The sequence below is a fragment of the Streptomyces sp. NPDC005775 genome (genome assembly GCF_042871565.1).
Taxonomy (GTDB): Bacteria; Actinomycetota; Actinomycetes; order Streptomycetales; family Streptomycetaceae; genus Streptomyces.
The window spans coordinates 678,081-849,890 of the sequence record NZ_JBIAIU010000001.1 but is presented as its reverse complement, the minus strand read 5'-3'; the positions used below and the strand labels follow the sequence as shown (position 1 = coordinate 849,890).

The 171,810-nt window shown below is 70.4% G+C and carries 146 protein-coding genes, 3 pseudogenes and 1 riboswitch (1 of these 150 cut by a window edge); of the genes and pseudogenes, 78 read left to right on the top strand and 71 right to left on the bottom strand.

Features of this window, described 5'->3' with window-relative positions; translation table 11 throughout:
- The 5 genes and pseudogenes from ACFYPA_RS03755 to ACFYPA_RS03735 form a co-directional block, all read right to left on the bottom strand.
- The coding region (locus tag ACFYPA_RS03755) for a DUF6507 family protein (RefSeq protein WP_359082271.1) at positions 1-242 on the bottom strand (242 nt) is incomplete at its 3' end.
- A 517-nt stretch (positions 243-759) separates the two neighbouring features.
- Positions 760-1,290 (bottom strand): annotated as a pseudogene (locus ACFYPA_RS03750) (3'-5' exonuclease); the annotation flags it as partial.
- A gap of 336 nt (positions 1,291-1,626) precedes the next feature.
- The gene (locus ACFYPA_RS03745; RefSeq protein ID WP_389129265.1) at positions 1,627-2,022 is read right to left on the bottom strand and encodes a hypothetical protein; all 396 of its coding nucleotides are present in this window, start codon (positions 2,020-2,022) and stop codon (positions 1,627-1,629) included.
- Positions 2,023-2,134: 112 nt separating this feature from the next.
- Positions 2,135-2,596: a hypothetical protein gene (locus tag ACFYPA_RS03740; protein ID WP_389129263.1), complete on the bottom strand. Its 462-nt coding sequence runs from the start codon at positions 2,594-2,596 to the stop codon at positions 2,135-2,137.
- 437 nt (positions 2,597-3,033) lie between these two features.
- Complete coding sequence (locus tag ACFYPA_RS03735) at positions 3,034-3,165, bottom strand: hypothetical protein (RefSeq protein WP_359352117.1); 132 nt, start codon at positions 3,163-3,165, stop codon at positions 3,034-3,036.
- A 278-nt stretch (positions 3,166-3,443) separates the two neighbouring features.
- Here ACFYPA_RS03735 and ACFYPA_RS03730 point away from each other — a divergent pair, with 278 nt between their 5' ends.
- A complete protein-coding gene (locus tag ACFYPA_RS03730) occupies positions 3,444-4,736 on the top strand; it encodes a YeeE/YedE family protein (RefSeq protein WP_389129260.1) in 1,293 nt (430 codons plus the stop codon).
- 55 nt (positions 4,737-4,791) lie between these two features.
- On the opposite strand, the pseudogene ACFYPA_RS03725 reads toward ACFYPA_RS03730, so the two are convergent.
- The 5 genes and pseudogenes from ACFYPA_RS03725 to ACFYPA_RS03705 form a co-directional block, all read right to left on the bottom strand.
- A pseudogene (locus tag ACFYPA_RS03725) lies at positions 4,792-4,947 on the bottom strand (bifunctional RNase H/acid phosphatase); the annotation flags it as partial.
- A 324-nt stretch (positions 4,948-5,271) separates the two neighbouring features.
- Entirely contained in the window at positions 5,272-5,916 is a 645-nt protein-coding gene (locus ACFYPA_RS03720; protein WP_389129257.1) for a class F sortase, read from the bottom strand.
- A gap of 90 nt (positions 5,917-6,006) precedes the next feature.
- Positions 6,007-6,438 carry a sortase-dependent protein gene (locus tag ACFYPA_RS03715; protein ID WP_359311303.1) on the bottom strand — a complete coding sequence of 144 codons (432 nt, stop codon included), beginning with the start codon at positions 6,436-6,438 and terminating at the stop codon, positions 6,007-6,009.
- Positions 6,439-6,563: 125 nt separating this feature from the next.
- Complete coding sequence (locus tag ACFYPA_RS03710) at positions 6,564-8,588, bottom strand: sensor histidine kinase (protein WP_389129254.1); 2,025 nt, start codon at positions 8,586-8,588, stop codon at positions 6,564-6,566.
- A gap of 40 nt (positions 8,589-8,628) precedes the next feature.
- Complete coding sequence (locus tag ACFYPA_RS03705; RefSeq protein WP_359082264.1) at positions 8,629-9,363, bottom strand: response regulator transcription factor; 735 nt, start codon at positions 9,361-9,363, stop codon at positions 8,629-8,631.
- A 137-nt stretch (positions 9,364-9,500) separates the two neighbouring features.
- On the opposite strand from ACFYPA_RS03705, the gene ACFYPA_RS03700 reads away from it, so the two are divergent.
- Complete coding sequence (locus ACFYPA_RS03700; protein ID WP_389129251.1) at positions 9,501-10,331, top strand: maleylpyruvate isomerase family mycothiol-dependent enzyme; 831 nt, start codon at positions 9,501-9,503, stop codon at positions 10,329-10,331.
- 17 nt (positions 10,332-10,348) lie between these two features.
- Here ACFYPA_RS03700 and ACFYPA_RS03695 read toward each other — a convergent pair whose 3' ends face one another.
- The gene (locus tag ACFYPA_RS03695) at positions 10,349-12,136 is read right to left on the bottom strand and encodes an AAA family ATPase (RefSeq protein WP_389129248.1); all 1,788 of its coding nucleotides are present in this window, start codon (positions 12,134-12,136) and stop codon (positions 10,349-10,351) included.
- Positions 12,137-12,376: 240 nt separating this feature from the next.
- Between ACFYPA_RS03695 and ACFYPA_RS03690 the strand changes: the two genes are divergently transcribed.
- Together ACFYPA_RS03690 and ACFYPA_RS03685 are read left to right on the top strand one after the other, a co-directional pair.
- Positions 12,377-12,883, top strand: a complete 507-nt coding sequence (locus ACFYPA_RS03690; protein ID WP_359311315.1) for a hypothetical protein — start codon at positions 12,377-12,379, stop codon at positions 12,881-12,883.
- A 9-nt stretch (positions 12,884-12,892) separates the two neighbouring features.
- Entirely contained in the window at positions 12,893-13,123 is a 231-nt protein-coding gene (locus ACFYPA_RS03685; RefSeq protein ID WP_389129245.1) for a hypothetical protein, read from the top strand.
- Between the two features lie 77 nt (positions 13,124-13,200).
- On the opposite strand, the gene ACFYPA_RS03680 is transcribed toward ACFYPA_RS03685, so the two are convergent.
- The 5 genes from ACFYPA_RS03680 to ACFYPA_RS03660 form a co-directional block, all read right to left on the bottom strand.
- A complete protein-coding gene (locus ACFYPA_RS03680) occupies positions 13,201-14,292 on the bottom strand; it encodes an ADP-ribosylglycohydrolase family protein (RefSeq protein WP_389129242.1) in 1,092 nt (363 codons plus the stop codon).
- A 143-nt stretch (positions 14,293-14,435) separates the two neighbouring features.
- A complete protein-coding gene (locus tag ACFYPA_RS03675) occupies positions 14,436-14,915 on the bottom strand; it encodes a hypothetical protein (RefSeq protein ID WP_389129239.1) in 480 nt (159 codons plus the stop codon).
- Between the two features lie 161 nt (positions 14,916-15,076).
- A complete protein-coding gene (locus ACFYPA_RS03670; RefSeq protein WP_389129237.1) occupies positions 15,077-17,218 on the bottom strand; it encodes a UvrD-helicase domain-containing protein in 2,142 nt (713 codons plus the stop codon).
- A gap of 107 nt (positions 17,219-17,325) precedes the next feature.
- Positions 17,326-19,494 (bottom strand): AIPR family protein, encoded by a 2,169-nt coding sequence (locus ACFYPA_RS03665; RefSeq protein WP_359311326.1) that lies wholly within the window; start codon positions 19,492-19,494, stop codon positions 17,326-17,328.
- Between the two features lie 103 nt (positions 19,495-19,597).
- Positions 19,598-21,193: a serine/threonine-protein kinase gene (locus ACFYPA_RS03660; protein ID WP_389129234.1), complete on the bottom strand. Its 1,596-nt coding sequence runs from the start codon at positions 21,191-21,193 to the stop codon at positions 19,598-19,600.
- 244 nt (positions 21,194-21,437) lie between these two features.
- On the opposite strand from ACFYPA_RS03660, the gene ACFYPA_RS03655 reads away from it, so the two are divergent.
- On the top strand, positions 21,438-22,754 hold the full coding sequence (locus ACFYPA_RS03655; RefSeq protein ID WP_389129231.1) for a hypothetical protein: 1,317 nt from the start codon (positions 21,438-21,440) through the stop codon (positions 22,752-22,754).
- A gap of 131 nt (positions 22,755-22,885) precedes the next feature.
- On the opposite strand, the gene ACFYPA_RS03650 is transcribed toward ACFYPA_RS03655, so the two are convergent.
- Complete coding sequence (locus ACFYPA_RS03650; RefSeq protein WP_389129229.1) at positions 22,886-23,443, bottom strand: ATP-binding protein; 558 nt, start codon at positions 23,441-23,443, stop codon at positions 22,886-22,888.
- A 118-nt stretch (positions 23,444-23,561) separates the two neighbouring features.
- Between ACFYPA_RS03650 and ACFYPA_RS03645 the strand changes: the two genes are divergently transcribed.
- Positions 23,562-24,428, top strand: coding sequence for a helix-turn-helix domain-containing protein (locus tag ACFYPA_RS03645; RefSeq protein ID WP_389129226.1), 867 nt, complete (start codon positions 23,562-23,564; stop codon positions 24,426-24,428).
- On the top strand, positions 24,425-24,628 hold the full coding sequence (locus tag ACFYPA_RS03640; RefSeq protein ID WP_389129224.1) for a DUF397 domain-containing protein: 204 nt from the start codon (positions 24,425-24,427) through the stop codon (positions 24,626-24,628). The genes ACFYPA_RS03645 and ACFYPA_RS03640 overlap by 4 nt, the downstream gene beginning before the upstream one ends.
- Positions 24,629-24,706: 78 nt before the next feature.
- On the opposite strand, the gene ACFYPA_RS03635 is transcribed toward ACFYPA_RS03640, so the two are convergent.
- From ACFYPA_RS03635 to ACFYPA_RS03620, 4 genes are all read right to left on the bottom strand, one after another.
- The gene (locus ACFYPA_RS03635) at positions 24,707-27,892 is read right to left on the bottom strand and encodes a type I restriction endonuclease subunit R (RefSeq protein ID WP_389129221.1); all 3,186 of its coding nucleotides are present in this window, start codon (positions 27,890-27,892) and stop codon (positions 24,707-24,709) included.
- Positions 27,889-29,190, bottom strand: a complete 1,302-nt coding sequence (locus ACFYPA_RS03630; protein WP_389129218.1) for a restriction endonuclease subunit S — start codon at positions 29,188-29,190, stop codon at positions 27,889-27,891. Before ACFYPA_RS03630 ends, ACFYPA_RS03635 begins: the two co-directional genes overlap by 4 nt.
- Positions 29,187-31,304, bottom strand: coding sequence for an N-6 DNA methylase (locus ACFYPA_RS03625; protein WP_389129215.1), 2,118 nt, complete (start codon positions 31,302-31,304; stop codon positions 29,187-29,189). The genes ACFYPA_RS03630 and ACFYPA_RS03625 overlap by 4 nt, the downstream gene beginning before the upstream one ends.
- Before the next feature lie 79 nt (positions 31,305-31,383).
- A complete protein-coding gene (locus tag ACFYPA_RS03620; protein WP_389129212.1) occupies positions 31,384-33,522 on the bottom strand; it encodes an N-6 DNA methylase in 2,139 nt (712 codons plus the stop codon).
- Positions 33,523-33,741: 219 nt separating this feature from the next.
- Here ACFYPA_RS03620 and ACFYPA_RS03615 point away from each other — a divergent pair, with 219 nt between their 5' ends.
- The 3 genes from ACFYPA_RS03615 to ACFYPA_RS03605 all read left to right on the top strand — a co-directional run bounded on the left by ACFYPA_RS03615 (position 33,742) and on the right by ACFYPA_RS03605 (position 36,024).
- Complete coding sequence (locus ACFYPA_RS03615) at positions 33,742-34,968, top strand: DNA sulfur modification protein DndB (protein WP_389129209.1); 1,227 nt, start codon at positions 33,742-33,744, stop codon at positions 34,966-34,968.
- Between the two features lie 85 nt (positions 34,969-35,053).
- A complete protein-coding gene (locus ACFYPA_RS03610; protein WP_389129206.1) occupies positions 35,054-35,620 on the top strand; it encodes a hypothetical protein in 567 nt (188 codons plus the stop codon).
- A 59-nt stretch (positions 35,621-35,679) separates the two neighbouring features.
- The gene (locus ACFYPA_RS03605) at positions 35,680-36,024 is read left to right on the top strand and encodes a hypothetical protein (RefSeq protein WP_359311354.1); all 345 of its coding nucleotides are present in this window, start codon (positions 35,680-35,682) and stop codon (positions 36,022-36,024) included.
- A gap of 115 nt (positions 36,025-36,139) precedes the next feature.
- Here the strand turns inward: ACFYPA_RS03605 and ACFYPA_RS03600 are convergent, their stop codons facing one another.
- Complete coding sequence (locus ACFYPA_RS03600) at positions 36,140-37,819, bottom strand: DUF262 domain-containing protein (RefSeq protein ID WP_389129203.1); 1,680 nt, start codon at positions 37,817-37,819, stop codon at positions 36,140-36,142.
- A 198-nt stretch (positions 37,820-38,017) separates the two neighbouring features.
- Between ACFYPA_RS03600 and ACFYPA_RS03595 the strand changes: the two genes are divergently transcribed.
- The 6 genes from ACFYPA_RS03595 to ACFYPA_RS03570 all read left to right on the top strand — a co-directional run bounded on the left by ACFYPA_RS03595 (position 38,018) and on the right by ACFYPA_RS03570 (position 45,890).
- Positions 38,018-38,833 (top strand): SAM-dependent methyltransferase, encoded by an 816-nt coding sequence (locus ACFYPA_RS03595; RefSeq protein WP_359352071.1) that lies wholly within the window; start codon positions 38,018-38,020, stop codon positions 38,831-38,833.
- A 195-nt stretch (positions 38,834-39,028) separates the two neighbouring features.
- The gene (locus ACFYPA_RS03590) at positions 39,029-41,095 is read left to right on the top strand and encodes a phosphocholine-specific phospholipase C (RefSeq protein ID WP_389129200.1); all 2,067 of its coding nucleotides are present in this window, start codon (positions 39,029-39,031) and stop codon (positions 41,093-41,095) included.
- 123 nt (positions 41,096-41,218) lie between these two features.
- Positions 41,219-41,328, top strand: a riboswitch (SAM riboswitch).
- Between the two features lie 47 nt (positions 41,329-41,375).
- The gene (locus tag ACFYPA_RS03585) at positions 41,376-41,801 is read left to right on the top strand and encodes a hypothetical protein (RefSeq protein WP_359352065.1); all 426 of its coding nucleotides are present in this window, start codon (positions 41,376-41,378) and stop codon (positions 41,799-41,801) included.
- 204 nt (positions 41,802-42,005) lie between these two features.
- Positions 42,006-43,301 (top strand): cytochrome P450, encoded by a 1,296-nt coding sequence (locus tag ACFYPA_RS03580; RefSeq protein WP_359352063.1) that lies wholly within the window; start codon positions 42,006-42,008, stop codon positions 43,299-43,301.
- Positions 43,298-44,554 carry a cytochrome P450 gene (locus tag ACFYPA_RS03575; RefSeq protein ID WP_389129195.1) on the top strand — a complete coding sequence of 419 codons (1,257 nt, stop codon included), beginning with the start codon at positions 43,298-43,300 and terminating at the stop codon, positions 44,552-44,554. Before ACFYPA_RS03580 ends, ACFYPA_RS03575 begins: the two co-directional genes overlap by 4 nt.
- 328 nt (positions 44,555-44,882) lie before the next feature.
- A complete protein-coding gene (locus ACFYPA_RS03570; protein WP_359082253.1) occupies positions 44,883-45,890 on the top strand; it encodes a LacI family DNA-binding transcriptional regulator in 1,008 nt (335 codons plus the stop codon).
- A gap of 64 nt (positions 45,891-45,954) precedes the next feature.
- On the opposite strand, the gene ACFYPA_RS03565 is transcribed toward ACFYPA_RS03570, so the two are convergent.
- The 7 genes from ACFYPA_RS03565 to ACFYPA_RS03535 all read right to left on the bottom strand — a co-directional run bounded on the left by ACFYPA_RS03565 (position 45,955) and on the right by ACFYPA_RS03535 (position 57,160).
- Positions 45,955-46,668, bottom strand: coding sequence for a hypothetical protein (locus ACFYPA_RS03565; RefSeq protein WP_359082252.1), 714 nt, complete (start codon positions 46,666-46,668; stop codon positions 45,955-45,957).
- 41 nt (positions 46,669-46,709) lie between these two features.
- Positions 46,710-48,962: a glycoside hydrolase N-terminal domain-containing protein gene (locus tag ACFYPA_RS03560; protein WP_359311370.1), complete on the bottom strand. Its 2,253-nt coding sequence runs from the start codon at positions 48,960-48,962 to the stop codon at positions 46,710-46,712.
- The gene (locus ACFYPA_RS03555; protein ID WP_359311373.1) at positions 48,959-50,935 is read right to left on the bottom strand and encodes a beta-galactosidase; all 1,977 of its coding nucleotides are present in this window, start codon (positions 50,933-50,935) and stop codon (positions 48,959-48,961) included. Before ACFYPA_RS03555 ends, ACFYPA_RS03560 begins: the two co-directional genes overlap by 4 nt.
- A gap of 15 nt (positions 50,936-50,950) precedes the next feature.
- Positions 50,951-53,200, bottom strand: a complete 2,250-nt coding sequence (locus ACFYPA_RS03550) for a 1,4-beta-glucanase (RefSeq protein WP_359311376.1) — start codon at positions 53,198-53,200, stop codon at positions 50,951-50,953.
- Positions 53,201-53,278: 78 nt separating this feature from the next.
- Positions 53,279-54,250, bottom strand: coding sequence for a carbohydrate ABC transporter permease (locus ACFYPA_RS03545; RefSeq protein WP_359082248.1), 972 nt, complete (start codon positions 54,248-54,250; stop codon positions 53,279-53,281).
- The gene (locus tag ACFYPA_RS03540) at positions 54,247-55,386 is read right to left on the bottom strand and encodes an ABC transporter permease subunit (protein ID WP_359311378.1); all 1,140 of its coding nucleotides are present in this window, start codon (positions 55,384-55,386) and stop codon (positions 54,247-54,249) included. The genes ACFYPA_RS03545 and ACFYPA_RS03540 overlap by 4 nt, the downstream gene beginning before the upstream one ends.
- A gap of 100 nt (positions 55,387-55,486) precedes the next feature.
- Entirely contained in the window at positions 55,487-57,160 is a 1,674-nt protein-coding gene (locus ACFYPA_RS03535) for an extracellular solute-binding protein (RefSeq protein WP_359311380.1), read from the bottom strand.
- Between the two features lie 457 nt (positions 57,161-57,617).
- Between ACFYPA_RS03535 and ACFYPA_RS03530 the strand changes: the two genes are divergently transcribed.
- Together ACFYPA_RS03530 and yicI are read left to right on the top strand one after the other, a co-directional pair.
- Positions 57,618-60,491, top strand: coding sequence for a glycoside hydrolase family 3 C-terminal domain-containing protein (locus ACFYPA_RS03530; protein ID WP_359311382.1), 2,874 nt, complete (start codon positions 57,618-57,620; stop codon positions 60,489-60,491).
- Between the two features lie 58 nt (positions 60,492-60,549).
- Positions 60,550-62,829 carry an alpha-xylosidase gene (yicI, locus tag ACFYPA_RS03525; RefSeq protein ID WP_359311385.1) on the top strand — a complete coding sequence of 760 codons (2,280 nt, stop codon included), beginning with the start codon at positions 60,550-60,552 and terminating at the stop codon, positions 62,827-62,829.
- A gap of 69 nt (positions 62,830-62,898) precedes the next feature.
- Here yicI and ACFYPA_RS03520 read toward each other — a convergent pair whose 3' ends face one another.
- Together ACFYPA_RS03520 and ACFYPA_RS03515 are read right to left on the bottom strand one after the other, a co-directional pair.
- Positions 62,899-63,435, bottom strand: a complete 537-nt coding sequence (locus ACFYPA_RS03520) for a DUF4232 domain-containing protein (RefSeq protein ID WP_359311387.1) — start codon at positions 63,433-63,435, stop codon at positions 62,899-62,901.
- 161 nt (positions 63,436-63,596) lie between these two features.
- Positions 63,597-64,964, bottom strand: coding sequence for a cytochrome P450 (locus ACFYPA_RS03515; RefSeq protein ID WP_359311390.1), 1,368 nt, complete (start codon positions 64,962-64,964; stop codon positions 63,597-63,599).
- A gap of 207 nt (positions 64,965-65,171) precedes the next feature.
- Between ACFYPA_RS03515 and ACFYPA_RS03510 the strand changes: the two genes are divergently transcribed.
- Both ACFYPA_RS03510 and ACFYPA_RS03505 read left to right on the top strand, forming a co-directional pair.
- On the top strand, positions 65,172-65,741 hold the full coding sequence (locus tag ACFYPA_RS03510) for a WHG domain-containing protein (RefSeq protein ID WP_359082241.1): 570 nt from the start codon (positions 65,172-65,174) through the stop codon (positions 65,739-65,741).
- 82 nt (positions 65,742-65,823) lie between these two features.
- Entirely contained in the window at positions 65,824-66,984 is a 1,161-nt protein-coding gene (locus ACFYPA_RS03505; RefSeq protein ID WP_359311394.1) for a GDSL-type esterase/lipase family protein, read from the top strand.
- Positions 66,985-67,063: 79 nt separating this feature from the next.
- Here the strand turns inward: ACFYPA_RS03505 and ACFYPA_RS03500 are convergent, their stop codons facing one another.
- From ACFYPA_RS03500 to xylB, 3 genes are all read right to left on the bottom strand, one after another.
- Positions 67,064-67,888, bottom strand: a complete 825-nt coding sequence (locus ACFYPA_RS03500) for a hypothetical protein (protein WP_359311397.1) — start codon at positions 67,886-67,888, stop codon at positions 67,064-67,066.
- Complete coding sequence (locus tag ACFYPA_RS03495) at positions 67,888-69,162, bottom strand: VWA domain-containing protein (RefSeq protein ID WP_359082238.1); 1,275 nt, start codon at positions 69,160-69,162, stop codon at positions 67,888-67,890. The genes ACFYPA_RS03500 and ACFYPA_RS03495 overlap by 1 nt, the downstream gene beginning before the upstream one ends.
- Before the next feature lie 172 nt (positions 69,163-69,334).
- Positions 69,335-70,825, bottom strand: a complete 1,491-nt coding sequence (gene xylB / locus ACFYPA_RS03490; RefSeq protein WP_389129183.1) for a xylulokinase — start codon at positions 70,823-70,825, stop codon at positions 69,335-69,337.
- Positions 70,826-71,082: 257 nt separating this feature from the next.
- Between xylB and xylA the strand changes: the two genes are divergently transcribed.
- Positions 71,083-72,252, top strand: coding sequence for a xylose isomerase (gene xylA, locus ACFYPA_RS03485; protein ID WP_389129180.1), 1,170 nt, complete (start codon positions 71,083-71,085; stop codon positions 72,250-72,252).
- A gap of 67 nt (positions 72,253-72,319) precedes the next feature.
- Here the strand turns inward: xylA and ACFYPA_RS03480 are convergent, their stop codons facing one another.
- The 4 genes from ACFYPA_RS03480 to ACFYPA_RS03465 all read right to left on the bottom strand — a co-directional run bounded on the left by ACFYPA_RS03480 (position 72,320) and on the right by ACFYPA_RS03465 (position 75,456).
- Positions 72,320-73,564, bottom strand: coding sequence for an ROK family protein (locus ACFYPA_RS03480; RefSeq protein ID WP_359082235.1), 1,245 nt, complete (start codon positions 73,562-73,564; stop codon positions 72,320-72,322).
- A gap of 94 nt (positions 73,565-73,658) precedes the next feature.
- Positions 73,659-74,303: a DUF305 domain-containing protein gene (locus tag ACFYPA_RS03475; RefSeq protein ID WP_359311403.1), complete on the bottom strand. Its 645-nt coding sequence runs from the start codon at positions 74,301-74,303 to the stop codon at positions 73,659-73,661.
- Positions 74,300-74,950 (bottom strand): DUF3105 domain-containing protein, encoded by a 651-nt coding sequence (locus ACFYPA_RS03470; RefSeq protein WP_359082233.1) that lies wholly within the window; start codon positions 74,948-74,950, stop codon positions 74,300-74,302. The genes ACFYPA_RS03475 and ACFYPA_RS03470 overlap by 4 nt, the downstream gene beginning before the upstream one ends.
- Before the next feature lie 80 nt (positions 74,951-75,030).
- Entirely contained in the window at positions 75,031-75,456 is a 426-nt protein-coding gene (locus ACFYPA_RS03465; RefSeq protein ID WP_359311406.1) for a hypothetical protein, read from the bottom strand.
- A gap of 113 nt (positions 75,457-75,569) precedes the next feature.
- Between ACFYPA_RS03465 and ACFYPA_RS03460 the strand changes: the two genes are divergently transcribed.
- A complete protein-coding gene (locus tag ACFYPA_RS03460) occupies positions 75,570-76,460 on the top strand; it encodes a phospholipid scramblase-related protein (RefSeq protein WP_389129175.1) in 891 nt (296 codons plus the stop codon).
- Positions 76,461-76,586: 126 nt separating this feature from the next.
- Here ACFYPA_RS03460 and ACFYPA_RS03455 read toward each other — a convergent pair whose 3' ends face one another.
- On the bottom strand, positions 76,587-77,360 hold the full coding sequence (locus tag ACFYPA_RS03455) for a VOC family protein (protein WP_389129172.1): 774 nt from the start codon (positions 77,358-77,360) through the stop codon (positions 76,587-76,589).
- 137 nt (positions 77,361-77,497) lie between these two features.
- Between ACFYPA_RS03455 and ACFYPA_RS03450 the strand changes: the two genes are divergently transcribed.
- The 8 genes from ACFYPA_RS03450 (at position 77,498) to ACFYPA_RS03415 (ending at position 86,337) form a co-directional block, all read left to right on the top strand.
- Complete coding sequence (locus tag ACFYPA_RS03450; protein ID WP_389129169.1) at positions 77,498-79,189, top strand: FUSC family protein; 1,692 nt, start codon at positions 77,498-77,500, stop codon at positions 79,187-79,189.
- Complete coding sequence (locus ACFYPA_RS03445; protein WP_359082228.1) at positions 79,186-79,692, top strand: MarR family transcriptional regulator; 507 nt, start codon at positions 79,186-79,188, stop codon at positions 79,690-79,692. The genes ACFYPA_RS03450 and ACFYPA_RS03445 overlap by 4 nt, the downstream gene beginning before the upstream one ends.
- 593 nt (positions 79,693-80,285) lie before the next feature.
- Entirely contained in the window at positions 80,286-81,884 is a 1,599-nt protein-coding gene (locus ACFYPA_RS03440) for an ATP-binding protein (protein WP_359082227.1), read from the top strand.
- On the top strand, positions 81,881-82,288 hold the full coding sequence (locus ACFYPA_RS03435; RefSeq protein WP_024494673.1) for a roadblock/LC7 domain-containing protein: 408 nt from the start codon (positions 81,881-81,883) through the stop codon (positions 82,286-82,288). Before ACFYPA_RS03440 ends, ACFYPA_RS03435 begins: the two co-directional genes overlap by 4 nt.
- On the top strand, positions 82,285-82,656 hold the full coding sequence (locus tag ACFYPA_RS03430; protein WP_359082226.1) for a DUF742 domain-containing protein: 372 nt from the start codon (positions 82,285-82,287) through the stop codon (positions 82,654-82,656). Before ACFYPA_RS03435 ends, ACFYPA_RS03430 begins: the two co-directional genes overlap by 4 nt.
- Complete coding sequence (locus ACFYPA_RS03425; RefSeq protein WP_359082225.1) at positions 82,637-83,251, top strand: ATP/GTP-binding protein; 615 nt, start codon at positions 82,637-82,639, stop codon at positions 83,249-83,251. Before ACFYPA_RS03430 ends, ACFYPA_RS03425 begins: the two co-directional genes overlap by 20 nt.
- A 79-nt stretch (positions 83,252-83,330) precedes the next feature.
- Positions 83,331-84,908 (top strand): cytochrome P450, encoded by a 1,578-nt coding sequence (locus ACFYPA_RS03420; protein WP_389129164.1) that lies wholly within the window; start codon positions 83,331-83,333, stop codon positions 84,906-84,908.
- 88 nt (positions 84,909-84,996) lie between these two features.
- On the top strand, positions 84,997-86,337 hold the full coding sequence (locus tag ACFYPA_RS03415) for a 6-phospho-beta-glucosidase (protein WP_389129161.1): 1,341 nt from the start codon (positions 84,997-84,999) through the stop codon (positions 86,335-86,337).
- A gap of 45 nt (positions 86,338-86,382) precedes the next feature.
- Here ACFYPA_RS03415 and ACFYPA_RS03410 read toward each other — a convergent pair whose 3' ends face one another.
- Positions 86,383-86,991 (bottom strand): TetR family transcriptional regulator, encoded by a 609-nt coding sequence (locus tag ACFYPA_RS03410; protein ID WP_389129158.1) that lies wholly within the window; start codon positions 86,989-86,991, stop codon positions 86,383-86,385.
- A 93-nt stretch (positions 86,992-87,084) separates the two neighbouring features.
- Here ACFYPA_RS03410 and ACFYPA_RS03405 point away from each other — a divergent pair, with 93 nt between their 5' ends.
- A complete protein-coding gene (locus ACFYPA_RS03405; protein ID WP_389129155.1) occupies positions 87,085-88,125 on the top strand; it encodes an NAD(P)-dependent alcohol dehydrogenase in 1,041 nt (346 codons plus the stop codon).
- Between the two features lie 44 nt (positions 88,126-88,169).
- Here the strand turns inward: ACFYPA_RS03405 and ACFYPA_RS03400 are convergent, their stop codons facing one another.
- Complete coding sequence (locus ACFYPA_RS03400; protein WP_359311421.1) at positions 88,170-88,616, bottom strand: hypothetical protein; 447 nt, start codon at positions 88,614-88,616, stop codon at positions 88,170-88,172.
- On the bottom strand, positions 88,610-89,068 hold the full coding sequence (locus ACFYPA_RS03395; RefSeq protein ID WP_389129153.1) for an ATP-binding protein: 459 nt from the start codon (positions 89,066-89,068) through the stop codon (positions 88,610-88,612). The genes ACFYPA_RS03400 and ACFYPA_RS03395 overlap by 7 nt, the downstream gene beginning before the upstream one ends.
- A 205-nt stretch (positions 89,069-89,273) precedes the next feature.
- On the opposite strand from ACFYPA_RS03395, the gene ACFYPA_RS03390 reads away from it, so the two are divergent.
- The 4 genes from ACFYPA_RS03390 to ACFYPA_RS03375 all read left to right on the top strand — a co-directional run bounded on the left by ACFYPA_RS03390 (position 89,274) and on the right by ACFYPA_RS03375 (position 91,766).
- A complete protein-coding gene (locus ACFYPA_RS03390; RefSeq protein ID WP_359082218.1) occupies positions 89,274-90,134 on the top strand; it encodes a helix-turn-helix transcriptional regulator in 861 nt (286 codons plus the stop codon).
- Positions 90,134-90,370, top strand: coding sequence for a DUF397 domain-containing protein (locus ACFYPA_RS03385; protein ID WP_359082217.1), 237 nt, complete (start codon positions 90,134-90,136; stop codon positions 90,368-90,370). The genes ACFYPA_RS03390 and ACFYPA_RS03385 overlap by 1 nt, the downstream gene beginning before the upstream one ends.
- An 88-nt stretch (positions 90,371-90,458) precedes the next feature.
- Positions 90,459-91,265, top strand: coding sequence for an SAM-dependent methyltransferase (locus ACFYPA_RS03380; protein ID WP_359082216.1), 807 nt, complete (start codon positions 90,459-90,461; stop codon positions 91,263-91,265).
- 60 nt (positions 91,266-91,325) lie between these two features.
- Positions 91,326-91,766: a YchJ family metal-binding protein gene (locus ACFYPA_RS03375; protein WP_359082215.1), complete on the top strand. Its 441-nt coding sequence runs from the start codon at positions 91,326-91,328 to the stop codon at positions 91,764-91,766.
- A gap of 31 nt (positions 91,767-91,797) precedes the next feature.
- Here ACFYPA_RS03375 and ACFYPA_RS03370 read toward each other — a convergent pair whose 3' ends face one another.
- Positions 91,798-93,870, bottom strand: a complete 2,073-nt coding sequence (locus ACFYPA_RS03370) for an MDR family MFS transporter (protein ID WP_359082214.1) — start codon at positions 93,868-93,870, stop codon at positions 91,798-91,800.
- A gap of 55 nt (positions 93,871-93,925) precedes the next feature.
- Positions 93,926-94,753 carry a hypothetical protein gene (locus ACFYPA_RS03365; RefSeq protein ID WP_359082213.1) on the bottom strand — a complete coding sequence of 276 codons (828 nt, stop codon included), beginning with the start codon at positions 94,751-94,753 and terminating at the stop codon, positions 93,926-93,928.
- 78 nt (positions 94,754-94,831) lie between these two features.
- On the opposite strand from ACFYPA_RS03365, the gene ACFYPA_RS03360 reads away from it, so the two are divergent.
- The gene (locus ACFYPA_RS03360) at positions 94,832-96,088 is read left to right on the top strand and encodes a cytochrome P450 (RefSeq protein WP_359349749.1); all 1,257 of its coding nucleotides are present in this window, start codon (positions 94,832-94,834) and stop codon (positions 96,086-96,088) included.
- A 40-nt stretch (positions 96,089-96,128) separates the two neighbouring features.
- Here the strand turns inward: ACFYPA_RS03360 and ACFYPA_RS03355 are convergent, their stop codons facing one another.
- The 4 genes from ACFYPA_RS03355 to ACFYPA_RS03340 form a co-directional block, all read right to left on the bottom strand.
- Positions 96,129-97,343, bottom strand: coding sequence for an acyl-CoA dehydrogenase family protein (locus tag ACFYPA_RS03355; protein ID WP_359082211.1), 1,215 nt, complete (start codon positions 97,341-97,343; stop codon positions 96,129-96,131).
- A 5-nt stretch (positions 97,344-97,348) separates the two neighbouring features.
- On the bottom strand, positions 97,349-97,822 hold the full coding sequence (locus tag ACFYPA_RS03350) for an SCP2 sterol-binding domain-containing protein (RefSeq protein WP_359082210.1): 474 nt from the start codon (positions 97,820-97,822) through the stop codon (positions 97,349-97,351).
- 87 nt (positions 97,823-97,909) lie between these two features.
- Entirely contained in the window at positions 97,910-98,173 is a 264-nt protein-coding gene (locus ACFYPA_RS03345) for a hypothetical protein (RefSeq protein WP_389129145.1), read from the bottom strand.
- A 218-nt stretch (positions 98,174-98,391) separates the two neighbouring features.
- Entirely contained in the window at positions 98,392-99,606 is a 1,215-nt protein-coding gene (locus ACFYPA_RS03340; RefSeq protein WP_359082208.1) for a helix-turn-helix domain-containing protein, read from the bottom strand.
- Positions 99,607-100,563: 957 nt separating this feature from the next.
- Here ACFYPA_RS03340 and ACFYPA_RS03335 point away from each other — a divergent pair.
- The 17 genes from ACFYPA_RS03335 (at position 100,564) to ACFYPA_RS03255 (ending at position 117,842) form a co-directional block, all read left to right on the top strand.
- Positions 100,564-101,211, top strand: a complete 648-nt coding sequence (locus ACFYPA_RS03335; protein WP_359082207.1) for a hypothetical protein — start codon at positions 100,564-100,566, stop codon at positions 101,209-101,211.
- 225 nt (positions 101,212-101,436) lie between these two features.
- A complete protein-coding gene (locus ACFYPA_RS03330) occupies positions 101,437-102,822 on the top strand; it encodes a DUF6801 domain-containing protein (protein WP_389129141.1) in 1,386 nt (461 codons plus the stop codon).
- 52 nt (positions 102,823-102,874) lie between these two features.
- The gene (locus ACFYPA_RS03325; protein ID WP_359082205.1) at positions 102,875-103,834 is read left to right on the top strand and encodes a hypothetical protein; all 960 of its coding nucleotides are present in this window, start codon (positions 102,875-102,877) and stop codon (positions 103,832-103,834) included.
- A 671-nt stretch (positions 103,835-104,505) separates the two neighbouring features.
- The gene (locus ACFYPA_RS03320) at positions 104,506-105,501 is read left to right on the top strand and encodes an ATP-binding cassette domain-containing protein (protein WP_359082204.1); all 996 of its coding nucleotides are present in this window, start codon (positions 104,506-104,508) and stop codon (positions 105,499-105,501) included.
- Positions 105,498-106,346, top strand: coding sequence for an MlaE family ABC transporter permease (locus ACFYPA_RS03315; RefSeq protein WP_389129137.1), 849 nt, complete (start codon positions 105,498-105,500; stop codon positions 106,344-106,346). Before ACFYPA_RS03320 ends, ACFYPA_RS03315 begins: the two co-directional genes overlap by 4 nt.
- A 3-nt stretch (positions 106,347-106,349) precedes the next feature.
- Complete coding sequence (locus ACFYPA_RS03310; protein WP_359082202.1) at positions 106,350-107,153, top strand: ABC transporter permease; 804 nt, start codon at positions 106,350-106,352, stop codon at positions 107,151-107,153.
- On the top strand, positions 107,153-108,466 hold the full coding sequence (locus tag ACFYPA_RS03305) for an MCE family protein (protein ID WP_359311439.1): 1,314 nt from the start codon (positions 107,153-107,155) through the stop codon (positions 108,464-108,466). The genes ACFYPA_RS03310 and ACFYPA_RS03305 overlap by 1 nt, the downstream gene beginning before the upstream one ends.
- Positions 108,463-109,497 carry an MCE family protein gene (locus tag ACFYPA_RS03300; protein WP_389129133.1) on the top strand — a complete coding sequence of 345 codons (1,035 nt, stop codon included), beginning with the start codon at positions 108,463-108,465 and terminating at the stop codon, positions 109,495-109,497. Before ACFYPA_RS03305 ends, ACFYPA_RS03300 begins: the two co-directional genes overlap by 4 nt.
- Positions 109,494-110,513 carry an MCE family protein gene (locus tag ACFYPA_RS03295; RefSeq protein ID WP_389129130.1) on the top strand — a complete coding sequence of 340 codons (1,020 nt, stop codon included), beginning with the start codon at positions 109,494-109,496 and terminating at the stop codon, positions 110,511-110,513. The genes ACFYPA_RS03300 and ACFYPA_RS03295 overlap by 4 nt, the downstream gene beginning before the upstream one ends.
- A 1-nt stretch (position 110,514) precedes the next feature.
- Positions 110,515-111,630, top strand: coding sequence for an MCE family protein (locus ACFYPA_RS03290; protein WP_359082198.1), 1,116 nt, complete (start codon positions 110,515-110,517; stop codon positions 111,628-111,630).
- Positions 111,627-112,781: an MCE family protein gene (locus ACFYPA_RS03285; RefSeq protein WP_389129127.1), complete on the top strand. Its 1,155-nt coding sequence runs from the start codon at positions 111,627-111,629 to the stop codon at positions 112,779-112,781. The genes ACFYPA_RS03290 and ACFYPA_RS03285 overlap by 4 nt, the downstream gene beginning before the upstream one ends.
- Positions 112,781-114,043 carry an MCE family protein gene (locus tag ACFYPA_RS03280; protein ID WP_389129124.1) on the top strand — a complete coding sequence of 421 codons (1,263 nt, stop codon included), beginning with the start codon at positions 112,781-112,783 and terminating at the stop codon, positions 114,041-114,043. The genes ACFYPA_RS03285 and ACFYPA_RS03280 overlap by 1 nt, the downstream gene beginning before the upstream one ends.
- Positions 114,040-114,561 carry a hypothetical protein gene (locus ACFYPA_RS03275; protein ID WP_389129121.1) on the top strand — a complete coding sequence of 174 codons (522 nt, stop codon included), beginning with the start codon at positions 114,040-114,042 and terminating at the stop codon, positions 114,559-114,561. Before ACFYPA_RS03280 ends, ACFYPA_RS03275 begins: the two co-directional genes overlap by 4 nt.
- Positions 114,558-115,217, top strand: a complete 660-nt coding sequence (locus ACFYPA_RS03270; RefSeq protein ID WP_389129118.1) for a hypothetical protein — start codon at positions 114,558-114,560, stop codon at positions 115,215-115,217. The genes ACFYPA_RS03275 and ACFYPA_RS03270 overlap by 4 nt, the downstream gene beginning before the upstream one ends.
- 68 nt (positions 115,218-115,285) lie before the next feature.
- Positions 115,286-115,816 (top strand): nuclear transport factor 2 family protein, encoded by a 531-nt coding sequence (locus ACFYPA_RS03265; RefSeq protein ID WP_389129116.1) that lies wholly within the window; start codon positions 115,286-115,288, stop codon positions 115,814-115,816.
- 40 nt (positions 115,817-115,856) lie between these two features.
- The gene (locus tag ACFYPA_RS03260) at positions 115,857-116,561 is read left to right on the top strand and encodes a hypothetical protein (protein WP_359082193.1); all 705 of its coding nucleotides are present in this window, start codon (positions 115,857-115,859) and stop codon (positions 116,559-116,561) included.
- A gap of 21 nt (positions 116,562-116,582) precedes the next feature.
- Positions 116,583-117,842: a lytic murein transglycosylase gene (locus ACFYPA_RS03255; protein ID WP_389129113.1), complete on the top strand. Its 1,260-nt coding sequence runs from the start codon at positions 116,583-116,585 to the stop codon at positions 117,840-117,842.
- 19 nt (positions 117,843-117,861) lie between these two features.
- Here ACFYPA_RS03255 and ACFYPA_RS03250 read toward each other — a convergent pair whose 3' ends face one another.
- Positions 117,862-118,926, bottom strand: a complete 1,065-nt coding sequence (locus ACFYPA_RS03250; protein WP_389129109.1) for an ATP-dependent DNA ligase — start codon at positions 118,924-118,926, stop codon at positions 117,862-117,864.
- Between the two features lie 97 nt (positions 118,927-119,023).
- Between ACFYPA_RS03250 and ligD the strand changes: the two genes are divergently transcribed.
- Together ligD and ACFYPA_RS03240 are read left to right on the top strand one after the other, a co-directional pair.
- Positions 119,024-120,034 (top strand): non-homologous end-joining DNA ligase, encoded by a 1,011-nt coding sequence (ligD, locus tag ACFYPA_RS03245; protein ID WP_359082279.1) that lies wholly within the window; start codon positions 119,024-119,026, stop codon positions 120,032-120,034.
- On the top strand, positions 120,031-121,146 hold the full coding sequence (locus ACFYPA_RS03240) for an ABC transporter permease (RefSeq protein ID WP_389129106.1): 1,116 nt from the start codon (positions 120,031-120,033) through the stop codon (positions 121,144-121,146). Before ligD ends, ACFYPA_RS03240 begins: the two co-directional genes overlap by 4 nt.
- Before the next feature lie 15 nt (positions 121,147-121,161).
- On the opposite strand, the gene ACFYPA_RS03235 is transcribed toward ACFYPA_RS03240, so the two are convergent.
- Both ACFYPA_RS03235 and ACFYPA_RS03230 read right to left on the bottom strand, forming a co-directional pair.
- On the bottom strand, positions 121,162-123,399 hold the full coding sequence (locus tag ACFYPA_RS03235; protein WP_389129103.1) for an OmpL47-type beta-barrel domain-containing protein: 2,238 nt from the start codon (positions 123,397-123,399) through the stop codon (positions 121,162-121,164).
- Complete coding sequence (locus tag ACFYPA_RS03230; protein ID WP_359311466.1) at positions 123,396-125,888, bottom strand: ThuA domain-containing protein; 2,493 nt, start codon at positions 125,886-125,888, stop codon at positions 123,396-123,398. The genes ACFYPA_RS03235 and ACFYPA_RS03230 overlap by 4 nt, the downstream gene beginning before the upstream one ends.
- A 217-nt stretch (positions 125,889-126,105) precedes the next feature.
- Here ACFYPA_RS03230 and ACFYPA_RS03225 point away from each other — a divergent pair, with 217 nt between their 5' ends.
- Entirely contained in the window at positions 126,106-127,119 is a 1,014-nt protein-coding gene (locus ACFYPA_RS03225) for a multicopper oxidase domain-containing protein (protein WP_359082187.1), read from the top strand.
- Between the two features lie 59 nt (positions 127,120-127,178).
- On the opposite strand, the gene ACFYPA_RS03220 is transcribed toward ACFYPA_RS03225, so the two are convergent.
- Entirely contained in the window at positions 127,179-129,380 is a 2,202-nt protein-coding gene (locus tag ACFYPA_RS03220) for a DEAD/DEAH box helicase (protein WP_389129099.1), read from the bottom strand.
- 198 nt (positions 129,381-129,578) lie between these two features.
- On the opposite strand from ACFYPA_RS03220, the gene ACFYPA_RS03215 reads away from it, so the two are divergent.
- Both ACFYPA_RS03215 and ACFYPA_RS03210 read left to right on the top strand, forming a co-directional pair.
- A complete protein-coding gene (locus tag ACFYPA_RS03215) occupies positions 129,579-130,367 on the top strand; it encodes a VOC family protein (RefSeq protein ID WP_389129096.1) in 789 nt (262 codons plus the stop codon).
- Positions 130,368-130,450: 83 nt separating this feature from the next.
- The gene (locus ACFYPA_RS03210; RefSeq protein WP_359082184.1) at positions 130,451-130,705 is read left to right on the top strand and encodes a WhiB family transcriptional regulator; all 255 of its coding nucleotides are present in this window, start codon (positions 130,451-130,453) and stop codon (positions 130,703-130,705) included.
- Between the two features lie 43 nt (positions 130,706-130,748).
- On the opposite strand, the gene ACFYPA_RS03205 is transcribed toward ACFYPA_RS03210, so the two are convergent.
- The 4 genes from ACFYPA_RS03205 to ACFYPA_RS03190 all read right to left on the bottom strand — a co-directional run bounded on the left by ACFYPA_RS03205 (position 130,749) and on the right by ACFYPA_RS03190 (position 134,159).
- A complete protein-coding gene (locus tag ACFYPA_RS03205; RefSeq protein WP_359082278.1) occupies positions 130,749-131,657 on the bottom strand; it encodes a chitosanase in 909 nt (302 codons plus the stop codon).
- A gap of 186 nt (positions 131,658-131,843) precedes the next feature.
- The gene (locus tag ACFYPA_RS03200; RefSeq protein ID WP_359082183.1) at positions 131,844-132,818 is read right to left on the bottom strand and encodes an acyl-ACP desaturase; all 975 of its coding nucleotides are present in this window, start codon (positions 132,816-132,818) and stop codon (positions 131,844-131,846) included.
- A 286-nt stretch (positions 132,819-133,104) separates the two neighbouring features.
- The gene (locus ACFYPA_RS03195) at positions 133,105-133,296 is read right to left on the bottom strand and encodes a hypothetical protein (protein ID WP_359082182.1); all 192 of its coding nucleotides are present in this window, start codon (positions 133,294-133,296) and stop codon (positions 133,105-133,107) included.
- A gap of 11 nt (positions 133,297-133,307) precedes the next feature.
- Entirely contained in the window at positions 133,308-134,159 is an 852-nt protein-coding gene (locus tag ACFYPA_RS03190; RefSeq protein WP_359082181.1) for a helix-turn-helix transcriptional regulator, read from the bottom strand.
- Between the two features lie 184 nt (positions 134,160-134,343).
- Between ACFYPA_RS03190 and ACFYPA_RS03185 the strand changes: the two genes are divergently transcribed.
- Positions 134,344-134,805 carry an ATP-binding protein gene (locus tag ACFYPA_RS03185; protein WP_359082180.1) on the top strand — a complete coding sequence of 154 codons (462 nt, stop codon included), beginning with the start codon at positions 134,344-134,346 and terminating at the stop codon, positions 134,803-134,805.
- A 33-nt stretch (positions 134,806-134,838) separates the two neighbouring features.
- On the opposite strand, the gene ACFYPA_RS03180 is transcribed toward ACFYPA_RS03185, so the two are convergent.
- Together ACFYPA_RS03180 and ACFYPA_RS03175 are read right to left on the bottom strand one after the other, a co-directional pair.
- A complete protein-coding gene (locus ACFYPA_RS03180; protein ID WP_359311480.1) occupies positions 134,839-136,470 on the bottom strand; it encodes an ABC-F family ATP-binding cassette domain-containing protein in 1,632 nt (543 codons plus the stop codon).
- Positions 136,471-136,773: 303 nt separating this feature from the next.
- Complete coding sequence (locus tag ACFYPA_RS03175) at positions 136,774-137,190, bottom strand: SsgA family sporulation/cell division regulator (protein WP_389129091.1); 417 nt, start codon at positions 137,188-137,190, stop codon at positions 136,774-136,776.
- A gap of 184 nt (positions 137,191-137,374) precedes the next feature.
- Here ACFYPA_RS03175 and ACFYPA_RS03170 point away from each other — a divergent pair, with 184 nt between their 5' ends.
- Entirely contained in the window at positions 137,375-138,466 is a 1,092-nt protein-coding gene (locus tag ACFYPA_RS03170; RefSeq protein WP_389129089.1) for a WD40/YVTN/BNR-like repeat-containing protein, read from the top strand.
- 7 nt (positions 138,467-138,473) lie between these two features.
- Here ACFYPA_RS03170 and ACFYPA_RS03165 read toward each other — a convergent pair whose 3' ends face one another.
- On the bottom strand, positions 138,474-138,767 hold the full coding sequence (locus tag ACFYPA_RS03165; RefSeq protein ID WP_359082177.1) for a YciI family protein: 294 nt from the start codon (positions 138,765-138,767) through the stop codon (positions 138,474-138,476).
- Positions 138,768-138,811: 44 nt separating this feature from the next.
- Here ACFYPA_RS03165 and ACFYPA_RS03160 point away from each other — a divergent pair, with 44 nt between their 5' ends.
- Together ACFYPA_RS03160 and mmpA are read left to right on the top strand one after the other, a co-directional pair.
- Positions 138,812-139,489 carry an endonuclease V gene (locus tag ACFYPA_RS03160; protein WP_389129087.1) on the top strand — a complete coding sequence of 226 codons (678 nt, stop codon included), beginning with the start codon at positions 138,812-138,814 and terminating at the stop codon, positions 139,487-139,489.
- A gap of 80 nt (positions 139,490-139,569) precedes the next feature.
- Entirely contained in the window at positions 139,570-139,713 is a 144-nt protein-coding gene (gene mmpA, locus ACFYPA_RS03155) for a morphogenic membrane protein MmpA (RefSeq protein ID WP_359349791.1), read from the top strand.
- 23 nt (positions 139,714-139,736) lie between these two features.
- Here mmpA and ACFYPA_RS03150 read toward each other — a convergent pair whose 3' ends face one another.
- Positions 139,737-140,927 carry a saccharopine dehydrogenase family protein gene (locus ACFYPA_RS03150; RefSeq protein ID WP_389129085.1) on the bottom strand — a complete coding sequence of 397 codons (1,191 nt, stop codon included), beginning with the start codon at positions 140,925-140,927 and terminating at the stop codon, positions 139,737-139,739.
- A gap of 193 nt (positions 140,928-141,120) precedes the next feature.
- Here ACFYPA_RS03150 and ACFYPA_RS03145 point away from each other — a divergent pair, with 193 nt between their 5' ends.
- The 4 genes from ACFYPA_RS03145 to ACFYPA_RS03130 are packed head-to-tail and all read left to right on the top strand — an operon-like array spanning position 141,121 to position 146,879.
- The gene (locus ACFYPA_RS03145) at positions 141,121-142,272 is read left to right on the top strand and encodes a CaiB/BaiF CoA-transferase family protein (RefSeq protein WP_359082173.1); all 1,152 of its coding nucleotides are present in this window, start codon (positions 141,121-141,123) and stop codon (positions 142,270-142,272) included.
- Positions 142,272-143,414, top strand: coding sequence for an acyl-CoA dehydrogenase family protein (locus tag ACFYPA_RS03140; RefSeq protein WP_389129082.1), 1,143 nt, complete (start codon positions 142,272-142,274; stop codon positions 143,412-143,414). The genes ACFYPA_RS03145 and ACFYPA_RS03140 overlap by 1 nt, the downstream gene beginning before the upstream one ends.
- 48 nt (positions 143,415-143,462) lie before the next feature.
- On the top strand, positions 143,463-144,677 hold the full coding sequence (locus tag ACFYPA_RS03135; RefSeq protein ID WP_359082171.1) for an acetyl-CoA C-acetyltransferase: 1,215 nt from the start codon (positions 143,463-143,465) through the stop codon (positions 144,675-144,677).
- Between the two features lie 30 nt (positions 144,678-144,707).
- Positions 144,708-146,879, top strand: a complete 2,172-nt coding sequence (locus ACFYPA_RS03130) for a 3-hydroxyacyl-CoA dehydrogenase NAD-binding domain-containing protein (protein ID WP_389129080.1) — start codon at positions 144,708-144,710, stop codon at positions 146,877-146,879.
- A 70-nt stretch (positions 146,880-146,949) separates the two neighbouring features.
- Here ACFYPA_RS03130 and ACFYPA_RS03125 read toward each other — a convergent pair whose 3' ends face one another.
- On the bottom strand, positions 146,950-147,681 hold the full coding sequence (locus ACFYPA_RS03125; protein ID WP_359082169.1) for a MerR family transcriptional regulator: 732 nt from the start codon (positions 147,679-147,681) through the stop codon (positions 146,950-146,952).
- A gap of 127 nt (positions 147,682-147,808) precedes the next feature.
- Between ACFYPA_RS03125 and ACFYPA_RS03120 the strand changes: the two are divergent.
- Positions 147,809-147,937: pseudogene (locus ACFYPA_RS03120) on the top strand (Appr-1-p processing protein); the annotation flags it as partial.
- A 145-nt stretch (positions 147,938-148,082) separates the two neighbouring features.
- Positions 148,083-148,715: a TetR/AcrR family transcriptional regulator gene (locus ACFYPA_RS03115; protein WP_359082168.1), complete on the top strand. Its 633-nt coding sequence runs from the start codon at positions 148,083-148,085 to the stop codon at positions 148,713-148,715.
- Here ACFYPA_RS03115 and ACFYPA_RS03110 read toward each other — a convergent pair.
- Positions 148,633-149,607 carry an oxygenase MpaB family protein gene (locus ACFYPA_RS03110; protein ID WP_359082167.1) on the bottom strand — a complete coding sequence of 325 codons (975 nt, stop codon included), beginning with the start codon at positions 149,605-149,607 and terminating at the stop codon, positions 148,633-148,635. The two genes, ACFYPA_RS03115 and ACFYPA_RS03110, sit on opposite strands and share 83 nt — an antisense overlap.
- Positions 149,608-149,898: 291 nt before the next feature.
- Between ACFYPA_RS03110 and ACFYPA_RS03105 the strand changes: the two genes are divergently transcribed.
- Positions 149,899-150,777 (top strand): oxygenase MpaB family protein, encoded by an 879-nt coding sequence (locus ACFYPA_RS03105; protein WP_389129307.1) that lies wholly within the window; start codon positions 149,899-149,901, stop codon positions 150,775-150,777.
- 29 nt (positions 150,778-150,806) lie between these two features.
- On the opposite strand, the gene ACFYPA_RS03100 is transcribed toward ACFYPA_RS03105, so the two are convergent.
- Positions 150,807-151,850 carry a LacI family DNA-binding transcriptional regulator gene (locus tag ACFYPA_RS03100; protein WP_359311498.1) on the bottom strand — a complete coding sequence of 348 codons (1,044 nt, stop codon included), beginning with the start codon at positions 151,848-151,850 and terminating at the stop codon, positions 150,807-150,809.
- Positions 151,851-152,037: 187 nt separating this feature from the next.
- Here ACFYPA_RS03100 and ACFYPA_RS03095 point away from each other — a divergent pair, with 187 nt between their 5' ends.
- Positions 152,038-153,393: a M14 family metallocarboxypeptidase gene (locus ACFYPA_RS03095; protein ID WP_389129077.1), complete on the top strand. Its 1,356-nt coding sequence runs from the start codon at positions 152,038-152,040 to the stop codon at positions 153,391-153,393.
- 74 nt (positions 153,394-153,467) lie between these two features.
- Positions 153,468-155,213 carry a BCCT family transporter gene (locus ACFYPA_RS03090; RefSeq protein WP_359082163.1) on the top strand — a complete coding sequence of 582 codons (1,746 nt, stop codon included), beginning with the start codon at positions 153,468-153,470 and terminating at the stop codon, positions 155,211-155,213.
- A gap of 26 nt (positions 155,214-155,239) precedes the next feature.
- Here ACFYPA_RS03090 and ACFYPA_RS03085 read toward each other — a convergent pair whose 3' ends face one another.
- A complete protein-coding gene (locus tag ACFYPA_RS03085) occupies positions 155,240-156,202 on the bottom strand; it encodes an FAD-dependent oxidoreductase (RefSeq protein ID WP_389129074.1) in 963 nt (320 codons plus the stop codon).
- A gap of 168 nt (positions 156,203-156,370) precedes the next feature.
- Here ACFYPA_RS03085 and ACFYPA_RS03080 point away from each other — a divergent pair, with 168 nt between their 5' ends.
- Positions 156,371-158,008, top strand: coding sequence for an ABC-F family ATP-binding cassette domain-containing protein (locus ACFYPA_RS03080; protein WP_359082161.1), 1,638 nt, complete (start codon positions 156,371-156,373; stop codon positions 158,006-158,008).
- Between the two features lie 152 nt (positions 158,009-158,160).
- Here ACFYPA_RS03080 and ACFYPA_RS03075 read toward each other — a convergent pair whose 3' ends face one another.
- Positions 158,161-160,617, bottom strand: coding sequence for a Tex family protein (locus ACFYPA_RS03075; protein ID WP_359311507.1), 2,457 nt, complete (start codon positions 160,615-160,617; stop codon positions 158,161-158,163).
- A 155-nt stretch (positions 160,618-160,772) separates the two neighbouring features.
- A complete protein-coding gene (locus ACFYPA_RS03070; protein ID WP_359311509.1) occupies positions 160,773-161,630 on the bottom strand; it encodes a hypothetical protein in 858 nt (285 codons plus the stop codon).
- 135 nt (positions 161,631-161,765) lie between these two features.
- Between ACFYPA_RS03070 and ACFYPA_RS03065 the strand changes: the two genes are divergently transcribed.
- Together ACFYPA_RS03065 and ACFYPA_RS03060 are read left to right on the top strand one after the other, a co-directional pair.
- Positions 161,766-162,722, top strand: a complete 957-nt coding sequence (locus ACFYPA_RS03065; RefSeq protein ID WP_389129069.1) for a GlxA family transcriptional regulator — start codon at positions 161,766-161,768, stop codon at positions 162,720-162,722.
- Positions 162,723-162,755: 33 nt separating this feature from the next.
- Entirely contained in the window at positions 162,756-163,391 is a 636-nt protein-coding gene (locus ACFYPA_RS03060; RefSeq protein ID WP_359311514.1) for a DJ-1/PfpI family protein, read from the top strand.
- A gap of 7 nt (positions 163,392-163,398) precedes the next feature.
- Here ACFYPA_RS03060 and ACFYPA_RS03055 read toward each other — a convergent pair whose 3' ends face one another.
- Positions 163,399-164,157 carry an enoyl-CoA hydratase/isomerase family protein gene (locus tag ACFYPA_RS03055; protein WP_389129066.1) on the bottom strand — a complete coding sequence of 253 codons (759 nt, stop codon included), beginning with the start codon at positions 164,155-164,157 and terminating at the stop codon, positions 163,399-163,401.
- Positions 164,158-164,424: 267 nt separating this feature from the next.
- Between ACFYPA_RS03055 and ACFYPA_RS03050 the strand changes: the two genes are divergently transcribed.
- Positions 164,425-164,880 carry an ATP-binding protein gene (locus tag ACFYPA_RS03050; RefSeq protein ID WP_359082155.1) on the top strand — a complete coding sequence of 152 codons (456 nt, stop codon included), beginning with the start codon at positions 164,425-164,427 and terminating at the stop codon, positions 164,878-164,880.
- A 21-nt stretch (positions 164,881-164,901) separates the two neighbouring features.
- Here ACFYPA_RS03050 and idi read toward each other — a convergent pair whose 3' ends face one another.
- The 4 genes from idi to galE form a co-directional block, all read right to left on the bottom strand.
- Positions 164,902-165,495, bottom strand: a complete 594-nt coding sequence (idi, locus tag ACFYPA_RS03045; RefSeq protein ID WP_359311520.1) for an isopentenyl-diphosphate Delta-isomerase — start codon at positions 165,493-165,495, stop codon at positions 164,902-164,904.
- Between the two features lie 148 nt (positions 165,496-165,643).
- Positions 165,644-166,237 carry a GNAT family N-acetyltransferase gene (locus tag ACFYPA_RS03040; RefSeq protein ID WP_389129063.1) on the bottom strand — a complete coding sequence of 198 codons (594 nt, stop codon included), beginning with the start codon at positions 166,235-166,237 and terminating at the stop codon, positions 165,644-165,646.
- Between the two features lie 68 nt (positions 166,238-166,305).
- Entirely contained in the window at positions 166,306-167,247 is a 942-nt protein-coding gene (locus tag ACFYPA_RS03035; protein WP_389129060.1) for a cation diffusion facilitator family transporter, read from the bottom strand.
- A gap of 158 nt (positions 167,248-167,405) precedes the next feature.
- Entirely contained in the window at positions 167,406-168,395 is a 990-nt protein-coding gene (gene galE, locus ACFYPA_RS03030; RefSeq protein WP_359349818.1) for a UDP-glucose 4-epimerase GalE, read from the bottom strand.
- Positions 168,396-168,745: 350 nt separating this feature from the next.
- Here galE and ACFYPA_RS03025 point away from each other — a divergent pair, with 350 nt between their 5' ends.
- The 3 genes in view from ACFYPA_RS03025 to ACFYPA_RS03015 are tightly spaced (each overlapping or abutting the next) and all read left to right on the top strand, a layout consistent with a single transcriptional unit that may run on beyond the window.
- On the top strand, positions 168,746-170,521 hold the full coding sequence (locus ACFYPA_RS03025; RefSeq protein ID WP_389129305.1) for a DUF5941 domain-containing protein: 1,776 nt from the start codon (positions 168,746-168,748) through the stop codon (positions 170,519-170,521).
- Positions 170,518-171,255 carry a sugar phosphate nucleotidyltransferase gene (locus ACFYPA_RS03020; RefSeq protein WP_389129056.1) on the top strand — a complete coding sequence of 246 codons (738 nt, stop codon included), beginning with the start codon at positions 170,518-170,520 and terminating at the stop codon, positions 171,253-171,255. Before ACFYPA_RS03025 ends, ACFYPA_RS03020 begins: the two co-directional genes overlap by 4 nt.
- Positions 171,243-171,810 carry the 5' portion of an iron-containing alcohol dehydrogenase family protein gene (locus ACFYPA_RS03015; RefSeq protein ID WP_389129053.1) on the top strand. The gene runs 494 nt beyond the window's last position, so only the first 568 of its 1,062 coding nucleotides appear in the window; the start codon lies at positions 171,243-171,245; its stop codon lies off the right edge, out of view. Before ACFYPA_RS03020 ends, ACFYPA_RS03015 begins: the two co-directional genes overlap by 13 nt.

Here is a 171,810-nt window from a genome sequence, read left to right as displayed (position 1 = left end):
GTGCCCAACGCCGCCGCCACCGGCCCCAGCGTCGGATGCGACAACGGCTCCGCCCCCACCGCCACCGGCCCGGCCACCGGCAACTGCGCCGCCGTTCCCGGCACCGCCGTACCCGCATGCGTCGCCGCCTCCGACATCGCGGTGACCATCGCGTTCAACGCCGCCTCCAGGTCACCGGCATGCGTACCGACCACCTTCAACCGGCCCTGCACACCCTGTGGCTTGATGTCCCACGCCGTCACCGACGCCCCCCACCCACTCGAACGTCTGCACCCTTGATCGAATGCATGTCTATCAACTACTGCGTCGCTTCTGCAATCAGCAATCGGTCATATCGCCGTCGTTGCCCAGCCATGACATCGGGCGCGGTCATAGTGCTTCCTTGAGATGGCGCATCTGCCGTTCGAAGTCCAGCGGGCCGGACGGCCTGAGAGCCGGTCCGGCGGCGAGTGGTGCGGCGCAAGGGCCCGGTTTTCGGCGGAACGGGAGGGGCGCTTCCGGTAAGGGTGTGACGTGCGCCTTAGCCGGGTGGGGTACAGACCTCCACGGCACCGAGCATGAAGACCGGCGGAGTGTCGAAGCGGCGCCGGCGCCTCCATGCTGCGCCGGTCTTTGCGAAGTTGTACGAGTGTCGGCTGGAGGCGGCACTGGCGGCCAGCGCCTCCGCGTCGGCGGGCAGTGCGCTCCCGGGCGTTCCTTGATGCCGTCTCCGAGATGAGGCGGGGGGCTCGTGCCGAGGCCGGCCCTACGAGCTCCGCCTCACCCCGCCTCCACCAGGAACTCGCTCGGCGCACTGGACCACGACACGTGCAGCCCGTCGCGCGCCGGGTGCGGGCGACGAACAGCAGGCAGCGTTCCGCCATCAGGTCCGAGGCGTGCTGGACGCGGTCCACCTCCACCGATGTCACGGCCCGGGGATACGGCAGCGCGCCCTCGCTCACGCCGATGACCGCGACGCAGCGGAACTCCAGGCCCTTGAATGCGTGCATCGTGCCCACCTGCACGGCGTCCGGCGAGGAAGAGGCGTCGCCCCGCAGTCGTGCGGCGAGGATTCCCCGCCGCCCGCAGACGCTCCACGGCCTTGTCGCAGTTCTTGTTGAACCGGGCGGTCACACCGATCTCGCCCGGGGTGATCCCGCTGTCGATCCAGCCTCGGACGCGCGTGAGGACGGCATCGAGCTCCGCCTCCTCCAAGTCCGCCGCGCACACCTCCGGCCCGTTGCCGTGCAGGGCCGAGCGGTAGCCGAGCAGCGTCTCGTTGCGGGCGTCGTCCGCCAGTTGTCTTGCCGGTGCCGGGCCCCCGGTGACCTGGGCGGGTCCGGAGTACGAGGCGCGGTAGGCGACCTTGTGGTCATCCCGGAATGGGTCGAAGGCGCCGACGTTCGCCCCGCCGATGCCGCAGTGGGCTACACGCTCGCCTCGGCCTTCGGTACGCGCGGCCAGCCAGTGTGGAGGATGCTGGCCGATGTGGTTCAGCGAACTGCTCCCGTGACCGGGGGCAGGCAGGAACAGATTCGGCACGAATGGCAGTTGACTGGCGCCTGCGTCCCGACGGATGGTCAGGTCGCGTGGGTTCCGATACGGAACGGGCAGGGCTGCCCACGTGATCCCCCGGTAAACGCCGGCTTACCCTGATTCGCTCGACCGCGAACGATGCCCCGCACGTTCCAAGGCCTGGCGGGCGGCGAGGTAGCCCGCGATCTTGAACGCCCGCTCGTGAGAGCCGAACGGATCGGCGCGGGCGTGCCGCAGCACCACGCGAGTGGCGATCACGACTCCGTGCTCGGGCAAGCTCAGCTGCTCCTCGATCCCCAGAGCGGCAGCCTCGAAGAAGCGGGGCAAGGCCTCGGCGGGCTCGTAGTCCACCGTCAACTCCTGATCCACTTCGAAGGCGAAGCCCTCGCCTGCGGGCTCGAAGTCAACCTCGATCACCGCGAACTGCGGCGCGCAATTTCGCTTCTGGTGCACAATCCGCACGCCACGGATCGGATGCGACGGAAACCGGGGCGGCACAGACATCATGCCGGAACGCTACCCAGAGCGACGCGCGAGCGCCGCCACCGGGCGAAGTTCCGCCGGCGGCGGCGCGAGGGCGACGCTGCGCCTGGGGGCGTGGTGGGTCCATGGAAGGTGTCTACGCCGCTGCGCCTCCGAGGATCCTCGGCGAGTACCTCTCGTATGTGCGGTGCAGAACCATCCTCACAGGGCCCGAGACCAAAACTCCGCTGACCACGTCCTCCTGCTCGAGCCCCGTCTTGGCCACCTGTTTCTCGTACAGGGAGTCGGTCTCCTTCTTCGCCCGGTCGAGCCATGAGGACGCCTTGGCATGGTTGATTCCGGCGACGTCGAGACCTGTACAGGAAGCCAGGAACTCGAAATCGCCTGGTTCCTTCGTACCCACTCTGCACAGCAGGGCGGACATGTTTCTGTGATCGGCGTAGCCCGCCGACACGGTCATCCCGCCCTCGCCGCGCCCGTGCACGTACGTCGTCATTTTCCCGTTGGGCATCTCCTGCTCGACGGGCTTTTCGAGTCGGATATTCCAGTCCTTCGCCAGTCCGGTGAAGAAGTCGTTCCCGGTGTATCCCGTGGCCATCGTCCTGGCCGGGCCAAGCGTCGCCTGTCTTCGCTGGTCACCGCATGCTTCTGCAGAACGGAGGACCGCGGGCTCTGTGTTGCTGACGGCTCGGGACGAGGTGCCACTGTCCTCGGAGCCTGTGGCGATGCCACGCCGGGGTTGTCCTGGCTGCAGGAGGCGGTTCCCACCGCGCCGGCGACGAGAGCCATCAGTACGACGGGAACGCGGAGGGCGGCCCGTGTCCCGAGCCGCTGACCACCCGAACGCGCCCTCTGGATCCGGGGAATCACTGAGAGCCCACTCCTGCCGGGCACGTGAAGCCGTCCTGGACGACAACCGCCGGTACTCCGGACACGGCCATGATTCTCTGGCGCACTTCTCTCATGTGCGCATGCTCTCCGAGGGTGAAGTCTGCCGATGCGGAAGCGACTTGCTAATGAATCCAGCACCGGACGCTACACGGCCCACTCCACCCCGAGCTTCCGTAGTGTGTCGAGTTGTTCGGCGGAGAGCTTGTCCTGCCTGGACTTGGTGTTGCTGTGCCAGATGCCGATCTTGGTCTCGCATCCGTCGGGCAAGGTCTCCACCGCGCAGCTCCGGCCAACCACGTGCGTCTCACTGTGCGAGAAGAATGTCCGCATCTCAAGACGCCTTGGCGGTTGGACGCTTATATTCCGTATATTCGCACGCATGTCCTCTCCGGCCTCCCTGCTGTGCCTCGCGCTGTTCGCGAACTCGGCGTGGTCCGTCGACGACGGCCTCTGTCGCCGCTGAACCCGGCCTGCCGCGTCGTCCGTCACGCGCCTTCCGCCGCCCAGCGCCCCGCCTGTCGTCCTCTTTCGTGCAACCACTCCGGAGACCTTCCGTGACCACCGCGCCCCCCGCCGGGCCGGTCGCGCCCCCTCGCGCGCCCGCCGGCTTGTTCGTCCCTTCTCCCACCTCCTCCGTCCGGCCCGAAGCACCGCCGCTGCCACCTCTGCGGTGGATCCCGCTCTCGGTGTCCGCAGTGCTCGCCGTGGCACTGACGGTGTACGTCTGGTCCACGCACGGCGCCAAGCCCGGCGTCCTGCTGCTGCTCGGCCTCGGCCTGGGGATCGCCCTCTTCCACTCCCGCTTCGGCTTCACCTCCGCCTGGCGCCAGCTCGTGGCCGTCGGCAACGGCAGCGGACTACGCGCCCACGCCCTCCTGCTCGGCACCACCGCCACGCTGTTCGCCCTGATCATCGGCACCGGCACAGGGCTGTTCGGCACTCAGCCGAGCGCATCCGGCGGGTCCCTCGGCGTCGGCCTCGTCCTGGGGTCGGTGCTCTTCGCGATCGGCATGCAGCTCGGCGGAGCCTGCGCCTCGGGCACACTCTTCGCCGTGGGCTCGGGGCAGACCTCGGTGGTACTGACACTGGTCGGGTTCATCATCGGCGGCACACTCGCCGCCTGGCAGTACGACCTGTGGAATGACCTGCCGGCCTGGCAGCCCGTCGTGCTCTCCGACCACATCGGCTGGTTCGGCTCCTGGGCCGTGACCATCGCCGTGCTCCTGTTGGTGGTGTGGGTGTCACGCCGGATCCAGGCCCGCCGTAACCCGCCCCCGATCGGGCCCGTCCCCTCCGCTCGCGGCACGGCCGTACGCGCCCTGCGCGGCTCCTGGCCGACTGCGGTCGGCGCCCTGGCGCTCGCCGTGCTCGGCGCCGGAGTGCTGCTGGTCTCCGGGGGCGCCTGGGGCGTCACCAGCGCCTTCGCCCTGTGGGGCTCGAAGCTGGTCGGCGCTCTCGGCGGGCAGCCGGAGAACTGGACCTGGTGGCAGCAGCCCGGCAGCTCCGACATGCTCGCCGGCTCGGTCCTGGCCGACAAGAACAGCCTCACGGACATCGGCATCATGATCGGCGCGGCCGTGGCCGCCGCGCTCGGCGGCAGCTGGGTTCTGCACCGGAACATCCCCTGGCGCACCGCCGTGGCCGCGCTGCTCGGCGGCATCCTGATGGGCATCGGCTCGCGCTTGGCCGGCGGCTGCAACATCGGCGCCTATCTCTCGGGCATCGCCTCGGGCAGCCTCAGCGGCTGGCTGTGGGGCGCCTTCGCGCTGGCCGGTACGTGGGTCGGGCTGAAGGCCCGCCCACTCTTCCGTCTGGGCAACCCCAAACCGGGTGACGGCATCTGCTGACAGCCTTGCCCCCGTCGAGGGCGCGCGCCACACCGTGCGCCCTCGACACCCGGCCCGCGTTGCCGTCCGTGTAGTACGCCACCGTCGACGCCGACAGTTCCATGCAGAACAGGGAATCCGGCGGTGTGCCCAGGGCGAGTTGGACCAGCGTCTTGATCGGCGTCACATGCGTGACGAGCACCGTGCGGCCCGCGTACGTCCTGACGAGCCGTAGCGAGGCGACGAAGGGGTACTCGGGGTCCCGGGCATCGGGCGGAGCAGCAGAGGGCCGCCGTAGCGGCCCACGACGGGTCCCTCCGCCGTCGAGCGTCAGGGTCGCGCACGGGAGGACGGCTCCCGTCCACTGCTCCACGACGGCAGGCGGGACCTCCTGCCTCACCATCTCCGCACGGTACCGGCCCAGCTTGCCCAGCACCTCGGGCGTCATCTCGTCCAGTATCTCGGGCGTCATCCGGGAAGCGCAGCCGGGGCGGTGCGGTGCCCGCCGTGCGCACGGTGCGCGGACGCTCCGGTCGCCGCCGCGCACCGGCGCCCGCTACTTCCTCGTCGCGTACACGATGAGGTTGTCGACGGGGTGCCCCTGGGCGTCGAACGCGCCGTCGCACGTGACCAGCCGCAGGACCCGGTCCTTGGTGGGGCCGTAGACCCGGGCGGTCGGGAACGCGGTCTTGCTCGCGGTCTCGCGGCCGGTGACGGTGAAGTGGACCTCGGTGCCCTTGCCGTCCCGGACGGAGATGTCCGCACCCTCGGCGATCTTCTTCAGGTCGTGGAAGACGGCCCGGCCGAAACGGGTGTCGTTGTGGCCGATCAGGACCGCGGGCCCCGGCTCGCCGGGCACGGAGCCGCCGGTGTACCAGCCGACCGTCATTCCCTTTTCGGCGGGCGGGACTTCGACCGTGCCGTCGGTGTTCAGACCGAGGCGCATGATGTCGCTGTTCACGCCCAGGGAGGGGATGGAGACGTGGACCGGCGGCTGGGCGGCTGTCTTCGCCGGGGGAGTGTCCTTGGCTTCGGGACCGGGCGTGGCGATCGTGGTCGGCGCCTTCGCGGCGGCGGCGGTGGACTTCGACGGCGAGGCATCGGAGCAGCCCGTCAGCGCGGGGAGCGCGGCCAGCGCGAGGCAGGCGTACACCGGCAGTGCGGTGCGGATGCGCCAAAGGGACCGGGTCGTACGGGACATGGGAACGGACTCCAAGAAGGGTTCGGGTGACGGCAGTGGCGCCGCCCCGGTGAAGGACGGCGCCACTGCGTGCTGTTCGGCTACGGGTGGTCAGCCGTTGCGGCGGCCGGTGTGGCGGCGGCGCAGGACGATCGTTCCGGCGCCGGCGACCAGCAGGGCGGCCACGGCGGAACCCGTTACGGCGGCGGTGTTGTCGCCCGACGAACCGCCCGGCTCCTCACCTGCGGCGACACCGCCCCGGGGCGCGGCCGACGGGGCCTGCGACGGCACGGCCGACGGGGGTTCCGTCGGCTTCGGGCTGTCGCCCGCGGCCACGCCACCACGCGGCATCTCGGTCGGGACGGCGGAGGGCACCCGGCTGGGAACGGCGGTGGGCTCCTCACTCGGCGACGCGGGTGAGACCGACGGGGCGGCGGTGGGCGTCGGCGAGGAGTCGGCGAACGCCGCGGTGGCGGGTACGCAGACCGCGCCGAGCGCGACAGCGGTGAGGACGGCGGTACGCAGAGACGTACGCAGGGGCATGAACATGGCTCCGTTCCAGGTCGGCCTCGACGGCGCCGCGGTGCGGGGGCGCACCGCGGCGCGAGGCGTGCCGACAGGCTGGCGCGAAGATATGAAGAAGCTGTCAGGACGCTGTGGTCATCGCATCAGGGCTGTGCGGGACTGCCCGCGGGATCGATGGCTGCGCCGGCCACGGCTGCACCGTCGCCGTCGGCCGGCAGGCGCAGGGTGAACACCGAGCCCTCGCCGGACACGCTCACCGCCGTCGCCGACCCGCCGTGTGCCTCCGTGAGTTTGCGTACGATCGCCAGCCCGAGCCCGCTGCCCCCGGTGCGGCGGCTGCGGGACTTCTCGCCGCGCCAGAAGCGGTCGAAGACATGAGCGAGGTCCTGTGCCGGGATGCCGGTGCCCGTGTCCGTCACGTCCACCAGAACCGCGTCGCCCGACCCGGAGCCGTACGCGTGCAGGGTGACCTGCCCGCCGGCCGGGGTGTGGCGGACCGCGTTCGAGACCAGATTGCCGATGGCCTGGCGGAGCCGGACCGGATCGGCCGTCAGCCCCGGCACGGGTCGCTCCGTCGAGGACGCCCGCACCGCCAGGGTCACCCCGGCCGTCTCGGCGCGGGCCTGGTGCGCCCCGGCGACCTGGGCCAGCAACTCCTCGATCCGTACCGGTTCGGCATGCAGCCGCAGAGCGCCCGCGTCGGCCTGGGCCAGGTCCTGGAGGTCGTCGATGATGTGCTGCAACTGCACGGCCTCCTCGTGCAGGGACGCGATGAACGCCGGGTCCGGGTCGGCCACCCCGTCCTGCGCGGCCTCCAGCCAGCCGCGGATGTTGCTGAGGGGGGTGCGCAGCTCGTGGGCGACATCGCTGACCATGGCCTTGCGCTGCGCCTCCAGCCGGGCGCGGTGGGCGGACATGTCGTTGAACGTGGCGGCGAGCCGCCCGATCTCGTTGTCCGCGGTGACCAGCACCGGCACGGTGTCCTCCCCGTCACGCATCCGCTGGGCGGCACCCGTCAGGGCACGCAGCGGGCGGACGAGCCGGGCGCCGACGAGCACCGAAGCGCCGACGGCGAGGGCCAGGACGAGAGCCGCCGTGCCCGCGATCTTGGCCGTGTTCGCCGGGGAGAGGTCGAAACCGGGGACGGTGGTGCCACCGGTGTCGCTGATGAACAGCAGGGCGGGCGAGGCGACGTACGAGCTGAGCTGTTCACGGCGGGCCGTGCCCACGCAGGAGGCGATGGCCCGGTCGTCCTCGCCGGTGCCGACGGCCGGCGCGGGGCCGGCACTCGGCATGACGCTGGGCATCTCGGTCGGTGTGGCGCTCGGCGCGCTCTCCGGCGGGAAGGTGGGTGCGGTGCGGGGCGTCTCGCTCGGTGGCATGGTGGGGACCGCGGTGGGCACGGGTTCCGCGCTCTGCCCCCAGGACAGGTCGAGCTTCAGGTGTACGCCGCTGCGGTCCTGGCGCTTCAGGCAGGCGTCGGTCAGCTGGTTGAGCGCCTGAAGGGCTCGCTTCTCCGTGGCCGTCGGGGTGTCGAGGGCTTCGGTGGTGCAGCGGGTCCCCTGAAGCCGTTCGGGGTCGTTGCCCACCACCTGGATCACCGGGCGCCCGCTCTCGGTCCGGACCACGTCCGAGGCGATCCCGGCGTCGCTGAGGCAGGCCACGCCCCGGTCCGCGATCTGCCGCAACGCCGTACGTTCCGCGGTCGGCAGCCGGAACGGCCCGACCGCTCGCGGATCGACCCGGTCCGCCGGGGTGCCGGACGGACCCGCGTTCTCGGTGGCCAGCGCGGTGTCCACCGACAGGGGGTCGACGATCGCCGACGCCTGCGCGGGAAGCGTGGTGGCCTTCTCCGGAGCCGCCGAGTCGGCGAGCGGCGCGCGCTGCTCGGTGGTCAGCGCGATCCGGCGGCCGGACTGCTCGGCCAGATCGCGCACGGTCCTGTCGACACCGTCCCAGGTGGGATGAGCCGCCGCGTAGCCGAGCAGGCTGTGGTAGATCCGGGCGTCGGCGGTGAGGTTCTGCCCCTGCTCCCGCAGGATCGCACCGGACGTCGTCTGGACGGCGAGCCAGGCCGTGGCGGCGACGGAACACGCCGCCACCAGAGCCGATACGGCCAGCAGCCGGGCGAACAGGCTCTTGCGCAACGGCAGACGCGTCCGCGACACCCCGGACTCCGACGCCGCACCGCGCGTATCGCGCCCTCCGCTACGACGACGCACGGGCCGCAGCCTTCGCCGGGTCGGTCAGTTTGTAGCCGACACCGAAGACGGTGAGCAGCCGGGCGGGCCGGCGCGGTGCGGGCTCGATCTTCTTGCGCAGGTTCATGACGTGCACGTCGACCGTGCGGTTGCTGATGTAGCGGTCGAATCCGTGCAGTTCGGCGAGCAGTTGCTGCCGGGAGAAGACCCGGTCGGGCTCGGCCGCCAGCGCCGCGAGGATCCTGAACTCACCCGGGGTGCACTCCACCGCCTCGCCGTCGACCGACACCACGTGCCGGGTGGGGTCGACCACCAGCGTCCCGACCGTCAGGACGGCTTCGTCCACCGGACCGGCCTCGGCGGTGCCGGCGGAGCGCCGGTTGCGGCGCAGGAGCGTACGCACCCGGGCCATCAGCTCGCGCGGACTGTACGGCTTGGTCACGTAGTCGTCCGCACCGAGGTCGAGGCCGAGCAGCAGATCGTCCTCCGTGGTGCGGGCCGTCAGCATCAGCACCGGCAACTCCCGGGACTCGGCGCGCAGCACGCGTACCACGTCCAGCCCGTCGGCCCGGGGCATCATCACGTCGAGGACCAGCAGGTCCGGCTCCCCGTGCCGGACCGCGTCGAGAGCCGCGAGGCCGTCGCCGACGACGGTGACGGCGTGCCCCTCCCGTTCGAGGTAGCGGCGGAGGAGTTCCGCCTGTTTCTCGTCGTCCTCGGCGATGATCACGTTTGCGCACACGTGCTCGATCGTAGAGGGGTTCGAACGGAGAGCGTCGACCTCTTGCCGGGAGGGCGTCCGGAATGCTCTTGTGTACCCGCAGGTAACAGGAGCGGGCAGCAGACGCGCGGGCGGCGTCGCACGAGGACGGGGGCGCAGTGGAGTCAGCGGCAGGGCAGGAGGTGGGTGGCGCGCGTGGCGTGCTGCCCGAGGGGCTGGCCGAGGCGATACGTACGACGGCCGAGGAGATCGCGGAGCTGTTGCGCCACGCCCCCGACACCGGCGCCCCCGTACCGGGACTGACGTGGACGGTGGGGGAGGTGGCCGCGCACCTGGCACAGGCCAACGCACTGATGGCCGACGTGGCGGCCGGGCACCCGCACGCCTACGGCGACGGCACCCCGCAGGGCATCGCGGCAGCCAACGAGGAGGCACTCGCGGCCTTCGGCGAGCGCGCTGCGGAGCCACTGGCGGCGATGATCGTCGCGCAGGCGGCCGCCTGTCTGGACGCGATGACCGGTCACCCGGCCGACGAGACGCTGACGACACCGATGGGCCCGATGAACCGGGTGGTCCTCGGCTCGTACCTCCTGACGCACATGCTGGGCCACGGCTACGACCTGGCCCGCGCACTGAAGCGCCCGCACATGGTCGACCCCGCCCGGGTCCGTCTGACGCTCCCCTTCATGATCCAGGCCATGCCCCGGGTGACCGATGCCGCCGCCACGGCAGGGCTGAACGCCCGCTATGCGGTACGGCTGCGGGGCGGCGGCCGGTTCGGCGTGACATTCACCGGCGGTGTGGCCACGGTTTGCCATGGGCTGCCGGACCAGCCGGACTGCACGATCTCCATCGAGCCGGTCACGTTCCTGCTGATGGCGCTCGGCCGCTGCTCGCCCGTGGGCGCGATGGCCCGGGGACGGGTTTTCGCATGGGGCCGCAGGCCGTGGATGGGGCCCCGGTTCCCGGCGTACTTCAAGGCCCCCTGAACGGGAAGGGCCTTCGGCTACTCGCCGCTCCCGCTCCCGTGGGACTCCATGAGTTCCTGGTGCGCGGCGACCACGTCCTCGGCGAGTACGGTCACCATCTCCGCACGGGTCGGAGTGCTGTCGGCATGTGTGGCGTACAGCCGTAGATCCCGCTGCGCGGATGCCTTCTGGCAGAGCTCGCGCGCGAACCGGGCGTTGCCCACCGTGTCGGCCATGCCGCCGTCCACGATGGCGGCGCAGAGGGAATCGAGGGCCGCGAGCGCCCCGGCATCGGGTTCGTCGCCGTGAGCGGCCAGCACGGAGCGGGCGATGAGAACCAGTTCGTCCGCGGAGTACGACGGGAAGTCGACGCGTGTGTTGAAGCGCGAGACCAGACCGGGATTGGCCGACAGGAGATCGGTCATCTCGGCGCGGTAACCGGCGAGTACGACGACGAGCCGGTCCCGGTCGTCCTCGGCCCGCTTCAGGAGCACCTGCAGGGCTTCCTTCCCGAAGGCGTCTCCGCCGTTGTAACCGGTGTTGATCAGCGCGTACGCCTCGTCGATGAACAGCACCCCGTTCAGCGCCGAGTCGATGACCTCGCTCGTCTTGATGGCCGTGGACCCGAGGTGCTGCCCGACCAGGTTGACGCGCTGGGCCTCGATGACGTGCCCCGAACTCAACAGCCCGAGCCCGGCGAAGACCTTGCCGATGATGCGGGCGACGGTCGTCTTGCCCGTGCCCGGCGGCCCGGCGAAGACGAAGTGCCGGGGCTGGGCGCCACCGGGCAGCCCCTGCTCCTCACGCAGGGCGGCCATGCGCAACTGGGCCATGAGCGTGCGCACTTGTCGCTTCACCGGTTCGAGGCCGATCATCCCGTCGAGCGACTTCTGCGCCTCGGCGAGCAGCCGGGCCCGCGCGTCGGCGGACAGCCCGGCGGTGTCGGGCTCGGTGCCCTCGGCGCCGCTGGTGGACGGCTGAGGTCCGGCGGGGACCGGAACGGCCGGTGGCGCTTCCGGCTGTCGCGGCCTCGGCGGAACCAGGTCGGCGGCCCTGGGAGCCGGAGCCGCAGCGGGAGCCGGCCGGGCCCGTGCGCGAACATCGACGTCGAAGAGGCCCGGCGCGCACCGGAAGGTGTACTGATACCGCTTCAACGCCTCCTCCTGCCGCCCCAGTTCCTCCAGCGAGCGCCCCATGAAGTACTTGCACTCGGCGTCGAACCGGCTGCCCGTCTCCAGCTTCCGGGGCAACGGCGCCAGGACGCTCAGCGCCTCGTGGTAGACGCCCTGGGCGAAGAGAGCCGCACCGACGTACAACTGCGCCTCGTCGTACAGGAAAGCGTCACCGATTCCGGTCGCGAACCTCAGCACGAGGGCCCAGTCCTCCTTGACGAACGCATAGCGCGTACAGACGAACTTCGTCTCATCGCAGTCCAGTTGTGCGGTCGCAAGTCCGGCCCAGGCCTCCTCGACCCGCTTCTTGTCCAGCAGTGAGGACATGGCCGCCAGCCACAGGTCGCGCGCGTTCTCCAGACGGAAGGTGACGTAATGACCGATCTGGAACGTGGATCGCAGGGGCAACCCGAACTTCGTCCGCAGCGCACCGAAGGTCCCGGAACACCGGAGCATGGCATCCAGCGCCTCCTGCTGCCGGTTACCGGTCGCGTGCAGCCCCAGCCACGCGTCGGCGGCGAAAGGGTCGTGGGTCGTGGCGAGCGCGAACTGCGCGCCGGCACCCGCCGTGTCCCCACGCTGCATCAGCGCCATCGCCTGGCTCCACGCCTGTTCGGCCTTCCTCGCCGAACCACGGCTCGCGGCACCCTGCACGTGCACTCCCCTCGACGGGCGCGCAGCCCGCGCAGGCGGCCGACCGGGCCCACCCTGATGACCTGGAACGCTGGTCAGGATAACCAAACTTCACGTGGCACACGCCGACGCGCGTGCGGACGGGCGTCGGCCAGGACGTATACCCATGGGGGACCAGGGGTTGACGGTATCGAGACGGGCGGAGCAAGCTGTCGATAGTCGCTGGGCCAGGGGCCCGGACTATCAATCTAGGGGGCATGCATGATCCACATCACGCTCGGGGCGATGCGTTACGTCAACCCGAAGGAGGATCAGCTCGGCCGTGACCACGTCGGTTGGGACCCGAACATGGACGACGAGGCCATGTTCCGTGCCAACCGGGGGTGCTGGGTCCTCGGCGAACGGGCCGACCGGGAACAGTACGCGTTGCTGTCCTCGCAGGGTGTCGTACGTCAGGCGATCGAGATCGACAGCCTGGTCTCGGTGTCCGGCGGTCGCCGCGCGATTGAAGGCAAGTATCTGGAGGCCGGGCACCCGGTTCACGACGCGTACGTCGGCAAGCCTCAGCCGATCGAGCCGGTCCGCAATCCGGTGACGTACTTCGAGTCCCCTCATGCGGCACGGACATGTGGCTGCGGCTGCGGAGCGCCGGTCACCCTCGGCTGGTTCCTCACCGGGCACGACCAGAAGGCCCTGCATGACCGCGTCGCCAAGATCGGCACGGTCCACCAGTTCATTGAGTGGTTCGACCGCACCTACACCGAGTAGGTGCGGAGCGTGGTGTCCCGAATCATCCGCATCACTCCGCACGCGAACAACAAGGACATGTGCAGCGCGCACGGGGCCGCGGCGGGTTGCGCATCGCTCGTCGCGGACGTGGTCCTGAGCGACGCGGGCAGTGAGCACGTCGCATGGGCGGTCTGCGGCCGATGGGTCAAGGAGAACCCCGACGCGGTGGCCTGGCTCGAAGCACACCCGGAAGACGCGACGTTCTTGGCGGCCTCCTGAACCTCGTCTCCCCGAAAACCCGTTGCGGAACGCCGGCCGTTGGCAGGCTGCGCTCCCGCCCGGGCTTCGCGGGGCGGTCACCAGCCGGGATAGCGGCCCCACCAGTGGGGGTCCCACCCTTCGACGTACTCACTGCCGCTGGGTGAGTCCTGCACCTGGGTGACGAGGTCCCGAGCCAAGGTGTCGAGCACCCAGGCCAGTTCGTGGCGGCTCACCAGATCGACAGGCAGGGCCTCGACGCCGTGGGCGGCGCCGAGCAGGGCACCGGTGACGCACGCCACCGAAGGGCCGGCGGGGGAGAGGGAAGCGAAATGCAGCGCGGCCTCGACCTGGGTGCGGCCGGGTAGGGAGGCGGCCACGTACAGGCCGCCCAGCAGGGCTGAGACCGCGGTGAGATCTGGCGCGAGTGCTGCCAGGCGTGTCGCGTCCGCCGGATGGTCGGCCGCTGCCTGTAGGGCGGCGTCGAGGCGGCCCTGTTCAAGTCCGCCCGCAGCGCGTTCGTTCGTGCGGAGGTCCGCGAGACCCGTCCTCAGTGAATCCTCGATACGGCTCCCCTCCAAGCATTGGCGGAGGAGGACGACCGCGTGGGCCGTGGCGGACTGCGCTTCCACGCTTCCGTGGGTGAGCGCCGCCACCTCCGTGCTGACGATCGGGCCGGGGAAGCCGAGGGCCGTGAGCGCTGCCGTGGGAAGTGTCCGGCCGAGTGCGTGCCAACCGCTGCTCTCGGTAGCCGGTCTGTCGTACGTGCCCTGCTCGACTCGGGACAGGGCAGCCACGGTTGCGGGCGCCGATCCGCGGCGCTCTCCCAGGACCGGGACCTGGGCCAGCCAGCCGTCCGGCCAGGTCTGGCCGAAGCCACCCCAGCGGCCCTCCATCAGGTCGCGCTCGATGTCTTGCATGGCTGCCCACCGGCAGTACGCGTGCCACATCACCGACGGAGCGTGGCATATGCCCTTGTGGTTGCCACGTACCAGAGCGCGGATGGTGCCTTCGGTGGTGAAGCACGCCAGTTGGGTGCACACGCCGGCGCGCAGGGGGCCTTGGTCCGGCAGCTTCCCACGTGCCGTTCCGACGGTTTCGCCCAAGGCCATCCCGAGGAGCAAGCCGCGCAGCCGTGACCCGGTGCGTCCGGCGAGGAATCGCTTCCGGTGTTCGTCCGTGTCCGTCAAGGCCGTACTCCTTCGCTCGGGGCCTTCAACGTACGGGTGGTCGTCCGGAACACCGAGAGCCGGGTAGCTGTAGGAGGGGGCCTGGGGGCATAGAGGCAGTGGTCGAAGGGCCGGCGCCTCTTTGGCTGCACATGGTGTCTGTGTCAGGCGGCCATGGCCACGGAGACCTTGCTGAGCGAGGCCTCACGCGGCCCGCCCGCCTTGCGCTCCCCGAAGACGACCACCCGAAGCAGCGCGAACCGCCCGGCGCCGGCGATCGCCGACGCCGACAGGTAGACGCTCTGCTGAACCAGCGCCGAAGGCTCGGACCGGACCGCGTACAGGCAGAGCAGGGCTCCGGTCGTGAACGCATAGCTCACGGCGACGGTCAACCCTGACTGGAGGTGGACGCCCCACCCCCTGCGGTCGCTGCGGAACGAGACCCGGCTGTGCAGTTCGGTCGCGATCACGGTGGAGACGACGGTGACGACGGCGTTGGCGACGGCCAGCGGAATCCGGTCGTGGAGGAGGACCAGAACACCGCTGGAGGCCACCCCGACCCCGCCACCACAGATCACAAAGCGCACGAAGGCCGAGAGGGCCGGGTGAAGCGTGCGCGTCGGCTGGAGCGAAGGGGCGGTCACGAGGGGGCCTCCGGAGGCTGTGTGAAGCGGTGTGCTTATTCCACTCCAGAACCTACGGACCGGGCGTCCTCCGCACGACCTGGTTTCTCCCCTACTTTCCTGGGGGTGATCCCCCAGAGGGATGGGGGGGCTACTACCCTGAGGGAACGGCCGCCCGCCCCTCAGGACGCAGCCCCTGCCTCGACCAGGAACGGACTCGGACCCCCCGACCAGGACACGTACAGTCCGTCCCGGGCCCGGGTGCAGGCGACGAAGAGCAGGCAGCGCTCGGCCATGAGATCGGCCTCGTGCTGGAGCCGGTCCACATCGGCCGACGTGACGGCCCCGGGGTAGGGCAGGGCCCCGTCGTGCACGCCGATCACTGCCACGCAGCGGAACTCCAGCCCCTTGAAGGAGTGCATGGTTCCGATGCGTACGGTGCGCGCGTCCTCGGCAGCTCCGGACCGCAGTGGCGCTGCGGGGATGCCTGCGGCCGTCAGCCGTTCGATCGCCTTGGCGCAGTTCTTCTTGAAGCGTGCGCTGACGCCGATGTCGCCGGGGCTGACACCGGCCTCCGTCCAGGCACGGATCTGCGCGACGAGCGCGTCCAGTTCCGCGTCTGCCGAAGCGGCCCCGTGCACCACCGGACCGTTTCCGTGGAGTGCGGAGCGGTAGCCCAGCAGCGTCTCGTTGCGGTCGTCGTCCTCCAGCTGTGCGAAGGGCCGGCCGACGAGCAGTGCGGTGGACCAGCTCAGGATCTCGTGCGTACTGCGGTAGTTCTTCCGCATCTTCGTCGAGCGGCCCGTGACCTTGATGCCGAGCGCCTTCAGTGACACCTTCGAGTCGTAGATCCGCTGGTGGGGGTCGCCGGCGATGAACAGATCGTCGGGACGTGGCGGGGCGGCGGCGCGCAACAGCCGCCACTGTGCCGGGTGGAGGTCCTGGGCCTCGTCCACGACGATGTGCCGGTAGAGCGGTTGCCGCCCTTCGAGGAGGTCGGCGGCCTCCGCGCACGTCCCCAGGTAGGTGCGCAGGCCGTCGGCGGCAAGGCCGTCGGAGTACGCCTGGAACGTGCGCCACACGACGAGCCGCTGGGCGACGGGGAGCCGGCTGCCCCGCCCCGGCCGGTCGGCCGCTTCGTACTCCTCCAGGCTCCGCAGGTTCTGGGCCAGGACGACGTGCTTGTACTCCTGGGCGAGGAACTGTGCCGTGCCGGTGAAGCCGGTGGCTCGCGCGGCCTGTTCCCAGCGGGTCTGCTCCTCACCGGCCCGCAGCGGACGGCGGGACGTGGCGACGATCCGGCTGGCCAACGCGTCGACCGTCGTGATGTCCACCCGGTCGCGCAGGTCCACGTCGTCGACGAGGGCGTCGAGACCGCTGCGCAGGGCGTCGACGAGAGCGTTGGTGTACGTGGTGAGCAGGATGCGCTCGCCGTCGCGCAGGAACCCGAGGAGATGGCGAACGCGGTGCAGCGCGACGACGGTCTTGCCGGTGCCGGGGCCGCCGGTGACCTGGGCAGGGCCTGAGTAGCTGGCCCGGTAGGCGACCTTGTGCTGGGAGGGGTGCAGGAAGATCCGCCAGGCGGCGAACGGCTTGTCGAGGATGTCGCGGAGCTCGTCGGACGCGGTGATGAGGGCGATGCGGGTGCCGGTGCGGTGGATCGCGGTCGCGAAGTCGGCGGTGTCCACGGGCGCGGTGTCGGCGGGGGCGGCGGAGAGACCGACCGACACCACGTCCCGCCACACCTCCTCCACGGTGAAGCCAGCGGCGAGATACTCGAGAACCTCGCGCTGGTCCTGGGGAAAGTACGGCGCGAAGACCTCCAGCTGTTCGAGGCTGGTGAGGGCGCGGGCCTGACGCAGCGTCGTCCCGTCGATCCCGAGCGCGGTCAGGTCCCCGTCGGACACCTTCGCGAACAGCCGCTGGTCGGGAGCGGGCGCGATGCGCTCGTACGCGGGGGTGAGCTCGTCGAGCACCGCGATGTCGCGGATCTCGACGGCCCGGGTCACGGTGTTGATGCTGGCCTTCTGCTTGACGGCCCAGTCGATCGCCTTGTCGTGCGGCATCACGCGCAGCAGCACGAACGTGTCGCCGCTGTCGGGCGCGAGGACGACACCCCGCGTCCCCTGGTCGATCCGGATGGTCCGGATATGAGGATCACGGGCGCGCTTCAGACTCTCCAGCTTCAGCCCGGGGTCCTTGAACAGCTGGTCCAGGGTGAGGTGTTCGAACTTCTCCCACGCGCTGAACACACCCTCCTTCACGCTCCCCTGGAGCTTGCCGAGCTGAGCGCAGAAACCTACGTCGAACGCGAGGTGGGGCATGGTTCAGTTCTCCATACTCAAGTACGGGGCGCGGTAGCGGGTGGGGTCGCCTAGGCGGCCGCCATGGGGACGGCGCGCCGCGGCTCACCCAGGGACGTCCGTCAGACTCAGTCGACGGGCTCCGCACCTTCGTCCGGCTCGTCCAGTTCGTCGAGAATCCGCCAGGCCAGGTCGGCGAGCGTCTCCCCCGAAGCAGTCGACCACCGTGCTGTTCCTTGGTTGGCCACGGGCCGTTCCTCCCACTGCGCGAGCTTCCACATGAGGGACACCAGTCCGGAGGGTGAGTACGGTTTGCCGTCGGCGGCCCAGAGAATCGGTTTGGTGCGGTGCGGGCGCCACGTTGCTCGCGACCGCCTCTCGTCCTCAGCCAGCCAATTCCGCAGGGCGTCAGCTTCCAGCGGGTACCCGGTCGTGAGGGTGAGCGGGTCACCCTCGGAGAGCACAGCCTTGTCGATCAAGACGGAGACGGCGTTTGGGCGCCGACGCTTGCGCTGCGCCGGTGTCCGGCGGTACTTGTCCGGGGGTGCGGTGCCCTCCGCCGCCGTAGCGGCGCCGAGTACCTGATCCGCGATCTCGCGGCAGCGGCCGGCATCCGCGCACACGGCCCGGATCTGCGAGCGTTCGGTATAGAGCTCGTCGATCGTGGAGGCTACGGCGGGCAGTAGCTCACCCACCAGTTGCGGAGTCCGTGCAACTGCTTGAGCGGCCCACTCCAATTTCGGGTCAGGCTCGTCGATGGCCTCGGTGTCGAGCCGGCGGAAGACCAGGTGAGTGAGCAGATAGGCACCATGCTCGGTGAGGGCGACCCCTCGCCCCTCGTAACGAGGCCGTAGTTGATGAAGGTTGCGACGGACCTCCCTGAGGACCTGCACCGTGTTCCACAGAAGGTAGGCACTCGGCTGCGGGCGGAACAGGGTGTCGTAGATCCCCTGCGTTCCCCGCTCCCACAACACGTCCAGGGTTGATGCGATGCGAGCCGCGTACTGGCTGTCAGGATGCGCGCAGGCTAGTGCACACGCCCCTTCGACGACCGAGCATCCGGTGTCCGGATGCGGGTCTAGTTCGCTGCGTCGGACGCTGTATTCCAGCCCGAGTTCGGCTCGCATCTCGCCAAGGATGGCAGCCTGCACCGAGTCGAGAGCGATGAAATCACGTGCCTCCACACGATTCTGACGGTTATTTGCCAGAGTTGTTTGTCTGGCGAAGTCTGCGGCTTTGCCCGTCACGATGATCCGCACGCCGACCTGCGCCGAAGCGGCGGCATCATCTCCGGCGACCGCCTCGGCGACGGATCTGACGGTCTGAGCACCGTTGACAACACTGGCGTTGTGCAGCGTCAGACTGAGCGGTCGCGTGTGGGGCGTTCGCATGGACTGCTGCGTCTTCTCAACCGACTCGCACAACACGGTGACGCCATTGTTGAAGTACCAGAAGTGAGCCGGTTGCTCATTCAGGGTGTCGATCAGTTCATTGTTGATCGGAGTTCTGCCGAGCGGATTGCGGATGTTGAGGTTGAAGAGGTTGGATCCGTGATTTACCCACTGGGCTACCTGCTCAGCCTCGATGACACCTTGATACGACTCGTACGGAGCGCTGATCGCGAACCATGGGAACAGATCGGCTGTGAGCTCAACCGGCCGGGGAGCCAGGTCCTTGCGGACCGATGCCCACACTTCCGGGGCAAGGATGATGCGATGGTCCAGCACGTCCCCGTGGCGGTTGAACTCCTTCTCTCCATCGATCAAGGCATGACGGAACCCGTCACCCACGTCGTCTGCCCGCATGAGAACGACAACCTGAGTGACCGGGACAGGGCCTTTGGACATGACGGTCTTGGCGAGCTCCGCCAGCTGGCGGCCGCGCGGATTGAACGCGGCGAAGTCCTCGTCGTCGATGAGCCGCAGACCAGCCAGCAGCTCCATGACAGCTAGCCGCTCACCCTTTGCTGCGCCATTCTTGCTCCACTTGCCTTGGACCACATAGACGTGCGGATCTGGCCCGTCGACGACAGCGATGGCATCGATGCCCTTGTCGGCCTGGCCGTCAATGACCGTGCCGGCTGCTTCCCGCGGACTGAACCCTGTAACCATGCGCACGGCCTGCGCTGTCAGCGCGCGTGACAACAGGCGTGGCTCCCGCTCGTCCGGCCGCATCCCTTCCAGGTCACTGGCATCGAGCAGCCCCGGTTCCAAGTAGACGGTGCGCAGTGCCTGCTCCACCTGGCGGACCTGCAGGATGACGTCGCCGTTGCTCTTGTCGGCATTCCGATTGTTCATGCTCTGCCCCTCCCCTGGCCCGCCCCCTCACGCCTGGGCGCGCCGCACCGACTGACCAGCAAGATCGTTCCACACCCACCGGGACGTACTAGAGATTTTCCGACTACTCGGAATCGTCGAGGCCGAGGCCGAGGCCCAGCAATGCCATTGCCTCGCCGACCTCCTGGGTCATCTCGTCGGCGGGTCCGAAGACGAGACACAGGTCGTCGTGCAACGGCCGGAGTATCCGGCGGGCCTCGATCGCCTGTCCCTGGGCGAGCAGCAGCATGCCGATGTCGCGGCGCAGTTCGACGGCCTCCTCGCTGAGATCGCTGTCGACATTGCGTACGACGTCGAGGAGGCCACGCAGCGCGGCGAGCGCGTCGGTGACCTGGCCGAGTTCGGCACGGCAGCGTGCGGCCTGGGCGCGGCAGGCGCGGGCCCGCTCGCCGGTGGGGCCGTCGGTGCGCGCGTAGGCGTCCGCCAGCGCGTCGAACTCGGGCAGAGCGGCCCGGTAGTCCCCGCCGAGCAGCTGGATCGCGGCCCGTCCGGTCCGCAGCTCCAGGACCTTCCGGCTCTCCGAGCCGAGCGCGCGGGCGGCGGGTTCGATGATCTCCCCGAGCACCTCGGCGGCCTGGGCGAACCGCTGCTCTTCCAGAAGCGCGTCGGAGTGCGCGTACGCCTCCTCGATCTCGGCACGCAACTGCGCCGGTACGGGGACGGGCGCGGCGGGTACGGCAGCCGGATCGGCGGCCACGGGCACGGGGCGGCCCGCCCCCGCGCGGGCCCGGGGCGCGTACGGGTTGCGGAAGACCCCCGTCGGGTCCGGCGCCCCCGCCGGTCCGGCCTCGCCGGGTCCGGGCGTCCGGCCGGGCGGCGGCAGGAAGGGCCGCAACCGCTCGTACACGTCCTGCACATCGGCGGGCCGCGCCTCGGGCGCCTTGAGAAGCAGGTGCAGGACGAGATCCTCCAGCTCCTGCGGCACCTCGGGGCGCAGTACGCGCAGGGGAGTGGGGGCGGCGTTCACGTGCTGGTGCATCACCATGTACTCACTGTCCGCCGTGAACAGCAGCCGCCCGCTGAGCAGTTCGTGCAGTACGCAGCCGAGCGCGTACAGATCGGTCTGTGGTGTGGTCCGCCCGCCGCGCACCTGCTCGGGCGCCATGTACTGGTACGTGCCGATGGGCGTGCCGGTCGCGGTCAGCTTGGTGACATCGGTGCGCAGAATCGCCGCGATCCCGAAGTCGAGGACCTTCACCGTCCCGTCGCGGGCGACCAGGATGTTGCCGGGCTTGAGGTCGCGGTGGATGACCGGCACCTCGTGCGCGTACGAGAGCACGGTGGCGACCTGCGCCGCCACCGCCACCGCCCAGCTGACCGGAAGCAGCCGGTCCGGGGCGATGTACGCGGACAGCGACACCCCGTCCACCAGCTCCATGACCAGGAACAGCCGCTCGTAGGTGTCGTCGAGCACCGCGTCGTACACCTGCGGCACACCGGGGTGCTGGATGCGCGCGGTGATGCGGGCCTCGCGGCGGAAGCGCTTGGCGAACTCCTCCGCGAGCTGCTGCGAGCCGCCGACGGACTGCTGCCGGATCAGCTTCACGGCGACGGGCCGGTCGAGCACGGCGTCGTAGCCGCGCCACACGTCCCCCATCCCGCCGTTGTCGAGGGGCTCCAGGAGCTCGTACCGACCTGCGATCGGCTGCTGCTGCGGCACATTGCCCCCGTGTGTGCGTGTGCTGGCCGGTGCGCGCGGCTGGATGGACCGGCTTTCGGCAGGGTGAAGGGCAAGTGTCCCTGGTGAGGAGATCTTCAGTCCAGCGCCGGCGGTGCAGGAGTGTCCGGGACGCCTCTTTCCGGTCAGGTGGGTGGGAACGGTTCCCCGTGGTTGAATCCGCAAGGTTCATGCCGTTCTTGTCGGATGTCGGCCGTACGCTGTTGTCGGAAAATTGGGGGAGACGATGATTGACTACCGCAAGGCGAGCGTTCCGGTGTGGACGCTGGCGACCGGTGACGTACGGGTGCCCGAAGTGGTCGGGGACGAGCCGATGACGGCGGCGCGCCTGGCCGAACTGCGCAGCGCACTGGCCGGCCTGGCCGACGAGCCGATTGCCACACTTGAGGCGCATCCGCTTCCCGGCACGCTGGACCGCAGCAAGGGCATGTCGCTCGACGTCGTCAGTCCCCTGGCACAGCACCTGTCGCAGCTCATCACGCAGTCGGCGCGCGGCTCCTCCGCGGCGGCCAGGGCGACCGCTTCCGGTGAGTGCCTGTTCCGCATGGTGGTCCCGGCGAAGGTGGCTGCCCAGTACGGCCAGGGCGCCGTCCGTCCGATGATGGCCAAGGGGATCATCTGCGGCTTCCGCGGCCCCCTCGTGAACTCCACCACGGGCCGGATCGTCGCCGGCACGACGTTCGTTCCGGTCGGTACGGCAACAGCGGGCGCGGCCGGTGGGGCCGGTGCGGCGGCCGGTGTCGCGGTCGGCGGCAGCGTGGCGCTCACCGTGGCCGCGCCGCTCGTGCTCATGGCCGTGGCGGTGGGCGTGAGCGCGCATGTCGATCAGAAGCGCCAGCAGGCCATCGAGCACATCACGGAACTGCTGGAGCAACTGCACGAGCAGAAGCTCGACGACGAGCACAGCGAACTCGACGGCTGCCGCGACGCCATCGACAAGGCCACCGCCCTTCTGCTCGACCAGGGCAAGCTCGGCCTCTCGCTGGGGCTGGACTCGGCGGTGCACGCCATCAACACGGCACTGGGCGCCGCTGACCGCCGCCTCGCCCGGTGGCGGAGCGCCCTCGATAATCTGCCCGAGGGCAAGGCCGTGGACATCGGCACACTGACCAAGTCCTTCCCCGGCATCGACGAGGAAGGCGGCAGATTCCGCGCCCACCTCGAACTCGCCGCCCTGGCCATCGCGCTGAAGCGGCGCGTCGTCGTCCTCCAGGCCGTGGAGCACGCCCAGAGCGACCCTGACAACCTGTTCAAGAACTTCGCCGGCGCCCTCAAGAAGGACCAGCACCGCCTCGACGAACTGGAGTCGGGCATGACCGGTGTCCTGGAACGCCTTTCGACGCTGGAGCTGGGACGCCCGAGCGGTCTGCGGCCCGTCTTCACCAACGCTGAAGTCGATCGCCTGATGCGCGCGGCCAACCGGATCCGGAGGCTGGGTGACGGCGCCGCGGCCGACAGCCGTACGACGGATGTGGCCATTGAGATCGCCCGCGAGAAGGACGGCTCGGTGGTCGTGTTCCCCGCGCTGTCCGCGGCGGTGTAGGACAGCTCGCAGTACGCGGGTGGGTGCTGTCGGTGTGCCTGCAGCCGGATCATGTTGCCGTGATCCGGCTGCCCGTACAGTCGAGGTCACGGCCGCGCTCGTGGAAGCTTGCCGCACGGGCGACGACGGGGCTACACACCCTCGCCGACGCCCGGCAGGACTGATCCGGGGGCGAGCACCGCAGGGGGCAACGGGTGCGCGCTGTCGAGTCGGCGCGCCGGCCGCGTTCCCAGAACGGCCCAGACCGTCTTGCCGGGCCCGTCCGTGCACGGGTACCAGCCCCAGCGATCCGCCAGCGCGGCCACCAGGACGAGCCCGCGGCCGCCGTCGGCGTCTCCATCCAGGTCGTCCGCCGGTTCGGTGAGGACGGGGATGCGTTCGCCGCGGGTGTCGGTGACCTCGACGCGCAGAGCGGTGCCCTCGGCGGACACGCACAGCCGGAAATCGCGACCGGGGACGAGCCCGTGGCACACCGCGTTGGCGCTCAGCTCGGCCACGATGAGCGTCAGCGCGTCGTGCGTGTCGCTGCCGTACGGGATGCCCCACGCGTCGAACCGCTCACCGGCCAAGCGCCGGGCGAGGCGGGCGCCGCGGGGCGTGGAGCTGAAGCGCATCGAGAAGTGGTGCCACGGGAAGCGGCGTTGGGCGGTCGGAACTGGGCGTACAGGGAGTGAGGGATTGCTGGTCATGACTCCACGGTGGGCCTCAGTGGCGTAGCGTGACCAGGGGTGACGCGCCGTCGCGGACTGCTTGTACGCGGAGGCGGCATGCGTGTACGTACGTGGGTGCGTGGGACAGGCGGTGGCGATGACGGTGGTACGGGGCGACGCGGAGCCGGGCACGGGCGCGGAGACCGGGGAACGGCCGGAGGGCGAGCCCGGGTCCGGGGTGATGATGGCGTTCGGACGGCAGCTGAAGCTGTTACGGCTCCGAGCGGGCCTGGACCGGACCGAGTTCGGCAAGCTGGTGGGCTACGCGGTGCAGTCCATCGCGTCGTTCGAGCAGGGGCGGCGGATTCCGCAGCCGGCGTTCATCGACAAGGCGGACCCGGTGCTGGACGCCGGGGGCTTGTTGCTGGCGTTGAAGGACGAGCTTGCGCGGGCGCAGTACCCGCCGTTCTTCCGGGATATGGCGCGGTTGGAGGCGCGTGCGGCAGCCCTGAGCGTCTTCGCAGTGAGCGCCGTGCCGGGGTTGCTCCAGACTGAGGAGTACGCGCGAGCCGTCTTCCATATGCAACGTCCGTTGCTTCAGGACGACGTGATCGAGCAACGCCTGGAGGCACGACTGGTACGTCAGGACATCTTCGATCGCAGCCCGGCTCCATTGATGAGCTTCGTGGTGGAGGAAGCGGTGCTCCGCCGACCGATCGGAGGGCGAAAGGTCATGCGTGACACCTTGGAACAGATCTTGTTGACGGGGCACCTTCGAAGCGTGGAAGTCCAGGTCATGCCCATCGACCGCGATGATCACGCGGGCCTCGGAGGGCCGTTCACACTGCTTGACACAGACAAGGGGCATCGCATCGCGTACACCGAAGTACAGGACGACAGTCGGCTGTACACCGATGTTCGCAAGGTTCGCGAGCTTGAAGCGCGATATGGCATTCTCCGAGCACAAGCATTGACGCCGAGCGAGTCTTCGGCGCTGATTGTGCAATTGATGGGAGAAGCATGAGCGCACAGCACACCGTGCAGTCCGTGCCGGAGACTGCTTGGGTCAAGAGCAGCTACAGCAGTGGGGGCGGCGGTGAGTGCGTGGAGGTCGCTGCTGCCACCACCCGCGTGCACATCCGCGACTCGAAGCAGGCTGGCGGTCCCGTGCTGACCGTCGGGCCGGGCGCTTGGGCCGGATTCGTCGGGCTCGTCACGCGCTGAGCCACGCTCACGCAGGAGGGTCCCGCCGCAGTGCCGGAACGGCATCGCGGCGGGACCCTCCTACGCGTACAGGCGGGACTACTCGTCCACGTTCTCCTCGCGGCGGATCATCCGCCACGCCGCCCGGCGAGCACTGCGGTCCAGGCTGGACCGGAAGTCCTTGTCGGGGCCGAAGTACTGGCGCCCTATGCCGGCGGTCGTCTCGATGTGGTCGGCCATGTTGTCGGCGAAGGCGCGGTCGAAGACCTTGCCGAAGTTCGCCTCGTCGTTGACGACGGCCGCGGCCCGGACCTTCGGGTCCTCGGTCGTCTTCTTGAACGGCTTGCGGACGTCGTCCTCGGTGAACTCCGTGCCGAACTTGGCGTTGAACGCGTCGATCAGCTCAGACAGCAGCGACTTCTCCGCCTCCGCCGCACCGCCCGAGCCGTCGCCGAAGCCGGGGAGTTCGGCGGTTCCCTCGGGTGAGAGCGACACGTCGTGCTCGCCGGTCTTCTCCACGCGCAGGTGGCTGAGGTCGATCTCCCCTATGTCGACGCCACCGTCCGCACGGCGGGGGAGACGGTTGAGGAGGTAGCGGCCGTAGAGGTGTAGCCGCTCCAGTTCGGGGTCGCGGTAGGGGATGATCTGCGCGAGGAAGCCGTACTTCCGTACGTAGTCGTTGAGGTCCGCGCGGAAGTCCTCGGCCGTCTCGACATCGTCGTCCTCCTCGCTCTCCAGGAGGGGAGTGAAGCGGGCGACGGCGGGGGAGAGAAGCCGGTACAGCTCGGCGTGCAGCTTCTCCCACTTCGCCTGCGAGCCGGCCGCCTTCTCCTTCGCCGCGAAGTACGCGGCGGCGAACTCGTCCATCTCCGACTCGGAGATGATCGGGGCCGACATGACCCGGCTCTGTGCGGTGTAGAGCAGGTTCGGGTCGGAGGGGAGGGTGTTGGCCTCCTCGAAGTACGGACGGAACGCGTCTTGGATGTCCTGCGCGTCGTTCACGAAGTCCAGGACCGCAAGGTCCGCCTGCGTCTTGCGGTCGGCCGTGCGGTTGAGGCGGGAGAGCGTCTGGACGGCGGAGATGCCGGTCAGCGTCTTGTTGACGTACATGGTGGTGAGGAGCGGCTGGTCGAAGCCGGTCTGGTACTTCTCCGCGACGACCAGGATCTTGTATTCCTGCTGCCCCCGCCCGCCCGCGCTGACCGCCTTGTCGTCGGCCCGGGTGTACGCGAAAGCCTTCGGCAGTGCGCTCTCCGGGATGCCTCCGTTCTCCTTGGCCTCGGTCGTTTCGTCCGTGTCGTCACCGACCGTGAGCGAGCCGGAGAAGGCTACGAGCACGCCGAGGTCCGGGTACTTGGTGTCGTACTCCCGGTCCTTGATGTAGCTCTTGATCGCCCGCGCCATCTCCGCAGCGGACTGCCGGGAGGCCGTGACCACCATCGACTTGGCGCGCCCGCCGAGCCGGCCTCGGGAGTGCGTCAGGAAGTGCTCGACGATCACCTGGGCGTGCTGGGTGACGGTGCTCTCGTGGGTGAGCGCGTACCGGGCGAGCAAGGTGTTGGCCTTGGAGGGGTCCACCTCGCGCTCGTCCGGGTTCTCGTTCACCAGCTTCCAGTACGTGTTGTACGTGACGTAGTTCCGCAGCGGGTCGAGGATGAACCCTTCCTCGATGGCCTGACGCATGGAGTACGTGTGGAAGGGGCGGTAGGCCGCCTTACCGTCCACGGTGTCTTCCGTACCGAAGAGTTCGAGCGTCTTGGCCTTCGGGGTGGCGGTGAAGGCGAAGTAGGAGAGGTTCGCGGCCTGCGAGCGCTCCGCCGCCTTCTTCTTCAGCTTCTCGTCGAGCGTGACGGCCGTCGCGCCCTGGTCGTCCGAGTCGGAGTCCAGGCCGAGGTCGCGGAGAGCAGCCCGCACGGCGGTGGCGGCGTCGCCGGACTGGGAGGAGTGGGCCTCGTCCACGATGATCGCGAAGCTGGTACCGCTGATCTCGGTCGGATTGCGCTGGATGTAGTCCAGCAGCGCGGGGAACGAGTGCAGGGTGACGGTCACGATCTTGCCGGTGTCACGGGACAGCGCGCGGGCGAGCTGCTCGCTCTTCGAGCCGTGCTTCTCGTCGACCTTCACGACCAGGCCCTCGGTCTGCGAAAAGCTGCCGACCGTTTCACGGAGCTGGGCGTCGAGGTTGCGGCGGTCCGTGATGACGATGACCTTGTCGAACACGGGCGAGCCCGGCTTGATCCGGCTGGTTGCCAGGGCGTCGGGGTCGAGTGTGCGCGGGTCGGTGTCGGCGTGGAGGTCGCTCAGGCGGTGGGCGAGCCAGCCGATGGTGTTCGACTTGCCGGAACCGGCGGACGCCATCACGAGGTAGTTCTGGCCCACGCCGTGGATCGACGCGTGGGTGGTCAGCTTCTTGACGACGTCCCACTGGTGGAAGCGCGGGAAGATCGTCGACTTGGTGGTCCCGCCTCCGGGGGTTTTCGTCTTCTGCTGGTGCACGTAACGCTGAAGCAGGTCCAGCCAGTTGTCCCGCGCCCAGACCTGCTCCCACAGGTAGGACGTGGCGTAGGTGCCGTACGCGGTCGGGTCCGGGTTTCCGGCGCCACCGGGCAGGCCGGCGCCGTTGGATCCGGTGTTGAACGGGAGGAAGCGGGTGTTCTTGCCCCGGAGCTGGGTGGCGACGAAGACGAGATCCGGGTCCACGGCGAAGTTGGCGATGACGCGGCGGGTGAAGATCAGCTCGGTGGGGTCGCGGTCGGTGCGGTACTGCTCCTTGGCGTGCTCGACGCCTTGCCGGGTGAGCGGGTTCTTCAACTCGGCGGTGGCCACGGGGATGCCGTTCAGGAACAGGGTCAGGTCAAGCCGGTTGTTCCAGTCGGCCTGCTTGGTGGCGTAGGCGAGTTCGCGGACGACGGTGAGGCGGTTGGCGCGGTAGCCGTTGAGGACGGAGTCGTCAGCGACGAGATTCGGCTTGAAGTAGGCCACGCGGAGGCGGACGCCCCGGTCCTTGACGCCGTTGCGGAGGACCTTGAGGAGACCGTCCTCGCTGATGGCCTTGTCCAGGCGCTCGGCGAAGCCGCGCTGGGCGGCGTTGACGTCATTGCCGTAGACGGCGACGAGTTCGTCCCACTCGCGGATCTGGCTCTCGCCGATGAACGTGAACAGCTCGTTGGTGTCCAGGCCGAGGTCGGCCTGGTAGTCCTCGGGACGCGCTTCGCGCCAGCCGCGCTCGGACATGGACGCCACGATGGCGTCGCCGAAGGCGGACTCGCTGTGTATGGGGCTCACGATGCCGGGACTCCGTCCGTTACGTTGCGGCCGCTGGCGGTGGAGACGTCGAACTGGCCGGTTACGGCGGCGGTGATGAGGGCTTGGCGGCGTTCGGCGAGGAGAGAGCGCTCCTGGCTTAGCAACCGGCGAATGGTGGAGTCCCGCGCCTTTGCGCGATCAAGCCGCTCTACAATTCGACGTTGGGTATCGATGTGTGGGAAGGGGAAGCGTTGGGGCCTCAATTGTTCTCGCGTAAGATGGGTCATTGTGCTTGTGTTGCCCTGCACTTGGAACACTCTCATCTGCTCGGCCACGACGAGGCAGTAGTACAGCCAGCGTGGAAGCTCAGTTCCGCGCGAACGAATTCGATGTAGTGCTTTCTGGTAGTAGACTTCGTCAATCTCCCCGTTCCAGATGGCTGCTCGGCCGGGCCAACTCCCTCCCTCGTTTACAAGGAGGTCGCCCGCCTTCAGGAGATATCGAGATCGTTCCTCTTGCGGAAAATCCATTGTGGCCAGATCGCTGATGTCGACCCGGTCCCACTGAACGTTCGCTACTCGAAGATAGGGTCGCAGGCGGCTTCCCTGCGCTCGCTCCTGATTGAGCATCTTGCCCAACTCGACCTCGTAGTAGTGGGAGACGGCGCCGACTCTCCAGGGCGCTGGGACAGAACCGAGCCAACCCAAAGCGCTGTCTTTTCGCTCACCCTCGACGTCTGCTCCACGAACTGCGTCGTATACTCGACGGAACGCCGCTTCTTCATGAAGATCAATCTGCCGCGAGCGGAGTTGAAGGAGATGGTCGATGTGGGCGGTCTCGGCGTCCAGGAAGTCGGCGATGCGGCGCTGCTCATGCAGAGGCATCACGCGAACTGAGATATCGCCCAGATCCTCGGCGTTGATTCGCGGGGTTCGCACATTTCCCTGGTCGGATGATCCGATGCCACGCAGTCGCGCAGCCATCTCGCCCACGAACCAGGAGGAACGAAAAAGGTGATGGAGGTATCGGGCGTCAGCGGCTGGAGTGGGCCTAAGGACGAGGTAGTCCGGACTAACTAGTCCCTGTTCGGGGCTGATCCCGATGGCTCCTTGAAATGCTCGCATCCGGTTGAGGACGATATCGCCTGGTCGGCATACCTTGTAGTTGCTCAGGTCCTCGGCCCGGGGAAGGTCGTTCGTGATGGAGTCTCGCCGGATTACTCCGAGGTGGATCGATACAGACAGTAGGGGAAGCTTGCGCGATCCGGCTCGCTCGTCGATCACATGCAGAATTCGCTTAACGCGTTCCAATGGACCTGCCTCGATTTGCGCCGTCACTTGGTTACCTCACCCAGCAGCGCCTGAATCTCCGCCTCAAGCGCCTTCAGCTCCGCATCGATCTCCGCCAACGGCCGCGGCGGCTCGTACACGTAGAAGTGCCGCGTGAACGGGATCTCGTACCCCACCTTCGTCTTCGCGTGGTCGATCCACGCATCCGGCACATGCGGGTGCACCTCCCGCTGCAGGTACTCCCCCACGTCCTCGCTCAGCGGCACGTTCTCGTAGTCCCGCAGCTCCGCGTCCGGCTCCGAAGCACCGCCCTTGACGAGCTGAACCTCCCCCTCCGGATCCCGCACCCCCACCGCATCCCGAAACGCCTTGGCGAACGGCGCCCCCGTCGGCCCCGGCACGCCTGCCTCCGCCATCGCGCTCCGCACCGCCACCTGAGCCTCGGACTTGGTCGCCCACTCCGAGCCCAGCAGCGGCCTCAACGCATCCCCGAGGACCGACACCTCAGCATCGGCCAGCTTCTGAAACTGGGCCTCCTCATCCTCCGTGAGCTTCCGCCGGACCTTCGCCTTGGCAGCGAGCTCCGGCTCACGCGGCAGGAAGCGCTCCTCCGCCCACTTCTGCACCGGCTTTGACGCGAGCAGCGCGGCCAGGGTCTCCTCCGTCAGCTCGAACCGCAGCTTCAACGGGCGCTCCACCGTGATCCGCTGGTAGCCGAAAGCCGTGTTGTCGAAGACCTTCACCTTGGCGTGCAGAGGGTGCTCCGCGTCCGCCGCCGCTGCCACCGCTTCCCCATACAGGCGGGTGATGTCGCCGATGTGGTTCGGCTTGTTGCCCGTGCCGTCGCCCAGTTCCTTGCGCTTGTCGCCGAGCGACTTCCGCATCTTCACCCACTGGTCGCGAGCATCCAGCAACACGACCTTGCCCTTGTGCTGGGCATCCTTCCGGTTCGTCAGGATCCAGAAGTACGTGGAGATACCCGTGTTGTAGAAGAGCTGGTCCGGCAGCGCGACGATGGCCTCCAGCCAGTCGTTCTCCAGGATCCAGCGGCGGATCTCCGACTCGCCCGAGCCGGCCGCGCCCGTGAACAGGGGCGAACCATTGAAGACGATGGCGATGCGCGAGCCGCCCCCGCCGTTCACGTCCACCGGCTTCATCTTGGAGATCATGTGCTGGAGGAACAGCAGCGAGCCGTCGTTGATACGAGGCAGGCCGGCGCCGAAGCGGCCGGAGTCGCCGAGGTTCGCGTGCTCGTACTCGACCTCCTCCTTGACCTTCTTCCACTCCACGCCGAACGGCGGGTTGGCCAGCAGGTAGTCGAACTTCTCGCGCTTGTGGCCGTCGTCCGAGAAGGAGTTGCCGAACGCGATGTTCTCCGGGTCCTGGCCCTTGATCATCAGGTCGGACCGGCAGATCGCCCAGGACTCCGGGTTGAGTTCCTGGCCGCTCACCTCCACCGTGGCGTCCTTGTTGTACGCCTTGATGTGGTCCTCGGCCGCGCTGAGCATGCCGCCCGTGCCACAGGCCGGGTCCATGACCGTACGCACGACACCGGGCATGCTGAGCGCGTCGCCGTCCGGGGCGATGAGCAGGCTGACCATCAGCTTGATGACTTCGCGCGGGGTGAAGTGCTCACCCGCGGTCTCGTTGGACTGCTCGGAGAAGCGGCGGATCAACTCCTCGAAGATGTAGCCCATGTTGTGGTTGGACACGGCCTCGGGGCGCAGGTCCAGGTCCGTGAACTTGCCGATGACCTGATAGAGCAGGTTCGCGCTGTCCAGCTTGCGGATCTGCTGGGCGAACTCGTACTTCTCCAGCACCTCGCGGGCGTTCGGCGAGAAGGCGCCGATGTAGATCTGGAGGTTCGTCGCCGCGTTGTCCGGGTCACCGGCGATCGACTTCAGTGTCAGGCTGCTCGTGTTGTAGAACGAGTGGCCAGCGGCACGTGGCAGGAAGTAGTCCGGGTCGAGATCCTGCTCCTTGCACCGGACGACCGCTTCCGCGACCTTCTCGCGCGTCGGCTCCAGGACGCATTCCAGGCGGCGCAGCACGGTGAACGGCAGGATGACCTTGCCGTAGTCGGACTGCTTGTAATCGCCGCGCAGGAGGTCGGCGACGGACCAGGCGTGGTTCGCCAGTTCCGTGTGCTTACTGCTGTTCAACGCGTTCCCTTCGATGGACCCGGACCGGCCGGGACGGTTGCGCTTCAGTGTGGTGGATGTGTGAAGGCGGCGTGGCCGTTCAGGCCAACGGGCCCTCGGGCGGCGGGCGCAGTGCCCCCGCCGTCAGGCCGGTGAGCAGCGCGTGGGCCGTGGCCTCGGCGAGCTCGGCCGTCCGGCGGGCGGCGGTGCGGAGTTCGTGGGTGTGGCGGAACGCGGCCCCGTAGCGGCGTTGTTCCTCCAGCGGGAGCAGCGGTACCCGTAGTCGGCCCGGGGAGACGTGCAGGATGGTGCTGCCCGTGGAGGCCCCGGCGATGTTGGCCTCGGCCCCCAGGAACCCCGCGAGGAACCAGGGGTCGAGCCGGGCCGGGTCCGGGCGGAGCAGGTGGATGTGGTGACCGAGGAGGGCCTCGGCGTCCGCCTCGTCCGCGACGCGGGCCATGAAGCCGTTGCCGCCGGCTACGCCGCGTACCAGCACATCGCCTGCGGCGACCGTGTGCGCCGCATCGGTACGCAGGTCCTCCGGTGTGCCCGAGGGGCCGGTGCCGCTGCTGATGTCGGAGGCGGTGAGCACCGGGCGTTCCCCGCTGCCCCCGGCTCCGGTCTCACCGCGGGTGCCGGGGACCGCCGCCCGTAGCAAGGAGAGCGCGCCCCCTCGGGCGAGGTCGGAGACCGTCGCCGTGCGCCAGGCCCGCGAGGACTCGGCGACCGCCTCCCACGGGCCGACGCCCGCCGCGCTCTCCAACTGGGGGAGGGAGGCGACGAGCAGCGCTCGCTGTTCCTCCGCGCGCCCCGCTACCTCCGCCGGGTCGAGGTCGGCGGGGGCGGTGCGCACCTGCCGGGCAGGCGTGAGGTCGACCAGGTCGTCGACCAGGTCGATCGTCGGGACGGCGCGTGCCGTGCCAGGGGTGTCGGTGAAGGAGCCCGGGGCCTGCCTGTACGCGGACCAGTGGCGCAGGACCTCGGCCGACAGCGCGTCCCAGTCCACCCCGCCTCGACGGGTCCGGGGCCGGGAGCGCGTGTCCTGCGGCGACCCCGCAGCACCGTCGCGCTGGTCGCCGCTCACGTCCACGAACAGCACCGACGCACCGCCCGTGGCCCCCGGCTCCGGGCGCTGGAGCACCCACAGGTGCAGGCCGATGTGCAGCGGCGCCGAAGCGCCGACGGGCAGGCCGACAACGGCGCGCAGTGCTCCGCTGCGTACGAGCTCCGCACGGATGCGGCGGCCCGAGGCACGGGTGGACGTGGCCGGCGGGAGCAGCATCGCGGCATAGCCGCCGGGTTCCAGATGCGCGAGGGCGTGCTGCGTCCAGGCCAGCTCCGACTCGATCCGCGGCGGCACGCCGTAGGCCCACCGCTGGTCGTACGCGAGCTCCTCGTGGCCCCAGTCGCGGTCGCCGTACGGCGGGTTGCAGAGCACGCCGCCCACCCGCAGCTCCGGGAAGGCGTCGGCGCGCAGGGTGTCGCCCGCGCGGACGGTGACCTGTGCGTCGGGTGCCGCGAGCAGCAGGCGTACCGCGCTGCGCTGGGCCTGTACGGGCAGGGAGTCCTGGCCGTACAACTCCGTGGCGCCCCGGCGGGCCGCCGCCGCGAGCAGGCTGCCGCTGCCGCACGCCGGATCGAGCACGCGCGTCGTGCGATCCGGCAGCAGCCGGGCCATGAGGTCCGCGAGTTCGGTCGGCGTGCGGTACGTGCCGCTGGAGGCGGTGTCGTCGAGTTCGCGTTCGGCGAGGACATCGAGGGCGCTCTGCGCACCCTCGCCGCGGACGCACCTCGACAGGGCCCGGAGTGCGGCCACGTCGTCCGGCCCGAAAGCGGCGGCCTCGGCCTCCGGGACCGCTCCGGCGAGCTCCGCCGCGGCCTTGTCGGCCTGGGCGATGACCTCGGAGTCGGGCAGGCCGTCGAGTGCGGCGAGATCGTCCGCGCTTCGGCGCGACGCCGCCAGAACGAGAGGGAACAGGCGGGCTGCCACGCCGGCCCCGGATCCGTGGAGCCGCAGGACGGTGCGCAGCTCTTCCGAGGGCGTGGCGGCGGACGACTGGCCGCGCGCCTCCAGCCATCCCCGTACCGCTTCCAGGTCATAGAGCGGACTGCTATCGGTGCCGCCCGACGGGGCCGGGAAGTCGTCGTGCCGACGGCGCCAGTTGCTGACGGTGGCACGCGTGACACCGGCGATCCGGGAGATCTCGGCGGCGGTCACCTGAGCGGGTGGCTGGGGCATGGGGGTTCCTGGCCTCTCGGGAGTGAACAGTAAACAGACTACAGCGCTCGTCAAATCTTGAAAGGGGTTTGACAGTGCTTTCACTGCAGTGTTTATCTGATGGAGCTTCCGGTTGGCGGCGTGCTCCTCGCGGTGTGAACCGTCGACGTGCCTGCTGCCCCTGCCTGCGCCGCGGTGCCGCGCCACGCACCGCTCCTCTGATCCCGAGGGAGACACCCCATGCAGATCACCCTGCCGACCACGGTCGTCGAAGGAATCCAGCTCACCGTCATGCCGTTCCGGACCGACGCCGTGATCGGGACCATGTCCGTGGCGACGCTCGTCCAGCTCGTCCCCTCGCCCCGCCGCGAGGAGGACACGAAGACGCTCAAGGCCGCGTCCGGTGCCGTACGGCGCCACGCCGAACTGCGCTCCCTCGTGCAGCGCGCGCTGAAGTCCACGCAGAAGGGGAAGAACGTCGGCTCGTACGCCGAGTACATCGCCGACGGCGTGAAGGGCGAACTGGGCGCCGGCTGGTCCACACCGCCGATCACCTTCTGGCACGCCGGACCGCTCGCCGCCCTCAGCGACGAACTGCTGCCCGGAACGGGCCTGCGGACCCTGACCATCACGCCCGGCACCTGCGTCGTCGCCATCGACGGCGAGACGCAGACGACAGCGTGGCACGAGCTCTACGACGACCCCGGGCACTACGGGCTCACGTACGCCGAACTCGCCACCGTCCGCGTCCCCTTCGAGCTGTACGTGGATCTGTCGGTCGCCGACGCACGGCAGATCTTCTACGACCGCAACGTGCAGGGCGTCATCGTCGCCAAGAACCTGGCCATGTCCATGGACCAGCGGGACTTCGCGACCCGGCTCGCGCACCGCCTCGCCGAATCCGTCAAGGTCGAGGTCGACGACAAGGTCGTCCCGTTCACGAAGCTCGTCAACGCCAGCAAGCGGCAGGTCGGCAAGACGGACCCGGAGGTCATCACGCTCTCCGCGCTGCGCGCCCTCGTCATCACCGCGATCTACGGGCGCACGGGACTTTCACGCTCGGCGGAGACCGTCCACGAGGACGAGCTTCCCGCCGGGACGGATGCCGCGCAGGTCGAGGGGAGCGTCGTCCCGTCGCTGGCCCGGCTCATCTCCGACCACTTCCCGCACTTCGCCTCGCGCAGTGCCATCACCGCCCCGGCGGTGCTCGCGGGACTCGGCATCGCCGTGCACCACACCACCCCGTGGGCCGACCCGATGAACGCGCTCGGCGTCGAGGACCTGCACCGGCTCCTCGCCGACATCCGGTGGGACCGCGAGCCCCGCTACTGGCACGGCGTCGCCGCCAAGGCGACCGCCACGGGACGTCTCAACTTCGCCGGCGGCGTGAGGGACTCCGGCGGCCGCGTCGCCGACGCGATCCTCTACCCCGCGACGGAAACGGGACGCCGGATCCGCGGGGAGTGACAGCGGTCCGCTCACCCGGACCGGCACGGCCAACCGAACCCACTCAGCTCGTACACCACTCGACACCACTCACTTGGAGCACGCCATGAACTCTCCCCAGTACCAGGGCCCCGGACCGTACAACACCCCCCACTACACCGCTCCGGTCCCGCCCGTTCCGTCGCCGCGGAAGCCCTCGCGCGCCAAGGCGTGGATCACACACGGTGCCGTCGCTTTCGTCGCCCTGCTCATCGGCACGGGCATCGGCTCCAGCGGCGAGGCCGACGCCGACGGCAAGGCCGGCGCCTCCGCGAAGCCGGGGCCGACGGTGACCGCGACTGCCACCGCGACGGAGACGGCGAAGGCCGCTCCCGCCCCGACCGTGACCAAGACCGTGACGGCCAAGCCGAAGAACACGGAGAAGCCCGGCCCCCCGAGCACGTTCAGCGGGGACGGGGAGTACCTGGTCGGGGAGGACATCGCGGCGGGGACGTACAAGACCGCGGGTGGCGACGGCTCGTTCGGCTGCTACTGGGCCCGGCTGAAGGACGCCAGCGGTGAGTTCGACGCGATCATCGCCAACAACAACCTGGAGGGGCCGGGCCGGGTGACGCTCAACAAGGGGGAGTACTTCCAGACGAAGCGCTGCGCGGAGTGGAAGAAGGCCGGGTGACCCCGAGCGCCGGCCGTACGGCCAGGGGAACGATGACGAATACATCGGGGGGAATCCGCATGGACGCGGCTGAAGAGCCCGAACTGGCGGTGTATCACCGCCACCTGAAGGGCCTGCTCTCGTCCGGTGACAGGGAGACCTTCCGAGCCCTCATGGCTCAGGCCCGTCACCTCACGAACCGGTCGTACGAGACGAGCCTCTACGACCACCAGCAGACGTTCCGTCTGCTCTGGCACCACCTGGACCACGTGGGTCACCTGAGCCGCCTGAGTCAGGAGGCCCGGAGCCGCCTCGCTTCGGGGCGTGCGAGCGCCGAGGAGAGCGAAGAGCTGGAGCTCTTCCTCACCCTCTACCGCCGGATCACGGCACCCGAAGCGGACGAATCCAGGCGCGGCCACCTGTGACTGCCCGTCGCCGCGACTGGTCAGAGGCCCGTACGCCGAGCCGTGAGCGACGGGCCGTCCGAACGGCGACCGGCCTCCGATCAGGTCGGCGAATCGGAACTTCGTTCCTGGGGTTCTACAGCTGCCACTCCTCGGCCAGGAGGCCGATGAGATCCACCTGGCGCTTCTCCAGCTGCTCGGGCGTCCAGGTTTCCTGACCCAGTACCTGTGTGGTCAGGGGGAACGTGACGACGCCCCGCTTGAGGTACCGCTCCTTCTTGTCGGTGAAGTCGAGGTTCTGAACCTGGGAGTTCTTGGCACGGCTGAGCAGCACCAGGTTGGCCAGGCGGTGCGTCCACAGAGCGCGTTCGCTCGTGGTGAAGTCCGCACGCCATTGCGACTGCGGATCGGGATTCTGGGGGAGCACATGCTCGACCGTGATGCGCGGAGCGTCGTAGGTCGCCACGATGTCGTCCTCGGACACCAACTCGTCGAGCCGCAACAGGATGTATCGCCGCGTCCTCAACTCGTGGTAGACCTCGCCGTCGAGCCGGCGCAGTGTCTCGGCCCGCTCGGTCTCGGTCAGTTGGAAGGCCGGGGCTTCCAGGCTCCTGTCCGGGCTCAGCTCCTTCAGCTCGGTAAGCAACTCGGCGAAGCGGAAGACACGGGGAGTGGTGTAGACACGTCGGACGAACATGCTTGCCGCGAGTCGTTCCAGTGACCGGAGGAAGGAACCCAGCCACACCGGATCGTCTCCGTGGGACCTGAGCGCCCACAGCGCGGCCGGCCACCAGTCGTTGTTGTCCAGCAGCAGGAGTCTGCGGAACCACAGATTGACCTGATCCGACCCGTCTCCGGCCGCGTACGCCTTGTCACGGATCACCGCCGACGCCTCGGCATAGGGCACGAGTACCTGGTCCACGAACTCCTTGGCGCGACCGCCCTTGTAGTGGACGAGAACCTGGCTCTGGAACTCCTTGAGCAGTTCCTGTCGTGCCCGCTCGCCCGAGAAGATCATGCGGATGTGGGAGAAGAGGTCGGAGAAGTCCTCGCGGCCAAGGCTCTCCTCGGAATCTTCCCACCGCCTGGCGTACGTCTCCGAGACCTCCTCGTCGATCTCCCCGATGATCTGCGCCTTGAAGATGTCGGCAGGCGACAGATCGAGGCCCCGGGAGTTCATGACGCTGAAGATCCGGTGGGCGCTGTCCAGGTCAGGGGTGCTGACCGCGACCAGGAAGGTCTGGACCCCCATCAGCTTGCACAGGGAGAGTCGCTGCTCGTCGCTCCAGGAGGCCAAGGCCGTGTGCAGTGCCAGCGCGTTGGCCTGGACAGCCCTCTGCGCGTCCGTCCTGAGATTGTGCGGGTTCAGCACCAGGAGTGTGCTGATGGAACCGGCGGTCTGAATGTGCTGCTGGAAGAAGTCGGCGTCCCGGGGGCGCAGAGTGAGGCGGGGCTTGGCCTTCAGGCCCAGGACCGTGTTCCCGGGCTCGGAGATCATCGCCACCAGATTGGTCACCACGTCGGGCTGCTGCGCCAGATCGCGCAGCACGGCCAGCAGGATGGTCAACGTCGTCAGACGTTGCTGACCGTCGATGACGTCGGCCTCGGCGGATCCGCTGTCCTTGACGAGAACCAGAGAGCCGAGGAAGTAGGGCTCCCCGTCGCCCCGCAGGAGGGCTTCCTCCAGGTCGGCCAGGAGCTGCTGGGCCTGTTCGGGCTGCCATGCGTAAGGGCGCTGGTAGTCAGGGATCCGAAAGTCGTAGTCACTGCAGAAGACTTTGTGCAGCGGCACTTCGCGCGCTTCGAGTTGGGCCATGATCCGCATGATTCCCCACAGGACGCGAACTTCGCAGTGAAGCAGGGCAAGTCCCCCAACCCGGGTGAGTTGGTGCGGTGAGTGAGACGGCCGAAGACGTTCTGTCCGAGCCGCCGTGGGCTGATGCGCCGGGAGACCGGCACGGCATCCGGCTAGATTGAGAGCGTCCCTCAACATCGTTTGTGCCAGGAGGCTCTTGTGAGCGAGAACCAAGTGCCTGCCCCGGCTGGCATATCGGCGCGGATCGACACGAGGCGCCCCCACTCGGCCCGCTTCTGGAACTACTTCGTCGGGGGCAAGGACAACTACGAGGTCGACCGCGAGGTCGGCGATCAGATCAAGGCGTTCTTCCCCGGACTCGTCGATGTGGCAGTGGCGGGTCGGCAGTTCCTGCGCAGGTCGGTGAGTCATCTGGTCCGGGAACACGGCATCCGGCAGTTCCTCGACATCGGGACCGGCCTGCCCACCGCTGACAACACCCATCAGGTCGCGCAGGCGATCGCCCCCGACGCGCGCATCGTGTACGTCGACAACGACCCCCTGGTGCTCACTCACGCGCGGGCCCTGCTCACCAGCTCGCCGGAAGGCGCCACGGACTACATCGACGCCGACCTGTACGAGCCGGAAGCCATCCTGACCGGGGCGGCGAAGACCCTCGACTTCGAGCGGCCCGTCGCGCTCATGCTGCTCGGCATACTCGGCCACGCCGGCGACTTCGACCGCGCGCGTGACGTGGTGCACGCGATCATGGCCGGGCTTCCGTCGGGGAGCCTCCTCGTCGTGTACGACGGCACGCGGACCAGCGAGGGCATGATCGCAGCGGAGAAGGCGTACATCGAGAGTGGTGCCGTGCCGTACTACGTCCGTGAGCCCCAGCAGATCGAGACGCTCTTCGACGGGCTGCGCATGATCGAGCCCGGGTTCGTCCGGCTCAGCGCATGGCGTCCCGATGCCGACAGCGCGACGGTGGCAGCCGATGTGGATGCGTTCGGTGGTGTGGGGGTGAAGCCGTAAGGGTCGGCCGGGGCGGGTACCCGGACTATCCCGCGTACGCCGTCGCACGCGGGCAGTGCCGTGGTCTGTTCCGTCGCCGGCTGTTCGGCCGATCGCCACCGCGTGCACACCGCACGGGTCTTCCGCGGGCCCGTCGACTCTGGAACACTCCAGTCGCTTTCGCCCCCACATCCCCTCACCCCGCAGAGGCCCCCCATGGCAGAACTCAACCGTCGCCGCCTCCTGCAACTCGCCGGAGGCACGGCTGCCTACACCGCCTTGTCGAGCAGCATCGCCCGCGCCGCGTCCCTCCCCGCACGGGGGCGAACGGGCAGCCTGCGGGACGTCGAGCACATCGTCGTCCTGATGCAGGAGAACCGTTCCTTCGACCACTACTTCGGCACCATGAACGGCGTGCGCGGCTTCGGTGACCCGCGCCCCGTCACGCTGCCCAGTGGCAAGCCGGTCTGGCATCAGAAGGACTCCCTCGGCAAGGAGGTGCTGCCGTTCCGGCCGCCGGCCGACAAGCTCGGGATGCAGTTCCTCCAGGACCTCAACCACGACTGGGCCGGCGGACACCGGGCGTTCAACAAGGGTGCGTACGACCAGTGGGTTCCGGCCAAGACCGCGACGACGATGGCCCACCTCACCCGCGAGGACATTCCGTTCCACTACGCCCTCGCCGACGCGTTCACCGTCTGCGACGCGTACCACTGCTCGTTCATCGGGAACACCGACCCGAACCGCTACTACCTCTGGAGCGGGTACACGGGGAACGACGGTTCCGGTGGCGGCCCCGTCCTCGGCAACGACGAGGCGGGATACGGCTGGACCACCTACCCCGAGCGCCTGGAGCAGGCGGGGGTTTCCTGGAAGGTCTACCAGGACATCGGCGACGGGCTCGACGCCGCCGGGTCCTGGGGGTGGATCAGCGACGCCTACCGGGGTACGTACGGGGACAACTCGCTCCTCTACTTCGATAGTTACCGTAACGCCGTGCCCGGCGACCCGCTCCACGACAAGGCCCGCACCGGGACCGACATCAAGAACGGCGGAGGGCTCCTCGACGACCTGAAGGCCGATGTCCGGGCCGGGACGCTGCCGAAGGTCTCGTGGATCGTCTCCCCGGAGGCGTACAGCGAACACCCCAACTGGCCCGCCAACTACGGCGCCTGGTACATCTCGCAGGTCCTGGACGCGCTGACGGCCGATCCCGAGGTCTGGGGCCGGACCGCCCTCTTCATCACCTACGACGAGAACGACGGCTTCTTCGACCATGTCGTGCCGCCCTTCGTCCCGTCGGGGCCCGCGCAGGGGCTGTCCACCGTCGACACCTCCGCCGACTACTTCCCCGGCGACATCCGGTACACCGCCGGACCGTACGGGCTCGGCCAGCGCGTGCCCATGCTGGTCGTCTCACCGTGGAGCACCGGTGGGTTCGCGTGCTCCGAGGTCTTCGACCACACCTCCGTCATCCGCTTCATGGAACAGCGCTTCGGCGTGCACGAGCCCAACATCTCGCCCTGGCGGCGCGCCGTCTGCGGTGATCTCACCTCCGCCTTCGACTTCAGTCGTACGGACGCCTCGGACCTCTCGTTGCCGTCGACCGACGCCTACGAGCCTCCGGACCGCCTCCGGCACCCCGACTACGTCCCCGCACCGCCCGCCACCGGCAGCGTGCCCAAGCAGGAGAAGGGGGCACGGCCCACCCGGCCGCTGCGCTACGCACCCTTCGTCGACGGGGCCGCCGATACGGCCACCGGCACGTACCGCCTCACCCTCAGTGGCGGCGCCGCCGCAGGGGCGCAGTTCCTGGTGAGCTCCGCGAACCGCACGGACGGGCCCTGGACCTACACCACCGAGGCCGGCAAGTCCCTCGCGGACAGCTGGAACACCGCCTATTCCAAGGGAGTGACCGACCTCACCGTCCATGGTCCCAACGGCTTCCTGCGCACCTTCCGGGCCGGCGGCAAGGTGGCGGGGCCGGAGGTGACGGCGCGTCATGTCGCGGCGGGTGGTGGACTGGAGCTCACCTTCGTCAACGGTGGGTCCTCGACCGTGCGTCTGACCGTGCGCAGCGCGGCCGGGTACGGGGGAGGGGTGCGGGCCTTCGCGGTCAGCGCCGGCGCGACCGTGAAACACGTGCTCGACCTGCGGGGGAGCAAGAGCTGGTACGACGTCACCGTCGTCTCCGACGTGGACGCCACGTTCCTGCGGCGCTTCGCCGGACACGTCGAGACCGGCCGGGCCGGTTCGAGCGACCCGGGTCTCGTCACCGGCTGAGGGCCCCGGGTCAGGGGCCTCGTCCCGGCGGGCGGTCCGGGGCGGGTGGTGCCCGGGGCCGGGGCCGCGCACTCCTGACCACCCGTCGGTTCGTGCCGTTCGTGTGCGTTAGAGTCGTGTACGGGTCATGAGTTCCAGTGCGCAGCCCCGGCTTGCTGGACGGCACCCCGCTCCGCTGCGGGTGCTCCGGGTGACGACCTGCCCCGTGCGAAGGGCACGGGGAACAGCGGACCGCGGTGCAGGAGATCCGGGGTCCTCACCTCGGAAGGCGAACCTCACCATGCTGCGTCATCTCGCCCAGAACGACTCCGTGCGGAGTGACGGCTGCTCCCGCTATGCCGCGGGTCACCGCGTGCACTGGATCCACGCGAAGAAGTGCCGCCAGGAGCCGGGGCGGGCCGTCGAGATCCTGGTCACCTCGGGGGATGTCCGTGATGACGGGTGGGTCGAACTGCGGGCCGCCTTCGACCATGCCGACAACCTCCCCGCGGTGTGGACGCATGCCCCCGGCGCGCTGCGGGAGACCCTTGCGAGTCACCTCGGGCGGGTGTACTGGCTGGAGCGTTGGCATGCGCTGAAGCTGGTGCACGGCGGCGGAGTCAACGGCGGCGCTGCCGGGCTCGTCAACGTCGGGTTGGAGGCCGGGGAGCTGTGCGAGACCGCGGTTCGGGACGACCGTGCCGGGGGCCGTGGCTCCCTGGCGTAGCCCGTCCCGTCGCGTCCGCACCGTGAGCTCGTTCGGTACATCGCGATGCTCGGCAATTGTGCTGAGATGTCGTCCCGCTGTTCCGTTCAGGGTGTGGGATTGATCGTCGCTGACCGTTCCGACGGCACACAAACTCCTTATAGTGAACGTGCGTTGATCGCCTGATCTTGACGCGTGCAGCTGTCGCCACAGGAGTCAGGACCCATGACGCGCCCTTCTTCCGCAGAGCCCGCGCCACCCTCTCCCTCTCCGCCTCCCGGTTGCCCGGCGCACGCCGGTGCCGTGCCACTCGGCGGGCCCGGGTTCCAGACGGAACCGCAAGCCGTCTACCGCGCCATGCGGCGTGATCACGGGCCCGTCGTCCCCGTGGAGCTGCCGGGCGGCTTCCCCGCCTGGCTGGTCATCGGGTACCGGGAACTGCATCAAGTCACCAGCGACGCGGAGCTGTTCCCGCGCGATGTCGGGCTCTGGAACCAGTGGCCCCACATCCCCGACGACTGGCCCCTGCTGCCGATGGTGGGGCGGCCCCTGCCGTCCATCTACTTCAGCGCGGGGGAGGAGCACCGGCGGCACGCGCGCATGGTCGGGCCGGCCCTCGAAGGCACCGACCCCTTCGAAATCCGCAACCACTGCGAACAGTTGGCGGACGGGCTCATCGACGCCGTGTGCAGCCGCGGCACGGCCGATCTCGTCGCCGACTTCTGTGAGCCCCTGCCCGTCCTCGTCCTCGCCCGTCTGGTCGGGTTCCCCGACGACGAGGGTGCCGACATCGCCCAGGTGCTGAAGGACCTCGCGGACGGCGGCCCGGACGCGCAGACCGCCCATCAGCGGTTCGGCGAACACATGGGCCGGCTGGTGGCCGCGAAACGGGCCCTTCCGGGAGACGACGTGACCTCGCGCATGCTCGCTTTCCCCGAGGCGTTCACCGACGAGGAGTACATGCTCGACCTGATGGCCATCACGGCCGCCGGGCACCTCACCACCGCCGACTGGATCAGCAACTCCCTGCGGCTGATGCTCACCGAGGACGCGTTCGCCGAGTCCATGGCCCGGGGCCGGCGCAGCATCGGCGACGCCATGAACGAGGTGCTCTGGGAGGACACGCCCACCCAGATCCTCGCCGGACGCTGGGCCGTGCGGGACACCCAGCTCGGCGGGCAGCGGATCAGGGCCGGGGACATGCTGCTGCTCGGCCTCGGCGCCGCCAACACCGACCCGCTGATCCGGCAGACCATCTCCGGCAGCGGAGCATCCGGACAGGGCGGCAACGGCGCCCATCTCGCCTTCAGCCACGGTGAGTACCGGTGTCCGTTCCCCGCCCAGGAGATCGCCGAGATCATCGCTCGTACCGGCATAGAGGTCCTGCTCGACCGGTTGCCCGATCTCCAACTCGCCGTCCCCGTCGACGATCTCGTGCGGCGGCCCTCCGCGTTCCTGCGTGGCACCACCTCGCTCCCCGTTCGGTTCACCCCCGTTCGCACGACAGGAGACTTCTCGTGAACTGCCCCCACGCCGCCGCCCAGGCGGCAGCCCAGGACGGCGGGACCGTCGTCATCGACCCGATGGTCCAGGACCTGGACGGTGAGACGACGCGGCTGCGCGACGCCGGACCGCTGGCCCGGATCGAGCTGCTCGGTGTACCGGCCTGGGCCCTCACCCGGCACGCCGACGCCCGGCAACTGCTGCTGGACCCGCGGCTCGTGAAGGACCTCGATGCCTGGGGCCTGTGGCAGAGCGGCGAAGTGACGCACGCGTGGCCGCTCATCGGCATGATCGACGCCGGCCGGTCCATGTTCACCGTCGACGGCGACGAGCACCGGCGGCTGCGGACCAAGACCTCCCAGGCGCTCACGCCGCGCCGGCTGGAGGCGATACGCCCCGACATCGAGAAGTTCACCGGGGAGCTGCTGGACGCGCTCGCCGAGGGGGGCAGGGACGGGGCCGTCGTCGACCTCAAGTCCGTGTTCGCGCAGCCCCTGCCCATGCGCGTCGTCGGCATGCTGATGGGCGTCGACCCCGCCGAGAACGCCATGCTGACCCGCCAGTACAAGGCCTTCTTCTCGATGCTCACCCCGCAGGACGAGCGCCTGGCCCTCCTCGCCGACCTGGACGTCTTCTACGCCGGGCTCGTACGCGAGAAGACCGCGCAGCCGACCGATGATCTGACCTCCGCGCTCATCCTCGCCGACGAGGGCGGCGAGCCGCTGACCGAGGAGGAGGTGGTCGGCAACCTCAAGGCGATGGTCGCCGCCGGGCACGAGACCACGATCGGGCTCATTCTCAATGCCGTACGCGCCCTGCTGGCGCACCCCGACCAGTTGCGGATGGTCCTCGCCGGGGAGGTCTCCTGGGAGACCGTGATCGAGGAGACCCTGCGGTGGGACACCCCGACCACCCACCTCCTGATGCGGTTCGCGACCGAGGACATCCAGGTCGGTGACGGTGTCATCGCCAAGGGCGAGGGCGTGGTCATCTCCTACCGGGTGATCGGACGCGACCCCGAGCAGCACGGCCCCGACGCCGACGCGTTCGACATCACCCGCCCCACCCCCATCCGGCACATGACCTTCGGCCACGGCCCGCACATCTGCCCCGGAGCGGCGCTCTCCCGGGTCGAGGCGGGCATCGCCCTGCCGGCGCTCTTCGGGCGCTTCCCGGAACTGCGGCTCGCGGTGCCGGACGCGGACATCCGGAAGCTTCCCGTGATGACGCAGAACGACATGGAGGCCTTTCCGGTCCTGCTCGGGGCCTGAGGCCGCCTGCTCGATGCCTGCGACCGGGGGACGCACCTCCCTCCGGGTACGCCGGGGTCCTGAACGCGCGACTCCCGGTCCCGCTGATGTTCCGGACCGGGTGACGGGCCTATCGTGGCAGTAGCCGGAACGGCTGCCGCGACACACCGAGTCGAAGCGCTTCGATAGTGGTCTAGACACTCCGCGCGGGCAGGTCTAGGCTCGCAGCGTCCATGCATGTCACAGGCGGAGCGGCCAAGTCGAAGCGCTTCGCCACGTCCGACCGAGGCCGCCGTTTCCGGCTGGTCTCCGCGCCGGTGTCCGACGACGTCCCTTGATGGAGAGCTGAATGGTCACCCTTGCCGAGGTCGCGCAGCACGCCGGAGTCTCCGCGAGCACGGTGAGCTATGTCCTCAGCGGGAAGCGGTCCATCTCGGTGTCCACCAGGGAACGGGTGGAGCTGAGTATCCAGCAGCTCGGCTACCACCCCAACGCCGGGGCCCGGGCGCTCGCCAGCAGCCGGTCGAACATCATCGCGCTCATGGTGCCGCTGCGCACCGACATGTACGTCCCCATCATGATGGAGATCGCCATCGCGGTCGCCACCACGGCCCGCACCCACGGCTACGACGTCCTTCTCCTCACCGGGGAGGAGGGCCCGGCCGCCGTGCGGCGCATCGCCGGAAGCTCGCTCGCCGACGCGATGATCCTGATGGACGTCGAGCTCCACGACGAACGGCTGCCGCTGCTGCGTGACACCGGGCGGGCCGCCGTACTCATCGGGCTGCCGGCCGACACCGACGGGCTGACCTGCGTCGATCTCGACTTCGAGGCGACCGGGGCGCTCTGCGTGGAACACCTCGCCGGCCTCGGCCACCGCGAGGTCGCCGTGATCGGCGAGGCGGCCGCGGTGTACGAGCGGCACACCGGGTTCGCCGAGCGGACGGTCGACGGCATACGCGCCAAGGCGCGGGAGACCGGTGTACGTGTGCTGCACCGCCCCTGCGAGGGCGGATACCCGGCGATGGCGCAGACCCTGTCGAGGATCTTCGACGAGCGCCCCGGCACCACGGGGTTCATCGTGCAGAACGAGTCGGCGGTGGAGCCGCTGCTCAACCTCCTGCGGCAGCAGGGCCGGGCCGTGCCCGAGGACGTGTCCGTGGTCGCGATCTGCCCCGAGCAGGTGGCCACCCAGGCTTCGGTGCGGCTCACCTCGGTGGCCATCCCCGCGCAGGAGATGGGGCGTCGCTCGGTCGAGCAGGTCGTCGCCAAGCTCTCCGGTCGCGGCACGGACGAAGTCGAGCTGTTGGCACCCGAGTTGACGGTACGGGAAAGCACCGGGCCCGCCCCGAGGTAGTGCCCGGCCCCGATGCGCGCACGAGCCGGCCCCCGCGCGGGGGCCGGCTCCTTGTGCGTACGGATCAGCCGGCGGAGACGCCGAACCCGTTCGTCCGGAAGTCCAGGCCACCCGACGACGACGTGATCTCGTAGCCGAACTGGACGTCACCGATGGTCTCGTTGCCCCACCAGCCCTTGGTGTCCTTGATCCACTTCAGGATCGGCAGGATGTTCACCGTGCCCGAGGTGGAGTCCGAGGTGCGCAGGAACGAGAAGACCTGGTTGGCCCCGTTGTCCCCCTTGTAGACGGTCCAGGTGTGCCCGCCGAGCGTCACGTTGCCCTGCGCGGTGCCCAGCGGGCCCACGGCGCCGTTGTAGTTGACCCAGAGCATGACCTCGTAGTCGTAGTCGCTGTCCCAGATGTCGTACGAGGTGTTGTACGCACCCGACGACGGGACGGTGACGTTGTAGGTGCTGGTGAGCGACCGCAGTGAGCTGAGGGACTTGCCGACGACCTTCTTGGCGTTGGGGTACGACTTGATGCCGCCCGTGTTCGGGTGGTCGGCCCAAACGCCCCAGTTGGCGGAGGAGTTGGCCCAGATGGACTGCGCGCCTGCGCCGGAGCCCCAGATGTTGTTGTAGAGGGTGTAGCCGTCGGAGGTGGTGTAGTTGCCCCACTGGTCCGAGGAGGACCAGATCGCGGCCTGGGCAGGGGCGGCGGCGAAGCCGATGAGGGCTGCCACCGCCGTCGCCGGGGCCAGTACGAACCTGCTGAGGGTGCGGGTACGTCGTGCCATGGTTGTCCCTTCCATGGTGGGGGGATGGGGTGGGGGGAGAGCTACCGCGCCCCCAGTTCGAGGACGCGGTCCACGCCGGCCGTCAGCTCCAGTGGAGCCGGGGGTGATCCGGCGGAGGTATCGGTGAAGGTGTGCCGGTCGCCCGTGCGGAGGTCGATCCGGGCGTCACGGGTGGGATGGAGCACGGCGGTCGCGCTGCCGTCGGCGGACCAGCGCAGATCCAGCCCGGCGCCGAACCTGGTGCGCACACCGCGCAGTTCACCGGTCGGGCAGCCGGCCAGAGGTGCGGGCAGCAGGACCAGCCGGTGGGGTGTCGACTGGACGAGCGACTCGATGACCGCCGCGGGCAGCGCGTGGGCGGCGTCCGCGTTGTAGACGTTGCGGGACGGATAGTGCGCGCTCATCAGCGAGTCGTGGAAGAAGTCGCCTGCCAGCACCGCTTCCAGTGCCGCCGAGACACGCTCGCCGTCCCGCAGCCGCGCCGCGATCAGGGCATGGTGCAGATGCCCGTGCGCGGAGTCGTTCTCCGATCCGCGCAGCTCCAGGGCGCGGTGTGCGGCGGCGGCCGGCTCCGGGGTGTCGTACGGATTGATCGCGTCCAGCGGCCACACCGGATAGAGGTGGCTGAGGTGGCGGTGGTCGTACGTCTCCGCCAGGCCCGGCCACGCCCACTCGGCGAGTGCGCCGTCCTCGTTGACCCGGTAGGCCGGCAGCCGGTCCGCCAGCGCGCGTCGCCGGGCCGAGGACGCGGCGGCGGGGGAGCGATCGGCCGACGTGGTGAGTGCGTGGCGGGCCGCCGCGAGGTCCATCGTCGCGTTGACCGTTCCCCAGCTCGCGTTGGCCGGACGGTTCTCCGGAGAGTACGAGGGGACGACCGCCACCGTGCCGTCGGGCGCGGTACGGGTCAGGAAGTCCTCGTAGAACAGGGCCGCCTCGTGCAGCGCGCCGACGAGCCGGGGGTCCGTCGCCCCGCTCGTCTCGGCGTGCTCGATCAGCGGTTCCAGGAGCCAGTCCGCACCGGCCGTCCACAGGTGGAGCGGGTAGGCGCGCTGGTAGTGGCGGGTATGGCCGGACTCGCCGTCGGTGTGGGACGGGGCGACGATGCCGCGAGCCCCGAAGAGAGCCCTGGCGTTGTCCCGCCAGTCGGCCAACTGGCCGTACACCAGGCAGGCATGGGCCTCGGAGACCTCGGGCAGGGCGGCGGCCGCCGCCGAGGCGATCTGGAGGTTGAGGTTGGCATTGGTGGTGAACGCGCCGGACCAGGCGGTGTCCCAGTCGCCGGTCCACAGGCCGGTCAGCCGGGGCGGCAGGAGGCCGGAGGACGAATACAGGTGGTAGCGCCCCGCCGCGAACAGCCGCTCCAGCAGGGCGGGGCTGCCCGGTCTGCGTATCAACTCGCTGCCGGGTAGTCCCCGTTCGGCCAAATCGGCGTCCAGGGTCAGGGAGGCGCGCTGGAAGGCGGGGCGGTGCAGGGCGCGGTGCCGGGCGAGCAGCGTCGGGTAGTCGTCCTGCGGCAGGGCGGCGCACTCCGCCGCGAGGTCCAGGCTGCCCGCGTGGCGCCGCACCCGGGTGAGCAGCAGCAGGCTCCGGGCCCCCTCGACCCGGATGCCCTCGCCCGCGACGGACACCTTGCCGCCGTCCGCGCGGACCACGGTCACCCCGGTGTAGGCGAGTTCGCTGTCCGGGTAGCCCGCCCGCAGCGAGAGCCGGCCGCCGCCGGGGCCCAGCACGGTGCTGCGGCCGACGGCCAGGCGCGGCGGTGCGCCGGGCAGCGCGTGGTCCAGGGTCAGGTCCACCGCGAGGCCGGGGCCGGTGACGTACTGGACGATCACGTCGTCGGCGCGGGAGACGAAGACACGGCTGTGCCGGCCCTCGCACACGGCCGTGATCTCGCCCGTGGTGAAGTCGACCGTGCGACGGTAGCCCGGGGGCGGCTCCGTGACGTCGGGCGCGGCTGAGGCGTCGGGGACGGGCCGGAGCCTGGTCTGGAACGCCGGGTGGAACGGCTGCACCCACACCAGCGGCCGGCCCTCCCCGAACCGCTCGGCGGCCGTGGTGTCCCCGGCGAGCAGCGCGCTCTGCAGCCGGTCCAGCCGGTCGGCCAGCTCGGGCGGACGCAGGTGCTCGCTGCCGTTGGGCCGGACGAGGGTGTGGTGGTTGACGATGACCCGGTCGTCGGCCGGGTCCCCGTACACCATCGCCCCGTGCCGGCCGTTGCCGCCGAGGAAGGCGTCCTCCCAGCGGGCGGCGGGGCGCGGTTCCCACGTGCCGTCGATGTGGGTACGGGCGGTCATGGAGCGGCGCTCCGCAGCACGGCCACGCCGTGGCGCCCCAGCTCCACCCGGTCGACCGTCTTCTCGCCGGTCAGCAGGTCCTCGTAGGTGCCCGGCACGGCCACGGAGACGGTGTCCCGGCCGTGGTGGAGCAGGAAGAGCAGATCACCGCGGCGGACGGCCTCCACGCCGTCGGGCAGCCCGGCCAGGACCGGCGTCACACCGGCCTCCCGCACCACGTCACCGAGCAGCCCGCGCAGCGCCGCCGGGGTGGGCAGCGTCGACAGGTACCGGGCCCGGCCCCTGCGCAGCACCGCGGGCAGCCCGGCCAGCTCGCCGTCGCGGTACGCGGCCACCACTTCGGCGTCCTGTGCGGCCTCCAGCTCCTCCGACCAGAGGGTGCCGTCGAAGCCGTCGCACGCCACGGCCGTGCCCGCGTCCAGCGGCCACCACTCGTGGAGCGTGCGTATCCCGAACAGTTCGCGCAGCCGTGCGTCCATGCCGCCCGTCCTGACGCGGTCGTCCACGTCCGCGATGCCGCTGAAGAAGCCGCAGACCAGCGTCCCGCCGCCCTGCGCGTACGCCACCAGATTGTCGATCGAGGCATCGGTGAGCAGGTACAGATGGGGTACGGCGACGGCCTTGAACCGGCTCAGGTCGGCGTCCGGGCGGGCGAACTCGGTGGCGACGCCGTTCTCCCACAGCGCCCGGTGCCAGCGCTGGACGACCTCGGTGTAGTCCAGCAGCGAGGACGGCCTGCCCTCCTGCGCTCCGGCCCACCACGAGTCCCAGTCGTGCAGGATCGCCACGTCGGCCGGCACGTCACTGCCGCCGACGGCCGGTCCGAGCGCGGCGAGTTCGGCGCCCAGCCGCTTGATCTCCTGGAAGGTGCGCCCCTGTTCGCCGGCATGGGTGAGCATCCCGGAGTGGAACTTCTCCGAGCCCTGCCGCGACTGCCGCCACTGGAAGTAGCAGATGGCATCGGCGCCGCGCGCCACCGCCTGCAGTGACCAGAGCCGGTTCAGGCCCTCGGGCTTGGGGTGGTTGACGCCCCGCCAGTTCACCGGACCCGCCGCCTGCTCCATCAGCATCCACGGGCCGGCGGCCTGCGAACGCGTCATGTCGGCGAGCATCGCGTTGTACTGGCCGCCCTGCGGATCCCGGGGATCCGGGTAGATGTCCACGGAGACGATGTCCTCCTGCGCCGACCAGGCCCAGGCGTCCTGGCCGGACCACAGCGGCATGAAGTTCGTGGTCACCGGAATGCGCGGGGTGTGCCGGGCCACGATGTCGCGCTCGGCGACGTAGCACTCCATCAGCGCGTCGGAGGTGAACCGCTTGAAGTCCAGCACCTGTGCCGGGTTCTTCATGTACTGCGCCTTGCGCGGCGGCAGGATCTCCATCCAGGAGTCGTAGCGCTGGCTCCAGAAGGCCGTGCCCCACGCCTCGTTGAGCGCGTCGACGGTGACGTACCGGGCGCGCAGCCAGCGGCGGAAGTGCGCGGCCGTCTCGTCGCACCAGCAGTGGGTGCAGTACTCGTTGTTGATGTGCCACACGGTGAGCGCGGGATGGTCCGCGTACCGCGCCGCGAGGTCCTCCGTGAGGGCCGCGGCGTAGCGTCGGTAGACGGGGGAGCTGGCGCAGAACTGCTGGCGCGAGCCGTACCAGACGACCGAGCCGTCCTCCGTGCGCGGCAGGGTCTCCGGGTGCCGCGCCCCCATCCAGGGCGGCGGGGACGCGGTCGGGGTGGCGAGCACGACGCCGATGCCGTGGGCGTGCATCAGGTCCATCAGCCGGTCCAGCCAGCCGAACTCCCTTGCGCCTGGGCGTGGTTCGATCTTCGCCCAGGAGAAGACCCCGAGGGTGACGGAGTTGACCCCCGCCTCCTTCATCAGCCGGGCGTCGTCCTCCCACACCTCCTCGGGCCACTGCTCGGGGTTGTAGTCGCCTCCGAAGAGGATGCGGCCACGGGCTGCGTCGCGCAGGGACGGCATGGCGTCTCTCGTTTCTTACTTCGGTTCTGCGTACTGGATGCCGCGGCCGTTGGTGCCCAGGTGGACACGGCCGTGGACGCGGGGGTCGCCGGTGATCACTTCGCCGGTCCAGCCCCACTGGTGCGAGTCGTCGTTGATCCGGACCCAGGTGGCGCCCGCGTCGTCCGAGCGCAGCACCGCCACGCCGTCGTACGTCGCGGAGACCCTGCCCGTCTGGAAGACCGCCGGGTAGCCGGCGCCGGGGCGCCTGCGGCCCCTGACCGGCGCGGCCTTGCCGAACCCCAGGGCGTGCGAGGCCCGGCAGCCGGCCACCGGCGCGAACGTGAGCCCACCGTCCGTCGAGCGGAACAGCCCGTTGTCCTTCGCGGAGAGCCACAGGTCGCCGCTGCGGCCGGGTGCCGCCGCCACCTTGAACTGCACGTCGCCCGAAGGGAGTCCGGCCGCCCCGCGGGCGAACGTCGCGCCGCCGTCCAAGGAGTGGAAGACCGCTCCGGTGTCGGTGTCGTAGACGTAGAAGCGCCTGGGGTCGAGCGGATCGGCGACCGGGGAGCCGCCCTTGGGGAACGTGGCAACCTCGGTCCAGCTCGCACCGGCGTCGGTGGAGCGGTGCGCCGGGTACTTGGTGCCGTCCCAGTGGACGAACGACCAGAGCAGGACCGACCCGTCGGCGGAGACCGCGACCGGCCCGGGGGCGGAGGCGGCGATCTCCGGCTGGGCGGCGAACGGCTGCCAGGTCCGGCCGCCGTCGTCCGAGGACGCCCCGGCGGACGTCGAGCCCGACGGCCAGCCCGTGCGTACGACGTACGAGGGCTTGAGCGCGGCGAGTGCGAGGCCGGTGGCCGTGCCGAAGACCGGGTTCGACGCCATGCCGCGCGAAGGCGAGGCGGTCAGCGAGTCGTGGTACATGACCCCGATGTCGCCCAGGCCGCTGAGGAGCCGGGCACCCTTTCCGGGCGGGGCGATCAGGAAGCGTACCGACGTCTCCTCCAGGCCCCGGATCTCCGGGGCCCAGTGGACGAGGTCGCGGGTGCCGAAGATCGTCGCACCGGTCCCGTACACGATGTGACGCGAGTCGAACGGGTCGACGGCCACGGTCTGCATCCACCAGCCGAACTTGGCGGACTCCCCGCCCCAGCGCAGATAGGGGGTCTCCGTGACATCGAGGACGGCGGTGTCCTTCAGGGAAATCCAGCTGGCGCCCGCGTCCGTGGAGCGGAACACCGTGTCGATCTGCCCCCAGCGGTTGTTGGTGGTGACGACGAGCGTGCCGGCGCGGCGCGCGTCGACCGCGACACCGCCGTAGCCGAAACCGTCACCGGCCGCGGCGTCGGGCCGCACCGGGGTCACCTCGCTCCACGTGCCGGTCACCGTGTCGAGCCGGTGGACCGAGCCGTCGGACTGCCCGTTGGGCCCCGGGGCGTCCGCGTAGGTGACGTACAGCGCCCGGCCGCGGGCGTCGTACGCGGCCCGTACCGGCACCTTCGTCGCCGCGCTCCCGGACGGCTGCCCGGGCACGGCCTCCCAGCCGCCCGTAGCGTTCGTACGGTAGAGCGCGCTGCCGCCGTCGCCCCAGCCCGCGTACACCGTCCGGCCGGCGGCGGCGAGGAACATCACGCCCTGGCCGCTCGCCGACGCGGTCGCGGGGAAGTCGGCCGGAGCCCAGGTGACGCCCCGGTCGGTGGAGCGCAGCAGCCCGTCGTGCCGGGTGCCGAGCCACAGCGTGTCGCTGTCCCGGGGGTCCACGAGCAGCCGCTCGCCGGCGCCGCGCCCGTCCTCGTTGGCGCCCAGCCGCACCGTCAGGTCGGCCCGCTGCCAGGTCGCCCCACGGTCCTCGGAGCGGAGCACCGCGCCGGGGCTCGCCCAGGACTGCGCGTACGTGCCGCAGGCCAGGTAGAGACGGCCCGGGTGCGCCGGGTCGACGGCCAGGGCCTCGATGCCGAGCAGGTTCCAGTCGTCCCAGCCGAGGTGGTCGGTGAGCGGGGTCCAGCGGGCCTCGCGCCCGTCCCAGCGGTACGCGCCGCCGATGTCGGTGCGGGCGTAGGCCAGGCCCCTCACCGACGGGTGGAACAGCACCCCGGTGACGAATCCCGTCCCGCCGATCGCGGCGGTCCGCCAGCGGTGGGGTTCGCTCGCCCTGCCCCGGTGGTCCTTCGGGGCGGTGGCAGCGGCGGGGCCCGCGGCCGGCAGGGTGACGGCCGCGGCGACGACGGCCGCCGAGGCGAGCACCGTTCTGCGGCTGGGCGTGGGCTCGGACGAAGTGCGCATGGCGGATACCTTCCGGACAAGGACAAGAAGGACGAGGACAAGAAGGAGAGGGGGAGCGAACCTGGGGCGTACCGGGTGTCAGCCCTTCACGGCGCCGGTGAGCATGCCCTTCTGGAAGTGCTTCTGGACGAACGGCGACAGGATCGCGACGGGGATCAGCGCGAGGATCATGACCGCCATCTGCACGGCGAGGCTGTTGATCGCCCCGCTGCTCACCGCCGCGCCCATCGCCCCCGGGGGCACCTGGTGCTGGAGCACCAGCTGGCGAAGGATCATCTGCAGCGGGTACTTGTCGCTGTCCTGGATGTACAGCATCGCGTTGAACCACTGGCTCCAGTAGCCGACCGCGTAGAACAGCGAGATGACGGCGATCACGGCACGCGACAGCGGCATGATGATCTGGAGCAGGATGCGCCACTCGCCGGCACCGTCGATGCGGGCCGCGTCGATGAGTTCGGGCGCGGTGTCCATGAAGAAGCCGCGCAGCACCAGCACGTTGAAGACGCTGATCGCGCTGGGCAGGATCATGGACCAGTAGCTGTCGCTCAGACCGATGCCCGTGACCAGGAGGTAGGTGGGGATGAGCCCGGCGCCGAAGAACATCGTCGCCATCAGGGTCATCAGCAGCGGGCGGTGGGCGTAGGAGTCGCGCCGGCTCAGCCCGTACGCGCACAGGACCGAGACGACCATGCTGACCGCCGTGCCGACGACGGTGAGGCCGACGCTCACGGCGGCCGCCCGGGTCACGGCGCCGCCGCTGAGGAGTTCCTTGTACGCGACGAAGGTGATGCTCTTGGGCCAGACGACCAGGCCGCCCGCGTCGTTGATGGCCTCGGTGTCGGAGAGGCTGGTGACGAGCACGACCCAGATCGGGATGATCACGATCGCGCAGATCGCGACGAGGCCGAATCCCTTGAAGGCGAGGCCCGCCTTGGTCGGCTCCTCCTCCCACACGGGGCGGGGTTCCATCCGCAGGGCGCGCTGGAGCGGTGTCTCGGCGCGCGGCGCGGGCTGTGCCGGGTCCCTCTCGAGTTCCAGGAGAGTTGTCATTTCTTGGAGTACACCCCCTGCTCGCCCAGCATGTGGGCGACCTTGTTGGCACCCAGCACCATGGCGACGCTGAACAGCCCCTTGAAGATCCCGGCGGCGGCCGCGTAGCCGAAGTCGCCGGTTTTGATCCCTGTCCACCAGATGTAGGTGTCCAGGATTTCCGAGGCCCCCGCGCCCACCTGGTCGCGCTGGAGCAGGATCTGCTCGAAGTCGAGGTTGAGCGCGCTGCCCACCCGCAGGACGAGCAGGAGCGCGATGACGGGACGCAGCGCGGGAAGCGTGACGTGCCACATCCGGCGCCAGCGGCCCGCGCCGTCCACGGCCGCGGCCTCGTACAGATCGGTGTTGACGGCGGCGAGCGCGGCCAGGAAGACGATGACGCCCCAGCCGGCGTCCTTCCACACGGCCTGGGCGGAGACCAGGAACTTGAAGAAGCCCGGATTGGTCATCAGGTCGAAGCCTTCGTGCCCGTGTTCGCGCGCCCACTGGGCGACGAGTCCCGCACCGCCGAACATCTGCTGGAAGACGGTGACGACGAGCACCCAGGAGAAGAAGTGCGGCAGGTAGACGACTGCCTGGACCCAGGCCCGGACCCGCGCGCTCATGATCGTGTTGACCAGGAGCGCGATGGCGATCGGGATGGGGAAGAAGAGGACGAGCTGGGTGACGAAGATGACCAGGGTGTTGATGAGGACTTCCCAGAAGCGGTAGTCCTGGAAGATCCGGGTGAAGTTGTCGAAGCCGACGAAGGGGCTGCCGGTGATGCCCAGGTCGTACACGTCGTAGTCCTGGAAGGCCACGATGTTCCCGAGCAACGGGACGTAGTTGAAGAGCAGCAGCAGCCCGATGGCCGGGAGCGTCATCAGCACGAGGGTGCGGTCGCGCCGCAGCCGTTGGCGCCAGGTGATGCCGCCCGCCTGCGGCCCGGTCACCGAACGGCCCTTCCGCCCGTTCTTCGACGTTCCGCTCCCGGCCGGTCCGCTTCTCGCCGTACGGGACCGGCGCGTACCGATCGCGCGGGACCTGGCCGTCCGTGTGCCGCTTCCGTCCCTGTCCTCACCGTCACCGCCGGCGGGGGCGTCGGCCCCGTCGGAGGTGCGGTCCGGGTCGGTCGTGACCGTGGCCCGTGGCTTCACCCTGTGCTCCCCATGTCATGCTCTCCGCCCCGGCCGCCGGGCTTCGTGCGCCCGGCGGCCCTTGTGCTGTGGTGCGTACGGTTGGTGCGCGTCGTACGCGTCAGTTGCCGGAGCCGTTCTTGTCGAGGATGTCCTGGTACCAGGCGCGCAGCTTGTCGCCACCGCTCTTCTTCCAGGTGTTCACGGCTTCCTCGACGTCGCTGACCTTCTTGCGGCCGCGGCGGATGTCCTTCTGCAGGTCGTCGAAGGGCGTGTACAGGGAGGCGTACCGCTGCGGCTCGACGACCTGCATGCCGAAGAAGAGGGGCTTCTTGACGTACGGGGCCTGGCGGGCCATCCAGGCGGCGTAGTCCTTGGCCAGCTGCGGCTGGTCCGGGTACGCGATGGAGGTGGGCGGCGAGGCGAGGAACAGGAAGGTGGAGGGCTGCGCCTCCTCGACTCCCTGCGGAGTGTAGGTCGGGGCGCCGTCCTTGATCGTGTAGTGGGTGCCCTTCACGCCGTAGTTGGTGAGCATGAACTCCTCGGTGCCGAACGGCGCGGCCGCGTAGTCGGCGATCGCGAGGAACTCCTCGATCTGCGCCTTGGAGAGCTTCTTGCTGAGGAAGGTGAAGATGCCCGCCGGGTCGTCCTGCCACAGCACCGGCTTGCCGCCGTCGTGGTGGAAGAAGTCGAGCGCCTGCATGTCGAACCTCGGGTTGCCCGCCTGCTGTTCGGTGACCATGCCCTTCCAGCCGCCGGTGCCGTCGTTGTACATCACGACGTGCCCGCTGGTGAAGCGGATCTTGGCGTCCGCGTCCTTGCCGGCGTCGGCGTCCGGGTGGACGTAGCCGCCGTCGTGGAGCTTGCGTGCGAAGGCGAGTGCCTCGCGGTACGCCTTCGTCTCGATCTTGTGGACCAGCTTGCCGTTCTCCAGCTGCCAGTAGTGCGGAGCGTCGGGCACCAGGCCGTAGATCTTCTGGATGCAGGTCCAGAGGTCGTCGAAGGCCCACACCTTCTGCTTGGGAGCGGTGTGCTCCTTGCCGAAGGCCAGCAGGTCGTCCGCGGAGGCCGGCACGGCGCCGGAGCCGATGAGGTCCTTGCGGTAGAAGATCGCGTTGCCGATGATCGGCGTCGGCATGGGGAGGCCGCGCAGTTTGCCGCCGAAGACGGAGTACTGCCAGGCACCGGTCGGGATGTTCGCCAGGTTGGGGTACTTCTTGACGGCGTCGCCCGCCAGATGAGGAGTCAGGTCCGCGAACTTGGCGCTGATCGCGTTGCGGATCTGCCCCTGCATGTTCCAGCCGGGGATGGTCATGACGTCCGGGATGTCCGAGCCGGCGAGGACCGCGCCGATCTTGTCCTGGTAGGTGTTGCCGTCCTGCGGGTCGAAGTTGAGCGTGGCGCCGACCGCCTTGTTCACCGCCGTGTAGTACGGGTTGTTCTTCTTCGGGACGGTGCCCCACAGCGGTGTCATGACCCGGAACGACGAGCCCTTGCCCGGCACCGACTTGACGGAGACGACCAGCGGATCGGGCAGCTTGGTGAAGCCGGGGCTCGAACCGTTGACGCCCGGAACGTCGGGCTGGACCAGGTTCAGCGGGGCGTAGGACGGCACGACCTTCTGGAGCGCCTTGCCCGTGGTCGTCCCCTCCTTGCTCGCTGAACCTGAACCGGAGCCGCCGCACGCGGCGAGCAGCGGTACCCCGCCGGCCACGGCGACAGCGGCGACCGCGCCCGTGGCGAGGAAGCTTCTCCGGCTCGGAGCCGTGGAGGAGGGGGTGGAATTCGGCGTCATTGCGTCAACCCTTCGAGGCGCACCAGGACGACACGTGGCGGGCGACCGCCGTTCGGTTCCTGTGTCTGAGGTGGAGCGTTGCTGACTGAGCCGGCGTGACCGGCCGCAGGTGAAGCGGTTCAACAGGGAAGCGGCAGATGCTGTCGCGGTCCCGGGAGGATCACGGGCGCCGGGCGCCCCATCGAAGCTCTGTCGAAGCGCTTCGATGTTGCAGCGAGGTTAAGTGAAGGGCCCCGACCGCACAAGAGTCCGTTTCCAGATTCCTCCGACCTGTTTCCGAACCGTTTCCTGGCGCATTGCGGGGTTGTCGCGTACGCAGGTCGGCGACGAGCCCTTGACATGCGCGGGGTTGGCCACGGAGCATCGAAGCGCTTCGAAAGATCTTCCGAGGCTCCTCCGTTGCCCGTACGAGCCGCAGGAGCCGGAACACCTCCCACCTCTCCAAGGGGACCCGCACGTGACGGAACAACCGCAGCCCTTCCGCGATCCGCAGCTGCCCTTCGCCAAGCGCGTCGACGATCTGCTCCAGCGGCTCACCCTCGACGAGCGCATCGCGATGCTGCACCAGTTCGCACCGGCGGTCGACCGGCTCGGACTCGGCGCCTTCCGCACCGGTCAGGAGGCTCTGCACGGGGTCGCCTGGATGGGGCCGGCGACGGTGTTCCCGCAGGCCGTGGGGCTCGGTGCCACCTGGAACGCCGAACTGGTGCGCCGGGTCGGCGAGGCCGTCGGCAACGAGGTCCGCGCCAAGCGCGCCCAGGACGACCGCGTCGGCCTCAACGTCTGGGCCCCGACCGTGAATCTGCTGCGCAACCCGCTGTGGGGGCGGGGTGAGGAGGGGTACTCCGAGGACGCCGGACTGACCTCCGCCATCGCGGTCGCGTACACCCGGGGGCTGCGCGGCGACCACCCGCTCTACTGGCGGACCGCCCCCGTCCTCAAGCACTGGCTCGCGCACAACAACGAGACCGACCGTGACACCTCCTCGTCCTCGGTCCGCCCGAGGGTCCTGCACGAGTACGACCTCAGGGCCTTCCGTGACGCCGTGCGGGCGGGCGCCGTGGCCGGTGTGATGCCGGCGTACAACCTGGTCAACGGGCGGCCCAACCACGTCTCGCCGCACCTGTCGCAGCAGCTGCGCGCCTGGACCGACCGGTCGCTGGTGGTCTGCTCCGACGCCGGGGCGCCGTCCAACCTCGTCGACTCCGAGCACTACTTCGACACCCACGAGGAGGCGACGGCCGCCTCCCTGCGTGCCGGTGTCGACAGCTTCACCGACCACGGCCAGGACTCCGCCCTCATGACCGGCCGCATCCGCGGCGCCCTTGAGCAGGGCCTCCTCGACGAGCACGACATCGACACCGCTGTCCGGCGCCTGCTCGAACTGCGTTTCTCGCTCGGCGAGTTCGACCCCGAGCTCGACCCGTACGCGAACACCGCCGACTTCGACACGGAGGGCCACCGGGCGCTCGCCCTGGAGGCCGCCGAACAGGCAGTGGTGCTGCTCAAGAACGACGGGCTGCTGCCGCTGGACCCCGCCGCCGGGAAGACCGTCGCCGTCGTCGGACTCCTCGCGGACGCCTGCAAGCTCGACTGGTACAGCGGCACCCTCATGCACCGCTCCACCCCGCTCGACGGGCTCAGGGAGCGCTTCGGCGCGGAGCACGTCGTGCATGCCGAGGGCGTCGACCTGGTCCGGCTGAAGTGCGCGGAGGGCTGGCTGCGGATTCCCGCGGCGGACGTCAACCAGGAGCCCGCGCGCGGCGCAGAGGGCGCTCTCGACCCGGCGCTGCTGGCCGGCCGCACCGACCTTCCGCCGCTGACCTGCGGCGACACCCCGTCCGAGCTGGCGCTCATCGACTGGGGCAACGGCGTGATCACCCTGCGGGAACCGGCGGGCCGCTATCTGTCCGTCGCCGATGACGGCTTCGTACGCGCCTCCGCGGACGAGCCGGGCGGCTGGATCGTCCAGGAGACGTTCCGGTGGGAAGCGGTGGAGGGTCATGCCGGCGGTCACCGCCTTCTGCACGTGGGAACGGGTAGGTATGTCTCTGTTGCCGCCGACGGCGTAAAGGTTGCCGCCCCCGCGGAGGGAATCTCCGACGCCGCGGAAGCCGCCGGAACGGTCTTCGAGATGGAGGTGACCGAGCGCGGTGAGGACGCGGTCGCCCGCGTGGCGGCCGACGCCGACGTCGTCATCGTGGTGGCCGGAAACGACGCACACATCAACGGCCGTGAGACCGAGGACCGCACCACCCTCGACCTCCCCGCCCAGCAGGAACGCCTGTGGCGCGCCGCCCACGCCGCCAACCCGCGCACCGTCCTCGCGGTCACCTCCGCCTACCCGTACGCCCTGACCGACGCGGCGGCCACGCTCCCCGCACTGCTGTGGACCGCGCACGGCGGACAGGCCGCCGGCACCGCCCTCGCCCGCGTCCTCGCCGGCGACGTCTCCCCGGCCGGCCGGCTGCCGCAGACCTGGTACACCTCCGACGCGGAGCTGCCCGGGCTGCTGGACTACGACATCATCGGCTCCCGTCAGACCTACCTCTACTACGAGGGCGCTCCGCTCTACCCGTTCGGCCACGGCCTCTCGTACGGCGAGTTCACCTACAGCGCCCTGAACGCCGCGCGCGACGGCGACCTGCTGCGGGTGTCGCTGACCGTCACCAACACCGGGGCCGTCGCCGCGGACGAGGTCGCCCAGCTGTACGTGCGCGCGGTGGCCCCGTCCGTCGTCCGGCCGCTGCGTCAGCTGGCCGGACACCGCAGGCTGCACCTGGCGCCCGGCTCCGCCGAGCGCCTCGACTTCCTCGTCCCCGTCACCGAACTCGGTCACTGGGACGTGGCGCACGGCCGCTGGACCGTCGACCCGGGCACGTACGAGATCCAGGCGGGTGCCTCCAGTACGGACATCCGGCTCATCGCCGTCGTCGAGATCGACGGCGACCCCGCGGGCCCGCGACCGGTCATGACGCGCGGTCTGGAGGCGGCCGACTACGACGAGCAGCTGGGCACCGAGATCGTCGACCGGACGAAGGCGGACGGCGACGCGGTCGCGGCCGTCACCGGCAGCAACGAACTCCTCTACCGTCGCTGCGACTTCGCCGCCGGAGTGCGGGCCGCCGAAGTGCTGGCCGCGGGGGAGGGGGCCGTGCTGATCACCGTCGGCGGCAGCACGGTCACCGTGCCGGTCGCCGCCACCGACGGACCGTACGACTACCGCACCGTGCGGGCCGGGCTGAACGCCTCCGGCACCGGGGACCTGCGCATCACCCTGCGCGGCACGGTTCGCCTGGCCCGGATCGCCTTCACCGGGGACGACGCGTGAGCCGCGCCGCCCGCACCCCGGTCCCCGTCCCTCCAGTTGCCCCCGGCAAGGAGTCCGCATGAAGTTCACCGACGGCTTCTGGCTCATGCGTGAGGGCGTACGCGCCTCCTACGCGACCGAGATCCGCGACCTGCACGTCGGCGAAGGGCAGTTCACCGCCCACGCGTCGGTCAAGCACGTCACCGCCCGCGGTGACACCCTCAACTCCCCGCTCATCACGGTCGAATGCTTCTCCCCGGCCGAGGGGATCATCGGCGTGCGCACCACCCACCACGCCGGAAAGGTGAACCACGGGCCCGACTTCGCCTTCCCCGGCCTCGACCCGGCAGCCGCCGGGGCCCGCACGCGGCAGGACGGAGCGGTCACCGAACTCACCAGCGGGCCGCTGACCCTGCGCATGGACGGGGACGGGCCGTGGGGCCTGACCTTCCTCGACGCCGACGGCCGGCGCCTCACCGGAGCCGACACCAAGGGCACCGCCTTCGCCACCACCCCCGACGGTGCCCACCACATGATCGCCCAACTCGCCCTGGACGTCGGCGAGAACGTCTACGGGCTCGGGGAGCGCTTCACCCCGTACGTCAAGAACGGCCAGACCGTCGACATCTGGCAGGCGGACGGCGGCACCAGCAGCGAACTGGCCTACAAGAACATCCCGTTCTACCTCTCCTCGCGCGGCTACGGCGTCTTTGTCAACCACCCCGGCAAGGTCTCCTTCGAGGTCGGCTCGGAGTCCGTCGGCCAGGTGCAGTTCAGTGTCGAGGACCAGACGCTGGAGTACTACATCGTCGCCGGACCGACACCCAAGGAGGTCCTGGCCCGCTACACCGCGCTCACCGGCCGCCCCGCGCTGCCGCCGGCCTGGTCCTTCGGCCTGTGGCTCACCACGTCCTTCTGCACCTCGTACGACGAGGAGACCGTCACCTCGTTCGTCGACGGCATGGCCGAACGCGACATCCCGCTCTCCGTCTTCCACTTCGACTGCTTCTGGATGCGCGAGTACCAGTGGTCGGACTTCCTCTGGGACCCGGACGTCTTCCCCGACCCGGAGGGGATGCTGGCCCGGCTCAAGGAACGCGGGCTGCGGATCAGCATGTGGATCAACCCCTACATCGCCCAGAAATCCGCCCTGTTCGCGGAGGGCGCCGAACTCGGCTACCTGGTGCGCAGGGCCAACGGCGACATCTGGCAGTGGGACCTGTGGCAGCCCGGCATGGCTCTGGTCGACTTCACCAACCCCGCCGCGCGCGAGTGGTACAACAGCAAGCTCCGCGTCCTGCTCGACCAGGGGGTCGACTGCTTCAAGACGGACTTCGGCGAGCGCATCCCCACCGACGTCGTCTGGCACGACGGCTCCGACCCGGAGCGCATGCACAACTACTACGCCCAGATCTACAACCGCACGGTCTTCGAACTCCTGGAGAAGGAGCGCGGTGCGGGCGAGGCCGTCCTCTTCGCCCGCTCCGCCACCGCCGGCGGCCAGCAGTTCCCCGTCCACTGGGGCGGCGACTGCTTCGCCTCGTTCACCGCGATGGCCGAGTCGCTGCGCGGCGGCCTCTCGCTCTCGCTGTCGGGCTTCGGTTTCTGGAGCCATGACATCGGCGGTTTCGAGGGCACGCCCGACCCGGCCGTCTTCAAGCGCTGGCTCGCCTTCGGTCTGATGTCCTCGCACAGCCGGCTGCACGGCAACGTGTCCTACCGGGTGCCGTGGGCCTTCGGGGAGGAGGCGGTGGACGTCGCCCGGAAGTTCACCCTGCTCAAGCACCGGCTGATGCCGTACCTGTACGGGGCGGCCGTCACCGCCCACCGCACGGGCGTCCCGATGATGCGGCCCATGCTGCTCGAGTTCCCCGGCGACCCGACGACCCGGATGCTGGACCGTCAGTACATGCTCGGGCCGGATCTGCTGGTCGCGCCCGTCTTCACGGAGGACGGGCAGGTCGAGTACTACGTCCCCGAGGGCACCTGGACCGTCCTGCTGACCGGTGAGACGGTCACCGGACCGGTCTGGCGCCACGAGACCCACGGCTTCGACAGCCTGCCGATCCTGGTGCGCCCCGGCGCGGTACTCCCGTGGGGCGCGGACGACCAGCGCCCCGACGGCGACTGGCTGGACGGGCTCACGCTGCGGATTTTCGGCGGGGCGTCGACGGATGTCGCCGGCTACGGCACGACCGTCACGGTGCCGGACCTGGCGGGCGGGAGCGCCGCGTCGTTCCTGGTGGTCCGGGACGGGGAGGCCCTGACCGTCACCTCCGAGGGCACGGACCGCTCGTACCGGGTGGTCGCGGAGACGACGGGGGTCACGGCGGAGGGAACGGGCACGGTGACGCTGTAGGACGTCTGCGGGGCGCGGGGGCGCAGCCGGCCCTGACGGCTGTGGCCCCGCGCCCCCGCCCGCGTACGGTCAGCGCGTCGCCGCGGCCAGGGCCCGGTCCGCCGCGCCTCGCGAGGTGTGCCACAGGGTCGTCACCGGCTCCCACACCCGGATGCCGCGGTCCATGCCCACCGTGGCCGCACCGAACGTGACGCCGTAGTGCGCGGGGTCCGCCGCCACGGAGAGACTGCGGACCACATGTCCCTGGCGGGTACCGCGCTCCGCCGTGCGCACGGCCGCGTAGCCGCGCTCGCCCGGCGAGAGCACGTACGCACCGCTCGCCGCGGGCGGGACGGGCTGGGCCGAGCCGTCGAGGCCCCGGAACGTGATCGTCGGGATGCGGTCCACGACACAGGCGCGGCCGCCCCGGTTGGTGACGGCGATCCGGGCCACGTTGTGCTGCCCGCCGGGGGAGGCGGAGATCCTGAGGGCTTTCTGCTGGCAGTGGGCCGGGCGGCCCGACGCCCCGTGGGCGGCAGCGCCGGTGGTGGCCGACGCGGCGGTGGCCGTCAGAGCGAGGGTGGCCGCGGCGGTGAGCACGGCCGTGAGAGTGGAGCTCGGACGCATGACGTTTCTCCCCATGGATCGACAGCCTGCGGGTGAGGCCCAGGGGCCCCGGCGGCCGGTACGGCCGACACGCACATTCTGAACGTTATGCCTGGTTCATGGCGATAGATCGGACATATCGGTTCAGCATCTGTCGCCCGGACGCGCCCCGGTATCCGCCGCTACCGCGCCCGGACCGTGGCCATCACCTCGCGATCGGGCTGCAGCGTCAGTGTCGGCACGGGGCGCACCGTCCCCGGATCGACGTCCAGCTCGAACCGCCGTGCCAGCACCGCCAGGATCAGCACCGCCTCGACCATCGCGAACCGTGTGCCCAGGCAGACCCGGGGCCCGCCGCCGAACGGGAACCAGGCGTACTCCGCGATCTCGTCGCCGCTCTCCGCGTCCCACCGCTCCGGGCGGAACTCCTCCGGCTGGGGGAACCACCGCTCGTCCCGCTGTGTGGCCCACTGGCTGCTCCACACCCTGGTGCCCTCCGGAATCGGCAGGCCGCCGATCCGGGCGCCCTCCTTCGCGACGCCGGTGACCAGCCAGATCGTCGGGTACAGCCGCAGCGTCTCCTTGATCACCGCTTGGGCGTACGGGAGCTGCGCGTAGTCGTCGAACCCCGGCTCGCGGTCACCGAGCACCCGGTCCAGCTCCTCGGCCAGCGCGGCCCGCGCCCCGGGGTTGCGGGACAGGAGGTACCAGGTCCACACCAGCGTCGAGCTCGTCGTCTCGTGGCCGCCGATGTACAGCGTGACCGTCTCGTCGCGGATCTCCCGGTCATCGAGCTTCGCGCCCGTCTCGTCGACGGCGGTGAGCAGCCGACTGAGCAGATCGGGGCGTTCGTCCCCGCCGTCACGGTGCCGGGCGACGACCCGGCCCACCTCCGCGTCGATGACCGCGGCCGCCTTCTTGATCCTGGCCCGGCCCGGGGTGGGCACCCAGTCCGGCAGCAGTGCGCCGATGCCCGCGAACTCCTTGCCGATCTCCGCCTGTGCCACGTCCATGGCCCGGCCCATCGCCTCGGCGTCGGCGGGGGTGTCGACGCCGAAGATCGTACGGACGGCGATCCGCTGCGTCAGGGCCGCCATCTCCCGCTTGACGTCGATGCGTTGGCCGCCCGACCAGGTGTCGGCGAGCTCCACCGTGCTGCCCGCCATGGTCGCCGCGTACGACCTGACCTGCTTCGGCCGTACGGACGGCTGCACGAGCGACCGCTTGCGCCGCCACTCGGTGCCGCGCGCCACCACGACGCCGTTGCCCATCACCGTACGGAAGGCGATGCCGAGCGCGGGCTGGTCGAAGGTGCGTTCCGTCTCGGTGAGGAGTTCGCCGATGCACTTCGGATCGGCCACGAACACGCAGGAGTGGGGGCCGAAGCGCCACTGCACCAGGTCCCCGTGGGCGCGCAGCCGCTCGAAGAACGCCAGGGGGTTCTTCGCGAACTGCGGCATGTTCCCGAGGAAGGGGAGCCCTTTCGGGCCCGGGACGATCCTGTGGCCGCGCGGCCCGGCGTCGACGGTCGGGCCGGTCTCCGTGGACATGAGTCTCCGCTCTGAGGGTCCGGCCGGGCGGCGGTCGCACGCCACCGGCCTTGTGGAGTACGTGAGTTGTCGAGAGTAGCCGGGACATGTCACAGGGAGTGCGGGGCAGTCCGACGTTGTTGATCAGCCATACCTATAGGCAATATGCATTTGCCTAAAGCATGTAGGTAAACGCATGATGGCTATAGCCGAAGTGAGGAGCAGCGCATGGTGCGCGCGGGACTGACCCCGGAACGTCTGACCCGGGCGGGCGCGGAGCTGGCCGACGAAGTCGGCTTCGACCGGGTGACCGTGTCGGCGCTGGCCCGGCGGTTCGACGTGAAGGTCGCCAGCCTGTACTCGCACCTGAAGAACTCCCACGACCTCCGGACCAGGATCGCGCTGCTGGCCCTGGAGGAGCTCGCCGACCGCGGCGCGGCAGCGCTCGCGGGCAGGGCCGGCAAGGATGCCCTGGGCGCCTTCGCCGACGTGTACCGCGACTACGCCCGCGAGCATCCCGGCCGGTACGCGGCGGCCCAGTACAGGCTCGACCCGGAGGCTGCCGCAGCCAGTGCCGGTGGCCGTCACGCACGGATGACCCGGGCGATCCTGCGCGGCTACGACCTGACCGAACCGGACCAGACGCATGCCGTCCGGCTGCTGGGCAGCGTCTTCCACGGCTACGTCAGCCTGGAGGCGCAGGGCGGGTTCAGCCACAGCGCCCCCGACTCGCAGGAGTCCTGGGTACGCATCGTGGACGCCCTCGACGCCCTGCTGCGCAACTGGCCCGCGTCCTGACCGCGATCCCTGCGGGCCTGCGGCCACCGCCGGCGCGCTGATACCCCACCCCTCACACGTTCCGAGCAACAGGCGGAGAGACATGCAGACCACCCCCATCACCGCCGCACTCCTGCGCGGTGCGCTCGATCTGGAACGCACCGAACGCGGACTGCGCCCGCATCGACTGCCCGCATGGGCCCGCGCCCAGTGCGCCGACAGCCAGTTGGCCATGGCGGAGGCCCAGCCCTCCGGTGTGCGGCTGGTGTTCCGTACCCGCGCCACCACCATCGAGCTGGACGCGCTGCGCACCAAGACGGCCTATGTGGGCGCGCCGCCCCGGCCGGACGGCGTGTACGACCTGCGTGTCGACGGCCGCTTCGCCGGTCGGGCGGACGCCACCGGCGGAAACGTTCTCGAGGTGGACATGACGACCGGTTCGGCGGAGACCCGGCCGGGCCCGGTCGGCACCGTCCGGTTCGCCGAACTGCCCGAGGGCGCCAAGGACATCGAGATCTGGCTGCCGTACAACGAGACCACCGAGCTCGTCGTCCTGCGTACCGACGCACCCGTCGAACCGGTACGGGACAGCGGCCGCAAGGTGTGGCTGCACCACGGCAGTTCGATCAGCCACGGCTCCGACGCCGCGAGCCCCACGTCCACCTGGCCCGCACACGCCGCCTCGCTCGGCGGGGTGGAACTCATCAACCTGGGCCTGGGGGGCAGCGCCCTGCTCGACCCGTTCACGGCCCGCGCGATGCGTGACACCCCCGCGGACCTGATCAGCGTCAAGATCGGCATCAACATCGTCAACGCCGACCTGATGCGAGTGCGCGCCTTCGCCCCGGCGGTGCACGGCTTCCTCGACACCATCCGCGAGGGACACCCCACCACGCCGCTCCTGGTCGTCTCGCCCCTCCTGTGCCCCATCCACGAGGACACGCCCGGCCCGAGCGCCCCCGACTTCAGCAACCTCGACGAGGGCAGGCTCCAGTTCGTGGCGATGGGCGACCCCGCCGAACGTGCCGCCGGAAAGCTGACGCTCAACGTCATCCGGGACGAACTGGACCGTCTGGTGAAGCAGCGCTCGGCCGACGACCCGCATCTGTACTACCTGGACGGCCGCAGCCTGTACGGCGAGAAGGACTCCGCCGAACTCCCGCTGCCGGACCAGCTCCACCCGGACGCCGCCACCCACCTGCGGATCGGTGAGCGCTTCGCCGGGCGGGTGTGGGGCGCGGGGGGAGCGTTCGCCGCGGCGTAGCGGCACGGAACTCGCTGCCACGTCGACCGCGCGTCGTCGGGCGGGCCGGGCGACCGGCCCGCCCGACGACGGCCCGTCGTCAGACGCCCGGCGGGACGCGCGACGGGCGGCCGTTGCCGCGCGTCAGCGAGTAGCCGAAGACGGCCGCGAACGCGGCGAGCACCCCGCCGCCGACCGTCCACAGCCAGCGGTCGGTCCACCAGCCGGAGGACCAGCCGTCCTCCGGCTCACCGGCGAGGGCGACCGGGGCGGGCGACGTTCCGTCGGCGGCCTGCTCGACCGAGGAAGCCCCGGGGACCAGCGGCTCGGAGAGGCTGCCGTCGACGTCCGCGGCACCGCCCTTGTCGGCCGCCGTGACCTCGACCTCGGTCTGCACGGGCAGTCCGAGGTCGGCGGAGGGCAGGTCCACGACCGTGAGGCGGACGTAGTAACTGCCGGGCAGCGGGTCGTTGGCCCACGGTTCGGACCAGGCCCTCACCGTACGCAGCACACAGGTGAGTTCGACCGTGGCGGCATCGGCCGCTGCCTTGCCGGTCTGCTTCCCGTACATGCAGGCCTGGCGGCGGCGCAGCCCGTCGTACACATCGACCTGCCAGGTCGAGGCGCCGTGCCGGGTGGCGGTCTCGGGAAGGGTCACCTTCGCGTGGACCGTGGCGCGCTGTCCGGCATCGGCCGGGAACACCCAGTACAGGTAGTCGCCGGTGGAGGCGCCCGCGGTGGCGGTCTGGTCCTGCTCGATCGCCGTGGCGGTCCGGAAGGCGGTGCCCGCCTCCGTGGGGGCCGAGCCGTCACCGGACTCGCTCGGGCTCGGCGACGGGCCGTCCGCGACGGCGGCACCCGCCCCGGTCAGGACGGCGAGGCCGGTCAGCAGCGCACTCGCGAGCACGCGTCTCGTACGGAACATCAGTTGGTCCTCCAGACGGCGAAGCGCCAGCGCGAGATCCAGCCGGTCAGCAGACCCGCGATCAGTCCGGTCAGGACGAGCACGCCCAGCAGCCACCAGCCGCGGCCGAGCCCGAACGCCGCCGGGTCGGCAGCCGCGTCGGGGGCGTCCACCACGTCGATGGTCAGCTCGACGGGCATGCCGGGGGCGGTCTTCACCGAGGCGGGTGCGGAGAAGGAGTTGGAGACCTGGAGGCAGACGGTCTCGGCGGCAGGCTTGGTGTCGCCGTCGTCGTCCGCGTCGGGCCTCGGGTAGCGCAGGCCGGACGAGATCGCGTCGGTGCGTCCGGTGCCGGACTCCGCGCCCCTGACGATCTCCCGGCCGTGCACGGTCACCGCCCGCAGCAGCATGCCGTAGTCGTTGTTGACGGCGCGGTCGGCGAACACGCTCACCGAGGCGCGCAGTTCCTGGCCGGGCAGCACGTCGACCCGGTACCAGCGGTGCTCGGCGAACTTCTCCCGGTCGGTGTAGAGGCCCGGCTTGAGCTGCGGGGCGTCGGTGCAGCTGTCGGCGCCCTTCGTGGCGACCGGGGTGACGACGGGTTCGGCCGCCCGGTCCACCAACTGCTTCACACGACCGGAGAGTTGTTCGGTGTGCTGGATGGCGGTGTACGTGCCGCCGGTGGCCTCCGCGATGCAGGTGAGCTGCTGGCGGATCTTCGCGTTCGGCACCAGGCCGAGCGTGTCGATGACCAGATGGATGCCGCGTGCCGCGATGTCACGGGCGACCTCGCACGGGTCGAGCGGTCCGCAGGTGTCCTCGCCGTCGCTGATCAGCACGATCCGGCGGGTGGAGTCGCCGCCCTCCAGATCGTCGGCGGCGCCCAGCAGGGCCGGGCCGATCGGGGTCCAGCCGGTGGGTGCCAGCGTGGCGACCGCGGTCTTGGCCTCGGTGCGGTCCAGCGGGCCGACCGGGTAGAGCTGCTTGGTGTCCTTGCAGCCCACCTTCCGGTCGTCGCCCGGGTAGTCGGCACCGAGGGTGCGGATACCGAGCTGCACCTGCTCGGGCACCGAGTCCAGGACCTCGTTGAACGCCTGCTTCGCCGCGGTCATCCGGGACTGGCCGTCGATGTCGCGGGTCCGCATGGAGCCACTGACGTCGAGCACCAGCTCGACCTTGGGGGAGGCTTGGGTGGGGGTTTCATCGGCCGAGGCGGGCAGCGCCGAGCCGAGCCCGGCGGTCAGGGTGGCGAGCAGGATGCCCACCCCGACCGTCAGCCTTCTTCTTATGATCATCGCCGGATAGTAGTGAACATCAGTTCGCTATCCAAAACGGCCGATGCCCGTCGCACGCGCTTGTGTGCAGCGTGCGACGGGACATGACTGCGGGTCAGGTCGAGTGCTCGGGTGCGGCGGTCGGGTTGAGCGGCCCGGGTGGGTGGTGGGGCTGAGTGGTCAGGTCGAGCGGTCAGCTCGACCGGTCGGCTCCCAGCAGGGGGCCGGCCGCCCGTTCGAGTACCGACCCGACCCGCTCCCAGGTCGTCACATCCCTTTCGACCGCCTCCAGGTGCACCTCTTCACCGGTGTCCCAGCCGACGGCGATCGCGACGGGATCGCCACCCGTGGACGCCGCGGCGGCGAGCGCGGCCGCGCCCAGGGCGACCAGTTCCCCGCTGGAGGGCACGGTCACCGGCCGCCCGGACAGACGGCGCACGGTCTCCACCCACACGCGCCCCTGGGCGCCGCCGCCGATCAGCCGGAGCGGCCGGGCCGCCACCTCGGGGTCGTCCGGGTCGAGCCCGCACGCCCGGAGCAGCTCGTCGAGCGCGCGCAGCACGGTGACGACCGCGCCCTCGTAGGCGGCGCCCAGGAGTTGCTGCGGGGTGGTGTCGTGGCGCAGACCGGTGAGGAGGCCGGAGGCGTCCGGCAGGTCGGGGGTGCGTTCGCCGTCCAGGTACGGGAGGAGTACGGCTTCGCCGCCCGGCGCCGCGTCGTTGCGGTCCAGGCCCAGCAGGCCGGCCACCTTGTCCACGGCGAGCGTGCAGTTGAGGGTGCAGGCCAGTGGCAGGTACGTGCCGTCGGCCGCGGCGAATCCCGCGAGCGCCGGGGAGGCCGGCCGGGCCCGGGAGGCGGTGAAGACCGTGCCCGAGGTGCCCAGGCTGAGGACCGGGTGGTCGAGGAGACCCGCGCCGCCGAGCCCGAGGCCGACGGCGGCGCTCATGTTGTCACCGGTGCCCGCGGCGACGGCGATTCCGGCGGGCAGGCCGAGGGCCTCGGCGGCCTCGGCCGTCAGCGCACCTGCGCGCGCCGCGCCGCTGGACGCCACCTCCGGCAGCAGTGCCGGGTCGATGGCGAGGAGCGCGAGCAGCTCCGGGTCGTAGGAACCGGTCGCGGTGGAGTACCAGCAGGTGCCGGACGCATCCCCCGGGTCGGTGACGGCGCGGCCGGAGAGGCGCTCGGTCAGGAAGTCGTGCGGGAGCCGGATCGCGGCGGTCGCGGCGGCGGTCTCCGGTTCGTTCTCCCGCAGCCACTGCCACTTCGACGCGGTCATCGAGGCCACCGGCACCGATCCGGTGCGTGCGGTCCAGGCGTCGGGCCCGCCCAGAGCCGCGGTGAGCGCGGCGGCCTGCGGGGCGGACCGGGTGTCGTTCCAGAGCAGCGCGGGGCGCAGCGGGCGGCCCGCGCCGTCGAGGACGACCAGCCCGTGCTGCTGCCCGGCGACGGCGATCCCGGTGATGTCGGCGGCGGTGACGCCGGACTCCTTCAGCCCGGCGGCGACCGCGTCGCGCAGCGCCTGCCACCACACCTCGGGGTCCGTCTCGCGGGCCCCGCCCTCGCCGGTCACGACATGCGGGGCGCGGCCGACCGCGAGCAGCCGTCCCGTGGCGGTGTCGACGAACGCGGCCTTGGTGGACTGGGTGGAACTGTCCACACCGATGACGACCTCATGCGGCGGCATGGCTGACCTCAATCTCTGGCTCAGGGGGCTCCCGGCTGTGGACCCTCGCACTGCGGGCTCTCACCGCGCCGGGATTTGATCGTACGATGAACAAATTACGCGATGGAACCCGTCGGGAACAGGGGCCACTCCGGATTTCCCGGGACGGGGGGTTACGTCGAGGGGGTGGGCCGTGCATGATTAGTCATGTCAGTGAACAAAATGAGGTTCGGCCGCCCGACCGGCTGCGGACCCACGGCACCGAAGGCGGCAGGACCATGACGGAACGCTTCACGCCCACCCCGCAGGACAGGTTCACGTTCGGCCTGTGGACCGTGGGCTGGCAGGGCCGCGACCCGTTCGGGGACGCGACCCGGGAGGCCATCGACCCGGTCGACTCCGTCCAGCGGCTCGCGGAGCTCGGCGCGTACGGTGTGACCTTCCACGACGACGACCTGATCCCGTTCGGCTCCACGGACTCCGAGCGCGAAGGCATCGTGAAGCGGTTCCGGCAGTCGCTGGACGCGGCCGGACTGGTCGTGCCGATGGCGACGACGAACCTCTTCACCCACCCCGTCTTCAAGGAAGGCGCCTTCACCGCCAACGACCGTGACGTCCGCCGCTACGCCCTGCGCAAGACGCTGCGCAACATCGACCTCGCCGTCGAGCTCGGCGCCACCACGTACGTCGCCTGGGGCGGCCGCGAGGGTTCGGAGTCCGGCGCCGCCAAGGACATCCGCGTCGCGCTCGACCGCATGAAGGAGGCCTTCGACCTGCTGGGCGACTACGTCACCGAGCAGGGTTACGACCTCAAGTTCGCGATCGAGCCCAAGCCGAACGAGCCCCGCGGCGACATCCTGCTCCCCACCATCGGCCACGCCCTCGCCTTCATCGAGCGCCTGGAGCGCCCCGAGATGGTGGGCGTCAACCCCGAGGTCGGCCACGAGCAGATGGCCGGGCTGAACTTCGCCCACGGCATCGCGCAGGCCCTGTGGGCGGGCAAGCTCTTCCACATCGACCTCAACGGCCAGTCCGGCATCAAGTACGACCAGGACCTCCGCTTCGGCGCCGGCGACCTGCGCCAGGCCTTCTGGCTCGTCGACCTGCTGGAGAACTCCGACTACGCCGGCCCCCGCCACTTCGACTTCAAGCCGCCGCGGACCGAGGACTACGACGGCGTCTGGGCCTCGGCCGCGGGCTGCATGCGCAACTACCTGATCCTCAAGGAGCGCGCCGCGGCCTTCCGCGCCGACCCGGCGGTCCAGGAGGCGCTGCGCGCGTCCCGCCTGGACGAGCTGGCGCAGCGCACCGCCGAGGACGGCGTCGCGGGTCTGCTGGCCGACCGCTCGGCCTTCGAGGACTTCGACGTGACCGCGGCCGCGGAGCGCGGCATGGCGTTCGAGGCGCTGGACCAGCTGGCGATGGACCACCTGCTCGGCGTCCGCTGACCGCACGGCAAGGGGGGAGGGGGAGGGACGCGCCCGCGTCCCTCCCCCTCCCCTTTTCCGCGTACGTTCAGGCCGTCGGCCGCCCCGCATAAGCCACCGGGTCGGCCAGCACATCCGTCATCACCAGCGCCGCCGCGCCCCGGGCCGCGTCCCCCGCGACGGACGAGGCGCGCAGCCGCGCGCTGCCCGGTGACCACAGTCCGGACACGACCCGGTCCGTCAGCTCCTCGTCGGCCGACGGCGCCAGCCACGGCATCAGGTTGCGGTAGATCCCGCCGAGCACCACCGCGTCCGGGTCCAGCAGGTTCACCGCCCCCGACAGCACCCGTCCGAGCTTCCGGCCGGCCTCGGCGACCGCCGCCACCGCCCGCTCGTCCCCGGCCCGCGTACGTCGCTCGAGCTCCGCGACCCCGATGCCGCTGCCGGTCTCCTCGATCCCGGCCGCCCGCAGCAGTGCCGCCTGGCCCGCGTACTGCTCCAGACAGCCGCGCGAGCCGCAGCGGCACTGAGGTCCCGCCGTGTCCACGACCACGTGCCCGATCTCCCCGGCGAAGCCGTGCGCGCCGCGCAGCAGTTCGCCGTTGACGACCAGGGCGCCGCCCACCCCGATCTCACCGGTCAGATAGAGGAAGCTCCGGACCCGCCCCAGCCCGCCGAACCACAGCTCGGCCAGCGCCGCCAGATTCGCCTCGTTCTCCGAACTCACCGTCAGCGCCTCGTGCCCCGGACGTTCGGCGGCCAGCGCGGCGGCGAACAGTTCCTCTGCGGGCACCTGGTTCCAGCCCAGGTTCGGGGCCTGCCGCACCGAACCGCCGGAGACCAGACCGGGCAGCGCGAGGGCCACGCCGACCGGGAACAGCTCCTGCTCGCGCGCCGACTCCAGGGTGCGCGCGGCGATCCTGGCCGCCCGGGCCAGCACCTCGGCGGGCGGCGCGCCCCGGTTGTCGAGGTGCTCGGTGAGGCGGACCCGGCCGGTCCCCGCCAGATCGACGACACACACGGACACGTAGTCGATGTTCACCTCGACGCCGAGCCCGGACGGCCCGGTGCGGGCCGTCTTGAGCGCCGTCCCCGGCCGGCCGGCCTGGCCGCTGAACGTCTTGCCCGACTCGGTGAGGAACCCGCTGTCGAGCAGCTGCTCGACGAGCGAGGACACGGCGGCCCGGGTCAGCCCCACCCGCGCGGCGACTCCGGCCCGGGTCGCTTCGCCCTCGCCCTCGTCACGGACGGCCCGCAGCACGAGGCTGAGGTTGCTGCGCCGGACGGTGTCCTTGTCGGCCTTGGGCCCCAGCGGCGTGAGGTTGCTCTTCATATCGGTCCCGAGCCTATGCGATCCCGTACGTCAGTACGGTCGTGAAGCCCCGGTCCGGCCACCCACGGGGAGCGGCCGGACCGGGGAGTGGTGATCAGGCCGCGGCCCCGCGTTCCCTCAGCATGTCCGCCATGAGCGCGATCTCCGACCTCTGCCCCAGGACCATGCCCGAAGCCAGGTTCCGGATCTCGTCCGTCCCCGCCGCGGTGGCGGCCGCCTGCGCCATCTCCGCCCCGGCGCGGTGATGCGCGGTCATCAGCTTCAGGAAGCGCACCTCGGCGTCCCTGCCCTTCGCCGCCCGCAGTGCGTCCAGCTCGGTGTCGGTCGCCATGCCGGGCATCAGCGCGCCGTCCCGCGCGGTGACGGTGTGCCCCATCCATGCCATGGGAGGCCCGGGGGAGCTCTTCGCACGCCCCCACGTCTCCAGCCATCCCAGCATCATGCCGCGCTGGTTGGCCTGGGTGTTGATGATGTCGTACGCGAGCCGGCGCACCGCCACGTCGGAGGTGCGGTCCCGGACGATGAACGACATCTCGACGGCCTGCTGATGGTGGACCGCCATGTCGCGCGCGAAGCCGACATCGGCCGAGGCCTCGGCGGGAGCCGCCGCGGACGGAGAGGCGGCGGGGGCCGAGGAGGAGGGGCGTACGAGCATGACCACGACCAGACCCAGCGCGAGCAGCAGCACCGCCCCGCCGGCCAGCACCATCGGCCGTGACGCACGGGCCGCCGGCGTCACTTGGCGATCCCACCGGAGCAGGCGGCGCCCGGCTCCGGGGTCTGCGGGCCCTGGACGTACTTCGTGAAGAACTGCGCGACCCGGGCGTCGGCGGCGCTCTTCACGGCCAGCTGCTTGCCCCAGGCGCTGAGCATCAGCGGGGATCCCTGGTCCTCCACCGGGCTCATCAGGGAGTAGGGGGTGGCCTTGACCTTCTCCTCGAGCTTCTTGACGTCGGCCGGGCTCGCCTTGCTCGTGTACGTGACCCAGACGGCGCCGTGCTCCAGCGAGTGGACGGCGTTCTCCTTCGGTATCTCCTCGCTGTAGACATCGGCGTCGCAGTTCATCCACACCGGGTTGTGGTCGCCGCCGACCGGCGGGTTCATGGGGTAGTCGACCGTCTTCTCGACGTGGTTCTGCGTGAGCTTGTCCCAGCTCTTCTCGCCCTCGACGGGGGAGGACTTGGCGGCCGTCTCGGCCTTGTCCTGCTCGTCGGCCTTGTTCATCAGGTAGCCGCCGCCGGCGACCAGACCGGCCACGACCACGACGGCCGCGGTGATCGTGATGATGCGGCTGCGGCGCTCGCGGGTCCGCTCCTTGCGGCGGGCCTCGTCCAGCTTGGCGCGGCGGGCGGCGGCAGGGGTGTTCTGCTTCTTGGCGGAGGCCATGAGGGGTCCTTCGGTTCGTTGCTCGGATGGGTCGCGGGCATGCGGAAGCGTTCTCGGGGTCCGAGAGCGGTCGCGGCCTGCTAGATCCGTTGAACCTGGAGGCGCAGATGGTCCACGTCGTCCACGGCGTCGTTCGACGGGCCGCGGATGGCGGCGGCGCCGGTGAGCGGGGCCGGGGTGAGAGGCGCGGCGGCCGAGGGGAGTGCCGCCGGAGCGGGCTGACCGGGCAGCACGACGGGGGCCGAGTGCTCCGAGGCGCCGTGGCAGGAACTCCCCATCCCGCGCTGCCCCGGGGCATCGGCCACCACGACCCGCACGGCCGGCACCTCGACGGCGAGAGTGATGCGGGGCGCGGCCGCCGAGGCGGGGCGGTCGTGCGCGGAGGCGGACGACCCGGACGCCGGCCAGCAGCACGACACCAGGGAGACCAGGACGAACACCCAGCCGAGCACCAACGGCGCGCGGGCGCTCCGCCGCCGGTCCGTGCGTTCGCTCAGCCAGTTCACCCCGGCATCGTACCGGTGTGTGAAGTTTCAATGAGTGGGGGACCGGGGTCGGCGAAGCTGTGGATCCCGGGGGAAAGGGTTGCCCCTGGGGCACGCCGGGATAGTGTGCCCCGGTGACAACGCACTCGAACGTATCTGCGGGTTGGTATCCGGATCCGCACGGCGCCCCCCAGCTGCTGCGCTACTGGGACGGTTCCCAGTGGACCGAGCACACCAATCCTGCCGAGGGACAGCAGCAGGCCCAGGCCCCGCAGCACCAGCCGCAGGCGGCCCCGCAGCAGCAGTACCAGCAGCAGGCGGCCCAGGCTCAGCAGCAGTACCAGCAGCCGGTGGCCGCCCAGCAGCCTGCCGCCGCTGTGCCGCAGCAGGGTGCGCCCCAGCAGCAGGGCGGCGCCCCCGGCGCCGGCACGCTTTTCAATCAGCAGGTCCTGGTCGTGAACCAGAAGGCCAAGCTGATCGAGGTGACGAACGAGTACAGCGTCTTCGACCAGCACGGCAACACCATCGGCTCGGTCATCCAGGTCGGCCAGAGCGCCCTGCGCAAGGTGCTGCGTTTCGTGAGCAGCATCGACCAGTACCTGACCCACCGGCTCGAGATCCGCGACGCGTACGGCCGGCCTCAGTTGCTGCTGACGCGTCCGGCGAAGTTCATCAAGTCCAAGGTCATCGTGCAGCGCCCCGACGGACAGCCGGTCGGCGAGATCGTCCAGCAGAACGCCATCGGCAAGATCAACTTCGCGATCATGGTCGACGGCCAGAAGGTCGGCGCGATCAAGGCGGAGAACTGGCGCGCCTGGAACTTCGCGATCGTCGACCACAACGACGCCGAGATCGCCCGCATCACGAAGACCTGGGAAGGTCTCGCGAAGACCATGTTCACCACGGCGGACAACTACGTGCTGCAGATCCACTACCAGCTGCCCGAGCCGCTGCTGAGCCTCGTGGTGGCGACGGCGCTGACCGTGGACACGGCCCTCAAGCAGGACGCCCGCGGCCTCGGCTGACCGCCTCGTCCGAGCGGAACCGAACCGCCCGCGTCCCTCGCACGACCGTGCCGGGGACGCGGGCGGCCGCGTCCGCCGGGTGCGCGCGACCCGCGCCGTGCGGGACCGCTGCCAGAACCGGGCGGCTTATCCGGCCTGGTTCTCGTCCCCCGCCCGGTAGACGCCGAACACGGCACCCTGCGGGTCGCGTACCACCGCGATCGTGCGGCCGCTCGCGATGTCCGTCGGGGGCATCAGCAGGTCCCCGCCCCCGCTCTGCGCGGTGGCCGCCGTCGCGTCGACGTCCGCGACGGCGATGTACGGCAGCCAGTGCGGCGGCACCTCGGACGGGACGCCCTCGTCCACTGCCAGCAGACCGCCGAAGTCCTCCCCGTCGATGCCCCACTGCGGGTACGTGTCCGAGGGGGTGACCGTCCAGCCGAGGACGCCCGGGTAGAACGCGAGCGCCGGTTCCCTCGCGTGGGTGACGAGCTCCGTCCAGCCCAGCGCGCCCGGTTCGTTGAACAGGTCGGCACCGGCGAACGCGCGGCCCTGCCACAGCGAGAACACCGCACCGGACGGGTCCGCGAGCACGGCGAACCTGCCCTCCTCGAAGACGTCCATCGGGCCGACCAGCAGCGAACCGCCCGCCTCTGTCGCCTTCCCGGCCGTCCCGTCCGCGTCGTCGACGGCGAACGAGACCGTCCAGGCGGGCGGCTGCCCGGGCTGGTAGACGGGGCTGAGTGCCGCGACCCGATCCTCCCGCAGGTGCGCCACGGTGTAGCCGCCCGCCTCCTCGCGCGGGTCGGTCTCGCACCGCCAGCCGAAGAGCGCCGTGTAGAACGACTTGGCCGCCGGGACGTCGGAGGTGCTCAGCTCGATCCAGCAGGGACCGCCGGGCACCGGTGCGGTGAGCTTCATTCGGAATCCTCCGTGCGTGGTGAAGGCGGGCCGGGCTTCCGGCACAGCTGAACGCTATGACCGCGCGCCGGGGCGGGCCCTCGGGCACGCGCGGCGCCAAAGTCGTTTACGTGTGTAATACCTGCTAAGGTATTTGGGTGAGTAATACAAGCATCAGGTCCCGGCAGCCCTTCGTCCGCAGGATTCCGCTGGCGGCCCCGCTGCGCCTGGCCCGGCCCTCGGACATGTGGTTCAAGCCGGCGACCAGCGTGGTCGTGGCCACGGCGATCCCCAACCTGGTGCTCTACTCCCTGGGCCGCCTCGACCTCGTGATGTACACGATGGCCGGCTCGCTCTGCGCGCTGTACGGCCACAACCTTCCGTACGCCCGCCGTGCCAGGGCCGTCGTCGGAGTCGTCCTCGGGATGCTCGCCGGCCTGGCCGTCTCGCTGGTCACGGCTTCGCTGACCGGCTCGACCGCGGTGCTGATCGCCGTCGGCGCGCTCCTCGCCGCCGGTCAGAAGCTGCTCTGCGACGCCACCCGCATCGGGCCCCCCGGCCCGGTGATCTTCACCTTCGTCAGCTCCGCCGCCCTGTTCACCCCGCAGGAGTTCGGCCGGGTGCCCGGCCACCTCGCCCTGACCCTCGGCGCGGGTGCGGTGTCCTGGCTCGTCACCGTGGCTCCCGCACTGGTCCGGCGGGAGGGGCCCGAGCGCCGCGCCACGGCCCGCGCCCTGAACGCCGCGGCCGCCTACACGGCCGAGCCCGGCCACCGCACCCGCCGCGCCGCGGTCGCCGCCGTGCACGGCGCCTGGCAGACCCTCCTCGCCGCCGGGCGTCCCACCCCCGTGCGCGGGGCGCTGGAACGCCTCGTCGTCCACGCCGAGACCGCGCTCACCGCGAGCGCGGGCGACACCGGCGCCGATGCCGCCCGGCTCCGCGACTGGGCCCGGCAGACCCTGGCCCGAGGCCCCGTCCCCACACCGGCGCCCGCCCCCGGAACCGCGGCCGAACTCTTCGGCGTCGACGCCGAACGCGCCGCCCGGCGCCCTGCCGCCCGCGCCGGGGCCCTGCGCGCCCTGCTGCACCGCCTCGCCCCCGGGTCCCCGCTGCTGCCCGTCGCCGCCCGCACGCTCATCGGCTGCGCCCTCGCCGGGTACATCTGCTCGGCCCTCGGCGTCGGCCGTCCCTACTGGGCGATCGTGACCGCCGCCTCCCTCTACCAGGCCAACGTCACGCTGTCCTGGAACCGCACCCTGCAGCGCACCCTCGGCAACCTCCTCGGCGTCCTGGTCTTCGCCGCCGTGCTCCCGGCCGCCCGGATGGACCCGCTGGCCCTGATCGGCTTCTGCCTTGTCTTCGGCTTCGCCGCCGAGGCGCTGATCACCCGCAACTACTGGCTCGGTTCCGTGGCCGTCACCCCGATGGCGCTGCTGGTCCTGGAGTACGCGGGCAGCCACCCGGCCGGTGAGCTCATCGGCGACCGGGTCCTCGACACCGTCATCGGCGCCGGCGTCGGTTTCCTCGCCGCCGTCCTCGTCACCAACCGACGCGCCACCGGCCGGGTCGAGAAGGCCCTCGCCGACGCCGAGCAGGCCCGCGCCCACGCCGCACGGACCCTGGCGGCCCCCGCGCCCACGCGCGCGGACCTGGACGCCGCCCGCCGCAGGCTCACCGGCTCCCTGGTCGAACTGCGCGAGGCGGAGGACACCGCGGCCGGCGAGTGGTGGCAGCGCGCCCTGCCGCAGGAGGCGGTGCTCGCGGCCGAGCAGGCCGGACACCGTACGCTCGCGGCGACAGCGACACGGCAGGGGACGATCGCCCCGGCCCAGGAGAACGGAGCGGTGTGACCGACGACATCGTCGCCTCGGTGGTACGGCAGTGGCAGGCCGTGAACCCGGAACTCGACACCGGGCCGATGGAACTCATCGGCCGCATCAACCGCTGCTCCGCCCTGCTCCAGCAGGCCGAGGACGCACCGCTGCGGGCCGCCGGACTGACCCGGGCCGAGTTCGACCTGCTGGGGGCGGTGCGACGTACCGACCGGGAACTCACCCCGGGCGAACTCGCCAGGGAGACGTTCTCCTCGGGCGCCGCCGTCACCAAACGGCTCCGGGTCCTCCAGGAGCGCGGTCTGATCGACCGCCGCAGCGACGCCCGGGACCGCCGGGTCGCGCACGTCGGTCTCACCGACGCAGGGCGGGAACTGGTCGACGGACTGCTCCCGCAGCAGCTTGCGTACGAACGCGCGGTGCTCTCCGGGCTCGACGCGGAGTCCCGCGACCGGCTCAGCGCACAGCTCAGTGAACTGCTGGTCCAGTTGGAGGGCCGCCTCGGCGGCGCCCGCCGCTGACCTGCCGCCGCGACCGGGGGCGCCGCGCCACCCGGCCGCGCCGAGCGGCGCGGCGGACCGGAGCGGCTCGCAGGCGCGACGCTCCGGCGCGGCGCCGTCACCGCGGCCGGGGCCGGCGCTTTCCGTCCCGGATCGCTCCACCCTCGCGGTGGTCATCAATCCGCTCCATTCGAACCGCTTCGATCGCATGTGCCCTTGTTCCTCGCTGTGGGACGTGCAGGGGCGCGCCGCGCGGAGCGGATCGGCAATTCGCCTCGTCACCGTACGACTTGCGAGCGGTGGGCCGCTCCTCGTGCGCAGCCCGGGCGGACCGCGTCCCGCACAGGAGGACGCGCATGAGCGATTCCTCCGCACCCCCCACGCCCGTCACTCAGTGCGCACGCCCGTTGGCGGTGCGTGCAAAAACTCGTGAGTGTATTACCGCGGCAGCGCTCGCGCAGGGGGTTGGGCGAATGTGCCGAAGCACTGTTTCGATCTGACTAAGCTCACGCGCAGTGAAGTCGAGTTGCCATGAAATCGAGCGCTTGTTCCCTCCTGCCCTGCAAGCGCCGTATCTCCTGATTACCTCCAGAATCAACCGCCAGAGGTTTTAGATGGTTCGAGTCGAATCACCACCGATCGACCGTGAAACGCCTGTCGTACGCGCCGTGTTGCTGCCCGTCGTCGTGATGGGAGGTGCAACCGCGGGTGCCGTCGCACTCGTTGCCGAGGCCGCGCGGATGCCAGTCGTCTGGTACGGCGTCTTCGCCACCGTCGTGGTCGCCGTACTCACGGCCGAACTCGCCCGCCGCTCCCGTACGAACCGGCGCCAGCGCGCCCACTACGAGCAGCGCGCCACCGCGCTGGAGCGGCGTATCGCCCAGCACGACGAAGAGACCGTACGGATCAGCAAGGAGCTCCTCCCCGCGGCGATCCACCGCCTGCGCGTGGGCAATTCGCCCGACGAGGTGCTGCGGGACGTCGTCGACGCGGACGAGGTCTACCGCCATCTTCCCGACGCCCAGCGCGCGCTCGTCTACACCGTGCTGGACATCATCGACAACGAGGAGGCGACGCGTGACTCCGCACAGCGCGCCTTCGTCAACGTCGCCCGCCGCGTCCAGGCGATCGTCCACCGGCAGGCCAGTGAACTGCGGGAGATGGAGGAGCACCACGGACGCAACCCCGACGTCTTCGACGACCTCCTGCGCATCGACCACGGCACCGCGCTGATCGGCCGGCTCGCCGACTCCATCGCCGTGCTCGGCGGCGCCCGCCCCAGCCGCCAGTGGCCCAAGCCCGTACCGCTGTTCAGCGTGCTGCGCGGAGCCATGTCGCGCATCCTGGAGTACCCGCGCGTCGATCTGCACTCGATCGCCAAGGTCGCCATCATCGGCACCGCGGTCGAACCCCTCATCCACGCCTGCGCCGAACTCCTCGACAACGCCACCCGGTACTCGCCTCCGCAGACCCGCGTGCACGTCACCGCCGTCGAGGTCCAGACCGGAATCGCCATCGAGATCGAGGACGGCGGCGTCAGCCTCAGCGAGGAGGCCCGCGCCCGGGCCGAGAACATGCTCGCCAGGGCCCAGGCCGGCTCCAGCATGAACGACCTCGGCGAGTCCCCCCGCCTCGGCATGGCGGTCGTGGGCCGGCTGTCGCGGATGTACGACCTCCAGGTCTCGCTGCGGCAGTCCGCGTACGGCGGTGTCCGCGCGGTGCTCATCGTGCCCCGCGCCATGATCACCACCGGCCCCGCTCCCGGCATCGCCCACGGCATCGGCGCCACGTCGCGACCCACCAGCGACATCGACCTCGCGGACATGAAGCACGTCGTCCCGGCCCGCAGCGCGCACCGCAAGCCGCGCCCCGTCGCCTCCCGTCCGGCCACCGGACCCGTCGCACCCGAGCCCCGGCCCGCCACCCCGGCCGTCGCCATGGAGGACGACCTCCCCGTGGTGACGGAATGGACCTCGGGCGGACTCCCGCAGCGCCGCAGCCGCGGTCGCGCACCGCTGGGTTCGCACAACCTGCCCGCCCAGTCCTCCGACGCCGGCCGGAGCAACGGCCACGGAAACGGTCAGGCCAACGGCAAGGAGCCGCCGCCGGGCATCTGGCTGGAGGCGTTCACCAAGGCCGCCAACGGCGTCCCCCGGGAGCCCGGGACAGACGAAGACTCCGACGACGCGTGGGACAAGGGAGACCTCAAGTGATCCAGCAACGGGGCAACATGGACTGGATGCTCAAAGAGCTCGCCGACGACGTCCCCGACATCCACCAGATCGTGGTGCTCTCCGCCGACGGCCTGCGCATCGCCCGGCACGGCGGGGACCCCGACGTCGCCGACCGGCTCGCGGCGGCCTGCGCCGGGCTGCAGAGCCTGGCCGCCGCGGTCGCCTCGGAGATCCCGTACAGCGACGGCAGAATGCGGCTCGTCGTCATCGAGGTGACCGGCGGCTTCTTCTACCTGATGGCCGCCGGCGCCGGTGCGTACCTCGCGGTCCTCGCCGGTGAGACGGTCGACGCGGGACTCGTCGGATCGCGGATGCGTGACATGGTCGTACGGATCGGCGCCCACCTGACGAGCCCGCCCCGACACGACGGGCAGGCCGGATGAGTTCTTCCCGACGAGAACGCCGCAAGGCCGATCCGGCACTGAGCGATCCGGAACGGCTGTACGTCATCACCGGCGATCCCGACGGCAGTGAGCGGGCAGCGCTCGACCTGGTCACGATGGTGGTCTCGAAGTCGCAGCCGAATCCGACGGTCCAGCCCGAGCAGGCCGTGATCCTGCGGCTCTGCCAGGCCCCGTTATCCGTCGCGGAGATCTCCGCCTATCTGAGCCTGCCCTTCAGCGTGGTGACCTCGCTCCTCACCGAACTCCTCGCCACGGATCTGGTCGAATCGCGCGCGCCGATCGTCCGCGCGACCCTCCCGGACAGGTCCCTCCTCGAAGCGGTGATGCATGGACTTCAGAAACTCTGACACGATCACGGGCCCCCGGAGCGAGGACGTCCTTCCCACCACGGCCACCGCCGCGGTGAAGGTCGTGATCGTCGGCGGGTTCGGGGTCGGCAAGACGACCATGGTCGGCTCGGTCAGTGAGATCCGGCCGCTGACCACCGAAGAGACCATGACCCAGGCCGGCGTCGGCGTGGACGACAACTTCGGGGTGGAGAGCAAGACCGCCACCACCGTCGCCATGGACTTCGGCCGGATCAGCATCAGCGAGGAGCTGATCCTCTACCTGTTCGGCACCCCGGGCCAGGAGCGCTTCTGGTTCCTGTGGAACGGACTGTTCGAGGGCGCACTCGGCGCCGTCGTGCTCATCGACACGCGCCGCCTCGAAGTCAGCTTCGACGTCATCGGGCGCCTCGAGGAGCGCGGCGTGCCGTTCGTCGTCGCCGTCAACACCTTCCCCGACGCCCCGAAGCACCCCGTCGAGGCACTGCGCAGCGCGCTGGACCTGCCCGACGAGGTCCCGATGATCGACTGCGACGCACGGCTGCGCGTCTCCAGCCGCGACGTGCTGATGAGCCTGATGCGCTATCTGCACAGTCAGGCCGTCCCGCTCGGCTGACGTCGCCCGCACCCGATTCGCGCGCCCCCACCGCGTAACCCATCCGTCCGGCCTTGGCAGCCTGATCCCTGGAGCGATCGTGACATCCCCATTCCATGACGAACCCGGCGAGGCCACGGGGCCGCTTCCGCCCCCCGGGTGCCCGGCCCACGGCCTGGGCACCGGCCCCGGCGGCGTACGACGGCTCTACGGCCCCGAGGCGGAGGCGGACCCGCGCGGCCTGTACGACAAACTGCGCGCCGAACACGGCTCGGTGGCGCCCGTACTGCTGCACGGAGACGTACCCGCCTGGCTGGTCCTCGGGCACAGCGAGAACCTGCACATGACCCGCACGCCCTCGCAGTTCTCCCGGGACTCGCGCCGCTGGCGGGCCCTGCAGGACGGAAGCGTCGCGCCGGACCACCCCCTGGCGCCGATCTTCACCTGGCAGCCGATCTGCGTCTTCGCCGACGGTGCCACCCACGAGCGTCAGCGCGGCGCCGTCACCGACTCCATGGGCCGGATCGACACCCGCGGTGTACGGCGTCACGTCAACCGCTACAGCAACCGGCTCGTCAACGACTTCTGCCGGGAGGGCCGCACCGACCTGGTCACCGCCTTCGCCGAGCGGCTGCCCATGATGGTGATGTGCGCGATCCTCGGCATGCCGGAGGAGTACAACGACCGGATGGTGCAGGCCGCCCGCGACATGACCCGTGGCACCGCGACCGCCGTCGAGAGCAACGCCTACGTCCTGGCCGCGCTGAACCGCCTCGTCGAACGACGCCGCCGCGAACCCGCGGACGACTTCGCCACCTGGCTCGTCGAGCATCCCGCCGCCATGAACGACCAGGAGGTGGCCGAACACCTGCGGCTCATCCTGATCGCGTCCTACGAGGCGACCACCAACCTGATCGCCAACGTGCTCCGCATGGTGCTCACCGACCCCCGCTTCCGGGCCCGGCTCAGCGGCGGCCACATGACCGTCCCCGAGGCGGTCGAGCAGACCCTCTGGGACGAACCACCGTTCACCGCGGTCTTCGGCCGCTGGGCGGTGGGCGACACGGAGCTCGGCGGCCAGCGGATCAAGGCGGGCGACGCGCTGATCGTCGGCATCGCCCCGGCCAACATCGATCCGGTGGTCCGCCCCGACCTCACCGCCAACATGGAGGGCAACCGCGCCCACCTCGCCTTCAGCGGCGGGCCCCACGAATGCCCGGGCCAGGACATCGGCCGCGCCATCGCGGACGTCGGTGTCGACGCCCTGCTGATGCGGCTGCCCGACCTCGAACTCGCCGTCGACGAGAGCGAACTGCGCTGGGTCGGCAACCTCATGGGCCGCCACCTGGTGGAACTGCCCGCCGAATTCGCGCCGCGCTACCCGCAGGACGACCGGGAGCCCCCGTCCATGGGCAAGCCGAACGCCACACGCCAGGACTGGGAGGTGCAGTCCGCCGTACGGCACGCGGCGCCGACACCGGTACGCGCCACCGTCCCCTCGGAACCGGCCGGCGCGACGGCGGCCACCGCCCCGGCGGGCGCGACCGTCGCCGTCGACGGATCCGTCGACGGGCGGGCCGACGGGGGCTCCGCGGCCGGGATGATCCCGCAGCAGCGCAGGCCCGCGGCACCGGCCAGGCTGTGGCGCGTCGTGACCCGCTGGTGGAACGGGTACTGACAGCAGGCGGCGCCGTCGGGCGCGGACGTACCGGCCACCGGCCGGTCGTCCGCGCCCCGTTCCACCACCCCACGTACCATGCGGAAGCGTGAAGCTGACAATTCTGGGCGGCGGCGGATTCCGGGTTCCACTCGTGTACGGGGCGCTGCTCGCCGACCACGCCGAGGGCCGGGTTTCGGCCGTCACCCTCTACGACACCGATGTCGACCGGCTCACCGCCATGGCCCGGGTCCTCACCGAACAGGCCGAGGGGATCCCGGACGCGCCCACGGTCGTCGCCACCACCGAACTGGACGAGGCACTGCGCGGCGCCGACTTCGTCTTCTCCGCGATCCGGGTAGGAGGCCTCGCCGGCCGGGCGGCCGACGAACGGGTCGCACTCGACGAAGGCGTCCTCGGCCAGGAGACGGTGGGCGCCGGCGGCATCGCCTACGGGCTGCGCACCGTGCCGGTGGCCGTCGACCTGGCCCGCCGCATCGCCCGGCTCGCCCCGCACGCCTGGGTCATCAACTTCACGAACCCCGCCGGCCTGGTGACCGAGGCCATGTCCCAGCACCTCGGGGACCGGGTCATCGGGATCTGCGACTCACCCGTCGGCCTCGGCCGCCGCATCGCCCGCGTGCTCGGCGCCGACCCCGACCGGGCCCGCGTCGACTACGTCGGCCTCAACCACCTCGGCTGGGTGCGCGGGCTGTACGTCGAGGGCCGCGACGAGCTCCCGCGCCTGCTGGCCGACCCGGAGCTGCTCGGCTCGTTCGAGGAGGGCCGGCTCTTCGGCGCCGACTGGCTGCGCTCCCTGGGCGCGATCCCCAACGAATACCTGCACTACTACTACTTCAACCGGGAAGCGGTCCGCGCCTACCAGGACGCCGAGCAGACCCGGGGCGCCTTCCTCCGTGAACAGCAGGAGGGCTTCTACGGCCGCATGAAGGACCCGGCCACACCGGCCCTGGCCACCTGGGACCGCATCCGCGCCGAGCGCGAGGCGACGTACATGTCGGAGAACCGGGATGTCGCGGGGGCGGGCGAACGGGACGAGAGCGATCTGGACTCCGGCGGCTACGAGCAGGTCGCGCTCGCCCTCATGCGGGCCGTCGCCCGCAACGAACAGACGTCCCTGATCCTCAACGTCAGCAACCGCGGCACCCTTTCGGTGCTCGACGCGGACGCCGTCATCGAGGCTCCGTGCCTCGTCGACGCGAACGGCGCCCGCCCCGTCGCCGTCGACCCGCTCCCGTACCACGCCGTCGGCCTGGTCACCGCCGTGAAGGCCGTCGAACGCGCGGTGCTCGACGCCGCGACGACCGGCTCACGCGCCGACGCCGTCCGCGCCTTCGCGCTGCACCCGCTGGTGGACTCCGTCTCGGTCGCCCGCCGGCTCGTCGACGGCTATGTGCAGGCGCATCCGGAGCTCTCGTACCTGCGCTGAAGGGGAGGTGACCTGCGGGAGCGTCACCAAGGGGGCGGGTGGCGGTCAGGAAGGGGACGCGTCGCCTCTCCCTGCCGCGGTGGCGCTCCGGACGCAGTCGCGGAGCAGCGCGCGGCGTCGGTCGTGGACGGCATCGGGTTCCCGGCTGCCGGCCGCGTAGACGTTGCTGACCGGTGACCAGGCCATGGACATCGCGATGACCATGGCCATGATGTCGAACGGGTCTCCCGCGCGGACCCGCCCGGCGGCCTGCGCCTCGGCGATGGCCGTGAGCTTGTGGTCGTCGTAGTGCTGGTGCGTCTCGACGAGGTGCCCGGCAGGTCGGCGCTCCAGTCGTGTCCAGGTCGCCAGCCGGATGAGGTCGGGGCGGCGCAGGTATTCGTCGTAGAGACGCGCGGCCCACTCCGCGAGATCGTCGGCGTCGATGGGTACGACGTTGGTGATGCGCTCCAGCGAGCTGAGGAAGATCGCGTCGAAGAGTCGCTCCTTGTCGCCGAAATAGGCGTAGAGCTGCGCCTTGTTGGTGCGCGCTGCCGTCACGATGCGTTCGATGCGCGCCCCGGCGATGCCGTGCTGGGCGAACTCTTCGGTGGCGGCGTCCAGGATGCGCTGGTAGGTCGCGGCGCCTCGCGAAGTCTGTGGCTGTTCCGGCATGCTCGCATCCTACCAAACAGAACAGTTGGTTTGCCTTGGGGTCCGGTCGCGTCTAGGCTTCGATAGACCGAACAGTCTGTTTAGGGAGTCAGCATGCGAACGACCACCGGATGGCGGGCGACCGGCCCGACGGAGCTGCGGCGCACATCGCTGGAACGCCGTGAACTGCGCCCGGATGACATCGCGGTGCGGGTCGACTACTGCGGCGTGTGCCACACCGACCTGCATGCCCTGCACGCCCACGACCAGCACGCCCGAACGCCTCTGGTGCCCGGCCATGAATTCACCGGCGTGGTGACCGGGGCCGGCCCCCGGGTGACCGCCTTCTCGGTCGGCGACCACGTCGCGGTGGGCAACATCGTCGACTCCTGCGGCGTGTGCGCCATGTGCGAAGCCGGTCAGGAGAACTTCTGCCACTCCTTCCCGACGCTGACCTACGGCGGCACCGACCGGCAGGACGGGTCGGCCACCCTGGGCGGCTACTCCCGCGAGTACGTCGTGCGGGACGCCTTCGCCTACCGGCTTCCGTCAGGACTCGACCCGGCCGCCGCCGCCCCGCTGATGTGTGCCGGCGTCACCGTCTGGGAACCCCTGCGCCACCTGGGCGTGGGCCGCGGCAGTCGCGTCGCCGTGGCCGGCCTCGGCGGCCTGGGCCACCTCGCGGTCAAGATGGCCGTGGCGCTCGGCGCCACCACGACCGTCATCAGCCGCACCCCGGACAAGCTCGACGACGCCCGCAGGCTCGGCGCCCACGACCTCATCGCCTCGACCGATACGCAGCGGATGGCCACGGCGCGCGACACCTTCGACGTCGTCATCGACACCATCTCCGCCCCTCACGACCTCGCCCCGTATCTGAAGCTGGTGGCGATGGACGGCACCCTCAGCGTCCTCGGGTACCTGGGCCCCGTCACCGTCGAGGTCATGGACCTGCTCATCGGGCGCAAGAAGCTCGGCTCCGCGGGCAGCGGAGGCCGCCCGGCGACAGCGGAGATGCTTCAGTTCTGCGCTGACAAGGGCATCGTCGCCGACGTCGAAGTGCTCCCCTCGTCACAGGTGGAGACGGCGCTCGACCGCCTCCGGCGCAACGACGTCCGCTACCGCTTCGTGCTCGACATGTCCGACCTGGACTGAGGGGACGGCATGCCGTGCCGTGCGGGTGGGGCGGCGGCGCTCGTTCAGGGAGCGGAGACGGCGCGGGGACCGCCCGCGGGCGCCGCCCACGAAGGAGTCACACCCATGACCTGGCAGACCATCAGGAACAGGGGGATGGGCGGGGTGTACGGTGTACGGCTGTCGGGCTGGTGGATCAGCCGGGGCCGCACGGCGGGGACATACGCCCCTCGCGCGTACGCGGCCTGCGCGGGCCAGCCCAGATCCAGGTCGGAGCCCGACGGCACGATCCACCACCAGCGGTCCGCGTCCGCGAAGACACAGCCCGTACGCGGCAGGTGCGACATCAGCCGGAAGCCGTAGCGCGCGGGCACCCCCACCGCGTCACAGCCCAGGCTCGCCGAAAGGGCCGTCGGCAGGGGCAGTTGCACCATGGCGCCGCCGCCCGGGGCGCACCCCGGTTCGCGGGAGCGCCTGGCTCCGAGCAGATGGGACATGGCGTTCTTCAGCATGAGTGCTCCGAGCTGTGCGACAGTTCCGCCCAGACGATGCGGCCCGAGCCGTCCCCGGCGTCGCGGGACCCCCAGGCGCTGCACATCGCGTCGACGAGCAGCAGGCCGCGTCCGTGCTCGTCGTCGGCGCCCGCGCCCAGACGCGGCCCGCCGGGCTGGTGTCCTTGGTCCTGTACGGCTATGCGCAGCCGGGTGTCGAGGCAGCGCAGCTCGCACACGACGCGGGCGCTGGCGGTGTGCACCACCGCGTTGGTGACCAGCTCGGACACGACGAGGACCGCCGCCTCGTACGCGTCGCCGTCCAGCCGCCACTCGTCGAGCCGGGCACGCGTCAGCCGCCGGGCACCGGCGACCGACTCGGGTTGCGCGGGCAGCGCGAAGCAGAACCGGAGCGCTTCGGTCCCGGGGCTGAGGTCCATGAGCCGGGGGATGAGCGCACTGCCAGGTGCCACGACCGAATCCTCACAGTGGGGGCTGTGTCACGCTTCGCGATCTTCCTGAAAAAGGGCGGGCATGACGAGTGAACTGGTTCACTCACCAACTCTCCCCCTGTCGTGAACACTTGGCAAGAGGCACTCTGAAAAATTCAGAGTGGCTGTGTTCTTGGTGGCACGCACATGGCACACTGCTGCCAAACAGCGCATGGGGAGGTCTGAAGTGAGCGAACCGCGGTCCGCCCCGACCGTGGGTCAGGTCGTTCTCGGCAAGCGCCTGCAGGATCTGCGGGAGCGTGTCGGCCTGAGCCGGGACCAGGCAGCCAAGGTGCTCCGCGTCGCTCCGGCGACGATCCGCAGGATGGAGACCGCCGAGGTCGCCCTCAAGGTTCCCTATGTGCAGTCGCTCCTGAAGGCCTACGGGATCACCGAGGAGGAGACCGACGCCTTCGTCGACCTCACCGAGGAGGCCAACAAGCCGGGCTGGTGGCAGCGGTTCCACGACGTGCTGCCCGACTGGTTCAGCATGTACGTCAGCCTGGAGGGCGCCGCGAGCCTCCTGCGCATGTACGAGCCGCACTTCGTCCCCGGACTGCTGCAGACCGAGGACTACGCGCGCTCGGTGATGCGTACCGGGGCCATCGGCCAGACCAGGCCCGAGGACATCGAACGCCATGTCGCGCTGCGGATGCAGCGCCAGTCCCTGCTGACCCGGCCGGACGCCCCGCGGTTGTGGGTGGTCATGGACGAGACGGTGCTGCGCCGCCCGGTCGGCAGCCCCGACGCCATGCGCGCCCAGACCGACCGGCTGCTGGAAGCGACCGAGCTGCCCAACGTGACCCTGCAGATCGCCGAGTTCTCGACCGGCCATCACCCGGGCACGTACGGGCCGTTCGTGCTCTTCCGCTTCGCCGTCCCCGAACTTCCCGACATGGTCTACAGCGAATACCTGACAGGGGCCGTGTACTTCGACGCGCGCCCCGAGGTGGCCTCCTACCTCGAGGTCATGGACCGCATGGCGGCCCAGGCCGCGACTGCACAACGCACGAAGGAAATCCTCCGGGACTTCCGCAAGGAGCTGTGATGACACCCATATACAACGGCATGCCGGCCGCCGAACTCGGCTCCGAGGGCTGGTACAAGCCGTGGAGCGGTGGAAACGGCGGCAACTGCGTCGAGGCGATGAAGCTCTCCGACGGAAGAATCGCCATGCGCCAGTCCGCGGACCCCGACGGTCCCGCCCTCATCTACTCCCACCGCGAGATCGCCGCATTCATCCAGGGCGCCAAGACAGGTCAGGCAGACTTCCTCCTGACCTGACCTGACCTCATCGCGTGGACGGTTCCCGGTCGCCGCGCGCACCGCATTCGTTCTCTGTTCGCCGACCCACGGATCCAAGGAGCGCGCTATGACCGGGCACGAGCCCCCCGTCGAGATCGACACCAGCAAGCCGCATCCCGCGCGGATGTACGACTGGTTCCTCGGCGGCAAGGACAACTATCCGGTCGACGAGCAGATGGCCCGGCAACTGCTGGCCGTGGACGCGCGGGGCCGTGACATGGCACGCGTCAACCGGGCGTTCATGCACCGAGCCACCCGCTGGCTCGCGGAGAACGGCATCCGGCAGTTCCTCGACATCGGCGCCGGGATCCCGACGGAGCCCAACCTCCACCAGATCGCCCAGCGGACCGCACCGGACGCCCGCATCGTCTACTGCGACAACGACCCGATCGTCCTCGCCCACGCGGCGGCCCTGCTGCGCTCCACCCCGGAAGGCGCCACCGAGTACATCCAGGCCGACGCCCGCAGGCCCGGGGCCATCCTGGAAGCGGCCGGCAAGGTCCTCGACTTCGACCGGCCGGTCGCCCTGTCCCTGCTGGCGCTGCTGCACTTCCTGGACGACGAGGACGGCGCAGCGGAGCTGGTGGACCGCTTGGTCGACCAGCTCGCCCCCGGCAGCTACCTCGTCCTGTCGCAGACCACCGGAGACTTCGACCCGGAAGGCGCGGACCGGGCCGCCGCCATGTACAAGGCCCGCGGCATGACGCTGCGTCCCCGCAGCCGGGCCGAACTCACGGCCTTCTTCCACGGCCTCGAACTGGTCGACCCGGGTGTCTCGCTCTCCGCCGACTGGCACCCGGAGCTCGGCGAGGTCATCGACGTCCCGGGCGACGAGCCGATCCCGGGGTACGCGGGGGTGGCCCGCAAGGGCTGATCAAGGCCCTGGTGCGCCGGCACGTCACGGCCCGGTTCCGCCGCAGGCCACAATGGACCCATGTCCCGACGTACCGCACGCCCGCGGCGGCCCTCCGCCGCTCCCGTCTTCCAGGTCACCCCCGCCCTGCCGTGCCCGTGCGGGCTGCCCGCCACCTACGGCGAGTGCTGCGGCCGGTTCCACGCCGGGGCCCCGGCACCGACGTGCGAGGCGCTGATGCGCTCGCGGTACACCGCCTTCGTCGTCCGGGACGTCGCGTACCTGCTGCGCACCTGGCACCCGGACCACCGGCCGGCCGTCCTCGACCTCGACCCCGGGCAGCGCTGGCAGGGGCTGGAGATCCTGGGGACGACGGAGGGCAGTGCCTTCCACACGACGGGCACGGTCACCTTCCGGGCGCACTACACGCTCGCGGGCGGGCGCGACTCGCTGCACGAGAAGAGCCGCTTCGTCCGGCATGACGGTGCCTGGGTCTACGAGTCCGCCGCCTTCGCCGACTGATGGTCCGCGGCCGGACAGGCCCGTAACGGCCTCAGACCGGCGCGCCCGCCGGGGCCACGGGGGCCAGCTCCTGTGTGAGGTCCTCGGCCAGCAGCCGCTTCGCGATCACGTCGACCGCGGCGCGCAGCCGGGCGTCATCGGCCTGCTCCTGCTGGTCGCCCAGCTGCTCGGTGAGCCAGTGGGACCAGGCGTCGTTGATGATCCGGGACTCCCGGCTGCCCGCCTCGGTGTGCGTGAACAGATGGCCGTTCCCGGTGAGATAGCCCTCCTCGATCATCCGGTCGAACACGGGCACCAGGACCTCCGGCGGAATACGGTGCCGGGTCGCGATCAGCCGGAGCCCCGCATGGCCGACCATCCGGGTGAACAGCTCGACCTGCATCACCGCCCAGGCCCCCGCCATGTCGAGCCGGGTGTCGGACGAGGCCACGATCCGCCGGGCCGTGTCCGGGTCCACCCGCCTCAGCACCTTGGCCACCGAGAACTCCAGCAGCCGGGCCGAGTCCCCGGCGCTCGGAGACGCGAACCCGTCACCCATGTCGGTCGAGCCGGCCCGCGCCGTGTCCCGCAGCTTGACCTGCTTCAGGAACAGCGCCACGACGAATCCGAGCACTGCGACCGGCACCGTCCACAGGAACACGGTGTGCAGGGTGTCGGCGTACGCCTGGGCCAGCGGCGCCGACTGGGCGCCGGGGAGGGAGTGCAGCCGTTCCGGACTCTGCGAGGCCTTCGCCACCACCGCCGGGTCACCGCCCGCCCGCACCGCCGCCGCCACCCCGTCCTCGAGGTTCGGGCCGAGCGAGTTGGCGTAGATGGTGCCGAACACCGCCGTACCGAAGGAGCTGCCGAGCGTACGGAAGAACGTCACGCCGGAGGTGGCCGTGCCCAGATCCGAGTAGTCGACGGTGTTCTGCACCGCGATCGTCAGCACCTGCATGCACAGCCCGATGCCGAGGCCGAGCACCAGCATGTACAGCGACTCCAGCCACACCCCGCTGTCCGGACCCATCCGGGAGAGCAGGAACAGTCCGACCGCCATGACCAGCGAGCCCACGATGGGAAAGATCCGGTAGTGACCGGTCTTGCTGACCACGTTGCCGCTGAAGATCGAGGCGGCCAGCAGACCGATGACCATCGGCAGCGTCCGGACGCCGGAGAGTGTCGCCGAGTCCCCGTCCACGTACTGCAGATAGGTCGGCAGGTAGATCATCGCGCCGAGCATCGCGAAGCCCACGATGAAGCTGAGGATCGAGCAGACCGTGAAGACCGGGTTGTTGAACAGCCGCATCGGCAGCATCGGTTCCTTCGCCCGGAACTCGACGAAGCAGAAGGCGGCCAGGGCCACCAGCCCGAGCGCGAACAGGCCGATGATGACGGGGGAGCCCCAGCCGTACTCGTTGCCGCCCCAGCTCGTCGCCAGGATCAGTGAGCTCGCCCCGACCGTGACCATCGTGATGCCCAGGTAGTCGATGACCGGCCGGCCCGCCGCCTTCACGGACGGGATGGTGCGGGCCGCCGCGATGACCACCACGATCGCGATCGGCACATTGACGTAGAACGCCCAGCGCCAGGTCAGGTGGTCGGTGAACAGGCCGCCCAGCAGCGGCCCGATGACGGTCGCGACGCCGAAGACGGCACCGATCGCACCCTGGTACTTGCCGCGGTCGCGCAGCGGGATCACATCGGCGATCAGCGCCATCGACGTGACCATCAGACCGCCCGCGCCGATGCCCTGCAGACCGCGCCACACGATGAGCAGGGTCATGTTGGTCGCGAGACCGCAGAGGAACGAACCGGTGATGAAGATGATCGCCGAGAGCTGGAAGACGATCTTCCGGCCGAACAGGTCACCGAACTTGCCGACCAGGACCGTCGCCACCGTCTCCGCCAGGAGATACGCGGTCACCACCCACGACATGTGCTCGGCGCCCCCGAGGTCCGAGACGATCGTGGGCAGCGCGGTGCCCACGATCGTCTGGTCGAGGGCCGCCAGCAGAATGCCCAGCACGATCGTCGCGAAGACGATGTTCCGGCGGCGCGGATCGAGCAGGGGCGGTGCGCCGGCAACCTGCGCGGCGGGTGCGGTCTCGCTGGCAGTGGTCACCTTTGCACCCTCACACCGCCCCATGTCACCCGCATGCGGGGGACGGCCGGACGTGTCAGCCCAGCATTTCCTTCAGCGACGCCGTCATCCGGGCGACGAACGCCTCCCGCACCGATGCGTCCACGCGGTCCAGTGAGAGATACGGATTGAGGTCCTCCAGCTCGACGAGCAGCAGCTCACCCGTCGCGGTCCGGCACGCGTCGACCCGCTGGATGCCGTGGTCGAGGGTGTTCCAGTCGATGAACGCACGCGCGAACGCCAGATCCGCCGCACTCGCCTCGTACGGCGCCAGCACCCACCGCTGCTCCGGGTGCGGCGCGTTCAGCGCGTACTGGAAGTCGTGGTCGATGAAGTAGAAGGACACCTCGTAGCGGAAGTCGATCCGCGGCTGTACCAGCTGCGTGCCGTCCGCCCCGGGCGGCAGTTCCGGTGTACTCACGAATCGCAGCCCGACCGAGTCCGCGCCCAGCTTCGGCTTGACGACATAGCCCTCGGCCCCGGGCAGCAGCCCCAGATCCGCCGCCCGGTCCACGGTGGGGATGACCGGGTAGCCGGCACGGCTCAGGTCGACCAGATACTGCTTGCCCGCCATGTCGCCCCGGCCGGTGAGCGGGTTGTACACCCGCGTGCCCAGCTCCCGGGCCCGCGCGCAGAACGCGTCGTACGCCTCCTGGTAGTGCAGCACCGGACCGCTGTTGCGTACGACGACGGCGTCGAAGCCGTCCAGGAGCGCGGCGGCGTCCCGGGGGTGACAGAGCGCGACGTCGAAGTCCTCGCGCAGCCGTGAGGTCAGGTGGATGTCCTCGTCGCAGTAGCGGCGCCCGCGCGCCTCGTACGCGAGATCGGTGACGAAGAGGACGGACGGGCGGAGGCCGGCGGGCATGGTTCCCCCTGGGGGTTTCAGAGCGGACGGTACGTCAATAACCTTGGCGGCGTTGCCCGTCAACGACCCTGGAGCGTCATGACGTCTGCCCCACAAGAGTCACTCGCCTCGCAAGCACCACCCGTGCCCGACATTCTCTCGCCCGCCTTCGCCGCCGACCCCTACGGGGCCTACCGGATCATGCGCGAGCACCACCCGCTGATCCGGCACGACGCCACGAACAGTTACGTCGTCTCCCGGTACGAGGACGTCGAGCGGGTCTTCAAGGACAGGGCCGGGGAGTTCACCACCGACAACTACGACTGGCAGATCGAGCCCGTCCACGGCCGGACCATCCTCCAGCTCAGCGGACGCGAGCACGCCGTGCGCCGGGCCCTGGTCGCCCCCGCCTTCCGGGGCACCGACCTCCAGGAGAAGTTCCTCCCGGTCATCGAGCGCAACGCACGCGCACTGATCGACACCTTCCGGCACACCGGCGAGGCCGACCTCGTCGACGCGTTCGCCACCCGCTTCCCCGTCCTCGTCATCGCTGACATGCTCGGGCTCGACAAGGCCGACCACGACCGCTTCCACGGCTGGTACACCAGCGTCATCGCCTTCCTCGGCAACCTCGCGGGCGACCCGGAGGTGGCGGCGGCCGGTGAACGGACCCGGCAGGAATTCGCCGCGTACATGATCCCGATCATCCAGGAACGGCGGAAGGCGCCCGGCGACGACCTGCTCTCCGCGCTCTGCGCCGCAGAGGTCGACGGTGTCCGGATGAGCGACGAGGACATCAAGGCCTTCTGCAGCCTGCTGCTGGCCGCCGGGGGTGAGACCACCGACAAGGCCATCGCCTCGATCTTCGCCCATCTGCTCACCCACCCCGAGCAGCTCGCCGCCGTACGGGAGGACCGAAGCCTCATCGACCGGGCGTTCGCGGAGACGCTGCGCCTCACCCCGCCGGTGCACATGATCATGCGTCAGAGCGCCACGGACGTGGAGCTCGGCGGCGGCCGGGTGCCCGCCGGCTCGACCGTCACCTGTCTGATCGGCTCGGCCAACCGGGACGCCGCCCGGTACCGCGACCCCGACCGCTTCGACCTCTTCCGCACCGACCTGACCAGCACCACGGCGTTCTCCGCGGCGGCCGACCATCTGGCGTTCGCCCTGGGACGGCACTTCTGTGTGGGCGCGCTGCTGGCCAGGGCGGAGGTGCGGACCGGGGTGAACATGCTGCTCGACGCGATGCCGGACGTGCGGCTCGCGGACGGGTTCACCCCGTCCGAGCAGGGCGTCTTCACCCGGGGACCGGCGTCGCTGCCGGTACGGTTCACGCCGGTCCCCGGGTCCTGAGCCCGCGCCGGCGTACCGGCCGCCGGCCCGTGCCCCCGTGTCAGCGGATGTGCCGCCCCGAGATCGCCCGTGCGATCACCAGGCGCTGGATCTCGCTGGTGCCCTCGAAGATCGTGTAGATCTTGGCGTCGCGGTACATCCGCTCCACCGGATGCTCCCTGCTGTACCCGGCGCCGCCGAGGATCTGGACGGCCTTCTCCGTCGCGGACACCGCCAGCTCACCGGCGCGCAGCTTGGACATGGAGCCCTGGCCCGCGTCGAAGGTCCGGTCGTTGCGGGCCATCCACGCGGCCTGCCAGATCAGCAGCCGTACGGACTCGATCTCCGTACGGATGTCGGCCAGCGCGAAGGCGATCGACTGGTTCTCGATGATGGGCCGGCCGAACGCCTCGCGCTGTCCGGCGTACTCCAGCGCGTACTCGTACGCCGCGCGCGCGATGCCCAGCGCCTGGGCGCCGACGGTCGGGCGGCTGACCTCGAAGGTCGCCATCGCCGCCTGGCCCTTGGCGGTGCCGCCCTCGCGGGCGCGCGCGAGCCGGGCGTCCAGCTTCTCCTTTCCGCCGAGCAGGCAGTGCCCGGGAACGCGTACGTCGTCGAGGAAGACGTCCGCCGTGTGCGAGGCGCGCAGGCCCAGCTTCTTGATGGTGCGGCTCGCCTCCAGGCCCTTCGTGGCGGGCGGCACGATGAACGCGGCCTGTCCGCGCGCACCGAGCGACGGGTCGACCGAGGCGACGACCACATGGATCTCGGCGATCCCGCCGTTGGTGATCCACGCCTTCTGGCCGGAGAGCACCCACTCGTCCTTGGCCTCGTCGTAGCGGGCCTTCGTCGCCATCGCGGAGACGTCGGAGCCGGCCTGCGGTTCGGAGACGCAGAACGCCGCCACCTTCGGGTCGTCCTCGTCGCCGTAGCACTGCGGTACCCACTCGGCGAGCTGGTCCGGCGTACCGGAGGCGAAGATCCCGGCGACGGCGAGGGAGGTGCCGAAGAGCGCCATGCCGATTCCGGCGTCGCCCCAGAACAGCTCCTCGTTGGCTATCTGGAGGGAGAGCCCGGACGGATCGCCGTACATGTCGGCCAGGGACTCGAATCCATACAGACCGATCCGGGCCGCTTCCTGGATGACGGGCCAGGGCGTCTCCTCGCGGGCGTCCCATTCGGCGGCGGCCGGGCGCACCACCTGGGCGGCGAAGCCGTGCACCCAGTTGCGCAGGTCCTGCTGCTCCTCGGTGAGGGCGAGGGAGAAGTAGCTCATCGGCCTCAGGCCTTCGGGATGTCGAAGTAGCGGGTGAGGCCCGAGGCGAGACCGACGTCGCCGGCCACCTTCAGCTTGCGCATCATGAACATCGTCACGGGATTGCCGTTGCCGGAGACCAGCTTGAGGAACTCCGCGTCGGCCATCACCAGCGTCGTGCGCGGCTCGGCCTCCGAGCGGCCCTCGCTGACGGTGCAGGCGCCGTCCGCGATCGTGGTCTCGTAGACCGCTTCGGTGTCACCGGTGATCTTCCAGCGGATCAGCGCCTTGAGCTGTCCCGCCGCCTCGGGGCGGAACTGCTGCTTCATCCGGCCGAAGACCTCGCCGAGCACCCGGGTGCGCAGTTCGCCGTGCATGACCTCGCCGAGCTGCTTGGCGGACAGGCCCTTCACGATCCGTGCGAACTCCTCGGGGGAGACGGCCGCGAAGTCGAGGGCGGTCAGTTCGTCGGTGAGGTTGCCGCTGCTGTTGTCGGCCACGCCAGTTCCTTACTCTGGAGTAAACTTACTTCGGAGTAAGGTAAGCGCATGGTGGCGCCTCCGCAAGATGGAGATGCGGCGGGGGAGTCACCAGGAGCTGCCGGGGCGCACCGCGAGCCGGGGGTGGTGGGCGGAGAGCACCTTGTTGGCGCGGGCCAGTTCGGACAGGGCCTGCTCGCGGTCGGCCTGGTCCTCGACGCCCAGCCGCGGGCCGCGGAACCTGCGGACCTCCCGCGCGGCGCGTTCGGCGTCGAACTCCGCCTCCAGGATGTGCGGCGGGATGCAGGAGCCGATCAGCGCCGCGATGCGGTCCGGGATCGGTACGGGGACGAGCAGGTGCGAGGCGGTCATGGGGGTTCCCTCTCGAATGGTGGCCAGGAGGTCGGACGTCGCGGCCGCCGGGTGGGCGGCCGACTCCTCCATATGTACGGGACGCAGTTCCGGGTTTCTCGTTGAGAACGTCTCCGTGTGGCAACCGTCTGGGAGTGACCGGGTATTTCCCCTTACCCATAAGTAAGTTGACGCGCAGTGAAGGCCGTGTTCTGGCCGGAAACGGTTCTGCGGACGGATTACAGCGTGGAGTCGTCGGCGCGGGCTTGGAGTTGGAGTGCCCGCAGGACCGCCTCGGTGGAGAACCGGCTCTCCGGATCGGTCAGTTGCTGACCGAAGATGGACTCCAGGTTGCGCATGCGGTAGCGGACCGTCTGCGGGTGCACATCCAGGAGTTCGCCCATGTGGGCGGCCGTGCCGCGGGTGTCGAGCCAGATGCGCAGGGTCTCGATCAGCCGCTCCCGCCGGGTGGCACTGATGCCGGCGACGGGCGCGAGCTCCCGCTGGGCCAGCTGCTCCAGGAGAACCGGATCCGACAGCAGCCACAGGGTGATGAGGTGGTCCTCGCAGAGGATGAACGGCGCGTCGTCGATGACGCCCGCGTCGACGAGTTCGAGGACTCGCCTGGCCCAGCGGATCGAGTCCGAGGCCAGGGCGGTGGGGACGGTCAGCCCGATCGCGGTACGGGCGCCGGGGAGCGCCTGGTCGAGCATGGATCTTCGTGCGTCGTCGAGGGGGCCGGGGATCAGCAGATGGGGCTGTGGGTCGCTGAGGTCGACCAGGAGGTCGCGGTCGGCACTGGCCCGGTCCAGGCCGGCGGGGGAGCGGGCCGCGACGAGAGTGACCTCGTCGGGCAGCGTCCATCCGGTCTGCTCGCACAGTTCGGCGATGGCGGTACGGGGGACGGGGCGCCCCGCCAGGATCAGGTGGAGCAGCCGCCGGCGCATGGCCTCGGTCTGTTCGCCACTCTGCGACTGCACCTCCAGGAAGCCCTCCCGGGAGAGCGATTCGAGTTCGTCGATGTAGGCGAAGAGCGCGTCGGCGAAGCTGAGCATCAGGGTGGGCGAGAAGTTGTAGCTCCGGCCGACCTTCTTCGCCCGGCGCAGGGCGACGCGCGCGCCGAGCCGATAGGCGCCCTGGAGCGTCTCCATGGTGCGGCCTTCGTATGCCTCGAAGCGTCCGAACCGACGGCACATGTCGTCGCGCAGTGAGGTGGATGTGGACGGTTCGGCCACCAGGTCCACGAAGGAGGACAGGCTCTGCTCGACACCGACGCGAATGGCCTGTCCGTTGGGGCCGCTGAGCAGACGCGCGTACTCCGGGTAGGCCCGGGTGACCTCGACGCCGATCTCCTTGATCAGGCTCGGCAGTTCGGGCCGCATGATGGTGGCGAATTCCTGGGGGAGCGGGCCCAGCGGATCCCCAGTGTCCAAAGGTGAGATGACTTTCGGCATGACGTGTCCCCTTGCTCTCCGGCGCCCGGTGGGGGTGAGGCGGTGGGGGAAAGCGCTCCCACGAACCGACAGGTGCGTACCAAGTTCGCGATGAAGATAGACCAAGTCAGCTGCTGTGCGCACCACTTGCACAAGATCGAAGTGTAAGGGGCACACGTCTCGGCCCGGTTGTGGTGCTCCGGTGCAGGTGGGACGCGAGTACTCACTTCCGGACAATGTTTTTCGGACATTTACTCTTGAGCGAGCAAAAAAGTAACCCTGGGTAACGGTAGGCTGGTGCCGACGGCGCTGCGGCGGGGCGGGGATTTCGAAGTCGGGTCGCTCTGCGGGCCTTCGGCGGGGCAGCCCGACCGGTGAGCGATAACCGAACCGGATTTTCCGGGACCGAATAGAGAATTCGGCGCGGGAAAGGGTGACGTCGCGGTCGGGGATTAAAAAGATGTGTGCCGAGGCGGATATCGGCTCGCGTCCACTCCGTCTCGGTGCGAGCCCGCGCCTCGGCGGTGGCCGTTGCCGGCGCACGGGAGCGTGGCGCGGGAGACGTTCACGCCTCGCACGGCATTGTGCCACCGTATGGACGATCTTACCGGCGGGTACGGGTGGTGCCGCGGGCCCGCCGGGGCGCCTCCCGCCTCTGCTCGTGGTGAGCACTGGGAGGCTGTACGGGGCAGGTACTCGCGCGTAAGTGCTCACTTTCGGATAGAAAATCGTGGCGATCTGCTGAGATGTCGCTAAGAGGCTACGCGTTTATCGAGAGCGTCAGGGAATTTCTGCGCCGGGTATTGCAGCGTTGGGCTACTGGCTCGTAACGTTCGATCCGCACGGAGTTCGATCACGCAGTCGAGTCCTTGGACTTCTGCGTTTCACGATGTGAGCCGCCCTCGTGCCAAGCCCATTACCGGGCGCGGTCCGAGGTATTCGGGTACGTCCAACTCCACCCCACCGGAGGGTAGTTCCGTGAGAACGATCACCAAGCGCTCCCTGTTCGCCACCGCCGTCGCAGCCGCCGCGCTCGGCCTCACCGTCACCTCGGCCTCCGCCACCGCGCTGGCCACGTACACCGTCGTCAACCCGAACGCGAACGGGTCGTTCACGGCTTCGCTCAAGGCGGGTACGACAGCGGACCTGCTGGACACCGTGACCAACCAGTCGGTGACCTGCTACTCCGCGACCGCCAGCGGTACCGCCACCAACGGTGTGCACGCCAGCGGCACCAACCTGGCGACGATCTCCTCGGCCACGTTCGGCAACCCGGTCAGCGACCCCTGTGACGGGCCGCTCGGATCCTCGTTCAGCGCCGTGTCGACCTCCACCATCAGCCTCAACGCAACCAGCTACAGCGCCGGGGTCACGTCGGGCTCGCTCTCGAACGTGAACGTGACCATCACCGGAGACACGCTCTTCGGGGTGTGCACGGCCAAGATCTCGGGGACGGCGAGCAACGCCAAGTACACCAACTCCACGGGTGAGCTGTCCATCACCAACGGCGCCGGTCTCACCATCTCCAACGTCAGCAACTGTGCCTCGCTGATGAACAACGGCGACGCCGCCAAGTTCTCGGCCATCTACAAGCTGGCCAAGCCCATCACCGTCACCTCTCCGTGAACCGGTAGCGACCGCGATGGCCGCGAGCTGCGTGCCGGAGATGACTTCTCCGGCACGCAGCTCCGTCCGCAGCGGGGCGAGTCCGGTTTCCTCAGATGACCAGTCAGCTCCAAGACGACAGCAGGTTCCGAGATGATATTCAGAGCGGGCCGCACCCAGCGGACGGCTCAGGCCGGCGCGGTCGGTGTCGTGGCACTTCTGGCCGGGCTCATGCCGGGAACGGGGATGGCCAGTGATACCCGTCCGGTCGATGCCGACATCGGGTACACCTGCGCTTTCGCCTCCGGAGCACGGCAGGTGGTGGTGCGTGTCTCCACCGAACTCCCGACGAGTTCCCCGGTCGGCACCGCCGTCAGGCCTGATCAGGTGCGTCTCGGGCTCACTCTTCCGCGCACCGCTCTGGCGGAACTGCCGGCCGACGCCACGTCCCGGGTATCGGGCTCCGCCCGGCTGACGACGGCGGTGACGCAGAACGGGACACCGACCGAGGTGATGTGGCAGGACCTTGCCGTCGAGGAGGTGGACGCGGCCCCGAAGGAGGACGTGGTGATCGAGGCCGCGGGCGAGGTGCCGACCGTGACGCCCCGTTCCGCGGGCGACATGGTCTTCACCGCCGGAGCTCTGGAACTCGATCTGGTGCTGCGTTCCGGCGATGCGGCCACCGGGGCTCCCGTGGTCGTCTCCCTCTCCTGCGCCGTCGACCCCGACCAGCAGCCGGAACTGGCCACGGTCGCGGTGCCCGCCACGGTCGGGCAGACTCCGGACGCGCGGACGATGCCGGAAGTGCCGGCCCGCCCGGGGCCGGCCGTACGGGACCGCGGCACGGAGGCGTCGGCCTCGACGCCGGCCGGGGCGGAGGATTACGACCCACCGGTGCCCGCGGAATGCACCCTCATCTACGGTCCCGTCGAAACCCCGGCACGTGGAGCCCACGGCTACATGGCCGGGTACTCCAATGTGAACAAGCAGAAGGCCGCCATGGCTTTCAGCGAGCCCGGTCATCTCCGGCTCCAGCTCAATTCCGCCACGGCCGCCTACATGTGCCCGGGCGGCAAGAGTCTGACCTGGCTCAAGTCCGAGGCCACACTCGACTACAACGGCAAGCCTCAGATGCCTCCGGCCACGTCCACGTTCCTGACCTTCGGCTTCATGCCGACGACGGCCACGCTCGAGCTCGAACTCACCAAGCCCGCCCGAATCGACACACTTGCCGAAGGGCCCGACCCCATCACCAGAAGGCGTCCGGAAACCACCACATCGACGCAGGAGATGACTCTCCGGCTGTACGACGTGGAAGTGAACGGGACCCCGCTGGATGTGGGCCCCTCGTGCCGCACCGTCCGGCCCATGAAGCTCGTCCTGACCGGAAAGGGCTCCACGGGAAGGAACCCGGCGACCGAGGGCTACACCGTGAAAACCGGTGGGGCTCTCGTCGGGTCCGCCGACATTCCCGCATTCACCGGCTGCGGGGTCACAGAGGACCTGGACAACATCTTCACCGCCGCGGTCTCCGGAAACGGCAACTACACCAAGATGATGCAGGGCGCCCTGTGCGTGGACGAGGTTCCGCTCAACTGCCCCGAGCCTCCCAGGCCCCGTCCGGAACGCTGAACCATCGAATCACCCGTCTGCCCCACCTTCCTCGAGAAAGGCCGGACCTTCCATGAGTGCTGCCCCGAAACTCTTCAGACCCGCTCTCTTCGGCGCGCTGGTGGCTGTGGCCATCGGCATTCCGCTCAGCACTTCGCCTGCGAGTGCCGCATCCGCCCAGGCCATGAACGGCAACTGGGCGCCCTTCAGCCGGTGCCCGGTCGACGATCCGGCCATGCTCGCGGCGGACGGCACGACGGACATCGCGATATGCGTGGCCTCGCACTCCGACAGCGGCTCCATCAAACTCGGCAACACCGTGGCGACGACCGGGGCGAATGATCTCCAGTTCGGGATCGTGCGCAACGCGTCGACGGGGGCCGCCCGGATCGTGGCACCCGCGGGCGGCTCGATCGTGGGCGCGCCGACGGAGATCCCCGGCGGCCTGCTGGGCATCATGTGCACCGACGGCATACCCGTGATCTCCGCGATCTGTAACCAGTTGGCGGACGCCAGCCTCAACAGGGTCGTCGCCACGGTGGAGTCCGCCGGCACGCCCAGCAACTTCGACCTGACCGCGGGGATGCAGAGCGGCAAGGTGATCGTGGACATCCCGGTCCGGATCCACCTGCAGAACACCTTCCTCGGGTCCAAGTGCTACATCGGGACCACCTCCAAGCCGGTCGTTCTGCGTCCGCAGAACCTCACGGCGCCGGCCCTGGCCAGCCAGCGCTACAACGCCGATGGCACGCCCAACACCAGGGGGCTGCTGAACCGCGTCGCCCTGACCGGCAACGACCAGGGGGACAGCGGCTTCGCCGTCCCGGGTGTGAGTGGCTGCGGGCCGCTGACCCTCGGCGAGCTCAACTGGGCGGTCAACCTCAAGACGGCCCTGCCCTCGGCGGCCGGCAACAACAACCTCGTGCTGAACGACGCCGCGACCTACACGGCGGGCCTGACCGCCCCGGGCAGCTCCGCGCCCCATGCCGGACAGGCGCTTTCGGACAGCTGGCACGCGGGAGTGGCTCAGTAGTTCACGGCACGTCCACCCGGGCCTGCGAAAAAGGGTCTCCGCCCCGCACGGAATACTGTTCCGGGCGGGGCGGGTCCATGCGCAGGTGAGTACACCGAGGGCGGCGCACCGGGCCGGAAAGGCTCACTTCCCGACAACCGGACGGTGGGCATTACTCACCCCCGTACAAAAACAACCCTGCTGCCAATAGCCGTGCAAAAAGTTCGGGAACCGCTATTGCGAAGGCAGGTTACTCAGCCGTAGCGTCCCGGGTAAGCAGCACGGAAACGCGTCCGTGGCTGCTCGCTCGACGCTCGTGGAGTCCAGGTCGCGCCCCCCTTGACCAGGATTCCGTACCGGGAACGGATTGATGCCGAACCCTCTGTCCGGGGTGGCGTTCCCGCTGCCGGGGCCCCATGGCTCCGGCCCCCACAGGCCGTGGGAACCCGCCCCGCACGCAGGAGATCTTGCGCAGATTCCGACAAAGTCGCCCCCAGGCTTTGTCACTCGGTGACAAGTGATCCACATCGAGCACCTGGTTCGCCGATTTCCGCTGTTCAACGGCTTGTCCTGGCGGTTTCGGCGGACATAACGTGCGCCTCCTGGTGCATGTGTGACGAGCCGCCATTGGATTTCTCAGAGCCGGAGCGCTGACAGATGACTTCGTTCACCGATACGTCGAGGGAGGGCCGATGGGAATCGAAGTAGTCGTTGAAGGCCTTACGAAATCCTTCGGTAAGCAGAACATCTGGCAGGACGTCAGCCTGACTCTGCCCGCCGGCGAAGTGAGCGTGATGCTCGGTCCTTCCGGCACCGGAAAGACCGTCTTCCTCAAATCCATCATCGGCCTGCTGAAGCCCGAGCAGGGGCGCGTGCTCATCAACGGCGTCGACATGGTGAACAGTTCCGAGCGAAAGATCATGGAGACCCGGAAGCTGTTCGGGCTCATGTTCCAGGACGGCGCGCTCTTCGGGTCCATGTCCCTCTTCGACAACATCGCCTTCCCCTTGCGTGAACACACCCGCAAGAGGGAGTCGGAAATCCGGCGCATCGTCATGGAGCGGATCGACATCGTCGGACTTCTCGGCGCCGAGGACAAACTTCCCGGCGAGATATCCGGCGGAATGCGCAAGCGGGCCGGCCTGGCCCGCGCACTCGTCCTGGACCCGCAGATCATCCTCTGCGACGAGCCGGACTCCGGACTCGACCCGGTCCGCACCGCGTTCATCTCGCAGCTGCTGATCGACCTCAACGCCCAGATCGACGCGACGATGCTGATCGTCACCCACAACCTCGACATCGCCTCGACCGTCCCGGACAACATGGGGATGCTGTTCTGCCGCAACCTCGTCACCTTCGGGCCGCGCGAGGTGCTCCTGACCAGCGATCTGCCCGTCGTCTCCCAGTTCCTCGCCGGGCGGCGCGAAGGGCCCATCGGGATGTCCGAGGAGAAGGACGCCGCCACCCTCGCCGCCGAGGAGCTCAACGGCTACGGGCAGGGCATCAGTTCGGCGAACGCGCCCCGCACGGTCGTCCCGCAGCTGGAGCCCTCGCCGGGCCTGCCGGTGCGCCAGGGCGCGCTGCGCCGCCGGGAGCGGGTCATGTCGATGATGGGACAGCTGCCGGAGGCCGCCCGTACGGCCATCCTGAACAGCTACAGCCCCGCCGCGGGCGGTGGGCGCCCATGACCGCCCCCATGCCGGTGCGGCCCCCCGGGCAGCCGGTGGACCGGGTGCCGGAGAAGGCGCCCGAGCAGAGACGCCCGACGCGGCTGTTCGCCCCACTGCGCGAGACCGGGAGGCTGTTCGCCCTCGCCGGGACCGTGTGCCGCGAGACCTTCCGCAGGCCCTTCCAGGTGCGGGAGTTCATCGAGCAGTTCTGGTTCGTCGCCAGCGTCACCATCCTGCCGGCCGCCCTCGTCTCCATCCCCTTCGGCGCGGTCATCGCCCTCCAGGTCGGCTCCCTCACCCAGCAGCTCGGAGCCCAGTCCTTCACCGGCGGAGCCAGCGTCCTCGCCGTCATCCAGCAGGCCAGCCCGATCATCGTGGCGCTCCTGGTCTCCGGGGCCGCCGGTTCGGCCATCTGCGCCGACCTCGGCTCGCGAAAGATCCGCGAGGAGCTCGACGCGATGGAGGTCATGGGTGTCTCGCCGGTGCAGCGCCTCGTCGTCCCGCGGGTCCTTGCCACCATGCTGGTCGCCGTCCTGCTCAACGGCCTCGTCTCCGTGGTCGGCACGATGGGCGGCTACTTCTTCAACGTGATCATGCAGGACGGCACCCCCGGGGCCTATCTGTCGAGCTTCTCCGCCCTGGCCCAGCTTCCCGACCTGTACATCAGCGAGATCAAGGCCCTGATCTTCGGCTTCATCGCCGGCATCGTCGCCGCCTACCGCGGGCTCAATCCGCGCGGCGGTCCGAAGGGGGTGGGGGACGCGGTCAACCAGTCCGTCGTCATCACCTTCATGCTGCTGTTCTTCGTGAACATGGTCCTCACGGCGATCTATCTCCAGATCGTCCCCGCGAAGGGGAGCTGACCGATGTCGATGCTCAGCTGGCTCGACCGATCCGGCGATCAACTCACCTTCTACGTCCGGGCACTGGTCTGGATACCCAGAACCCTGCGTCGCTACCTCAAGGAGGTGCAGCGCCTCCTGGCGGAAGTCGCCTTCGGCAGCGGCGGCCTCGGCGTCGTCGGCGGCACCATCGGCGTGATGATCGCGATGACGCTCGCCACCGGCACGGTCGTCGGCCTCCAGGGCTACGCCGCCCTCAACCAGATCGGCACCGCGGCCTTCACCGGCTTCATCTCCGCCTACTTCAACACCCGGGAGATCGCCCCCCTCGTCGCAGGCCTCGCCCTCTCCGCGACCGTCGGCGCGGGCTTCACCGCCCAGCTCGGCGCCATGCGCATCAACGAGGAGATCGACGGCCTGGAGTCGATGGGCGTGCGCTCCATGCCCTATCTCGTCACCACCAGGATCATCGCCGGGGTCGTCGCCATCATCCCGCTGTACGCGATCGGGCTGCTCTCCTCGTACCTCGCCTCCCGCTACGTCACCGTCCTGTTCAACGGACAGTCGGCCGGCACCTACGACCACTACTTCAATCTCTTCCTGTCTCCGCAGGACGTCCTGCTGTCGGTGCTCAAAGTGCTGATCTTCAGCGTGATGGTGATCCTCGCGCACTGCTACTACGGCTTCCACGCGAGTGGCGGACCCGCCGGAGTGGGCGTGGCGGTCGGCCGTTCGGTGCGCAACGCGATCGTGCTGATCAGCGTCACCGACTTCTTCCTCTCGCTCGCGATCTGGGGCGCCACGACGACCGTGAAGGTGGCCGGCTGATGAAGACCCGGACCACACGGGCGGTCAGCCGCCGACTCGCCGGAGTCACCTTCCTGCTCGTGCCCGCCCTGCTCATCTGGGTGTCGGTCGCGGTGTACGAGAAGGAGTTCACGGACGACGCCACCGTCACGGTACGTACCGGAAGCGTCGGCAACGAGATGCACGACAACGCCGACGTGAAGCTGCGGGGCGTGGTCATCGGACAGGTGCGCGACATCGCGGTCGACGACGAGGGGGCGCGGCTCACCCTCGCGATCCAGCCCGGAAAGCTCGACCGGATCCCGGCTGACGTGACCGCCCAGATGCTGCCCACCACTCTGTTCGGCGAACGGTTCGTGGCGCTCGTGCCGCCCGCCGTACCGTCCGCGCAGACGCTGCGCGCCGGAGCCGTCATCCCGCAGGACCGCTCCAGCAACGCCATCGAGTTGGAAGAAGTCCTCGACAACGTCCTGCCGCTGCTGACCGCCGTCCAGCCGGCCAAGCTCTCCGCCACCCTCAACGCGGTCTCGCAGGCGCTCCAGGGACGCGGCGAGAAGCTCGGTGACACGCTCGTCACGCTCGACCGGCACCTCCGTAAGTTCAACCCCCAGCTCCCCACGCTCAACGCCGACATCAGGGAACTCGTCAAGGTGAGCAGGGTGTACGGCGACGCCGCACCGGACATCCTGGACGCGCTCACCGACTTCACCACCACCAGCGGGACCATCGCCGACCAGCAGGCCGAGCTCGCTGACCTGTACGGCTCCACGACCTCGTCCGCGCAGGACCTCACCACCTTCCTGAAGGAGAACAAGGACAACCTGATCCGGCTCTCCGCCACGGGCCGGCCGACCCTGGAACTCCTGGCGAAGTACTCGTCCGAATTCCCCTGCACCCTGCGGACGGTGGCCGGATTCGTGCCCGCGATGGACAAGGCACTGGGCAAGGGCACCGACCAGCCCGGTCTGCACGTCACCGTCAAGGCCGTCGAGTCCCGCGGAAAGTACGTACCCGGCAAGGACACCCCGGTGTACGACGCGACCGGCGGACCGCACTGCTACTCCGTGCCGTACGTCGGCGCGGGCGAGCCGACGGCAGCGGGGCTCATCCAGGCGTCGGCCGCCGCCGACGAGGGTGCCGCCGATGACGAACAGGGCAGCACCGACCCCGAAGGCACGGACACCTCGCTCGGCATGCCCAACTCCCCGCAGGAGAGCCGGCTCGTCAACGAGCTGGTCGCTCCCTCACTGAAAGTCCAGCCGCGGACCCTGCCCGACTGGAGCAGCGTGCTCATCGGTCCGGCCTTCCGCGGTGCGGAGGTGAAGCTCAAGTGAAGCGCCGCTCCCTCGCGGGTCCGCTCGCGAAATCGATCGTCTTCGTCCTGGTGACCGTCCTGGCCACCACCGTCCTCGGTCTCTCCATCGCCAACACCGGAGTCGGCGACACCACCACGTACCGGGCCAGGTTCACCGACGTCACCGGACTGATCGTCGGTGACAGCGTCCGGATCGCCGGGGTCAAGGTCGGACAGGTCGAGTCCATCGAGGTGGCCGACAAGCGGCTTGCCGAGGTCGGCTTCGCCGTCCGCAAGGGGCGCAGGCTCCCCGCCTCGGTGACCGCCTCGATCAAGTACCTCAACATGGTCGGCCAGCGCTACATCGACCTAGACCAGGGTGCGGGTCCGGTCGGCAGGAGCTTCGGGACCGGGGCGACCATTCCGCTCTCCCGCACCACCCCGGCACTCGACCTGACCCAGCTCTTCAACGGCTTCCAGCCGCTCTTCGAAGGGCTGTCCCCGCCGGACGTCAACCAGCTCGCCGGCTCCATCGTCCAGGTGCTCCAGGGCGAGGGCGGCACCGTGGACAGCATCCTCCAGCACGTCGGTTCCCTGACCAGCACGGTCGCGGCCAAGGACGAGGTGATCGGCGAGGTGATCAAGAACCTCAACACCGTGCTCAAGACCGTGAACGACCGGGAGGCCGGCTTCGACGACCTCGTCGACACGCTCCAGCAGCTCGTCACGGGATTCTCCGGCGACCGCAAGCCGCTCGGAGAGGCGGTCACGGCGATGGGCGCGCTCACCACGGTCACCGCCGACCTGTTGCAGGACGGACGTAAGCCGCTCAAGGACGGCATCAAGCAACTCGGGCGTCTTTCGGACCAGTTGGGCAAGGGGGCTCCGCAGATCGAGAACATGCTGACGAAGACCCCGGCCAAGATGGAGGCGATCAGCCGTCTCGCCTCGTACGGTTCCTGGCTCAACCTCTACCTCTGCGAGGCCAAGGTCAGCGGTGTGACGACCGAGGACGGCAGCGCACCCCCCACCGGGATCGGGATCACCACACCGAGCAGGTGCCTGGCATGAGAATCAGACCCTTGCGGGAACGCAACCCCGTGGCCATCGGCATCGTCGGGCTCCTCGTCCTGGCCCTCGCCGGATTCGCCGCCTACCGCGCCGACTCGTTGCCCTTCGTGGGCGGCGGCACCACGTACACCGCCGACTTCACCGAGTCCGCCGGTCTCGGCGACGGCGACGAGGTACGGATCGCCGGCGTCAAGGTCGGCGAGGTGACCGGTGTCTCGCTCAACGGCCCCAGGGTCAAGGTCAGCTTCCGGGTCAAGGACGCCTGGATCGGCAACTCCTCCACCGTGGGCATCGCCATCAAGACGCTCCTCGGCGAGAAGTACCTCGCCGTCGACCCGCTCGGCACCGGCCCCCAGGACCCGGACCTGCGCATCACCACGAGCCGTACGACCTCCCCGTACGACGTCACCCAGGCGTTCAACGGGCTGGGCGAGACCATCGGGGAGATCGACACCAAGCAGCTCGCCAAGAGCTTCGAGACGATCTCCGCCACCTTCAAGGACTCGCCCCCCGACGTGAAGAGCGCCGCCGACGGGCTCTCCGCCCTCTCGCGGACCGTCTCCGAACGCGACGCCCAGCTGGCCACCCTCCTCAAGGGCAGCAAGCAGCTCGCCAGGACCCTCGCCAACAAGAAGAGCAGCTTCGAAACCCTGTTGAAGGACGGCAACCTGCTCCTGGGAGAGATCCAGGCCCGCCGCGACTCCATCCATCTGCTGCTCACCGGCACCCGGGATCTGGGAACCCAGCTGACCGGCCTGGTCGCCGACAACAACAAGCAGCTGAAGCCGACCCTGGACTCGCTCGGCCGGGTCACCGCCGTACTGGTGAAGAACCGCAAGAGCCTCGACAAGGTCCTGTCGCTCGCAGGTTCGTACAACCGGCTCGTCGGCAACACCCTCGGCAGCGGCCGCTGGTTCGACAACTACGTCTGCGGGGTCGTCCCCAAGGACTACCTCCCCGCCGGCACGCCTCCGGCTACCGGATGCATGCCACCCGAGCAGCAAGGCGGCCGCTGACATGAGAATCACGCGCATCGTCGGCATGGGCGCCGGCCTCGCCGTCGTGGCCGTCGCGGCCACGACCGGTGTGATGGCCATGGACGAGGAGGGGACGACGACCGTCACCGCCTACTTCGACCAGGCAACCGGTGTGTATGCCGGATCCGACCTGCGGATCCTCGGCGTGAAGGTCGGCAGGGTCGAAAGCGTCAAGCCGAGGGGCAAGGAGGTCCAGGTCACGCTCCGCGTCGACAAGGGCGTCAAGGTGCCCGCGGCCGCACACGCCGTGGTCGTAGCCCCCAGCCTGGTGGCGGACCGGTACGTCCAGCTCGCCCCCGCGTACGACGGAGGACCGGTGCTGGCGGACGAGGCCATCCTGCCGGCCGCGAAGAACGCGACACCGGTCGAGGTCGATCAGCTCTACGCCTCCATCACGGAACTCTCCACCGCGCTCGGCCCCGACGGAGCCAACGCGAACGGCGCCCTGGCCAGGCTCCTCGACACCGGTGCCGAGAACCTCGACGGCAACGGAAAGGCCATCGGCGACTCCATCGAGCAGTTCGGCAAGGCGACGAAGACCCTCGACAGGAGCAGCGGAAACCTCTTCGACACCCTGTCCTACCTGCAGACCTTCACCACCATGCTGAAGGACAACGACGGCAACGTCCGCGCCGCCGAACAGCAGCTCAACTCGGTCACCGGGTTCCTCGCCGACGACAAGGAGAACCTCAGCGCGGCGCTGAAGGAACTGGGCTCCGCCCTCGGCCAGGTCAAGACCTTCATCCAGAAGAACCGCGGCGCCCTCAAAGCGAACGTGGACGCCCTGGTGCCGATCACCCAGACCCTGGTCGACCAGCGCGCCTCGCTCGCCGAGTCGCTGGACACCCTGCCACTCGCCGCGGGCAACGTGCTCAACGCGTACGACCCGCTCAACCGCACCCTCAACGGACGCACCAACCTCAACGAACTCTCCATGGGCGGACCGCTCACCGACGAGCGCCAGACCCTGGCCGGACTCGCGCCCGTGGACGCCGCACGGCAGAAGGCACTGCCCGCCCTGCCGCTTCCGGCCGTGGGAACCGTCTACGGCACCCCCGAGAAGACCGCCACGCAGAAGAAGGGGGCGAAGCGATGAGCCACGTGCCGCGCAGACCCGGCGCCCGCGTGACCGGCATCGCCGCCGTGCTCGCGGTGGGCGTCGGCCTGGTCCTGGTCGTCACCACGGTCGACCTGCCGACCTTCACCGGCATCGACCAGGTGACCCTGCCCGGTGGCGCGGACCTGGGGGACCATCCGTACGAGATCACCGCCGAGTTCGGCGATGTACTCAGCCTCGCCCCGCAGTCCTCGGTGAAGGTCAACGACGTGGCCGTCGGCCGCGTCACCAAGATCTCACTGGCCTCCGGCAGCTGGAACGCCAAGGTCACCATGCGGGTCAACGGAAAGATCAAACTGCCCGCCAACGCCTACGCCCACCTCGAACAGTCCAGCCTCCTGGGCGAGAAGTACATCCAGCTCTCCCCGCCCGCCGCCGGCACCGCCCAGGGGGCGCTCGCCGACGGCGCCCGCATCCCGCTGACCCGGACCAACCGGAATCCGGAGGTCGAGGAGGTCTTCGGCGCGCTGTCGATGCTGCTGAACGGCGGCGGCATCAACCAGCTCAAGACCATCACCACCGAACTCAACAAAGCACTTGCCGGACAGGAACCGCAGGTCCGTTCCATGCTGAAGCGGGTCGACACCCTCGTGACGAACCTGGACGGGCACAAGGAGGACATCACCGACGCCCTCGACGGCGTCAACCGGCTCTCCGCCACCCTCGCCACCCGCAAACAGGATGTCGGGACGGTCCTCACCGGGCTCAGCCCGGGCATGAAGGTCCTGGAGAAGCAGCGCGGCTCGCTCATGACCATGCTCCGCTCGCTCGACACCCTCTCCACCGTCGCCGTCGACACGGTCAACAGGAGCAAGGCCGACATGGTCGCCGACCTCAAGGCCCTCGCCCCCACGCTCCAGGCCCTCGCCGACTCCGGCCAGGACCTGCCCGACTCCCTCCAGGTGCTGCTCACCTACCCGTTCACGGACGAGGTGCTGCGCGGCGTGAAGGGCGACTACCTCAACGTCTACCTGGATGTGACGGCCATGCCCGGCACACAGATCATCCCGCCGCTCGACCCCGCCGGCACCACACCCCCGGCGGTCTCGGGCAGCACGGCCCAGAAGTCGGGCTCGGCCCTGCCGCTGCCCCTTCCCTCGGTCACCTCGACGACGAAGGGGAGCAACTGATGATCACCCCGGCCATCTGGATCAAGAACATCGTGTTCCTGGTCATCGCGGTGCTCGTGCTCGGCTATCTGGGAGTCCGCTACGCGGACCTCGGCCACTACATCGGCATGCGCGGCTACTACACCGTCAAGGTGCAGCTCCCGCAGACCGGCGGCCTGTTCACCCACTCCAACGTCACCTACCGGGGCGTTTCCGTGGGCCGCGTCGGTCCCATCGAACTCACCGACGACGGGGTGGAGGCCGAACTGCGCATCGAGAAGGACGCCCCGCCCATCCCGGACGGGCTGAAGGCGGTCGTCGCCAACCTCTCGTCGGTCGGCGAGCAGTACATCGACCTGCGGCCGACCCGCACCGAAGGGCCGTACCTGGCGAACGGCTCCGTCATCGACCAGGCGGACACGACGATTCCGGCGCCCGTCACCGACGTTCTCACCAGCGTCGACGACCTCGCCGGCTCCGTCGACCTGGAATCGCTGCGCACGGTCGTCGACGAGTTCGGCACCGCTTTCGAGGGCCGCGGTGACGACCTCCAGGTACTGCTGGACACCGGCGGCGACTTCGTCCGGGCGGCCGACGACGCCCTGCCCGTCAACACCCGGCTGATGATCGACGGCGAGACCGTGCTGCGCACCCAGGCCGAACAGGGCGACGCGCTCAAGGGGTTCGCTTCCGGCGCCAAGGAACTGGCCGCCGAGCTCAAGGGTTCCGACACCGATCTGCGCAAGCTCATCGCGGTCACCCCCGACGCGACCGGCCAGATCAGCGGCCTCCTGCGGGACCTCGACCCGAGCTTCGGTGTCGTCGTCGCCAACCTCCTCACCACCTCGGACGTCGCCGTCACCCGGCAACGCGGACTGGAGGAGCTCCTGGTGAAGCTTCCGGCCGTCGTCGCGGCGGGCTCCAGCGCGGTCGACGAGAACGGTGCCCGGTTCGGCATGTCGGTCACCTTCTTCGAGCCGCTGCCCTGCACCGCCGGGTACGGCGGCACGACCTACCGCAACGGCCTCGACGTCACGGCCGGCCCAGCGACCAACACCCGGGCCCGCTGCACCTCGTCGCCCGGCACCGGCATCAACGTCCGCGGCAGCGCGAACGCACCCAAGGGCGGGGCCCTGCCACCGCCGGCCAGGCCCGGCTCGATGCTTCTCACCGACGCGTCGCAGGACCGGCTGCCCGGCGCGCTCGGCGTCACCGCCGACACCGGCCCGGCTGCCGAAGGCATGGCCGGTCTGCTCGGCCTCGGACAGGGAGGCGGCGCATGACACCCCGGACGAAGACCCTGGGCGGATGGGCCGTCCTGCTCGCCGCCGTACTGATCTGCGCACTCGGCGGCTGGTCCTACGCACAGGCACGGGGTGACGACGACCTCGTGTACGCCAAGAGCCGGGACGCCGCGCTGGCCGACGGGAAGCTGCACCTCGCGCGGCTCAACAGTCTGGACGGCAAGAGCGCCAAGAGCGTGGACGCGGGACTCGGCGCGTGGCTCGACTCCTCGACCGGGCCGCTCCACGACCAGCTGAAGCGCACCCGGACGAAGGACGCGGGCGAGCTGACGAAGTCCGGTTCCACGGCACGCGGAAAGGTCACCGACGCGGCACTAACGGCCCTCGACGAGCGAACCGGCACCGCCGAGATGATCGCGACCGTCGATGTCCAGGTCACCCCGCGCACCGGAAAGGGCGGCACCGAGCGCAAACGCTTCGAGGCCACCCTCGCCCGGACCGCCGACGGCTGGAAGGTCAAGGCGCTCACGGCGATCGCGGTCGGGAGCGGCACATGAAGCGGCAGGGAGGGGCGGCGGTCGTGACCACCGGCACGGAACTGGAGGGCGTCGGCCGGGCCGACGCCCCGGCGGACGGGACACCGGGGGACGAGCCCGGCCAGGACACCGCGGCGGCCGCCGGGGCCGGTGAGGACGGGCCGCCGCCCGGAGCGGGCCCCCGCCTGCTGCGCGTGGCGGCCGGGGTACTGGTCGTCGCGCTGCTCGTCGCGGGTGGCGGGCTCTTCGCGGCGGGGCGTCAACTGCGCGACACCCCCGCCACCTCCAACCAGGCGCTGACCGACAGCCGAGCCACCACCCGGGTCGCGGGAGACGTCACCAACGCGCTCGGCAAGGTGTTCTCCTACAGCCCCGAAGCCACCGGCGTCACCAAGGAGTCCGCGAAGCAACTCCTCGCCGGCAAGGCGCTCCAGCAGTACGCGGCGCTCTTCGGCCAGGTGGAGAAGCAGGCCGCCGACCAGAAGCTCACCCTGACCACCCACGTCGTACGGGCGGGAGTGACCAGGCTGACCGACGAGAGCGCCCACCTGCTCGTCTTCCTGGACCAGGTCTACGAACGCAACGGGAAGGCCGCCAGCAGGGCAGCCGCTCAGCTCTCCGTCACCGCTCAACTGCGCGACGGACGCTGGACGATCATCGAGATCAACTCCAGATAGCGCCGCCCCGGCAGCGCGGAGAAGTACAGCACAGCACAGCACAGACCGGCCGGCAGGGAGAGGCAGCGATGGCACGGGTACGGATGACGAGGAACCCGCTGGTGGCGGCAGCGATCGTGCTGACCGTCGCGGCGGCCGGCGCCGCGGGCTGGGGCGGAGTGTCCCGGTACCAGGCGGCGCACGACGACTCGGCGGCGTACGCCCAGGTGCGCGACGACGCGCTGGCCGCCGGCGAACAGGCCGTGCAGAACATGAACACGCTCGATCACGAGCAGCTCGCCAAGGGGCTGGACAGCTGGGAGGACTCCACCACCGGGGACCTGCACCAGCAACTCGTCGACGGGCGGGACGGGTTCGTGAAGCAGATCGAGGAGGCGAAGACGGTCAGCACGGCCAAGGTGCTGTCCGGCGCGGTCACGGAGCTCGACGACCGGGCCGGCAAGGCGGGCGTGATGGTGGCGCTGCGGGTGACCGTGACTGCGCCCAAGGGCAAGCCCGCGGTCAAGGAGAGCCGGATGCTGGGGCAGCTCACCCGCACCCCCGACGGGTGGAAGCTCAGCGCCCTCGGCCAGGCGCCCGTCGGCAACACCGCCGGCTGACGTCGGCGACTCCCACCCCCGCACCGAGAGGACCCCGGACATGTCGACGACCCGTCACCTCGTCAACCGGCAGCGCCGCCTAGCCACCGTCGCCGCCGAACGCACCACCGCGCACGCCCCCGTGACCGAGCCCGTGGACGCCGGGGCTGTCCCGGAAGAAGCCGGCGTCGACGAGGCGGAACCGACCGAGAAGCCCGAAGAGGAGAAGCCGCGCTCCGGACGGCCACCCCGCCTCCGGATCACCCTGCCCGCCGTTCTCTGTGCCCTGACCATCCTCCTCGGCGCCTTCGCCGCCTGGGCGTTCACCTCGGCCGCCACCCTGAACGACGACCCGAGCCGGCAGAACACCGCGCTCACCGACATCGCCCGCACCAGCGAGGTGAAGGGGCAGATCACCGAGGCCGTCGGCGCGGTCTTCTCGTACAACTACGCCTCGCCCGCCAAGGCCGACACCGCGGTGAAGAAGTACCTGACGGGCAAGGCCGTTCAGCAGCACGAGGACATGCTCGCCGAAGTACGGGCGCAGGCGCCCAAGCAGAAGCTCGTCCTCACCACGACCGTCACCGAGAGCGGGGTGGAGCTGCTCGACGGCGACCGCGCCCGGCTGATCATCTTCGCCGACCAGAGCAACACCCGTACGGACAAGTCGGAGGAGACCACGTACGCCGCGGCCATGTTCGCCGTGGACGCCGTTCGGCGGGGCGGGACCTGGCGGATATCCGCCATCGACACGTTCACCCGGTGACCCGGGGAGAGGAGAGCACGCATGAGGTTCAACGGCACCATGCGCCGCGGAATCGGCGGCACCGCAGCCGCCGTCGCCGCGATGGCAGCCCTCACCGCGTCCCAGGCACCGGCGCTCGTCGTGCACGAAGAGGCGCGGAAGCAGAACACGGAGACGGACGAGGTCACGTGGTCGCAGGTGGCCAACGACGACTCGTACCACACCGAACTCCCGCCCCTGAAGAAGCCCGAGCCGCCGAAGCCCGGCGTCAAGCAGAACCGGGCCGCTGCCCGGTCGTGGGCCGAGGCGGGGATCCCGTCCACGGTGCTCGCCGCCTACCGCAGGGCGGAGAGCTCGCTCGGGCGCAGTGATCCGGGCTGCCGGCTGCCGTGGCAGTTACTGGCGGCGATCGGCAAGGTCGAGTCGGGGCACGCGGCCGGCGGCCGGGTGGACGCCCACGGCACGACGCTCTCCCCGATCCTGGGACCGGTGCTCAACGGCGCCGGGTTCGCGAACATCCCGGACACGGACGGCGGCGGGTACGACGGGGACAAGACCCACGACCGGGCGGTCGGCCCGATGCAGTTCATCCCCTCGACGTGGGCGCACTGGGCGAGGGACGGCAACGGCGACGGCCGCAGCGACCCGAGCAACATCTACGACGCGTCCCTGGCCGCCGGTGCCTACCTCTGCGCCGGAACCCGCGATCTGACGGTACGCGCCGACCTCGACCGGGCCATCCTGAGCTACAACCACTCGGACACCTATCTCCGCACCGTGCTGCTGTGGCTGGAGTTCTACCGCGACGGCACCCACGTGGTGCCCGACGGCAGGGGGACGGTCCCGAACAGCCCCGGCGCGGGCAGCCCGAACGAACCGAAGAAGCCCGTGGGCGGCTCCGCCGGCGGCGGCGGTGACGACGGTGGCGGCGGCATCGAGGTCGGCCCGCAGCCCGGCCACTCCACGCGTCCGACGGCCCCGGGCACCGTGAACCCGGGCACGAGCCCCTCCCCGGGCGACACGGATTCCCCGGACCCCGGCGGTTCCACGGACCCGGGCACCCCCGGCCCCACCGACACCGGCTCCGCGAGCCCGGACCCGACGGCGACTCCCGACCCGGGCACCACCCCGGACCCCGGCCCGACCACCACACCGCCCGACCCGGGGCAGCCGGGCTGCCCGACGGACCCCGCCTCACCCGACCCGACGGCCACCACGGGTGGCACCGAGACCCCGGCGCCCGATCCCACGGACACCGAGGAGCCCTGCTCCACGGCCTCGGTGCCGCCGGCCGCCGACTGATCCCCGGCGGGCGGTACCTTCAGCCGCCCGCCGACAGCACCTCGGCCAGGTCGTACCGCACCACCTCTTCCAGCTGCGCGTACGTGCAGGTGCCGGGGGTGCGGTCCGGCCGCCACCGGCGGAACTGGGTCGTGTGCCGGAAACGGTCGCCCTCCATGTGGTCGTACGCGACCTCCAGGACCCGCTCCGGACGCAGCGCCACCCAGGACATGTCCTTCTTCCCCGACCAGCGGCTCGGGGCGCCGGGCATCCGTGCACCCTCGTGCGCCTCCGCGTCACCCCAGGAGCCCCACGGGTGCTCGGCGGCATCGGTCACCAGGGGTTCGAGTTCGGTGACCAATTCGGCGCGGCGCTTCATCGGGAAGGCCGCACAGACGCCCACGTGCTGCAGGGTGCCCCGCTCGTCGTACAGCCCGAGCAGCAGCGAACCGACGACCGGACCGCTCTTGTGGAAGCGGTAGCCCGCCACCACACAGTCGGCGGTGCGCTCGTGCTTGATCTTGTACATCGCGCGGGCGTCCGGCCGGTAAGGCAGACCGAGCGGCTTGGCGACGACCCCGTCCAGGCCCGCCCCCTCGTACCGCTCGAACCACTCCTGCGCCATGGCCGGATCGGTGGTCGACGGAGCGAGATGGACCGGCGGCGCGGCATCGGTGAGCGCGGCCTCCAGCACCGTCCGCCGGTCCGACTGAGGGGTGTCCAGCAGCGAGTCGTCCCCCAGCGCGAGGAGATCGAAGGCGACCAGGCTCGCGGGGGTCTGCTCGGCCAGCAGCCGCACCCGGGAGTCGGCGGGGTGGATGCGCTCACTGAGCCGGTCGAAGTCCAGCCGGCCGTCGTGCGCCACCACGATCTCGCCGTCCACGACACAGCGCGGCGGGAGGTTCTCCCGGACCGCGGTGACCAGCTCGGGGAAGTAGCGGGTCAGGGGCTTGCCGGTACGGCTGCCGATCACCACCTCGTCCCCGTCCCGGTGCACGATCGCCCGGAAGCCGTCCCACTTCGCCTCGTACTGCATGCCCGGAGGGATCTGCTTGACGGACTTGGCGAGCATCGGCTTCACGGGTGGCATCACCGGCAGGTCCATGCCCCGATTGTGAACCGTGCGGCGACCGGAGTCCTCCGATATGCGGCATATGTGTGCCCCGCCTACCGTGGCCGACATGGCAGCAGCGGGCAAAGCGGTGGAGCTGGAAGCGGCGGGACGGGCCGTACGGCTGTCCAATCCGGACAAGGTCTACTTCCCGGAGAAGGGCTACACCAAGAGGGACGTGGCCGAGTACTTCCTCGCCGTGGGCCCCGGAATCCTGCGTGCCCTGCGCGACCGGCCCACGACCCTCCAGCGGTTCGTGGACGGGGTCGAGGGCGAGTTCTTCTACCAGAAGCGCGCCCCGAAGAACCTCCCCGAATGGATCCCCACCACCGAGATCTCCTTCCCCAGCGGCCGGTCCGCCCGCGAGATGTGCCCCACCGAGGTGGCCGCCGTCCTGTGGGCCGCCAACCTCGGAACGCTCACCTTCCACCCGTGGCCCGTCCGCGGCGGCGACACCGACCACCCCGACGAGCTGCGCATCGACCTGGACCCGCAGCCCGGCACCGACTACGCCGACGCGGTCCGGGCCGCCCATGAGCTGCGCGCGGTCCTGGACGAGCACGGACTGCGCGGCTGGCCCAAGACCTCCGGCGGCCGGGGCATCCACGTCTTCGTTCCCATCGAGGCACGCTGGACCTTCACCGAGGTCCGGCGGGCGGCCATCGCGGTGGGGCGCGAGCTGGAGAGCCGGATGCCCGACCGGGTGACTACCGCCTGGTGGAAGGAGGAGCGCGGCGAGCGGATCTTCGTCGACTACAACCAGACGGCCAGGGACCGGACGATCGCCTCCGCGTACTCCGTGCGCCCCCGCCCCCACGCCCCGGTCTCCGCCCCGCTGCGCTGGGACGAGATCGACGACGCGGAGCCGGGCGACTTCGACATCCGGACCATGCCGGTGCGCTACGCGGAACTGGGCGACGTGCACGAGGACATGGACCAGGAGGCCTTCCGGCTCGACTCACTGCTGGAACTCGCCGACCGCCACGAGAGCGACGGCGGTCCGGGCGACCTGCCCTATCCGCCGGAGTATCCGAAGATGCCGGGCGAACCGAAACGGGTGCAGCCCAGCCGCGCCCGACACGACGAGGAAAGCGACGCATGAGCACATCCGGCCAGGAGCCCGAGGCGCGGCACGAGCCCCCTGACGGGGTGCGGCCCGAGGCGCACCACGGGGCGCACAGCAGGCCACTGACCAGGGCCGAGAAGTGGGCGGCGTACAAGGACTCGCCCTACTTCCCGGCGACGGTCCTGGTGTTCATCCTCGCCGCGGCCGCCGGGCTCTTCGCCGGTTCGTACACGTACGCCATGGCCAACCCGACGCCCCACCGGATTCCGGCGGCCGTGGTCAGCCAGCCGGACACGGCCCGCGGCAAGGAGTTCGTCGCCGCGATGGACAAGGCCCTCGACGCCTCCCTCGTCATCCATGTCTACCGGACGCCGGCGGCGGCGCGGGAGGCGCTGGAGGAGCAGGAGGTCTTCACGATCGTGCGCTCCGGCAGCCGCGGCGTGGAGCTCGACGTGGCCAGTGCCTCCGGCGCCGCCGTCGCCCAGCTGCTCGCCGAATCCGCCGTGAAGGTGGGGGACGCGCTGGACATCCCCGTCGCCGTCGCGGACGTCAAACCGCTACAGAAGGGCGACCCCCGCGGCCTCGCGCTCTTCTACATCTCGCTCGCCGCAGTGATCATTGGCTTCGTCGGCTCCATCCAGCTCAGCGTGCACGCCAGGAGCCTGATCCCGCTGGAACGGATCGCGTTCACGATCACCTACTCGTTGCTGGGAGCCTTCGCCATCGCCGCGGTGGTGGACTGGCTGCTGGGCGCCGTCGATCTGCCCTTCGCCGAGTCCTGGCTGATCCTGGCGTTCACGATGTTCACCTCGGGCCTGGTCTTCACCATGTTCAACACCCTGATGGGGCGCTGGGCCATGCTCCCGACCTGGGGCCTGATGGTGATTCTGGGAAACCCGTCCTCCGGCGGGGCCGTGTCCTGGCCGCTGCTGCCCTCACTGCTCGGCCACATCGGACGCTGGCTGCCGCCGGGCGCCTCCGTCAACGCCCAGCACACCGCCGTCTACTACCAGGGCCATCAGAAGATCTTCCCCTTCCTGGTGCTCGCGGTCTGGTGCCTGGTCTCCATCACGGTCTTCTGGGTGTGGCGCCACCGGCACCCGGGAGGCCGCGACCGCATGCCGGAGCATGCGGCCGCGGCCACCTGATGCCAACCGACGCGGCTACAGCTCCTTGATCCGGATGTCCCGGTAGGAGATCACGTCCGAGGTGCTGTGGACCTGGAGCCCGATGTAGCCGGAGGCGTACCGCCGGCCGTCGGTGCCCGGGTCGTCACCCCGCGGCGGCTCGAACAGCTGACCGCCGGTGTTGTCGAACTCGTTGAGCAGGACACCGTTGCGGTAGATGGAGTAGTGCTGGTCCACCACCCGGATCTCGTAGTCGTTCCACGTGCCCTTGGGGGTGACCCCGGCACCGGCGAGACCCACCCGGTCGAACCCGTACACGGAACCCGTCTTGTACATGTCGCCGTCCGGCCGGTCGTTGACCTGGATCTCATGGCCGAACTTGATGGCGGCCCACTCCGGACGCGGCTCCTCCGGATTGTCGTGGACGTTGGGGAAGCGTACGAACACCCCGCCGTTGGCGTTGCCCGTGCCCGGGGCGTCGTCCCGCCACTGGAGCTTCAGCGAGAAGTCGCCGTACCGGCGTTCCGGGAACCACAGCATGCCCATGCCGTCCACCGTGGTGGAACTGGTGATCGCGCTGTCCTCCTCATTCAGCGAGAACTGCCCGCCACCCACCTGCTCCCAGTGGGCGAGCGAGGCGGCCGTTCCGTCGAAGAGCTTGCGGTAGCCCTCGTCCTGGCCCGGCTTGCCGATGCCGGACTGCTTGGCCGCGCGGTAGATCCTCTTGTGCTCGCGGGCGTCGATCACCCCGGCGGTGAGCAGCTTGTCGAGGACCTTGTCGACGTGCTTGAGGAACAGCGCGTGCGACGACCAGTCCTTCTCGTCCTCGATCAGCTCGTTGATCGTGCAGCGGTTACCGGTGATGCGGTTGGGGACCCCGGTGTCGACGGTGCCCACGATGACGGTGAGCCGCTCGTCGAACTCCGGGCAGTTCGGCGCCGGTACGCCGCCGCTCTGCGCGACGGTGAACGACACCTGCTCCGCCCCGGAGGTGTTGCCGGCCTTGTCCGTGGCCCGGTGGGCGAACGTGTGGTAGCCGATCCGGTCGACGATGACGGGGGCGGTGTAGGCCAGGTACGGGCCGCCGTCCAGGGAGTACTCGACCTTGTCCACACCGCTGTCGGCGTCGGTCGCGGTGACCGTCACCTCGGCACTGGTGAGGTAGGCGCCGTCCGAGTTCTTGTCGCCCTCGACCTTCGCGGACGTCTCGGGCGCCGTCGTGTCCTCGGTCGGCGGCTCGACGACGGTGAAGTCAACCGCCTTCTCCGCGGCCGCGTTGCCCGCCTTGTCGGTGGCGCGGTAGCGGACGTGCTGCGCCCCCACCGCGTGCACCATGACAGGACCGGTGTACGGCTGCCAGGCGCCGTCCGCCCCGAGTGCGTACTCGATGGTGTTGACGCCCGAACCGGTGTCGGACGCGGTGACGGTGACCGTCGCCATGCCCAGGTACTGACCCTGGTCGTCCTTCTCCCCGGACACGGTCGCCGAGGTCTCGGGCGCCGTCGTGTCGTCCGTGGGCACAGCGGCGACCGCGAACTCGGCCGTCTTCTCCGCGGCCGCGTTGCCCGCCTTGTCGGTGGCGCGGTAGCGGATGAGGTGCGAGCCGACCTCGTCGACGACGACCGGCACGGTGTACGGCTGCCAGGCGCCGTCCGCCCCGACCGCGTACTCGACGGTGTCGACGCCCGAACCCGCGTCGGTCGCGGCGAGGGTGACGGTGGCCTGGCCGATGTACGCACCGTCGGCGTTCTTGTCGCCGTCGACCTTCGCCGAGGTCTCGGGCGCGGTGGTGTCCTCACCACCGCCCCCGTCGGTCACGGTCAGGATGCCCTGCATCGTCTCGTGCCCGGGCATCGTGCAGTGGTAGAAGTACCGGCCGGGGGTGAGCGTGACCTCGGCCGTGTGCTTGCCGCCCTGGTCGTCGCCGGGGTTGGCCAGCACGTTCAGGCTGACGTCGTTGTTGAACTCGGGGTCCGACACGCTGAAGGTCAGCGTGTGCGGCATGCCCGTGCTGTTCCCGGTCGCCTCACTGTTCTCGAAGACGATGGTCGCCTTGCCGGCCACCGCCGTCTTCGGCGCGGAGAGGTAGTGGTCGATGGGGTCGCCCGCCGTCCAGGTCAGCACCTGGTCGGCCGCCGCGTCCGCCGGGGCCGCCGTACGGCCGTACGCCGCCGTCGACGTCAGTCCCAGCACCATCAGGAAGGACCCCAGCAGCGCGAGCCACAGCCGCGCGGGCCGCAACCGCCTTCGGAAGAAGATCGAACGGTGTCTCACTGCACTGCCGCCTTCCTGGCCAGATCCTTGACGGCCGGGGTCGCCGCGCCGCCCTTGTACGTCACGCGCCACAGCGCGGACTTGGAGTCGGAGGTGAAGAAGCCGCGCCCGTAGTCCAGGACGTACAGCGAACCGTCCGGGGCGAACTTCCAGTCCATCAGGTTGCGGATGCCGCTCGCGCCCACCGGGATGATCTCCTTGAGCGACTCGGCGTGCGTGGGCAGACCGCCCTTGCCGACCGTCCTCGGATCGGTGAGTACGGCGTGCCGCGGCTGCGTGTCGTCGTAGAAGTCACCGACGAACCACTTGCCGTCCCAGTACGACGGCCACTTGTCGGCGCTGGTGCTCGCCGCGTCGTACCGGTAGACCGGGCCGTTCATCGTGGCCTGGCCGCCGCCCTTGAGCCAGGGCAGGAGCTCCTTCTGGTCCTCCACCTTGTAGCTCGGGATGCCGTTCGCGTCGCGCGGGTAGTCCACGCCACCGCCCTGCGGCGAGTACCAGATGGTGTTGGAGGTGATCGGCGGCAGCTTCACCAGACCGTCGTTGTTCGGCGACTCGTTCCTGGGGTGGTCGCAGTCGTACCAGCCGAGCGGCTTGCTCGGATCGGGCAGATTGCGGTCCCGGTAGGGCTGCTTGTTGCCCATGCAGTACGGCCAGCCGTGGTTGCCCGCCTGGGTGATCGCGGCGAACGTGTCGTACTTGGCCGGACCCCAGGTGGTGCTCGGGGCGCCCGCGTCGGGGCCGACCCAGCCCGCGTACAGCGTGTCGGTCGACTTGTCGACGGAGATCCGGGCCGGGTTGCGCACGCCCATCACATAGATCTCGCCCCGGGTCTTGCCGCCGCCCTCGTCCGGCTCCTTGCCGGTGAAGAGGTTGCCGGCCGGCAGCGTGTAGGTGCCGTCGTCCTCGGGGTGGATCCGCAGGATCTTCCCGTTGAGGTTGTTCGTGTTGCCCGCGGTGCGGCGGGCGTCGGAGAACGAGACGCCCTTGTAGTTCGGCTGCGGGTTGTTGCCCGAGTAGCCGTCGCTGAAACCGGAGGAGTTGTTGTCGCCGGTCGCGATGTACAGGTTGCCCTTCGAATCCCACGCCATGCCGCCGCCGGCGTGGCAGCAGCTGTGGATCTGGACCGGCCAGTGCAGCAGCACCTTCTCGGACGACAGATCCAGCTTGTTCGTCGCCAGGTCGAGGGTGAAGCGGGAGACCTGACGGACCGCCATCTGCTTGTCGCGGTCGATCTTGTCGTGGGGTGTGTAGTGCAGGTACACCCAGCCGTTCTTCTCGAAGTCCGGGTCGAGCTCGATGCCGAGCAGCCCTTCCTCGACCTTGATCAGCTCGTCGCCGCCGCCCTTGTTGCCGAAGATCGTCAGCTCACCGGCGAGCGTGACCTTCTTGGTCGCCGGGTCGTAGACGTGGATCTGGCCCAGGCCCTTGCCGACGTTCGGGTCGGCCCAGTCCGTGACGACCGGCACGCTGCTGTCGGCACCGCCGCGGCCGATGTACAGCACCCGTCCGTCGGGCGCCGTCACCAGACCGTGCGGTTCACCGATCTGGTCGTTCTCGCCGGGCTGGTTCGGCTGGGTGACGCGCTCCGCCGTGTAGTTGGAGGTGATCGTCGCCTTGCAGTCGGCCTGCGAGATCCGGGTCGTCCAGTCGAGCGCGCCGCGCAGGTGGTCGCGGAAGTCGGTCTCGGCGAAGCTGTCGACCGTTCCGCCCATCGCGGTGTAGAAGGAGCGGCCGCCGTCGTAGTCACGGCACCAGGAGACCGGGTGGTCCCAGCCGTTGGCGCTCGTCCCGGGCTTGTACGTGATCTCCCGGACCCGCGCCACGGTGTGCACGTCGCCGGACGGGTTGTCCTTCCAGTTCAGCCACTTGTCCGGGCGCTTCCACTCCAGCGGGAGGTTCTTGGTCGCCGGGTGCTGCCGGTCGCCGATCTCCACCGTCGCACGCTGTACGGCGGTGGGGCTGCCGGCCGCCGGACGCGCACCGACGAGACCGGTGAACCAGTCCGAGTACGGCTCGGTGCGCGCCGCGTCATGGATACCGAGGAAGCCGCCGCCGGCCTCCATGTACGCCTCCAGACCGGCCTCCTGCTCCGGGTCCAGGACATCGCCGCCACCCGTCAGGAAGACGACCGCGTTGTACCGGCCGAGCTGCTTGCCGTTGGTGAAGACGGAGGCGTCATCGGTGGCCACGGTCTTGAACCGGCCGGCCTCCGGCCCGGTGAGCCCGATCCGCTCGATCGCCGCGATGCCGGCGTCGACCGTCGGTGACTCCTCGGTGGCGGAGGCGTGGAAGACGAGCACCTTGACGTTGGCGCCGCCCGGTGGCGACGGCAGGGACAACGTTGTCGCCATGGATCCCGGCGCCCCGGGATCCGGCCTGGCACTGGCGGCGTTGCCGCCGAGCAGGGAGGCGGTCAGTGCGCCGGCCGCCACGGCCGCCGCGAGTCCGCGTCGTGATCTGGACCTGTGATGTGGTGTGCGCTGCATGTGGTCACTCACCCCTCCTTGGTCACTGCAACAGCTTTGGTCACTGCAACAGCTTTGGGCACTGCGACAGCGCATGAAGCTAGACCTCTTTTCGCGGCTCGCCAATAGCTATGGCAGCAATGACACGAACTTTGTCCTTAGTGTGGATAAACGAAGCTCCCCGGGCTACGGTATGGCCCGTTCTCCGCAACATCCGTCCCGAAGTGGGGAGTTCGACATGGACCGAAGGAGCTTCAACCGGCGGGTTCTGATGGGTGGCGGGGTGGCGGCGGCGACCGGCGTGACATCGTTGTCCCTCGGCGCCATCGAGGCCACCTCGGCGGAGAACCCGCCCCGGACGGCGCCCGCCGGAGGGGTGGTCCGCCACCTCAAGCTGTACGCGGAGAAGCTGGCGGACGGCCAGATGGGTTACGGGTTCGAGAAGGGCAAGGCGTCGATCCCCGGTCCGTTGATCGAGATCAACGAGGGCGACACCCTGCACATCGAGTTCGAGAACACCATGGACGTGGCGGCCAGCCTCCACGCCCACGGCGTCGACTACGACATCGCGAGCGACGGCACCCGGATGAACCGGAGCATCGTCGAACCGGGCGAGACCCGCACGTACACCTGGCGCACCCACGTCCCGGGCCGGCGCAAGGACGGGACCTGGCAGCCGGGCAGCGCGGGTTACTGGCACTACCACGACCACGTCGTCGGCACCGACCACGGCACGGGCGGCATCCGCAAGGGGCTGTACGGGCCGGTGATCGTCCGGCGCAAGGGCGACATCCTGCCGGACAAGACGATCACCATCGTCTTCAACGACATGCTGATCAACAACAAGCCCGCCGACAAGAGCCCCGACTTCGAGGCCACGGTGGGGGACCGGCTCGAAGTGGTCATGATCACGCACGGCGAGTACTACCACACGTTCCACATCCACGGTCACCGCTGGGCGGACAACCGCACGGGCCTGCTCACCGGGCCGGACGACCCGAGCCGGGTCATCGACACGAAGATCGTCGGGCCTGCGGACTCCTTCGGTTTCCAGGTCATCGCGGGCGAACACGTAGGCGCCGGCGCTTGGATGTACCACTGCCATGTGCAGAGCCACTCCGACATGGGGATGGCCGGAATGCTGCTGGTCGCCAAGGCGGACGGGACGGTCCCGGGGCACGAGGGACACAGCATGGCGTCAGCGCCGCAGGCGAAGCCCTCGGAGAAGGCGCCGGCGCACGAAGGCCACTAGGTGTGTTGACCCGAAGGGTTGTCGCCTCGGGTCAATACGCCTGGGGCCTCTCGTGTGGATCATGCTGGGCTCGCGGGGTTCGGCACCGTGGCGAGACGCTGCTGTTCCTCCTCGACGATGCGGCGGGCCAGTGAACCGTCCGACACGTCCACGGCGTCCGGGGTCGTCTCCGCGACGTCGCTGCGCCGTGCGTACGCGTCGAACAGCCGCTCCTTGCGGGCCAGGATGTCGAGCATCCGCTGGTCGACACTGTCCGTCGCGAGGAGCCGGTGCACCTGCACCGTGCGTATCTGGCCCATCCGGTGCGCGCGGGCCACGGCCTGGTGTTCCATCGTCGGCTTGATCTGCGGCTCGCAGAGGATGACGACGGACGCGGCCTGCATGTTCAGCCCGATCCCGCCCGCCTGGATCTGGCTGAGCAGCACCGCGTGACCGTCCGCCGCGGCGAAACCGTCGATCATCTCCTGGCGCCGCGCGGCCGGCACGCTGCCGGACAGCGGGCCGGACACGCCTTCCCCCAGGGACTGCCGGACCGTCTCCAGCACCTCGCGGAAGTAGGAGAACACGACGACCTTCAGGCCGTTGCCCTCGGCTTCCGCGACAAGCTCCCGCAGCCGGTTCAGTTTGGCGGACGTGGCCGGGCGGGCGTACGCGGCCCGGCGCATCCGCATGAAGTGCCCGGCGGCCACCGCATCGTGGTACGCCCGCTGATCGGCGTCGCTGAACTCCTCCCACTCGTCGACCTGCACGAGCGCGGGGAGTTCGGTGAGCACATCCTGCTGGTTGCGGCGCAGATAGGCGGGGGCGACGGCCCGGCGGAAGGCGTGCGAACCGGCGACGCCGTGCGTGGTGCTGACGGACGGGGCCAGCTCCGGCTGGAGGTGGCGGACCAGACTGCGGAACTCCTCCACCCGGTTCTCCATGGGTGTGCCGGTCAGGAAGAGCACACGCTCGGTCCGCTCCGACCAGCCGGACACCGCACGGGCGCGCCGGGTGGCCGGATTCTTGACGTAATGCGCCTCGTCGACGACGAGCATGCCCGGCCGCACACCGCTCTCGGCCGCGAGGGGAAGGGTGTACAGGACGTCGAAGGTGGTCAGCGCGACGCCGCCGCTCTCGCGCCACTCCGCGAACGCCTCCTGCCGCTGAGGACCGTGCACCGGCAACGGGCGGAGCGTGGAGCGGGCACGGACCTCCCGTGTCCAGTTGATCAGGACGCTCGCGGGGCACACCACCAGGAAGTGCGTCTCCCCGCCCGCCGCGAGATGGGCCAGCGCGGCGATGGCCTGCACGGTCTTGCCGAGCCCCATCTCGTCGCCGAGGATCACCCGCTTCTGCGCGAGCGCGAAGCGCGCGCCGAAGGACTGGTAGCCGCGCAGCGAGACCCGCAGCCGGGCGTCGTCCAGCCGCAGCCCGCGGACCCGGTCGGTGATCTGGGACGGCAGGAACCCCTCGGCCGCGTCCCGGTCGGGACCGGTGCCGGACATCTCGGCCAGCAGGCTGTAGTACTCCGCGGACCGCAGCTCGAAATCGACCCACGCCGCGACGTCGGACTCCGGGTCGCGCAGCAGGTCGACCGACACCTGACCGAAGAGGAGGGGGAGTTCGCGCTCCACCGAGTCGGCGACGGCCGCTCGTACGGAGGCGACCGCCTCCAGCGCCCGGACCCGGGCCTCCCGCCGGGTGAAGAGCATCCGCACCCGCCCCCGGACCGGTCCGGCAGCGGTCAGCAACGGCTCCAGACGGTCGGTCAGCCGCCGGGCCCCGTCCACGGCCCGCCGCACGTCCGGCCCGGCCTCGACCAACCGGTACAACGCGGTGACCAGGGCGGTCGTCGCGTCGTCGGGGGTGTCCACGTCTATCCGCAGGGCGACCGTGTCCCGTACGGCGTGCGCGATCTGGCCGGCAGCGGCCAGCGTCTGGTCGGCCGTCTGCGCGCCTACGCCGGGAATCTGGCGGAGCTCGTATCGGCCCGCCCCGTACACCTGCGCCACCGTCGTGAAACCAGCTTGCTCGACCGCGCCGAGGCGCAGCCGGCCCTCGGTGACGTCCTTGAGCCGGGACACCGGGATGGCCGAGAGCGCTTCGCTGACGAGAGCGTCGAGGAGGGGGTCCAGAGCCGTGCGTACGGCGCCGACCGCGCGGGTGTGATCCGCGAGAACGCCGCGCGCGGCGTCCAGCAGCCCGTCGGCCCGCGCCAGCAGCTCCCGCGCCGCCCGCCCGGTCGGCGCCCCGCCCTCCGTGGAGCCGGCCTCAGTCATGTCGTACCTTCTGTCCCCGCCGCCTTGCCACTGCGCCCACCGGCTCTCGCCCGGAGCGACTCATATCGTCCCACGCGTGACCGACAGCGGGGCGAGCCCGCCGCCCCGCCAGGCGCTGCGGTTGTCAGTGCCCGGTGCGAGACTCGGGGAGTCAGGAACTCCCGCTGTGCGAGGACGGGACCACCGAAGGAGCGCACGATGCTCACCACCCGTTTTGTCGACGGATCCCCCGACTGGATGGATCTCGGCACGCCCGATCTTGAAGGGGCCACAGCGTTCTACAGCACTGTGTTCGGCTGGGACTTCGAGGCCGGAGGCCCCGAGACCGGTGACTACGGGATGTTCACGCTGAACGGGGAGACGGTCGGCGGCGCGATGACGGTCACCGAGGAGCAGGCGAAGCCGTCCTGGTCGGTGTACTTCCGGTCATCGGACGCCGACGCCACCGCGCGCGCCGTGCGTGACGCGGGCGGGACGGTGGCGTTCGAGCCGATGGACGTCCTGGAGCACGGCCGGATGGGCGGGTTCACCGACCGCGCCGGGGCGTACTTCGCGCTCTGGCAGCCGAAGCGGAATCCGGGCCTCGGCGTGGTGAACGAACCGGGGAGTCTCTGCTGGGCCGAGCTCTACACCCCGGACGTGCCGGCGGCCGCGGCGTTCTACGACGCCGTCTTCGGCTGGGAGACGGCCCGGACGCCCTATCCGGGCGGCGAAGGGGCGTACACCGTCGTCAGACCGGCGGGGGGCGGCGAGGAGACCTCCTTCGGCGGGCTCGTCCCGCTGGAGGCGGTGCCCGTCCGTGCCGTCGCCGGGCCGCACTGGCTGCCGTACATCGAGGTCGAGGACTGCGATGCCACGGTGGCGGCGGTCGAGCGGCTGGGCGGCAAGCTGACGCTGGAGCCGCTGGAGACGGAGGGTGTGGGCACCTTCGCCCATGTCACCGATCCCTCCGGTGCCGCGTTCGCCGTGATCAGGAGCGTCCAGTGACCCGGCGGGCGTGAGCGGCCGGCCCCGGCCCGGTTGAGGAAACGTTGATCAGTCGTTTATCGCGGCAGGGCACTGTGTGCCCCATGCTGATCAACACCGCGATCGACCCCGCTCTCGCCTGGCAGGAGACAGCGCTGTGCGCACAGACGGGGCCGGAGTTCTTCTTCCCCGCCCCCGGCAGCTCCACCCGTGAGGCCAAGCAGCTCTGCAACGCCTGCGAGGGGCGTCTGGCCTGTCTGGAGTACGCACTCGACAACGACGAGCGATTCGGCGTGTGGGGCGGTCTTTCCGAGAAGGAGCGCGACCGGCTCCGCAGAGCCGACCGCGACGAGGCGTGAACGTCCCCTCAACGGGGGCCATGCAGGCGGCCCGGACCGTGCGTCAGGACGGGATGCGGAAGGTTTCGCCGTAGACCTGCCACGCCAGCGGCGCTTCCAGGGCGAGGTTCTCGTCCTCCAGGAACACGCGCTGGGCGGTGTCGAGGCGCGAGGTGTCCTGCTGGTTCTTCTTCGACTTCATCACGGCCCGTGCCGCTTCGAGGAAGGCGTCCAGGTAGGCCGCCTCGTCGCCGCCCTCCGCGACCGTGTCCGCCTCGGCCACGGCCGCCTTCCGGATGCCGTAGAACGCGTCCTCGTCGGTCCCGGGCCCCTGGAGCACCATGGCGTCGAAGTACATGTACTGACCCAGGGCCCCGAGACCGTCCAGCTTCGCCAGCCGGACGGCGGGCTCGAAGTACTGCTTCAGCCGGACCAGGTCCTGGGCGGCCCGGAAGGCCGGGTCCTCGGCCGACTTCTTCCACGCGGCGGTGAATCCGGGGTCCAGCCCCTCGTGCGAAGCGGTGCCGTCGACCTTGCGCAGAGCGGGGACGAAGGGCGCCAGCGGGCTGTCCGGGTGGTCGCCGGTGAACGACTCGACGAACACGAGCATGTCGTGCGTACCGGAGCAGAAGCCCACGATTCCGGCGTTGTACCCGGTGCCGTCGCCGTTGTCCTCGATCGTGCCGTACTGGCTGCGCCAGTCCAGCGTCGATCCCTCGGCGCTGGACAGCAGCTTCCAGGCGACCTCGCGCATCTTCGGCGCGGCCAGCCCGGCGGGCATCGCGGCCACCTGTGCGTCCAGTTCCCGGCGTTCCTCGTCGTCCGCCTCGAGGTACGGGTCCGCTCCGGTGTCCGGGGCGGACGATGCGGGCGCCCGGGGAGAGACCGCGGGCAGCTCCGGGTCGCCGCCGATGTTGAAGAGCAGGGATGCGGCGACGGCTATCGGCGCACCGAACAGAACAAGGCGGGTCACAGGTTTCACGGGCACAGAGTACGGTCCGCGCGGCCCTCGGCAGGGCTCGCCCCCGTACGCCGTCGTCACCGCCGGCCGGGGCCCCACTGAAGGCGCTCCGTCGTCGTGGCCGCGGCGGCCTGCCGGTACGAGGACGGCGGGCGGGCCGAGGAGGCCCGCCCGCCGTCGGGGCGTGTGCGCCGGCTGTCAGGCCTGGGCGCGGGCTGCCAGGCGAGCCTTGCGCGCGGCGAGCTTCGCGTCGAACTTGGACGCCTCGCTGTCCAGCCCGTTCATGTACAGACCGAGCTCCTCCTGCGCCTGGAGTCCCTCCGGGCCCAGGCCGTCGATGTCCAGCACCTTCAGGTAGCGCAGCACCGGCTGGATCACGTCGTCGTGGTGGATCCGCATGTTGTAGATCTCGCCGATGGCCATCTGCGCGGCGGCGCGCTCGAACCCGGGCATGCCGTGGCCCGGCATCCGGAAGTTCACGACGACATCGCGCACGGACTGCATCGTCAGGTCCGGGGCGAGCTCGAAGGCCGCACCGAGGAGGTTGCGGTAGAACACCATGTGCAGGTTCTCGTCGGTCGCGATCCGCGCCAGCATGCGGTCGCAGACGGGGTCGCCCGACTGGTGCCCGGTGTTGCGGTGCGAGACCCGGGTCGCCAGCTCCTGGAACGCCACGTACGCCACGGAGTGCAGCATCGAGTGGCGGTTGTCGGACTCGAAGCCCTCCGCCATGTGCGCCATCCGGAACTGCTCCAGCTTGTCCGGGTCCACGGCGCGCGAGGTGAGCAGGTAGTCGCGCATCACGATGCCGTGGCGGCCTTCCTCGGCCGTCCAGCGGTGCACCCAGGTGCCCCAGGCGCCGTCGCGGCCGAAGAGCGAGGCGATCTCGTGGTGGTAGCTGGGGAGGTTGTCCTCGGTCAGCAGATTGACGACCAGCGCGATCTTGCCGATGTCGGTGACCTTGGACTGCTCGGCCTCCCAGGCCTGGCCGTCCTCGAAGACACCGGGGAAGTTACGGCCGTCGGAGAATGGCACGTACTCGTGCGGCATCCAGTCCTTGGCGACCTTGAGATGGCGGTTGAGTTCCTTCTCCACCACCTCTTCCAGCGCGTACAGCAGTTGGGCGTCGGTCCACGCCTGTGCACTGCCGAGGTGGGGAGAGGTGATCGTCACGGGGGCTCCTGGGGACGGGAGAAAATACCTACGGCTTCGTAGGTTACGAGACCGTAGGTTAAAGCGGCAGTAAGGCCACCGCCAAGCCCATCCGGGCGACAGTCGTTCACGTAGGGTCATAAGTGCAGGTCAGGCATGTATACAGAGGGTCAGGGAGGTGTGGCGGCGAGGGTGAAGGCCGAGAAAAATCGAATAATCGGCCGGGCCGGGCCCCGTGGCGGTGGGCTCTGAACAGTCGGCGTACTCGGAGCACAGCGCGCAGGGGGCACGGTCGGAACGGGCCGGATCAGAGCAGGTGGTCAGCGGCCCCCGCCTTCACCGCGAAGATCAGCGCCTGCAGCGCCTCCATCGAGTCGCTGACGTAGGCGGCCGTATCGGTCGTGGAGCCGATGTAGGCGCGCCCCTGGTCGTCGAGTCCGAAACGGAAGCAGTTCGCACCCTCGCTGCAGAAGGCTTCGTCCCAGCAGATATCGTTCATGATCTCTCTCCTCAGAGGTCCTGGGCTATGCGCCGGATGAAGTCGCGTGATTCGTCCACGGACAGCGCGAGCGTACGCAGGCGCTCCAACAGGCCTCGATACCGGCGCAGTTGCATATCCGCGTCCAGCAGCATCGAGCCGTGCGAAGAATCGAGCTGCACGGTGTCGAGCTGCGCCACCGCGGCCCCGACATAGGTGAACGACTGTCCGGCTCCGGGGAAACCGCCTGCTGCGAACGGGATGGCCCGGACCGTGATCCGGCTGCGCTCGGACTGGTCGAGGATGTGCTCCAGCTGCGCCCGGGTGATCTTGGGGCCGCCGAACTGCATCCGCAGCGCGGCCTCGTGGATCACCGCCTCGTACAGCGGTGGGCGCTCCCGTTCGAGCACCTCCTGTCGGCGCAGCCGCAAGGAGAGCCGGGCCATCAGGTCGGGGCCGGGCAGCTGGGGGTCCGCGGTGTCGAAGACCGCGCGCGCGTGGTCCTCGGTCTGTAACAGGCCGGGGATGTGTGTCGTGGTGGCGGTGTGCAACTCCACCGCGTGGAACTCGAGTTCGGCGATGTCCAGCAGGCTCGGCAGTAGCAGTCCGCGCTGCTCCTCCCACCAGCCCCTGGCTCGCTCCTGTGCCATTTCGGTGAGCAGGTCCACGAGTCCGGTGTCCGGGCAGCCGTAGTTGAAGGCGAGGGTGCGGACGCGCTCGGCGCTGATGCCGAACCGGCCCGACTCGATGTTCGGAATGCGGGTGCGGTCCACGCCGAGGAGTGCCGCGGCCTGCTGCGCCGTCATTCCCGACTGCTCGCGCAGTTTGCGCAGTTCGTGCCCGAGGCGTTGTTGTCGTGCGGTCGGTGTGGTCCTGGGCGGCACGGTGGTGCGTCCTTCCGGGGATGGGGGCTGGGGCGGGGGTGTGGGCGGCGAAATGACCGGAACCACACAAGTAGTAGCACTGTGCTCCGGACGTACGCTACGGTCGGTAGCGCAAGTCTCACACGGGGCGACCACCCCCGTGTGTGATCGTCACCACACGTACGAGAAATGTGAGCAGCACTTGATGAAGGGCGCATTGCGTTGTCTCCCGGCCCTCGCACCCCCCGGACCCCAACCACCGGCGGCGGACAACCTCAGCTACTCGTTCGCCCTGCCGGGCGGCGCCTTCTGTGCGGGACTCGCCCGCCGCGCCGTGGACGAGCTGCTCACGCGGCACGGATTCGCCGAACTCGCCGAGACGGCGGTGCTCGCCACCTCGGAACTCGTCGCCGCCGCCTACCGCTTCACGCCGGACCGGGAGATGCTCCTACGGGTCCACTGGCAGTTCGACGCGCTGCGGATCACCCTCTACGACCAGCACCCGGCGCATGAATCCCCCGAGAAGACCGAGGAGTGCCGGGAACACCGCAGCGCCAGCATGTGGCTGCTGGCCGCCGCGGTGGACGAACACGGCGGGGACTGGGGGCTGGCCCCCGCACTGACGGCCTCCGGCGGCTCCAAGACCTGGGCGTTACTCCACCGATAGCGGCCGCGGACCCAGCGCCCTGTGCCCCGCACGTCACAGGCCGGTGCGCACCTCCTCCACCGTCGTGCCCCGGAGACCGCCGTCGAGCAGCAGCCAGCGAGTGATCCCGAGCGATTCGAGGAACGGTACGTCGTGGCTCGCCACGATCAGCGCCCCCTCGTACGCGTCGAGTGCCGCCGTCAGCCGGCGCACGCTCGCCAGGTCCAGATTGTTCGTCGGTTCGTCCAGCATCAACAACTGAGGTGCGGGCTCGGCCAGCAGCAGCGAGGCCAGAGCCGCACGGAACCGCTCACCGCCCGACAGGGTTCCGGCCGGACGGTCCGCCCGCGCACCCCTGAACAGGAAATGTGCCAGTCGCGCCCTGATCCGGTTGTCCGTGGCCTCCGGTGCGAACCGCGCCACGTTCTCCACCACGCTCAACGCGTCGTCCAGCACGTCCAGTCGCTGGGGCAGGAAGCGCATCGGCAACCGCACCGACGCCTCGCCGGACACGGGGGCCAGCTCACCGGCCAGCGTCCGCAGCAGCGTCGTCTTGCCCGCTCCGTTACGTCCCACCAGCGCGATGCGCTCCGGACCGCGCACCTCGAACGAACCCCGTACCCGTGCCCCGTACGCCGGCTCCAGATCGTCCAGCCTCAGCACCTCCTGGCCCGGATGAACCCTGGTGTGCGGCAGTTCGACCCTGATCTCGGCGTCGTCCCGCACCGCGTCGACCGCGTCGCCGAGACGCTCCTTCGCCTCGGCGAGCTTCTCCGCGTGCATGATGCGGTGCTTGCCCGCCGACTCCTGGGCGGATCGTTTGCGGGCGCCCATGACGATCTTCGGTTCCCGTTTGTTCTCCTGCATCTTCTGTCCGTAGCGCTTGCGCCGTGCCAGCTTGACCTGGGCCTCGGCGAGTTCGCGCTTCTGGCGGTGCACATCGGCCTCGGCGACCCGCACCATGCGCTCGGCGGCCTCCTGTTCCACGGCGAGCGCCTCCTCGTACGCCGAGAGGTTCCCGCCGTACCAGGTGACCGTGCCCTCCCGCAGATCGGCGATCTGGTCGACCCGTTCCAGGAGTTCCCGGTCGTGGCTGACGACGACGAGCACGCCGTTCCACGCGTCGACCGCCGCGTGGAGACGACCGCGAGCGTGCCGGTCCAGATTGTTCGTAGGCTCGTCCAGCAGCAGTACGTCCGGCCGGGCCAGCAGCAGCGCCGCCAGGCGCAGCAGCACGCACTCACCGCCCGACATCTCGCCGATCGTGCGGTCGAGCCCGATGTGGCCGAGGCCGAGCTGGTCGAGCGTGGCGAGCGCCCGCTCCTCCACGTCCCAGTCGTCACCGACGGCGGTGAACCGCTCCTCGCCGACGTCGCCCGCCTCGATGGCGTGCAGCGCCGCACGGGTGTCGGCGATGCCCAGCGCGGCGTCGACGCGCAACGCGGTGTCCAGGACGAGGTTCTGCGGCAGGTGGCCGACCTCGCCCGCCGTCCTGATATGTCCCTCGGTGGGGGTGAGTTCACCGGCGATCAGCCGCAGCAGGGTCGACTTGCCCGAGCCGTTGAGCCCGATGAGTCCGGTACGGCCCGGTCCCACGGTGAGGTGGAAGTCGTCCAGGACCGGGCTGCCGTCGGGCCAGGTGAAGGAGAGCGACGAGCAGGTGATGTGGGTGAGGGGGGTAGACATGAGAGAACTCCCGGTTGCGAGGAAGGACAGGGCAACGGGGCGAGACACCGGCCACTGGCTTCCCACGGAAGAAATCCGGAAGTGGAGAAAGGGAGGGCCCTGGTCGCGGAGGACGGCTCGAAGAGCTGAGGTCACACTCGGGCACGCGGACGTGTGCGGACATGGCACGGCGTGCGACACGGTGTCTCAAGACCTCAGACGAGCAACGTCCTACTCCTATCGGCGACAACAAGGACAACATCGAAGGTACGGCGGCCCCCGGGACGGAGCAAGCGAATTAACTCCCGGGGGCGGCCGGCGGGGTCAGCAGGAGCCGCCGAGCAGGTACACGATGCCCCGGTCCAGGTCCAGGAAGCGGTGCTCGGCGCCGGTGGGGACGAGTTCCTGCGCACGACGCAGGAACCGGCGCAGCTCCGCCGTGCGCACGTGCACCATGGCGATCCCCTCGGCGGCGTGGAACTCCAGCACCGTACGGTCGTAGCCGAAGGGCCGGACGCGTACGTCCCCGACCCCCGCCGGCGCCTCCATCCCCGCCGCCAGCAGTTCCCGGGAGAACTCCCAGGACACCTCGGTGCCCTCCAGCGTCGCCGGCGCGGGGAACGCCATGCGTACGGCGAAGGGGTCCGTGCGGTCGTAGCTCAGTACTGCGGGAAGCGTTTCCATCTGCGGTGCGGATGCGACCATGCGGGCCTGTACGGACTGTTCGATTTCGGTGGACAAGACCTGCTCCCTCTCGCGACCGGATGAACGGTTTCCGGCACTCATACAGACGAACGATTCCGCCGATCCGTGCACCGGAGCACGGCGTGAGCTGCGTCACCGCACACCGCTGCCTCCCACGCGTGCCCGTTTTCCGGCGATGCACCCTGGACGGGGCCCGGCCCGTGGGTTAGCTTCCAGCGCCATGAAGGCCATGGGGAAGATGCGACGACTGATGTCACTGGGACTGTGCGGGGCGGCGCTCGCCGCCGCGTCGTCCCTACCCGCCGCCCACGCGGCGCCCGTCGGACGGCACGGGCCGGCCTGGACATCCACCGACACCGGCAGCGACGCACGCTTCCGCGGCCTCGCCGCCGTCAGCAGCCGCACCGCCTGGCTCGCCGGATCCAAGGGCACCGTGCTGCGCACCACCGACGGCGGCCGGCACTGGCGCGACGTCTCGCCGCCCGGTGCGGCCGACGAGGCACTGGAGTTCCGCGACATCGAGGCCTTCGACGCCCGGCGGGCGGTCGCCCTGGCCATCGGCGAGGGCGAGGCCTCCCGGGTGCTGCGTACGGAGGACGGCGGGGCGACCTGGACCGAGTCCTTCCGCAACAGCGACGCACGCGCGTTCTACGACTGCCTCACCTTCTTCGACAGCCGCCACGGCCTCGCCATGAGCGACCCCGTGGACGGGCGGTTCCGCCTCCTGTCCACCGCCGACGGGGGCCGCAGCTGGAACGTGCTGCCCAGCGCCGGCATGCCGCGGGCCCAGGCCGGTGAGGCTGGCTTCGCGGCCAGTGGGCAGTGCCTGGTCAGCGCCGGACCGAAGGACGTGTGGCTGGCGACGGGCGGGGCGGCCACCGCCCGGGTCCTGCACTCGGGCGACCGCGGACTGACCTGGACCGCGACCGCGTCGCCCATCCCGGCCGGGGACCCGGCCCGGGGCGTCTTCGGCCTCGCCTTCCGCGACCGCGCCCACGGCGTCGCGGTCGGCGGCGACTACCGCGCCGACCAGATGTCGCCCAGCGCCTCGGCCGTCACCTCCGACGGGGGCCGCGGCTGGCAGCCGTCCCGGACGCCGCCCACCGCCTACCGCTCCGGCGTCGCCTGGCTGCCGCACAGCCGGTCGGCCGCACTGGCGGTCGGCCCGACCGGCACCGACCTCACCACGGACGGCGGCCGCACCTGGCGCACGGTCGACACCGGGTCGTACGACACGGTCGCCTGCACCGCGGACGGGAGCTGCTGGGCCGCCGGCGAAAAGGGGCGGGCCGCACGCGCGGTCGTCCGCTGAGAGGGCCCTACACCTGCTGCCGGTACGGGGACAGCGCGTCTGACGTCTTCGTCGCGATGAACTCCGTGACGCGGTACGCGCAGACGCCGTGCGCGACGAAGGGGTCGGACGCCGTGAGCCGTTCGATCGCGGTCCGGTCGTCCCCGACCGCGAGGATCACCCCGCCCTCGCGGGGGTTCTTGCGGCCGGAGGCGACGAACACCCCGGCCGCGTACTGGGCGTCGAGCCAGGCGACGTGTTCCTCCAGCAGCGCGTCGACGCGGTCCAGCGGGGCGGTGTACGACAGATCGAGTACGAACATAATCCGAAGGCTACGGGAGCGGCCCGCCTAAACTGACCGGCATCATGACGACACTTCGGATACCGGCCGACGAGGCCGAGGCCCGCGCCCTCCAGGAGACCCTGCGCACCCGCGTGGTGCTCGACGAGGAAGGACCGCCGCCGGGTACCGGCCGGGTGACGGGTGTCGACGTCGCCTACGACGACGCGCGCGATGTCGTCGTGGCGGCGGCCGTCGTACTGGACGCGGCCACGCTGGAGGTGCTGGCCGAGTCCACCGCCGTCGGGCAGGTCACCTTCCCGTACGTCCCGGGACTCCTGGCCTTCCGTGAGATCCCCACCGTGTTGGCCGCGCTGGAGTCCCTCTCCGTCGACCCGGGTCTCGTCGTCTGCGACGGCTACGGACAGGCCCACCCGCGCCGCTTCGGCCTCGCCAGCCACCTTGGCGTGCTCACCGGGCTCCCCGTCATCGGCGTCGCGAAGAACCCGTTCACCTTCTCGTACGAACAGCCCGGCCCCCACCGCGGCGACCGGTCGCCGCTGCTCGACGGGGACGAGGTGGTGGGGCAGGCGCTGCGCACCCAGGACGGCACCAAACCGGTGTACGTCTCGGTCGGCCACCGCATCGGGCTGGACAACGCCTGCGCGCACACGCTCCTGCTGGCCCGCGACTTCCGCCAGCCGGAGACGACCCGCAAGGCCGACGCGCTGTGCGGGCGGGCGCTCCGGGAAGCCACCGGCTGAGCCCGGTGCGGGCACGGTGTCCGGGCGTCTGAGTATCCGTACGGATAGCGCCCGCCGATCATGATCGGCACTCTGGACACATGAACGCATATCGATCAACTGGCCGAACCGCTCCCCTCCACCCCGCTCAGCGCCGTGTGGCGGTGGGCATGCTGCTCGGGGGTGCGGTCGGTTTCGTCTGGGCCGGGGCGATGCTCTACACCCTGGCCTCCTGGATCTTCTGACACCGGGTCCGCCCGGCGGCGCGTCAGCGCACGTGCGCCACCCGGAACCGCAGACCGGCCCCGCGCAGCCGCTCCAGCAGCGCGTCACCCATGGCGACGGCCGTCGTGACCTGTCCGGAGGTCGGCGGCAGCTCGTCCAGCGCCAGGCACAGCGCCGACTCCGCCAGCATCTTCGCCGTCTCGTCGTAGCCCGGATCGCCGCCCGACACCTCGGTGAAGACCCGGCGGCCGCCGCCCTCGCCGACGAACCGGACCGTGAACCAGCTCCGCCGGCGGCGCTCCTCGTCCGGGCCGGAGCCGGGCTCGTAGCGATCCATCAGCCAGCTCCGTACGGCCGGCAGCTGCGCCGCGCCGAGCAGGGCGCCGAGCGCCGCCGTGCCGCCCAGGGCCATGGGCAGGTGCTTGACCGAGGCGTAGTGCCGGTAGCGGAAGTCGGGACCGTAGCGGGGGAGCGCGCGGGCCGAGCGCCTCACGATCTGCGCGTCGAGCGTCGGCAGGGGCAGCGCCCAGGTGCCGGTCTCCTTGCTGAAGCGCGGTGAGCCGAGCGGGGCGGTGGCGCGGCGGGCGACCAGCCGGGGTTCGTGCAGCCGGCGCTCCCCGGCGGCCCGCAGCATCTGCGGGCCGCGGCCCATGGCGGTGAGCGCGGAGGCGAACGTACCGCCCGAGAAGACGGCGTTGGAGCGGACGAAGCCGTCGATGCGGAGCGGGACGCCCTCGGGCAGCTGCCGGACCGTGAAGTACACCCCGAGGTCGTGCGGTACGGAGTCGAAACCGCAGGCGTGCACGATCCGGGCCCCGGTCTCGCGGGCCCGGGTGTCGTACTCCAGGTACATCCGGTCGGTGAACTCCGGCTCGCCGGAGAGATCGGTGTAGTCCGTGCCCGCCTCGGCGCAGGCGGCGACCAGTTCCTCCCCGTACCAGACGTACGGGCCGACGGTCGTGGCCACCACATGGGTGGACTCGGCGAGTTCGCGCAGCGCCCGGGCGTCGGAGGCGTCGGCGTACAGCAGCGGGAGGTCCGCGCAGTGCGGATGCAGGGCGGTGAGGCGGTTGCGCAGCTGTTCCAGTTTGGCGCGGTTGCGGCCGGCCAGGGCCCAGCGGCAGCCTTCCGGGGCATGCGCCGCCAGATAGCCGGCGGTGAGTTCACCCACGAAGCCGGTGGCGCCGTAAAGGACTACGTCATAGGGGCGTGATGCCCCGTTCTGCCTGTTCACGAGTGCCTCCGCAGGGGCCGGCGCCGATGTAGCAGGCAGAGGGTAGCGGAGCCGGACGTGGCGCTGCGCGGCCGGGGAGGCTTCGTGAGGGAGGATCCCTAAGCGCTTGCTCGCTCCCAGGGGTTGTGCCGAGCGCGGTGCGTTCTTAGCATCATCGGTGTTACATCAGTTGTGTCATACCGCTGGGGGCTCGATGGCAACGACAGGGAACGGCTCGCACGGTCCGCTGGCCGGCGTGCGCGTGGTCGAGCTGGCAGGCATCGGGCCCGGCCCGTTCGCCGCGATGCTCCTGGCCGATCTCGGCGCCGACGTGGTGCGCGTCGACCGGCCCGGCGGGGCCGGACTCGGCATCGACCCGGCGGGCGACCTCACCAACCGCAACAAGCGCTCCGTCCTCATCGACCTCAAGGACGCGACCGGCCCGGACACCGTCCTGGACCTGGTCGAACGCGCCGACGTCCTGATCGAGGGGTACCGGCCCGGAGTCGCCGAACGCCTCGGCGTGGGCCCGGACACCTGCCTGGCCCGTAACCCGCAGCTCGTCTACGGGCGGATGACCGGCTGGGGCCAGGACGGCCCGCTCGCCGAACGGGCCGGGCACGACATCGCCTACATCGCCGTCACCGGCGCCCTCTCGATGATCGGCGAGCCGCAGAAGCCGCCCACCGTCCCCGCCAACCTGCTCGGCGACTACGCGGGCGGCTCGCTCTATCTCGTCATCGGCATCCTCGCCGCCCTCCAGCACACCCGGACCCCCGGCGGCAGCGGACAGGTCGTCGACGCGGCGATCGTCGACGGCACCGCGCACCTCACCACGATGATCCACGGCATGCTGCAGGCCGGCGGCTGGCAGGACCGGCGCGGCTCCAACCTCCTGGACGGCGGCTGCCCCTTCTATGGTTCGTACGAGACGGCCGACGGCGCGTACATGGCGGTCGGCCCGCTCGAGAAGCGGTTCTACGCCGAGTTCACCGAGCTCCTCGGCCTCGGGGACACCGCCCCCGACCGGGGCGACCTCGCCCGCTGGGACGAACTGCGCACGCTCGTCGCCGCTCGCTTCCGCACCCGTACCCGCGCCGAGTGGACCGAGGTCTTCGACGGCTCGGACGCCTGCGTGGCGCCCGTCCTCTCCCTTCGCGAGGCGCCGCACCACCCGCACCTCGCCGCCCGTTCCACCTTCGTCGAACACGGCGGACTCACCCAGCCCGCGCCCGCTCCCCGGTTCTCGGCCACACCCTCCTCGGTACGCGGCGGACCGGCCCTGCCGGGCGCGGACACCGAAGCGGTCGCCGCCGACTGGGGCGTGCCGGCCCTGCGGACCACCCGGAAGGACACGACCGACTGATGCAGCGGCAGATCTTCACCGAGGAGCACGACGCGTTCCGCGAGACGGTCCGCACCTTCCTGTCCAAGGAGGTCCTCCCGCACTACGAACAGTGGGAGAAGGACGGCATCGTCTCGCGCGCGGCCTGGCGCGCCGCCGGCCGGCAGGGGCTGCTCGGCCTCGCCGTTCCCGAGGAGTACGGGGGCGGCGGGAACACCGACTTCCGCTACAGCGCTGTCCTCGCCGAGGAGTTCACCCGGGCGGGCACCCCGGGCCTCGCGCTCGGCCTCCACAACGACATCATCGGCCCCTACCTGACCGGCCTCGCCACCGAGGAGCAGAAGCGGCGCTGGCTGCCCGGCTTCTGCAGCGGCGAGATCATCACCGCCATCGCGATGACCGAACCCGGCGCCGGCTCCGACCTCCAGGGCATCCGCACGACCGCCGAGGACAAGGGCGACCACTGGCTGCTCAACGGCTCCAAGACGTTCATCTCCAACGGCATCCTCGCCGACCTCGTGGTCGTCGTCGCGAAGACCACCCCCGACGGCGGTGCGAAGGGCCTCTCGCTGATCGTCGTCGAGCGCGGCACGGAGGGCTTCGAGCGCGGCCGCAACCTCGACAAGATCGGCCAGAAGTCCCAGGATACCGCCGAGCTGTTCTTCAACGACGTGCGCGTCCCCAAGGAGAACCTCCTCGGCGATCCGGACGGCGCCTTCATCCACCTGATGACCAACCTCGCCCAGGAGCGCATGGGCATAGCGGTCGCCGGGATCGCCGCCGCCGAACACCTCCTGGAGATCACCACCACCTACGTCAAGGAGCGCGAGGCCTTCGGCCGTCCGCTCTCCAAGCTCCAGCACATCCGCTTCGAGATCGCGGAGATGGCCACCGAGTGCGCCGTCACCCGCGCCTTCCTCGACCGGTGCATCGTCGACCACTCGGACGGGAATCTCGACGCCGTACACGCCTCCATGGCGAAGTGGTGGGCGACCGAACTGCAGAAGCGCGTCGCCGACCGGTGCCTCCAACTGCACGGCGGTTACGGGTACATGGCGGAGTTCCCGGTGGCCAGGGCCTTCACCGACGGTCGCATCCAGACCATCTACGGCGGCACGACCGAGATCATGAAAGAGATCATCGGACGCTCGCTGCTCGCCTGACCGGCCCCCGTCACCCTGTTGCGCAACCACCCTCGAAAGGCAGCTGTCTTGAGTACCGAAGCATTCGTCTACGACGCGATCCGCACCCCGCGCGGCCGCGGCAAGGCCAACGGGGCCCTGCACGGCACCAAGCCGATCGACCTCGTCGTCGGCCTGATCCACGAGCTCCGCGACCGCTTCCCGGGCCTCGACCCGGCGGCCGTCGACGACATCGTCCTCGGCGTGGTCAGCCCGCTCGGCGACCAGGGCTCCGACATCGCGCGCATCGCCGCGATCGCCGCCGGTCTCCCCGACACCGTCGCGGGCGTCCAGGAGAACCGCTTCTGTGCCTCGGGGCTGGAAGCCGTCAACCTGGCCGCCGCCAAGGTCCGTTCGGGCTGGGAGGACCTCGTCCTCGCGGGCGGCGTCGAGTCGATGTCCCGCGTTCCGATGGGCTCCGACGGCGGTGCCTGGGCGATGGACCCGATGACGAACTACGAGACCGGGTTCGCGCCGCAGGGCATCGGCGCCGACCTCATCGCCACCATCGAGGGCTTCTCGCGCCGCGACGTCGACGAGTTCGCCGCCCTCTCGCAGGAGCGGGCCGCCGAGGCGTGGAAGGACAACCGCTTCGCGCGCTCCGTCGTCCCCGTCAAGGACCGCAACGGCCTCGTCGTCCTCGACCACGACGAGCACATGCGCCCCGGCACCACCGCCGACTCCCTCGCCGCGCTCAAGCCGTCGTTCGCGGCGATCGGCGAGATGGGCGGGTTCGACGCGGTGGCGCTGCAGAAGTACCACTGGGTGGAGAAGATCGACCACGTCCACCACGCGGGCAACTCCTCCGGCATCGTCGACGGCGCCGCCCTCGTCGCGATCGGTTCGAAGGAGATCGGCGAGCGCTACGGACTCACCCCGCGCGCCCGGATCGTCTCCGCCGCCGTCTCCGGCTCCGAGCCCACCATCATGCTCACCGGCCCCGCACCCGCCACCCGCAAGGCGCTCGCCAAGGCCGGACTGACCATCGACGACATCGACCTCGTGGAGATCAACGAGGCCTTCGCCGGCGTCGTCCTGCGCTTCGCCCGCGACATGGGGCTCTCTCTCGACAAGATCAACGTCAACGGCGGCGCCATCGCGCTCGGACACCCGCTCGGCGCCACCGGCGCGATGATCCTCGGCACGCTCATCGACGAGCTGGAGCGGCGCGACAAGCGCTACGGCCTCGCCACCCTCTGCGTCGGCGGCGGCATGGGCGTCGCCACCGTCATCGAGCGTCTCTGACCGTTCCCTTCCTACGGAGAAGACAGACACATGACCGAGAGCACGACCATCCGCTGGGAACAGGACGAGACCGGCGTCGTCACCCTCGTACTCGACGACCCCAACCAGTCCGCCAACACGATGAACCAGGCCTTCCGGGACTCCATCGAGGCCATCGCCGACCGGGCCGAGGCCGAGAAGGACTCCATCCGGGGCATCATCTACGCCTCCGCCAAGAAGACCTTCTTCGCCGGCGGCGACCTCAAGGACATGATCAGGATCGGCCCCGAGAACGCCCAGGCCGCGTTCGACGCCGGCACCGCGATCAAGAGGTCGCTGCGCCGCATCGAGACCCTCGGCAAGCCCGTCGTCGCCGCCATCAACGGCGCGGCCCTCGGCGGCGGTTACGAGATCGCCCTCGCCGCCCACCACCGCGTCGCGCTGGACGCCCCCGGCTCCCGCATCGGCCTGCCCGAGGTCACCCTCGGCCTGCTGCCCGCCGGCGGTGGCGTCACCCGCACCGTACGCCTCATGGGCATCGCCGACGCGCTGCTCAAGGTGCTGCTCCAGGGCACCCAGTACACCCCCGCGCGCGCCCTGGAGAACGGCCTGATCCACGAGGTCGCCGCCACCCGCGAGCAGATGCTGGAGAAGGCCCGCGCTTTCATCGACGCCAACCCCGAGTCCCAGCAGCCCTGGGACGTCAAGGGCTACCGGATCCCAGGCGGCACCCCGTCCAACCCCAAGTTCGCCGCCAACCTGCCGGCCTTCCCGGCCAACCTGAAGAAGCAGCTCGCCGGTGCGCCCATGCCCGCGCCGCGCAACATCCTGGCCGCGGCCGTCGAGGGCTCGCAGGTCGACTTCGAGACCGCGCTCACCATCGAGGCCCGCTACTTCACCGAGCTGGTCACCGGCCAGGTCTCGAAGAACATGATCCAGGCGTTCTTCTTCGACCTCCAGGCCGTGAACTCCGGGGCCAGCCGCCCGAGGGGCATCGAGGAGCGCCAGGTCCGCAAGGTCGCCGTCCTCGGCGCCGGGATGATGGGTGCGGGCATCGCGTACTCCTGCGCCCGGGCCGGCATCGACGTCGTCCTCAAGGACGTCTCGACCGAGGCCGCCGCGAAGGGCAAGGCGTACAGCGAGAAGCTCCTCGACAAGGCGCTCTCCCGGGGCCGTACGACCGAGGCGAAGCGCGACGAGCTGCTGGCCCGCATCACCCCGACCGGTGACCCGGCCGACCTCGCCGGCTGCGACGCCGTCATCGAGGCCGTGTTCGAGGACACCTCGCTCAAGCACAAGGTGTTCCACGAGATCCAGGACATCATCGAGCCGGACGCCCTGCTCTGCTCCAACACCTCGACCCTGCCCATCACGGTGCTGGCCGAAGGGGTCGCGCGCCCCGTCGACTTCATCGGGCTGCACTTCTTCTCGCCCGTCGACAAGATGCCGCTGGTCGAGATCATCAAGGGCGAGAAGACCGGCGACGAGGCCCTGGCCCGCGCCTTCGACCTGGTCCGCCGGATCAAGAAGACACCGATCGTCGTCAACGACTCGCGCGGCTTCTTCACCTCGCGCGTCATCGGCCAGTTCATCAACGAGGGCGTCGCCATGGTCGGCGAGGGCGTCGAGCCGGCGTCCGTCGAGCAGGCCGCCGCCCAGGCGGGCTACCCGGCCAAGGTGCTCTCCCTGATGGACGAGCTGACGCTCACCCTGCCCCGCAAGATCCGCGACGAGACCCGCAAGGCCGTCGAGGAGGCGGGCGGCAGCTGGGCCGGCCACCCCGCCGACGCGGTCATCGACCGGATGGTCGACGAGTTCGGCCGCCCGGGCCGCAGCGGCGGCGCGGGCTTCTACGAGTACGACGAGAGCGGCAGGCGGACCCGCCTGTGGCCCGGTCTGCGCGAGCACTTCGTGAAGCCGGACACGGACATCTCCTTCACCGACATGCAGGAGCGGATGCTCTTCTCCGAGGCCCTGGACAGCGTCCGCTGCCTGGAGGAGAACGTCCTGATCACCGTCGCCGACGCCAACATCGGCTCCATCATGGGCATCGGCTTCCCCGCGTGGACCGGCGGCGTGCTCCAGTACATCAACGGTTACGAGGGCGGCCTGCCCGGATTCGTGGCCCGCGCCCGGGAACTCGCCGAGCGGTACGGGAACCGGTTCCTGCCGCCCGAGCTGCTCGTGGAGAAGGCGGAGAAGGGCGAGACCTTCCACGACTGAGTTCGCTGCGCCGGGCCGCACCCACCGGGTGAGGCCCGGCGGGCACCCACCGGTGCGGCCCGGCGGGCTGCTACTCGCCCGCGAAGGCGGCCCGCAGCTCCTCCTTCAGGGAACGCTGGAACGCGGTCACGAGCGCTTGCAGGACGAGCGGCTGCATGTGCGCGGACAGCGACTTCATCGCCTTCAGGTGCTCGGGATCCGATTCCCGCTCCCGGTAGGGGCCCCACACCTCGTCCCGGAACAGCCGGGTCAGCTCGTGCGCGGCCGAGCGCGTGTGCTCCAGCAGGACCGTACGGGCGGCAAGGATCGTCTCGTGCGCGATCGGCACGTCGAGCAGTTCCACGCCGAGCCGCAGCAGCCCCGGATCCAGCCGGTACACACCGTCCTCCGGTCCGGACCGCTCCAGCACACCCATCGCGGCCAGCCGGTCGACGTCCTCCCGCGACAGCGCCCGCCCCGCACGCCGCTCCAGTTCCCCGCGGGTCGCCTCCTCCGCCGCATCGGGCGCCCACGACGCCACCAGAGCCCGGTGGATCGCCAGATCGTGGGCGCTCAGACCGGGCGGCAACTGCTCCAGATAGCGCTCGATCGCGGCGAGCGTCATGCCCTGGTGCTGGAGCTCCTCGATGAGCGCCAGCCGGGAGAGGTGGTCGTGCCCGTAGTGCCCGACCCGGCGGGGGCCGATGACCGGGGGCGGGAGCAGCCCCCGGGTGCTGTAGAAGCGCACCGTGCGCACCGTCACGCCGGCGCGTGCCGCCAGTTCGTCGACGGTGAGCTTCGGCTCCTCGCCCTCGGTCGCCATGTCCGCTCCTCGTCTCCGCCCGCGGGTGGCCGCCGCGTACGTGCGCCCCACTCCGGTGCAACAGTATTGCTGTCTCACCAATGATGTGAAAGAGCCCGGTGTCAGTGGTGGCCCCTAGCCTGCGCTCATGTCCGAGATCACCTGCATCCGCGGCGACGCGACCTCGCCCCGTGGCAAGGGCGTCAAGCTGATCGGTCATGTCTGCAACGACCTCGGTGGCTGGGGCAAGGGCTTCGTCCTGACCCTCTCGCGCCGCTGACGCGAGCGAAGCGGCTATGTAGTCACCGGCCGGCACGGCGCCATCAGCAGGGCGCCCACTCCGCGTTGTTACAGAGATACGGGGTGTGTCACCACGTATCCACTCCTATGGTGGAGGGCAGCGGCGGAACGGGGGAGGGCCCATGACGGCACGGAGCACCGACGGCGCACGGCTGGCCCTCGCGCTCGCCGAGGCGCCCCCGTCGGACACGCTGAGCGAGCAGATCCTGGATGCCGCGCGCGAGCAGTTCATGACCTTCGGGCTGCGCCGCTCCACCGTCGACGACGTCGCCAGGCGCGCCAGGGTCTCACGGGTGACCGTGTACCGGCGGATAGGCAACAAGGACAGCCTCGTCTCCGCGTGTCTGCTGCGTGAGTACCGCCGCTTCCTGGTGGAGGTGGACGATGCCGTGGCCGCGCTGCCGACGACGGAGGACCGGCTCGTCGAGGGCTTCGCCGCGGTCCTCCGCCACATCCGGGAGCATCCGCTCATCGGCGGTCTGCTGCGGCTGGAGCCCGAGACCATGCTGCCCTTCCTGACCCTGGAGAGCGGACCGGCCTTCCTCGCCATCCGCGACTACCTGGCCGACCGGCTGCGCGAGGCCCGGCGCGCGGAGGGCCGGCCGGCGGCCGACGCGACCCCGGTCGCCGAACTGATGGTGCGCGTCACCGTCTCCTTCCTCCTCAATCCGGTCAGCTGTTTCGAGCTCGACGACGAGGCCCAGGTGCGGGAGTTCGCCCGCTGCTATCTGGTGCCGCTGCTGGCTGCCGGCTAGACGCACCGGGGTCCCCGTCCGTCCCGTCGGGCAGCGGTTCCAGCGGGCGGCTGCGGGCCCAGTGCGGTCCGAGGTCGTCGAGCCGCCAGCCGAAGGGGTACGAACGGGGCTGCGGGCGCGAGGGGAACCGGCGCGGCCGGGCCGGCAGCCGGCGCACGCACCGGGCCCGCAGGCGCAGGGCCGCCGACGCCGAGGCCTGCGCCCATCGCGGCTGTGGCCGGAAACCCAGCGCGGTCAGCAGCGGCTCGTCCAGCAGGGCCAGCGAGAACCTCGCCACCAGGGGGCGTAACGGACGCGGGTACCAGCTCGCCATGACGCGGAAGGTGGCGTTCGCGACCCGGCGGTTGGCCGGGTCGTACGCGAACATCCGCTCCTCGTAGGAGTCGAGGAGCCGCTCGAACCCCTCGTACGTGTCGGGCGCGCCCTCGATGCCCATGACCGCCGCCATCTTGCGGCCGGTCTCCACGAGGGCCTGGACCTCCTGGGCGCACAGCGGGCGCCAGCCGAAGCGGTCGATCCAGCGCTTGGGCCCCACGACCGTCGTCGCGAGGACATAGCGGAAGTCCTCGTTCGGGATGCTGTACTTGCCGTGGATCCGGTTCAGATGGCGCGCGGCAGCCCGCCCGCGCTCCGAGTCGAACCCGTCGGCGGCCATCTCGTAGCCGATCAGCACCGTGTCGTCGTACCTCTTCTGCCCGGCCCGTTCGAACTCCTGGGTCCGGTCCAGGAGCACGGAGATCCGGGGGACGCCGTAGTCCCGGAGGAAGGCGACGCTCACGCCCTGCCGGTAGTCCCACGGGAACTCGTACTGGGAGATCAGCCGAAGGATCTCGGCGTAGTCGCGCGCCGGATCCATCCGGCGTATCTCGTGCAGGCGGCTGTATCGCCCCATGGTGCGCCCTCCTGTCCGTGTACGACTCCCCGCGGGCCCGCTGTTACGGATCATGGCTACCGAAGGTCACAACTCGCCTTTCGCGCAACGAATATGACGAGCCGTTCGGTCCAGGAGTCAAAGTTACAAATACTATCGACTTGTTTCATGAGCTCCGTCAACACCGCTGACCGAAGCGGGGCCGGTGCGCATGAGGCCCGACGCGCTCGCATACTGGATCAGGCAGGGGGCCGGGCCGGGTGCCGAGCCGAGCGCCCGCAGGCCGCCGGGGAGTACCGCATGAGCAGCGAGATGAGTGAAGCAGTCAGGGGCGCCGATCCGGCGCCGCCCCCGCCCGGGGGCGTGCTGTGGAGCCTGTCCGGTGACATCCGGGCCCTGCTGATGCTGCCTGCCGCCCTCACTCTGCAGGTCGCCCACCCCGCGGTCGGTGCGGGGGTCGATGAGCACTCCGTATTCCGTACGGACCCGTGGGGCCGGGGGGAGCGTTCCCTCAGCTCGCTCCAGCTCTGGGTGTACGGGGGTGAGGAGGCCGCCGACGAGGGGCGCAGGCTCCGCCGGCTGCACCGCACCATTCAGGGCACCGACACCCGCGGCCGCCCCTACCACGCACTGTCACCGGCGAACTACGCATGGGTGCACGCGACCGGCTTCCCCGTGTACCGGCACGGTGCGCGGTACCTCGTGCGGCCGCTCGGCCCGGAGCAGGAGCGGGCGCTGTACCGGGAGTGGCTCCAGGTGGGCCGAGTGCTCGGGATCCACGACCGGGACATGCCGCAGACGATCGAGGATTTCTGGCCCTACTACCGCTCCATGCTCGCCCACGAGGTCGAACGGACCGTCGTCGTCGAGGAACTCGTCGCCACCGGGGCCCCCGTGCCGCCCCCGGACCGCGGGCCCCTGGCTCTCCGGCTGCTGCTGAGGGCCCTGTGGCCGCTGCTGCTCCCGCCACTGGCCCGGTTCCGCGCCTTCCTCACGGTCGGTCTCATGCCGCCGGACGCGCGCGAGGCGATCGGCCTGGAATGGACCGATGCCCAGGAGCGCGGTCTGCGGCGGTTCTGCTCCGTCGTGCGGGTGGTCGTACCGGTGCTGCCGGAACGGCTGCGGTACCTGCCGCGGGCGCGTCGGGCGCGGGTGGCCCACCGGGAAGCGCGGCGGCGTGCGGTCCGCTGACCGCGCTCACCGGCCGCCGTGCGGCGGGGTCATGCCGAAGCGCGGCGGATCAGTTCGGTCGGGGTGATCACCGAATCGGTGCCGGTGACCCCGTCGTTGAGGCGCTCCATGAGGAGTCGGACCATCAGTCTCCCCATTCCCTCGACGTCCTGACGGACCGTCGTCAGTGGGGGATCGGTGGCCTCGGCCACCGAATCCATGTCGTCGAATCCGACCAGCGCCACGTCCTGCGGCACCCTGCGGCCGTGTGCGTGCAGCACCCTCAGAGCGCCGGAGGCCATCAGGTCGTTGGCGGCGAAGACGCCGTCCAGGTCGGGCCGCCGCTCCAGCAGCCGGGCCATGGCCCGGGCGCCCCCCTCGGTGGTGAAGTCACCGTCCGCGACGAGGGCGGGGTCGCCGCCGGGCAGTACGTCGGCGTAGCCGTCGATCCGGTCGAGCGCCGACGTCTGGTCGCGCGGGCCCGCGATGTGCGCGATGTTCCGGCGGCCGAGCGAAACCAGGTGACGCACGGCCTCGCGGGCGCCACCGCGGTTGTCGCAGTCCACATAGGGGACCGCGAGCGCGGAGGCGGCGCCCGGCCGTCCCGGGCGGCCGCCGTAGACGGTCGGCACCCGGAACCGGCGGATGACGGAGGGAAGTTCGTCGTCGGTGTGCAGCGAGAACGCGAGCACCCCGTCGACGTGCCCACCGGCCAGATAGCGGGTGACCCGGTCGAAGTCGCCCCTGCCCTCCACCAGGAGGAGGACCAGTTGCGCGTCGTACACACCGAGTTCACGGCTGATGCCCCGGATGTGCTGGGAGAAGAAGGGGTCGGAGAAGATCCGGACCTCGGGTTCGTCGATGATCACGGCGACCGCCCCGTTGCGCCGGGTCACCAGGGTCCGGGCCGCGTGGTTCGGAATGTAGCCGAGTTCCTCGACCGCCTTGCGGACCTGGTCCACGAGCGGCTGACGCACCCCCGCGCCCCCGTTCACCACTCGGGAGGCGGTCGCCCGGGAGACTCCGGCGCGGGCCGCCACTGCCTCGAGCGTGGGACGCGCTTCATGAGGGGCATCGGGGGGCGGACCGGGCAAGAGACGCTCCAGGGAGACGCGGAGTGGGACACGAACCGGCCGGGCCCGGCCGGTCGGCGCGAACCACCTCACCCTAGTACGGCCGTCGAACCGGCACGATGCCGGTTCGACCGGCCCCGCCCCGCCTCCCGCCGGTGACGGACCCGCAGGTCTGTCCTGCGGGCGCCGGGCGGGATACCTTCCCGCCATGCCGATACGTGTGCGGGGCCCCCGCCCGGCGAAGAGCCCCCGCGCACGAGCCGGCCGCGGCGCCCCCTCCGGCCGCCTCCGCATCCGTAACCTCACCCTGACAGCCGTTGCCACCGCACTCGCCGTCCTCGTGGTCACCGTCCCCTCCGAGGCGACGCACACCCCGCCCCGTACGGGATTCGAGTCCGCCGCCGGGGCGCGGTGGACCGGCGCCGACGAGGAGCGGTCGCTGCTCGCCGCCGTCGACCGGTACAGCGACCGGGTGACCGTGGACCGGATCGGAACGACGCGGCAGGGGCGCCCCCTGCGTCTCGTCCGGATCGGCGGCGGCCGGCCGGAGGCGCTCACGGTGCTGCTGGTGTGCAGCCAGCACGGCGACGAGCCCGCCGGCCGCGAGGTGTGCCTGGAGACGATCCGCGACCTCGGCTACGCCACGGACCCGGCGACCCGCGGCCTTCTCTCCCGTATCGAGATCCTGGTCCTGCCCACCGCCAACCCCGACGGTCTGGCCGCCGGAACGCGCGGCAACGCCGACGGCCTGGACATCAACCGCGACCACCTCGCCCTGCGTACCGCCGAGGCACGCGCTCTGGCCGCGGTCATCCGGGACCGCGCCCCCGACGTCATCGAGGACCTCCACGAGTACGGCGCGACCCCGCCCTTCTACGACAAGGACCTCTACGCCCTCTGGCCCCGCAGCCTCAACGCCGACGACCGGGTGCACGACGCCTCGGAGCGCCTGGTGGAACGCTACGTGCGCCCGGCCGCGCGGGACGCCGGATTCAGCAGCGGCCGTTACGGAGTCTGGACCGACCCGGTGACCGGCGGCCCGCTCAAGCAGACCGGGGGCGACGGCCAGGAACGCATCCTGCGCAACACCGCAGCCCTCAAGCACGCGATCGGGCTGCTCGTCGAAGACCGTGCGGACGCGCTCCCCGAGGCCGAACAGACCGATCCCGCACAGGGGCAGCGCCGACGCGTGCGGTCCCAACGCGTCGCGCTCGAAGCCCTTTTCGCGTACGCGGACGAGGAACGCGACCGTATCCGCGCCGCCACCGCCCGGTCGCGGGCGGCCGGGTCCGCCGACCGGGGGCCGGTGTACCTCGGGGGAGCGGACAACGAGGCGCCGGAGCCCGGTGAGGTCCTCGCGGACCCGCCCTGCGGCTACCGGCTCTCGGCGGACCGGTACGCCGATGTGCGGGACGAACTGGCCCTGCACGGTGTCAGGTCCCGGCCCGACGGTGACGGTGTGTACGTGCCCCTGGGGCAGCCCGCCCGGAAACTGATTCCGCTCCTCCTGGACCGGAGGGCGACATATCACCTCACAAACGGTCAACCCGATACCGCTTGTTGATCCCGGGAGATGCACACCACGTGTGGTACTGCCTACGGAGAGCGAATTTTCAGCTTCCGCGAAAGGTGCCATTCGTGTCGCAGGACGATCAGAGAACGGGCGGCAGGGGGGATCTGTCGGTGACGGCGGATCTGCCCGACGATCCGACCCAGGGCCGGCGCCCCACGACCGACCGGGTGGTGTTCGGCGTAGCCGCGGTCCTGACCCTGGCCTTCGTGGTCTGGGGAGCCACCGCCACCGACTCCCTGGAGGACGTGTCCGACACGTTGCTCAACGGCCTCCTCCACAACGGTGGTTGGGCCTTCATGCTGGCTGCCTCCGGGTTCGTGGTCTTCGCCCTCTGGCTGGCCATCAGCCGGTACGGAAAGATCACCCTGGGGCAGGAGGGTGAGGAGCCGGAATTCAGGACCGTGTCCTGGGTCGCGATGATGTTCAGCGCCGGCATGGGCATCGGCCTGATGTTCTACGGGGTCAGCGAGCCCCTCGCGCACTTCACCGACCCGCCGCCCGGCACCCACCCCGCCGACGCGGCCGAGGCGCTGCAGACGGCCATGGCCACCACCCTCTTCCACTGGACGCTGCACCCCTGGGCGATCTACGCCGTGGTCGGGCTGGCCATCGCGTACAGCACCTTCCGGCGCCGCAGGCGGCAGACGATCAGCGCGGTCTTCGAACCGCTCATCGGTGCCCGCCACGCCCACGGCGGCTTCGGCCGCCTGATCGACATCCTCGCCATCTTCGCCACGCTCTTCGGATCGGCCGCCTCGCTGGGCCTGGGCGCCCTCCAGATCGGCAGCGGCTTCCAGGAGCTGAACTGGCAGGAGAAGACGAGCACCGGGCTGCTCGTCCTGATCATCGCCGTGCTGACCGTCGCCTTCGTCGCCTCGGCGATCTCCGGCGTCGAGAAGGGCATCCAATGGCTGTCCAACATCAACATGGTGCTCGCCCTCATCCTCGCCGTCTTCGTGTTCATCGCGGGCCCCACGATCATCGTGCTGGACCTGCTGCCCACGTCGCTCGGTGCCTACCTCGGTGATCTGCCCCAGCTCATCGGACGCACCGAGGCGACCGGCGAGGGCAAGGTGGCCACCTGGCTGGGCAGCTGGACCGTCTTCTACTGGGCCTGGTGGATCTCCTGGACGCCCTTCGTCGGCATGTTCATCGCCCGGATCAGCCGGGGCCGGACCATCCGCCAGTTCATCGGAGGCGTCATCCTGGTGCCCAGCACCGTGAGCCTGATCTGGTTCGCCATCTTCGGCGGCACCGCGATCAAGCTCCAGGAGGCCGGCAAGCTGAGCGGGGCCGACACCCCGGAGGCCCAGCTCTTCGGCGTACTGGCCCAGTTCCCGATCGCCACCGTGATGAGTGTGCTGGTGATGGTCCTGGTCGGCATCTTCTTCGTCTCGGGCGCGGACGCCGCCTCCATCGTGATGGGCACCCTCTCCCAGAAGGGCATCCTCGAACCGGCCAAGTGGGTCGTCATCTTCTGGGGCGTCGTCACCGGCGCCGTGGCGGCGATCATGCTGCTCATCGGGAACGGCAAGGGCAATGCGCTGGAGGGCCTGCAGAACCTGACCATCCTAGTGGCCGCGCCCTTCACCCTCGTGATGATCGGCATGTGCGTGTCCCTGATGCGGGACCTGCGCGAGGACCCGCTCATCGTGCGCCGCGAGTTCGGCGTGGAAGCCGTCGAGTCCGCGGTCATCGAGGGGCACGCCAAGTACGACGGCGACTTCGAGATCCGGATCGGCCCCGGCGGCAGCCAGATCACCACCGAGCACCACGACAAGCCCGGCGGTTCGACGCCCGCGGGCGACTGATCCGCGTCATCCGGGCACGCGGCGGCTCAGCCCACCAGCCGGGCCGCCGCCTGGGCGCATCCGACGGCCACCGTCACGCCCGCGCCCCCGTGCCCGTAGTTGTGCACCAGGCGCCCGCCGCCGGGCAGCGCCTCGGCCTCGATCCGCACCCCCGCGTCCCGGGCCGGCCGCAGGCCCACCCGGTGTCCGATGACCCGCGCCCCGGCGATCTCCGGACGGACCCGGGCACACCGGGCCACGATCTCCTGTGCCGTCCGGGGATCGGGCACCGTGCCCCAGTCGTCGGCCCCGGCCGTGCCACCGAGCACCAGCCGGCCCGGCTGCGGGAAGAAGTACGTCGTCTCGCTCGACGCCGGGTCCGCCTCGGTGTACCACTCCTCGATCCCGGGGTTCTCCACCAGCACCAACTGGCCGCGCACCGGCCGCACCCCGGAGTCCGGAACCAGCTCACGGGCGCCCAGCCCCGTGCAGTTGACCACCGTCGCGGCCTCCGCGGCCGCCTCGTCGAACGAGACGACGGTCCGCCGCTCCACCGCGCCCCCGGCCGCCTCGACCCGGCCCTCCAGCCACTCCAGGTGGACGGGCATGTCGAGCAGCGGCAGCCGGCACCGCAGCCCCTCGGCCGTCTCCACCGCACCGTTCAGCTGCCCCGCCCAGGGCCCGAGGGAGGCGAGCCGCTCGCCCCGGTGCAGCCCGTCCACCAAGCGCACCCCGGTCTCCTGCGGGCGGGCGGCCAGCTCCTCGTACCACCGGAGTGACGTCAGCGACCAGTCACCCACCGAGTCCTGCGGTTCGATCCGGTACGGCCACCACAGGGCGCCCGCGACCGCCGACGTCGTGGCCGCCGCCGGCGCCGCGGACCAGACCCGCACCCGGTGTCCGCGCCGCGCGAGCACCATCGCCGTGGTGAGACCGATGACCCCACCGCCCACAACGATCACATCCGACACTGCCGCCCCGGCGCTCGTGCCCGTCACGTCTTCACTCATGGGCGGACGCTAACGGAAATCCACGATGCCGTGCTCACCACGGGTCCTGGAGGGGGCTCGGGTCATATCAGCCGTGCACGGCTGAAGAGACCGCCGGCCGCCCCGACGGGCCACCGGCGGACCTGACCGCCCGGGACGGTCCGGCGGCCGATTAGGATCGGCACCCTGATGACTGCCACTCTCGTCGCCAAGGACCTCGCCGCCGGACACGGCGACCGCACTCTCTTCGCCGAACTCGACCTCGTGGTCGCGCCCGGTGACGTGATCGGTCTCGTCGGAGTCAACGGCGCCGGAAAATCGTCGCTGCTCCGGCTGCTCGCCGGGCTCGACCAGCCGGAGGAGGGCGAGCTGAGGCTCTCCCCGCCCACCGCCACGGTCGGTCACCTGCCGCAGGAACCGGAGCGCCGCGCCGACGAGACCGTGCGCGCGTTCCTGGCCCGCCGCACGGGCGTCGCCGACGCCCAGGCCACGATGGACACGGCCACCCAGGCCCTCGTGGACGGGGCGCCCGGCGCCGACGACGCGTACTCCGAGTCGCTGGAGCGCTGGCTCGCACTCGGTGGCGCGGACCTGGACGAGCGGGCCGAGGAGATCGCGGCCGACCTCGGCCTCACCGTCGGACTCGACCTGCCGATGACCGCGCTCTCCGGTGGCCAGGCCGCCCGCGCCGGACTCGCCTCGCTGCTGCTGTCGCGCTACGACGTCTTCCTGCTCGACGAGCCCACCAACGACCTCGACCTGGACGGTCTGGAACGGCTGGAGCGGTACGTCTCCGGCCTGCGCGCCGGCACGGTCGTCATCAGCCACGACCGCGAGTTCCTGATGCGCACGGTCACCAAGGTCCTCGAACTCGACCTCGCCCAGCAGCAGATCAACCTGTACGGCGGTGGCTACGCGGCCTACCTGGAGGAGCGCGACCGGGCCCGCAGGCACGCCCGTGAGGAGTTCGAGGAGTACGCGGACAAGCGCTCGGCCCTCGAAGGCCGGGCCCTGATGCAGCGTTCCTGGATGGACAAGGGCGTCAGGAACGCCCGCCGCAAGGCCTCGGACTCGGACAAGATGGCCCGCAAGTTCCGCAGCGAGTCGAGTGAGAAGCAGGCCGCGAAGGCACGCCAGACCCAGCGCATGATCGAACGCCTCGATGTCGTGGACGAGCCGCGCAAGGAGTGGGAGCTGCGGATGGAGATCGCCTCCGCGCCCCGTTCCGGCTCGGTCGTGGCCACCCTGCGCGAGGCCCGGGCCGTCCGCGGCGACTTCGCTTTCGGGCCGGCCTCGCTCCAGATCGACTGGGCGGACCGGGTCGCCATCACCGGCGCCAACGGGGCCGGCAAGTCGACGCTGCTCGCGGCCCTGCTCGGCCGCCTCCCGCTGGACTCGGGGCACGCGAGCCTGGGCTCGGGTGTGGTGGTCGGCGAGGTCGACCAGGCACGGAAGCTGTTCCACGGCTCGGAGTCGCTGCTGGAGGCGTTCTGCGCGGCCGTCCCGGAGACGGAGCCCGCGGAGGTCCGTACGCTGCTCGCCAAGTTCGGCCTGCGCGCCGACCATGTGATGCGGCCGGCGACCACGCTCTCCCCGGGCGAACGGACCCGGGCGGCGCTCGCGCTCCTTCAGGGCCGGGGCGTCAACCTCCTGGTGCTGGACGAGCCCACGAACCACCTGGACCTGCCCGCGATCGAACAGCTGGAGTCGGCGCTCGACTCCTACACGGGCACGCTGCTCCTGGTCACGCACGACCGCCGCATGCTGGAGGCGGTCCGCACGACACGCCGCGTCGAGGTGGCGGCGGGCCGCCTGACGGAAATCTGACCCCATTCAGCCCGTCCGGCCCGGCCCTCCAGCCCCTCCGGCGTTTGAGGAGCGGGGTCCGGGGCGGAGCCCCGGTTACGGGAAGGGGCGGGTAGGGGAACAGGCCCGCCGCAGGCGCCCCACCCCCACTCGCCCCACCCCGCCCCGCCGGGTTACCGCTTCTTGCCGCCCTGTTTCGGCTCCAGCAGCCCCGCCCGCCGCAACGCGTCAGCCATCGCCCCGCTCGCCGGAGCAGCGGCCGGCGCCTGACGAGCGCCCCCGCCGTTGCCGCCCCCGCCACCGCGCCGCTCACGCCCCTGGCCGCCCTGGCCGCCGGCCTGACCGCCCCGCGCACCCGATCCGCCCTGCTGCCCCTGCCGCTGTCGCGGCGGACGCCCGCCACGCTCACCGGCGGAGGCACCGGAACCCGCACCGGAACCCGCACCGGAGCCCGCCCCCGCCTCGTCGTCCAGCCGCAGCGTCAACGAGATCCGCTTCCGGGGGATGTCGACCTCCATGACCTTGACCCTGACGATGTCACCCGGCTTCACGACATCCCGGGGGTCCTTCACGAAGGTCCTCGACATTGCCGACACGTGCACCAGACCGTCCTGGTGCACCCCGACGTCCACGAACGCGCCGAAAGCCGCGACGTTCGTCACGACACCCTCCAGCACCATCCCGGAGGCCAGGTCGCCGATCTTCTCGACGCCTTCCTTGAAGGTGGCGGTCTTGAAGGCCGGACGCGGGTCGCGCCCCGGCTTCTCCAGCTCCTTGAGGATGTCGGTGACGGTCGGCAGCCCGAACTTCTCGTCCACGAAGTCGTCCGCACGCAGCGTCCGCAGCACGCCCGAGTTGCCGATCAGCGACGCGACGTCGCCGCCCGTCCGCTTCACCATCGCGCGGACCACCGGGTACGCCTCCGGGTGCACGCTGGACGCGTCCAGCGGGTCGTCGCCCCGGATGCGCAGGAAGCCGGCGCACTGCTCGTACGCCTTCGGGCCCAGCCGGGCCACGTCCTTGAGGCCCTTGCGGGAGTGGAACGGCCCGTTGGCGTCGCGGTGCGCCACGATGTTCTCCGCGAGCCCCGACCCGATGCCGGAGACCCGCGAGAGCAGCGGCGCCGACGCGGTGTTGACGTCGACCCCGACCCCGTTCACACAGTCCTCGACGACCGCGTCCAGCGAGCGTGAGAGCTTCACCTCGGACAGGTCGTGCTGGTACTGCCCGACTCCGATGGACTTCGGGTCGATCTTCACCAGCTCGGCGAGGGGGTCCTGGAGGCGGCGCGCGATCGAGACCGCGCCGCGCAACGACACGTCCATGTCGGGGAGTTCCTGCGAGGCGAAGGCCGAGGCCGAGTACACGGAGGCGCCCGCCTCCGACACCATCACCTTGGTGAGCTTCAGCTCCGGGTGCTTGTCGCACAGCTCACCGGCGAGCTTGTCCGTCTCGCGCGAAGCGGTGCCGTTGCCGATCGCGATCAGGTCGACGTCGTGCGCCTTCGCCAGCTGCTCCAGCTTGGCGAGCGACTGGTCCCACTTGTTCGCCGGTACGTGCGGGTAGATGACGTCGGTCGCGACGACCTTGCCGGTCGCGTCGACGACGGCGACCTTCACCCCGGTACGGAAGCCGGGGTCGAGCCCCAGCGTGGCCCGCGTGCCGGCCGGCGCGGCGAGCAGGAGGTCGCGCAGGTTGGACGCGAAGACGCGTACCGCCTCGTCCTCCGCCGCCGTACGCAGGCGCAGCCGCAGGTCGATCCCGAGGTGGACGAGGATGCGGGTCCGCCAGGCCCAGCGCACCGTGTCGCCCAGCCACTTGTCACCGGGGCGCCCGCGGTCGTTGACCCCGAAGCGGCGGGCCACCATGTTCTCGTACGACGAGGGGCCGGGCGTCTCGGACGGCTCCTCCGGCTCCAGGACCAGGTCGAGGACGTCCTCCTTCTCGCCCCGGAGCATCGCCAGCACCCGGTGCGAGGGCAGCGCGGTGAACGGCTCCGCGAAGTCGAAGTAGTCCGCGAACTTGGCGCCCGCCTCCTCCTTGCCGTCCCGCACCTTGGCCATCAGCCGTCCGCGCGACCACATGCGCTCCCGCAGGTCGCCGATCAGGTCGGCGTCCTCCGAGAAGCGTTCGGCGAGGATGGCGCGGGCCCCCTCCAGGGCCGCCGCGGCGTCCGCGACCCCCTTGTCCGCGTCGACGAAGGCCGCGGCCGCCGCGAGCGGGTCCGTCGACGGGTCGTCGAGCAGCCCGGAGGCGAGCGGTTCGAGACCGGCCTCACGGGCGATCTGCGCCTTGGTCCGCCGCTTCGGCTTGAACGGCAGGTAGATGTCCTCCAGGCGCGCCTTCGTGTCGGCGGCCCGGATCTGCGCCTCCAGCGCCTCGTCGAGCTTGCCCTGCTCCCGTACGGATTCGAGGATCGCCGCCCGGCGGTCCTCCAGCTCCCGCAGATACCGCAACCGCTCCTCGAGCGTGCGCAGCTGCGCGTCGTCGAGCATCTCGGTCGCTTCCTTGCGGTAGCGCGCGATGAACGGCACGGTCGATCCGCCGTCGAGCAGCTCGACGGCCGCCTTCACCTGTCGCTCGCGTACGCCGAGCTCCTCGGCGATCCTGCCTTCGATGGACGTCGTCACGGTTCTACCGACTCGCCTTCTCCTGCTGGCTGTGCTGGTCGGGCCCGGGGCCGGCCGTTCGGACCGGCGGCGGAGCCACTCGCCTGCATTGTGCCGGGTGGCCGGGCGCCGTGTCGCCCGACCACCCCAGTTACCGGCCGTCGGTTTCCGGCAGGTCAGCCGGTCGCTTCCGCGGGGAACGCGCCGGCCGCCATCGCGATGCCGAGGAATCCGCGCCCCAGCTCCGTGAGCCGGGCCACGCCCGCGCCGCCGAGGTGTTCGTACGGGGCGAGGTCCATCCGGTCCGTCGTCTCCTCCAGGCCGGCCCGCAGCGCGGTGCCCTCGTCCGTCAACTCACCCTCGCCGGTGAGCAGTCCACGCTCGCGCAGCCGTGCGGACGCGTCCTCCCAGTCGGTGCGCCGCCAGCCGCGGCTGGCCAGGATCCAGCGCGGCGCCATGCCCTTGCCGGTGGCGGTGTGGCTGACCAGGGCCTCCATCGGGTCGAGCGAGGCCGCGAGGAGAGCGGCGAGATGGGCGTCGCCGCGGTGCTCACGCAGCAGCGTCGCGGCGTGCCAGTACGCCAGGTGCGGCTGCTGCGGCACCGGGAGATCGGCGTGCGCCGCGTAGAGCGGCCGGGCGTGTCGCGTACAGCCCTCGGCGGCGCGCAGAGCCAGCTGTGCGGCCTCGGCCATCTCGGGGGAGGCGATGACCTCCTCGCCCAGCAGCCGGCGCAGCGTCGAGTCGGCGGCACGCAGCCGCGCCGCCAGAACCGCCTCCGGCGAGGCGATGTCCCAGACGGCGGGGACGTGCCTGGCCACGAGGTCGTGGTTGAAGTTGTAGAAGGTGGCGGTGACCGTGCCGGGCCCGACCGCACCCAGGGCGGCGGCGCGCGCGGCGAAGTAGGCCGCGGAGGGATCGCCGATCCCGATCGCGCCGAGTTCCTTGCCGAGGTCGGGGGAGAAGTAGAGCGCGGAGTGAAGCGGGTTGAGGGCGTTGTGGCAGCGGCGTCCGGCACGGGGCGGGAGAGTACTCATGCCTGCACGTTACCGACTGGTCGGTACGTGCCGGAACCCCGGGACCCGCGTGAGTTGCGCCGCAGCCCGGCATGGCAGTAAAGGTGGGTATCTCGTCATTGCGGCCATGTGCCCCGGCCGCCCAGGATGGCGGACATGAAGCAGCGATCCGTGCTCGTCGTCCTCTTCGACGGCATCCAGAGCCTCGACGTGACCGGGCCCATGGAGGTCTTCGCCGGCGCCTCCCGGTTCCCGGAGGTCTCCTACGAGCTGCGCACCGCCTCGCTGGACGGCGCGCCTGTGCGATCGTCCTGCGGCCTCACCGTGGTCCCCGACGGCAGCCTCGTCGACGCCGCGACACCCCACACCCTTCTCGTCCCGGGCGGCGGGGGCACCAGGGACCCCGCCCCCGCCCTCGTCGACTGGCTGCGCCGGCACGGCCCGCGCCCCGAACGGCTCGTCTCCGTCTGCAGCGGCGCCCTGCTCCTGGCTGCGGCCGGACAGCTGGACGGGCACCGGGTGACCACCCACTGGAACGTCTGCGAGCACCTCGCCCGCACGTACCCCGCCGTCGAGGTGGACCCCGAGCCGATCTTCGTGCGCGACGGCAGGCTCGCCACCTCCGCCGGGGTCACCGCGGGCATCGACCTCGCGCTCGCACTCGTCGAGGAGGACCACGGCCGGGAGGTCGCGCTCGCGGTCGCCCGGCATCTGGTGGTGTTCCTGCGCAGGCCCGGCAACCAGTCCCAGTTCAGTGCCCAGCTCACCGCCCAGACGGCCCGCCGCGAACCGCTGCGCGAGGTCCAGCACTGGATCACCGAACACCCCGCCGCGGACCTTTCCGTCGAGTCCCTCGCCGCCCGCGCCCGGCTCTCCCCGCGCCACTTCGCCCGCGCCTTCCAGGCGGAGACCGGCGTGACACCCGGCCGTTACGTCGACCGCGTCCGCCTCGAACAGGCCCGCCGGCTCCTGGAGGACACCACCGACGGCGTCACCGGGATCGCGAGGGCCTGCGGCTACGGGACCCCGGAGGCGATGCGCCGGGCGTTCCTCAAGGCGGTCGGAACGGCACCCGCCGAATACCGCCGGCGGTTCAGCCCCCACCCGAAGTAGCTCACTCACCGACCGAAAGGCAGGCACTCAGCCATGCGGATCGCCATCCTCCTCTTCGACCGCTTCACGGCGCTGGACGCCGTCGGACCGTACGAGATCCTGTGCCGCGCGCCCGGCGCCGAGACCGTCTTCGTCGCCGAGTCGGCCGGTGCGGTGCGCAACGACAGCGGCAGCCTCGCGCTGGTCGCCGACCGCGCACTGGACGACGCCCCGGCCCCCGATCTGCTGATCGTCCCCGGTGGCCCCGGGCAGAGCGCGCAGATGGGCAATGAGGCCCTCCTCGGCTGGCTGCGCCGGGCCGACGCCACCAGCACCTGGACGACCTCCGTCTGTACCGGATCGCTGCTGCTCGCGGCCGCCGGGCTCCTGGAGGGGCGGCGCGCCACCTCGCACTGGCTCGCGCTGGAGACGCTGAAGGAGTACGGCGCCGAGCCGACCGGCGAACGCGTGGTCACCGACGGCAAGTACGTCACTGCCGCAGGCGTCTCGGCGGGCATCGACATGGGCCTCACCCTGCTCGGCCGGATCGCCGGCGACGAGCACGCCCAGGCCGTGCAACTGTTCACGGAGTACGACCCCCAGCCGCCGTACGACGCGGGATCGCCCGCGAAGGCCCCGGCCGCGCTCGTCGAGGAGGGGCGTGCCAGGAGCCGCTTCGTCCTGCGGTAGGGGCGCCCTACGCTCCGGCCGGCCAGGTGAAGCGCGGGGCCCGGCGCTCAAGGAAGGCGGCGACACCCTCCGCGGTGTCGCCGCCGCGGCGCGCCTGCGCGGCCCAGTGGGCGTCCCGGTCCTCGCGCCCGTCGGCGAACTCCTTCGCCGCCGCCTGGGTCAGCCGCGAACGCGACACCAGCGTCCGTACGTACGCCTCGACCCGCTCGTCCAGTTCGCCGACGGGCAGCACCTCGTCCACCAGACCGGTCCGCAGGGCCCGGTCCGTCCCGATCAGCTCACCGGAGAACAGCAGGTGCTTGGCGGTCGCCGGCCCGGTGAGCGCGACCAGCCGCCGGGTCGACGACGCGGGGTACACGATGCCCAGCTTCGCCGGGGTGACGCCGAACGACGCACCCTCCTGCGCGAACCGCAGGTCGCAGGCTGCCGCCAACTGGCTGCCGCCGCCCACGCAGTAGCCGCGCACCGCGGCGAGCGTCGGCCGGGGGAAGGCGGCCAGTGCCTCCTCCGCCGCCACGGCGAGACCTTGTGGGGCCCCCGAGGGGTCGCGCAGCGAGGAGATATCCGCCCCCGCGCAGAAGGTGTCACCGGCGCCGGTCAGCACCAGGGCGCGGACCGACGGGTCCGCGGCCAGCTCTTCGAGCAGCACGGGCAGCGACTGCCACATGGCGGTCGTCATCGCGTTGCGCTTGGCGGGGTTGTCGATGACGACGGTGGCGACGCCGTCCGCGACGGTGTGGTGCAGTCGGGGTTCCGTACGGTCCATACGCCGGATGCTATCCATGCCGTTCGAACCTGTGATCAAGAAGGGGGGCGCGAAGCGGTCACGCGGGCCTGGGGCGCCCGGCGCACGCGCGGACAGCTCTGCTGCGGAGGATCAGAATCGGTCCGAAAGTTGACGCAGTCAGGCCGATTCGGTCAAGTTCCGACGATTGGGGTCGACTTCTGTTCAGTCGCCCGGACCGAACCGACTACGCCCCGCACCCTGTACTCGACGTCCAGTCACCACCGAGTGGAGAGCGGGTACCGGACAATGGAGAGCCGCGGGAGTGTGCCCGCCCGGCCCGTGTCGTACGAGGGGGTCTGGCGGTTCACCGCCCCGGCCACCGACGTGTCCGTACCCCGGGCCCGGCACGCCGTGCGCGATCTGCTGGAACGCCAGGGCGTCCCCCTGGACGACGACATCGCCCAGGGCCTGCTGCTCATCGTCTCCGAGCTGGCGACCAATGCGGTGAAGCATGCCGCCCTGCTCTCGCCGGAACTCGCGGTCGAGGTGGCCGTCGGTGCCGAGTGGATCAGGGTGTCCGTCGAGGACAACCACCCCTACCGCCCGACGGCGCTGGAGACGGACTACGCGCAGACCGGTGGGCGCGGACTCCTGCTGGTGCGGGAGATCACCCGGGAAGCCGGCGGGATGTGCGACGTGGAGCACACCGCGGGCGGCGGAAAGGTCATCTGGGCGGCGCTGCCGCTCAGCACCCGCCTGTGACCCCTCCGCGCCGGCGTGCGTCTACCAGCCGGCGCCCGGACCGGTCAGTTCCCGGATCGCGGGACGGGCGGCGTCCAGAACGGTCATGAACCAGGCGGAGAAGGGCGACCCGGCGTGCCGCTCGGCCAGCTCCCCGGCCGTCACGAAGGCCGTCTCGCCGACCTCCTCCGGATCGGGCCGCAGCTGATCCTGGGCCATCCCCACGAAGAGGTGGTTGAACTCCTGCTCGACCAGACCCGAAGCGGGATCCGGGTGGTTGTAGCGCACCGTGCCCGCCTCGGCCAGCAGCGAGGGGGAGAGGCCCAGCTCCTCGTACGTCCGGCGGGCGGCGGCGGCGAAGGGCGCCTCGCCCGGATACGGATGGCCGCAGCAGGTGTTGGACCAGACACCGGGGGAGTGGTACTTGCCGAGCGCGCGTCGCTGGAGCAGCAGCCGGCCCTGCTCGTCGAAGAGGAACACGGAGAACGCCCGGTGCAGTTGACCGGGTGCCTGGTGGGCGGCGAGCTTCTCCGCCGTGCCGATGGTGGTGCCGTTCTCGTCGACCAGTTCGAGCATGATCGCTTCTGCTGCGCCGGTCGACGAGTTGTTCGCCGCGGTGGCTGGTGTGGTCGGCATACCCATCCTTCGCTATGGACTCGGCCCCGAGCGCCGGTCCCGTCGAGTCTGCTCAAGTCTGCCGTACAAATACGGCTTGTCCGCACTTCGGGTCCTGGCATGTCCGGCCACGGCACACCATCCGGAGGCCGTCGACCAGGTCGCCGCGTCAGACCCCGAAAGCGGCCGGATATGCGATCGTGCCCCGGGGAACGGGCGCGGAATCATCGAGGACCAGAGCCATCATCGCCTCGTCCGGCACCTCGAAGCCCGGCCGGATCCCGTACCGCGACGCGGGCACGAAACCGAACTTCGGGTAGTACTCGGGATGACCGAGAACCAGGACCAGGGGCTCCCCCCGCCGCTCGGCGGCATCGAGCAGGGCCCGCACGACGGCCTGCCCCGCCCCCCGGCGCTGATGCACCGGAGCGGTGGCCACCGGGGCGAGCGCGAGTGCCGGTACGCCCCCGACGAGGCACCGGGTCAGCAGCGCGCAGGCGGCGAGGGAACCGTCGGGCGCCTCGGCGACGTAGGAGAGCCCGGGCAGCCAGGCCGACGGGTCCTTCCGCAGGGCGTCGACCAGATCGGCCTCCGCCTCCGTCGGGAACGCGGCGGCGTTGACCGCGTGCACGGCGGCGGTGTCGTCAGCCGTCTCGGGACGGGTCCTCCAGCGGATGGGGCCCGAAGGCTGCGGACCGCTGTCGTGCGGAGAAGAGGCGGGCGAGTCGTTCAGGGACTGATCGTCGTCGGTCAACGTGGGCAACCCTTGAGTGTTTCGTACATCGCTCCGAAAACCCTACACGCCCAGGGCCTCTCGTCCGGATCCCCGAGTCAGTGACAGAGCCTCGCCTCGTGCTCGGCGTGGCCGCTCGGCTCCAGCTGGAAGGTGCAGTGCTCGACGTCGAAGTGGTCGCCGAGACAGCCCTGCAGTTCATGGAGGAGCTTCTCGTGCCCGATCGAGTCGAGGAACTCCTGATGCACCACCACATGGGCCGACAGCACCGGCATGCCCGACGTGATCGTCCAGGCGTGCAGGTCGTGGACGTCCAGCACCCCGGGCAGGGCCGTGATGTGATCGCGCACCTCGCCCATGTCGACCCCCGGCGGGGCCGACTCCAGCAGTACGTTCAGCGTCTCGCGGAGCAGCTTCACCGTGCGCGGGACGATCATGAGCCCGATGACCAGCGACGCGACGGGGTCCGCGGCCTGCCAGCCGGTCGCCAGGATGACGCCCGCCGACACCAGCACGGTGACCGAACCGAGGGCGTCCGCCAGCACCTCCAGATAGGCGCCGCGCACATTGAGACTGTCCTTCTGCCCGCGCACCAGCAGCGACAGCGACACCATGTTCGCGACCAGGCCGACCAGGGCGAAGGCGATGGTCAGCCCGCCCCGGGTCTCGGTCGGGGTGATGAAGCGATCCACCGCCTCGAAGAGCAGATAGCCACCCACACCCAGCAGCAGGACACAGTTGGCCAGCGCGGCGAGGATCTCGGCGCGGGCGTAGCCGAAGGTCCGGTTCGGCCCGGCCGGCTTGTTGGCGAAGTGGATCGCCAGCAGCGCCATGCCCAGACCGAGGGCGTCCGTCGCCATATGGGCCGCGTCGGCGATCAGCGCGAGCGAACCCGACAGCGCACCCCCGACGACCTCCATCACCGCCACGGCCAGCGTGATGCCCAGCGCGATCCTCAGCCGCCCCTTGTACGCGGCGGCCGCCGTGCCCGTGGGCGCCGGCCCTCCGTGCGCGTGTCCGTGATCGTGCCCTGCCCCCATGGGGACGCCTCCCGGTCGTCTGCGGGCCCGGACGCGAACGGCCCGGACACTGTCAGTGAACTACGGGTGGGGGGTATCGGGCAACACGGCACTGAACACCGTTGTCAACTGCTCTGACCTGCGGAAATGCTCGCAGGTCAGAGCGGCGGACCGCCCCCTCATCCCTGGGGCGCCGACGGAGCCGGGTGGTGCAGCAGCCAGCCCTGCCACGCCGAGCCGACCATGTCCCGCACCCCGCGCCGGGCGGTCCAGCCCAGCTCGCCGGACATCCGCTCGCACGAGGCGACCGCCTTCGCGGCGTCCCCGGCCCTGCGCGGCTCGATCTCGGGCTTCAGCCCGTACCCCGTGATCTCCGCCACCAGATCGGCGAGCTCGCGCACCGAGACGCCCTCGCCACGGCCGATGTTCACGGTCAGGTCCCCGGGTCCGTCCTGCGTGGCCAGCTGCCGGGCGACGGCCAGATGCGCGTCCGCCAGATCGGCCACGTGGATGTAGTCGCGGACGCACGTGCCGTCGGGTGTGGCGTAGTCGTCCCCGAAGATCCGCGGCGCCTCACCTCGGGTCAGCCGGTCGAAGAACATCGGGATCACGTTGAAGACGCCCGTGTCCGACAACCGCGGCTCGGCGGCGCCCGCCACGTTGAAGTAGCGCAGACAGCCGGTGGACATTCCGTGCGCCCGCCCGGCCGCCCGCACCAGCCACTCGCCGGCGAGCTTGGTCTCGCCGTACGGACTGATCGGGACGCAGGGCGCGGCCTCGGTGATCAGCTCCGCCTCCGGTACGCCGTAGACCGCGGCCGACGACGAGAACAGGAAGCGGCGCACCCCGGCCGCCACGACGGCCTCCAGGAGGACGTTCAGTCCGGCGACGTTCTCCCGGTAGTACAGGAGCGGCTTCTCGACGGATTCGCCGACCTGCTTCTTCGCCGCGAGATGCACCACACCGGTCACCTCGTGCTCCGCGAGCACGAGGTCGAGCAGTGCGCGGTCGGCCGCCGAGCCCCGGACCAGCGGGACGTCGTCCGCCAGCCGGTCCGGATTCCCCGTCGAGAGGTCGTCGAGCACGACCACCCTCTCGCCGGCCGCCCTCATCGCCCGCACCACGTGTGCCCCGATGTATCCGGCCCCGCCTGTGATCAGCCATGTCATGCCGGTCAGGTTAGAGGGTCCGGCGATGGCGACGAGGCTCCGCGTGCCCTCCCCGGCGACCGCGGACCCGTGTTTCGGCCGGGCGAAGCAGCCATTTTTGTCAGGTGAGGCGGCGATCGACGATGATGATCGCGGACGGGCCCCGATGATGCCGGTCCGCCCGGAACGGAGCACAAACGGGCAGTGAACTCCCGCTTCCGTTCATCCGATAGCCTCTGCCGACATGCCGCCGGCCGCATTCAGGGCCGCACTGTCGCGCGCCGACCCGTGTCAGCACCAAGGAGTGAGTTCGTCTGTCGACCGCCATTCTCACAGGTGCTCCGGTACCCGGATCGTCACTCCAGGACGATCTGAGGTCACTGGGCTTCGACGTACAGACCGCCGCCGACGTCACCGAGGCGGCCCGGTTGCTGTCCGCGGTGCCGGCCGACAGCCGCGTCGCCCTCGTCGACCCCCGTTTCGTCGGTCACGTCCATGCCCTACGGCTCGGGCTGACCGACCCCCGCTTCCCCGCCGCCACCGTGCCCGGTGCGCTCACCGCGCAGCCCGAGGCACGCTCCGCCCTGGTCGGCGCCCTGCGCACCACCACGGAGGCGGTCGGCGCCGGAGTCCCGGCCGGTCCGCCCGGCAGCACCGTCGTGGTCACCGACCGCACCGTGCCGGGGCGGCTCGCCGCCACGATGGAGGCGGAGGGCACCGAGGTCCAGCGCCCGGAGCTCGGCTCGCTCGTCGCCGTCGTACCGCCGGACGGGGCCGCACGCACCACCGCGGAGGCCGGCGTCGCCGCCGTCGACGACGAGGCGGTCCGGCTGCGCAGCGCCGTGAAGGCCCGCGACGGCTTCTTCACCACGCACTGCATCAGCCCGTACTCGCGCTACATCGCACGCTGGTGCGCGCGCCGCGGGTTCACCCCGAACCAGGTCACCACCGCGTCCCTGCTGACGGCCCTGGTCGCGGCGGGCTGCGCGGCCACCGGCACCCGCGGCGGCTACGTCGCCGCCGGCCTGCTCCTCCTCTTCTCCTTCGTGCTGGACTGCACCGACGGGCAGCTCGCCCGCTACTCGCTGCAGTACTCGACGATGGGCGCGTGGCTGGACGCCACCTTCGACCGCGCCAAGGAGTACGCCTACTACGCGGGCCTGGCCCTCGGCGCCGCCCGCGGGGGCGATGACGTCTGGGCACTGGCGCTGGGCGCGATGGTGCTCCAGTCCTGCCGGCACGTCATCGACTTCTCGTTCAACGAGGCGAACCACGACGCGGTCGCGAACTCCAGCCCCACGGCCGCCCTGTCCGACAAGCTCGACAGCGTCGGCTGGACGGTCTGGGTGCGCCGCATGATCGTGCTCCCGATCGGTGAGCGCTGGGCGATGATCGCCGTACTGACCGCGGTGACCACCCCGCGGATCGTCTTCTACGCGCTGCTCGTCGGCTGCGCCTTCGCCGCCTGCTACACCACGGCCGGCCGGGTGCTGCGGTCGCTGACCCGCAGGGCCCGCCGCACCGACCGGGCCGCCCAGGCCCTCGCCGACCTCGCCGACTCCGGCCCGGTCGCCGAACTGGTCGCGGCCCGCGGCCCCCGGATCCCCGGCGCCTGGAGCGCTCCGGTGGTGGCGGTCGTCGGCACCGGAGCCCTGATCGCCGCCGCACTGCAGCAGCCCTTCGGCAGCCGGCAGATGATCGCCGCCGCGGTGTTCTACGCGATCTGCTCCGGCATAGCCGTGGCCCGCCCCCTCAAGGGCGCACTCGACTGGCTCGTACCCCCCGTCTTCCGGGCGGCGGAGTACTGCACGATCCTCATCCTGGCCGCCCGCAGCGACATCGACGGTGCGCTGCCCGCGGCCTTCGGCCTCGTTTCGGCGGTCGCCTACCATCACTACGACACGGTGTACCGCATTCGGGGCGGCACCGGCGCCCCGCCCCGGTGGCTGGTGCGCACGATCGGCGGGCACGAGGGCCGGACCCTGGTGGTGGCCGTACTCGCCGCCGTACTCACGGGGGGCTCCGACTTCACCGTGGCCCTCACCGTCCTCGCGGTGGCCGTCGCACTGGTCGCGCTCGTGGAGTCCATCCGCTTCTGGGTGTCCTCCGGGGCGCCCGCCGTTCACGACGAAGGAGAACCCGCATGATCGGCCTCGTACTGGCAGCCGGCGCAGGACGGCGGCTGCGCCCCTACACCGACACGCTCCCCAAGGCCCTCGTGCCGGTGGACGGCGAGAAGACGGTCCTCGACCTCACGCTGGCCAACTTCGCCGAGATCGGGCTCACCGAGGTCGCGATCGTCGTCGGCTACCGCAAGGAAGCGGTCTACGACCGCAAGGAGGAGCTGGAGGCGAAGTACGGCCTCGAGCTCACCCTCGTCGACAACGACAAGGCCGAGGAGTGGAACAACGCCTACTCCCTGTGGTGCGCCCGCGAGGTCCTCAAGCGCGGAGTGATCCTCGCCAACGGCGACACCGTCCACCCGGTCTCCGTCGAGCGCACCCTGCTGGACGCGCGGGGCAAGGGCCAGAAGATCATCCTCGCCCTCGACACGGTGAAGAACCTCGCCGACGAGGAGATGAAGGTCATCACCGACGGCGACAAGGGCGTGCGGCGCATCACCAAGCTGATGGACCCGGCCACCGCCACCGGCGAGTACATCGGCGTCACCCTCATCGAGGCCGAGGCCGCAGAGGAGCTCGCCGACGCGCTCAGGGCGACGTTCGAACGCGACCCGGACCTCTACTACGAGGACGGCTACCAGGAGCTCGTCAACCGCGGCTTCACCGTCGACGTGGCTCCCATCGGCGATGTGACCTGGGTCGAGATCGACAACCACGACGACCTCGCGAAGGGCAGGGAGATCGCGTGCCGGTACTGACCCGACTCATCCCCTCCCCGGTCTTCGTCGACATCAGCCGGGGCGCCATGGACGACCTGGCCGGTCTCCTCGTCGACCAGCGGATCTCCGCCTCCGGCAAGCTCGCGATCGCCATCAGCGGCGGATCCGGGCTGGCCCTGCGCGAGAAGCTCGCACCGGCGCTGCCGGGCGCCGACTGGTACTGCGTCGCGGGCGGAGACATCGATGCCGCGGTGAAGCTGGCCGACGACATCAAGGGCAAGCGCTACGACGCCGTGGTCGGCCTCGGCGGCGGCAAGATCATCGACGTGGCGAAGTACGCCGCGGCCCGGGTCGGCCTGCCGCTGGTCTCGGTCGCCACCAACCTCGCCCACGACGGCCTCTGTTCGCCCGTCGCCACCCTGGACAACGACAACGGCCGCGGTTCCTACGGTGTCCCGATGCCGATCGCCATGGTGATCGACCTCTCGGTGATCCGCCAAGCCCCGGACCGCTTCGTGCGCTCCGGCGTCGGCGACGCGATCTCCAACATCTCCGCGATCGCCGACTGGGAGCTCTCGCACCAGGTCAACGACG

What these genes read in the sequence shown, in the direction of transcription:
- ACFYPA_RS03605 (WP_359311354.1), top strand. Translation starts at nt 35,680, where the DNA reads ATGGACGCGGCTGAAGAGCCCGAACTGGCGGTGTATCACCGCCACCTG.
- ACFYPA_RS03550 (WP_359311376.1), bottom strand. Translation starts at nt 53,200, where the DNA reads ATGCGCACTTCGTCCGAGCCCACGCCCAGCCGCAGAACGGTGCTCGCC.
- ACFYPA_RS03250 (WP_389129109.1), bottom strand. Translation starts at nt 118,926, where the DNA reads ATGGACCTGCCGGTGATGCCACCCGTGAAGCCGATGCTCGCCAAGTCC.
- ACFYPA_RS03280 (WP_389129124.1), top strand. Translation starts at nt 112,781, where the DNA reads ATGATCACCCCGGCCATCTGGATCAAGAACATCGTGTTCCTGGTCATC.
- ACFYPA_RS03560 (WP_359311370.1), bottom strand. Translation starts at nt 48,962, where the DNA reads ATGACCGCCCGTACCCACATCGACGGCACGTGGGAACCGCGCCCCGCC.
- ACFYPA_RS03130 (WP_389129080.1), top strand. Translation starts at nt 144,708, where the DNA reads ATGACCGAGAGCACGACCATCCGCTGGGAACAGGACGAGACCGGCGTC.
- ACFYPA_RS03320 (WP_359082204.1), top strand. Translation starts at nt 104,506, where the DNA reads ATGGGAATCGAAGTAGTCGTTGAAGGCCTTACGAAATCCTTCGGTAAG.
- ACFYPA_RS03640 (WP_389129224.1), top strand. Translation starts at nt 24,425, where the DNA reads ATGAGCGCACAGCACACCGTGCAGTCCGTGCCGGAGACTGCTTGGGTC.
- ACFYPA_RS03745 (WP_389129265.1), bottom strand. Translation starts at nt 2,022, where the DNA reads ATGATGTCTGTGCCGCCCCGGTTTCCGTCGCATCCGATCCGTGGCGTG.
- ACFYPA_RS03220 (WP_389129099.1), bottom strand. Translation starts at nt 129,380, where the DNA reads ATGACTGAGGCCGGCTCCACGGAGGGCGGGGCGCCGACCGGGCGGGCG.
- galE (WP_359349818.1), bottom strand. Translation starts at nt 168,395, where the DNA reads ATGACATGGCTGATCACAGGCGGGGCCGGATACATCGGGGCACACGTG.
- ACFYPA_RS03670 (WP_389129237.1), bottom strand. Translation starts at nt 17,218, where the DNA reads ATGCCCCACCTCGCGTTCGACGTAGGTTTCTGCGCTCAGCTCGGCAAG.
- ACFYPA_RS03365 (WP_359082213.1), bottom strand. Translation starts at nt 94,753, where the DNA reads ATGCCCGCCGGCCTCCGCCCGTCCGTCCTCTTCGTCACCGATCTCGCG.
- ACFYPA_RS03570 (WP_359082253.1), top strand. Translation starts at nt 44,883, where the DNA reads ATGGTCACCCTTGCCGAGGTCGCGCAGCACGCCGGAGTCTCCGCGAGC.
- ACFYPA_RS03510 (WP_359082241.1), top strand. Translation starts at nt 65,172, where the DNA reads ATGGTGCGCGCGGGACTGACCCCGGAACGTCTGACCCGGGCGGGCGCG.
- yicI (WP_359311385.1), top strand. Translation starts at nt 60,550, where the DNA reads ATGAAGTTCACCGACGGCTTCTGGCTCATGCGTGAGGGCGTACGCGCC.
- ACFYPA_RS03180 (WP_359311480.1), bottom strand. Translation starts at nt 136,470, where the DNA reads ATGTCTACCCCCCTCACCCACATCACCTGCTCGTCGCTCTCCTTCACC.
- ACFYPA_RS03210 (WP_359082184.1), top strand. Translation starts at nt 130,451, where the DNA reads ATGCTGATCAACACCGCGATCGACCCCGCTCTCGCCTGGCAGGAGACA.
- ACFYPA_RS03345 (WP_389129145.1), bottom strand. Translation starts at nt 98,173, where the DNA reads ATGACCGCCTCGCACCTGCTCGTCCCCGTACCGATCCCGGACCGCATC.
- ACFYPA_RS03580 (WP_359352063.1), top strand. Translation starts at nt 42,006, where the DNA reads ATGACGCGCCCTTCTTCCGCAGAGCCCGCGCCACCCTCTCCCTCTCCG.
- ACFYPA_RS03305 (WP_359311439.1), top strand. Translation starts at nt 107,153, where the DNA reads ATGAAGACCCGGACCACACGGGCGGTCAGCCGCCGACTCGCCGGAGTC.
- ACFYPA_RS03720 (WP_389129257.1), bottom strand. Translation starts at nt 5,916, where the DNA reads ATGTCCCGTACGACCCGGTCCCTTTGGCGCATCCGCACCGCACTGCCG.
- ACFYPA_RS03020 (WP_389129056.1), top strand. Translation starts at nt 170,518, where the DNA reads ATGATCGGCCTCGTACTGGCAGCCGGCGCAGGACGGCGGCTGCGCCCC.
- ACFYPA_RS03105 (WP_389129307.1), top strand. Translation starts at nt 149,899, where the DNA reads ATGAGTGAAGCAGTCAGGGGCGCCGATCCGGCGCCGCCCCCGCCCGGG.
- xylA (WP_389129180.1), top strand. Translation starts at nt 71,083, where the DNA reads ATGACGGAACGCTTCACGCCCACCCCGCAGGACAGGTTCACGTTCGGC.
- ACFYPA_RS03295 (WP_389129130.1), top strand. Translation starts at nt 109,494, where the DNA reads ATGAGAATCAGACCCTTGCGGGAACGCAACCCCGTGGCCATCGGCATC.
- ACFYPA_RS03355 (WP_359082211.1), bottom strand. Translation starts at nt 97,343, where the DNA reads ATGAGCTACTTCTCCCTCGCCCTCACCGAGGAGCAGCAGGACCTGCGC.
- ACFYPA_RS03405 (WP_389129155.1), top strand. Translation starts at nt 87,085, where the DNA reads ATGCGAACGACCACCGGATGGCGGGCGACCGGCCCGACGGAGCTGCGG.
- ACFYPA_RS03145 (WP_359082173.1), top strand. Translation starts at nt 141,121, where the DNA reads ATGGCAACGACAGGGAACGGCTCGCACGGTCCGCTGGCCGGCGTGCGC.
- ACFYPA_RS03055 (WP_389129066.1), bottom strand. Translation starts at nt 164,157, where the DNA reads ATGGACCGTACGGAACCCCGACTGCACCACACCGTCGCGGACGGCGTC.
- ACFYPA_RS03265 (WP_389129116.1), top strand. Translation starts at nt 115,286, where the DNA reads ATGGCACGGGTACGGATGACGAGGAACCCGCTGGTGGCGGCAGCGATC.
- ACFYPA_RS03215 (WP_389129096.1), top strand. Translation starts at nt 129,579, where the DNA reads ATGCTCACCACCCGTTTTGTCGACGGATCCCCCGACTGGATGGATCTC.
- ACFYPA_RS03665 (WP_359311326.1), bottom strand. Translation starts at nt 19,494, where the DNA reads ATGAACAATCGGAATGCCGACAAGAGCAACGGCGACGTCATCCTGCAG.
- ACFYPA_RS03285 (WP_389129127.1), top strand. Translation starts at nt 111,627, where the DNA reads ATGAGCCACGTGCCGCGCAGACCCGGCGCCCGCGTGACCGGCATCGCC.
- ACFYPA_RS03440 (WP_359082227.1), top strand. Translation starts at nt 80,286, where the DNA reads ATGGTTCGAGTCGAATCACCACCGATCGACCGTGAAACGCCTGTCGTA.
- ACFYPA_RS03115 (WP_359082168.1), top strand. Translation starts at nt 148,083, where the DNA reads ATGACGGCACGGAGCACCGACGGCGCACGGCTGGCCCTCGCGCTCGCC.
- ACFYPA_RS03310 (WP_359082202.1), top strand. Translation starts at nt 106,350, where the DNA reads ATGTCGATGCTCAGCTGGCTCGACCGATCCGGCGATCAACTCACCTTC.
- ACFYPA_RS03125 (WP_359082169.1), bottom strand. Translation starts at nt 147,681, where the DNA reads ATGGCGACCGAGGGCGAGGAGCCGAAGCTCACCGTCGACGAACTGGCG.
- ACFYPA_RS03565 (WP_359082252.1), bottom strand. Translation starts at nt 46,668, where the DNA reads ATGGCACGACGTACCCGCACCCTCAGCAGGTTCGTACTGGCCCCGGCG.
- ACFYPA_RS03430 (WP_359082226.1), top strand. Translation starts at nt 82,285, where the DNA reads ATGAGTTCTTCCCGACGAGAACGCCGCAAGGCCGATCCGGCACTGAGC.
- ACFYPA_RS03470 (WP_359082233.1), bottom strand. Translation starts at nt 74,950, where the DNA reads ATGGCCTCCGCCAAGAAGCAGAACACCCCTGCCGCCGCCCGCCGCGCC.
- idi (WP_359311520.1), bottom strand. Translation starts at nt 165,495, where the DNA reads ATGCCGACCACACCAGCCACCGCGGCGAACAACTCGTCGACCGGCGCA.
- ACFYPA_RS03425 (WP_359082225.1), top strand. Translation starts at nt 82,637, where the DNA reads ATGGACTTCAGAAACTCTGACACGATCACGGGCCCCCGGAGCGAGGAC.
- ACFYPA_RS03585 (WP_359352065.1), top strand. Translation starts at nt 41,376, where the DNA reads ATGCTGCGTCATCTCGCCCAGAACGACTCCGTGCGGAGTGACGGCTGC.
- ACFYPA_RS03085 (WP_389129074.1), bottom strand. Translation starts at nt 156,202, where the DNA reads ATGAGTGAAGACGTGACGGGCACGAGCGCCGGGGCGGCAGTGTCGGAT.
- ACFYPA_RS03380 (WP_359082216.1), top strand. Translation starts at nt 90,459, where the DNA reads ATGACCGGGCACGAGCCCCCCGTCGAGATCGACACCAGCAAGCCGCAT.
- ACFYPA_RS03615 (WP_389129209.1), top strand. Translation starts at nt 33,742, where the DNA reads ATGCAGATCACCCTGCCGACCACGGTCGTCGAAGGAATCCAGCTCACC.
- ACFYPA_RS03555 (WP_359311373.1), bottom strand. Translation starts at nt 50,935, where the DNA reads ATGCCGTCCCTGCGCGACGCAGCCCGTGGCCGCATCCTCTTCGGAGGC.
- ACFYPA_RS03655 (WP_389129231.1), top strand. Translation starts at nt 21,438, where the DNA reads ATGATTGACTACCGCAAGGCGAGCGTTCCGGTGTGGACGCTGGCGACC.
- ACFYPA_RS03110 (WP_359082167.1), bottom strand. Translation starts at nt 149,607, where the DNA reads ATGGGGCGATACAGCCGCCTGCACGAGATACGCCGGATGGATCCGGCG.
- ACFYPA_RS03050 (WP_359082155.1), top strand. Translation starts at nt 164,425, where the DNA reads ATGGAGAGCCGCGGGAGTGTGCCCGCCCGGCCCGTGTCGTACGAGGGG.
- ACFYPA_RS03195 (WP_359082182.1), bottom strand. Translation starts at nt 133,296, where the DNA reads ATGAACGATATCTGCTGGGACGAAGCCTTCTGCAGCGAGGGTGCGAAC.
- ACFYPA_RS03455 (WP_389129172.1), bottom strand. Translation starts at nt 77,360, where the DNA reads ATGAAGCTCACCGCACCGGTGCCCGGCGGTCCCTGCTGGATCGAGCTG.
- ACFYPA_RS03545 (WP_359082248.1), bottom strand. Translation starts at nt 54,250, where the DNA reads ATGACAACTCTCCTGGAACTCGAGAGGGACCCGGCACAGCCCGCGCCG.
- ACFYPA_RS03255 (WP_389129113.1), top strand. Translation starts at nt 116,583, where the DNA reads ATGAGGTTCAACGGCACCATGCGCCGCGGAATCGGCGGCACCGCAGCC.
- ACFYPA_RS03260 (WP_359082193.1), top strand. Translation starts at nt 115,857, where the DNA reads ATGTCGACGACCCGTCACCTCGTCAACCGGCAGCGCCGCCTAGCCACC.
- ACFYPA_RS03325 (WP_359082205.1), top strand. Translation starts at nt 102,875, where the DNA reads ATGAGTGCTGCCCCGAAACTCTTCAGACCCGCTCTCTTCGGCGCGCTG.
- ACFYPA_RS03600 (WP_389129203.1), bottom strand. Translation starts at nt 37,819, where the DNA reads ATGGCCCAACTCGAAGCGCGCGAAGTGCCGCTGCACAAAGTCTTCTGC.
- ACFYPA_RS03385 (WP_359082217.1), top strand. Translation starts at nt 90,134, where the DNA reads ATGACACCCATATACAACGGCATGCCGGCCGCCGAACTCGGCTCCGAG.
- ACFYPA_RS03290 (WP_359082198.1), top strand. Translation starts at nt 110,515, where the DNA reads ATGAGAATCACGCGCATCGTCGGCATGGGCGCCGGCCTCGCCGTCGTG.
- ACFYPA_RS03480 (WP_359082235.1), bottom strand. Translation starts at nt 73,564, where the DNA reads ATGAAGAGCAACCTCACGCCGCTGGGGCCCAAGGCCGACAAGGACACC.
- ACFYPA_RS03340 (WP_359082208.1), bottom strand. Translation starts at nt 99,606, where the DNA reads ATGCCGAAAGTCATCTCACCTTTGGACACTGGGGATCCGCTGGGCCCG.
- ACFYPA_RS03740 (WP_389129263.1), bottom strand. Translation starts at nt 2,596, where the DNA reads ATGGCCACGGGATACACCGGGAACGACTTCTTCACCGGACTGGCGAAG.
- ACFYPA_RS03065 (WP_389129069.1), top strand. Translation starts at nt 161,766, where the DNA reads ATGAAGCAGCGATCCGTGCTCGTCGTCCTCTTCGACGGCATCCAGAGC.
- ACFYPA_RS03610 (WP_389129206.1), top strand. Translation starts at nt 35,054, where the DNA reads ATGAACTCTCCCCAGTACCAGGGCCCCGGACCGTACAACACCCCCCAC.
- ACFYPA_RS03535 (WP_359311380.1), bottom strand. Translation starts at nt 57,160, where the DNA reads ATGACGCCGAATTCCACCCCCTCCTCCACGGCTCCGAGCCGGAGAAGC.
- ACFYPA_RS03690 (WP_359311315.1), top strand. Translation starts at nt 12,377, where the DNA reads ATGATCCACATCACGCTCGGGGCGATGCGTTACGTCAACCCGAAGGAG.
- ACFYPA_RS03035 (WP_389129060.1), bottom strand. Translation starts at nt 167,247, where the DNA reads ATGGGGGCAGGGCACGATCACGGACACGCGCACGGAGGGCCGGCGCCC.
- ACFYPA_RS03070 (WP_359311509.1), bottom strand. Translation starts at nt 161,630, where the DNA reads ATGAGTACTCTCCCGCCCCGTGCCGGACGCCGCTGCCACAACGCCCTC.
- ACFYPA_RS03240 (WP_389129106.1), top strand. Translation starts at nt 120,031, where the DNA reads ATGAGCACATCCGGCCAGGAGCCCGAGGCGCGGCACGAGCCCCCTGAC.
- ACFYPA_RS03230 (WP_359311466.1), bottom strand. Translation starts at nt 125,888, where the DNA reads ATGCAGCGCACACCACATCACAGGTCCAGATCACGACGCGGACTCGCG.
- ACFYPA_RS03505 (WP_359311394.1), top strand. Translation starts at nt 65,824, where the DNA reads ATGCAGACCACCCCCATCACCGCCGCACTCCTGCGCGGTGCGCTCGAT.
- ACFYPA_RS03170 (WP_389129089.1), top strand. Translation starts at nt 137,375, where the DNA reads ATGAAGGCCATGGGGAAGATGCGACGACTGATGTCACTGGGACTGTGC.
- ACFYPA_RS03520 (WP_359311387.1), bottom strand. Translation starts at nt 63,435, where the DNA reads ATGCGTCCGAGCTCCACTCTCACGGCCGTGCTCACCGCCGCGGCCACC.
- ACFYPA_RS03590 (WP_389129200.1), top strand. Translation starts at nt 39,029, where the DNA reads ATGGCAGAACTCAACCGTCGCCGCCTCCTGCAACTCGCCGGAGGCACG.
- ACFYPA_RS03400 (WP_359311421.1), bottom strand. Translation starts at nt 88,616, where the DNA reads ATGCTGAAGAACGCCATGTCCCATCTGCTCGGAGCCAGGCGCTCCCGC.
- ACFYPA_RS03715 (WP_359311303.1), bottom strand. Translation starts at nt 6,438, where the DNA reads ATGCCCCTGCGTACGTCTCTGCGTACCGCCGTCCTCACCGCTGTCGCG.
- ACFYPA_RS03225 (WP_359082187.1), top strand. Translation starts at nt 126,106, where the DNA reads ATGGACCGAAGGAGCTTCAACCGGCGGGTTCTGATGGGTGGCGGGGTG.
- ACFYPA_RS03495 (WP_359082238.1), bottom strand. Translation starts at nt 69,162, where the DNA reads ATGATCATAAGAAGAAGGCTGACGGTCGGGGTGGGCATCCTGCTCGCC.
- xylB (WP_389129183.1), bottom strand. Translation starts at nt 70,825, where the DNA reads ATGCCGCCGCATGAGGTCGTCATCGGTGTGGACAGTTCCACCCAGTCC.
- ACFYPA_RS03080 (WP_359082161.1), top strand. Translation starts at nt 156,371, where the DNA reads ATGACTGCCACTCTCGTCGCCAAGGACCTCGCCGCCGGACACGGCGAC.
- ACFYPA_RS03165 (WP_359082177.1), bottom strand. Translation starts at nt 138,767, where the DNA reads ATGTTCGTACTCGATCTGTCGTACACCGCCCCGCTGGACCGCGTCGAC.
- ACFYPA_RS03645 (WP_389129226.1), top strand. Translation starts at nt 23,562, where the DNA reads ATGACGGTGGTACGGGGCGACGCGGAGCCGGGCACGGGCGCGGAGACC.
- ACFYPA_RS03650 (WP_389129229.1), bottom strand. Translation starts at nt 23,443, where the DNA reads ATGACCAGCAATCCCTCACTCCCTGTACGCCCAGTTCCGACCGCCCAA.
- ACFYPA_RS03275 (WP_389129121.1), top strand. Translation starts at nt 114,040, where the DNA reads ATGACACCCCGGACGAAGACCCTGGGCGGATGGGCCGTCCTGCTCGCC.
- ACFYPA_RS03330 (WP_389129141.1), top strand. Translation starts at nt 101,437, where the DNA reads ATGGCCAGTGATACCCGTCCGGTCGATGCCGACATCGGGTACACCTGC.
- ACFYPA_RS03410 (WP_389129158.1), bottom strand. Translation starts at nt 86,991, where the DNA reads ATGCCGGAACAGCCACAGACTTCGCGAGGCGCCGCGACCTACCAGCGC.
- ACFYPA_RS03160 (WP_389129087.1), top strand. Translation starts at nt 138,812, where the DNA reads ATGACGACACTTCGGATACCGGCCGACGAGGCCGAGGCCCGCGCCCTC.
- ACFYPA_RS03620 (WP_389129212.1), bottom strand. Translation starts at nt 33,522, where the DNA reads ATGCCCCAGCCACCCGCTCAGGTGACCGCCGCCGAGATCTCCCGGATC.
- ACFYPA_RS03500 (WP_359311397.1), bottom strand. Translation starts at nt 67,888, where the DNA reads ATGTTCCGTACGAGACGCGTGCTCGCGAGTGCGCTGCTGACCGGCCTC.
- ACFYPA_RS03315 (WP_389129137.1), top strand. Translation starts at nt 105,498, where the DNA reads ATGACCGCCCCCATGCCGGTGCGGCCCCCCGGGCAGCCGGTGGACCGG.
- ACFYPA_RS03140 (WP_389129082.1), top strand. Translation starts at nt 142,272, where the DNA reads ATGCAGCGGCAGATCTTCACCGAGGAGCACGACGCGTTCCGCGAGACG.
- ACFYPA_RS03360 (WP_359349749.1), top strand. Translation starts at nt 94,832, where the DNA reads ATGACGTCTGCCCCACAAGAGTCACTCGCCTCGCAAGCACCACCCGTG.
- ACFYPA_RS03185 (WP_359082180.1), top strand. Translation starts at nt 134,344, where the DNA reads ATGAAGGGCGCATTGCGTTGTCTCCCGGCCCTCGCACCCCCCGGACCC.
- ACFYPA_RS03270 (WP_389129118.1), top strand. Translation starts at nt 114,558, where the DNA reads ATGAAGCGGCAGGGAGGGGCGGCGGTCGTGACCACCGGCACGGAACTG.
- ACFYPA_RS03375 (WP_359082215.1), top strand. Translation starts at nt 91,326, where the DNA reads ATGTCCCGACGTACCGCACGCCCGCGGCGGCCCTCCGCCGCTCCCGTC.
- ACFYPA_RS03515 (WP_359311390.1), bottom strand. Translation starts at nt 64,964, where the DNA reads ATGTCCACGGAGACCGGCCCGACCGTCGACGCCGGGCCGCGCGGCCAC.
- ACFYPA_RS03095 (WP_389129077.1), top strand. Translation starts at nt 152,038, where the DNA reads ATGCCGATACGTGTGCGGGGCCCCCGCCCGGCGAAGAGCCCCCGCGCA.
- ACFYPA_RS03060 (WP_359311514.1), top strand. Translation starts at nt 162,756, where the DNA reads ATGCGGATCGCCATCCTCCTCTTCGACCGCTTCACGGCGCTGGACGCC.
- mmpA (WP_359349791.1), top strand. Translation starts at nt 139,570, where the DNA reads ATGAACGCATATCGATCAACTGGCCGAACCGCTCCCCTCCACCCCGCT.